Source organism: Pseudomonas sp. C9-3 (genome assembly GCF_032392015.1).
GTDB lineage: Bacteria > Pseudomonadota > Gammaproteobacteria > Pseudomonadales > Pseudomonadaceae > Pseudomonas > Pseudomonas nitroreducens.
Genome location: NZ_CP135919.1, coordinates 1,201,772 through 1,432,457, shown reverse-complemented (window position 1 = coordinate 1,432,457; position 230,686 = coordinate 1,201,772). Strand labels below are relative to the sequence as shown.

Below are 230,686 nucleotides of genomic sequence, written 5' to 3'. Positions count from 1 at the left end.
GCGGAGAGATCGGTCACCGGCGAGAAGGTCACCAGCGCGCCTGGCACCGGCAGCCCCTGGGCCATCGCTTCCAGCGCCAGTTGCAGGGTCAGGTGGCCCCCCGCGGAATCCCCGGCGACGGCGATGGCGGATGCCGGGATGTCTTTGTCCAGCAAGGCGCGGTAGGCCGCCACCGCGTCGTCGCGCTGGGCCGGGAAGCGGTGCTCCGGCGCCAGGCGGTAATCGATCACCCACACCTCGGCCTGGCAGCGCCGCGCCAGGTTGGCGGTGATCGCCCGGTGGGTCGCCGGCGAGCCAACCAGATAGGCCCCGCCATGCAGGTAGAGGATCACCCTGCCCTCGCCGCCCCCATCGGGACGCCAGACCTCGGCCGGGACACCGCCCAGCGTCGTCTGCTGACGATGCACGCCGCGAGGCGTCAGGGTTGCGGCCGTCAGCCCGCGCAGCAATGCACGTTGAGCCTTCACCGGCAGCTGCGGGCCCATCAACCCGCGGAACAGCAGGTTGAGCGTGCCACGCAGGGTGGCGGTCAGGAGTTTCTGGCGGGTCGACAGCGGTACTACGGGCTCAACGGATGCAGTCATAGTCGGCGAACTCCGGCTGGCGGGTCTGTTGGCGGTAACGGAAGGTGAAGCCCGGCCAGTTGACGGGGTTGCGGCCGCTTTCGGTCTTGTACCAGCTGCTGCAACCGCGCTCCCAGATGGTGTGCTGCAGGTCGTGCTGCAACTGGCGATTGAAGCCCTGCTGTACCTGCGGTTTGAGGTCCAGGTACTTCAGGCCCTCGCGCTGGATGCGCTGCAGGCAGCCGAGCACGTAGGGGAACTGGCTCTCCAGCATGTAGATGATGGAGTTGTGCCCCAGGTTGGTGTTCGGTCCGTAGAGGATGAAGAAGTTGGGGAAACCGCTGACGCTGATGCCCTTGTACGCCTCGGCGCCGTCGCTCCAGGCCTGGTTCAGCTCGCGCCCGGCAAGGCCGGTGATGCGCATCGGCGCGAGGAACTCGGTGGCGGCGAAGCCGGTGCCGTAGATGATGGTGTCCACCGGATGCCGCACACCGTCACGGGTGACGATGGCGTCCTCAGTGACTTCACGGATGCCCGTATCGACCAGCTTCACGTTGCTACGCGCCAGCGCCGGGTAGTAGTCGTTGCTGATCAGGATGCGCTTGCAGCCCATGGGGTAATCCGGCTGCAGCCGCGCGCGCAGCTGCGGGTCGGCAATGCTCTTGCGCATGTGCAGGTGAAAGCTGATCCGCATGAATTTCATCATCGGCGGGAACACCGTGAAGGCCAGCGCCCGCGCCTCGTGCTGCACGTACTTCAGCCCACGATCCAGACGCTGCAGCCAGGGTAGGCGCGACTTGATGCGGCGCTCCCAGTCGGCGTAGGGGCGATCCGGCTTGGGAATCACGTAGGCGGCGCTGCGCTGGAACAGCAGCAACTCGGCGACTTTCGGCGCGATCTGCGGGACGAACTGGATGGCGCTGGCGCCGGTCCCGACCACGGCCACGCGCTTGCCGTCCAATGGCGTGCCATGGTCCCACTGCGCGGAATGGAAGGCCTTGCCCTGGAAGCGCTCGATCCCCGGCAGCTTCGGGATCAACGGGCGGCTCAGTTGGCCCAGGGCGCAGACCAGCGATTGCGCGCGCAGTTCTTCGCCATCGGCGCAGGTAACGCGCCACTCGCCGGCAGCCTCGTCGAAGTTTGCCTCGCGCACCTCGCAGTTGAAGCGGATGCGTTCGCGCAGGCGGTATTTATCGGCGCAGTGCCGCGCGTATTCGAGGATTTCCGCCTGGGGCGCGAACTTGCGCGACCAGTCGGCCTTGGGTTCGAAGGAGAAGGAATACAGGTGCGAAGGCACGTCGCAGGCAGCGCCCGGATAGACGTTCTCGCGCCAGCAGCCACCCACGTCGGCGGCCTTTTCGAGGATCAGGAAGTCGTCGATCCCGGCCTTTTGCAGGCGGATCGCCAACCCCAGGCCGGCGAAGCCGGCACCGATGATCAGCACGCGCGGGGCGGCCGATCGACGGGATGATGTTGTCATTGTTGTGCTCCCGGTTCTGATGTCCGCACAGCGGCGGATGACAACATCCTAGTGCGACTTCCCGCCACGGGTTATGGCATAGTCGGACAGAAAATTGTGACTTTCGGTCAGAGAAATTTCTTTCCGCTCAACGATCCTTCACTGGAAGAGAACGTGATGCCAGCCACCCCGCCCTGGTCGCCCCGACGCAGCGCCATCAGCGTGCAGCTCATGACCCAGTTCGCCCTCGACCACGGCATGACCCTGGAGCAATGCCTGGACGGCACCGGCCTGGACATCGGCGTGCTCGCCGACCCCGGCGCGGAGGTCGAAGCGACCCAGGAACTGGCGCTGGTGCGCAACATCAATCGGCACATCGGCCAGCGCCCCGGCATCGGGCTCAAGGCCGGCCTGCGCTACCACCTCAACACCTACGGCATCTGGGGCTTCGCGATGCTCAGCAGCTCGACCTTCCTGAGTGCCGCGCACCTGGGCCTGCGTTACCTCGACCTGACCTATGCCTTCCACCGCATGACATTGGAGGAACACGACGGCGAAGCGCACCTGGTGCTGGACGACACGTCCGTGCCGGACGACCTGCGCGGTTTCCTCATCGACCGCGACGGCGGCGGCGTGCTGCGTATCCAGCGCGATCTCACCAACCAGACGCCGCCGATCCGCCAGGCACTGTTCCGCCGCGAGGCGCCAGCCGACCTGCAGCCCTATATCGATGAACTGGGGGTAAAACCGCTGTTCGGCCAGACGGAAAACCGCATCGTCTTCGACAGCCGCATCCTCGAAATGCCGCTGCCGGGCGCCAACCCGGAAGTGGCACGGAGCTGCGAGGAGCAATGCCGCGCCCTGCTTGCCCGGCGCCAGGTACGCACCGGGCTTTCCGGGCAGATTCGCGACCGCCTGCTGGGCACACCGGGACAGCTGCCGGACATGGAGCAATTGGCGGATGAGCTGCACATGACCTCGCGCACGCTGCGGCGCCGGCTGGAAGGCGAAGGCAGCAGCTATCGTGCGCTGCTCGACGAGGTGCGCCAGGCGCTGGCCGAGGAATTGCTGGCCACGGGCGCGATTCGTCTGGAGGAAATTGCCGAGCGGCTCGGCTATGGCGAGGTGTCGAACTTCATCCACGCCTTCCGCCGCTGGAAAGGCGTGACACCGGGGCGTTTCCGCCGCCGTTAGAAAACCTGTTGACGATCTTGCGAGCTAGAGCCGTAGTAGGCGGAAACGCCCGAAGAATGGAGTTTACGTTCTGTAAATGAGCATCTGAGGGCGCTTTCCAACGCCCTACGACCGACGCGCAGCAGATCGTGGACAGCTTTTTAGAAGACCAGCTTGTAGCCGATCATTGCCAGCATGATCGCCAGGCACGGACGCAGCACGCCGTCCGGAATACGCCCGGCCAGGTGGCTGCCGACGTAGATGCCCGGCAACGAGCCGATCAGCAGGTAGCCCAGCAGGCCCCAGTCCATGTTGCCCATGCTGGCGTGGCCGAGGCCGGCGACCAGGGTCAGGGGTACGGCGTGGGCGATCTCGGTGCCCACCAGACGGCGGGTGGCGAGGAAGGGATAGAGGATGAACAGCGCCACCGTACCCAGGGCACCGGCGCCAATGGACGTCAGCGCAACCATGCCGCCGAGGATGGCGCCGGTGATCACGGTCAGGGTATTCAGCCGGGGGCCGCTGAAGTGGAAGCTGTCGCCGGCGTGACGCTGGGCGAAGGCCAGTACCTGCTTCTTGAACAGCACGGCCAGCGCAGTGAGCAGCAGCACGACGCCCAGGGCGTTCTTGATCACGGCGTTCATGGCCGCGGTGTCGGTGTGCAGGCTGTGCAGGAACAGCAACGTCAACGCGGCAGCCGGGACGCTGCCCAGGGCCAGCCAGCCGGTGATGCGCCAGTCGATGTTGTCGTTCTTGCGGTGAACCAGGACGCCGCCGGACTTGGTGATGGCGGCATAGAGCAGGTCGGTGCCTACCGCGGCGGCAGGGTTGATACCGAACCAGAGCAGGATGGGCGTCATCAGCGAACCGCCGCCGACACCGGTCATCCCAACGATAAAGCCTACGACAAGACCCGCGACTACAAACCCGATATTGCCGAAATCCATCTACGCGTCCTGACTGGCGAAACTGATCACCTCGTGGTGTGGCCGGGAGGATACTGACTTTTCTTATAATCCATTAGACCGATGTGGTCTTACTTTATAACTGTCTTTTGCTGAAATCTGGACGGGCCGCACCTGCGCGATGTCATCTGGAATGGCGCTCCTGGCGCAGCGGCAGGCAAGAAAAAGGGGCCCGAAGGCCCCTTTCACCGGATCATCGATCACTTCACGTCAGGCTTGCCGTCGACCACACCGGTCTTGTTATCCAGCAGGGCCTGGGTGGCGGTCTGAATGAAGGACTCCAGGCGGGTCTTCATCTGCGACTGCTCGGGGGTGTTTTCGATGCGGGTGACACCGAAGTCCTTGCCCAGCTTGTAATCGTAGACGCGGATGTCGCCTTCCTTGGGTTTGATCAGGATGCGATTACCGTATACCAGCGCCACATCCTGGCCACTGCCCGATGGCTTGATCATGCCGAAGCCCTTGTCACCCTCGGGCAGGTTCAGCAGGTCGCGGCCCCAGCACTGGTGGCGCGCTTCGCCGCCCAGGCGACCCATGATGGTCGGCACGATGTCGATCTGGGTGCCGACGGTGTCGCGAGTGGCGCCGAACTTCTCCTGGATGCCGGGCGCGATGACCAGCAGCGGCACGTTGAAGCGGAACAGGTCCATCTCGGTCAGTTGCTCGGGGGTACCGAAGCCGTGGTCGCCGACGATCACGAAGATGGTGTCCTTGTAGTACGGCGACTTCTTGGCCTTCTCGAAGAACTGGCCGAGCGACCAGTCGGAGTAGCGCATCGCGGTCAGGTGCTCGTCCAGGCTGCCGTAACCGGTCACCGGCTGTACCGGCAGGTCCTTGGGCAGCGCGTAGGGCACATGGTTGGACAGGGTCTGCAGCAGCGCATAGAACGGCTTGCCGGTGGCTTCCAGCTTGTCCAGTTCCTCGTTGCCGCGAGCGAACATGTCCTGGTCGGAGACGCCCCAGGTCGGGTCGGAGAACACCGGGTTGACGAAGTCATTGCGGCCGATGAACGAGGTCATGCCCTGGTTGGCGAAGAAGCCGGACTGGTTGTCCCAGGCGAAATCGCCGTTGTAGACGTAGACGTCCTCGAACTTGCGCGCCGACAGCAACTGCGGCAGGCCGGAGAACTTGTGGCCGCCCTCGGGCGTCTGCATCAGGTACTCGAAGCCCGGCAGGTTGGGGAAGCACGCCATGGTGGCGAACATGCCCTGGTGGGTGTGGGTGCCGTTGGAGAAGTACTGGGTGAACAGCAGCCCTTCCTTCGCCAGCTTGTCGAAGTTCGGCGTGATCTCACCCGGAGCGCCCAGGGCACCAACATAGTGGCCGGCGAAGCTTTCCATCAGGATCACCACGACATTCTTCACCGGCAGGGTGCCATCGGCTGGCGGCGTGTAGTCGCGGCGAACCGGCGCGTCATCGGCATCCACCAACTTGTCGTCCGGCATCACCAGCATCTGACGCACCGTGGCCAAGGCCTGGTCCTGCGGCAGGGTCGACTTCCAGATATTGTCGCGGTCTTCGGAGAAGCGGCTCTCGGCGGCCTTGATCAGGCTCAGGGTGCCGTTCAGGCCGAGCTGGTTGGCAAACTGCGAGTCCGTGGTGAACGCATCGCCCCAGCGCAGCGGCGGGCCCTGGCGCAAGGTGCCGCGGGCGGCGACGACGCACAGCAGGACCATGACCAGGAACACGGCGGTACGGATGTACCAGGCGGCCGCCGACGGGCCGCTGGCGGCCGGACGGGTGGCGCGGTCAATACCCTTGAAGAGCAGGTACAGCAGCCAGGTGGCAAAAGCCCAGGCCAGCAGGTAGCGGACCACCGGATAGCCGTACCAGATCATGCTCATGACCGTTTTCGGGTCTTCGGACATGTACTGGAACACCAGGCTGTTCAGGCGCTGGTGGAACTCACGGTAGAAGTCCATCTCCAGCACCCCGAGGAACAGGGTGATGCTCGCGGCGACGGTCAGCCAGGCCTTCCACAGCCAGCGCCAGCCCATGGCGCGCACACTGACGATGGCGAACACCAGCGGAGCAACGATGTAGACCACGGCGCGAATGTCGAAGCGCATGCCGGTGAGGAATGCTTCGACAAAGGTAGAGGCCGGCGTGCTACCGATCAGCTCGCGGTTATAGATCAACAGCGCCAGGCGCAGCAGGGAGTACATCACCATCAGCGTAACGACGCTGAGCGCGGTGAACGCCAGATGGCTGGACACGGTCGGCCGCGTGAGGCTCGCACCGGTCTGGCGATTGGTCAGGACTTCTGATTGGCCCATTTCTTGGTTCCGTAATGAACGTGTGGGTTCGAAGGTGCTTCGCCTGGGCCGGGCAGAACCGTGGCCCACGCAAGCACGAAAGGCTGCGGCATTACACCGCAAAAGCAGCGGCGGCGCATTCTATTCGGCGCCGCTTAATCGGACATTAAGCGCGGCAGGGTAATCGTTTCGCGATGATACGAAGCGATCCCGAGGACCTCCGACCGCCTGGCGGCGGGCAGAGTGCCCGAAACAGTGTGAAGAAAATGTCACCACTGGCGGCACCGACAGGCACCACGGGAAGCCTGCGCCGCAGGGAGACGACGGCGAAGCCCTGATCGGGTGTCAATCGTTGGCAGGCTTGCCGATGGCCTGCAGCACATACTGCGGCAGGGCAAAAGCGCCCTGGTGGATCGCCGGGTTGTAGTAGCGGGTCTGGATGCCGCTGGCGGCGAAGCGCCGGGCCAGGGTCGCCGTGTCGACATGGCGCAGGGCCGGGTTGGTCGAACCCCAGGCGAAGGTCATCGAACCGCCGATGTAGGTCGGTACCGCCGCCTGGTAGAAGTGCCAGTCGGCGAACAGGCCGTTCATGCGGCCGGCGGTATTGCGCACGGTGTCCAGCTGCATGAAGGGTGTGCCGTTCTGGGTCACCAGCACGCCGCCGTCGTTCAGACAGCGATGGCAGGCCTGGTAGAAGTTCTCCGAGAACAGCACTTCGCCGGGGCCGATGGGGTCGGTGGAGTCGGAGATGATCACGTCGAACTTCTCCGTGGTGGTGGCGACGAAGCGCATGCCGTCGTCGATCACCAGGTTGAGCCGCGCGTCGTCGAAGGCGCCCTGGGAATGGTTGGGCAGGAACTCCTTGCACATGTCGACCACGGTGCCGTCGATCTCGACCATGGTGATGTGCTCGACGCTGGCGTGCTTGGACACCTCGCGCAACATGCCGCCGTCGCCGCCACCGATGATCAGCACGCGCTTGGCGTTGCCATGGGCGAGGATCGGCACGTGGGTGAGCATCTCGTGGTAGATGAACTCGTCGGCCTCGGTGGTCTGGATCACGCCGTCCAGCGCCATCACCCGGCCCATACGGGCATTCTCGAAGATCACCAGGTGCTGGTGCTCGGTGCGCACCTCGTGGAGCATCCTGTCGACGCTGAAACGCTGGCCATAGCCGTCGTAGAGGGTTTCCTGGTAATCGTGCATGAGTGCGCTCCCGTCGGGACAAGACAATAGGAGGGGACGGCGGGCCGCCCCGAAAGAGGCGCGCATTCTACGTGCCCATCGATGACAGGTCGAACCCCGCCGTCGGCGCCAGCCTTCCAGGGGAATTTGAAAGTCAGGCGCGGGAGGACAGCATCGCCGGCAACGGGTAATGTCGCCCCATGACCAACACGCCCCCCACTCCCCAACTCATTCGCCTGCCCTACCGTGCGCCCTGGGACTGGCAGCAGTTCCACGAGCATTTCGCCCTGCGCAGCCTGGCCGGCGTCGAATGCCTGTCGCCGCGCCGCTATGCCCGCAGTGTGCGCGTGGGCGGCGATATCGGCTGGTTCAGCGTGCGCCCGCTGGAAGACAGCGCCGAACTGGAACTGGACATTCACCTGGCGCCGCAGCATGCGCAACCGCTGGCGGCGCGGGTGAGCAAGATGTTCGACCTGGACAGCGACCCACTGCAGATCGCCACGCATTTCCAGGCCGACCCGCTGCTCGCCCCGCTGCTACTGCAAGCGCCCGGCCTGCGCCTGCCCACCGCCTTCGACCCGTTCGAGCAGGCCGTGCGCGCCATCGTCGGCCAGCAGGTCACGGTGAAGGCCGCCGTCACCATCGTCGGACGCCTGGTGCAGCGCCTGGGTGGAGCGTTGCCCGGCGACTGTGAAGGCCAGCCAACGCGGCTGTTCCCCACCCCCGAGGCCCTGGCCGAAGCTGACCTTGCCGGCATCGGCATGCCCGGCAAGCGCGTGGAGACACTGCAGCGCTTCTCCGCCGCCTGCGCCAGCGGCGCGCTGGAATTGCACGTGAACGACGGCGCCGACGACCTGGTACAGCGCCTCTGCGCCCTCCCCGGCATTGGTCCGTGGACGGCGGAGTACGTCGCCCTGCGCGCCTTCGGCGATCCGGACGCCTTCCCCGCCGCCGATCTGGGCCTGCTCAAGTCACCGGTCTGGGGCGCCGGAGGCATCACCGCTCGCGAGCTGCAACGTCGCGCCGAAGCCTGGCGACCGTGGCGCGCCTATGCCGCCGTCTATCTGTGGCACGCCTATTCCCAGGCCGGCCGCACCGGAGGATGACCATGCACTACCGTTACCACGACAGCCCCACCGGCCGCCTGCTGCTGGCCGGCGACGAAGGCGGCCTGCGCATGCTATACATGGACCTGGAGGTGCGCCATTACCCTCAGCCGGACTGGTACGAAGGCAGCCCACTGCTGGACGATGTGGCGCGTCAGCTGGACGAGTATTTCGCCGGCAAGCGCCAGCGCTTCGAGGTGAAATTGAACACCGGTGGCACCGAGTTCCAGCGCCAGGTCTGGCAGGCGCTGCTGGAGATTCCCTACGGCTACACCACTGTCTATGCAGAACTGGCGCGGCGGATCGGCCGGCCCAAGGCCATCCGCGCGGTGGGCGCGGCCAACGGCGCCAACCCGATCAGCATCATCGTCCCCTGCCACCGGGTGATTGGCAGCAACGGCAGCCTCACCGGCTACGCTGGCGGCCTGCCGCGCAAGGAATTGTTGCTGCGCCTGGAGGGCGCGCTGGAAACGGCCTAGCCGTCCGCTCTAGGAGAAGTCGAAGGCGGTCTGCGCTGCCTGCGGATCGACGTAGCCTTCCAACGCCAGCATGCGCATCTTCGAGCCGCTGCCACCGGGTGCGGAGAAGCCACCGGTCTTGCCGCCACTGGCAAGCACGCGGTGACAGGGAATGATCAGCGGGATCGGATTGGACCCCATCGCTTGCCCCACCGCGCGGGACAAGCCGACATCACCCAGGCGCCGGGCGATCTCGCCATAGGTCGTGGTCTCCCCGCGGCCCAGCTGGAGGATGTCGTCGTAGACGCGGCGGTGGAAATCACTCTGGCCGGACAGGTCCAGCGGCAACGTCTCGAACGACACCGCCTCGCCCTGCGCATAGCCGAAGATCAACCGGCGCGCTTCATCGATGAATGCAGGCCATTGGGCAGTCTCGGTGCCGAGCTTGTCGAAGCGCTCGCGCACGCTGTGCACGGAGTCCCCCGGCAGATAGGCGCGCGTGATCCCCTGCGGGCTCCAGGCGAGCCCGAACCAGCCGAGTGTTGTTTCGATCAGGCAGTAATGCATCGAACGAGTCTCCATCGCGGCGCCTTATCCCGCAACCCTTTCCGCCTTCAGCACGACATTGCACCAACGGCGCAGCTCGCCGCCGATGGCACTCGCCGGATCGCCCCGGCGTTCGAAAGCCCACCACAACTGCGCGCCCTGCCACTGGCTGGCCATCAGCCGGCCGAGAATCGGCTGCCGTTGCGGATCATCGCTCAATCGCCGCCCCAATGCCGCGGCCAACGTCGCGCCCCATCGTGCCCCACGTTCACGAAGCAATGGATCGCGCATGTCCTCGCGCAGGATCAGCAACCCTTCCGCGTAATCGGTCTCACCCTCGCCCACCGGGAACATCGCCACCAGCATCCGAATCGCGCCTTCCGGGCTCAGCTCGATGCTCTCGTCGAGTCGGGCGGTCTGCTCATCCAGTTGGTCCCAGGCGCGCAGCAGCACGGCGCGGAGGAAATCCGCCTTGGTCGCGTAGCGCTGCACCAGCGTCGCAGCGCAAAGCCCGACCTCGCGGCCCACGGCAGCGAAAGTCACGGATTCCGGCCCTTCGCGCACCATCAATGCCATGGCGGCGTCGAGTATCGCTGCGTCGCTCACCGTCTTGGTTCGAGCCATGCCAATCTCTTTTATAAATGAACATTCATTTATATATTGGCACAAAGCTTATCCACGGAGACGCAACATGGCCAGAATTCTCAGCTACATCGCCACCAGCCTTGACGGCTTCATCGCAACGCCCGAACACGGGCTGGACTGGCTGTTCAGGCATGACCAGCTGCAGTTGGGCGAACATGACTACACCCTGTTCCTCCAGCGCATCCGCACGGTGGTCATGGGCCGCGCGACCTACGACTTCCTCGCGGCCGACCCCAGCCCCTGGCCCTATGGCGCACAGCGCGTGCTGGTGGTGACGTCCCGCCCCATCGACGAACCGAAGGGCCCGCTGGAAACCCGCAGCGATGTCGAAGCGCTGATCGGGGAACTGCGCGCATTGGAAGATGGCGACGTATGGATGCTCGGCGGAGGCCAGCTGCAGATGGCCTTCCTGGAGCGCGGGGCGCTGGATGAGCTGGAAATCTACGTAATGCCGGAGATCATTGGTGGCGGTTTTGCGCTATTCCCCGCAACCGGGCTGCGGGTGTCGCCGACGCTGCTGTCGGCCAAGGTGATCGAGCCGGGCTGCGTGCGGATGCATTACCGGTTCGACTGAGGCTGTCGACCTGCATGAGCGTTCCATGGGCGCTATCGCGAACATGGCCCGCTCCTGCGGGAGTTGAAATGACGCTCAGACCCGCACGTTGCCGCGCGGCCCTGCCACCGCCCAGATGATCAGGCCGAGCACCGGCAGGATGACGATTACCAGGATCCAGATGATCTTCATCGGCATCTCGGCGTTGCTTTTCACCACGTTGATGATCGCCCAGATATCCAGGGCAAAGATGATCAGGCTGATCAGGCCACTGAGGGTCGAGCCCATTTGGAAGATCCTTCTATGAGAATGTCGGCCTGATCAGCATAGCTGCCCGCGCCGCAGCGGCACGGGCGTGCATTCAAGGCAGGGGGTCAAACCCGCGCCGGGTCGATCACCGCGAAGCTTGCCACCGTGTCGTGGCCTTCCAGTACCCCACCCTCGCGGGCCAGGCCGATGGTCTGCAGGCCGGCCTGCTGTGCGGCATCCAGCTCCTGGACGATGTCGGAAAGGAACAGGATGTCTTCGCCCGGCAGACCGATGGCAGCGGCGATGCGGCAGTAGGACTCCACCTCGCGCTTGGGTCCGCTGGTGGTGTCGAAGTAACCGGAGAACAGCGGCGACAGGTCGCCCGCCTCCGAGCAGCCGAAGATCAGCTTCTGCGCCTGGATAGAGCCGGAGGAATAGACGTACAGCCGGTAGCCCTCGGCGTGCCAGTGGCGCAGCGCGTCGACGGCGTCCGGGTAGACGTGGCCCTTGAGCTGGCCGGCGCTGTAGCCCTGCTCCCAGACCATGCCTTGCAGTGCCTTGAGCGGCGTGGCCTTGCGGTCTTCGGCGATCCAGCCGAGAAGGATTTCGATGCAGCGTTCGGTGTCGGCGTTCGCCTCACCGCTGTCGGCGCGCACGGCGGCGAGTTGCTCGGCCACGGCCGGCTCGTCGGCATGCTCACGCACGAAGTCCGGCAGGTGCGCGGCGGCATAGGGAAAGAGCACGTCGAAGACGAAGCTGACCGCGCTGGTGGTGCCTTCGATGTCGGTGAGGATGGCTTTGATGGGCATGGGGACTCCAAAGGCCCGCCTTTAACCCAGGCGGGATGACATGCAGGACCGAGGGGGACGCCCAGTCCTTGCTCGCGAACGGCATGGAACCGAGTGGGCCGGCAACACTGTTCGCGAGCACGCTCGCTCCTACGAAGAGCAGGAAACAGCCTACCCTCCCCGGCTAAGGAGAGATCAGTCTTCCAACAACGGAAAACGCTTGGCGATCTCATCACCGGTGAATTTCGCGACCCAGCCTTCGGCATTGTTGAACAGGCGGATGGCCACGAAGTGCGGGCGCTCGCCCATGTCGAACCAGTGGCGGGTGCCGGCGGGCACCGAGATCAGGTCGTTCTTCTCGCACTGCACGGCGTAGACGTGGTCCTCGATGTGCAGGGTGAACAGCCCGCGGCCGGCAACGAAGAAGCGCACCTCGTCCTCGCCATGGCGATGTTCATCGAGGAACTTGGCGCGCAGCTCATCCTTTTGCGGATGGTCGGCGGTCAGGCTGACCACATCGACGGTGACGTAGCCCTCCTCCTCCTGCAGGCGACGAATCTCGTGCTGGTAGGCGGCGATCACCTCTTCCTGGCTGGCACCGGGAACGATGGGGGCATTCGCCGCCCAGCGCTGGAAGCGCACGCCCAGCTCGCCCAGGGTGGAAGCGATGTCCTCGGCGTGGGTCAGCAGCTTCAGCGGCTGCTCGGGGTTGGATTCGTGGTAGACGGTCAGGCTGCTCATGGTCGTTGTCCTTCTGGGCTTTTTTCTCAAAAGCGGGTCGGGTTCGCTCAGCGCGTGCCGCCGCGAAGGCTCAGTACTTTCAGTTCGCATTCGAAGAGGAATTCGAAGGCTTCGATCTGGCGCAGGGCATCGGCCATGCGTGGGCCCCAAGTGTACAGGCCGTGGCCACGGATCAGGTAACCCGGGCAGTCCGGATGCGCATCGAGCCAGGGTTGCACCTTGGCGGCCAGGCGGGCGATGTCCTGGTCGTTGTCGAAGGTCGGCACGGTGACGCGGCCCTCGTGGGTACTGACGCCGGCGAAGGCCTTCTGCAGTTCGTAGTCTTCCAGCTCCAGGCGGTCGCCCACAGTCAGGCGCGACAGCACGGTGGCATTGACCGAATGGGTGTGCAGCACCGCACCGATCTCCGGGCGCCAGGCGTAGAGCTGGGTGTGCAGCAGGGTTTCCGCCGAGGGCTTCTTGCCCGGTTCCAGGCTGTTGCCGGCGAGGTCGGTTTCCAGCACATCGTCGACGCCGAGCTGGCCCTTGTGCTTGCCCGAAACGGTGAGCAACGCACGGTCGGCGGCTAGGCGCGCGGAATAGTTGCTGCTGGTGGCCGGCGACCAGCCACGGCCATAGAGGAAACGGCCGGCCTCGATGATCTGTTGGGTCAGCTGCTCACGGGTGTCGTTCATGCGGGTCCTCGTTCAGACGGGTCCAGATGATGAAGGCGGCGGCCAGCGCAGCCACGCTGGCGATGGCAAAGGTCCAGGCCGGCCCAAGGCTACCCCAGCTGTAGCCGGAGTAAAGCGCGCCGAGCGCGCCACCGGTGCCGGCCAGCGCGGCGTAAAGCGCCTGGCTCTGCCCCTGCTGGCGAGCCTGGAAGCTGCGCTGGACGAAATGAATGGCGGCAGCGTGGAAGCTGCCAAAGGTCGCCGCGTGCAGCAACTGGGCGAATAACAGTACCGGCAGGTGCCCGGCCAAAGTGCCCAGCAGCAGCCAGCGCAAGGCCGCCAGCAGGAAGCTCGCCACCAGCACCTGGCGCAGCGAGAAGCGCTTGAGCAGGCGCGGCATGACCAGGAACAGCAGCACCTCGGCCACCACCCCCAGTGCCCAGAGCTGGCCGATCAGCCCACGAGCGTAGCCGAGCGACTCCAGGTGCAGGGTCAGGAAGGTGTAGTACGGGCCATGGGACAGCTGCATCAGGCACACGCACAGGTAGAAGGCGAGCACGCCGGGCTTGAGCAGTTGCTGGAGAAAACCGCCCGCGCTGGCCTCATCCTGCCGCGCCGGTGGCTGGGCGTTCGGCACCCACCAACTGGCGCCGACGATGCCGAGCATGATCGCCAGCAGCGCCAGCGGATAGGCGTCCAGACTGGCGAACTCGAACAGCCAGCCCAGGCCGACCACGGTGCAGATGAAACCGATGGAACCCCACAGGCGGATGCGGCTGTAGCTCTCGGTGCGCCCGCGCAGGTGCGCCAGTGTGATCACCTCGAACTGCGGCAGTACCGCGTGCCAGAAGAACGCGTGCCCGGCCATGATCAGCGCCAGCCACGCATAGCTGTGACCGAGGAAGATGCCGGCGAAACACAGCGCCGTGCACACCGCGCCAAAGCGCACGATGGCCAGTCGCTGGCCGCTGCGATCGCCCAACCAGCCCCACAGGTTCGGCGCCACGCAGCGCATCAGCATGGGGATCGCCACCAGTTCGCCGATGCGTGGCGCAGAGAACCCCAGGTGATGGAAATACAGCGCGAGGAACGGCGCCGTCCCGCCCAGCAGGCAGAAGTAGAAGAAGTAGAAACTGGACAGCCGCCAGTAGGGAACCTGAGTCATCGGCGGCGAATATCCGACGCTCCCGCCACCTGATCAGGCCGGCGGGAGCGCCAGGTCACTCAAAGCTGACCGAGGACCGGGGTGCCGACCTTCACGTCGGCATTCTGCGCGCGATTGCGCAGCAGGTGGTCGAGCAGCACGATGGCCATCATCGCCTCGGCGATGGGCGTAGCGCGGATGCCCACGCACGGGTCGTGGCGACCTTTGGTGATGACGTCCACCGGGTTGCCGTCCACATCGATGGAACGGCCGGGGGTGGTGATGCTGGAGGTCGGCTTCAGCGCCAGGTGGGCGATGATCGGCTGGCCGCTGGAAATACCGCCGAGGATGCCGCCAGCATTGTTCGACAGGAAACCTTCGGGGGTCAGCTCGTCGCGGTGCTCGGTGCCGCGCTGGGCGACGCTGGCGAAGCCGGCGCCGATTTCCACGCCCTTCACCGCGTTGATGCTCATCAGCGCGTGGGCCAGTTCGGCGTCCAGGCGGTCGAAGATCGGCTCGCCCAGGCCCGGCGGCACGCCTTCGGCGACCACGGTGATCTTCGCGCCTACCGAATCCTGGTCACGGCGCAGCTGGTCCATGTAGGCCTCCAGCTCCGGCACCTTGTCCGGGTCGGGGCTGAAGAAGGCGTTGTCTTCGACGCTGTCCCAGGTCTTGAAGGGGATTTCGATGGGGCCGAGCTGGCTCATGTAGCCGCGCACGCTGATGCCCATGCCTGCCAGGACCTTCTTGGCGATGGCGCCGGCGGCCACGCGCATGGCGGTCTCGCGCGCCGAGGAACGGCCGCCGCCACGGTAGTCACGGATGCCGTACTTGTGGTGGTAGGTGTAATCGGCGTGGGCCGGGCGGAACAGATCCTTGATCGCCGAGTAGTCCTTGGACTTCTGGTCGGTGTTGCGGATCAGCAGGCCGATCGGGGTGCCGGTGGTCTTGCCCTCGAACACGCCGGAGAGGATCTCCACCTCGTCGGCTTCCTGGCGCTGGGTAGTGTGGCGGCTGGTGCCGGGCTTGCGGCGGTCCAGGTCGCGCTGCAGGTCTTCCAGGGAAATCTCAAGGCCGGGCGGGCAGCCGTCGACGATGGCGACCAGCGCCGGGCCGTGGCTTTCGCCAGCGGTGGTGACGGTGAACAGCTTGCCGTAGGTGTTGCCGGACATGCGAGGCTCCGCGAAAAGACTGGTATCGAAAAGGCCGAGCAGTATACCTGCGTCAATCCGCCCTGCGAACCTTCGCCGCCCGCGAGGATCAAAGCGCCATCAGCCCCATCACGAAGTCTTCGATGCGCCGTCTCGCCCTGCTCCTCTTCTGTTTCGTCACCAGCATCGCCCAGGCCGCCCCCACCAGCATCCTGCAGCGTCCCTATGACCTGGATACCGGCCACGGCGTGCTGCGCGGGACGATGCTGCTGCCCCAGGGCGATACCCCTCCGCCAGTAGCACTGCTGATCGCCGGCTCCGGCCCCACCGACCGCGACGGCAACAACCCCGAGGGCGGACAGAACGCCTACCTGCGCAAACTGGCCGAGGCCTTGGCGGAAAACGGCATTGCCAGCGTACGCTACGACAAGCGCGGCGTGGCCCGCAGCCTGCCGGCCGCGCCGCGTGAGGAAGAGCTCAGCGTTGAAGCCTACGTCAGCGACGTGGTGGCCTGGAGCGACAAGCTGGCCCACGACCCGCGCTTCGGCCGGCAGATTCTCATCGGCCACAGCGAGGGCGCGCTGATCGCCAGCCTCGCCGCGCCGCGAACCCACGCCGAGGCGCTGGTTTCCCTCGCAGGCAGTGCCCGCCCGATCGGCGACGTATTGCGCGAGCAGTTGCAAGCCCGCCTACCGCCGCTCCTGCTCGCCCAGGCTGACCAACTGATCGACGGCCTGCAGGCCGGGCAGTTGCAGCCACGGGTGCCGGAGCCCCTGAAGGTGCTGTTCCGCCCCAGCGTGCAGCCCTACCTGATCTCGCTGTTCCGCCAGGACCCGGCCCGCGCCTTCGCCGAGTTGAAATTGCCGACGCTGGTCCTGCAGGGCACCAACGATATCCAGGTTGGCGTCGAGGATGCGCAGGCGCTCAAGCGCGCCAAGCCCGACAGCGACTTCCACCTGATCTCGGGGATGAACCATATCCTGCGGATCGTCCCGACCAGCGGTCCGCAGCAACTCGCCTCCTACAACAATCCCAACCTGCCGCTGGCCCGTGAGCTGGTGCAGCGCATCACGACTTTCATCCAGCACGCGCCGAGCCTTCCCGGCAGTACGCTTGCCGAAAATGCGCCGGGATCTGGAGCGAACGTCTCAAGAAATCCGCCGGTGCGTCGATAAACCACGGGAGAGCCCTGGCCACGCCCGCCAGGCCCCGAGGTAGACCCCATGACCGAAGCCGAACAGACTGCCGTCGCCGCCGACGAGAGCGCCGCCGCCCGCCCGCATCCCTGGGCGGACCTGGCGCCGGAACACTATCGCCTGCTGCGCCTGGCGCCGCTGCCCACCGACCGCACCACTGGCGCGCGACCGCTGCGCTTCGTGCAACTGGGCCGGGTGGAACGCCACAACGGCGAGCAGAGCCTGCTGCGGCTGACCGTACAGGTGCCCGGCCAGGTGCTGCGCAAGGAAGTGAACCTGTTGGAGGTCTGGGCGGACCACCGCAGCAAGGAAGTGCGCTTCGGCGCCGACTCGGGCTTCACCACCGAACCGCTGAACCGCGGACTGGGGCGATTCCTGCTGGCCCAGGGAGTGGCCTGGGCGAAAAAGAAGTGGTCGCACTACCGTGTCGAGGGTGGCGCGCTGGCGATGAAGGACGCCCCCAACGAAGAGGCCCGGCAGCGCCGGGACCACTTCCTGCGCGCCCAGGGCTTCGACGTGATCTACGAGGATTCGCGGCTGCTGAAGGCGCGCTACAGCGTCGGCCGGGTCAGCGAGCTGTACGACGACTGGCACAAGGACAAGGTGCAGATAGTCCCGCTGCTGGAAGCCGGTTCCATGCTGGAACAGGCTGACCAGAACCTCGCCACCCAGTCCAACGAGATCCGCCGGCTGGAGCAGCGCATCGAGACCTTCCGCCGCGACGACACCAGCCTGCGCTTCACCATCGCCTGCCTGACGGTGTTCGCCGTGTTCCAGGCGGGATTGCTGATCTGGATTGCCACGCACTAGCGTGCACACGCCGCCGACCGATCGGCGCAGCCGGTGGGCAATCGCGGACGAAGTCCGCTCCTACCCAAAGCCGACCTCCGCGATGGGCTGAGCCCCACACCGAAGCATTCTTTTGTAGGAGCGAGCCTGCTCGCGAACCGGCCAGGCGCCGGACCAACCGGTAAATCCGTTCGCGAGCAAGCTCGCTCCTACAGATTCAGCCCACCCTTGGAGTGGATCAGGCCTTTACCCGCGCCCTGAACAGCTCCTGATGCTCGCGGCATTGCTGCGCCGAGAGCAGGAATACCCCGTGGCCGCCGTACTCGAAGTCGAGCCAGGTGAAGTCCACTTCCGGGTAGAGCGCCGCCACGTGCACCTGGCTGTTGCCCACCTCCACCACCAATGTGCCGCGCTCGGTCAGGTGGTCCGCCGCCTCGGCTAGCATGCGCCGTACCAGGTCCAGGCCGTCGTTGCCGCAGGCCAGGCCCAGCTCCGGCTCGTGGTGGTACTCGGCGGGCATGTCGGCGAAGTCTTCGGCGTCGACATAGGGAGGGTTCGACACGATCAGGTCGAAACGCTGGCCCGGCAGGCCTTCGAAGCCGTCACCCTGCACGGTGTAGACGCGCTCGCCCAGCTCGTGGCGCTCGATGTTGATATTGGCCACTTCCAGGGCGTCGAACGACAGGTCGCCCAGCACCACTTCGGATTCCGGGAAGGCGCTGGCGCAGGCGATACCGATGCAGCCCGAGCCGGTGCACAGGTCGAGGATTCGTGCAGGGTCGGCCGCCAGCCAGGGCTCGAAGCGACGTTCGATGAGTTCCGCGATGGGCGAGCGCGGCACCAGTACGCGCTCGTCCACCACGAAGGGCATGCCACAGAACCAGGCTTCGCCCAACAGGTAGGCAGTCGGCACACGCTCCTCGATGCGTCGGCGCAGCAGGTGCATCAGGTATTCGCGCTCCTCGTCCTCGAGGCGACAATCCAGGTAGGCGTCGGCCATTTCCCAGGGCAGATGGAGCGCGCCCAGCACCAGTTGGCGGGCTTCATCCCAGGCGTTGTCGGTACCGTGGCCAAAGAACAGTTCCTCGGCGTGGAAGCGGCTGACGGCCCAGCGGATGTGGTCACGCAGGGTCAGCAAACGAGATTCGGTCACGGCAGCAGTCCTCGCAGCTCGCAAAAAGGGACGCATTCTAGCGGAACGCGGGCACTCCGGGGGCTTTCCAGCCCGTTCCGTAAAAGAATGCCATTACCACTTTGGCGCGAGTTCGCAAAGATTCACAGCGGACGCGTTACGGCCCACAATGAGTGAACATGCATTTACAGGAGTCGTGACATGTCCCTTCCGCTCAGCATGCTGCAGATCAGTGGGCGCGGATATCCGCCGGCCACCCTGCGCCAGAGCACTCTGTTGATCATCGATGCCCAGGAGGAGTACCGCAGCGGCGTACTGGCCCTGCCTGACCTGGATGCCGCGGTGGCGCAGATTCGCCTGCTGCTGGAGACGGCCCGGGCCATGGGCACCCCCATTGTCCACGTGCACCACCTGGGCGTGGTCGGCGGCCTCCTCGACCCGCAGGGCCCGCGCGGCCGCTTCCTGCCCGAACTGGCGCCGCTGCCGGGCGAGGTGGTGGTGGACAAGCGCCTGCCCAACGCCTTCGCCGGCACCGACCTGCATGACCGCCTGCAGGCCGGCGGCCGCCTGGACCTGATCGTCTGCGGGTTCATGACCCACTCCAGCATCAGCACCACCGTCCGCGCCGCCAAGGACTACGGCTACCGTTGCACCCTGGTGGATGCCGCCTGCGCCACCCGCGACATTCCCACCCCCGAAGGCGGCGTGCTCGCCGCGCGGGACCTGCACCGCGCCGAAATCGCCGCCCTGGGCGACAACTTCGCCGCCGTGGTCGCGCAAGCCCAGGCTCTGGTCTGAAGCCATTCGTCCCGACGGGCGGCAACGACAAGCACCCGGGGTTAGGCTCAGCTTAGGCGCGATAGCCCGCGAACCCGCTCATCCAGCGGGTTCGCCGCGCTTCCCGACCCTGGGGTTGGAACCCCTCCCCTCCCCACCGGTCATAGCCTCGTTCAATAGATGAGGAAGTCGGGATGAAGATGACCGATAAATTCGATCCACCCAGCCTGCGCCCGAAGCGTCCGGGTCGCTGGCGCTGGCGCTTCGCTGCCGCGATCGCCGCGGTAATCGCCACCTTCGGCATCCTGTCCGCCATGGCCGGCGTCGCCGCCCTGCTCCGCCGCCAGCCCGCGGTGGGCGTTCTGCACATCGAACCGGGAGCCGGCGCCGTGCTGCTGGTAATCGGACTGTTCTGTCTGTGGCTGGGCGTCACATTCTGGCGCGCCGCGCGCCGCCGCGCCCGTGGCCGTGAAGGCCTGAGCCTGTCGCCCCGGCTGATGAAGCGCCGCGACTGATCCCCGCACGGCGCATTTCCGCAGGACCGGCGCGATCCGTTAGACTGCGCGGCTGTTTGAGGAGGTGCGCATGCAAGACGACGATTTTTCCCAATTCGCCAGCGAAATGCGCGGCGTCAGGCGGATCACCGTGGACCAGGCCGACACCGGTAAACCCAAGGCCGACCGCAAGCAGCTCAAGGAGCTGCGACAGAACGCGACCGTACGCACCGAGAACATCCGGGTGGACGGTCTCTCCGACCAGTTCGTCATCGACGTCGGCCCCGAGGACGAACTCTACTGGGCCCGCGACGGCGTCCAGGAAGGCCAGATACGCAAGCTCAAGGCCGGCCAGATCAGCTTCGAAGGCAGCCTCGACCTGCACGGCATGAAGATCGAAACCGCCCGCGAAACCCTCTGGGACTTCATCGCCGAAGCCACGCGCTTCGAGATCCGCTGCGTCCGCGTTACCCACGGCAAGGCGGCGCGCGTCGACGGCCGCAGCCCGATGGTAAAGAGCCATGTGAACACCTGGCTGCGCCAGCACCCGCAGGTACTCGGCTTCACCTCCTGCCTGCCGCGCCACGGCGGTACCGGCGCCATCTACGTGATGCTGCGCCGCAACATGCTCGAAGGCCGCGACGAGTAAAAGGCCCGCGCCCGGCTTGCACCAGCGCCCGGCGACAATCCGCCTGCCATAACGCGCCAACCGGCGCTCGGGCCTTGCCAGCCAAGGCTGAGCGCCCTACCCTGCGCCACGGTTTTTATTTTTGTCATTGCCACAGGTAGATCATGTCCCTGGAACAAAACTACTCCGCGATCCTCAGCCAGCTCGGTGAGGACGTCACCCGCGAAGGCCTGGTGGACACGCCCAAGCGCGCCGCCAAAGCCATGCAGTACCTTTGCCGCGGCTACCAGCAGACGCTGGAGGAGATCGTCAACGGCGCCCTGTTCAGCTCCGACAACAGCGAGATGGTGCTGGTCAAGGACATCGAGCTCTACTCGCTGTGCGAACACCACCTGCTGCCGTTCATTGGCAAGGCCCACGTGGCCTACATCCCCAACGGCAAGGTGCTGGGGCTGTCCAAGGTGGCACGTATCGTCGACATGTACGCCCGCCGCCTGCAGATCCAGGAAAACATGTCGCGGCAGATCGCCGAGGCGGTCCAGCAGGTCACCGGCGCGCTGGGCGTGGCCGTGGTGATCGAGGCCAAGCACATGTGCATGATGATGCGCGGCGTGGAGAAGCAGAACTCCTCCATGGTCACCTCGGTGATGCTCGGCGAGTTCCGCGAGAACGCCGCCACCCGCAGCGAGTTCCTCAGCCTGATCCGCTGACAGCCGCTGCCATGAAAAAACCGGCCCTCGGGCCGGTTTTTTTGTGCCTGTGAATCGCTGCAATCAGCGCGTGTAGTAACCCACCGCAACGAGGTAGTGGCCGGACTTGCGCAGGAAGGCGTGCTTGTTCTCCACCTTGCTGGTCACCGGGTTGCGCCACTGGTAATCGAATTCCGCCTCGCCCTTGGACTTGGCCAGTTCCAGCATGGCGTGACCGATCGGGTTGCCGCCCGGGTCCTTCAGCGAATCGAAGTCCGTGCCGACCATGCGCGTATTGAAGCCATGGGCGACGAATTTCGACGTATCCAGGTCGACGACGAAGACGTAGAGGTCGTCCTGGATAAACGCGGGATCGCGCGCGGTGATCTTCTTGAAGGTGTCCTGTGGATCGGCCTCAACGGCCTTCACCGCCTTGTCCAGCATGGCCGCCGCCTGCTGCGCCGACGCGCGCGGGATGTAGTAGCCCACCGCGAGGAAGCGCTCACCCACACGCTGGTAATAGACGTGCTTGCGCTCGACCTTGCCGTCCGCCCAGTTCTTCCAGCGGTAGTCAGCCTGTTGCACCTTGCCGGTCTCCGGCGATTTCAGCGCCTGCGCAAACTGCTTCTGCAACGAGGGATCGAGTGTGGTCGACACATCCCGATCGATCAGCACCACCGACGGCCCGCCGCTGGCAAGCATGGTGCCCTTGCTGTCCACGACGAACACATACAGGTCCCCGTCGACGAACTCGCCCTGGCGGCTGAACGCAGCGAAGGCCTTGTCGCCCTCCTGCTTGTAGGCCGCCACCGCCTTGGACAGCAACGCCTTGGCGCGCTGGTCGTCCGTTGGCGAGGTCGTCGACTGGGCGGCGAACAATGGGAAGGATGAGAGGAAAGAAAGCAGCAGCAGTGACTTCAACAGCGTCTTCATGCGCGAATACCCCCGTGGCATTGCTTGTAGTTGTGCACAGAGCATAGTCAGCCGAAGGGGATTCGCGTCGGCATTCACCGCCGAAGTGACTGAAAATTCAGCCGAAGAATCGCTTCATCGAGCGCGACAGCCAGCCACCGTGGCTCTGGTCGCGGGTCAGCTCGTGCATGCTCGCCATCACCGACTCCACGTAGTTGGCGTCGTCATTACGGATATGGTTGAACAGCCAGCGTCCGAGCAGGCCCTTGAGTTCCTCGGCGACGTCCTCGCCGGCGTCGAAGCGTTGGCGGTAGTCGGAAACGCGCTTGATAAAGAGTTCGTGGACCTTCTTGTGCGCACGGGTGAACTGGTAGCCGGAATCCTCCAGCAGCGTCTCCTCGAAGGCGAAGTGCGAGATGGTGTAGTCGACCAGTTCCTCGATCACGCCGCCGAGCATGGCTCGGTCGTGATGGGCCTGGGCCTCGTGCAGCTGGTTGATCATTTCGACGATGCGTTTGTGCTGCGCGTCGATCACTCCGATCCCGGTGTCGAGATCCGCCTGCCAGACCAGATAGGCCATCTTTCCCCTCCCCACGCCGGGCGACGACACTGCCTGCCGCTCGCGCCCGGCCACATCGGTACGTCCCGCATGGCAGCCCGTCCAGATTAGGGAGGGCGACAAAACGCCGCCATGATGCCGGTCAACCTCAAAGTGCCGGAATCAGCGGATTAGAGCGGTTATTTAGGATTCGTCTGATGGCAAATTGCCGGTTTTCAGTCTCGAGGCGCGACTCGACCTGTAGGAGCGAGCTTGCTCGCCAACCGCCCGACATCAGCGTGGCCGGGCAATTTGTTCGCGAGCAAGCTCGTTCCTACAAAAAAGCTCGGCGCACAACGAAAAACGCCGCTTACAAGGAAGCGGCGTTTTCAATGGCCGGGCGTGGTGATCAGTCCTGCATCGCCACGTGCCGCGGATGGTCCGCCACCCGCGCCAACCAGGCATTGATCGCCGGGAAGTTCGACAGATCGAAGCCGCCCTGGTGCGCCACATGGGTGTAGGCATACAGGGTGATGTCAGCGATGGAGTACTGGTCACCCACCAGGTAAGGCGTCTGCTGCAGCTGCTTTTCCATCACCTTCAGCGCCTTGTAACCACCCTTCTGGCAGCGCGCGTATTCCTCGCGGCGCTCTTCGGGCAGGCCCAGGTAGAACTCGATGAAACGCGCCACCGCCACGTAGGGCTCATGGCTGTATTGCTCGAAGAACTGCCATTGCAGCACCTGGGTGCGCAGGCGCGGTTCACGTGGCAGGAGATCGCTGCCATCGGCGAGGAAGTTGAGGATGGCGTTGGACTCCCACAGGCAGGTGCCATCTTCCAGCTGCAGCACCGGCACCTTGCCGTTGGGGTTCATCGCCAGGAACTCGGCGGTCTGCGTCTCACCCTTGAGGATATCGATCTCGCGCCACTGGTAAGGCAGGCCGAGCAGGTGCAGGGCCAGCTTGACCTTATAGCAGTTGCCGGACAGTCGATCGCCGTAGACGGTGTACATGCTCATCTCCTCATTGGGCCTGGGCTTCGCGGATGACCGTCGCCAGGCGGCGCAAACCTTCGCCGGCACGTTCTGGCGCCACGTGGCTGAAGTTAAGCCGCAAATAGCCGGGATTGGCATCCGGTTGTGTGAAGAAAGGCTCGCCCGGCATGAAGGCCACGTTCTGCGCCAACGCCGCGTCCAGCAATGTACGGGTATCCAGCGGCTGCTTGAGCTTGAGCCAGAAGAACAAGCCGCCCTGGGGCACATTCCACTCCGCCAGCTCGGCGAAATGTTCTTCCAGCTGTCGCTGCATGGCGTCGCGGCGAATGCGATAGAAATCGCGCAGCTCGGCCAGGTGGCCGCGATAGGCCTCGGTGCCGAACCATTGCAGTGCCTGCCACTGGCCGACGCGGTTGGTGTGCAGGTCGGCGGACTGCTTCAGGCGCAGCAGGTGCGGGAACAGGTCCGGCGTGGCGATCAGGAAGCCCACGCGCAGCCCCGGCAGCAGCGTCTTGGAGACGGTACCGGTGTAGATCCAGCTGGATTTCTTCAGGCGGCTGACCAGCGGAGTCGCGGCGCCCGCATCGAACACCAGCTCGCGGTAAGGCTCGTCCTCGATCAGGGTCACGCCGAACTCGTCGAGCGCGGTAGCCACCTCATCGCGGCGTTGCTCGCTGTAGCGCACGCCGGACGGGTTCTGGAAAGTCGGGATCAGGTAGGCGAAGGCCGGCTTGCTGGCCTGCAGGCGCTCGCGCAGCGCGGCGACATCCGGGCCTTCGGCGCCCAGCGGCACGGTCAGGCAGTTCGCGCCGAACAGCTGGAAGGCCTGCAGCGCGGCAAGATAGGTCGGCGCTTCGAGCAATACCTCGGTGCCCGGATCGATGAACAGCTTGCTGGCCAGGTCGAGCGTCTGCTGCGAACCGCTGACGATCAATACCTGGCTCGCTTCGCAGGGCACGCCCAACGCTCGCGCCTCGGCGGCAATGGCCTCGCGCAGCGCCGGCTCCCCTTCGCTCATGCCGTACTGGCCCATGCTCACCGGCATGTCGTCCCAGTTCACCTTCGGCAACATCGGCTCGGCGGGCAGGCCGCCGGCAAAGGACATCACCTCCGGGCGCTGCGCCGCGGCGAGGATTTCACGGATCAGAGAGCTTTTCAGTCGGGCGATGCGTTCGGAGAAGGCCATGGGGGTCACCGGTAGCGGGAGCACGGAAGAATGAGTCAAACTGCTTGACCGAAGCTACGACGCCCGGGACGGATACGTCAATATGCCTGACCTAACAAAAAACACCCTGCAACTCGAAGCGATCCAGGCCTTCTTCTACAGCTACCGGGCCTTCACCGCGAAACCCGACGAGATGCTCGCCCGCCGCGGGCTGAGCCGGGTGCACCACCGCATCCTGTTCTTCATCGCGCGCAACCCGGGGCTGAGCGTCAGCCAGCTGCTGGCCGCCCTGGGCGTGACCAAGCAGGCGCTGAACGTGCCGCTGCGCCAGTTGCTCGAGCGCGAACTGATCCGCAGCGAAGCCTGCGACAACGACAAGCGCCGGCGCCTGCTGGAGCTGACGGCCGAAGGCGGCAAGCTGGAAAAGGCCCTGCGCCGCGAGCAGGAGCGCTTGCTGCAGCGCGCCTTCGGCGAGGCCGGAGAAGAAGCGGTGAAAGGCTGGCTGGCAGTGAACCAGGCTATCGCCCGCACGCAGGACGACTAGCGTGCCGCCCCCTCCAGCTCGCGGGCGGCACGCAGGAACATCAGCGCCTGCGGCAGCAGGCTGGCCATCGCCAGCGCGGTGCCGGGCAGGAACAGCAGGACGCTGAGCAGGCACACACCTGACGTGACCTCCAACCAGCCCATGACCTTTACCGACGGATACGGCAGTTCGATCTTCAACAGGCGGATGCCATACCAGAGGGTGACGATGCCGGTGGGCACGAACAGGCCCATGAAGCCCATCAGCGCGCCGTTGAATTCACCGCTGAGCTGCTCGTCGAAGATCAGGCTGTAGACCTGCATCACCAGCGCGATGGCGATCGACAGCCCCACGGGCCAACCCAGCCCGCGAGCGTTGAAGCGATCCTCGAGAAAATTGCGGGTACGCCACAGCAGGAAGCAGCCGAGCACCGTGCTGAGTACGCCGATCCAGAGTTCGTAGCGTTGCCAGGTGGTCGACTCATGCAGTGCTGCCGCGAAGGACAGGACGAACAGCACCAGGTTGCACAACAGCAGCGCCAGGCTCAGGCCACCGAGCAGGCGCAGGTGGCCTGGGTTCCAGCGCCCGGCGAGGAATGCCCCCGGAGCGCTCTGATCCACCAGTTCCACCTTGGGGGCGGCGTAGGGATTCTGTTCCATGGTGGCGAACTTCCATCAGTTGTACGGCTCTCCCGCACCATACCGGCGCACTTCCGCGCATGCCACTGCCGCTCGTACTGTACGGGCCACTCGGCCACTGGCTGTTATGGGACAGCTCTGCGCTGGCGGGATTAGGCTGGTCCCAATTGAGATTCTGCATGGGGCCTGCCCTCTCCCCCGCCCTCTCCCTGAAGGGAGAGGGAGCTGTTCGTGCCGGCTGACACTTTTGTTTCAACCTGCGCCATACAGTCCCCTCTCCCTTCGGAGCGGGGCGCACAGCCAGCGTTAGGGCGAGAGAACTCCCGGCACGATGAACCAAAAGAAGACAACCGTTGTTCCAACAACAAGACCGGTAATCCGCCATGCCCCTCGAACTCCTCGGCGCCTTCGTGCTGTTCGCCTTCGTCACCTCCATCACCCCCGGCCCCAACAACATGATGCTGCTGGCCTCGGGCGTGAACTTCGGCGTGCGCCGTACCATTCCGCACATGCTTGGCATCAGCATCGGCTTCCTGCTGCTGGTGGTCGCCGTGGGCCTGGGCCTGCACCAGTTGTTCGAGCGTTTCCCGGCGACCTACACGGCGCTGCGCTATGCCGGAGGCGCCTACCTGCTGTACCTGGCATGGAAGATTGCCCGCTCCGGCGCGCCCGAAGCGAAAGGCGAGAACGCCGCCAGACCCATGACCTTTCTCCAGGCCGCCGCCTTCCAGTGGGTCAACCCCAAGGCCTGGGTGATGGCCGTCGGCGCCATCGCCACCTACCTGCCGGCCAACAGCTGGATCGGCAACGTGGTGCTGATCGCCACCCTGTTCGCCGTGGTCAACCTCCCCAGCGTGGGCGTCTGGACCATACTCGGCAGCCTGCTGCGGCGCTGGCTGGAAGACCCGCTACGGCTGCGCCTGTTCAATGTCGGCATGGCTGCCCTGCTGGTAGCCTCGCTCTACCCGCTGTTCACCCGCACCTGATGGAAGTTCGTGCATGACTGACACCACTCCCGCCGCCACGCCCTTGCGCCCGCTGGCCGATTCATCCCCCGCTGCCATCGTCGCCGGGTTCGTCGCCATGCTTACCGGCTACACCAGCTCGCTTGTGCTGATGTTCCAGGCCGGCCAGGCTGCGGGGCTGACCACTGCGCAGATTTCTTCGTGGATCTGGGCGCTGTCCATCGGCATGGCGTTGACCACCATCGGCCTCACCCTGCGCTACCGCACCCCCATCGTCATCGCCTGGTCCACCCCCGGCGCGGCGCTGCTGATCAGCAGCCTGCCCGGCGTGCCGTATGGCGAGGCCATCGGCGCGTTCATTGTCTGCGCCGCGCTGATCACGATCTGCGGCGTCACCGGCAGCTTCGACCGCCTGATGCGCCAGGTGCCCGGCTCGCTGGCCTCGGCGCTGCTGGCCGGCGTGCTGTTCCGCATCTGCATCGAGATCTGCAACGCCGCGCAGCAGCAGACGGCGCTGGTGGTGGCGATGTTCGTCAGCTACCTCGTCGCCAAGCGCCTGTCGCCACGTTACGCGGTGTTCGCCGCGCTGCTGGTTGGCGTCGCCCTGGCCGGCTTCCTCGGCCTGCTCAACTTCAGCCACTTCCAGCTGGAGATCGCCCGTCCGGTGTGGACGACGCCGAGCTTCTCCCTGGCCGCCACCATCAGTATCGGCATCCCGCTGTTCATCGTCGCCATGGCCTCGCAGAACATGCCCGGCCTTGCCGTACTGCGCGCCGACGGCTACCAGGTGCCCGCCTCGCCGCTGATCTCCACTACCGGCATCGCCTCGCTGCTGCTGGCGCCCTTCGGCTCCCACGGCATCAACCTGGCGGCCATCAGCGCGGCGATCTGCACCGGCCCGGAAGCCCACGAGAACCCGCACAAGCGCTACACCGCCGCGCTCTGGTGCGGGCTGTTCTACGGCATCGCCGGCATCTTCGGCGCCACCCTGGCAGCGCTGTTCGCCGCGCTGCCCAAGGCGCTGGTGCTGTCGATCGCCGCGCTGGCGCTGCTTGGTTCGATCACCAATGGCCTGACCAACGCCATGGCCGATGCGCGCCAGCGCGAAGCGGCGATGGTCACCTTCCTGGTCACAGCCTCCGGTTTCACCCTGTTCTCCGTGGGTTCCGCCTTCTGGGGATTGGTTGCAGGCCTGCTGACACAGCTGGTACTGAACTGGCGTCGTTCCGCGTAAGACCCTTCTGCTAGCATGCGGGCGTTTGCCCGAACCGGATCGCCCGCATGCTGCACACCCTCGCCGTCGCCAATTACCGCTCGATCAACTCGCTGGTGCTGCCGCTGGGCCGGCTGAACCTGATCACTGGCGCCAACGGCAGCGGCAAGTCCAACCTCTACCGTGCCCTGCGCCTGCTCGCCGAGACCGCCCAGGGAGGCGTGGTGAATGCCCTGGCGCGCGAAGGCGGACTGGAATCCACCTTCTGGGCCGGCCCGGAAAACCACTCGCGGCGCATGCGCTCGGGTGAAGTGGAAGTCCAGGGCGGCCCGCGCAACGAAGTGAAGCGCCTGCGCCTGGGCTTCGCCGGCGAGGACTTCGGTTACGCCATCGCCCTCGGCCTGCCGCCACCGCCGGTGGTCAGCGCCTTCGGCCTGGACCCGGAGATCAAGCACGAGAGCATCTGGGCCGGCCCCTGGTATCGCCCCGCTTCACAGCTGGTGGAACGCAACGGACCCATGCTGCGCGCTCGCGAAGGCCGCAGCTGGCAGGTGCTGGAGCAGCACGTTCCAACCTTCGACAGCCTGTTCACCCAGATCGGCAGCGGTTCCGACTGCCCCGAAGCACTGCTGCTACGCGACCAGATTCGCGGCTGGCGCTTCTACGACCACTTCCGCACCGACGCCGACGCCCCCGCACGCCAGCCGCAACTGGGCACCCGCACGCCGGTGCTGCACCACGACGGCCGCGACCTGGCCGCCGCGCTGCAGACGATTCGGGAAATCGGCGATGCCAATGCCCTGGAAGCCGCCATCAGCGACGCCTTCCCGGGCGCCGAACTACAGATCGATTGCCAGCTTGGCGGGCGCTTCGCCGTCGCGCTGAAACAGCACGGGCTGCTGCGCCCCCTGAGCGCGGCCGAACTCTCCGATGGCACCCTGCGCTACCTGCTGCTGGTCGCCGCCCTGCTCACTCCACGGCCGCCGTCGCTGATGGTGCTCAACGAGCCGGAAACCAGCCTGCACCCGGACCTGCTGCCCGCGCTGGGACGGTTGATCATCGCGGCGTCGAAACACACCCAGGTCTGGGTTGTGTCCCACGCCAGCCGGCTGATTGCCACGCTGGAGGAACACCCCGAGTGCAATTGCCTGCACCTGGACAAGGAACTGGGCCAGACGCGCATCCGCGACCAGGGCATGTTCGATGCCCCGGCGTGGCATTGGGCGGATTGAGCTCGGAGTCAGGCAGCGGTATGGCGTAGGAGCGACGGGAAAACAATCGCGGACGGAGTCCGCTCCTGCGTTCACGAGAACAATGGACACCCGCTGGCGGGAGCGCGCCATGCGCGAATCATGCGCATGGCGGGTGCGGTAGCGGATCAGGCGGGCGCCTGCTCCGCGGCTGTCTTCGCCACGCCGCGGCTGACCCACCAGCCGAACAGACCGGCGGTGAAGAACATCAGCACGCCGTAGATCGCCGCCGGAATCGCCATGGTGCTGTTGTTCAGCAGCATCGGGCTGAGCGCCAGGGCAATGGCCAGGGTGCCGTTGTGGATGCCGATCTCCATGCCGATGGCGATGGACTGCGGCTTGGACAGCTTGAGCAGGCGTGGCACCCAGTAGCCCACGGCGAGGCTCAGCAGGTTGAAGCTCAGGGCGGCCGCGCCAACGATGGGGGCGTAGGTCAGGAAGGTCTGCCAGTCCTTGGTCACGGCCACGCCGATGATCACCGCCAGCAGCAGCGCCGAGAGGATCTTCACCGGCTTCTGCAGCGCCGCCGCCACGCTCGGCAGCAGGCGCCGCACGATCATGCCGATGGCGACCGGTCCCAGGACGATGACAAACACCTGCAGCACCTTGCCGAATTGCAGCGGAATGGTCTGGCCGTCGTTCATGAAGTACAGCAGCGACATGTTGACGATCAGCGGCATGGTGAGGATGGCGATCACCGAGTTCACCGCGGTCAGCGTGATGTTCAGCGCCACGTCACCGTGGGCCAGGTGGCTGTAGAGGTTCGCGGTGGTGCCGCCGGGGGACGCGGCGAGCAGCATCATGCCCACCGCCAGCGCGGCCTCGAGGGCAAAGCCGACGGTAATGAGGAAGCACGCCAGGGGCAGCAGGATGATCTGGCAGACCAGGCCGATGAGCACCGGCTTGGGATAGCGCACCACGCGGGCGAAGTCGGCGACGGTCAGGGACAGGCCGAGGCCCAGCATGATGATGCCCAGGGCGATGGGCATGAAAAGCGTCAGCAAGGGATCGTTGGTCATTGTCATTATTCTCCAACTGGGGTGGGCCGATTGTTTCGGCCTCTTGGGCGCTTGTAACTGGCCTTGCAGGCCAAAACCACTTCATCCTGTAACAGAATGCAAAGACTTGTAGCGAACGGGTCGGGATCGTCGGCGGGTACGCTTTTTGTAGGAGCGAGCTTGCTCGCGAACCGCCCAGCGCCGAATCGGCTGGTAAATGCGCTCCTACAGGTGATTCATGAAGTAATAGGACTGGGAACACCCTCTCCCTGAAGGGAGAGGGATTCGTCCTCCGCCACATTCAGTTCGTCGCTCACCTGACACCGTTTCGGTTACATGAAACGGGGGACGAGCCGGCTAAACAGGCGTGTCACCCGCATGCCGAACAGCCCCCTCTCCCTTCAGGGAGAGGGTTGGGGAGAGGGAACACTCGAGCACACCGCTCCCCCGAGACGATCAGATCGCCGTGGCCCCGCCATCCACCGGCAGCGCGATGCCCGTGGTGAAGCCGGCGTGGTCGCTGCACAGGTACAGCACCGCGCTGGCGATTTCCTCGACGCGACCGACGCGACCCACCGGGTGCATGGCAGCGGCGAACTCGGCCTTCTTCGGGTCGGCCTCGTAGGCGCGACGGAACATGTCGGTGTCGATCACCGCCGGGCAGACGGCGTTGACGCGGATTTTCTTCTTCGCGTACTCGATGGCGGCGGACTTGGTCAGGCCGATCACCGCATGCTTGGAGGCGGCGTAGATGCTCATTTTCGGCGCAGCGCCCAGGCCGGCCACGGAGGCGGTGTTGACGATGGCGCCGCCACCCTGCTCCAGCATCACCGGAATCTGGTGCTTCATGCACAGCCAGACGCCCTTCACGTTGACGCCCATGATGGCGTCGAACTCGCTCTCCTCGCCGTCGGCCAGCTTGCCCTTCTCGATCTCGATGCCGGCATTGTTGAAGGCGTAGTCCAGGCGACCGTAGGCGGCCACGGTGCCTTCCACCAGCGCCTTGACCTCAGCATCGCGGGTCACGTCGCAACGGATGAAGGTGGCCTCGCCACCGGCGGCGCGGATCAGCTCGACGGTAGCTTCGCCGCCCTTGGCGTCGACGTCGGAAACCACGACCTTCACGCCCTGCTGGGCGAAGGCCTGGGCGGTGGCGCGGCCGATACCGTTACCGGCGCCAGTGACCAGGGCAACCTGGCCGGAAAGCAGCTGACTCATGAGCGAACCTCGAAGCGGTTTGGGAAATAACCGTCGCAGTCTAGCCAGCGCTCCAGCGGCGCGAAGCACTATCAGGCGGGGCGACGTTCCTGCATCCATGGCAATGATGATTCCTGCAAATCCGGATCACTGGAACCGATGGGCGAACATTCCTCCGGCGGACGGAACTTGCCCCGGCGCGGCAGGCGGACTATCACCTAGGCTTTCCCACTGACTGAGTCCATTGCCATGTCTGCCCAGATCAACCGCCAGTTTCAGCTCGCCCAGCGCCCGGTCGGCGCCGCCACCCGCGACACCTTCGCCTACGTGGAAACCCCGGTCGGCGAGCCCGGTCCGGGGCAGATCCTGGTGCAGAACCAGTACCTGTCGCTGGACCCGGCCATGCGCGGCTGGATGAACGATGCCAAGTCCTATATCGCCCCGGTGGCCATCGGTGACGTGATGCGCGCCCTCGGCGTGGGCAAGGTGGTCGCCTCGCAGCACCCCGACTTCAAGGTCGGCGACGAGGTGAACGGCGCCCTCGGCGTGCAGGATTACTTCCTCGGCGAGCCGAAGGGTTTCTACAAGGTCGACAGCCAGCGCGCGCCGCTGCCGCTCTACCTCTCGGCGCTGGGCATGACCGGCATGACCGCCTACTTCGGCTTCCTTGACGTCGGCCTGCCCCAGGCCGGTGACACCGTGGTCGTCTCCGGCGCCGCCGGCGCGGTGGGCAGCGTGGTCGGGCAGATCGCCAAGATCAAGGGCTGCCGCGTGGTCGGCATCGCCGGGGGCGCCGACAAGTGCCGCTACCTGATCGATGAACTGGGCTTCGACGGCGCCATCGACTACAAGGCCGAGGACGTCAACGCCGGCCTCAAGCGCGAGTGCCCCAAGGGCGTGAACGTGTTCTTCGACAACGTCGGCGGCGACATCCTCGACGCCGTGCTGGCCCGCCTGGCGCCCAAGGCACGCGTGGTGATCTGCGGCGCGATAAGCCAGTACAACAACAAGGAAGCCGTGCGCGGCCCGGCCAACTACCTGTCGCTGCTGGTCAACCGCGCGCGCATGGAGGGCATGGTGGTGATGGACTACGCCCACCTCTTCCAGGAAGGCTTCAAGGACATGGCGACCTGGATCAGCGAAGGCAAGCTGAAATCGAAGGAAGATATCGTCGAGGGCCTGGAAACCTTCCCCGAGACCCTGGCCAAGCTGTTCAGCGGCGAGAACTTCGGCAAGCTGGTGCTGAAGGTCTGACGACCAGTGCCACCCTCTTGCAGGAGCGAGCTTGCTCGCGAACCCGCCCGGCACCGATGTCGCCGGCAAGAGCGTTCGCGAGCAAGGACTAGGCGTCCCCCTCGGTCCTACAGGATCAACAGCGCCGCCCTGGCCCCCCGAGGGAGAGGGGATTGATCGGTGCAGGATGAAACAGCCGCATCAGCCCTCTGGGAGACGACTGCATGGATGCAGGAGGCAGGGCGACGCAGGATGCCAAAGCCGAGGGTTGGGGTGAGGGGTAAACCCAGCACTGAAGTTGCCTGCAGAAGCTGGCCTGGCTTTCTGCGCTCTATCTCGATGATTTCCGACAAGCTCTGAGGCGCCTTTCCAGCTAGGATTTCCCTTGGCCGATTCCAAGGAAGATCCCCGATGTCCCTCGCCCGCTGGCTGCCCGGTCTGGACAGCCTGCTGCACTACCGTTCCGACTGGCTGCCGCGCGATATCCAGGCCGGCCTGTCGGTGGCTGCGGTGCAGATTCCCACTGCCATTGCGTACTCGCAGATCATCGGCTTTCCGCCGCAGGTCGGGCTCTACGCCTGCATCCTGCCGATGCTGATCTACGCCATCGTCGGCAGCTCGCGGCAACTGATGGTCGGCCCCGATGCCGCCACCGCCGCCATGGTCGCGGCGGCCATCACGCCGCTGGCGGCAGGCAACCCGGAGCGGCTGCTGCAACTGTCGATGATCGTCGCGGTGCTGGTGGGCGCGCTGTCCATCGCCGCCGGCTTTGCACGTGCGGGATTCGTCGCCAGCTTCCTGTCGCGGCCGACGCTGGTGGGTTACCTCAACGGTATCGGCCTGAGCCTGATCGCCGGCCAGCTCGGCAAGATCCTCGGCTACCACAGCGAGACCAGCGGTTTCGTCCGCGGCCTGATCGCGCTGATCCGCAACCTCGCCGATACGCACCTGCCGACGCTGGCGCTGGGCGTCGGCACCCTGGCGCTGATGATCCTGTTACCACGTCGCTACCCGAAGATTCCCGGCGCGCTGATCGGCGTGTTGTTCGCCTCGGTCATCGCCGCCGTGTTCGGCCTGGACCAGTACGGCATCAAGCTGCTGGGCGAGGTGCCGCAAGGCCTGCCCCACCTGACCTGGCCGAAGACCAGCGTCGAAGAGGCCGGCAGCCTGTTCCGCGATGCCATGGGCATCACCATCGTCAGCTTCTGCAGCGCGATGCTCACCGCGCGCAGCTTCGCCGCCCGCCACGGCTATGCCATCGACGCCAACCACGAGTTCATGGCGCTGGGCATGGCCAACATCGGTGCGGGGATTTCCCAGGGCTTCGTCATCAGCGGCGCCGACTCGCGTACCGCGGTGAACGACATGGTCGGCGGCAAGAGCCAGATGGTCGGCGTGGTCGCCGCCCTGGTGATCGGCCTGGTCCTGCTGCTGTTCAGCAAGCCGCTGGGCTGGGTGCCGATGCCGGCGCTGGGCGCGGTGCTGCTGATGGCCGGCTGGGGCCTGATCGACTTCCGCGCACTGCGCGGTTTCTGGGCGCTGAGCCGGTTCGAGTTCGGCCTGTGCGTGCTGACCACGGTCGGCGTGCTCAGCGTCGGCGTGCTGCCGGGCATCTTCGTCGCCATCATGCTGGCCCTGCTGCGCCTGCTCTATCTCACCTATCGCCCGCACGACGCGGTGATGGGCTGGGTGCATGGCATCGACGGCCAGGTGGAGATCGAGCAATACCCCAACGCGCGCACCTTGCCGGGGCTGGTGATCTACCGCTTCGACGCGCCGATCCTGTTCTTCAATGCCGACTACTTCAAGCAACGCATTCTCGAGGTGGTGGCCCAGACGCCGAACGCCCGCGCCGTGCTGCTCAACGCCGAAGGCATCCTCAACCTGGACATCAGCGGCCTGACCACGCTACGCGAAGTGCAGCAGACCCTCGAGGCCCAGGGCGTTTACCTGTCACTGGCGCGGGTCACCGGCGAAACGCTGGCCCTGCTCAAGCGCTCGCAACTGCTGGGCGAGGTGAAGCCGCCGCTGGTGTTCAGCTCCGTGCGTGCGGGCGTCAACGCCTACCGACGCTGGCACCAGCAGCGCAAGCGCGAGCAGGAAGCGGCCGAGCGCGCCGCGGCGGCGTCACAGCCGGAACTGCCCCACCAGCCCCTGTAGCTCGCGGCTGAGCTGCGCCAGCTCGACGCTGGATGATGCGGTGGACTCCATGGCCTGCGCCGATTCGTCGGCGATGCCACGGATGCTGGTGACGCTGCGGCTGATCTCCTCGGCGACCGCGCTCTGCTGTTCGGAAGCGGCGGCGATCTGCTGGTTCATCTGGTGGATCACCGCCACCGCCGAGGCGATGTTGCCCAGCGCGGCCTCGGTCTGTACCGCGTCACCCACGGTCATCTCAACCAGCGTGTGACTGCGCTGCATACGCTGTACCGACGTGGTCGCGCCGCTCTGCAGGGCGGCGATCAGCGTCTCGATTTCGGCGGTGGACTGCTGGGTGCGCCGCGCCAGCGCCCGCACCTCATCGGCCACCACGGCAAAGCCCCGGCCCTGCTCGCCGGCCCGCGCCGCCTCGATGGCGGCGTTGAGCGCCAGCAGGTTGGTCTGCTCGGCGACATTCTTGATTACCACCAGCACGCTGCCGATGCTCTGGCTCTCGCGGCCGAGCTGCTCGATGCTTTCGGTGGCCGCGCGCACGGCGTCGGCCAGTTGCTCGATACGGCCAAGGGTCTGGCGCACCACATCCTGCCCGCTGGCGACCTTGCCATCGGCCTGTTCGGCGGAACTGGCGGCTTCCTCGGCGTTGCGCGCGACATCATGCACGGTGGCCGCCATCTGGTTCATCGCCGTGGCAACCTGGTCGGTCTCGGCCTTCTGCGAGTTCACCCCGTGCTGGGTGCGCTCGGTGACACTGGAAAGCGCCTGCGCCGACGCGGTGATCTGCCCTACGCCATCGCTGAGCCGGCTGACAATGCCGCGCAGGCTGTCGGCCATGCTGCCCACCGCGCCCATCAGTTGGCCGACTTCGTCCTTGCGCCGCACCTCGATGCTCACGCTCAGATCACCCTCGGCGATGCGGCTGGCCATGCCGATGACCTGGCGCAGCGGCCGCACGATCATCCAGGTGATCAGCAGCGAAGCCAGTGCGCCCACCAGTAGCGCCAGCGCCGCCGAAGCGACGATCAGCAGCGTATTGGTGCGCAGCTGGGTCTGCATGGCCGCCCGTTGCGCCGCATAGGCGTCATCGACCTGCTGCATGACCTGGGCCGCGCGGTCGTTCATCTGCGCGTGGACCTGTTTTTCCTGCTCGAGGCTGGCGGTGTATTCGTCGAGCTTCTCGACGAAGGCGTTGATGTTGGTGATGACGTCCTTGAGCACCGAGACGTAGGTTGGATCGGTGATGGCCTCCTGCAGCTTGGCGGACAGTTCCAGCGCCTCGGCGGCGGACTTTATGCGCCCTCCCTCGGCCTTCTCGCCGCTCTCGCCGCCGGCCTCCATGCGCGAGCGCGCCTCGTTCAGGCCCTGCAGCACCAGACGGTAGAGCTGGCTGACCTGTGCGGCCTGCTGCAGCAACTCCTCACCCTTCTGGCCCTGGGATTCCTTGAGTTCGTAGGCGCCGTCATCGGCCAGGCTGGATTGCAGGATGTCCAGGCTGTTGGAGGCACCGTTCACCGACCAGGTGGCGGCGTCCAGCGACAGCCGCCGGCTCTTGCTGGACTTCTCGAACTTCTCGAATGCCGCCAGGTAATCGGCGATGCCCTGCTCCACCCGGGCCATGGCTGCCGCCTGGTCCGGCCGGGCCTTGAGCCGCGTCACCGCCTCGCCGAGATTGCCGGCGTGCTCGCGCAGGCGCTTGGCGGAAGCATCGCTGGCGTCGATGACGAAATCCTTCTCGCTCTGGCGCATCTCCAGCAGTTCGCGGTTGATGGTCGACATGTCGCCGAGCAGGTCGAAGCGCTGGGAAATGGCGCGCAACGACGTCACGCCGATGACCGCCACCAGCGCCGTGAGCAACAGCACCAGGCCGAAGCCGATGGCCAGTTTCTTCGCCGTGCCCATGTCGGCCAGACGACGCTGCACGAAGGCAACCATGGCTACTCCCCCCATCCGCAATGGCGTTGCAGGAAATCCTCGTAGGTCTCCTGCTCGTTATCGGTGCTTGTGGGCGGAACATTAGGAGCGCTGCCCATCGACTGGATAGAGGGCGCGACGGTGATGGCACGGTGATGCTGCGCAGGGATACGTGGAGGTCGTATCCAGAACACTGAACAGAACTTTCCTGGCACGGATACGGAAATCGCCGACAGCGACCTGCCTGCCCGACCGTTCAGATTCCGCCCCTTGCCCTTCCACTCCAGGTGCGCGGATGAATGCCTTCTACCAACTGGTCCTGCAGCGCCCGCTGACGGGATTCGCCGACGAACTCTACCTGCCGGAGTTGTACCGCGAGCAACGCCGCCTCGACCCCCTGCTGCTCACGCGCGGGCATCTGCCGATTCGACATTTCGTCTGCCCGCAGACCTACGACGAGAGCAAGGGCGAATGGCTGGACTGCTGGTTCGAGGCGCAGGCCGGCTGGCGCCTGGTACAGGTCGTCGTCAGCCTGGTTCACGGCAGTACGCTGGAATTCACCCGCCGCGACGAATTGCTCTCGGAACTCTTCGCCCTCGGCGAGCGGCTGGACGAGGCGCGCCTCGGCGACATCCGCTGGCAACTCGGCCTGGAGCTGGAATTTGCCTGACGGCGCAGCGCCAGGCGGGCAGCCCTACTTCGGGCAAATCATGCTGAAGGTGTCACGGGTGTAGCTGTACTGGGTGCCGCCCAGACGGCCCACCAGGTCCAGCCGCGCCGGGTCGATATGGCGTTCGTCCTGCATCACCGCATCGTCGATATGCGCCAGTAGCACGTGGGCGAAGATCAGCATGCTCGAGGGATTTTCCGCCGGGTACGGCATGATTTCCGCCAACTGGCATTCGAAGGCCACCGGCGCGCCCACGACGCGAGGTGGAGCAACACGCTCGCTGGGCACCGTGGCGATGCTGGCGTGCTCGATCTCGCTAACGCCGTGGGGCAGCCAGGCGGCGGTGGCGTTCATGGCCTCGGCCTGCGCGGCGCTGACCAGGTGGATCACCAGCTCGCCGGTCTCGCGCACGTTGCGCAAGGTGTCCTTGACGCTGCCGTCGTCGCGCACGCTGGTGTTGACCAGCAGGGTCGGCGGCGAATCGCTGATGACCTGGAAGAAGCTGAACGGCGCGAGGTTGCTTTGCCCCTCTTTCGACAGCGTGGAGACCCAGGCGATGGGGCGCGGCGTGACGGTGGAAGCCAGCCAGCGATAAGCCTCGGCCTTGGACAGTTGAGTGAAGTCGAGTTGCATGGGCAGATCCGGACAAATCGGTGGGAAGACGCGGACCGCGCCAGGCGGCCCGGCGGTGCGCGGCTCAGCGGCCGGCGCGGGATTCCTTGATGTAGAAACGCGCACGGCTGGCCTTGTCAGAGCAACCGGTGTACGCCTCGACCTGCTGCTGAGTCTTGGCAGCGGTCAGCAGGCCCAGGGCCTTGGAGTAGCTGACGGTGCCGGCGAAGCCTTCGGCCTTGGCCAGGTCCAGTTCGTGCCAGGCGGCATCCAGTTGCGAGGCGCAGCTGTCGCGGTTGACGGTCTTGCCCGAGCAGCCAGCGACGGCCAGCGCCAGGGCGATGATCAGGGGAATGCGCGGCATGACGGAACTCCTGGGAATATTCGCGGTGAATCCAGCTTAGAACGCGGCGCAGGGGCCTGCCGGATGGCGCCGCAGTATGCCATCGGACGGATGGCGTTCAAGCGACTACTACACTGTTTGACCACGGGATATCCCGACAGGAGAAGGATCATGGTGCATCAGGGCAGTTGCCATTGCGGGCAGATCGCGTTCGAAGTGGAAGGGGATGTCGGTGAGGTTGTGTCATGCAACTGCTCGATCTGCCGACGCAAGGGCTCGCTGCTCTGGTTCGTGCCGCGCGGCAAGCTGAAGCTGACGACTCCTGAGAGTGCGATGAGCACCTATACGTTCAACACCCATCGCATCGAGCATCGCTTCTGCCCCACCTGCGGCTGCGCACCGCTGGCCTACGCCAGCGCGCCGGATGGCACGCCAATGGCGGCGATCAATGTGCGCTGCCTGCCGGGTGTAGAACTCGCCGGGCTGACGGTGAAGGAGTACGACGGCAAGAGCCGGTGAGAAATGATTGCTCCGCTGCGGGCCTGACGACATCGCGGATGGAGTCCGCGATGTCGTCAGGCCCGCAGCGGTTCAAACGGCTTCGCGAGCAAGCTCGCGCCTACAAAGAGCTAGCGCTCGGCGCGGAAGCGCAGGTACTCCACCACTTCGTCCTGCGTCCCGCGGAACTCCACGCGCTCGCCCTTGCTCTCGCGCTGGAAGGCATACATCGGGTCGTAGTATTCGCCCAGCAGGCCCTCGATCCAGCCCCGGTGCAGGTCCACCGCACCGCTGCGCTTCTGCTCTTCCAGGGCTTCGTCCATGATCGCTGCCAGGCGCTGGTAGCGCTCGCCGCCCAGCCGCTTGACGATGCCCGACAGGCTCTTGCGCAGGTAAGCCGCGAAGGAGTCGAACCCGCCCTCCTCGCCCACCACCTGGACATGATCAGCGCACAGGTTCACCACGTAGTCCTTGAGGATGCGCTCCACGCGCTGCTCGAAGCTGTCCTCCAGCCACACCAGCGGGTAGTGCTGCATGCCCTGGTACAGCTCCAGCGGCACCGAACAGCTGCCAACGATGCGGCCCTCATCCTCCAGCACGAACTGCTCCATGCCGGCGTGGCGCTTCTTCAGGATGTCGATGGCCAGGCGGTTCTCGAAGTCGATCTGCGCCGGCTGCGGCGTGGCGCGGCGGCCGAAGGCAGAGCCGCGGTGGTTGGCGTGGCCTTCAAGGTCCAGGCTGTTGGCCAGTTGGGCGATGACCTCGGTCTTGCCGGTGCCGGTCAGGCCGCCCACCAGCACGAACTGACATTCCTCGGTGGCGGCGCGGGTGGTGTCGAAGAGGAAGCCGCGCATCGCCTTGTAGCCACCCACTACGCGCGGGTAGTCGATGCCAGCCTCGGTCTTCAGCCACTGCTGGGTGATCTGCGAGCGCAGGCCACCGCGGAAGCAGTACAGGTAGCCCTCGGGGTTGGCCTTGGCGAAGTTTGCCCAGGCTTCGATCCGCTCGGCCTTGATCTGGCCGCAGACCAGTTCGTGGCCCAGAGCAATGGCCGCCTGCTGGCCGTTCTGCTTATAGCTGGTGCCGACCTTCTGCCGCTCGATGTCGTTCATCAGCGGCAGGTTGATCACATTGGGGAAGGCGCCCTTGCCGAATTCGACCGGGGCGCGCACGTCCATCATCTTCACATCGCCGAGGAACAGCTCGCGGTAGTGGCGGGTGTTGTCGCGCATCACTCCACCTCGACCGCGTGGCGCTGTCGGCCAACCAGTTCGCCGATGGGCGCCAGGTCCATGCCCAGCTCCTTCGCCGTGGCGAGGAATTGCGTTTCTCCCTCCGGCTCCACTGCCACCAGCAGGCCGCCACTGGTCTGCGGGTCGCACAGCAGCAGCTTGTGCAGCTCGGGCAGCGGCGCAATGCGTTCGCCGTAGCTGTCGAAATTGCGCAGGGTGCCGCCGGGCACGCAGCCGGCTTCCAGGTAATGCTCGACGCTGGCCAGGCGCGGTACGGCGTCGTAGCGCACGCGAGCGGTCAGCCCGCTACCGTCGGCCATTTCCACCAGGTGGCCGAGCAGACCGAAGCCGGTGACGTCGGTCATTGCCTTCACGCCGTCGAGCTTGCCGAAGCGCGCGCCGGGTTTGTTCAGGGTGCACATCCAGTCGCGGGCGACGCCCACGTCTTCGGCGCGCAGCTTGGCCTTCTTCTCGGCGGTGGTGAGGATGCCGATGCCCAGCGGCTTGGTCAGGTATAGCTTGCAGCCGGCGGTGGCGGTGTCGTTGCGCTTCATGAAGCGCTTCTCCACCAGCCCGGTGACGGCCAGGCCGAAGATCGGCTCGGGCGCGTCGATGGAATGCCCGCCGGCCAGCGGGATACCGGCTTCGTCGCAGACCTTGCGGCCACCGGCGATCACTTCACGGGCGATTTCCGGCGCCAGCACGTTCACCGGCCAGCCGAGAATGGCGATCGCCATCAGCGGGTCACCGCCCATGGCGTAAATGTCACTGATCGCGTTGGTGGCAGCGATACGGCCGAAATCGAAGGGATCGTCGACGATCGGCATGAAAAAGTCGGTGGTGGACACCACGCCGCGCTCGGCGTCGATAGCGTAAACCGCAGCGTCATCGCGCGAGGCGTTGCCGACCCACAGCTTCGGGTCGAGGTTCTGCGCGCCGCTGCCGGCGAGGATCACCTCCAGCACCTTGGGGGAAATCTTGCAGCCGCAACCGGCACCATGGCTGTACTGGGTCAGGCGGATCGGTTCGCTCATCGGGAGGCTCCGGCAGGGAAATCAAACGCCGATTCTAGCAAAGCCCGGCTTGGCTCGACCGGTGTGCCCGGCGTATCGTCGGGCAGTTCGTAACGCGGAGTTGCCCTATGTCAAAACAGATTGCGCTGGTGCTTGGCTCCGGCGGAGCCCGAGGTTATGCGCACATTGGCGTAATCGAGGAGATCGAACGGCGCGGCTATGAAGTGGTGTGCATCGCCGGCTGCTCCATGGGCGCGGTGATCGGCGGCATCTACGCCGCCGGCAAACTGGGCGAATACCGCGACTGGGTGGAAAGCCTGGACTACCTCGACGTGCTACGCCTGCTGGACGTCAGCTTCCGCCTCGGCGCGATCCGCGGCGAGCGGGTGTTCGGCAAGATTCACGAGCTGCTCGGCGAGATCAATATCGAGGACTTACCGATCCCCTACACGGCGGTCGCCACCGACCTGACCAACCAGCAGGAAATCTGGTTCCAGGAAGGCTGCCTGCACCAGGCCATGCGCGCCTCGGCGGCGATTCCCAGCCTGTTCACCCCGGTCATGCAGGGCACCCGCATGCTGGTGGACGGCGGCCTGCTCAACCCGCTGCCCATTGTCCCGGTGGTCTCGACCCACGCCGACCTGATCGTCGCGGTCAACCTCAACGCCACCAACCAGCGCCAGTATTCGCTGCCAGTGATCGAGCGCCCCGCCGCCCTGAAAGGCCGCTTCGACGCAGTGCTCTCCGGGCTGTCCAACAAGCTGAGCTTCTTCCGTAAAGGGGAGTCCGAGTCGCCACCCGAGCTGATCGCCGACGCCCTGCTCCACCCCGTCCCGGCCGCCTCCGAGGAACCGGCCGAACCGGAGATGCAGCAACCCGCCGCCGCCCCGCAGGCCAAGGGCTCGCCACGCTCCGCGACCGGCAGCCACGTGATCGACAGCAGCAGCCCGGCCTCCTTGCTGGAACTGGTGAACCAGAGCTTCGAGGTGATGCAGACGTCGCTGGCGCAGTACAAGATCGCCGGCTACCCGCCGGACATCCTGATCAACGTGCCCAAGCGCGTGTGCCGCTTCTTCGAGTTCTACAAGGCCCCGGAACTCATCGCCCTCGGCCGGCAGATCGCCAGCGATACGCTGGATCGGTATGAGGCGGAGAATCCGTATTGACCGGTTGATCCGGTGCCGTGCGGGTTCGCGAGCAAGCTCGCTCCTACAGAAACCCGACCCGCTCTGGCTCTGGATTTTTGAAGGTTTCCAGAGAAACATCCGCACGCTCCGAACGGCCCCGTTCAGGAGGCCTCGTTGAAGCGGAGTTTCAGGGGTTGAGCGACATGGATGTCGCGAGAGCGGCGATGGGCCAGGGATGGCCCTTCGCCGCGGGCCCCTGAAACTTCGATTCAACGAGGGTATTTTTCGCCTAAGCGAAAAACCGGATGTCCGGGGCAAGACCTTTGCCCACTTTGGGTCGTTTGCCAAAGTGGGTCGCCCGAGGGGGCGAAACAAGAAGTCCGCGCGCACGCCGAAGCGACGCGGGAAACCCCAGTGCGAGGCACACACATCGCGGACGGAGTCCGCTCCTACGCGGGAACGTACGTCGCGCGATCAGGCGTCGCGCAACCGATAGCCGACACCGGCTTCAGTAACAATGAATCGCGGTGTCGCCGGATCGTCAGCGAGCTTCTGCCGCAGATGCCCAACCACCACCCGCAGGTAATGCGTGTCCTCGGTATGCGTCGGCCCCCAGATATCCTTGAGCAATTGCTGCTGGGTAACCACCCGCCCGACGTGCCGAGCGAGGGTCGAAAGCACCGCGTACTCCTTGCGCGTCAGCGAGACTTCGTCACCGTCGAGCAGCACCCGGCGGTAGGAGAAATCCACGCTCAGCGGCCCGACCGCCACCACCGCCTCCTGCGTCTCGCCACTGCCACCCTGGCGCAGCAACACACGAATGCGCGCAAGAAACTCCTGGATACCGAAGGGCTTGGTCACGTAGTCGTTGGCGCCGCTGTCCAGCGCCAGCACCTTCTCGCTTTCGCTGGCGCGCACCGACAGCACCAGCACCGGCACCTGCGACCATTCGCGCAGCTCACGCAGCACGTCCTGGCCGTCCTTGTCCGGCAGGCCGAGGTCGAGCACCACCAGGTCCGGGCGGCCCAGCGCGGCCTGGGCCAGCCCTTCTTCACCGGTTCCGGCCTCCAGCACCTTGTAGCCGCCAGCGCTGAGGCTGATGCGGAGAAACTTGCGGATCTGCGGTTCGTCGTCGACGACCAGAATCGTGGCGGCGCTGGCGTTCATCGGGGTGTTGGGCTGGCTGGCGGAAGCGTCCAGCTTGAGCCTTTCAGACAGCAGCATCAAGTTCCTCCATATCCGGCTGCTGCTGCAGTGGCAGGTGCAGCACGAGGGTCGTGCCGCGGCCGTCGATGCCGTCTTCCACCGTGATGCGCCCACCATGGGCGCCGACCATGCCCTGGCAGATCGCCAGGCCCAGCCCGGTGCCCTGCCCGCCACGGTCGCCGCGCGCGGCGGTGTAGAACATGTCGAAGATCTTCTCCCGCTCCGCCGGCGGAATGCCCGGCCCTTCGTCGCTGACCGAGAAGCGCAACTCGTCCTCGATAGAATCCACTGCAACGCGCAAGCGGCCCTGTGGCGGCGAAAAGCGTGCGGCGTTTTCCAGCACATTGACCAGCGCCTGCTCGATCAGCGCGGCGTGTACGTAGAGCAGCGGCAACTCCGGCGGCACACGGGTTTCCACGTGATACGGCGCGACCACGGCACGCAGGCGATTGAGCGCGCTGCCGACGATGTCGCCGGGCGATACCCAGTCCCGCGACAGCTTCAGGCCGCCATGACCGAGCCGGGTCATGTCCAGCAGGTTCTGGATATAGCGGTCCAGGCGTTCGGCCTCGTCGCGGGTGCTTTCCAGCAGTTCGCGGCGGTCTGGTGGCGGGATCGCGTCGCCCAGAGCCAGCAGGCTGTCGATGGCGCCGCGCATGGAGGTCAGTGGCGTGCGCAGGTCATGGCTGACCGAGGCCAGCAGCGCGCTGCGCAATTGTTCGGTTTCACCGTGCAGGCGCGCGGCTTCCAGGTCTTCGGCCAGGCGCGCGCGGGCCAGGGCCTGCCCCAGCGGCTGGCCGAGGGCGGCGAGCAGGCGGCGGCGCGAGCCTGGCAGCGGCTGGCCGTCGCGCGGGCTGACACCCAGCAGAGCCAAAGGGCCGTCCTCGCCGAACAGCGGCCACCACCACCAGCGCCCACCCGGCAGCGTGCCGGTGCCCAGCCCGGCGGGCTGGTCGTGCTGCCAGGCCCAGTCGGCGGCGGCGCGCTCCTGGTCGTCGAAGGGCCGGTTCAATCCTCCTTCGACTTTCCACTCGCGGTTGACCTGCCCGAGCAGGCAGATGTCCAGCCCATCCCAGCCCCCCAGCTGTTGCGCGGCGGCGGTCATCACCGCCTGGCGGTCGGTGGCGGCGGTGAGCTTGCGCGACAGGTCGAGCAGTTGGCTGGTTTCTTCCTGTGTCTCACGCAACGCCTGCAGCTGCCGGCGCTGGCGGGCGGCAAGGTTGCCAGTGAGGCCGGCCATGAGCAGGAAGAACAGCAGCGTCAGCACGTCTTCTTCGCGCTGGATGGAGAAGGAGAAATGCGGCGGGATGAACAGGAAGTCGTAGGCCAGGAACGACAGCACCGCGCAGGCCAGCGCCGGGCCGAGGCTGCTGCGCACCGCCACCAGCAGCACGGCGGCAAGGAACACCAGGGAGATGTTGGGCAATTCCAGCATGCTGGCCACGCCCCAGGCGAGCGCGCTGGCGCAGGCAGCGGCCAGCGCGGCGAGCAGGTAATTGCCCCAGGGCCAGGGCGTTTGCGCGCGAACCTTGGGTGGCGTGAGATCGGCCTCGCTGTCGAGCACGCTGATTTCCAGCCCCCCGCCCAGGCGCAGCAGGCGCGCCGCAAGGCCGCCGCCGAACAGCTGGCGATACCAGCGTTGTCGTGAACGGCCAACCAGCAACAGCGTGGCGCGACGCTCCTTGGCATGTTCGACCAGGGTTCGCGCGACTTCGCCACCGCGCAGTTCGACGACATCGCCGCCCAGGCGCTCAGCGAGTTGCTGGGCGCTCTGCAATTGCATGCGCGACTCTTCGCTGCGCGCCTCGCCGGTGTCGACATGCACCAGCGACCAGGGCAGGTGCCGGCGTTCAGCTACGCGACTGGCGTGGCGCACCAGGCGTTCGGCGTTGTGTTCGCCATCCACGCCGACCAGCAGGCGCCCACGCACGGCGGGCGCCTCGCCGCCCTGCTGGCGATAGCGATGGGCAAGGTCGGCATCGACCCGCGCGGCGGCCGTCTGCATGGCCAGCTCGCGCAGCGCGGTCAGGTTGGTCTGGCTGAAGAAGGCGTCAATGGCGGCGCGCGCCTGCTCGGGCACATAGACCTTGCCCTCGCGCAGGCGCTCCAGCAGTTCGCGCGGCGGCAGGTCCACCAGCAACAGTTCGTAGGCTTCCTGCAGGACCCAATCGGGCACGGTTTCGCGCACCTGCACGCCGGTGATGTCGCGGACGTGGTCGTTGAGGCTTTCCAGGTGCTGGACGTTGACCGTGGTGTAGACGTCGATGCCGGCGGAAAGCAGCTCCTGGATGTCCTGCCAGCGCTTGGCGTGGCGGCTGCCGGGTGCATTGCTGTGGGCCAGTTCGTCCACCAGCGCCAGTGTGGGCGGGTCGGCGAGCAGGCCGTCGAGGTCCATTTCTTCGAGGGTGATGCCACGGTAGACAGAGCGCTTGAGCGCCTGCTGCGGCAGACCGGCGAGCAGTGCTTCGGTTTCGGCGCGGCCGTGGGTCTCGACGATGCCGACGCGCAGCTTGACGCCCTGGCGCAACTGGCTCTGGGCGGCCAGGAGCATGGCGTAGGTCTTGCCGACGCCCGGCGCGGCGCCGAGGAAAACCTTGAGGCGGCCACGGCCCATGGCAGGCAGGTCGGCCAGCAGGGCATCGGCGCGGTTGGGGTCGGTCATGTGGCTATCCTCGAAGTGCCTGATGGCGCTCGTTCATGTGTTGCTGGAGAAGGGGCCGAAACCTCTTTCCCACGGGAAGATACCGTCAACCAGCGCCGCCTTCCTGCATAGCGTCGACGGCGCTCCTACCAGAACAACGCGCGCGTGCTTTTGTAGGGTGCATAACGCGCCAGCGTTATCCACCACGATCAGAGCCGGCGGACAACCTGTTCCAGGTTATTCGCCCTACGGTCCAACCCTGGCTGCACCCTGCTACACAGGCGCTGGAGTCTAGCGAGGCAGGCTGGCCAGGGCCATGTTCAGCGCCAGCACGTTGACCACGGCGGGGCCGATCAGCGGGCGTTCGGTGTTGGCTTCCACCAGCTTCTCCAGGCTCGCCGCCGGCACGCCACGTTCCAGCGCGATGCGCGGCACCTGGTACAGCGCGGCGGCGGGCGGCAGCTGCGGGTCGAGGCCACTGCCGGAGGTGGTGATCAGCGCCAGCGGCACCGGTTGCCCACCCACCTGCTGGGCTGCAGCATCCTTGGCAATGCGTTCGGCCAGCGCCGGGTTGCCGGGCGCAAGGTTGCTGGCGCTGCTGGAGACGGTGGCGAAATCACCGGCCGAGGGGCGCGAATGGAACCACTGGGCGCCGTCGAATTTCTGCGCGATCAGGGCCGAGCCGCGGACGTTGCCCTGGTCGTCGCGCACCAGGCTGCCATTGGCCTGGTCGTGGAAGGCCACCTGGGCGATGCCGGTGACGGTCAGCGGGTAGACAACACCGGTGATCGCGCTGAGCAGGACCAGCGAGGCGATGGCGGGGCGGAGTTGGTTGAGCATGTTGGTGTTCCTCTGTTGGGTCGGGAGCGGGGCTGGTTACCCTCTCCCCCGCCCTCTGACTAGGCACCCCCCTGAAGGGAGAGGGCGTTGTTCGGTGCATCCGGCCAGTTCAGCGCCGGGCGTGGCCTGTAGGAGCGAGCTTGCTCGCGAACAACTATCCGGCTGCTCCAGCGCTCGGGCGGTTCGCGAGCAAGCTCGCTCCTACGAAAAGCCGCTCAGCAGTCAGGCGAGGCCGATGGCGACGAGCAGCATGTCGATCACCTTGATCCCCACGAACGGCGCCAGCAGCCCGCCCACGCCGTAGATCAGCAGGTTGCGCCGTAGCAGCTGCGAGGCGTCGCTGGCCTGCACGCGCACACCGCGCAGGGCCAGGGGAATCAGCGCAACGATGATCAGCGCGTTGAACACGATGGCCGAGAGGATGGCGCTCTGCGGGCTGGCCAGTTTCATCACGTTGAGCACGCCCAGCTGCGGGTAGATGCCGGCGAACAGCGCGGGAAGGATGGCGAAGTACTTGGCCACATCGTTGGCCACCGAGAAGGTGGTCAGCGCGCCACGGGTCACCAGCAGTTCCTTGCCGACCTGCACCACGTCCAGCAGCTTGGTCGGGTCGCTGTCCAGGTCTACCAGGTTGGCGGCCTCGCGGGCGGCCTGGGTGCCGTCGTTCATGGCCATGCCGACATCCGCCTGGGCTAACGCGGGGGCGTCGTTGGCGCCGTCGCCGCACATGGCGACCATGCGCCCCTCGCCCTGTTCCTGGCGGATGCGCGCCAGTTTCTTCTCCGGCGTGGCTTCGGCGATCACGTCGTCCACACCGGCTTCGGCGGCGATGGCGGCGGCGGTCAGCGGGTTGTCGCCGGTCACCATCACGGTGCGGATGCCCATGCGGCGCAGTTCGGCGAAGCGCTCGCGGATGCCCGGCTTGACCACGTCCTTGAGGTGAATAGCGCCCAGCAGTTTGCCGTCGGCCACCACCAGCAGCGGCGTGCCGCCACTCTGGGCGATCCGTTCGATTTCCTTGGCCAGGCTTTCCGGCATCTGCGCGCGCTCCAGGCCAACGAAGGCCAGCGCGGCGTCGACGGCGCCCTTGCGGTAGACATGGCCGTCCATGTCGATGCCTGACAGGCGCGTCTCGGCGCTGAAGGCGATCGGCGTCACGCGGCTGCGCTCCGGCTCCGGAAGGACGATCTGCGCGCGCAGGAACTCCACGATGGATTTGCCTTCCGGCGTATCGTCCGCCAGCGAGGCGAGGAACGCGCCCTCGGCCAGTTCCAGCGGCTGCACGCCGGGCGCGGTGTGCAGCGCGCTGCAGCGGCGGTTGCCGAAGGTGATGGTGCCGGTCTTGTCGAGCATCAGCACGTGCACATCCCCCGCCGCCTCCACGGCGCGGCCGGACTTGGCGATGACGTTCAGGCGCACCAGGCGGTCCATGCCGGCGATACCGATGGCCGACAGCAGGCCGCCGATGGTGGTGGGGATCAGGGTCACCAGCAGCGCCACCAGGAACACCAGCGGCAGGTTGCCGCCGGCGAACAGGGCGAAGGGTTTGAGGGTCACGACCACCAGCAGGAAGATCAGCGTCAGGCCGATCAGCAGGATGTCCAGCGCGACTTCGTTGGGGGTCTTCTGCCGCTTGGCGCCTTCCACCAGCGCGATCATGCGGTCGAGGGTGGATTCGCCGGGGTTGGCGGTGATTTTCACCAGCAGCCAGTCGGAGACCAGCCGGGTGTTGCCGGTGACAGCCGAACGGTCGCCGCCGGATTCGCGGATCACCGGCGCGGATTCGCCAGTGATGGCGGCCTCGTTGACCGCTGCCACGCCCTCGATCACCTCGCCGTCGCCGGGGATCAGCTCGCCAGCTTCGACGCGTACCACGTCGCCCTTGCGCAGGCTGCTGGCGGCGACTTTCTCGAACTTGCCGGTCACCGCCATGCGCATGGCCTGCAGGCCCTGGGTACCGGCCTTGAGGCTGTCGGCGCGGGCCTTGCCGCGGCCTTCTGCAAGGGCTTCGGCGAAGTTGGCGAAGAGCACGGTGAACCACAGCCACACGGCGATCTGCACGGCGACGAAGGTGGGCACCGACTCACCGCCGACCACACACAGCACGGTGGTCAGCACGGCGGTCAGGGCGACCACCAGCATCACCGGCGAGCGTTGCAGCTGGCGTGGGTCGAGCTTGATGAAGGCCTGCAGCAGTGCCGGCTTCCAGAGGGCGGACAGCGCGGTGGTCGGGCGCTTTTCAACGGCCTTTTTCATCGCGAGTTCCTGGGTATGTGCGTTCATTCAAGGAGCTCCTCAGAAACCAAGCGTCAGGTGATCGGCCACCGGGCCCAGCACCAGCGTTGGCAGGAAGTTCAGGCCGCCGACCAGCAGAATGGTCGCGGTCAGCAGGCTGACGAACAGCAGGCCGTGGGTCGGGAAGCTGTTGGGGCCAACGGGCGTGGCCTTCTTCGCCGCCAGGCTGCCGGCGATCGCCAGCACCGGCAGGATGTAGCCGAAGCGGCCGATCAGCATGGCCAGGGCGATCATCAGGTTGTGGAACGGCGTATTGGCGCCGAAGCCACCGAAGGCCGAGCCGTTGTTCGCGGTGCCCGAGGTATAGGCGTACAGCAGCTGGCTGAAGCCATGCGGGCCGGGGTTGCTCACTGCCGAGGCCGGGCCCGGCAGGCTGGCGGCGATGGCGCCGAGCACCAGCACGCCGACCGGCATTACCAGCAGGGTTGCCACCAACAGGCGGACTTCGCGGGCTTCGAGCTTCTTGCCGAGGTATTCCGGGGTGCGACCGACCATCAACCCGGCGAGGAACACGGCGATCAGGACGAACAACAGCATGCCGTAGAGCCCCGCGCCGACGCCGCCGAAGATCACTTCGCCGACCATCATGTTGAGCATCGCCACCATACCGGACAGCGGATTCAGGCTGTCATGCATGGCGTTCACCGAGCCATTGGAGGCCGCAGTGGTGGTCACCGACCAGAGCACGCTGGCAGTGGTGCCGAAGCGGCTTTCCTTGCCTTCCAGCGGGGCGGCCTGCTCCACCGGCAGCGCGCTGAGCGCCGGGTTGGGCTGGTACTCGGCCCACAGCGAGGCGCCCAGGCCGAGGGCGAACAGCACCAGCATGCAGCCGAGGATGGCGCGGCTCTGGCGCAGGTCCTTCACGTAGTGGCCGAAGGTGAACACCAGCGCAGCCGGGATCAGGATGATCGAGACAACTTCGAACAGGTTGCTCCAGATGGTCGGGTTCTCGAACGGGTGCGCCGAGTTCACGCCGAAGAAGCCGCCGCCGTTGGTGCCCAATTGCTTGATAGCGATCTGGCTGGCCGCCGGGCCCAGCGGGATGGACTGGTCGGCGCCCTGCACGGTCAGCGCGTGGGCGTAGTCGAGGAAGGTCTGCGGCACGCCCTGCCAGACCAGCAGCAGCGCCAGCAGCAGGCACAGCGGGATCAGCCCGTAGAGGGTGGCGCGGGTCAGGTCGACCCAGAAGTTGCCGAGGTTGTTCGTCGACTTGCGCGAGATGCCGCGGGCCAGCGCCACCAGCACAGCCAGGCCGACGGCGGCGCTGACGAAGTTCTGCACGGTCAGGCCGAGCATCTGGCTCAGGTAGCTCAGCGAAGCCTCACCGCTGTAGGCCTGCCAGTTGGTGTTGGTGACGAAGCTCACCGCGGTGTTGAAGGCCAGCGTCCACTCCAGGCCCGGCAGGTGCTGCGGGTTGAGCGGCAGGCCGCCCTGCAGCAGGAGGATGGCGAACAGCAGCGCGAGCCCGGCCAGGTTGAAGGCCAGTAGCGCCAGGGTGTAGCTCTTCCAGTTCTGCTCATCGTCAGGATGGATGCCGCATACGCGGTAAATGGCCCGCTCCACCGGCAGGAAGACCGGGCTGAGGAAGGTCCGCTGGCCCTCCATCACCTTGTAGTAGAAACGCCCGAGGAAGGGCGCCGGCACCAGCACCAGCGCCAGGAAGGCAACGATCAGCAGTACGTCATGGCTGTTCATGGCCACTCCTAGGAACGGTCGGCGCGCAGCAGCGCCACCAGCAGGTAGATGAACAGTCCCGTCGCCAGGACCAGGGACACACCGTCGAGCACGCTCATGATTGCTTTCTCCTCACGCGGGCGATTCCATCGCTTGATGCGGCTGTTGCCGCTTGACGGAAAGTTTCCGCAAGGAACGCGTAAAGGAGCGATTCCCGGGCTCGCCGGGCGGCGTAAAGAAGGCGTAAAAAACCGCATGGGAGCGGCGCCCGGCGGGCATGTATCGAAACCGATACACAGCGGACACGCTGGCGACACCCGTCGGCTGCAGCCTCGCCGACCATGGCCCGCGCACGCGATGACGGGTTAGCATGCGTGCGTCGCATGCCCCTGGCGGCCCCTGGCCATCCTGCCCCACGTTCTCCCGCGACAGGTTTCTTCATGCACCCGACCACTTCCGACGACCCACGCCGCTGGACCACCCGCGCCCTGCTGGTGGATGACGACGAGCCGATCCGCGAGCTGCTCTGCGGTTACCTGGCACGCTTCAACATCGAGACCCATGGCGTCGCCGACGGCGTGGAGATGCGCCGTGCGCTGGAGAACGACAGCTACGACGTGGTGGTGCTCGACCTGATGCTGCCGGGCGAAGACGGCCTGTCGCTGTGCCGCTACCTGCGCGCCGAATCGGACATCCCGATCCTCATGCTCACCGCCCGCTGCGAGCCGGCGGACCGCATCATCGGCCTGGAACTGGGCGCCGACGACTACATGGCCAAGCCCTTCGAACCGCGCGAGCTGGTAGCACGCATCCAGACCATCCTGCGCCGCGTGCGCGGCACCAGTCTCCCCAGCGAGGAAGGCACCCGCGGCGAACCGCGTGCCCAGGTGCGCTTCGACCAGTGGCGGCTAGACAGCGTGCTGCGCCAGCTGCATGCCCCGGATGGCCTGGTGGTGCCGCTGTCCAACGCCGAATTCCGCCTGCTCTGGGTGTTCCTCGAACGCCCGCGGCGGGTGCTCAACCGCGAACTGCTGCTGGACGCCGCCCGTGGCCGCGCCATCGAGGCCTTCGACCGCAGCATCGACCTGCTGGTCTCGCGCCTGCGGCAGAAGCTCGGCGACGATCCGCGCTCGCCCCGGCTGATCAAGACCGTACGCGGCGAAGGGTACCTGTTCGATGTCCGCGACATCGCCTGAGTCCGCGCCCGTGCGCGCAAAGGAAAAACCCCTGGAGCGCGCCGACAGCCTGTTCGCCCGGCTGTTCGGCGTGTTCCTGCTGGCCATCGTGGTCGCGCACCTGCTGGCCTTCGCCTGGTTCCATCACTACGGGCCGCGCCACGAGCCGCCACCGCCGCCACCAGCGGGAGCAGGTTTCGAACGCGGACCGCCACCACCGGGCATGATGCCGCCGCCACCGCCCGGCCCGCGCCTGCCGTTCTGGAGCGTGCCGTTCGCCTTCCAACTGCTGACCCTGATCCTCGCCGCCTACATCGGCGCGCGCCTGCTGGCCCGCCCGGTGCAGCATCTGGGTGACGCTGCGCTGCGCCTCTCCGAAGACCTGGACAGCCCACCCCTGCCGGAGACCGGCACGCGTGAAGCGCGCCAGGCCGCGCGCGCCTTCAACCGCATGCGCGAGCGCATTCGCGAACAGGTACAGCAGCGCAGCCGCATGCTGGTGGCGGTTTCCCATGACCTGCGCACGCCGCTCTCGCGCCTGCGCCTGCGCGTCGAGGAAGTCGACAACCCACAGCTGCGCACCCGCATCAGCCAGGACCTGGCCGAAATGATCGGCATGCTCGACTCCACCCTGCACTACCTGCAGCAGGAGCGCGCCAGCGAACCCCTGCAGTGGTTCGACGTGAAGGCGCTGGCCGACTCCCTCGCGGAGGATGCCTGCGAGCGCGGCGCCGATGTCGGCGTGGAAGGCTACTGCGCGCCGCTCAAGGTGCAGCCGATGGCACTGCGCTCCTGCCTGAACAACCTGCTGGACAATGCGCTGCGCTATGCCGGCGATGTCAGCATCGAACTGCGTGACGGCACCCGCGAGCTGGAAATCCGCGTACGCGACCACGGCCCAGGCATTCCCGCGGAGCTGCGCGAGCAGGTGTTCGAGCCGTTCTTCCGCCTGGAAGGCTCGCGCAACCGCAACTCCGGCGGCGTCGGCCTGGGCCTGGCCATCGCTCGCGATGCCGCGCGGCGCCAGGGCGGCGACCTGTTCTTCGAGGAAACCCCCGGCGGCGGCGCCACCGCCGTACTGCGCCTACCCAGAAGCACGACTGCGTAACGCCGTTGTAGCCGCCAGCAAACAAAGCGCACAAACCCGCGACACAGGCGCGCCCGAGGCTGTCATCACCGGAGAACCCTCCGGCTTGGCAACCATGGAGACTCTCCTATGATCAGCGGCGTGAGCAGCAGCTATGCGAGCTACTACACCAGCTCGCTCGCCCGGCCCCAGACCGCCAGCAGCACTACCACCACGCAGAGCGGTAGCACTGGCGCGTCCCAGGGCGCGGCGAAATTCCAGGAAGACCTGTTCAAGTCCATCGACAGCGATGGCGACGGCAGCATCAGCAAGGACGAACTGACCAGCGCGCTCTCGTCCGGCGACGACTCGGACAGCAGCGATATCGACATCGACGCTCTGCTCAGCGAGTTGGACAGCGATGCCAGCGGCGGCATCTCCCAGGACGAACTCTCCGCCGCCATGCCTCCGCCTCCCCCACCGCCGGGCGGCATGGGGGGAATGGCCGATGCGGGTGAATCCGCCGACGACCTGATCAGCGCCCTGGACAGCGACGGCGACGGCAGCCTCAGCAGCGACGAGCTTTCCGCCCTGGGCAGCAGCGACGACAGCGAGCGCCTGAGCGAGCTGTTCAGCCAACTCGACGCCGACGGCAACGGCTCCATCAGCAGCGACGAACTCGCCAGCGCACTGCAGGCGCAGCGCAGCGACGGTCCGCCACCTTCGGCCTCCAGTGGCTCGTCCAGCGACTCTTCCAGCGGCTCCTCGGACAGCTCGACGACCACCGCCTCCAGCACCTCCTCAGGCAGCGCCAACACCGGCGCTGCCTACCAGAAGCTGGTGGCCAACCTGCTCAAGCAATACCAGAGCAGCGAGGTCACCGCGCTCCAGGCTACCAGCGGCAGCCTGGTGAACATCGCCGCCTGATCCGCGTCGTCCCCACCGCCGGAGCGCCCCGCTCCGGCGGTATCACCCGTCAGTCCTGCATTGCCAGCGACCCCGTCCCTGGCCTAGTCTTGGCCTCTTCAAATTCATCCGATGATTGGATGTTTCCATGCCAAGCCCTCTTCAAAAGCGCTCCCTGGTCGACATCGCCCTGGAGCAGATCCACCAGCGCATCGGCGACGGCACCTGGCCGCTGGGCCAGCGCCTGCCCCCCGAACCCGAACTGGCCGAAGCCCTCGGCATGAGCCGCAATACGGTTCGAGAGGCGGTGCGCGTGCTGACCTTCTCCGGTGTGCTGGAAGTGCGCCAGGGCGATGGCACCTACGTGCGCGCCTGCGCCAACCCACTGGACGCCATGCTGGTGCTCGCCCGCAGCTCGGTGGAACAGGCGCTGGAGGCACGCGGCATCATCGAGGTGGAAGCCAGCCGACTGGCCGCCGAGCGCCGCAGCGAAACCGACCTCGCCGCGCTGCATGAGGCCCTCGAAGCTTCCGCCGTGCACCACGGCGGATCGCTGGACGAATACATCGCCCACGACCTGGCCTTCCACCAACGCGTGGTGGACAGCGCCCACAACCCGGTGCTCAGCGAGCTGTACCGCTACTTCTCCCAGGTCATCCGCGCCGGGCTGGAACGCACCATCGGCGACCCGAGCCGTCCACAACCCAGCTTCGAGCTGCACCGCGAGCTGGTGGACGCCATTGCCCGTGGCGACGCCGAAGCCGCCGCGAAAGCGAACCGCGCGCTGCTGATCTGACTCCCATTTCCTATACCGAACGCTTTCTGCCTTGCTGCCCTGGAATGCCCACCATGTCCCTGCCCAATGACCCGAAAGACACCGAACACAAGGTGTCCTGCCCGCCCGAAGAACTGCTGATCGACGCCGAAGACGACAGCGCGCCGAAGATCGAACCGCGCCCGCAACGTACCTGGCTGTTGCTGCTGGGCCTGGTGCTGGTGGCGATCAACCTGCGCCCGGCGCTTTCCAGCCTGTCGCCGCTGCTCAACACCGTGCGCGACGGCACCGGCCTTTCCGCTGCCGCCGCCGGCCTGCTGACCACCCTGCCGGTACTCTGCCTGGGCCTGTTCGCGCCGCTGGCGCCGATGCTCGCGCGGCGCCTGGGCGCCGAGCGCACCGTGCTGCTGATCCTCTTCACTCTGGCCGGCGGCATCGTCCTGCGCAGCCTGTTCCCGGTGGCCGGGCTGTTCCTCGGCAGCCTGGTGGCCGGCGCCAGCATCGGCATCATCGGCGTGCTGCTGCCGGGCATCGTCAAGCGCGACTTCCCGCATATCGCCGGGACCATGACCGGCGTCTACACCATGGCCCTGTGCCTGGGCGCCGCCACCGCCGCCGGTTCCACCGTGCCGCTGGCCGGGCTGATGGGCAACAGCTGGCAACTGGCCCTGGCGTTCTGGGCGATTCCCGCCGTGGTCGCGGCGGCGATCTGGCTGCCGCAGACGCGCCAGAACCACCACGCCCACCGTGCGGTGTACAAGGTGAAGGGCCTGTGGCGGGACCCGCTGGCCTGGCAGGTGACGCTGTACATGGGCCTGCAATCGTCGCTGGCCTACATCGTCTTCGGCTGGGTGCCGTCGATCCTCATCGACCGTGGACTCAGTGCGGTGGAAGCCGGGCTGGTGCTCTCCGGTTCGGTGATGGTGCAGCTGTTCAGCGCCCTGGCCGCCCCCTGGCTGGCCACCCGTGGCAAGGACCAGCGCCTCGCCGTGGTAATCGTCATGAGCCTGACCCTGGCCGGCCTGCTCGGCCTGCTGCTCGCCCCGCTCTCGGGTATCTGGGGCTGGGCGGTGGTGCTCGGCCTCGGCCAGGGCGGCACCTTCAGCATCGCCCTGGCGCTGATCGTGCTGCGCTCGCCGGACTCCCACGTCGCCTCCAACCTCTCCGGCATGGCCCAGGGCGTGGGCTACACGCTGGCGGCCTGCGGACCTTTCCTGGTTGGCGTGGTGCACGACGTCACCGGCGGCTGGGCGGCAACCGGGGTGATCTTCGTGGTGGTGACGGTGGCGGCGATCATCTTCGGCCTGGGCGCCGGGCGGGATCGGTTGGTGCAGGTGAAGAGCGAGCACGTCTGACTTCGCCGGATCGTAGGGCGCATAACGCCCCAGGCGTTATCCGCCATGGCGGCGGATAACCCGTTCGGGATTGCGCCTTACCTGTAGGAGCAAGCTTGCTCGCGAACCCGCCCAGCACCTGAGCCGCCGGGCAACCCGTTCGCGAGCAAGCTCGCTCCTACAATGTGCGACGGCTAACGTGGCGCGGTCATCCTCACCACAGGGCCGTAGGGCGCATCCTGCATGCCTCAAGCCACCGGCGGCGACGGCGGTCGTTGCGAGCTATCTACCCAGGCGCTGATCAGGTTGTAGACCACCGCCAGCAATACCGGCCCGAGGAACAAGCCGATGAAGCCGAAGCTGAGCAAGCCGCCAAGCACACCCAGCAGCACCACCACCAACGGCAGGTTGCCGCCGCGGCTGATCAGGTAGGGCTTGAGGATGTTGTCCACGCCGCTGATCACGAAGAAGCCCCAGATCGCCATGAATACCGCGTAGCCGTAGCTCTCCTGGTAGAACAGCCAGATCACCGCAGGCCCCCAGATCAGCGGTGGCACCATCAGCAGGCTGCAGACGAAGGTCAGCAGTCCCAGCACCAGCGGGCCCGGCACGCCGGCGATGAGGAAACCGATGGTTGCCAGCACCCCCTGCGCAGCGGCGGTGCCGATCACCCCGTTGACCACCCGTTGCACGGTACCGGCGATGATGTCCATGTACTGCTGTGCGGTGTCGCCGATGAGGCGCTGCAGCATGCCGTGGGCAAAAGCCTGCAGGCGCAGGCCGTCACGGTAGAAGAAGAAGATCAGCACCAGGCTGAGTACCAGCTCGAAGATTCCCGCCCCCAGTTTGGCGCTGCGCGCCAGCACCCAGTTGCCGACCTCGCCCATGTACGGCTTGAGCGCGGAGAACATTGCCACGCCCTGCTGGTCGGCCTGGTACCACCAGCCGATCAGGCGATCGCCGATCAGCGGCACGCGAGCCATCCACTCCGGCGGCGGCGGCAGGCCGGAGACCTGCAGGTTCTTCACCAGCTCCACGCCTTCGCGCACCCGGTCGACCAGCCCGAAGCCCAGCCACACCAGCGGCAGCGCCACCAGCACGATCCAGCAAACGGTGAGCACGCCGGCCGCCGCTGCCTGGCGGCCGCCCAACAGTTGGGTGAGCAGGCGCATCAGCGGCCAACTGGCGAAAGCCAGCACTGCCGCCCAGACCAATGCCGACCAGAAGGGCAGCAACACCCAGATGCTGGCCGCAAGCAGGCCAAGCAACAGCAGGCGCAGCAACAGGCGATCATTGTCGAACATTGGAAACCCCGGTTGGCTCGAAAGCCCCAGTGTAGGGCGTTTCGCCCTTCAGCGTAGGGGAATCAGCGCAGCCAGGTCAGGTGCAGGCCGTCGCTGTCGTCCTTGCCCTGCTCCAGACGCGCATCGCGCACGCCCTGGGCGGTGAGTGCTGCACGCCAATCGCTGGCGTGCTTGCCGGCCAGCTCGACGCGCACCCCGGTATCCAGGCGCAGGGTACGCACCAGCAGGTCGAGCCAGGCACCGCCCGGCTCCTGCGGTACATGGCTGAGGGTCAGCTCGCCGTTGGCCTTGAGCAGGCGCATCAGGGTCGCCGGGCTGGGCAGCAGCTCGCCGAGCGCGGCGCCGCTGTCCAGTTGTTCGGCATGCAGGTAGGCGCGGCGGTTGCCGCGGGTGATGGTGTAGACCGCTACCAGGCTGTTCTCGTGGGGCGCGGCAAGGCGCACCAGCAGGTAGGCCTGCTGGTCGTCCGGGCCGAACAGCTTGGAGTTGCCGAACACCGAATTGGCCAGCAGGTTGCTGGAGCCGCAATCGCGGCTCTCGCACCAGAACAGCGGCGTGGCGTCGGCCTTGAGCAGGTCCTTGCGCGCGGCGGCGAAGGCGCTCTGGCTGGAGTCCTCGTCGGGCAGGCGGTAGGTCACGGCGGTCAGGTCACCGATGGCACGCACCTCCCCCTCCATGCGCAGGCGCCCGCTGATACGACTGATCGAGCCCTGTGGGTAGATGCGCTCCTGGCCGGCAGCCTGGTTGAAGTCGACGATCTCCGAACGCGGGAAGCGCGGGAGGATGTCCAGGTCGTGGCTGTCGGGCAGGTCGGCGGCGACGACTGCGCCAGCGGCAGCCATCGCGGTGGTGAGCATCAGGGACTGAAGGAGCCGTGAGATCCGGGCCTTCTGCGCGTCCGCCGGATGGGTTTTGCCGTCTTGGCGCGCGGTGGTCTGGACGTCGAGCATGCACAATCTCCCTGAAACGATCCGTGCAGACTCGCGGCAGGCCCCGCTTTAGTCAAGCTGCGCGCCGCTACAGGGTATTGCTCAGTCCGCCAGCAGGAACGGCCGGAAGATCGCGGCAACCGCTTCGGCGCCTGCCTCGTCATCCAGGTGCAGGTGGTGCTGGCCCGGCAGTTCATGGACCTCGAAGGGCCTGTCCTTGAGCAGTTCGCGGGTGGCCGGCTCGACCATCATCAACCCCTGCTGCGCCAGCACCAGGCTGGTCGGGCACTGCACGGACTGGACGAATTGTCGCGCATGGGCGCGGGTCAGGCGCAGTGGCGAAGGCAGTGTCAGGCGCGCGTCGGTACGCCAGGTATAACCACCGGGCACCGGCACCAGGCCACGGGATGCCAGCAGTTCAGCGGCTTCCCGGCTCACCGCACCGACGCCCTTCATGCGCGCTTCCACCGCACGGTCGATAGCCTCGTACACCGGCTTGCGCTTGTTCGGCAGCGCCAGTTGCGCGCGCAGGGCTTCGCCGAGTTTCTGCGGCGACGTGTCCGGTTCACCGGTGTAGGGCACCAGGCCGTCGATCAGCGCCAGGCGCTCGATGCGCTCGGGCATGGCGCCGGCCAGCAGCACCGAGACAATCGCGCCCATGGAGTGCCCGAGCAGGGAGAAACGTTCCCAGCCCATCTGGTCGGCCACCATCAGCACGTCCAGCGCGTAATCCCAGAGCAGGTAGCTGGCCCCCGGTGCGCGGTGACCGGAGTGGCCGTGGCCGGCGAAATCGAGGGCGAGGATGCGCACACCTTCGAGCTTCGGTGCCAGGCGGGCGAAGCTCATGGCGTTGTCCAGCCAACCGTGCAGGGCAATCACCGGACGGCCGTCTTCCGGGCCGAACAGGTGCGCGGCCAGCTCGATGTGCGGCAGGTTCAGGCGGATTTCCTGGACTTTGGCGGTCATGGCGGTTCCTCAGGCGTTGGTGCGCTGTTGCCAGCGGGCGAAGACGGTCTTGAGCAGAGCGGCGGTGTCCTGCGGGCGCTCCAGCGGGAACATGTGCCCACCGGGCAGCGACAGGCTCTCCCCCATGGGAATGCGGCCGATCATACGGGCGTGGTGCGGCAGCACCACCCGACTGTGGCGGCCGCGCACCATGGTCAACGGCACGGCGAGCTGCTTCGCGCGGCCGGGGCTGGTGTGTGGCACGTTGCGGTAGATGGAGATTTCGGTGGCCGGGTCGAACTTCAACCGCAGGCCCCTTGCGTCGGCCGGCGCCAGCCCGTGGCGCACATAGGCTTCCAGGCAATCGCGGTCGAAACGCTTGAACAGCGGCTTGCCGGCGAAATACTCCAGCGCCTCGGCAAAATCGTCGAAATCCTCGCGGCGACCGAGCGTGCGGCCGGCGGGCGTCAGCCGGTCGATGAAGCCGAAGCGCTTGGCGACACGGATCACCAGTTGATCGGCCAAGGTCAGCAGGGGCGAATCGAGCATGACCACCCCGCGATACAGCTCGGGCCTGCGCAGCGCCGCGTGGTAATGCAGCACGCCGCCCAGGGAATGGCCGACGCCCCACACCGGTTCATCCAGCGCCTCCAGGTGATGCAGCAGCTCCTCCACCAGGTTTTCCCAGTTGGCGTTCACCGGGAAGCGCGGGTCATGGCCGTGCATGTCCAGCCGATGGACCCGGTAATCCGGCTCCAGGGCGTCGAACAACTTGCCGTAGGTACCCGAGGGGAAACCGTTGGCGTGGGCGAAGAAGACCGCTTGCGACATGCTGGGTGAACTCGGGGGAATGACAGCCTGGATTTTCCGACAGCAACCCGAGTGCGGCAATGACCCGCACTCCCGCGAATGACGGCACTACGGCCAAAGTCCATGGCGCTCCGGCAGATTTGCCCTGATCCACCCTTCTGCGGCACAGCTTCGGCGGACAACCGCGAACGGTTATGCGCCCTTCAGGAGGCTCATCGTAGGGCGCATAACGCGGAACGCGTTATCCGCCGCCAACCATCACACCCAATGCACCGCGTGGTTCACCACGCTGAACAGGATGCCGCCAGCCACCAGCAGGAACACCAGCCCGCAAGCTCCATCGATCACCGGCACCGCCCGCAGCAAGCGCTTCTGCCAGACCGGTCGGGTGAGGATCACGCTGAGCAGGCTGAACCAGAGGAAACCAGTGCCGAACAGCATCACAGCCACCGCCACCTTGCCGGGTGCCGACATGTCTACCGGGATCAGGCTGGTCAGCAACGCGAGGAAGAACACCAGCGCCTTGGGATTGAACAGGTTGGTCGCCAACCCGCGCAGCCAGGGGCCAAGCCTGGATTCAGCCAGCTCGCCGTCGATCCGTCCTGCCCCGCCCGGCTTGCGCAGGGCACGCAGAGCGCCGATGCCCAGCCAGCCGAGGTAGACCGCGCCCACCAGCTGCAACGCACTGAACAGCAGCGGCGAGCGGCTGAGCAGCAGCGACACGCCGGTCAGCACCAACGTGCCGTGGACCAGGATGCCGCAGGCCAGCCCCAGGGCGCTGAGCACGCCGGCGCGGCGGCCCTGGTGCAGTGACGTGCGCACCACCAGCGCGACGTCCGGGCCGGGGCTGACCAGGGCGACGGCAAACACGGCGGTGAGCATGAGCAAGACGTGAACCTCCTGCATGGCGGGATTCTCCAGTGGAAAAGGGATACGAAGAGTGTCTGGGTCAACGCTGGCGCAGTCGCGCGGGCGGCAATCCGTAGGTGCGGCGGAACAGGCGGCTGAAGTGCGCCTGGTCATAGAAGCCCAGGCTCAGGGCGATCTCCGACAACGGCTGGCCCTTGAGCACCCGAGGCAAGGCGCGCTCGAGGCGCAGGTGCGTCAGCCACTGGTGCGGCGGCAATCCGCACTGGTGGCGGAAGCGGCGCAATACCTGCCAGGGGCTGAGGTCGCAGAACTCGGCGATCTCCTCCAGCGTCGGCGGCGTTTCCAGGCGCGACTCCAGCCATTCGCGGATACGTGCCCAGGTCGGCGCGTCGAAACCCTGCCCCGGCTCACGGATGCGCAGGCTGGAGGCGCGCTCCAGCAAGGCGGCCAGCGCCTGCCACAGCTGGCCTTCCTGTTCCAGCCGCTCGCCCCCCAGCATCAGGGCATGGGCTTGTTGCAGTTCGGCCTGCAGCCGTGGATCGCGCAGTTGCGCGGCCGTCAGCCGCGGCGCGCCCTGGCGGCCATCGCTGAAGGCGCGGCAGGCATCGTCCAGCCAGTGCGGGTCGATGGACAGCACGCGAATACGGTAGCCGTCCTCACCGTCGCTGGAGCCGTCGTGGATACTCTCGGGGCTCATCAGCAGGATGTCGCCATTCCCGGCCAGCGAGCGCTCACCGCGATGGGTGTAGCGCTGGCGACCGTCGAGCATCAACCCGACGTGATAGTCGAGGTGAAAATGCCGCGGAAAGGCGAAACGGCGGTACTCGGCGTCGATGAAACGGACGCCGGGCAAGCCGCTGCTGTGGTGTTCGATGCGTTCCATGCGCCTACTTTACCGGCGCAGGAACGGCGGGTCTTGGACAAAATTGCGAGCGCCCGCTCCTACAGTCAGATGCAACCGCAGGGAGCGCCCTTGTAGGATGGGTGGAGCCTAGGCGATACCCATGCTGACGGAGCTGTAATTGATGGGTATCGCTTCGCTCCACGCCATCCTACGTTCGAGCCAGTTCCCGGCCCCCTCAACGCTCCAGCGGCACCACCGCCATGGTCAGCCGCGAAATGCAGCTCGGCTTGCCATCATCCCCGTGCAGGCGGATTTCCCAGACGTGGGTCGAGCGGCCGATGTGCACCGCCTTCGCCACCGCCGTCACCCGCCCGCTGCGCAGGCCGCGCAGGTGGTTGGCGTTCACTTCCAGGCCAACGCAGTAGTACTTGGACGTATCCAGGCACAGGTAGCTGGCGGTGGAGCCGACGGTCTCCGCCAGCACCACCGAGGCGCCGCCGTGCAGCAGGCCGTAGGGCTGGTGGGTACGCGAATCCACCACCATGCTGGCGGTCAGCGAGTCGTCGTCGAACGCCTCGAAGCGGATGTCGAGCACTTCACCGATGGTGTTCTTCAGGTTCGCGTTGAGCTTTTCCAGATCGGGCGTGGTGCGCCAGGTCATGCCATTCCCCTCATGTCGTCTCATTCATGCCATTGCACCGCCTCGCGGCGCTCCGCCCATTCATTGAAGCGCTGACCGTAGGTGCCTTCCACCACGTTGCGCTTGATCTTCAGGGTGGGCGTGAGGAAGCCGTTATCCACCGTCCAGACGTCCTTGACCAGCACCAGTCCGGCCAGGCGTTCGTGCTTGTCCAGCGCCTCGTTCACCTCCGTCAGCAGCGCCTGCAGGCTCTGTTCGAGCTCGATGCGCGAGCCGTTGGCGGCTTCCTGGCGGCCAACCTCGGAGAGCACACACAGGCCCAGCGGGGCGATCAGGCCGTCGCCGACCACGCAGATCTGCTCGATCCGCGAATGCACGGCCAGGCGGTTCTCGATGGGCGCCGGGGCCACATACTTGCCCTTGGCGGTCTTGAAGATTTCCTTGATGCGTCCGGTCAGGCGCAGGTGGCCTTCGGCATCCTGCTCGCCCTTGTCGCCGGTACGCAGGAAGCCGTCCTCGGTGATGGTCTCGGCAGTGCGCTCCGGGTCCTTGAAGTAGCCGACCATGGTCGCGCCGCTGCGCACCTGCACTTCGCCCTCGTCGCTGATGCGCACTTCCACGCCGGGGCTGTTGCGGCCGATCCAGCCGGTCTTCTGCTCGCCGGGACGGCAGACGTGGGAGTAGCCGCAGTTCTCGGTCATGCCGTAGACCTCAAGCACATTCAGGCCCAGCCGCTGGTACCAGTTCAGCAGCGCCTCGGGCACCGGCGCGGCACCGCACAGGGCGTAGCGCACGGCGTCCAGGCCAAGGCCGGCGAGTACCTTGCGACCGACCAGGCGGCCGACGATGGGCAGGCGCAGCAGGCGGTCGAGCTTTTTCGCCGGCATCTGCGCGTAGACGCCCATCTGGAACTTGGTCCAGATGCGCGGCACGCCGAAGAACACCGTGGGCCGCGCCCGGCGCATGTCGGCAACGAAGGTGTCCAGGCTCTCGGCGAAGAAGATCGTCTGCCCGGCATAGATCGACGCCATCTGCACAAACATCCGCTCGGCCACATGGCACAGCGGCAGGTACGACAGCAGCCGGTCCTCCTCGCCGACACCGAACAGGTCGATGGCATGGCTGGCGGCGAAGGCGAAGTTGCCGAAGGTGTGCATCACGCCCTTGGGCGTACCGGTGGTGCCGGAGGTGTAGATGAGGGTCGCCAGGGTGGTGGTGTCCGGGCGCGGATCATCGCTGATCGGCGCCTGCTGCTGGAGATCGCCCCACTGGTGGTCGAATCGCCCTTCCGGATGCAGCGGCAAAGCCACCGTGGGCACGCCCTCGGGAATGCCGTCGACCATTGCCGGCCAGTCGTCCAGCTTGCCGATGAAGGCCACCCGCGCTTCGGAGTGGGTCATCACCTGGCGCACGGAGTCGGCGGTGAGGTTGGGATACAGCGGCACCGAGACGTGGCCGGCCATCCAGATGGCGACGTCGGCGACTATCCAGTGCGCACAGTTCTTCGAAATGATCGCCACCCGGCTGCCTTCGGGCAGGTCAAGGCTGCGCAGCCAGGCGGCGGCGCGGCGGGCCTGGTCGCCCACTTCGCCCCAGGTCAGGGTCTGCACTTCGCCGCCAGTGAGCGGCTGCACCAGGTAGCGCTTGTTCGGGTGGCTCTTCTCGCGCTGATAGAACAGGTCGAGTGGTAATCGGACTGCTTTAACCACGTGCCCCTCCTTTGTTTTTTTTGTCAGAGGTGTAGCTCAGGGATATAGCGATGGATCAACCAAGCACTTGCTTGGTTGAATATTCCACGCAGCGCAGCGGCAGACAAGGCTGGTCGTGTGAACTTTTGTAGGATTTAGCCGAAGGATTGGCCACCAGCCGCTCTGCAACGCGGCCCGCGAAGAAACATCCAGGCACGATTTGCCGGCAATAGAAATGCAAAAGGCCCCTTTCGGGGCCTTTGCGGAAACGGACGACTCAGGAATGCCGCGGATGGTAGAGCGACACCAGCTCCATCAATCCTGCTACCGGCACCTCGCCTTCCAGCTCCGCCAGCGTGGCGGTGCTGAACGGCACGGCATCGCTGCGGCTGCCATGCACCAGCAGGCCGGCGAGCGCACCGACCAGCGGCTGATGCGTCACCAGCAGCAGGTTCTGCTCGTTGCGGCCATCGAGGAAACGCAGCACGTCTTTCGGATCGTCATCCGGGGTAAGCCAGGGCGCGGTGCCGACCGAACCCTCGAAGCCCAGCGCCTCGCGAACCAGCTCAGCAGTTTCCTGGGCGCGCACGTAGGGGCTGGCAAGGATCCCGTCCAGCGGGCGACCGGCCAGTTGGGCGGCGCTTTTCAGCGCCTCCTTGATGCCATGGGCCGTCAGTCGGCGCTCGGCATCACGGCGGGCCTGGGGCTCGGCCTCGCCATGGCGCAGCAGCCAGAGCTTCAAAGCTTCGGCTCCTCGTCACGCACCGGGTGCGGCGCCGGCGGCACGTCGTGCGGGGCCTCGCCTTCCGGGGCACGGGCAGTCGGCCAGTCGGCGAACGGCCAGGGCTTCTCTTCGGTCTGGAAGGTGCCGAAGCGGCCAATCTGCGCAAAGTACTGGCTCAGGCTGTCGCCGAAGCCCATCAGGCTGCCGCTTGGCGCACCGTAGATGATGCGGTAGATCAGCTGGATGATCACCACGGCGCCGAGGATCATCTCGGCGACGAACCAGACCAGCGCGAAGACCAGCATCCAGACGACGCGCAGGACCAGGGACTCCTTCTCTAGACGATCAGCGGGCTGACGTTCAGCGGACATGGCGAATCCTCCTCAGAAACCGGTGGTGGGAATGAAGTCGACGTCGGTCTTCGGCTCGCCGCTCATCAGCGCTCCGATGACCTGCTCCAGTGTACGGCCGCCGAACAGGATGGCGTTGAGGCCGGCCACCAGCGGCATGTAGACCTGCAGCTCGTCGGCCTTGGCCTTGAGCACCTTGAGGGTATTCACGCCCTCGGCAGTCTCGCCCATGCGCGCCACGGCGTCTTCCAGGGTCAGGCCTTCGCCCAGGGCGAAGCCCACCTGATAGTTACGGCTCTTGGGTGACGAACAGGTGACGATCAGGTCTCCCACGCCGGCCAGGCCGAGGAAGGTCATGGGGTTGGCGCCGAGCTTGACGGCGAAGCGGGTCATCTCCGCCAGGGCGCGGGTGATCAGCATGCCCTTGGTGTTCTCGCCCATGCCCAGCGCGGCAGCCATGCCGGCAATAATGGCGTAGACGTTCTTCAGCGCGCCGCCCAGCTCGACGCCGAAGCGGTCGCCACTGGCGTAGACGCGGAAAGTGCGGCCGTGCAGGGCCTGCTGCACCTGGGCACAGAGGTCTTCGTCCTCGCTGGCGACCACGGTGGCGGTCAGCTCGTGCTCGGCGATCTCGCGCGCCAGGTTCGGGCCGGAAATCACCGCGATGCGGGATTTCGGGGCGATCTCTTCGAGCACCTGGCTCATCAGCTTGAAGCTCTGCGCTTCGATGCCCTTGGTCAGGCTGACCAGCATCTTGCCCGCCAGCTCTTCGCTGCGGCCGTCGAGCACCTTGCGCAGCGCGCTGGAAGGCACTGCGACGAAAATCATCTCGCACTCGGCCAGGGTCGCCGCCAGGTCCGTGGTCGGCTCCACGCCGTCATGGATACGCACGCCCTTGAGGTAGTTGGGATTCTCGCGGCGGGTGCGGATCGCCTCGGCCTGCTCCTCGTCGCGCATCCATTGACGAACGCGCTGCCCGTTTTCCGCCAGCAGATTGGCGAAGGCGGTGCCGAAACTGCCACCACCGAGGACGGCGATCGGTTGCTGCTGTGTCATGTCTGTTCCATTGGTGGCCGCCCTGAGGCAGCGATTGGGGCATTATAAGGCCGCATCGGCGAGCGACCAGCCCGGATCGCCGGACTGGCAATCAGCGCTGCCTCGTTTAACATCCGTCTGACAGAAAACGTCTAACTCCAGACGTCGACACACCTGATAAAAACCGAGAACAAGGTCGTTCCGTGCAGCATCCCGTCCGCGTCCCTTTGCCGCTTACCCTGCTTGCCGCGCTGCTGGCCGGCAAGGCCATGGCGGGCGATCTGTTCGTGGACAGCCTCGACATTCCCCAGGTACTGACCGCGACGCGGCTGAAACAGTCCCCCGCGGAAGTGCCCGGCAGCATGACGGTACTCGACCGCGACCTGATCAAGGCTTCCGGCGCTCGCGACATTCCGGAGCTGATGCGCCTGGTACCGGGCATGATGGTCGGCTACCTGTCGGGCAACCAGGCGACGGTGAACTACCACGGCACCAACGTCACCGAGGCGCGGCGCCTGCAGGTGCTGGTGGACGGCCGCTCGGTGTACCGCCCGGGCCTGGCGACGGTGGACTGGAGCGACATCCCGGTGGCCATCGAGGACATCGACCGCATCGAGGTCTTCCGCGGCCCCAACGCGGTGAGCTACGGCGCCAATGCGCTGATGGGCGTCATCAACATCCTCACCCGCCACCCGGCCGACAGCCAGGGCACGCGGTTGAAATACACCGCCGGGCAGAACGGCGTCCGCGACTGGTATGCGAGCCAGGGCATCCACGACCGCTCAGGCGATTACCGGTTGTCGTTGTCCGGCCAGGAAGACGACGGCTTCGACCATGACCAGTTCGATCGCAATTACCGCGATGGCCGTCGACTGAACCGCTTCAACCTGGTGGCCAGCCACAACCTCGACCTGCGCAACAGCCTGGACTGGCAGTTGGCGGCCAAGGAAGGCACGAACCAGCGGCCCTACAGCTACGAGCCGATCTTCGGCGACATCGCCCCCGGCGACGACAACTCCGACCTGACCGCGCGCGACTACGCGGGCTCGATGCGCTGGACCTTCGACGTGAACCCCGAGCACAGCTTCTATGTGCAGGGCTACGCCGAGCACTGGGAGCGCCTGCAGGACTTCGGCGCCTGCGAGGCCCAGGTCGCCTTCAGCCCCCAGCTGGCGCAGCTCTGGTCGCTGAACCCGAAGTACGTCGACGACCTGGCCGAGTCGCTGCCCAGGATTCCCCGCGGGACCGCTCAGGAACAGGCGCTGGCCGGACAGGTACTGCAGCAACTGGCCAATGGCGCCTACCTGCCGGTGTGCGGGCAGGTGAATCAGAACATTCGCGAGACCCGCTACGACCTGGAAATCCAGGACACCCTGAGCCTCGCCGAAAGCGTGCGGCTGGTCAGCGGCATGAGTTATCGGCACGACCAGGCCACCTCGGAGACCTACTTCGACGGCACGGTGAACAACGACATCTGGCGCCTGTTCGGCCAGCTGGAATGGCACCTGTCGCCGCACTGGCTGCTGCAGGGCGGTGCGATGGCGGAGGACGACCAGCTTTCCGGCAGTTCGGTCAGCCCGCGCCTCGCGCTGAACTACCTGATCAATCCGCGCCACAGCCTGCGAGCGGTGTATTCCGAAGCCGTGCGCTCGCCGGACATGTACGAGAACGACGTGAACTGGAGCTACCGGGTGCGCAACCTCTCGCCGCTCGCGTATGGCCAGTCCAGTGCCTACTACTTTGCCCGCGCCCACGGTCCCGGCGACCTGGACCAGGAGCGCATGCGCTCGCGGGAAATCGGTTACAACGGCCAGTTCGACGAACTCGGGCTGGCGGTGGACATCAAAGCCTACTACGACGAAATCCACGGGCTGATCAGCGATCCCTTGCAGGTATCCGACTTCGAACCGACCAACGACAACGACATCCGCTTCAGCGGCGCCGAAACCCAGCTGGACTGGCGCCTGACGCGGCAGGACCGCGTGCGGCTGACCTATGCCTATGTCGACTACGACGCCAGCAGCCGATTCGACCGGCGCCTCACCGCGCGCAACAGCGGCTCGGCCGGGTGGATGCGCGACTGGGGCCGCGGCTGGTCCAGCTCGGTCTTCTACTATGGCGACGATGCGCTGAACGAACACCGCTTCGAGCGCATCGACCTACGCGTGGCCAAGCGCATTCCCCTGGGCCGCGCCGCGCTGGAACTGGCCGGCGTCCTGCAGCAGCGCCTGGACGACGAACCACTGACCTGGCCGGAAAACCGCTACGACAACCGCCACCTGCTCTACTTCAGCGCCGAGGTGGCCTTCTAGCATGCCTGCCCGCCGCTCATGGACGAGCCCCGGCCCCCTCTTCGCCGCCCTGCTGCTCTGGTTGGCCTGCCTCTTCGCGCTGCCGGCCCAGGCCCGCGACATCCTGCTGGTCAGCACCGAGCAGAGCCCAGCCCTGCAGGACTTCGCCGAAGCGCTGGCGCAACATCGGCCTAATGACCAGGTGCGACTGGAGACCCCGGAAAACCTGCCCCCCGCCGCCAACCTCGATGGCCAGACGCGCCTGTTGCTGCTCGGCAGCGGCGCGCTGAACTGGCGCCTGGCCAGCCACGACGCACCGCCGGCGCTGACGCTACTGGTAAGCCGCGTCGAAGCCCGGCAGGTCCTGGGCGAGCGCGAGCCACCGCACCTCAGCCTGCTATGGAGCGACCCGCCGCCGGCCCGGCAACTGCAACTGGCGCTGCAACTCAGCCCGCGTCCGCAGCGCATTGGCGTGCTGCTCGGCCCTACCAGCGAGTTCCTCCTGCCGGAGCTCGACCAGGCTGCGCGGGAGCTCGGCGTCGAGCTCATCAACGAACGGCAAACCCGTCCTGACGACAGCCGCCCGTTGCGAGAATTGCTCGGTCGCAGTGACCTGCTGCTCGGGCTGGACGACAAACAGCTTTATAACGCGCAGACCATCAAGGGCATCCTCCTCAGCGCCTACGCCGAGAACCGGGCGCTGATCGGCCCTACCGCCACCTTCGTCAAGGCCGGCAGCCTGGCCAGCAGCTACAGCGACCAGAGCGACTGGCTGGAGACCCTGGACACCCTGCTCGACCAGCCAGCGGAGCAATGGCCGCGCAGCCTCTACCCCGAACGCTTCAAGGTGCAGAGCAACCGCCAGGTGGCGCGTTCGCTGGGCATCGACCTGCCGGACGACGCGCAGCTTGCGCAGCGCCTGGCCGAAGGAGAGAAACCATGAGTTCCCGCAAGAGCTGGAACATCCAGACGCGCATGCTGGCCATCAGCCTGGGGCCTGCGCTGCTGTTGACCGTGCTGCTGACCGGCTACTTCACCTACTCGCGTCTGCAGGACCTGCGCCTGGAGTCCAACCACACCGGCCAACTGATCGCCAACCAGCTCGCCCCGGCGGCGGAATACGGGGTGATCTCCGGCAACCTGCCCGTGCTGCAGAGCCTCCTGCGGGCGACCCTGAGCACCGCCCACGTGCGCTTCATCGAGGTGCGCGACCGGGGCGACAACATCCTCGTCTACGTCGAGCACGCAGCCGATCCCGCGCAGGCGAGTACCAAGGTGGAAATCTTCCACGCCTCGATCCAGCGCGAGAACATCGCCCTCAATGGCAGCGCGCTGGGCGGCTCCAACGACATGCTGCCGGCCGCCGCGCCGCCCAGCGGCGACTACCTGGGCCGCGTGGTGGTCGGCATGGCCAGCGACGCCTTCAGCGAGCGGCAGCAGGAGATCCTCCTCAAGGCCAGCCTGCTCGCCCTGTTCGCCCTGATCCTCACGTACCTGCTGGCGCGCCGTCTCGCCCGTCGACTCGCCGCGCCGATCCGCACCATGGGCCGCGCCGTGCAGGCGATCCAGACCGGCGACTACCACACCACCCTGCCGGTGCCGGACGACGGCGAAGTCGGCGACCTCGCCCGCCACATCAACAACCTCGCCCGCGGCCTGCAACAGGCCAGCCTGGAGCAGGAGCGCAGCATCGCCCAACTGGTGGCCGCGCGAGAGGAGGCCGAAGAGGCCAACCGTGCCAAATCCGACTTCCTGGCGATGATGAGCCACGAGCTGCGCACTCCGATGAACGGCGTGCTGGGCATGCTGCAGCTGCTGGAAACCACCGAACTGAACCAGGAGCAGGCCGAATACAGCGCACTGGCCACCGAATCCACCGAGCACCTGCTCAAGGTGATCAACGACATCCTCGACTTCTCCCGCGTCGAGCGCGGCGCGCTGGAGCTGGAGCGCATTCCGTTCAACCTGCTGGAACTGATCCAGAGCTCCATTCAAGTCTTCCAGCACAGCGCCCAGCAGCGCGGCCTGGCACTGGAAATGAATGTTCAGGACGGGCTGGACAATCTCGAGGTGCAGGGTGACCCGACGCGCATCCGGCAGATCCTCGTCAACCTGTTGGGCAATGCGCTGAAATTCACCGAGGAAGGCGGCGTGCGACTGGAGGCCACCTGGCAGGCACTGGACGCAGAGGTGCTGTGGCTCAGTTGCTCGGTGCAGGACAGCGGCATCGGCATCTCTCACGAACGCCTGGAACACATGTTCGAGGCCTTCCAGCAGGCAGACTCCTCCACCTCGCGGCGCTATGGCGGCACCGGGCTGGGCCTGTCCATCGCGCGCACCCTCGCCGAACGGATGGGCGGCACCCTGGGTGCGGTCAGCGAGGAAGGCTGCGGTTCGACCTTCACCCTGGAGATCCCGCTGCCCTTCCGCGAGCGTCAAAGCGCCGCAGAGGACGGGACGAACGGTGGCGCCGCGCTTGCCACTGGTCAGTCCGTGCTGCTGGTGGAAGACAACCCGGTGAATCAAACGGTCATAGAAGCTATGTTGCGCAGCCTGGGCTATCGCGTCACGCTGGTGGGTGACGGCGCCCAGGCAGTGCGCACCTCGGAGCGCGGCGAGTTCGCGGTGATCCTGATGGACTGCCGCCTGCCGGTGCTCAACGGCTACGAAGCTACCCGGCAGATCCGAGCGAAACTGGGCGGCGAACAGGTGCCGATCATCGCCCTGACCGCCAATGCGCTACAGGGTGATCGCGAGGCGTGCCTTGAGGCAGGAATGAACGACTATCTCGCAAAGCCGTTCAAACGCGCGGAGTTGCAGCGGATTCTGCAGCGCTGGGTTGCTCCAGGTCGTTGATCCAGGGAGCACTTGCCCGCAAACTGCGGACCGGCCCACGGCCTGCGTCCCGACAGGGAAACCTGGCGTCGGCGAAAAGTGAACAAGCGTTCGCCGATTGCTGTGACTTTCACTTAAAGGCAATAGTCTATGACTAGGCTGCCGCATGACACCGTGACAAGAACGACGGTACGCGGCACCGCAGGCACAAGCCAAACAACGCCTGCTATCCAGGATTTTTGAGGAGCTCGCATGACCAAACAAAACGCCTTCACCCGAGAAGACCTGCTGCGCTGCAGCCGCGGCGAGCTCTTCGGCCCGGGTAATGCGCAACTGCCCGCCCCGAACATGCTGATGATCGACCGCATCACCCACATCAGTGATGTCGGCGGCAAGTACGGCAAGGGCGAACTGGTCGCCGAGCTGGATATCAACCCGGACCTGTGGTTCTTCGCCTGCCACTTCGAAGGCGACCCCGTCATGCCGGGCTGCCTGGGCCTCGACGCCATGTGGCAACTGGTAGGCTTCCACCTCGGCTGGCAGGGCAACCCCGGCCGCGGCCGCGCCCTGGGTTCGGGCGAAGTGAAGTTCTTCGGCCAGGTCCTGCCGACCGCCAAGAAAGTCACCTACAACATTCACATCAAGCGTACGATCAATCGTTCGCTGATCCTGGCCATCGCCGACGGCACCGTCAGCGTCGATGGCCGCGAAATCTACAGCGCCGAAGGCCTCCGCGTCGGCCTGTTCACTTCCACTGACAGCTTCTAAGGGTATCCGCATGCGTCGCGTCGTGATCACCGGTCTGGGCATTGTTTCCTGCCTGGGCAATGACAAAGACACCGTCTCCGCCAACCTGCGTGCAGGCCGTGCTGGCATCCGCCACAACCCCAGCTACGCCGAGATGGGCCTGCGCAGCCACGTGTCCGGTTCGGTCAACCTGAACCTGGAAGAGCTGATCGACCGCAAGGTCTTCCGCTTCATGGGCGACGCCGCCGCTTATGCCTACCTGGCAATGGAACAGGCGATCAAGGACTCCGGCCTCACCCCCGAGCAGATCTCCAACCCGCGCACCGGCCTGATCGCCGGCTCCGGCGGTGCTTCCACCCTGAACCAGATGGAAGCCATCGACACCCTGCGCGAGAAGGGCGTCAAGCGCATCGGCCCATACCGCGTGACCCGCACCATGGGCAGCACCGTATCTGCGTGCCTGGCCACTCCCTTCCAGATCAAGGGCGTGAACTACTCCATCTCCTCGGCCTGCGCCACCAGCGCGCATTGCATCGGCCAGGCCATGGAGCAGATCCAGCTGGGTAAGCAGGACGTCGTCTTCGCTGGCGGCGGTGAGGAAGAACACTGGAGCCAGAGCTGCCTGTTCGACGCCATGGGCGCCCTCTCCACCCAGTACAACGACACTCCGGAAAAAGCTTCCCGCGCCTACGACGCCAAGCGTGACGGCTTCGTCATCGCCGGCGGCGGCGGTATGGTCGTGGTCGAAGAGCTGGAACACGCCCTCAAGCGTGGTGCCAAGATCTACGCCGAGATCGTCGGCTACGGCGCCACTTCCGACGGCTACGACATGGTCGCCCCGAGCGGCGAAGGCGCCATCCGCTGCATGCAGCAGGCCCTGGCCACCGTCGACACCCCGATCGACTACCTGAACACCCACGGCACCTCCACCCCGGTCGGCGACGTTGCCGAAATCCGTGGCGTGCGCGAAGTGTTCGGCAGCAACGCCCCGGCCATCAGCTCCACCAAGAGCCTGTCCGGCCACTCCCTGGGCGCTGCTGGCGTTCACGAAGCGATCTACTGCCTGCTGATGATGGAAGGCAACTTCATCGCCGGCTCCGCAAACATCGACGAACTGGACCCGGAGGTCGCCGACCTGCCGATCCTGCGCGAGACCCGCGAAAACGCGAAGATCGACACCGTCATGAGCAACAGCTTCGGCTTCGGCGGCACCAACGCCACCCTGGTCCTGAAACGCCACAACGGCTGATCGGTGATCCAAACAAAAAAGGCGCCTCAGGGCGCCTTTTTTGTTGCCTGCGATTCCGCCCTACCCTCCCGCGCCCGATCCAGTCAGGATGAACAGGCTGATAACAGGGAGTACGCAGATGGATTTGATGATCAGACAAGCCCGCAGCAACGACGCCAAGGCCATCAGCCAGGTGATCGTGGCGGCGGTCAGGGAGAGCAACAGCCAGAACTACCCGACGAGCGTCATCGAGTCGGTGGTGGCGCACTTCACGCCTGAGCGGGTGATGGAATTACTCGAACATCGGTTGGCGTTCGTCGCCTTGCTGGGCGACCAGGTGGTCGGCACAGGCGCACTGGATGGCAATGCCGTGCGCAGCCTCTTCGTAGCGCCTCAGCAACAACGCAAAGGCGTCGGCCAGGGGCTGATGAGGCAAATCGAGAAGGCCGCCCTGGAGCGCGGTATAGACGCCCTGCTGGTCCCGTCATCCCTCACCGCGGAGAGCTTCTACTCGCATCTGGGCTATCACGTCGTACGCGAACAACTGCAGGGAGAAGAGCGCACCATCATCATGGCCAAGCGGCTTGTCCCTCTGTAGGAGCGAGCTTGCTCGCGAACCGAATCCCCAAGGCTCTAACCCGGAACGGCCCCTACCCCTCTCTACTCAAGGAGAAGGCAGCACCATACCGAAGCATCCTGCCGGCATTTTCCCGCCCCAAAAACAAAGCCCCCGATCAGCTTTCGCTGATCAGGGGCCTTGGAATTAGAAGCTTGACGATGACCTACTCTCACATGGAGAAACTCCACACTACCATCGGCGATGCATCGTTTCACTACTGAGTTCGGGATGGGATCAGGTGGTTCCAATGCTCTATGGTCGTCAAGCAATTCGGTTGGATGCTCGCCTTGGCGCTCATCCGAATTCGGGTTGCTTACACTAATAAGCAAAACCCCCGGCCAGCGAAGCTGACCAGGGGTCTTGGGATAGGAGCTTGACGATGACCTACTCTCACATGGAGAAACTCCACACTACCATCGGCGATGCGTCGTTTCACTACTGAGTTCGGGATGGGATCAGGTGGTTCCAACGCTCTATGGTCGTCAAGCAATTCTTTACGGACGCTCGTGGCAGTTGCACACGCTCATCCAGATTCGGGTATGTGACAGGTATTTGCGGTTCACACGAACTTTCGGTTCGTTACGTCTTCACCGTACAACACGCAAATTGTTTGGGTGTTATATGGTCAAGCCTCACGGGCAATTAGTATCGGTTAGCTCAACGCCTCACAGCGCTTACACACCCGACCTATCAACGTCGTAGTCTTCGACGGCCCTTTAGGGGAATCAAGTTCCCAGTGAGATCTCATCTTGAGGCTAGTTTCCCGCTTAGATGCTTTCAGCGGTTATCTATTCCGAACATAGCTACCCGGCAATGCCACTGGCGTGACAACCGGAACACCAGAGGTTCGTCCACTCCGGTCCTCTCGTACTAGGAGCAGCCCCTCTCAAATCTCAAACGTCCACGGCAGATAGGGACCGAACTGTCTCACGACGTTCTAAACCCAGCTCGCGTACCACTTTAAATGGCGAACAGCCATACCCTTGGGACCGGCTTCAGCCCCAGGATGTGATGAGCCGACATCGAGGTGCCAAACACCGCCGTCGATATGAACTCTTGGGCGGTATCAGCCTGTTATCCCCGGAGTACCTTTTATCCGTTGAGCGATGGCCCTTCCATACAGAACCACCGGATCACTAAGACCTACTTTCGTACCTGCTCGACGTGTCTGTCTCGCAGTCAAGCGCGCTTTTGCCTTTATACTCTACGACCGATTTCCGACCGGTCTGAGCGCACCTTCGTACTCCTCCGTTACTCTTTAGGAGGAGACCGCCCCAGTCAAACTGCCCACCATACACTGTCCTCGATCCGGATAACGGACCAGAGTTAGAACCTCAAGCATGCCAGGGTGGTATTTCAAGGATGGCTCCACGCAGACTGGCGTCCACGCTTCAAAGCCTCCCACCTATCCTACACAAGCAGGCTCAAAGTCCAGTGCAAAGCTACAGTAAAGGTTCACGGGGTCTTTCCGTCTAGCCGCGGATACACTGCATCTTCACAGCGATTTCAATTTCACTGAGTCTCGGGTGGAGACAGCGCCGCCATCGTTACGCCATTCGTGCAGGTCGGAACTTACCCGACAAGGAATTTCGCTACCTTAGGACCGTTATAGTTACGGCCGCCGTTTACCGGGGCTTCGATCAAGAGCTTCGCTTTCGCTAACCCCATCAATTAACCTTCCGGCACCGGGCAGGCGTCACACCCTATACGTCCACTTTCGTGTTTGCAGAGTGCTGTGTTTTTAATAAACAGTCGCAGCGGCCTGGTATCTTCGACCGGCATGGGCTTACGGAGTAAATCCTTAACCCTCGCCGGCGCACCTTCTCCCGAAGTTACGGTGCCATTTTGCCTAGTTCCTTCACCCGAGTTCTCTCAAGCGCCTTGGTATTCTCTACCCAACCACCTGTGTCGGTTTGGGGTACGGTTCCTAGTTACCTGAAGCTTAGAAGCTTTTCCTGGAAGCATGGCATCAACCACTTCATCATCTGAAAGATGACTCGTCATCAGCTCTCGGCATTAAGACCCCGGATTTACCTAAGATCTCTGCCTACCACCTTAAACTTGGACAACCAACGCCAAGCTGGCCTAGCCTTCTCCGTCCCTCCATCGCAGTAACTAGAAGTACAGGAATATTAACCTGTTTCCCATCGACTACGCTCTTCAGCCTCGCCTTAGGGACCGACTAACCCTGCGTCGATTAACGTTGCGCAGGAACCCTTGGTCTTTCGGCGTGGGAGTTTTTCACTCCCATTGTCGTTACTCATGTCAGCATTCGCACTTCTGATACCTCCAGCAAGCTTCTCAACTCACCTTCACAGGCTTACAGAACGCTCCTCTACCGCGCATCTTGCGATGCACCCGTAGCTTCGGTGTATGGTTTGAGCCCCGTTACATCTTCCGCGCAGGCCGACTCGACTAGTGAGCTATTACGCTTTCTTTAAAGGGTGGCTGCTTCTAAGCCAACCTCCTAGCTGTCTAAGCCTTCCCACATCGTTTACCACTTAACCATAACTTTGGGACCTTAGCTGACGGTCTGGGTTGTTTCCCTTTTCACGACGGACGTTAGCACCCGCCGTGTGTCTCCCACGCTGACACTTCCAGGTATTCGGAGTTTGCATCGGTTTGGTAAGTCGGGATGACCCCCTAGCCGAAACAGTGCTCTACCCCCTGGAGTGATACGTGAGGCGCTACCTAAATAGCTTTCGAGGAGAACCAGCTATCTCCGAGCTTGATTAGCCTTTCACTCCGATCCACAAGTCATCCCCTACCTTTTCAACGGGAGTGGGTTCGGTCCTCCAGTCAGTGTTACCTAACCTTCAACCTGCTCATGGATAGATCGCCCGGTTTCGGGTCTATACCCAGCGACTAAAACGCCCTATTAAGACTCGCTTTCGCTACGCCTTCCCTATACGGTTAAGCTCGCCACTGAATATAAGTCGCTGACCCATTATACAAAAGGTACGCAGTCACCTAACAAAGTAGGCTCCCACTGCTTGTACGCATACGGTTTCAGGTTCTATTTCACTCCCCTCTCCGGGGTTCTTTTCGCCTTTCCCTCACGGTACTGGTTCACTATCGGTCAGTCAGTAGTATTTAGCCTTGGAGGATGGTCCCCCCATATTCAGACAAAGTTTCTCGTGCTCCGTCCTACTCGATTTCACTTCAAAGAACCTTTCACATACGGGGCTATCACCCACTATGGCCGCACTTTCCAGAGCGTTCTGTTAGATTCAAAGAAGCTTAAGGGCTAGTCCCCGTTCGCTCGCCACTACTAAGGGAATCTCGGTTGATTTCTTTTCCTCAGGGTACTTAGATGTTTCAGTTCCCCTGGTTCGCCTCTTGCACCTATGTATTCAGTACAAGATACCCAGCTTATGCCGGGTGGGTTTCCCCATTCAGAGATCTCCGGATCAAAGTCTGTTTGCCGACTCCCCGAAGCTTATCGCAGGCTACCACGTCTTTCATCGCCTCTGACTGCCAAGGCATCCACCGTATGCGCTTCTTCACTTGACCATATAACCCCAAGCAATCTGGTTATTGTCTCGAACGTGAAGACGACATTCGCCGAAAATTCGCGCTTGAACTCGCAAATTTTACCTTGACTTGAATAATCACCAGTGAAAGAGATTATTCAGTCTACTTCTATCACATACCCAAATTTTTAAAGAACAGTTCTGGCACAAAGACCAGACATCAATGTTCGTTCAACCTGAACATTCATGTCTGAGCTTTCGACGATTTAATGGTGGAGCCAAGGAGGATCGAACTCCTGACCTCCTGCGTGCAAAGCAGGCGCTCTCCCAGCTGAGCTATGGCCCCATCGGATCGCAGCACACCACAACAATTGGTGGGTCTGGGCAGATTCGAACTGCCGACCTCACCCTTATCAGGGGTGCGCTCTAACCAACTGAGCTACAGACCCAATCGTCTAACCAGTGAATCAAGCAATTCGTGTGGGAGCTTATGAAGAAGCTGAGATCTTCGATTAAGGAGGTGATCCAGCCGCAGGTTCCCCTACGGCTACCTTGTTACGACTTCACCCCAGTCATGAATCACTCCGTGGTAACCGTCCCCCTTGCGGTTAGACTAGCTACTTCTGGAGCAACCCACTCCCATGGTGTGACGGGCGGTGTGTACAAGGCCCGGGAACGTATTCACCGTGACATTCTGATTCACGATTACTAGCGATTCCGACTTCACGCAGTCGAGTTGCAGACTGCGATCCGGACTACGATCGGTTTTATGGGATTAGCTCCACCTCGCGGCTTGGCAACCCTCTGTACCGACCATTGTAGCACGTGTGTAGCCCTGGCCGTAAGGGCCATGATGACTTGACGTCATCCCCACCTTCCTCCGGTTTGTCACCGGCAGTCTCCTTAGAGTGCCCACCATAACGTGCTGGTAACTAAGGACAAGGGTTGCGCTCGTTACGGGACTTAACCCAACATCTCACGACACGAGCTGACGACAGCCATGCAGCACCTGTGTTCCGATTCCCGAAGGCACTCTCGCATCTCTGCAAGATTCCGGACATGTCAAGGCCAGGTAAGGTTCTTCGCGTTGCTTCGAATTAAACCACATGCTCCACCGCTTGTGCGGGCCCCCGTCAATTCATTTGAGTTTTAACCTTGCGGCCGTACTCCCCAGGCGGTCGACTTATCGCGTTAGCTGCGCCACTAAGATCTCAAGGATCCCAACGGCTAGTCGACATCGTTTACGGCGTGGACTACCAGGGTATCTAATCCTGTTTGCTCCCCACGCTTTCGCACCTCAGTGTCAGTATCAGTCCAGGTGGTCGCCTTCGCCACTGGTGTTCCTTCCTATATCTACGCATTTCACCGCTACACAGGAAATTCCACCACCCTCTACCGTACTCTAGTCAGGCAGTTATGGATGCAGTTCCCAGGTTGAGCCCGGGGATTTCACATCCATCTTACCAAACCACCTACGCGCGCTTTACGCCCAGTAATTCCGATTAACGCTTGCACCCTTCGTATTACCGCGGCTGCTGGCACGAAGTTAGCCGGTGCTTATTCTGTTGGTAACGTCAAAACAGCAAGGTATTAACTTACTGCCCTTCCTCCCAACTTAAAGTGCTTTACAATCCGAAGACCTTCTTCACACACGCGGCATGGCTGGATCAGGCTTTCGCCCATTGTCCAATATTCCCCACTGCTGCCTCCCGTAGGAGTCTGGACCGTGTCTCAGTTCCAGTGTGACTGATCATCCTCTCAGACCAGTTACGGATCGTCGCCTTGGTAGGCCTTTACCCCACCAACTAGCTAATCCGACCTAGGCTCATCTGATAGCGCAAGGCCCGAAGGTCCCCTGCTTTCTCCCGTAGGACGTATGCGGTATTAGCGTTCCTTTCGAAACGTTGTCCCCCACTACCAGGCAGATTCCTAGGCATTACTCACCCGTCCGCCGCTGAATCCGGGAGCAAGCTCCCATCATCCGCTCGACTTGCATGTGTTAGGCCTGCCGCCAGCGTTCAATCTGAGCCATGATCAAACTCTTCAGTTCAATACTGCTTGGGTTTTGAGAAAACCCTAAACTTGGCTCAGCAATCGCATGCTCAATTTAATGAGCTAAAACTCTCGAATTCACGAGTGTTACTTGCGTTGCTGATAATCAGTCGATCATCAGTCTTACATCACAAGCACCCACACGAATTGCTTGATTCAACTTGTTAAAGAGCAGTTGGTTAAGGCTTTCGTCTCAACCGAGGCGCGCATTCTACGCTAACCTCATCTTTCGTCAAGCTTTATTTTTCGAAAATTTCTTTTCTACTCAATCGCTTGGGCTTCCGAGAAGTCAAACCCCTCATCAGCGGGAGGCGCATTCTACAGCGATCAAACTCACTGTCAAGCACCTCGGCGACCTTCTTTTCAGCTCGCTGCCGGAGCAGCTAATGAAGAGCGGCAAGTGAATCACCTGCCTGATCACCACTCGCAACCTCGAATCTCTGTAAGTACTTGATTTTCAAGTTCTTTCAGCGCTTCGTCGCTGGGAGTGGTGCGCATTATAGGGAGTTTAAATTGGCCGTCAACGACTTTTTGCAGAAAGATGACAAAGGACCTCTCCCCTCCTCCTTCCATATAGAAGGAGCACCGTCCTGCAGCCGCACCACCCCAGGCGCATCAGCAACGACCATGCAACTGAATCGCGCGCCCATATAGAGAAGACGCCGCCGAACCGCCCATCTCGAGACACGCCTCCCAGATTCCTACGCGCTTTGCAGGTTGCCGCCTCCGAAAGCCTTCTTCCATCCTCCGTCCGTCACGGTCAATCCCGTGACCGGGTTTAGCGACTTGAAGAGATGGCGCGATTGCGCTGAAGGCGCATGCGGGAAACAGCGACTATTTCCTGTAGGCCCTTTCACGCCTGTAGTATTCACTACTGGCTCTATGGCGGATCGCGCGGGGAGACCCTCGGGTCTGCCGGTTCCATCTCCCGGTTCGCTAACCCTGCGCGGTCCGCCACCCTTTGAATAGCGACAACGTGTGGCGACTCCTCAACCTCGTAGATGGAGCTTCACCATGCAAGACGCCTACAGACCTGTCGCCTTCCAACGCCACACCCACCAACTGCGCGCAGTCCTGATCGACCGCCAACCCTGCGACTTCGCCCGTCTGATCAACGCCCGCCGCCCCTACCGCCTGCCCCAGCGCATGGACCCAGAACAGAAACACGCCGTCATCCTGGAATACCTCAGCGGTTTCCACGAGGAAGTAGAGGTCATCAGCGAATCCGGCGCCTACAAAGCCCTCTACCGCTTCTGGCACCCCGAACACCGCAACATCGCCAAATGGCTCAGCGACGAAGTCCTCCCAATCCTCCACGACTCCCAGCACATCCCCGGCAGCAACCCTCAGCGCACCTTCATGACTTGGGCCGACCAACGCATCGGCGTCATCAAGAGGCAAGGGGAAATCTGGATAGCGCGACGAGACCTACCAACCTTCCTGGCGGCGCAGGATGATTGGCCACTGAGGGACGCGCCGAGCTGGCGGTCGATATAGAGAGTTGTTGAGGGAAGAGAGATGCAAAAAGGCCGGCTCATTGCTGAACCGGCCTTTTCAAATTTGGTCGGGACGGAGTGATTCGAACACTCTACCCCTTGCACCCCATGCAGGTAAAAGCCCTTCCAGCGGAATCCAAGCGAGTCCAATAAAAACAGCTCAACCCATTGAACCTACTAGAGTATTTAGACTTTACCATCCAAAATAGTCCGAAGCCATGCAACGAAAGCCGATCTCATTTGGCAACGAATTGGCAACCAGATAGTCTCAATTGGCAACCAATTGGCAACGGGGAAACTAACCAGATGGCCAAGATCACAGACCGTCAGATGACGGCCAAACCGGGTACGAGCGACAAGTGGCTGAGCGAGGTTGCCATCTGGGGACACGGCAGCTTGGTGGCCCGTATCACTCCAAGCGGCGAGCGCCTCTTCTACTTCCGCTACACCAACAGCAGCAGTGAGCGCATCACTCTCCCCATTGGCACATACAGTCGCGATGGTAGCGAAGGCACTATGACACTCGCTGAAGCAGGTCAGCGGGCTAAAGAGCTTGCCGGGCTTCATAAGTCAGGCGTCAGAGATGTAAAGCAACATCTAGAAGCCGAGGAAGCTTCTCGTGTGGCGGCGCGCGATGCTGAACTTGCACGGGTCGCCACAGAGAAAGCTGCATCGGAGGCGGCCCAAGCCCGACAAGCCGCCAGAAAAACCGTCCGGCATCTGTTCGACCACTGGGCCAAGGTCGACTTAATCAACCGCAAGGACGGGGGCGCAGAAGTCCGCCGCATGTTCGAGAAAGATGTTCTGCCTTTCCTCGGCAAAATGGCCGTCGAAGATGTGAAAAAAGGTCACGTCACCGAGGTAACGGACGCTCTGCTCGCTCGTGGCGTAAACCGGATGGCGAAGATGATCTTCAGCCTGATGCGCCAGATGTTCCGATTCGCCGTAGACCGGGATTTAATTGATCACGATCCGACTGCGAGTATTCGCAAAGCCAAAATTGGCGGCAAGGACGTCGAGCGAGATCGCGTATTGAGCGAGGAAGAAATCCGCACACTGGCAAGGCTCACCCCACAAGCCGGCCTACTCCCCTCTTCAGAGGCTGCAATTTGGATTGCTTTGTCTACCTGCTGCCGCATCGGCGAGCTGCTGAATGCTCGATGGGAGAACGTCGACCTCATCAAAGGCAACTGGCACATACCCGCAGAGCAAAGCAAAAACGGTAAGGCCCACAACGTAACCCTCTCGCCGTTCGCCATCCAACGATTCAAGGCCATCATGGCAATAAGCGCTGCCAGCGAATGGTGCTATCCCAACACCCAAAATAGTGGCCCTGTCTGCTCAAAGACTGTGACCAAGCAGCTTGGCGATAGGCAACGCCTGCCAGATCAAGGGACCCTGAGCAACAGAAGCGCCAATGCTCAGGCGCTACTCCTCCCTGGAGGGAAATGGACTCCACACGATCTTAGGCGAACGGGTGCCACGATCATGACGGCCCTTGGTGTCCTCCCTGAAGTCGCTGAACGCTGCCTCAACCACACAGAGGAAAACAAGGTTAAGCGCACCTACCAACGCCATAGCTACGTCAAGGAAATGGCGGAAGCGTGGCAGACTCTGGGGCGGCACCTAGAGCAAATAACCCTCCAAGCACAGCATCCGCCTCAAGGAGAACGTCACACAGCCATCTTTGATTGATCGGCGGCCACGGGATAACAATTCGAAGGATTCGGCTTGCTTCACAACTCAGTTTACCGGGGAAAAGTAACCCGCCAAGCAGCAGCACTCCTTCTAGTTTTCCCCAAATTGCTCGCCTGGAGACTCGGGGAGCTTTCCTAGACCTTGCCTGTGATACACAGTAAGAAAGCCTCGATCCGAGCAGTTCCAAGCGCTAGCTCCAGTATTCTCCAGCCAGTCCTGTCGAGGAAATAGATGTAGGCGCTAGATACGTCAACCACAAACCCTATGCATGCCTCTACGGCGTATAGACGATATCTCTACTCAGCTAGCAAGGGCTTTCCGGGACGATCGGAATTGCATAGTCTTGACCATAAGGCTATACGTAGATTCTGTACTACCACGACTGGGAAAATAAAGGCCTGGAAAGGAACCCCAATGACTAGCTACAAACAACCAGCCTCAAAAGTCAAAAGAAAACAAACCATCGCCCCTTCACAGAAAAAAAATGAGAACTTCCCCACACATCCAGAATTAATACCTACAGAGGACACCAAGAGCTTCCTTTTTCAAATAAGACAGATTCTTGAATCAAAATTCATCAGGCATTGGGGAAACCTTTCCGCCCAAGAAATAAGAAAAAAAGAAGCATCCCTGGCAAGCTTCTGCGAGAAAATAGAAGAAATCTCAAAGTCAAAGGAGATCAAATGGAAGGAAATATTATCCTGCTACTACTGGAGCAAAAGCAAAGAAGGAGAAAAAAAAGGAATACTTAGAAAGCATTTCTTCTATGCCACACTCTACTACCTGGAAGCAAAAGAGGCATTAAAAAAACAAGAAAACAAAAAAACAGACAGAGCATTCACTCTAGCATCACACTCCGCCTATCACATTGGAATTATAGAGGGGTATGAGCACCGCTTGATTGAAGAGCAAGCAAGATCTCTTCGAGGAAAGATAGGAAATAAAGTCTCACAAAGCAATAGAGAGAAAACCAAAAAACACTTAGAAGCCCTTCTTAGAAGCCCTCCAAAAAGATGGCCAGATATTATCAAAACCGCCATCCTATTATCTCCCGCCATCAGCGACTTCAGAGAAAGTCTAGGAGCCCCTCCTCCGAAATGGGACCCCAGCCAATTCATAATTAACGAAATAAGCAAAGCGGGCTCTATAAAAAACGCCTACGACGAGAACTGTCTCTCCCAATACCGTCAAAATAGGATTTCGGCAAAGTGACGTTCGCCCTAGACCTAGAGCAAAGCTCAACACAAAAAAGACGTCCTTGATGAATGAAATCTATCTCCCCATTTTCCCGCATATAATCCAAAACAGGCTCTAGGCGACTCTTTGTTCGAATCCCCTTAGGAGCATACTGATAAAGCTTGGTCTTAGGAAAATAGTCATATCCCATTTCCCAATGTTCATCAAACCACTCCCTAAGCTTATTTACATCCACCTCCAGCTGGGTTGGCGCCATAAACACCTCCCTGAATTGATCAGAGCACCAGAAGCAAAATTTTATAGCATAGTCTAGAGTTTCCTTTGAAATCTCACCTTCTCCATATTCATAAACATGAAGCAACGCCGCCACCCTGGAAATATTTTCAGCAAGTTTTGATGCGTGATCCCCCATACCAAAAAATCTCCCGCCCTCTTTTATTTCCACCTCAATCGCATTATAGACACTTATCCATCGCCTACAGGCTTCAGGCGAAAACTCAATCACGCCGCGCACCCTACCAGGATTCGAGAGAAGTTCAACATTCCGCTCAAGATAGCTTAACAAGCGCACCGAAAACTCATTACAATGCTCCCATGAAAGTGTTCCATTTTTTATAATCCTTTTTCCCTGCATCGAAATAGGTCGCGACACTAAAAACCTAGCCCACAAACCAGACCCTCGCGCCATTTCACCATGACGCTTAATGTAGTTATCAAAAGCACTTGGCTGCACCAACATAGAGACCGTCAATCTAGCGCCGTCAACTCTGTAACTTTCGCTACTTTTACGCTCTACAGATATAGAATCACCACTCCACAAGGAGTTCTGTTTCGCCAGATCATTAAATGCTCTACCATTTAGAATACCGCCCTCTGTCGAAGTTAATCCTGCAGAAGGCAAATCCTGCGACAAACCGAAAAACAACGCTTCCGATGTAGAATCTTCATACAGGGCTTTAAACCTCCTGGGCTTCGTAGGCCTAGACTTTGAAAGCTTCATAAGCTTAGCCTCCTCCTCCTCAACAGGCTCACCTTGAGCCGCAAGCCTCCCTATCACCCTAAGGAGCTCCTTACTCTTCGAGGAAATAACATCATTCTGAAATTCCCACCCCTTAAACTCCCACTTATATATACTATCCCGAGCCTCCTGAAACTCCCTTATAGTGCGAGAGAAGACATTATCAGTAGTAGTTTTTCTATCACCTGAGGCCGCAATAGTGCACAGCATCAACGACAAAGGAACACATTGACCATTCGGCTTCCGCACATCAAAAAGCCCTTGAACGGCAATTGCTATGGCCGACAGCGCACTAAAATATATCATTGGGCGAGGAGCCTGAACGTTATTCTCGACCTCATCCATAATCTTGCGAAAATTAGATAACGGCGGATAATCTGGAAACTTACCCTCAGGACTCGGCAAGCTAGCATGTTCATTTATTGTCATTTGCAACCCCACTACTAGTGGGCGACATAGTTCTAGCCCGTATCCAACCAGCAATCTCTTCTTCAACCCACGCCACGGCTCCTCCTTTACAAATCGCCCCCGAAAGCTTTACCGGAAGAGGGAAAGTCGAGTCATAACGCGGCGACTTCGGATTCATTCGGTCATAGATGGTAGAGCGGCTCAAGCCTATGAGCTGAACCAATATCTTCATGCGCACTAGCCGAGGAGTAACACTACCTCCTCGCTCATCACATCCTGCCAAGCTCACAATTTCAAGACACTGCATAGACCCTCCCTTTCGCTTACATCTGATGAGCGAAGAGTAGAGATATCTATGCAAGACGTACGGTATCCGCTTAAAAAACCATGAACTTAATTAAGCAAAGGCATTGACAATCTGTAAAATCTCAAAATTGAATTTAGGAATTCCAGCATGACAGCAAAAATAGCTGCTATTTTTGCTATCGATAGCAGGAATAGCAGTGGCAATGACGAGTCTCGGAACGTCATGCTCAGCCGTTTCGGTAGACCGCAAACGACCACTTCGCTGAAGCGTGACTGCTGATTTCACGTCGACTTGAACACCCATTCCACGGCTATCCGGCCACTCTCCCAGCCCTGAGCGCGGCCATCCGATTCAAAAAAATCTCAGCCATACATCACCGCAGTGACATAAGCCCTAAGGAGGCCCCCATGTCACTGCAATGCCCTCGCTGTCACTCCCAGAAAGTCGCGTCCTTACAGCACGCCATGAGAATCGGCGCCGCCATCGGCACCGTAGGTGGTATTGCGCGCGGCGTCAGCGCTGCCCTGGCAGGTATCCAGACTGGCACGGCTATCGGCGCGCTCGCCGGACCGGCTGGCATCACCCTCGGCTCCGTATCGGGCGCCATCCTCGGCGGCCTGGTTGGTGGTGTTGGAGGCTGCGCACTCGGCGCTCAGCTGGGTGAGTCGCTCGACCGCCACATCCTGGCCCAAAACCTCTGCCTACTCTGCGGACATCGCTTCAATCTGCCTGCCTGATCGCAGCCCACACACCCGTCCCATTTAATTCGTCCGGATAGTGCTGCGCCTCGCGCGCGCTATATGTCGACTATTTTCTAAAGGAAATCCCTCATGGCTCATCTCGTAGAAAACATGGCCTACGTTGGCGTAGCTCCCTGGCACGGCCTAGGTAGTCGTCTGTCGCAGCGACAACCACTCGAAGTCTGGCAGCGTGAAGCAGGCATGGACTGGCAGATCCAGGAAAGCCCAGTTCACTTCAAATCAGATTCGGTAGGCCACCTTGGCAGCATCCACTCCTTCCCCGAACAAAAGGTGCTCTATCGCTCTGATACGAAGGCTCCCCTCTCCGTCGTCTCTCAACGCTATCAAGTCGTGCAACCGCGAGAGGTGTTGGAGTTCTACCGGGACCTCACACAAGTCTCCGGCTACGAGCTTGAAACCGCCGGCGTGCTCAAAGGCGGTCGTAAGTTTTGGGCACTGGCTCGCACCGGACAGAACACCTCGCTGAAGGGCAACGACCTGGTTAACGGTTATCTGCTGTTGGCTACGTCCTGCGACGGGACTTTAGCCACAACAGCCACTCCGACAACCGTACGGGTGGTGTGCAACAACACCCTCACCATCGCCATCGACGGCGCCACCCGGGCGATCAAAGTCCCGCACAGCACCCGCTTCGACGCTCAGGCTGTGAAGAAGCAACTCGGCATCGCAGTCTCGCAATGGGACGAGTTCATGTACCGCATGCGTATCTTGGCTGACACCCAGGTACACCCGCGCGAAGCAACGAGCTTTTTCATGAACGTCCTGTGCGACGTGAGGGCAAACCAGGAAATACCCGAAAAGCTCGTTAACGAGCGCGCATTACGTAAGGTGCATGAACTGTATGAGGGCGCCGGGCGCGGTTCGCATCTGGAAGCAGCTAAGGGAACCGCGTGGGGACTGCTCAATGCAGTCACAGAGTTTGTAGATCACGAGCGGCGTGCGCGCAGCAATGAGTACCGCATGGACTCCGCGTGGTTTGGTCAGGGTGCGGTGATCAAGCAGAAGGCGTTGGATGCTGCTCTGGCGCTAGCAGCGTAACTAGCGCCAAGCATCCATTGCCCTTCAGAACGAGCGAAACGGTATGGAAGTCACAGGCTCTCAAACAACAGTGATATCGAAATACCCAGTGCATCAGCCAACACCTTAATAGCATCAAGGCTCGGATTAGCTCCGCCGGTTTCTATACGCGACATGTAAGTCCGAGCAAACCCACACATCTCTGCAAACTCCTCTTGCGTTACCCCACTAGCCACCCGCAACTCCCGGACTCGGGAGCCGAAGCGTATGCGGAGAGCTGGATGCTGGGAGGGATGCGTCATTCCCAGATCGTTGATTAATGTGATCTAATCGTGAACACACTAATCGTGACATTGCACAGTTTTCTCATTCCAAAACCACAGCGGTCCTCACTCGGGAGCCTGTCATGCAAGACACGAACTCCTCTTAAGGGGCGTTAGCAAACCCGCATCCACCGACAGATCCACTCAGCAAGGAAAACTCAGAGAGGGAAGCCCATGAAAATCGCAGTACTCGTAGCCCTTGTTCTGGCTACCGCAGCAACGGTCACTCAAGCGGCTAACAACGTCATGCCCTGCTCAAATCCGTGGAGCCTGAAAAGCTCACCATTTGAGGGTCTATTCACTGCCGCTGAGGGACCGGCCAGCACATGCTTGCCGCTCGATGCCCCTAAAGTCGCTCGCCTCGTCATGCCCAATGGTGAGGTGCGGTTCGTATCTGGCTTCAAGCCGGTCACCTGTGGTGATGATGGAATCTGCGCCCTGGGCAAGGATTTCTACGGCAATGCGCCCAAAGGAAACTATGTCGTCGCGGCAGGTTGGTACATGGGCGTCGACACAGCCGGTAACCCGGTTTCCTATGCCAATGGCACAGGCCCTGGCTTCAACGGGAAACGTCAGACTGCCAACTCTCTAGGCAAGCGAGAGCCTGGTGAAAAATTCCATGCCGTCTGCCCTATCAACGATAGCGACTACTGCACCGTCGATACGGTCTTGGGGCTTGTCACGGTGAAACTGGCCAGCCTGCCCATCATTGGCATTCCGGCCGTCAACGAAGCGGATGTGGCAGCCAAAGGAGGGAACTGCGACTCCCTGCCCATGTGCTACGACAAGAAAGGCAATCAGATCGGCGTAAATGCCGACATGCTCCCGAAAAAATAACCCCCTAAATCCCCCAATGCCCTGTGGAAGCCATCTTCCGCAGCGGGCCGGCTCACCCTAAGGAAATGTCATGAGCACCAGTTTTGATAACGCCCAATCCAACGGCGCTGACGCAGTCGGCAATCAATGGCACTACGAGCAGAACGGCGAACGCAAAGGCGGCTTCGATCAACAGCAGATCATCGATTTGATCCGCAGTGGAACGCTGACCTACGGCTCGATGGTTTGGAAGAAAGGCATGACCGCATGGGTCAAGATTGAGCAAACAGAGCTTCGCCAGCACCTGGATGAGTTTGGGCCGCCGCCCCTCACCGGCTCCGGCGTAAACAATAAGATTGTCTGGCTGATCGCCTTCGCTCCGATCATTGGCTATCTGCTGGAGTCCTTCGTTGCCGGTCTGTTCGGTGCGAATGAAGCACAGTGGGAGCGAGCCATGTCGGAGAACCGCTACTGGTACGTCACCCTGGCGTTGAACATCGGCTTGTCGGTGCTCGACTCCAAGCGTCTCAAACAAGCCGGTCATGATGTCAGCCGCTTCAAAGGCTGGGTATTTGTGGTGCCGGTTTACCTGTATCAGCGCTCCAAACTGCTGAACCAAAACCTCGCCTACTTCATCACCTGGATCGTCTGTTTCTTCATCAGCATTGGTGCTCACCAGGGCTAAGCGCCCCAACGCATCAGCAGCAAATCCCTTGCATGCCCAGCCGGTGAAGACCTGCTGGGCTTTTTTATGCCCGGAGGCTTCTATGGCCCACGCCTATTTCACCCCCAGCTCGGACCTACCTCGCCCAGCCGTACGCTTGGTAAGCACGAAGGATCTGTCTCGCGATGACTGGCTTGCTGTCCGCAAACGCGGCATTGGCAGCTCCGATGCAGCCGCTGCTGTCGGCCTTAACCCCTACAAGTCACAGCTGGAGTTATGGCTGGAGAAAACCGGCCGCGATTCAGGATTACCTAAGAGCGATGTGAACGATGAGGAAAGCCCCACCTACTGGGGCAACATCCTGGAATCGATCGTTGCGCGGCATTACACCCAGCGCACCGGCAATCGAGTACGCCGTATCAATGCCGTGCTGCAGCATCCTGACGCGAAGCTCGATTGGATGCTCGCAAACATCGATCGTGAAGTCATCGGCTCAGAGGAAGTCCAAATCCTCGAGTGCAAGACCGCTGGGATCAATGGCGCCAGCCTTTGGAGAGAAGGAGTACCCGTCTACGTACAACTGCAGGTGATGCACCAGTTGGCGGTGACTGGAAAGCAGGCTGCGGATGTAGCTGTACTGCTCGGTGGTCAACATCTGGAGATCCACCGAATTGAGCGTGATGACGAGCTCATCCATTGGCTGATCGAACTGGAGAAAGAGTTTTGGGGCTACGTTCTTCGTGACACTCCACCGCCGGCAGATGGATCTGAATCGGCAGAACGTGCATTGCGTTGTCTGTATCCCCTAGACCAGGGACGCACACTGGATTTTTCTGAAGACGCATTCCTGTCATCGGCGTTCGATGAACTGAAATCTGTGCGCGCCACTCTCGACCGTCAGGGCAAGCGCGAGGCGGAGCTGAAGCAGCAGCTGCAACAGGCCATGGGAGATGCCAGTCGAGCGGTGTTCGCCAATGGCATGGTGTCCTGGCGCAAGACAAAAGACAGCGTCGTGTTCGATGTCGCTCAAGCTCTTAAAGAAAAGCCCTATCTCCTCGCACGCTACCCCACCACCAAATCCGGCAGCCGCCGGTTCTTGATTCTCTGAATGCGATTCCCCCATTGGCCACCCCGGTGCAATTGCACATCGGGGTGGCCTTTTTTACTCATCCACTGGAGAGCCACTAATGCTCAAAGGCCTGGCTATTACCCCGCCAGTGATCGGGCGGATTTCCATCGGCAAGGTCGTCGAAAAGAACGGCAAACGCCTACCGGAGAAAGACGACCAATTCACTATCACCACCCAAGTTCAGATACGGGATCACTGGCTGCTACACCCTATCGACGAAGAGCTACGCAAAGCTCAAGGCGGCAAGATCCGCAGCATCCCGATCCGCCTGCTATTCAATGCTCCAGATCTAAATTTTCGTGCTGAGTACTACCTGTTCGATCGCCAGACCGGTCGTCCAATCTGCGTGGGCAATGGCGAGATTTGCAGGCGCCGCGGCAAAGACGGAGTCGAGTCGATGCCCTGCCCTTCGCCTGACTGCTGCCCACTCGCCAAGGGCGGCGCCTGTAAGCCCTATGGCCGGCTCAACGTTGCCATCGGAGATGAGGACTCACTAGGCAGCTTTGTGTTTCGTACGACGGGCTTCAACAGCATTCGTACCTTGGCGGCTCGACTGCAGTACCTCCAGGCAATCTCCGGCAATCGTTTGGCCTGTCTTCCGCTGGAGCTACGTCTTCGTGGAAAGTCGACACGGCAAAGTCATGGGCTGCCGATCTTCTACGTGGACATCACTGTGCGTAACGGCATGTCGATGGAAGAAGCGCTGCACCATGCCCGTGAAGTCGATGAGACACGACAGGCTGCAGGCTTTGATCAGAGCTCCCTAGACGCAGCAGCGCATTTGGGGTTAGCCAATGCAGCCTTCGAGGACAGCGAAGATGCGTGTGAAGTCATAGTCCAGGAGCTCCGTCCTGAAGCCCCGACCGCTGCAGGCATATCCCCAACCACAGCGGGCACACCTGACAGCTTAACCACACGCCCCACGCTCTCGGCGCTCCTGCGTGATAGGGCCCAAGCACGCAATCAGTAACTCACCAATGGACGACGACAGGCATCGAGATTAGCTCGAGGCCGACCTACACCCACAGGAGCAAGAACCATGCTTAGCCTCACGCGCAGCGTCGGCAAAACCATCCGCATTGGCGATGACATTGAGGTCGTCATTCTTCGCATCAGAGGCAACCAGGTGCGAGTCGGAATCTCCGCGCCGCCCCACATCACGGTGCATCGCGATGAGGTCTATCGCCGCATCCAAGCTAACCTGGGACCGCCCTGCTGCTAGGCAGTCTCGCAGGAGATCTTCCATGGGTTTGATGCGCTTTTTAGGCCTGCTGTTTGTGTTGGTCAGCATCTTCGCCGGCTGTGCAGCCGTAGTGGCGTTGGTAATTCTTGCCGTGCGCTTTTGGCCACTAATGTTGGTGATGGTAACAACTCTCGCCGTGTTTCAGCTGGCCTTCAAGTTCGTACAGGCTTCTCGGCGTTAGGTCGTCATAAGCAGGAGCCCATCGGGCTCCTGCTTAGTTTTATTTTTTGATCGATAGGCAGCTTCCGGCTGTGGATTGAATCCGCGCCTACAGCCTCCCCTGTGAGTTCTTCTAGCGAGGCTTGCGGTAGGGGTAGGCCAAGACAGTACGCCACCGTTTCACTATAGGTAAGGACGCTATCGCTTCACGTTTGAAAGATTCGGGAAATTTTCGTCTGGCCTGGGTCATGAGCACTCCTCCTGGTGGACATTATCCACTTTAAGTTAGTGCCCACTCAGTCCAGGAAAGACCATTCAGAGCTACTGATAGACCCATTGCTGCACATCGTCGAGATTCACTACAACAATCTGTTGTGCTGCTGCTCGCGCTTGAACCTTGCTTGGGTCGATCTGATAGCGCTGCAAGACGTATTGCACCAAAGCTCCACGACTCGGGATATTTAGTTGGCCATCTTCCATGCCGTAATCCCGCTCAATAATCGCTCTCTGCTCCGGTTTCAAGCGAGGGTCTGCTTCGATGATGACTGCCACTTCTGTCTGCCAGGCCGTGTCTTCGTCACGGGAATTTTCTGACTGCCCGAGCACATCTGGTTCTCCGCGGAACCTACTCAGCACAAAGTCGCGGTAGTCGCGATTTTTCTCGCAGTAGGCGCGTACGTGCCAGCGCATGCCTGTGTAAACCAGTGTATGAGGTGCAATCAGACGTGTTTCGGCAACCGGGTTGGCAAGCGACACATACTCACACTCCAGGCGCAGCCCTTCGCGGCTCGCCTTGAGCAAAGGGCGCAGGACTTCTGGATGCACAGAGCGATCCGGGACCTTTAGTACTTCCGTATGGGCGTATGCGAGAGCTAACCCTTCGATATGGGCTGCGCGATCCTTGTTCTGGTCCAGCAGATGGAGAAATCCACTTGCACTGTCGTCGATGAACATCGGCTGAAACTGAAGGGTCGGCACATAGCCCTTGATCGTTCGGTCATATGTAAGGTTTTGCGGCGCATGCTCGTTGATATAGGTGTTGATGTCTTTCGAGGCCTGCTGGCGACTGATCCCGAAGCTCTGCATCAGATGGCCCGTAGTGAGCCGCCCTTCCCACCACGCAACGGTCTCGATCATTTGGTATCGAAGCGCCAGATCCCAGCGCACTTTTTCGACCTGTTGCTTGCGTTTCATTCCGCGTCCTTCTGCTTGAAATGTTTACCTGTATATGTAATCACACTGGATATGCAATGAAACACTACATATCGTTCAAGCGTCTTCTTTAGGCAAAACAGAGTGATGCGCGATATGGACTTCCTGGCATTGGTTTGGCTGCTCGTGGGGTTGGTATTGCTGGTTCTCCTGGTCGCAACGGTAGCTCTGGCCTGGGCCTGGCTGCGTTGCGATGCACTTAAGGAGCACAGTGCATTCCTCCGCCTACAACTCGATGGCGAGCGCGCCCACTCTGCGGTCCTGCGTGCGGAGATGATAGAGCTGCAGGCTGCCGTCAGGGCTGAGCGCTTTCACGTAGAGCAGCTCCAGCGCCAAGTCGACATCCTGAAGTGAAGTGAAAAGCAGGCGTTCGCCAACCAGTAAGGAGCTACGAATGAAGAATCTTTTAGCAGCTATCGGATTAGTGGTTGTGGTCAAGAAAGGCTACGAGTTTTATCGGGAGTATTCAGAGCTCAAGCGTGCCCACGAAGCTAGGGAAAAGCCCTGTGCCTGAGACTTGTATTTGGGGTGCAAGCGGCACTCACGAACGAACCTACCTATGCTTCACCTCCTCGCACCAAGATCCGCGCAGGAACTCGAGATAGTCGACAGTTGAGCGAAATGGAGCGCGGTAGCCCAGTGCCCCATTTCCACCTTCACGCCAAGAGAGGAGGCTCGGGCAGATACTCGTCCAGCTCTTCTAGAATGCTCGCCGACAGAGAAATCTGTACATCGATTCGAGCGTCTAGCTCCCCAAGGATCTGCTTGTTTCGCTCGGCACGAATTGCGCCAAAGAGATCAAGCTTGTCGAGGAGGTAGCAGACTAGCGTCATGCTAAGGGCTGTTGCTGCGCCCACTAGTACGGCAGTAAGCACACCAGCAAAAGGCGCGAAAAGAGGAACGCCAAGGATGAGCTTCTCGGCTGCCTCTTCGAGTGCGACACCTCCCACCACGACGCCACCTGCCGCGAGTAGCTTCAGTGCCTCATGGGCGGCCTGCGCTGGGCTCAGCTCTTGAGGTGGGAACAGGAATGTCTTGAGTGCTTTCAGAAGGGAGAAGATTCCCTCCCGGATCATCCGAACTGCGCGCTTGCCAGTGGTAACAAAAAGGTTGATGAGCACCGTTACCGCATTGGACACGAAGCCCGAAACGAAGCCTCCGCTGAAGCTGTCCAGCATCTGTTCCCATTTGGCTGATACCTGCACACCGACACGCTTGAGGCGCTCGCCCAGTTCGCCCAGGAGGGACTCGTTTGTGCGGCCGGAGCGGTAGAGGTCCTTTATCTCGTCGACTGCGCTACTGAACAGCTCAACCATCAGCATACCAAAGGCCTGTTGGGCCCCCATCTTAAGGCCTTCGGTTAGTCCAGTCTGAGCAGCGTGGGATGTGTAATAGACCGCTTTCTCGGATTTGGTGGGACCGTGTCGTTCCGCAGCGTCTTCGCCTCGTTTGACTGCGGTCTCAAGACGCTCGCGATCTACTTTGTAATGCTCTTCGTTGGTCGCGTCACGTCCGCCTGACTGCTTCTCTGCCCACTTCAGCTTCTCCTCGTCGCTCATCGAGCTGTTGATGCTGCGTTGGGTGGAGACCAGGTTCTCGGTGTCAGTACCAAAGTCGGCGCGCTGAGTAGTCGTCTGCATGAAGCCGCCGTTCTTATGATACGTGTGCAGCGGCACGATATGATCCGGGCTCGTGTCGCTACCCTGGACGGTTTCACCGGTGTATCCGTCAACTAGCCGATCATTGCTGTCCAACTGACTCTTGGTGAAGGTCGCTCCGACAGACTTTTTGCTTGCTCCAGCAAATTGCTTGCCCTCACTGTTTTTGGTGTGGGTGTAGTCCTTGCGGTTGTACTCGTCGTCGCTGCTGGCATAGATGCCTTGATTCGCATTGTGGATGGTCGTGACATTTCCACCTTGCTTGTCGTACACCGCCAGAATCTTTCCCAACCCCAGCGGCCCTGCAATGGCACCAACGATATCGCGCTGTGTCTTGACGAGCAGGGTGTCTACTCTGTCGCGATTGAACTGCTGCTCAAGCTCCTCGAGCAGTGCACGCGCCTCCTGGGGAGCGACCTGTTCGGCGAGGGTCAGTGACGCGTGATAGTCCAGGGTGGCGAGCCGCGTGCAGTCGGATTTGACGGCCAGGAGTGCGGAAACGGCCTCAGGGTCAGCGGCGGCGTGCAGCAGGGGGCGATTGCTTAATTGCGCGCGTAAGGCTTGCTGCTTTCTAAACTGTTCGAGCTTGCTCATAGACTGCTCTCCTTACGCTGTTCTCAGGGTATTCCAAGCTTGCATGAATACCGCTTCCTGCGGATGCACGCTTGAGTTTGCGTGCACAACTAGATTGATAATTTCGTCGAAGATCGCCATGTCGACATTCGAGTCTTTCGCAAGGGCGAACGCGTCGGTGACTGTTGGGGGTTGCTGGTAGAGCGACTCGATTTTTTCCGACACGCTTGCAGGGATCGAGCTTGCAGCGACCCCATAGATGAACATTTCAATATCCGAGCGTTTGGATGCGGTGATGCTGCCTTCACAGCTGGCGGTCGCGACGGCAACTGCATGCAAAGCAATGATGGCGTTGAAGTGTGTACCTGCTTCCTTAAGGCTTTTGAGCGCATTGGCCAAGCTTTGCACCAGCTTGGTCACCTCTTCCAAATGCTCTGCCTTGGCTTCTTTACGGCCCTCTTCGTAGCCCGCCTTATGCGCTTCAGCATCGCCATCGAATTGCGACGCGACGACCGCTCCCGCAACACCTGCGCCTACGGCCACTGCAATTGTCCCTGCCCCAGCCAACGAGCCAGCTAGGGTGGCAGCTCCGATGATTGACCCGCCACCGGTAAACGGAGCTGCGGCTACAGCGCCCACACCGATCGCTGCTCCTCCGAGCACTTTCCAGTAGTTGATTTCCCTATCTCCGGAAGCAACCTCCTCAACATAGTCACGGGTAGCGTCGAAACTGTTGCTCACGGTCTCGCGCGTCGCGTCATAAGCATCAGAGGCTATTTCACTAACCGTTTCTGTGACCTGGGAAAGCGTATCGATGGTGGAGCTGTAGACACTTGAAGCTTTCTCCGATGCTACGTCGACGACCTGATCTGCAACATTGGAAACCGTTTCTCGCGTCGCTTCGTAACCATCGCTGATCAGGTCCGCCACATTTGAGGCAGTACGGCCGGCTGCATCAAAAGCATCGGATACGTTCTCGTTGACCTTGTCAGCCACTTCGCTGACGGTCTCCTTGGTTGCATCGTAGGCTTTAGACAAAGCGTCGCTTATGGTCGAGAAGATGTAGGTACCGCTTAGATCACCTCTCGAAAAAGCTTCGGTATCGGAACCAAGCAGAGAGGCAGCAAAGCTGTGAGCGGAAAGCGGAAAACTGCGTCGGGGCATGAAATAGGCCGTCCATGGTCGGGATCCTGCACATGTGATTCTCCATGGCACCTGCGCGATGTCAATATGCCTTCATATCAAGCTAGGATGCCAGCCACGTCTCACGGCGCTAATTGAGTCACGTCGCTTTTCGGCCACCTCATTCGCCAACGAAAAAACGGCTGCCCAGGACTTTTTGGCTTCCACAATCGATCTCGAGTGGACGAAGAGAATCTGGCCCTAACGCAGATATCGGCCTGTGACCCAGTGCAGTGATGCAGGGCAGTAGCAAGCCTGCCCGATGACTACCGGCACCAAAAATACGGAGCACAAGGAAGTGGACGCTGAACTAGTCGAACCAGCCTCGCCTCCCTTCGTGCAACAGCACGGTGCGCTCAAGTAAAGCTATGGAACCAATAGACGATGAGCTCTCGCGCTCCAGTCCAGCATCATTCCAAGAATCAACACTTTCATGGCAATCTGCTAGCAACCCATGCTGCCACGATTTAGGATCAGGGTCAGCTAACAGACATCATCATCTTGAGCATAGGAAGCTGCTTACTTGCACGTCTGAACGCTCAGGTCACGACCATTTGAAACAGGGAGAGCTTCAATGCGTTCCAGCGATGCCTTGGAAATTGCCAACGACGCACTAGATTCGTTCCATCAAATCGAACAAATTGCCTCCAAGCAGCTCGGAAATGGAAATCGAGAAGCCTCGGAAGCCTTGGCAGTCGTCAATACCTTCACTGGCTCAGCGGCTGTCGAGAAAATAGCAGCCATCTCAGACCATGTAACCAAATCACTTGTAAGTCTAGTGCGAGAGCCTGCTGTCTCACGGATAGTGGTCGAGAACGACAAAGGCCATGTTGAGATCTATTACATTTGCCGTACTACTGGGGGATTTGTTCTTAACCAAGGCAAGTTGGCAGGGTACCGTTCACCCTTCGGTCGTTTGGCTGCTCACGACGCTGGAGAGGACGTTGATATAGAGGTTGCGGGTAAAAAAGTCAGCTTCCATGTCTTGGACAAGCTCGAGCTGAAGCCTCAGAAAAGCTCCGAGCTATGGGACTCCATCGACAGTGTCTGGAAACAAGAAGGCTTGGCCCCGCAGACGATTCCTTCTCTTCGAAAAATTATACAGCCAGAGGACAGCAATGCATTCTTCGCCATGCTCGCCGGTAATTCAGAAACCGAGAAAATTCGCGAAGGTGTACGTCATGAAATCCGAAAGGCCATGGCGCTTCGCGACCAAGCTATTCTCGACAAATTCCAGGATGAAATTTTCCGTCTTTCAATAGACCATCAGATAATCATCCTTGGCCCTCCTGGGACAGGCAAGACAACTACTTTGATCAAACGCCTTGGCCAGAAATTGGACTGGGAGGCACTTAGTCAAGACGAACGCCTTCTGCTCGGTCCTCAATCTAAGCGCTCACGCTGGATGATGTTCACCCCTTCAGACCTCTTAAAGCACTACGTCAAAGAGGCCTTCAGCCGTGAAAATGTGCCGGCCTCCAACGAACACATCAAAACCTGGAACAAGCATCGACATGAGCTTGCAAGGTCGACATTTGGCATCCTCAAGACAGGTAACGGTGGCACATGCATTCTCAAGGCGGATTGCCGGTTCGCCCCCTTGCACATCGACGATGATCCTCGCCAGTGGTTCACCGATCTCAAGTCGCTGCACCACGACCGGCTCCTTGCCTCCCTGAAAGAAGGCGCGACTCTACTCAGAGACTCAGCTCCAAACCTGCAGGAAGCTGTCGTGCACGCATTGCTGACCACAGTCGAAGAACTGAGACCAGAAGGACTGCTGGGTGCCTATGCTGAGTGGAACAATCTCGAGGCACGGATCGACCCCCTGCTTAAAGCCAGTCGCGTAACCACAGACAAGCTGATCCAGCAGCAAGGCAACCTCCTCCACAACCAGAACAATGGCGTCTTCAAAGAGTTGGCCACCTTTCTTGAAGGCCTCGGTCAAAACGATGAGGAGGACGAGGATGGCGCTGAATTTGATGACGATATTGCGGAGGAAGCTACAGCCACTCCCTCCCATAGCGCAGAGCTGAAAGCGTTTCAGGCCTACCAGCGATTCCTGCAGAGCTATGCGCGCACGCGCTATCGCAACAGCAATTTAGGTAAAACAAGCCAAGCAGCTCAGATTCGGGATTGGCTTGTTGATCGGGTTCCCTCAGACGAATGGCTCAAAACACTCGGACGAGAAATGTGCTTCCAGAACGCGCTGCGGCGCTTCAGGAATGCATGGAAACGTTACGTGCTCGATGTCCCTGCAAGCTACAGAGCGTTCCGCCGCGATTGCTTGACACTCGATAGGTATGGCTATCAGCGACCTGAGCACCCTTCCCACATCGATGAGACAGAGCTCGACGCAATTCTTCTGCTCATGCTTCGAGCAGCTCGCGATCTCATCCGTCAAGATTTCGTGAAGCGGCATATCAACGAACCTCGTTTCACCGAACTGGCCAGAATCTCAAACCAGTTCCTGCAGCAAGTATTAGTCGATGAAGCCACAGACTTTTCTACTCTCCAGCTAGCTTGTATGGAGAGCCTCAGTGACCCTGCAATTGAGTCATTCTTCGCCTGTGGAGATCTAAATCAACGGATCACAGGAAATGGCCTCAAGCACCTCGATCAGCTTGAGTGGATTTCTCCTCGCCTCAAACCTCAACGAATCAACACGGTATATCGACAAAGCCGCCTTCTGAATAGCTTTTCCATCAAGCTGCTCGAGCATATGGACGGAGACCTTAAAGCGGTAGGTACCCTGCCGGAGCACTCCGCTCACGAGGGTGTTCAGCCAGTATTAGGGGAAAACCTACAGGGTGAAGATATCGTCATTTGGGTTGCTGAGAGGATCTTTGAGATCGAAGATCAGATTCGCTCTAAAAATGAACTGGTGCCTACGATTGCCATCCTGGTTGCATCCGAAGTGCACGTGAAACCCGTGGCCGAAGCGCTCACCAAAAGACTAGAGAGTAGGAGTTTGAGCGCCGTTCCCTGTGTAGATGGCCAATCATTGGGTAACCAAACAGATATTCGAGTGTTCGATGTCCAGCACATCAAAGGACTCGAGTTCGAAGCTGTATTCTTCATCGGCCTGGACGAACTCGTCGAAACGAAACCCACGCTGTTCGAAAGGTTCCTGTATGTGGGGGCAACCCGAGCAGCGACTTACCTCGGCATGGTCTGTCATCAGAAGCTCCCACACAGCTTGGAAAATCTCAGGCCATATCTGACTAGAAAATGGTGAAGCGGTGCTAATCAGAACGATCCCAGGCTAACCCAGCGACGGCCATAGGCCTGATTGCATCCAGCCCTGCAGATTCCTTCTGAGTGACGCCACTTACAGCACAAGCCAGAATGCTTAGACGTAAAAGGGGATGCGATGAAATCCGAAACACTCACCGTGCGCCAGATTTTTCAGGATCGGCGCCAGTACTGTGTACCGTTCTATCAACGCGCCTATGTGTGGACGCAGCGGAATCAATGGACTGCTTTGTGGCAGGACATTCAGGAGAAAGCCCAGGCAAGGGTATCGGGCCTGAACATCACGCCGCACTTCTTGGGCGCAGTGGTCCTGGAACCCCAGATGAAAGAAGGACTGATGGGCGTAGACACATTGCACATCATCGATGGCCAGCAGCGGTTAACGACGCTCCAATATGTCCTGGCCTCGCTCCTACTAGCCCTACGCGCCACCGGTATCCCTGCCTTTGAGCCCAGCGTTATAGGCTGCATGCAGAATAACAACGAAGAAACCATGCGCGACGCTAAGATGGAGCGCTACAAACTATGGCCGACTTTTCGCGACCGCCCCCATTTCACCAAAACTCTAAGCATCGAGCGCCTCGAGGATTTTTGTAGCGAGTATCCGGCGCACTTCACTCAGCACGGCACCCTGCGGAAGCATTATGATCACCCACCATCACTGGCCGCGATTTGGTTCTTTGCCCACGAATTCACCAAGTGGATTCACTCAGGCAAAGAGCTCGCCTCCGCATATGCCGAAAGCCTCATCATGGCAGTACTGCAAGATCTGAAGCTGGTCAGCATTTCGCTGGAAGCAGAAGACGATGCCCAAGTGATTTTTGAAACGCTCAACGGGCGCGGTGCGGAACTGCATGCCACGGACCTGATCCGCAACTACATCTTCATGCGCGCCGACCACGATAAAGTGGATGCCAAAACACTCTATGACACGCAGTGGCTGCAGTTCGAAGACGAATACTGGTCCACCAAGCAGCGACGTGGCCGCATTATCAAGCCGCGTTTGGAATGGTTAATCCATGCCACGCTGCAAGCAGAAATGGGTAGTGAGGTGGATCTGTCCCGCCTGTACAACGAATACCGCCGCTACGCTACTGCCGATACCCCCCAAAAAACCGCAGACCACCAACTGGTGACCTTGACCCAGTACGCGGAGCACTACCGCGAATTGATCAGCAGCTCCGGTTCATCCCTGATTGCGCGCATGGGGCGCCGCATAGCAGCGTATGACGTCACTACGTTGTATCCACTGGCCTTACTAATTTCGACAGCAAGCGCGCCTGAGGCGGACAAGTCTCAAATGTTCAGCGACCTCGTGTCTTATGTCGTGCGCCGAGCCGTGTGTGGGCTTACGCCTAAAAACTACAACAACATCTTTCTGACAGCGCTGCGGCACCTGACGAAGGTAGGCATTTCAAGTGGGGCACTTCGCGACTATCTGGGCACACTAAAGGGTGAAGCGTCTCGTTGGCCGGATGACCCCGAGTTCCGCAACGCCTGTATGAGCGCGCCACTGTACCCAGGCCGACTGGATGCCGCGAAAATGCGCTCGCTACTGACGGAGCTAGAAGGCAGCCTGCGAGTGTCGGTCAAAAGCGAGGAGCCTGAACTGCCGAACCTGTCAGCCCTTGATATCGATCACATCCTGCCGCGTAGTTGGCACGTTCACTGGCCCCTCAAGGATGGCAGCACGGCAGCCGATAGTGACGACTCAAATATCGAAATGATCTTGCGCTCTGGCGGCACACTAACCCCCTGGCAGCAATTGATTCACGAGCGCCACGTAAGTATCCCTACCCTGGGCAATCTGACGCTGCTGAACTTGAGTGTCAATAGAGCTGCCCAGCACTGTGACTTTGCGGTGAAACGCGACAAGCTGATTGCCAACACCAGCCTTCGTCTCAATGTCCCTTTGATTGCCAACACAGCGTGGGATGAAGTCGCAATCTCGACCCGGGCTAGCATCCTCGCAGACGAGGCCATGAAAATTTGGCCAAAAAGCGAATAACAACATAGTAACAAGGACTAGCAACCATGTTTCTATTGATCTGTCTCGGACCTGGCGGGCAGGTAGTCAAGAGCTACTCCTAATACTTAGTCACTCAACCCTGGGCTGAGATAGCCCAGGGTTGAGTGACGACGGTGGTGATGATAAAGGCGGACGTAGCCGAATAGATTGGCATTCACATCCTGGTAGCTGGCATAGCGCGTCAGCCACACCCGTTCCGCTTTCAGTAAGCGGAAGAAACTTTCCATCGCCGCATTCATCCCAACAATGCCACACGCGGGACAGTTCACCCTCGACGGGAACCATTCAGCTGCCCCACTCGAAAGCATCGAGCGCCTGCTGGCCTTAAGCGTAGGTGCTGGGCATCTTTGACGAGATACTTCAACGCCTGGTGAACATGGTTCCGTATTGCTTGGTCGCTCCTCAGGATGAGGCCGATACCACACTCATCGCCGTACCGCTCCTTGTCGTGGTTGCAGCTATGTATGTATCCCTGGCTACGCGTGATGTCCGTCCATAGCTTGCCGAGCTGGATGGCCTTATAGACGTCCCTACGTACTTCGTTGCCATTGAAGAAGTAGGCAGCATGGACGTGGTACCCCCCACCATCATTCCGGTCGCCCTGCTCGACTACGTAGATGTGGCCGATAAGGTGCTTGAAGATCGGATTGCGTTTGTGCGCAGTAATCAGCTGCTTCAGGTCACCGAACACGTGCTCAACGCGCAGCCTGGCCTGCACCTCAGAACGGTAATGGAAGTCGGTTCTAACGACGGTGAGGCGCGAATAGCGCTCACATAAGGCGTCGGCGTAGTCGCAGACATCTGCCTCCTGCCCCTTAGCCTGATAGCGTCGGTCGTCTCTGTTTCGACGATACCAGCGTTCACGAGTCAGTTGTCGGATCCGAGCAACCAAGACGTTCATGCTGCGATGATGATCCAGGTAGGCAGTCCCCTCTTCATTCAGGCAGACAGGGCCGTCTGGGTGACGCTCCAACCCAATGTATTGGCAAGCCTCCGCGAACGCCTGAAGGTGTTCGCTGTAGTCGTACTCAACGCGGTCATCGAACAGGTCGACCATCTGCTTGATGTGGGTAAAATACCGGGAGAGTCTGGTGTCTTCTATTCTCTCGTATCCATTGCGGGTTTGCCTGAATCGAAAGGCAGGACAGTCATGCAGTTCGACGGCTTGTACAAGTGATTCGATCTGGAGGGCGATGTCTGATTGGGAGAGGTGGGTGTAGGTCTTGCGATTGTTCATGCATGGGTACCGGGTTGTTGGTTTCATACCAGGTACGTGTTGTGTATTTTTTAACTGACGACCGATCCCCGGCACTGAGGGCCATCACAGATCAGACATGACTCCCAGCGGGAATGGATTAGCTGATTAGTGACGATTAGTTAGTGTTGATGAGGGTGGGGTAATGAGAGTGGCTAGCTATGTTAGCTATATCACTAGAAGCAGCCCAGACGATTCCCGACTATCCCGACAAGGTAGGGCAATGGGGAGCAACATTGCCAAGCCTGCCAAGGAATTTGCGAATTGCCCCTCTGGGAGAGTTAGCTGAGAACACAGGACCTTCCCAAACGGCATAAAGACCCTAACTAGCCGTAGCCAGTCAGGGCGCAAATGATCGTTTCTAGATGAGTACACTCAGATGGCCGGAAGAGCAGTACCCTCTGCCAGATCACGCTCTTCTATCCTAGCCAGGATCCAGTCGTGCACCTCTCTGTCTACCCAGCCAACACTGCGTCCCACGAGAGAGACAGGCTTTGGAAACGCCCCTAAGCCAATGAGCTTGTAGATTGTGGACCTAGCCAAGCCAGTGGAACTCATCACTTCATTTAGACGAATAATTCTCATAAGTACTCCTTCATAGCTCGTCTAGCACAAGACATCACCCGCCATCTCTAACGATGTGGCTAGCATCCTCCCAACGCGAGGTTTATCGAGCGGAGCCAATTTGACAATGTCAGATTATCTTAATATTTTAATGACATTGTCGAGTGCATCTGCAATCGGAGACTAAGCGATGAGCGACGGGCCATTTAGAAGTCTGCAGATGCGCAAGCCCTGGAAAGAGCTAGCCAAACGAGGTGACCAGGAGACGTACGACGCCGCGCAGGTGGCAGAGGCCGCGACCGTTGCCCTTGCTTCCGACTTCAAAATGGAGGTCTCCCCATACCTCACGCAAGAGCTGAAAGCCATTTTTGAAGGCCGCGACAACTCCCTACTGATGCCTGACATCGCCCTTCAGCAATTGGAAGAAATGAAGGCTCTCGCTGCCGGTTCAGTGTTTGGAAAAAATGCAGTGCTATGCAGCATTGAGCTGATCGATGAAGGCAAATTCGGAGCGGATGCATTTCACAAAGCGATAGGCCTTGCCGCAAAGATGCGAGGGCTAGCAAACGTACTATCGGTCAAAGAGCACTTTCTCAGGGAGTCAAATCAACAACGTGCAGAGCATGTACATAGTCGCCTCTGCAATGCGATCTGCGGTCTATCAGAAATTCAGCTTGGCCTGCGCCTCTCTAGCCCAGGAGCGGTTGAGATGCGACAACTAGGGAAGATGACCGGGATTGAAGCTGGAGTACCACTGTGAAAAACCCAATTCCGCTAAAGGAGCTGGTCGTCTGTGTGGTCGAGCCTGGCATCCGCCCACGAAAGGACGCAGTGCCCTGTCGCATTGGACAAAACATCAATTTCGATCTTGAAGCCCTTGCTTCCTTCTCTTCGCACAAATGGCAACCACTGGTATATGACGCTCTAGTTGTAGCCGCGGCTGTTGAGTTCTGTGATCGCGCCCTTGCGCGTAGTGCAATGACTTGGGGCAGGCGCTTTTTTGTTAGCATTCCGGTCCACGATCTCGATAAATGGTCAGAAATTACCTTAACGAAGCCCCTAGTGGATGCTTTGAATCTGCTCACTGGAGATGACTGGCATTTCGAGTTTTCGGCTCGCAAAGCTCCAGCAGAAGCGTCGGTTCAGGATCACATGAAATTTCCCACTAACGCAGAAGCTGTCATTGCTTACAGTGACGGCATGGACTCGCGCGCAGTAGCCGGCCTAGAGAGTAGGCGTTTAGGAAAACGCTTAGTTCGCGTTAGGGTAGGCAATAAGCAACATGACATTTCAAAGCGAGAACGCTTACAAATTCCGTTTACGGCACTCCCCTACGACGTAAAGCTTGAGAGACGTAGAAATGCTGAAAGTAGTGCTCGAAGCAGAGGATTCAAATTTTCCGTTGTATCTGCAATGGCAGCCTATCTGGTTGACGCGCCAGCGATCATAGTTCCTGAAAGCGGGCAAGGCGCGCTCGCACCAGCCCTTCTCCCAGTTGGCCATGGGTACGAGGACTATCGAAACCATCCAGTCTTCACCAAGTTAATGGAGCGCTTTGTTAAAGCTCTACTCAACTACCCGCTCCAATATCAGTTTCCTCGGCTCTGGATGACGAAAGGTGAAACCCTGCGCGAATTCGTCGATGCCTACGGTAATGATGCAAACTGGGCATCCACTAGATCGTGCTGGCAGCAGTCACGCCAGGTAGCAGTTCTAGGCGCACGGAGACAATGCGGAATCTGCGCGGCCTGCATACTCCGTCGCCTCAGTGTCCACGCCGCAGGACTGGAGGAAGCACCAGAGACCTACACGTGGGAGTCATTGAGGGCGACATCCTGGGAAGCAGGAGCGGCAAAAGACTTCGACAGACATACCAAGGCCTTGAGAGAATATGCCATAGCAGGGGTGCTTCATTTTGAACATTTCTCGTTAATTAGGGACTCCATACCGTACGAACTGATCAAACGCCTCAGATCGAACGAGCTAGCTCGCGCTTTGGCCGAGGAGCCAAAAACTGTGGCGAAAAATCTTGACCGCCTCTTGCAACAACATGCCGTGGAATGGTCAGCGTTCACGAATGATCTGGGATCAGATTCGTTCGTGAGAAAATGGATAGATCACGCATCATGACCAAACCAAACTATGAACTGAGCTCGATAGAACTGGGCGAACGATTGAAGACGGCGCGGGAAACCGCGAACATGACTCAAGATGCTGCAGCCAAAGCGGTTGGCATTGCACGCACTACGCTAGTCGCCATTGAAAAAGGGCAACGTAATGCGCGACTCGATGAAATCCAGGCACTTAGCCGCTGCTATGGCATATCTGCCAACATGCTGCTACGAAAGGAAGCTGTTCACGTGGACCTTGTTCCTCGCTTCCGCTCGCTTCCTGAGACCAACGAGGTCGGTATACAGCAAGCCGCAAGAATGCTAAACGACCTCGTCAGGGCCGAAGTGGAGCTTGAGAATGTTCTAGGCATTCAGAGAGCACATAACTACCCTGCCGAGAAGGCTATCTTACCTGGCGATGTTCGAAAACAGGCAGAACTTGATGCGCAAAATCTAAGAAACTGGCTAGGACTAGGTGAAGGTCCGATCCAAGATATCGTTGCGCTCATGGAACTACAGCTAGGCATACGGGTTTATAGTCGAAAACTGGACTCCAAAGTCTCTGGACTATTTGCTTATGATGAGGAGCTTGGCGCATGCATATTGATCAATGCCCACCATCGAAAGGACCGACGAGCTCAAACCAGTGCTCATGAACTTGGTCACTTTATTGCAACTCGCCGTCGCCCAGAGATCTATCAAGACGAAAAATATGACAACTCCCGCGAGGAGCGCTACGCGAACGCATTCGCGAGCGCATTTCTTACGCCAGCCCGAGCTGTCATGGAGAAATTCAAGGAGCTGACCATTGGCTCTACCCATCTCACTCGTAGACACATCATCTTGCTTTCCAGCTTTTTTGGGGTCTCCAGGCAAGCGATCGTAATGCGACTTGAGGAACTGAGTCTGACGAAGAAAGGCACCTGGGATTGGTTCGCAGATAATGGCGGCATTACCGATGAGCAAGCACGTCAGGTTTTGGGCGAGTCGGGAATTATCTCGATGCCTATCGACGGGACGCAGTCGTCGCGCCTCTTCCTGCTGGCCATCGAGGCATGGAAAAAGGACCTGATCAGTGAAGGTCAGATGTCTGAAATGCTGAAGCTTGATCGAGAGAAAGTTCGTGAACTGCTTGATGAGGCCGAAGAGGACGAAGTAGATGACCTTTTCAAGCTGCCTCACTGATCAAAGAACAGCCCTCGTCTTGGACGCCAGCGTCATCATCAATTTGCTGGCTACGGGATATGCGGGCCCGATCCTGCACGCATTGGCTGTTCCTCTCTTTCTGACCGACAACGTCGTGCACGAGATTGGGCAAGGTGCGGCAAATAGTCGTCCGGAGCCTGCTTTACTGGCTGCACTGATCAACGACCAAGTCGTGACGGTGAAAGAGCTCGCAGGAAGTGCCCTGGAGGATTTCTGTGGGATGATATCAGGTCATACCTCAAACTCACTTGGCGACGGTGAAGCGGCCACTCTTGCGCTCGCACACCACAATGGAATCTCCGCTGCAATTGACGAGAAGAAAGCAACCCGGATCGCTGCTGAGCGATTCGAGGCGCTAAAGCTCGTGACGACTGTAGATATTCTCGCGTATGAACCTGTACGGGCATCCCTGGGAAATGATTTGCTCGCCAAGGCAATGCTACGTGCTCTGCAACAAGCAAGAATGCAAGTTAGAGAGCACCAATTTGACTGGGTAGCTCAACTAATTGGGATAGAAAATGTCGGAATATGTCCAAGCTTGAAACGACATGCAAGACGAAGGTCGCCTGCACTTAACCCTTAAGCAAACCTTCTCATTTCCCCCCTGAATAACGATGCACGAAGCCAAAATCCCCTTCGGTGAGCGTGACAGCACCCTCTTCCGGGCCTACGAAGTAGAAAATGGACTGCGCTGCGGGTGTGTTTGCCCTGGCTGCCAGCAACCGTTGAACGCAGCCAACAATGGCGAGAAGGTCATCCCGCACTTCCGTCATGCGAAGTCGAATGACTGCGTCGATGGCTTCCGCGAAGGCGTCAGACGTGCTGCAGTCGCGCTGATCGCTAAGCACAAGCAGCTCATGCTCCCGGCACTTATAGAAACGGTCCGAGTGGCCACACAAGACGGCCGGCTGCTGGAGGAAAAGGTCGAGCTGCAACCAATGATGATCCACGCAGATAGAGTTGAGCGCTTTGTTGACCTGGGCGGTTTGAGATGTCACGCCGTCATCCACCAATCCGATAGGCAACTGATTGTCCGGATCAAACTTTCAACGCGGATGGAGCATGAGCGCTATCGCCAACTCGAAGCCCTGGAACACTCCAGCATGGAGATTGATCTCCATCACCTGGCACTAGAGCAGATCAATGATCCGACCAAGTTCGAGCACGCGGTTCTGCATGACTCGGCAAACCGACTTTGGACCCGATCAATTCGCGGTGAAAGGCTCGCAGCAAACGTGCTGCAAAAGCTTCATTCAGAGGCGGATGAAATAAACGCTCAGTGGCAACTCGAAGGGGCAGCGCACGAGGCTGCTGAGCAAGCCCGGCAGATTGAGCTAGCCAAGGAGAAAGCCGAACTGCAGCGAGCACTAGAAGTCCATAGAACCAAACAGCTTCAGTTGGCGGCTGAGCAGTCAGCCACAACCCTGGACAACACGGTGCAGGGCCGAGCCGAGCTAATCGCCAGAACTATGCTGAAGGCCCTACAAGCATGGACAGGGAGAGCCGTTGAATGCACCGCCTGCTACTTGCTTAGCCCGCCTGACTCAAGGTTCTGCCTCTACTGCGATGCGCCAACCAGCAAAGTCACCCCCGTGCTTTTAGCGCCAGACATAGCTTCGACGCTTAAGCAAAGGATGCACTGCTCAGCCAAGCCAAGCATGTCAGCTAAAGCAGTCCCTCACCTGATCGTAAACCCTGATGATGAACTGTTCAGCGCTAATGAAGGCCTGATAAATTCCGCATCCCAGAGTCAGGCGACAAACGATGAAACTACTCAACACCTACGAAGACCGTGACGAAGCTGAAGAAGCCGCTGAGAAGCTGACAGGTGAGAAACGCCTAGCCAGCGAGCGCGACGCCACAGTCACCATTTACAACCTCTTTGGCATACCTAGCTGGGGCAACTTTCACCGACTGGGTATGTACAACTTGGGAGAGCTCAAGCTCATGCTGGAGCGTCGTGCAAGCTGGAAACCCGCTGACCAAGCAAGACATGCCGAGATAATCGCCACGCTAGAGACAGTAGCTAAAAACTATGGGGTCGATGTGCCAAGGCACTGGCTGTAGTCACACAAGCCAGCGCCTATCAACTCTCTTAGACAATGCGGGCAAACATCTTGCTCAGGTAGGTTTGCCCACCGTCCTCCATGAATAGCACGTTGCGACTTTCCAGATCGGCCTTCTTTGTCGGGTCGCCCACGTTAAGCAGGTCGGCGAACTTCGTCGGCGAGAGGACAAAGGCATTCAAGACCAGCGGCGCTTCGCTCGCCTTGGCCTGCCCAGCCAGCGTTGTTTCCAGTGTCTTCACTTCCTTGTACAGACCCAACTTGGGGTGCGACAGGTCGAGATTGCGCAGCCCCTTCGGATCGACAAACGTCAGCCACTGCTTGCCGCTGGCATCGTCCACCAGCCACAGCAGGAAGTCCGGATAGAAGTTGCCCGCCAACGCGAAGCCCAGGCCTTTCTCTTCCCGATCTGCATTGCGCAGCAGATACAGACTGCGCGGACCAATCGCATCCTTGCCTTTGCTGGAGTTGTAGAACGCCTCCAGATCGCGGACAAACTCCCATTCGCTGGGCGCGTCAAAGGCCAGCGGGCGCAGTTTCAGCGGCACCGCATCCTTGTCCTCCAATGCCAGCAGCGGGTAGTACAAGTGGCGGTCGAAGCTGATGGCGACCATGTGTGGTGCGTTCCATTTGCTGGCCTCTCCGATCTTGCCGTCTGCCACCAGCTTCTTCAGCACTTCCAGCTTCGCCTGATACTCCAGACCGTCGTCGCTGTTATCGATCTCGAACTGGTACAGCTTGAGCATTGACCCGTGATCTTCATCGATGTGGGTAATGTCGTAGAACTGGCCCTCGTAGCCCGTCTTCAGGGCCTTGTAGAAGCGATCGGTGTAGTCCATTAGCAGTCGAAGCAGGATGTCTTCCTGCTTGCGGATGTCGGCGAAGGTCGTCACGTTCAGCTCCACCGCCGGGATGAACAGCGTGTACCAATCCTGCGCGCCCGCGCAGAAGTCGATCAGTTTCTGCCGTTCCAACCGCAGGTTGCTCCAGCTGCGCTGCAACTTGTAATCCTGCAGCGCCAGATAGACGCGATCCCAATTGAAAGCCGGGAACAGCGTCTGATTCAGCTTGCCCTTGTTGCGGGCTTCCGTCGTGGGGGCTGTGCCCTTTTCCTTGCTGGACAGCGCTTCGACACGCGGGTACAGGTCGAGCACCACATGGGGGGACTTAATCTTGCCCTGGAACTGCGCGGGTATTTCGTACAGCCATGGGAAGTACGTGCGCTTGAACCCAAGTTTCTGGTTGTCCTTGTAGCCATCCTTGAGCGCCAAGGTCTTGAGTTTGCCTTTGGGCAGGTTGGCCCGCGTAGGGAAGTCCAGCGCCAGCACTTCGTCGCTGGGAGTGATGCCTTCCTCACGCAGGTAGTCCTTGAACGCAGCCATGTAGCTGGCACGCACGCCGAAGATGTTCAGTGCCTCCAGTTTGTCCAGATGCACGCCCTTGGGCCGGTCCTGCGGTAAGGTGCGCTTCAGCGAGAAGCCCTTGCCCTTGAGGCGCACCCCGCGTCCGAACAACTGGATGATCTGCGAGCCTTCACCCTGGCCCATGTTCAGCAGCCCCATCGTGGACACACGCCAACTGCTCCAGCCTTCCGTGAATTTGCGCGAGCCGATCAGCACGTTGAGGCGGCTGTCCTTGTTGTTCAGGGTGCCGAACAGCGCGCCGCCGAAGTCGTCGCGTTCGCTATCGAAAGCCTCCACGTCCTCCGCCATCCCGAAGAAGCCCGCATCGTCGCCGATGTTGATGAGGCCGAAGGGCTCTGCATCGCCCACACGCAACGCCAGCTCACCCTTGCTGCTCTTTATGTTGACCAGTTTCAATCGCTGGCGGGCCGAGGCATTGAACACTCGCAGCAGGATGTCGGCGTACAGATCATCCACGCGACCGCCGAAGCCCATCAGGGGCGTGAAACGCCCGCTGAAGATGTTGTTGCCCTTGGCGTCCAAAATCTGCGCCCTGTCCGCAATCAGGTCGGTCAGCCAGCTCTTGATCTGCGCTTCGCTGCTCAGGAAGTCGGCGAGGAAGCTCACCACTTCCAGGATGTCCGACTCCTCGCCTGACACGGTGTTGCCCACGAACACCCACAGCGGCTTTTCGATGTTGAAGTCGGCAAGCGCTGAGCGGTGAGTGCTCCACAGCCAAAGCTGCTGGTAGTAGGCCAGCAGGCAGGCGGTGAAATACTTGCGCGCGTTGTCCGCCTGCTCGTAGGCCTCACCATTCATGTTGAGGATCAGCGACTCTTTGCCGTAGCCGTCCTCATAGAAGAACTTGTACGAGTAATCGAAGAGGATGCACTTGGCGTAAATCTCGCGCGTAGCGGTGATGCGCGCGCGACGCTTGTCCTCGGTGGTCAGCGCAAGTTGCGCCTTCTGTCCGTCGTCCAGGCTGCGCAGGCTGGTGGTGTTGAACAGCATCTTAGCGCGCTTTTTCTGGATATCTTCTTCCGCCGCCACCACGGTCATGCCCTTGGCCACCGCCTGCCCGAAGGTGGCCGAGTACTCAAAGGCAAAACCACCGCGTACCAGCGCATCGCGCCGCGCCATCCATGCGCCTGCCGCCGTACCCGTACCACGGTGGCCTTCGTCCACCAGCACGAGGTTGTTGCCCTCGAAGGCATCCACGGCGACGGTCTTGTCACCCATCTCATCGCCCAGCTTATTGATGTCGATGATTTCGATGGTGCCGCGCGCGGGTGACTGAGCCTTGTTGAAGAACTGCGAGAACCCGAAGCCGGACAGGTGCAGCTCCTCAAGATGCTGACGGCTCAATCCTTCGTTGGGCGTGAGCAGGATGATCTTGCTCGGGTAGTGATCGCTGCGCCCCGCCTGGAAGTAGTGCAGGTACTGGCGGATGTTGACGTGCAGCAGCAGGGTCTTGCCGCTGCCTGTGGCGCTCCAGAAGGCGACCTTGTTCAGGTCGTCCGCTTCGAAGTCACGGAACGGTTCCGCGCCGTTCTCGGCACGATAGCGAACCATCTCTTCGTTCAGGCCATTGAGCAAGTCCTGACGGTGGTTGAAGTACCAGTCCAGATACAGCTCGGTGAACAGCAGCGAGAGGTACTGGAAGTACTTCATCTGTAGTTCGTGGCCTTCCAACTTGTTGCGCTGGGCGGTGATGGCCTGCCAGTGGGCGACGACGTTTAAGTCGTAGCGCCGCAGGTCGGCCTCGGGCACCTTGTTGGGATCGAACAAGCCTCGGATCAGTTCGTGGAAGAATTTGGTCTGGCCGTCCTCGTCGATGCCCTCGAAGCGGTCATCGCCCAAGCGCATCTTGAGTGCCGCCAGCGTGCCGCCCTGAAAGAAACCCAGCACCCAGCGGTTGAGCACCAACTCCTGATGGAAGCTGCGCTTCTTTCCGCTGCGACTGGAGCTGGCTGCCCCGCCCGTGCCCGAAACGACGGCAGCGGTCTTGCGTGGTCGTGCCATCAGATGTCCTCCACCGAGAACATGTGCTCCAGAAACTCCGGCTCGATCTGACGCAGCTTGAGAACGCGCGTGGCACCGCCCTCCTCGGCCGTCTGCGTCAGCACGGTAGGAATGTTATGGTCGCCGTTGATGTAGACCACGTCGAACTCGTTGTCTGCCGGGTTGATGGCCAGCTTGTCGCAGAGCTTGTTAACTCCCTCATAGTCCAGCACGTCGCAGTCGCGCCACAGCACGAGACAGCTTTCACCGCTGGGCAGCGTGCCGGTGACGGTGACAAAACCGCGCTGCGGCTGTGCATCGATGTGCTTGATCTGCAGGCCGATCAGGTAGTTGAAGGTTTCGACCAGATCGATCTTGCGTGGCTCGAAGGCACCCGCCGAATCCACAGCCACGTTGAGGGTGTAGTCGAAGGGTTTTTTGAAGTCCTCCACCGACAACAGCGAGCCACGGCTTTCCACGTCCAAGAGGTAGTTGAGCAGGTAGTCGTCCTTGGCCTGCTGCGGCAGGGTGTTCAGCAGATCGCCCTGCGCGGACGTACGGCGCAGTTGCAAGTTGTTCAGGGTGTCTTCGTAGCTTTCGAGCTTGATTGCTTTGAAGCAGTGCGAAATGCCTGACTCTGAGGAAGTTGGTTTGCCGCCAGCCCAATCAGCTGAAAAGACGACCTTCTGAATTCTTGGCTTGAGAACGGTCTCGAAATACTCACCTTGCTCGACTAGAACGTACTTGCGCGATGCATTGTCCTGGCGATTTAGGGAGATTGTTGCATGTGCAGTTGTTCCTGAGCCCGCGAAGTAATCGAGAACAGTAAAGTTTGCTTTTCCGAATGACTGCATCCAAAAGGATTGCTCAAGGGTTTTGACTGACTTCGGGTAATCAAAAATTCCACCGAGCCCGAGACTATCCAAGACATTAGTGCCATTAGTTCCTGCATTGAAGTCTGCACCGATCCAATTACTGAATAGTGTCTCCCGCTTGTTCTGATGATCGATCAGCTGTTTCACAGCACCACGGTCAGTAACGATCAACTCGCCGTTTGCTGCACGTACTTTGCCGGTTTCGTAGGATGACCGCCAAACGCGCTCCTCACCCGTGGTATTGATCGGATAGATTCTTTGTAGTCCTTCCGCCGTTGGCCCAGTTGGATAATCGGTTCCAAGTGGCGGCGGGGGCTCTGCTCCTACAACCTTCTTGGTAGATGGGTCAACGAGAAGAGCGTAGAAGCTACGCCAACGACCAACCCCCCCGCCACGCGGCGCGCGGTAGTTGTTGTCAGCCGTTCCACTCCGCATGAACTGCCTATCCTCGGTCTCGTCCTCTTTCGGAAAACCAAGGTATTGCGGAGCATCTTTTGGAGAGGCGACGATGTAGTATTCGTGCGTCCGTGACAGCCTCCCACCCGATCCTTGGGGATGGTGATTGATCACGATGGTCGACACATCGCATTCAGTAAAGTTCCCCTTCAAACAGTGAAAGGCATTGTTATATTCGTAATCGTCAATGGCGAATCCAAACGAATAAACTTCTCCGAAAAGATCGCGAGTGAATGGCAGCGTGTTGGAAATCAAAGCCAACCAGCTTGAGTGCTCGAACTGGTTCTTGTACGCAATCTTCGAATGGACAGTGTTGTAAGGTGGATCAATATAGGTGAAATCTATGCTCGCCCGGTAACGATACTTCGCCAAATTGAGCGCCTGGAAGTTATCCCCATTTATGACGACGCCGCCGAGGCCTGTTTCGAGATCGTCGATATTTGCCAAAAGGCGATACTTAAAGTCGTCATTGAATAGTGCCGTATCCACCATCCGATACTGCGCAGTCTTCAAGCCCTCCAACGTCGCCGGCGCATCTCCATCCCACACGCCCAGCTGCTTCCACCGCGCCCACTGCTGCTCGTTCGCTACCACTTCCGGCCACAGCGCTTCTGGTACCCGATCCAACGTGATGCAGTATTGACTGGAGACAACGAACTTCTTTTTCAGCCACAGCTTCTTCTGGAAATCTTCCAATTGAGCCAAGAAAGTGATCAGCTCCAGCGCTATACTGCGCAGGCACTGGATCATGCGCAGGTTCTTTTCGATGTCCGCGAACGCGCCCGCGTTCTGCACATCATCCAAGTGCATGACTTCGTTCTTGATGTAGAAGTCCAGCTCGCGCCGGAGGAAACCACCCAGATCCTTGTGGATGAAGTAGTCCGCCGTGTTCTTGGTGGTGTAGTTGCTCAGGTGTTTTTCCAGTAGGGTGCGCTGTGGACTCTTCTCGGTGGGCGCACGGTTGCCCAGGGCCAGCCAACGGGCCTTGACAGCAGTGTCCGCCAGCACGGCCTCAACGGCCTTGGTGACCAGCGTATCCTGCTTGGTGCCTTTGGGCTGGGCGGCGTACTCGAAGTGGATGATCAGCTCTTGATTGCCGTCATTACCCGAAGCTTCCTCCACTGGCACCAGTTCCTCTTCGTATTCGTCTCCGTTTTCATCTAGTCGGGTGACGTTTCTCGACGCCACCAGGGCAAAGCGACGCTCCTTGTCGTTGTCCTTGCGGTTGTCTTTGGCAGTGTCGGCGGCGGCGAGGCGGAAATGCACCGTGCGGCCGTCTTCCAGCTTGAAGCTGTAGTTGCTGAAGTTCTCGCCGCTCTTGGTGTAGTACTGATCCTTGTTGGCCCAGTGCAGCATCACCTCCTCGCCCGCGTAGGGGATAGCGTAGGTGTCGCCCTTGTAACGGCGCTGGCTGATGAAGTCGCCTTGCTCGTAGTAGCGGGAGAAAAAGGCAAGCAGGTGTGAGAACACTGCGTTTTCGTGTTCGCTGCTGCCTGCGGTGGCATCTTTCAGCTTGGCGCGTAGTTCCTGCACCTTGGGCACGGCATCGGGGCTGAAACCCAAAGCTTGGGCGTTCTTCTCGGCCTCCTGCAATTCGGCCTGCAGTTGCTGCGCGCTGGCGACACTGCCTGCGGAGAGGGCTGCCTTTGCCTTCTCAGCCAGCCGGTTTTGCAGGTAGTCATTGATCTCGCCCGCGCGGGCGTTGACGATGCGGTAGATACCAAAGTCCAGTTCCGGGCGGTCGATCTGGAAGATTTCGCGCAGCTTGGCGACGAGCTCCTGGAATTTGGGATTCTGTTTGTTGGTCATAGCTTGGCCTGATCTCAGGAATTCGGATTCTTCTGTTATGCGACCTGCCAGCGCACGCTGAACAGTGTCTCGTTGCTTGTCTTTTCTTGCAGGCGCTGCTGGAGCGAGGCAATTAGTTCATCGCGCTTGGCGATGATCTCGTCCTCGACAGCGAAAATTTCCTGCCGCAGACGTCGTTGCTTGCGCTCCAGCTCAGACAGTTCGCGCTGGATGCCGTCTTGCTCCTGCAAGGTGGCGGCCTTGCGGGCGTCGCGCTTCAACTGGGCGATGCGCGCCTTGGTGTTTTTCAGGGCTTCCTCTGCGGCCAACAGCTTGTCCTCAGCCCAGCGTTCCAACTTGTCCCGTTCTTCATTGAAGAGGCGCTGGTTGGCTTCCAGCACCTGTGCAATGGTGGCGGCGACCGCACGTTGGCTGTTGGCCAGCAGTGCCTCGGGCACGGCGGTGCTCAAAGAAGTGGGTTTGCCTGCTGCTGGAATGGCCATCAGCTTTTCGCAGGCTTCCTGATCCAACACCTGACCATCGTCAGTGAGGCCTGAGAACAGCAGCGCCTCGGTGGTCTCGAAGGCGGTGACTTCCAGCCGGGCCAGCGTCAGCCAGCCGGACTTGCCGCGCAGTTTCTCAATCACGGAGACCCGTGCGCCGTGTTTTTCGTAGTCGAGCTTCAAGGTGGCGACGGGCGTGGCCGCATTCAGGCTGGTATCAATGCTCCACTCCCCAAGCGGGTGGCTGAGGCGGTAGGCGTGCGCCAGCATGTCCGGCTGCGCCGCACCACGAATGAGCTGGTAGCGGCCAGTGGCTATACCCGTTGGCGGCGTGTTCAATGAGAACGCGTAGGACTGCTCGTCGAAACGTGCGCGGTCATTGAGCGCATAGCGAGTGACGCCCCAGAACCAGCGCCCCAGCTTGTCGAGACGTGCCTCGGCATCCTGAAGACGCAGCTTGAGCCGGTCGTGGACATCCTCGTCAAAATTTTCCAGCAGCTGTGACTGGGTGTCTTTGATTCGGTCGGCAATGACTTCTTCCAGCTCCGTTTGGAGAGCATTGAAGGCGGCTTCGATCTGCTCGGATTGACGACAGGTGTCGTAGATCTGGAGGATGCGTTTCTCAAAATCGAGGCCACCCTCGATGCGGCCCAGCACTTCATCGCTTGCGCCAAACACGCCCGAAAACAGGTTGAATTTCTCGGTGAGCAGTTCCAGCACGCGCTGGTCGGCCTGGTTCCGGGTGTTGAGGAAGTTGATGACCACCACATCGAAACGCTGACCGTAGCGGTGGCAGCGGCCAATGCGCTGCTCGACGCGCTGCGGGTTCCAGGGCAGGTCGTAGTTGATGATCAGCGCGCAGAACTGCAGGTTGACGCCTTCGGCCGCCGCTTCAGTGGCGATCATGATTTCCGCGCCGGTGCCGTCGTCCTTGCGGAAGTGGTCGATCAGCGCGGTGCGTCGATCTACCTGCGGCGAGCCGGTGACGCGATCCGTGCCTTTGTACTCTTCCAGCCAGCGCTGGTAGATTGCGGTGGAGTCCTCGTGGGTGTTGGTGCCGCTGAACAACACCAATTTGCCTGCGTGGCCGTTGGCTGACAGGAAGCGGTGCAAGTACTCCTGAGTGCGCTTGGATTCCGTGAAGATGATGGCCTTACGTGGCGCGCGCAGCTCGGCCATCTTGCCGAACCCCAGGTTGATCGCCTTCAGTAGCGCCTGTGCCTTGGTGTCGGTCTGCAGAGCTTGGGCGGCATCGACGAATGCGGTCAGCTCATCGATCTCGGCGGCGATCGTGGCGCGGACGGCCTGGGCATCTTTTGCAGCGCCCGGTTTGCCGCTTTCGGCTGCCACAGGCGTGGGGGCTTCGGCGTTTTCTTCTGCCTCGCTGGCTTCCTCTTCCAGGTAGTCCTGCCCGAAATCGTCCTCAGCAATGAGCTGTTCGACCAGTTGGCTGCCGTCGTCTTCCGTTTTGCCTGCCGTGAGTAGGCCTTGCAGGCGCTCGCGGATGGTGACCAACGTGGCAGCAACGGCGTGCGAACTGGAGGCCAGCAGCTTGCGCAGGATCAGTGCCGTGAGGTGGCGCTGCTGCTTGGGCAGGGCGTAGGAGTCTTCCTTTTGCAGAAAGGCCGAGATGCGCTCGTATAGCGCGTGCTCGTCGTCAGTCGGGTTGAACGGCTGGGTGAGGGCCTTGCGCTCGGTGTACTTGATATACTCCAGTACGTCACGGCGGAGTGTCCGCTTGGCGAAGCTGGCAAGGCGATCACGCAGTTCGTCAAGCCCCGATCCGCTGTTTATGAACTGCTTGCGGAAGGCAGCTTCGTCGCCGAACATGTGCTCGTCGATCAGCGTCGACAGGCCGTACAGCTCCATCAACGAGTTCTGCAACGGCGTGGCAGTGAGCAGCAGCTTCTTGCGGCCTTGCAGTGCGCGCTTGAGCGCCTGGCCGGTGCGGTTGCTGGCACGGTGCGCATTGCGCAGCTTGTGCGCTTCGTCGATGACTACCACATCCCAAGACACGGCACGCAGCTCGGCCTCCAGCTTGGCGGCAAACTGGTAGGACATGATCACAACGGCCTTACCAACCTGCCGCTGCAGGGTGGCGAGGATATCTCCGGCCGACTGCTTGCGTAGGGAAACAGCATCCACAACGGTGGTGGGTACTGCGAACTTGTCGTGCAGCTCCTGCGCCCATTGCTTGCGAAGGCTGGCTGGGCATATAACCAGCAGCCGGCGACGGCGCTCGGCCCAGTACTGGCAAACCACCAATGCGGCTTCAATGGTTTTACCCAACCCCACTTCATCAGCTAGCAGCACACCTTCCTGCAAGGGGTTCCGAAGTGCGAACAGCGCCGCCTCAATCTGATGCGGGTTCAGATCAACGCTAGCGTCGAATAGGGATTGTGAAAGGCGGCCAACATCGTCAGAAGCGTGGCGCCGAATGAGCTCTTGGGCGTAGTACTTTGCATGATAAGCAGTAATCACGGCTCAAGCTCCTTCTACGGCCTGTCGAGTAAGCGAATCTCAATTGGCAACCAATTGGCAACCAGGATACATCAGCGAGGGCACAAGAGAGAAAACCGTCAGACATAAAAAAATCCAGCCACCGTTAAGTGACTGGATTTTCTAGTATTTTTTGGTCGGGACGGAGTGATTCGAACACTCGACCCCTTGCACCCCATGCAAGTGCGCTACCAGGCTGCGCTACGCCCCGACGGTGCTTTTGAGTTCCCTCAGAAGCGGATCGCACTATACCCCAAGCATTTGCTTTGGAGAAGTGCTTTTTTCATTTTTTTCAGTTACTTGCGCAACACATGCAGTACATCTTCCAATTCGGCGATCATCTGCCGGATCAGTTGCTTGTACTGGGTGGCGTCTTCGCGAGCTTCTTCGCCGGTGAGGCGCTGGCGGGCGCCGCCGATGGTGAAGCCCTGATCGTAGAGCAGCGCACGGATCTGGCGAATCATGAGCACGTCCTGGCGCTGATAGTAGCGCCGGTTGCCCCTTCGCTTGACCGGGTTGAGTTGCGGGAACTCCTGTTCCCAGTACCGCAGCACGTGCGGCTTCACCGCGCAAAGATCGCTCACCTCACCGATGGTGAAGTAGCGCTTGCCCGGAATGGGGGGCAGCTCGTCGTTATGACTTGGTTCCAGCATAAGCCTCAACCCTGGCCTTCAGTTTCTGCCCTGGACGAAAGGTGACGACGCGCCGGGCTGTGATCGGGATTTCCTCTCCCGTCTTCGGGTTGCGTCCGGGACGCTGGCGCTTGTCGCGCAGATCGAAGTTGCCGAAACCCGACAACTTCACCTGTTCGTTATGCTCCAGCGCCTGGCGGATCTCTTCAAAGAAGAGCTCCACCAGTTCCTTGGCTTCCCGCTTATTCAGGCCCAGCTCTTCGTACAGACGTTCAGCAATTTCAGCTTTCGTCAGAGCCCCCATACGCTACTTCCTTAACGTGGCGTTGAACCTTTGTTCCAGCGAGGCGACGATATTCTGCGTAGTCGCGTTCACCTCGTCATCGTTAAGAGTGCGTGATGGATGCTGCCAGGTCAAGCCAACGGCCAAGCTTTTTCTAAGCGGATCAATGCCTTTACCGTGGTAGACGTCAAACAACCTGAGATCCGTCAGCCATTCGCCCGCCGTTTCACGGATATTTGCCAGCACGAACTCGGCCGGAGTATCCAGATCGACGATCAGGGCCAGGTCACGGCGCACTTCGGGGAAGCGCGACAGCTCGCTGAATTTCGGCAGGCGCCCCTTGGCCACTTCGGCCAGCACCAGCTCGAAGACGTAGACCGGACGATCCAGGTCCAGCGCCTTGGCCAGTTCCGGGTGCAGGGCGCCCAGATAGCCGACCAGCACGCCGTCCCGTTCGATCTTGGCGGTCTGGCCCGGGTGAAGCGCCGGGTGTTCCGCCGGGGAGAAAGTGAAAGCCTCGATGGCGCCAGCATTGCCCAGCAATGCTTCGACATCAGCTTTCACGTCGAAGAAGTCGACATTCTCACGGCCGTTGGCCCAGCCCTCCGGCTGACGTGCACCGCAGACGACGCCGGCGAGCATGTTTTCCTGCACAAGGCCTTCCAGCTGGCCAACGAAGCGCAGGCCGCTTTCGAACAGGCGCACACGGGTCTGCTGACGATTGAGGTTGTGCTGCAGGGACTTCACCAGCCCCGGCCAGAGCGAGGCGCGCATGGCGGCCATGTCGGCGGAGATCGGGTTAGCCAGCATCAGCGGCTCGACACCGGGATGGAACAGCTGGAACACCTTGGGATCGATGAAGCTGTAGGTGATGGCTTCCTGATAGTCGCGAGCGACCAGCAGGCGGCGCAGCGCCGGCAGTTCAGCCTGGGACTCGGACTTGGTGTTCGGCGCCAGGCGTGCCTGCGGGTAGCGCACCGGCAGGCGGTTGTAGCCGTAAAGGCGACCCAGCTCTTCGATCAGGTCGACTTCGATGGAGACGTCGAAGCGATGGCTCGGAACGCCAACGGTCCAGGAATCGGCACCGGCTTTCTGGACATCGAACTCCAAGGCAGTGAGCAGACGCTCGATCTCGGTGTTTTCCAAGGTCATGCCCAGCATCTGGGTAACGCGCTCGGCACGCAGGGTGACCGGAGCGACCTTGGGCAGGTCAGCTTCCCTGACTGCTTCCACGATCGGGCCAGCTTCGCCACCGACGATCTGCAACAGCAGCTCGGTAGCACGCTCCATGGCGCGACGGGCCAGTTGCGAGTCCACGCCACGCTCGAAGCGGTGGGAGGCATCGGTGTGCAGGCCGTAGGAACGAGCCTTGCCAGCAACGGCAATGTTGTCGAAGAAGGCGCTTTCGAGGAACAGGTCGCGTGTCTTGGCGCTGACGCCGCTGTGCTCGCCACCCATCACGCCGGCGATGGCCAGGGCGCGTTCGTGATCAGCAATCACCAGGGTGTCAGCACGCAGGGTGACTTCCTGGCCGTCGAGCAGGACGAGCTTCTCGCCCTCCTCCGCCATGCGTACGCGTACGCCGCCTTTGATCTCGTCGAGATCGAAGGCATGCATTGGCTGGCCCAGCTCGATCATCACGTAGTTGGTGATGTCGACGGCGGCGTCGATGCTGCGAATGTCGGAACGGCGCAGGCGCTCGACCATCCACAGAGGGGTCGGCTTGCTCAGGTCGACGTTGCGGACGACGCGACCGAGGTAGCGCGGGCAGGCCTTGGGAGCCAGCAGCTCAACGCTGCGCACTTCATCGATCTGCGGAGCGACTGCGCTGACCACTACCGGCTTGACCTCAGCGCTGTACAGCGCGCCGACTTCGCGAGCGAGACCGGCCAGGGACAGGCAGTCACCACGGTTCGGGGTCAGGCCGATCTCGATGGAAGCGTCGTCCAGTTCGAGGTAGTCGCGGATGTTAGCGCCCACCGGCGCATCCGCGGCGAGTTCCATCAAGCCGGCGTTCTCTTCGCTGATTTCCAGTTCTTTGGCCGAGCAGAGCATGCCGTTGGATTCAACGCCGCGCAGCTTGGCTTTCTTAATCTTGAAGTCGCCCGGCAGTTCGGCACCGATCATGGCGAAGGGGATCTTCAGGCCCGGGCGCACATTGGGCGCGCCGCAGACGACCTGGAAGGTCTCCGAACCGTTGCTGACCTGGCAGACGCGCAGCTTGTCGGCGTCCGGATGCTGTTCGGTCGACAGCACTTCGCCCACGACCACACCGTTGAACTGACCGGCGACTGGGATCACGGCGTCGACCTCGAGGCCCGCCATGGACAGACGAGCTACCAGCTCATCACGGGATACCTGCGGGTTTACCCAGCTCCGCAGCCACTGTTCACTGAATTTCATCCTGTTCTCCTAAATGCGTTGACGGTCGTGCGGGCTAGCGGAACTGGCCGAGGAACCGCAGATCGTTGTCGAAGAACAGGCGCAAGTCATTCACGCCATAGCGCAGCATGGCCAGACGCTCGATACCCATGCCGAAGGCGAAGCCCTGGTACTTCTCGGGATCGATGCCGGACATGCGCAGCACGTCGGGGTGGACCATGCCGCAACCCATGACTTCCAGCCAGCCAGTCTGCTTGCAGACACGGCAGCCTTTGCCGCTGCAAAGCACGCACTGAATGTCGACTTCCGCCGAAGGCTCGGTGAAGGGGAAGAAGGACGGACGGAAGCGGACGGAGAATTCTTTCTCGAAGAAGGCGCGGAGGAATTCTTCGATGGTGCCCTTGAGGTCGGCGAAGCTGACGTCTTCATCGACCAGCAGACCTTCGACCTGGTGGAACATGGGCGAGTGAGTCAGGTCGGAGTCGCAGCGGTACACGCGGCCCGGGCAGACAATGCGAATCGGCGGCTTCTGGTTTTCCATGGTGCGGACCTGTACCGGCGAGGTATGAGTGCGCAGCAGCATGTTCGCATTGAAGTAGAAGGTGTCGTGCATGGCACGAGCCGGGTGGTGGCCCGGAATGTTGAGCGCTTCGAAGTTGTGGTAGTCGTCTTCGACTTCCGGCCCCTCGGCCACTTCATAGCCGATGCGGGTGAAGCACTGCTCGATGCGTTCCTTGGTGCGAGTGACCGGATGCAGGCCACCGGAGGACTGGCCACGGCCCGGCAGGGTCACGTCGATGCGTTCGGCTGCCAGCTTGGCGGCGAGGGCGGCGCCCTCCAGCTCGGCCTTGCGGGCGTTCAGCACATCCTGAACCTTTTCCTTGGCAACGTTGATCAGCGCGCCGACCTTGGGGCGCTCTTCGGCCGGCAGGTCGCCCAGGGTCTTCATGACCTGGGTCAGCTCGCCTTTCTTGCCGAGGTAGTGAACCCGGATCTGCTCCAGGGCGTTGACGTCTTCGGTGTTTCGCACGGCGTCCAGGGCCTGCGAAACCAGCGCGTCCAGGTTTTCCATGTACCAACTCCAGATACAAAATAGGGGAAGAGCGGTAAGGCTCTTCCCCTATCGGTGACGTTACGTCCGGACCGAGATCCGGTAACTGTCGTGGGGCTTAAGCCAGGCTGGCCTTCGCTTTCTCGACAATCGCGGTAAACGCCGCTTTTTCGTTCACAGCCAGATCGGCCAGTACCTTACGGTCGATCTCGATGGCCGCCTTTTTCAGGCCAGCAATCAGACGGCTGTAGGACAGACCGTTCTGACGAGCACCAGCGTTGATACGGGCGATCCACAGGGCGCGGAACTGACGCTTGCGCTGACGACGGTCGCGGTAGGCGTATTGGCCTGCTTTGATTACCGCCTGCTTGGCAACACGGAACACGCGCGAGCGCGCGCCGTAGTAGCCTTTTGCGAGCTTCAGAATCTTTTTGTGACGACGACGGGCAATTACGCCACGCTTAACACGAGCCATTTATTTATCCTCTACCAGAAATCAACGCAGACGCAGGGAGCGCGCTACACGGCGAACGTCGGAAGCAGCGAGCATCGAAGTGCCGCGCAGCTGACGCTTACGCTTGGTGGTCATTTTGGTCAGGATGTGGCTCTTGAAAGCGTGCTTGTGCTTGATGCCACCAGCAGTCACTTTGAAGCGCTTTTTGGCGCCACTCTTGGTTTTCATCTTTGGCATGTTTAGTACTCCGCATTCGTTAACAACTGATAACCATCAGGCCTGCCAGTGCCCGGGAGGTTATTTACGCTTCTTGGGAGCAATGACCATCATCAGCTGGCGTCCTTCCAGCTTAGGATGCTGCTCCACGGTGCCGACTTCGGCGAGGTCGTTTTCGACTCGCTTCAGCAGCTCCATGCCCAGCTCCTGGTGGGCCATCTCACGACCACGGAATCGAAGCGATACCTTGGCCTTGTCCCCTTCATTAAGGAAACGTACCAGGTTGCGTAGTTTTACCTGGTAATCCCCTTCTTCCGTCCCTGGACGAAACTTGATTTCTTTGATCTGTTGCTGGTGCTGGTTTTTCTTCGCAGCAGCGGCTTGCTTCTTCTTCTCGAAGAGGTGCTTGCCGTAGTCCATGATGCGGCAGACAGGAGGCACCGCATCAGCAGAAATTTCCACCAGGTCCAGCTTGGCCTCGTCGGCTAGACGGAGGGCCTCATCGAGGGAGACCACGCCAATCTGTTGACCGTCGGCACCGATCAGACGCACCTCACGGGCGGTGATGTTTTCGTTGATCGGTGGTTTCGGGAGAGCCCGCTTATCCTGTCTCATTTCACGCTTAATAATGATTACTCCGAGTCTTGGCGACCACGCCGGGAAACCGCCTGAGCGAGAAGCTCCGCGAACTGGGCGACCGGCATCGAGCCGAGGTCTGCCCCTTCGCGCGTACGTACGGCGACGGCCTGCGATTCAACTTCCCTATCACCGATAACCAGCAGATAGGGAACCTTGAGCAAAGTATGCTCGCGGATTTTAAAGCCAATTTTCTCGTTTCTCAAGTCAGACTTGGCACGGAATCCGCTTTGCTCGAGCTGACGCACCACTTCTTCGGCCCATTCGCCCTGCTTGTCAGTGATATTCATCACCACCGCCTGGGTCGGTGCGAGCCAGGCCGGGAACAGGCCGGCGTAGTGCTCGATCAGCATGCCGATGAAGCGCTCGAACGAGCCGAGGATCGCGCGGTGCAGCATGACCGGACGGGTACGGCTGTTATCTTCGGCGATATAGCTGGCATCCAGGCGCTCCGGCAGGTTCGGATCGTACTGGAGGGTGCCGCATTGCCAGTTACGGCCTAGGCAGTCCTTCAGGGTGAACTCGATCTTCGGACCGTAGAAGGCACCCTCGCCCGGCTGGTATTCCCACTCCAGGCCGGATTCGTTCAGAGCGTCGGCCAGAGCACTTTCGGCCCGATCCCACAGCTCTTCGGAACCGACGCGCTTGGCCGGACGGGTGGACAGCTTCATGGAAACACCGCTGAAGCCGAAGTCCGAATAGACCTGCAGGGTCAGCTTGATGAAGTCGGCCGCTTCCTTCTTTACCTGCTCTTCGGTGCAGAAGATGTGCGCATCGTCCTGGGTGAAGCCACGTACACGCATGATGCCGTGCAGCGCGCCGGACGGTTCGTTGCGGTGGCACGCGCCAAACTCGGCGAGACGCAGCGGCAGGTCGCGGTAGGACTTCAGGCCCTGGTTGAAGATCTGCACGTGGCATGGGCAGTTCATCGGCTTGACCGCGAAGTCGCGGCTTTCCGACGAAGTGGTGAACATGTTCTCGGCGTAGTTGGTCCAGTGGCCGGAGCGCTCCCAGAGGATGCGGTCGACGACTTGCGGAGTGCGGACTTCCACGTAACCGTGGTCGCGCTGCACCTTGCGCATGTACTGCTCGAGCACCTGATAGACGGTCCAGCCGTTCGGGTGCCAGAAGACCATGCCCGGCGCCTCTTCCTGGAGATGGAAGAGGTCGAGCTGCTTGCCGATACGGCGGTGATCTCGCTTTTCGGCTTCCTCGATGCGCTGGATGTAGGCAGCCAGCTGCTTCTTGTCCGCCCAAGCGGTGCCATATACGCGCTGCAGCTGCTCGTTCTTCGAGTCGCCACGCCAGTAGGCACCGGAAATCTTGGTCAGCTTGAAGGCTTTCAGGAAGCGGGTATTCGGCACGTGCGGGCCGCGGCACATGTCCACGTACTCCTCGTGGAAGTACAGGCCCATGGCTTTCTCGTCCGGCATGTCGTCAATGAGGCGTAGCTTGTACTCCTCACCACGAGCCTTGAAGGTCTCAATGACTTCCGCACGCGGGGTCATCTTCTTGATGACGTCGTAGTCCTTCTCGATCAGCTCAGCCATGCGCTTTTCGATGGCAGCCATGTCTTCCGGCGTGAAGGGACGCTCGAAGGCGATGTCGTAATAGAAGCCTTCGTCGATCACCGGGCCGATGACCATCTTGGCGGTCGGATACAGCTGCTTGACCGCATGGCCCACCAGGTGGGCGCAGGAGTGGCGGATGATTTCCAGCCCATCCTCGTCCTTCGGGGTAATGATTTGCAGGGTCGCGTCGCTGTCGATGATGTCGCAGGCATCGACCAGGCGGCCGTTGACCTTGCCGGCCAGGGTGGCTTTCGCCAGGCCTGCGCCAATGGATTGCGCCACCTCGGTCACGCTGACCGGATGATCGAAGGAACGCTGACTACCGTCGGGAAGAGTAATGATGGGCATGGCGCCTCCTCTCCTAGTGGTGACCCCTACGAAAGGCCACATGGGTTGGGATGTGCCAGTAAGCGTCGCCCGCCGGGCAGGCCTGCCTCACAGTGGCAGGCGCCTTGTCGGCACCCTGCGCTTTCGCGCGCGGACGTAGATCACTGGAAGAAATCGAAAACCTGATCGCAAACAATAGCGGACAAGGCGCTGGATGTTACTGCAAGTTGCGCAAGCTGACGAGCGCAGAGCCTGACTTCGCTCAGTACTGATCGACAAATTCCAGCACAGCGCGATTGAAGGACGCCGGACGGATCACATTCATGCCATGGGAGGCGCCAGGAATCATCACCAAGCGCGCATCCGCAAGACTCAGTTGCAGCGCCTGGAGGATTCGCGGAAACGGCTCCGGACTTCTGGCTCCGCCGATCAGCAATACTGGCAACTGCAACTGCGATATCGACTCCCGATTAATAGGCGCAGGATGATCGGCAACCTGCCCAACCAAGGTCATGGCATTGGCCGTCGCCATTTCACGAAACTGTGCAGATGACCTCGACCAGACTCCCGCCCCGCTGACAGTATCGACAAAGAGCTGCAACCCTCCTTCAACATCCCCCTCGCGAATCATTCCAAGCGCCTGCCGACGAAACTGATTACGTTCGACAGGAGATACCGGCGCTTCAATATTTGCTCCAGTGAAGACATTGTCCGCAAAGTCTCCGCCAGGATCAGCCAGCGCCAAAGAGAGCAATTTATGCGGAGCCACCAGCGCCACTCGCAAACAGATGTTGCCGCCCCGCGAATGCCCCAGCAGATGGACCGGCGCAGGTAACTGGTCGATCAAGGCGAGAAGATCATCAACATGCTGTTCCGTCGAAAAGCCAATCCCCTGGCCGCCCCATTGCTCCGGGAAATAATGGCGCAGGCTGGGCACGATCACACGGTAACGGGCAGACAACGCTTCGACCTGTGCCTGCCAATAGCGGTAGTCGCAAAGCGACCCGTGTACCAGCAGCAGGGGCACGCCCTGCCCGGCAACCTGGCACGTCAGTTCATAGTCATTGACCCGATATTTCACAATCTCGAAATTCATCCAGCACTCACAGGCAACGCACCACAATAAAGCACACAGGATTTGCAGGGATTACTCAGCCCGAACGAAACCCAACCACACCCCTTAGCCCGCGCATTATCCCCAATCACTCAATTAATCCACCAACCCTTCATCCCCTGATTACATTTAAAGTGTGTTTTCCCAATCGCAACAATTCATATATTCAGTTGACGCGAACAATCACCAGAACACAGAATCGCCCCGTACAAATCACCCTACATACGGGAGCACCCAGATGTCCAAACTTGCGGAATTCCGCGAAGCCGAGCGCAAACTCCAGGAACAACTCGCCCTGCTCGAGAAACTCAAGAGCGATGGCGGCCTGAAAAAGGAACTGGAGTTCAAGGATCAACTGCAAGCCTTGATGGACCAGTACGGCATGAACCTGCGCAACGTCATCGAGATTCTCGACCCGCAGACTTCCACCGAGCCCGCAGCCGCACAGCCGGCGCGCCGCACTCGCCAACTGAAGATCTACAAGAACCCGCACAATGGCGAGACCATCGAGACCAAGGGCGGCAACCACAAGACCCTGAAGGCCTGGAAACAACAGTACGGTGGCGACACCGTGGAATCCTGGCTGCAGTGAGCCCGATTGTTCCGCGGAGCGCTCCCGCTCCGCGGAATTTCTCACCTTCCCAGAGAGAACTGACCGGCGGCTGTATAAAAACTAGCCATCGTTAGCAGAAATCCTTATAATCCCCTCAGCGAAAACCAAACCCAAGGTCGCCCCTCCCAGCACTCCCTACCTAATCCAGGGCAGAAGCTGGGGTCCACAGGGCCACGGCCAGCGCATCCTCCGCATCGATTCCAGAGCACGCCAACCGTGCCAGGAAAGCTTGCCCGAGCGACCAGCGCCCCACGTCAAATCACCTGCAATTACCCAACACCGCAGACTGACGCGAACCGACCCCCAAGTTTCCAATCGCTGCCATATTCCGGTCATACGTTTTCTGCATTCTCAAATCGCAACCGGAGCTTTTGACGATTTCGACGGTCATAGGACCGTTACCTATTTGGAAAGACAAGACAATGAAAACCTCCCCGCAAATCCTGGAGGCGATTGGCACCCTCTCGGCGGCCTTCGCCCCTCTGAACTGCGTCATCCAGGCCAAGCGCAAGCATGGCTTCAGCTTCACCCTGGTCAACGAGCATGGCATCGCCAAGCACACCGAACGCCTCTACCCCCAGCAATACCAGGGCGAGGCGCCGCTGAACGCGGTGATCCAGCGAGTGCAAGCCACCATCGCTGCCTGAGCCCGGAATCGAAAAAGCCCCGCATGAGCGGGGCTTTTGCTTTTCTGCCATCCATATAAAGGAAGAAGTCAGCGCAGACTGATGCCCGCCTTCACCTTCTCGATCTCCTGCAGCAATTCCGCATAGCGCTGCGCAGGCGCCGCATAGGTCAATGAATAGGCCGCGCCATCACCCAGCGCCACCTGCACGGTCTGCTTGAGCACTTCAGTGCCGTTCTGGCTGATCCCGCAATGCACCTCCAGACCTTCCAAACCGCCAAGCCGGGTATCCAACGGCTTGCTGCAAGCCGCCTGGAAACCCTGGCGCATGAAGTCCTTCTGCAACGCCTTGCGCATCTCGACGATGACATTCTCGGCACTGACCGTGACGCCGGAGCCGAGCCGACTGCGCGTGACCTCCATGACCAGGTCCTGAGAACCATCTTCAGCCAAGCGCACGCCACGTTGACGAACCACTGGCGCGTCCGCTGCTGCATCAACCGGCGAGCGCGAGACTTCCCAACCCTGCGGCCAGATAACCTGCATTTCCGCCAGTGCCGGCAACGGCACCAAGAACGCACCGAACAACAACCAGGTTCGCAGACCGAGCATCACCACCTCCGACCATCAGCCAGGAGAAAACATAGCAGGCGCGCCATCACCCCTGCAGAGAAGCCACTTTCCTGAAGACAAACAAAAAGGGCGACCCTTTCGGATCGCCCTTTCTGAAATCGCCGAAGCGATTATGTTTGGTAGGCACAATTGGACTCGAACCAACGACCCCCACCATGTCAAGGTGGTGCTCTAACCAACTGAGCTATGTGCCTGTCGTGTGGGGCGCATTCTACGCGATCGTTTTCACCGGTCAAGCACTTTTTTCAGCTAAGCCACTGAAAAAGTGAATTTTTTTATGTTCGACCGTCCGTAAATTATTTTGCACGGGCACTAGCCGGCCAGATTCGACTCAGGTAGCATCCTCCCATCTCGTAAAAAATAACAAACACAGGTGCATTATGCCGCACACTTCCTACCCCTCTTCCTATTACGCAGCTTCGGCCAACCCGGTCCCGGCCCGTCCTGAACTGCAGGGCGAGGTGGAAACCGATGTCTGCGTGATCGGCGCTGGCTACACCGGCCTGTCGACCGCCCTGTTCCTGCTGGAAAACGGTTTCAAGGTCACCGTACTGGAAGCCGCCAAGGTTGGCTTCGGTGCGTCGGGCCGTAACGGCGGCCAGATCGTCAATAGCTATAGCCGCGACATCGACGTCATCGAGCGCTCCGTTGGCGCCAAGCAGGCCAAGCTGCTGGGCGACATGGCATTCGAAGGCGGCCGCATCATTCGCGAGCGTATCGCCAAGTACAACATCCAGTGCGACCTGAAGGACGGCGGCGTGTTCGCAGCCCTCAGCGCCAAGCAGATGGGCCACCTGGAGTCGCAGAAAAAGCTGTGGGAGCGCTTCGGCCACACCCAGCTGGAACTGATGGACGCCAAGCGCATCCGGGAAGTCGTGGGCACCGACAGCTATGTCGGCGGCATGCTCGACATGAGCGGCGGCCACATTCACCCGCTGAACCTCGCCCTGGGCGAAGCCGCAGCCGTGGAATCCCTGGGCGGCGTGATCCACGAGCAGTCCCCTGCCGTGAAGATCGACCGTGGCGCCAACCCGGTCGTGCACACCCCGAAGGGTCGCGTGAAAGCCAAGTTCATCGTGGTAGCCGGTAACGCCTACCTCGGCGGCCTGGTACCGGAGCTGGCTTCCAAGTCCATGCCGTGCGGCACCCAGGTGATCACCACCGAGCCGCTGAGCGCCGACCTGGCCAAGTCCCTGCTGCCGACCGACTACTGCGTCGAGGACTGCAACTACCTGCTCGACTACTACCGCCTGACCGGCGACAACCGCCTGATCTTCGGTGGCGGCGTGGTCTACGGTGCGCGCGATCCGTCGAACATCGAGGCGATCATTCGTCCGAAGATGCTGAAGGTCTTCCCGCAGTTGAAAGACGTGAAGATCGACTTCGCCTGGACCGGCAACTTCCTGCTGACTCTCTCGCGTCTGCCGCAGGTTGGCCGCATCGGCGACAACATCTATTACTCCCAGGGCTGCTCGGGTCACGGCGTGACCTACACCCACCTGGCAGGCAAGCTGCTGGCCGAAGTCCTGCGTGGCCAGGCCGAGCGTTTCGACGCCTTCGCCACCCTGCCGCACTACCCCTTCCCGGGCGGCCGCATGTTCCAGGTGCCTTTCTCCGCGATCGGTGCCTGGTACTACACCATGCGCGACAAGCTGGGCATCTGACGCCTCGCTTCACACCGCACGAAAAAACGGCGCCTCAGGGCGCCGTTTTCTTTTTCGGGAGCTTTTCCGGTGTCGATGTCGTATCGCTGCGTACCTGGGCGTGGCTCATCAGGGCGAAGATCAGGCTGCCGCCCACGATGTTGCCCAACAGCGTCGGCAAGGCGAAATCGATGACGAACGCCGCCAGCCCCACTTCCCCGGCGAACATCAGGTAACCCACCTCGCAGGTGCCGACCACGATATGGCTGAAGCTGCCCAGCGCCATCAGGTAGGTGACCAGGAAGATGATCCACACCTTGGCGTTCTCCGCTGCCGGCACTAGCCAGACCATGGTGGCGATCATCCAGCCGGAGACGATGCCCTTGGAAAACATCTGCCAGTGGTCGTTCTCCATGACCTCGCGGCCGATCTCCAGGAAAGCCTGATCCGCCTTGGTGTCGAAAATCGGCAGGTGCAGCATGCCGTAGGCGAACAGCAGCGCGCCGACGATGTTGCCCAGCAGCACCACCGACCATAGGCGCAGCAACTGGCCGAACTTCTCCATGGTCGGTTCACTCATCACCGGCAGTACCGCCGTCAGGGTGTTCTCGGTGAACAGTTGCTGGCGCGCGAGGATGATTGCCAGGAAGCCGACCGGATACCCAAGGCTGGTGGTGATCACCGCCATGTCGTGGTCCGGCAGACGCGCGCGGAACAGCCCCATCGCCATCAGCGACAGGCCGATGGTCAGCCCGGCGGCCAGCGCCGACCACCAGAGCGCCGCCAGGGTGCGCTCCAGTTCATGATTGCCCTGCAGGCGGATGACTTCGTGCAGCACCAGTGCGCGGGGCGGCTGGCTCTTCTCGACCTTGCGACGCTCTTCGGCAGAGAGATCGTCCGCGGTATCACCGCCCGCCTTCGACTCCCTGGCCTGGGTGCGTGGTGCGGTCTTGCGCTTTGCGGCAGAGTCGCTGCCTTTGCTACGCGGCCGCGACTGGGCTGCGCCGCGAGCGGGCGGTTTTTCGGTGGCCATGCGGAGCACCTCGCTGGGACAGTGCAGATTTAGGCTGCGACCGCCGCGCTTCGGTTCCGGAAATATTGGGGTGCGCCGAGCTCAGGAAATCGGCTCGATCCGCAGTTGGCGCCAGTCCGTGTCCAGATGACCGAGGTAGACGCAGCCGTGACCACGGGGAAAGAGAATGTGCTCGGGGCCGATCCCCGGCCCCTCAAGACGCAGCAGGCGCCCCCAGGGATGATGACTGACGCGCCCGCGCACGTCCTCGACCGCCCCGCCGCGCCACCAATGGATGGCGGCCTCGGCATCCTCGACACCTTCGGGCTGCACGATGCGCACAGGCTCATCACGCCAGCCGATCACCCGCTGCGGATCGAACCCCGCCTGCTGCGCGAGCGGGACCGGCACAATCCACAACACGCCATCGCGCTCTTCCAGCGACACGGCCAGCTCGCACCATTGCGGCTGCTCCAGCGCCCAGAGCAGGTCGCCATCGATCTCCAGCGAAGGCTCAGTCTGGGCCTGGATGCGGAACCCCGGGCAGACCAGCACTGCATCCCGGAGCGCAATGCGAACTTCGCTCACGCCTGAGCCTGCAGCAGGAATGGCCCGACCTTGTGCTCGAGAATCCGCACCAGCTCCGGTTGCAGGTAGTCGTAGTCATCGGGGATATCCAGGCATACCAGGCGCTTGCCGCGCATCGCCATGGGGAATCGGCGCAGCAGTGCCTGTCGCTGCCTGCGCTCCATGACGAACACCAGATCAGCCCACTCCAACTGCTCGACGCCCACTAGAACCTCCGCGTCCGGCGCCAGCCCGGCGGAGTCGGTCTCGACCTCCGGCCAGTTGGCGAAGACAGCTTCGGCAGTGGGACTGCGCAAGCGGTTGCGGCTACAGATGAACAAAGCGCGGCGCACTTCATCCTCCCTACGGCTGGCGCGCAAACGACAGCGGCGATTCTAGGGAAGATGGCAACTTACGGCGACTTCTGTTTCGCTTTCTGTCGCTCGAGGAAATCGACCTTCCACTGCTCGACGCCCAGGTGCTCGGAGTCCAGGCTCGCCTCGACGCCGTACTTGGCCTTGAGCGCGGCGACTTCCTTGGCATGGTCAACGAGGAAGCGGTCGAAGCGCTGGATCAGTTCGCCCTGCTTCACCGTGGACAGGTGGAACGTGCTGCGGGTGTGCGGCAGCGAAGGATCGAACACCAGCGCGCCGGGCTTGGCGCGAATGTTGTCCAGGTAGTAAGTGGCGACCACCACGTTGAAGTAGGCGCCGTCGGCCTGTTTCTTCAGCGCGGTATGAACCATCTGCCGCAGGTCAGCACTGGGCGCCAGGCTGATCTGCCCGGCCTGGATCGGCGCCTCGTAGCCCCGCGGCGTCCAACCCTCCACCAGCGCCAGCCGCTTCAGTGCGCCGATGCCCTGCCCCAGTCGCTCCGGCGCCACCAGCACGCCATCGACGTACTGCGTCACCGGCTGGCTATAGCGCAGGGTCTTGCCGGCCTTCTGCTCCGGAGCCCAGTCGGGGTTATCGGGATACTTGAGATCGACCTCGCCGGAAAGCAGCGCCGGCAACAGCGCATCCACTGGCAGCGGGCGGTATTCCAGGCTGATGCCGCTACTGCTGGCGAACAGATCCAGCACATCGCGGGCGAAGCCGTGGTAATTGCCCTGGGCATCGGTGCTGTAGTGCGGAGCGAAGGGAAGGTTCTCGACGCCGACCACGTAGGTCTGCGCCACGACAGGAGCGGAAATGACGGGGGACAGCATGCTGGCGAGCGCCCAGCAGAAGGCCTTGAGCTTCAAACGACTCTCCTTGTGACGTGTTGTTGTTGTTCTATCGGGCAGGTCAGGCAACCCGCCGTGGCGGACTCAGCCGCCGGTCATGCTCATGAAGCGCAGCACCTGTACTTGCTGATCCGCTTCGAAATGGTGGCGCTCAGGCTTGAGTTGCAGCGCGCGCATCAGCGCCTCGCGCAGGCGCACGCTGTCGCCGGGGTGTTCGCGCAGCAGTTGGCGCAGGTCCAGCGCGCCTTCATGGCCAAGGCAAAGCACCAGCTTGCCTTCGGCGGTCACCCGTACCCGATTGCAGTCGCCACAGAAGTTATGGCTGTGCGGGGAGATGAAGCCGATGCGGCTGGCGTAACCGTCGATGCGGTAGTAGCGCGAAGGCCCGCCGCTGCGCTCGGGCGTGGGCAGCAACTGCCAGCGCTCGGCAAGTTGCGCGCGGACTTCATCGCTGCTGCACAGCGTCTGCTTGCGCTCGTGGCTGCTGACAGTGCCCAGCGGCATCTCTTCGATGAAGCTGATGTCGATGCCCTTGCCCAGGGCAAACTCCACCAGGTCGCAAACCTCGTCGTCGTTGCGGCCCTTCTGCACCACGGCATTGAGCTTGATGCGCTCGAAGCCGGCCTCTCTCGCAGCGTCGATACCATCGAGCACCTGCTCCAGCTTGTCGGAACGGGTGAAGGCGGCGAAGCGCTCGCGGCGCAGGGAGTCGAGGCTGATGTTCAGGCGGCGCACACCCGCCGCCCGCAGTTCGGCGGCGCGCTCGCGCAGTTGCGAGCCATTGGTGGTGATGGAGAGGTCTTCCAGCTCCGGCCGCGCGCCCAGCCTGGCCAGCAGCCCGGTCAGCCCCTTGCGCACCAGCGGCTCGCCGCCGGTGATGCGAATGCGCTTCACACCCAAGCCGATGAAGGCGTCGGCGACGGCTTCGAGCTCTTCCAGGCTCAATACCTGGTCGCGCGGCAAAAACTGCATGTCTTCGCTCATGCAGTAGGTGCAGCGGAAGTCGCAGCGGTCGGTGACCGACAGGCGCAGGTAGGTGATACGTCGACCGAAGGGGTCGACCAACTGGGAATCGGACATGGAAGTTCCGGATGGCAGGTGCCGAACGAAAGTGCGCTAGAAATACCGCAGAACCTTGCCGCTGTACACAGAAAACCGACCCACGAGTCAGGAAAATGCGTACAAGCGCCTGAGTTGAGGGCTTCCGGAGCCCGGTGCTACCATGCCCGGCTTATATTTGGTGACCACGCAATACAAGAAAGAAGACCAGCCAATGACCAGCATTCGCGAGCGTAACCGGCGCCTGATCCTGCGCGCAGCCAGCGAGGAGTTCGCCGAGAAGGGGTTCGCGGCGACCAAGACCAGCGACATCGCCGCTCGCGCCGGGCTACCCAAGCCCAACGTCTACTACTACTTCCAGTCCAAGGAAAACCTCTACCGCAGCGTGCTGGAAAGCGTGGTGGAACCCTTGCTGCAGGCGTCCGCGCCGTTCCGCGAGGACGACGAACCGAGCGAAGCGCTGCGCGCCTATATCCGCTCCAAGGTGAAGATTTCCCAGGAGCTGCCGCACGCGTCCAAGGTGTTCGCCAGCGAGCTGATGCACGGTGCGCCGCACCTGCCCAAGGAATACCTGGATGAACTGAACGCGCAGGCCCAACGCAACATCGCCTGCCTGCAGAGCTGGATCGACCGCGGCCTGCTGGCACCGGTGGATCCGCACCACCTGCTGTTCACCATCTGGGCGGCGACGCAGACCTATGCCGATTTCGACTGGCAGATCTCCATGGTCACCGGCAAGACCAGCCTGAGCGATGCGGATTTCGAAGCGGCCACCGAGACCATCACTCGTCTGGTGCTGCGCGGCACCGCGCCGGACAACGGCAGCGAGCCGAAGGCGCAGGGGCGTTTGCGGCCGCTCTCGATCTAAGCGTTTCAACTGTTGCAGCATGGGTATCGCTTCGCTCCACCCATCCTACTGGCACCCCGGAAACGCGTAGGAGCGAGCTTGCTCGCGAACCCGCTTCACACCTGAAACGTCCGGTGTTAATGGAGGTTCGCGAGCAGGCTCGCTCCTACAAGTTCGCCCAGGCGCACGACGAACGCGCGCCCTTCCCGTCTTCGATCAGCCCGCGTCCGCGACCAGGCCCAGCGCCTGCACACCACGGATCGCACATTGCTCATCGATATCCGACACATCGCCGCTGATGCCGATGGCACCGATCACTTCATTGGCCGAATTGCGGATCAGCACACCACCTGGCGCCGGCACGACGTTGCCCTGCGCCAGCGTATTCACTGCCGCAATGAACGAGGGGCGCTGCTGAGCGTCCGCCGCCAGCACGCGCGACGACTTGCCCAGCGCCACCGCGCCCCACGCCTTGCCGATGGCGATCTGCGGGCGAAGCATGCTCGCGCCATCCTCGCGCTGCAGGCTCAACAGATGCCCGCCAGCGTCCAGCACAGCGATGGTCAGCGGCGCAGTGGACAGCTCGCGGCTGGCGACCAGGGCGTGACGGGTGATGTCCAGTGCGGTTTCCAGGCTCAGGGTGGTCATGAGGTTTTCCTCTTCAAGGGTGATAAGCCGGGGCACGCTGTGCGCACCGATGAATGCTGCACACACGCGTATCAGAAATCTGTACGCAATCTAGTAGCCGAAGGTCTCACCCAAAGCAACTGAAAAGGACAATCCACATCTATTTTTGTATACATTTTTTCAAACGATAGTTTGACCCTGCGTTCAGGTTTTCTCCGAAACCAGCGCAGTAGAAGGCTTTCAGCGAAAAATGACCGCCCAGTCCCTCGTATACAACCCGTCTTGACCTTCGTCGAATTGCCTGTCTAGAATCGCCTCAACTTTTGTACACAATCAGTATAAGAACCGAGGAACAAAATATGGCCAGAATGAGAGCAATCGAGGCTGCCGTACTCGTCATGCGTCGCGAAGGTGTCGATACCGCCTTCGGCGTACCGGGCGCCGCCATCAACCCCATGTACGCGGCCATGAAGAAACTCGGTGGCATCGATCACGTCCTGGCCCGCCACGTGGAAGGCGCCTCGCACATGGCCGAGGGCTACACCCGCACCAACGCCGGCAACATCGGCGTGTGCATCGGCACCTCCGGCCCCGCCGGCACCGACATGGTCACCGGCCTGTACTCGGCTTCCGCCGACTCCATCCCGATTCTCTGCATCACCGGCCAGGCTCCCCGTGCGCGCATGCACAAGGAAGACTTCCAGGCCGTGGACATCACCAGCATCGTCAAGCCGGTCACCAAGTGGGCGACCACCGTGCTGGAGCCGGGCCAGGTGCCCTACGCCTTCCAGAAGGCCTTCTTCGAAATGCGCAGTGGCCGTCCCGGCCCGGTGCTGATCGACCTGCCGTTCGACGTGCAGATGGCCGAGATCGAATTCGATATCGACGCCTACGAGCCGCTGGCGGTCAACAAGCCCAAGGCCACCCGCGCCCAGGCCGAAAAAGCCCTGGCCCTGCTGAATGACGCCGAGCGTCCGCTGATCTGCGCCGGCGGCGGCATCATCAACGCCGACGCGTCCGATAAGCTGGTGGAATTCGCCGAGCTGACCGGCGTGCCGGTAGTCCCGACCCTGATGGGCTGGGGCACCATCCCCGACGATCACCCGCTGATGGCCGGCATGTGCGGCCTGCAGACCTCGCACCGCTACGGCAACGCCACCGTCCTGGAATCGGACATGGTGTTCGGCATCGGCAACCGCTGGGCCAACCGCCACACCGGTTCGGTCGACGTCTATACCGCTGGCCGCAAGTTCGTCCACGTGGACATCGAACCGACCCAGATCGGCCGCGTATTCACCCCGGACCTGGGCATCGTCTCCGACGCTGGTTCCGCCCTGGACGTGTTCCTGGAAGTGGCCCGCGAATGGAAAGCCGCCGGCAAGCTCAAGGACCGCAGCGCCTGGGTCGAATCCTGCCGCGAGCGCAAGCGCACCCTGCAGCGCAAGACCCACTTCGACAACGTGCCGGTCAAGCCGCAGCGCGTCTACGAAGAGATGAACGAGTTCTTCGGCAAGGACACCTGCTACGTCAGCACCATCGGTCTGTCGCAGATCGCCGGCGCGCAATTCCTGCACGTGTACAAGCCGCGCCACTGGATCAACTGCGGCCAGGCCGGCCCGCTGGGCTGGACCATTCCGGCAGCGCTGGGCGTGGTCAAGGCCGACCCGAGCCGCCAGGTCGTCGCACTGTCGGGCGACTATGACTTCCAGTTCATGATCGAAGAGCTGGCCGCCGGTGCACAGTTCAACCTGCCGTACATCCACGTCCTGGTGAACAACTCCTACCTGGGCCTGATCCGCCAGGCGCAGCGCGGTTTCGAGATCGACTACTGCGTGCAGCTGGCGTTCGAGAACGTCAACGCGCCGGAGCTCAACGGTTATGGCGTCGACCACGTCGCCGTGGTGGAAGGTCTGGGTTGCAAGGCGATCCGTGTCTCCGACCCGAACCAGATCGGCGCGGCCTTCGCCCAGGCCCGCGAGCTGATGCAGCAGCACCGTGTACCGGTGGTGGTCGAGGTCATCCTGGAGCGTGTCACCAACATCTCCATGGGCACCGAGATCAACGCGGTCAACGAGTTCGAAGAGCTGGCTCTGAAAGGCGTCGACGCGCCGACTGCCATCTCGCTGCTCGACTGATAGAACCGAACGACTCCTCCCTGCGGGGAGGAGCTGGGGGTGGATATTTCCTGGCGGGGAGTCCCCCACCCCCTGCTCTCTTTAGAAGAAGCCGAGCACCACGCACCACCCGTTCAACAGGAGTGACCCCATGCCCCGTTTCTGCGCCAACCTGTCCATGCTGTTCACCGAGGTGGACTTCCTCGACCGCTTCGACGCCGCCGCACGCGCCGGTTTCAGCGGTGTCGAGTACCTTTTCCCGTATGACGTCGAGGCCGAGGTGATCAAGGCCCGCCTGGACGCCAACAAGCTCGAGCAAGTGCTGTTCAACCTTCCGGCGGGCGATTGGTCGAAAGGCGAGCGCGGCATCGCCTGCCACCCGGACCGCGTCGAGGAATTCCGCGCCGGTGTCGACAAGGCCATCGCCTACGCCAAGGTCCTGGGCAACACCCAGGTCAACTGCCTGGCCGGTATCCGTCCGCAGGGCTACGACTGCGCGACCATCGAGAACACCTTCCTGAACAACCTGGAGTACGCGGCCGGCAAGCTCGAAGCCGCGGGCATCAAGCTGGTCATGGAAATGATCAACACGATCGACATTCCCGGCTTCTACCTGCAAACCACCCGGCAGGCCCAGGACATCCGCGAGAAGGTCGGCAGCGCCAACCTGTTCCTGCAGTACGACATCTACCACATGCAGATCATGGAAGGTGACCTGGCGCGGACCATCGAGAAGAACCTCGCCTCGATCAACCACGTGCAACTAGCCGACAACCCCGGCCGCCACGAGCCGGGCACCGGCGAGATCAACTACCGGTTCCTGTTCGACCACCTGGACCGCGTCGGCTACCGCGGCTGGGTCGGCTGCGAATACAAGCCCAAGACCACCACCGAAGCCGGCCTTGGCTGGCTGAAGAGCCACAACGTCATCTGATTCGCCGGCCGGCGCGGTGGGTACGCACCGCGCCAGCCAGCCCAACAAGAACAACCAGGAGATTTCCTCATGGCCAAAATCGGATTCATCGGCACCGGCATCATGGGCCTGCCCATGGCGCAGAACCTGCAGAAAGCCGGTCACCAGATCTTCGTTTCCACCCACCACGATGCAGCGCCTGCCGCTCTGGTCGAAGCCGGCGCCATCGGCCTGGCCAACCCCAAGGAAGTCGCCCAGGAAGCCGAGTTCATCATCGTGATGGTCCCGGACACCCCGCAGGTCGAAGACGTGCTGTTCCGCAAGGACGGCATCGCCGAGGGCGTGGGCCCGAACAAGGTGGTGATCGACATGAGCTCGATCTCCCCCACCGCCACCAAGACCTTCGCCGAGAAGATCAAGGCCACTGGCGCGCAGTACCTGGACGCCCCGGTTTCCGGCGGTGAAGTCGGTGCCAAGGCCGCGTCCCTGAGCATCATGGTCGGCGGCTGCCCGAACACCTTCGAACGCGCCCTACCGCTGTTCCAGGCCATGGGCAAGAACATCACCCGCGTCGGCGGCAATGGCGATGGCCAGACCGCCAAGGTGGCCAACCAGATCATCGTCGCCCTGAACATCCAGGCCGTCGCCGAAGCCCTGCTGTTCGCCGCCAAGAATGGCGCGGACCCGGCCAAGGTGCGTGAAGCGCTGATGGGCGGCTTCGCCTCCTCGCGCATCCTCGAAGTGCACGGCGACCGCATGGTCAAGGGCACCTTCGATCCGGGCTTCCGCATCAGCCTGCACCAGAAGGACCTCAACCTGGCCCTGGCCGGCGCGCGCGAGCTGGGCCTGAACCTGCCCAACACCGCCAACGCCCAGCAAGTGTTCAGCACCTGCGCGGCCATCGGTGGCAGCAACTGGGACCACTCCGGCCTGATCAAGGGCCTGGAGCACATGGCCAACTTCTCCATCCGCAAGGATTGAGAGGCGGCGGATAAAGCGTTCCGCTTTATGCGCCCTACGAGGAACTTCAACGTAGGGCGCATAACGCCAACGGCGTTATCCGCCAGCAAGAGCAAGGTGACGGGCGAGGTTATGGGAGTGGCGTCGCCCGCCATGCTGCAAAGCGACTCGAACACCCGGCCGGTGGGAATCACGGCCTTGCCGGCCGGGGCGTTCGAATCCATCGCTGAGTCTCCTTTGCCAAGGAGATTGAGCCATGGATACACCACAACAAGAATCACGGGAGCCTGTCATGAGCCTGGACCCACGCGCCTTCCTGCGCGAGCTGTTCGACACCGCCATTGCCGCCGCGCATCCGGCCCAGGTACTGGCGCAGCACCTGCCCACCGATAAAGGTGGCCGCACCATCGTCATCGGCGCCGGCAAGGCCGCCGGGGCCATGGCCGAAGTCGCCGAGCAACATTGGAACGGTCAGGTCGAAGGCCTGGTCGTCGCGCCCTACGGCTACGGCGCGCAGTGCCGCAGCATCGAAGTGGTGGAGGCCTCGCACCCGGTACCGGACGACGCCGGCGAGCGCGTTGCGCGTCGAGTGCTGGAGCTGATCAGCGGCCTGACCGAAAGCGACCGGGTGATCTTCCTGCTCTCCGGCGGCGGCTCTGCCCTGCTCGCCCTGCCGGCCGAAGGCATCAGCCTCGACGACAAGCGCAGCGTGAACAAGGCCCTGCTGAAATCCGGCGCCGCAATCAACGAAATGAACTGCGTGCGCAAACACCTCTCGGCCATCAAGGGCGGCCGCCTGGCACGCGCCTGCTGGCCGGCCAGCGTATACACCTACGCGATTTCCGACGTGCCCGGCGACGAGGCCACGGTGATCGCCTCCGGCCCCACCGTAGGCGACCCGACCACCTCCGCCGACGCCCTGGCGATCCTCAAGCGCTACGCCATCGAAGTCCCGGCAAACGTGCGCGCCTGGCTGGAAGACCCGCGTTCGGAAACGGTAAAACCCGGTGACGAGTGCCTGTCGCGCAGCCACTTCAAGCTGATAGCCACGCCCCAGCATGCCATCGACGCCGTGGCGGCCAAGGCCGAAGCCGCAGGCATCCCCACGCTGATCCTGGGCGACCTGGAAGGTGAGTCCCGCGAAGTGGCCAAGGTCCACGCCGGCATCGCCCGGCAGGTTCGCAAGTATGGCCAGCCGCTGAAGGCGCCGTGCCTGATCCTCTCCGGTGGCGAGACCACCGTGACCGTGCGCGGCAATGGCCGCGGCGGACGCAATGCCGAGTTTCTCCTCAGCCTCACCGCCGACCTGAAAGGTGAACCGAACATCTGGGCTCTGGCGGGGGACACCGACGGCATCGACGGCATGGAAAGCAACGCCGGTGCCCTGATGAGTCCGTGCAGCTACAGCCGCGCCACCAAGGCAGGCCTGAACCCGCTGCACGAGCTCGACAACAACAACGGCTACGGCTTCTTCGCCGAACTCGGCGACCTGGTGATCACCAGACCGACCCGCACCAACGTCAACGACTTCCGCGCCATCCTGGTCCTCGAGAACGACAAATGACTCCTGACAAGAAAGTAAAAATCCTCGCGACCCTGGGCCCGGCGATCAAAAGCCGCGACGACATCCGCGCATTGGTGGAAGCCGGCGCCAACCTGTTCCGCCTGAACTTCAGCCACGGCGAGTACAGCGACCACGCCCAGCGTTTCGCCTGGGTTCGTGAAGTGGAAAGCGAGCTGAACTACCCCATCGGCATCCTCATGGACCTGCAAGGACCGAAGCTGCGCGTGGGCCGTTTCGCCGAGGGCGCCGTCCAGTTGGAGAAGGGCCAGACCTTCACCCTCGACCTCAACGACGCACCGGGCGATGCCCAGCGCGTCACCCTGCCCCACCCGGAAATCATCCAGGCGCTGGAGCCGGGCATGAGCCTGCTGCTGGACGACGGCAAGATTCGCCTGCAGGTGCTCAATGCCCACTGCGATGCCATCGAGACGCGCGTGATGAACAGCGGCGAGCTGTCCGACCGCAAGGGCGTCAACGTCCCCGAGGCTGTGCTCAAGCTCAGCCCGCTGACCGCCAAGGACCGCCGAGATCTTACGTTCGGCCTGGAGCTGGGCGTGGACTGGGTGGCGCTGTCCTTTGTGCAACGCCCCGAAGACATCGAGGAAGCCCGCGCGCTGATCGGCGACAAGGCGTTCCTCATGGCCAAGATCGAGAAGCCTTCGGCGGTGCAGTCCATCGAAGCCATCGCACGCCTGTCTGACGCGATCATGGTCGCCCGTGGCGACCTCGGCGTGGAGATGCCGGCCGAAAGCGTGCCGGGTATCCAGAAGCGCATCATCCAGGTCTGCCGCCAGCTCGGCCGCCCGGTAGTGGTGGCGACGCAGATGCTCGAATCCATGCGCTTCTCTCCGGCGCCGACCCGCGCCGAAGTGACCGACGTCGCCAACGCCGTGAGCGAAGGCGCCGACTGCGTGATGCTCAGTGCCGAGAGCGCCTCGGGCCAGTACCCGCGTGAAGCGGTGGAGATGATGGCGAAGATCATCCGCCAGGTCGAAGCCGAGCCGGACTACCAGGCGACGCTGGAGATCAACCGCCCGGAACCGGATGCCACCGTGTCCGACGCCATCAGCTGCGCGATTCGCCGGATCAGCCGCATCCTGCCGGTAGCGGTGCTGGTGAACTACACCGAGTCCGGTGCCTCGACACTGCGCGCCTCCCGCGAGCGGCCCAAGGCACCGATTCTCAGCCTCACGCCGCAACTGAAATCCGCCCGCCGCCTGACCGTGGCCTGGGGCGTCCATTCGGTGGTCAACGCGCAACTCGCCCACGTCGACGAGATCTGCTCTACCGCCCTGGACATCGCCCTGGCCCAGCGCATGGCGCGCCGTGGCGACACCGTGGTGATCACCGCCGGCGTGCCCTTCGGCCAGCCGGGCAGCACCAATATGCTGCGGATCGAGACGGTGGCGCCGGCGCTGGAAGTTTGATGCAAGCCTGATAGCCCCTCTCCCCAACCCTCTCCCTGAAGGGAGAGGGGGCAGTTCGGAGCCGCCGGTGACTCCGGTGTTCCGCCTTCTGCCGCTCAAGCCCCCTCTCCCGCTTGCGGGAGAGGGCTGGGGAGAGGGCAACCGAGTTCAGGAGCCACGCCAACGCGCGTGCCTCCGCACCGAGTCACTCCCGGACGGACGGGGCCGGGAATACGGGGCCGCGTCCCCGTCCGTCCGGGTTTGACCTTGCTACTGAGTGCTTCAGCAGCAGAAACATGAGCACCGAATGCTTGTCGGTCCATGGCCCCCACGCAGCAACTCCCAATGCTGGCCATGGAACTTTGAGGCTGTTGGCGGCGATCCCGCCGGCAGCCTCTTTTCTTTTTCCAACCCCGTGGCGCGGCCCCGTATAGCGGCGTCACAGAATGCTCACGCACTGCTCGTCGATGGGGCCTCGATGCTCCACACCTAGCGAAGCGCTGCGGAACCCCATTTAACCTGCCCTGTACCCACATGCACCTGAATCCCCTCTCCAGGAAACATCCGCTCCGCCCCCGGCTGATCGGCTTCGGCCAGATCTACCTGCAGGCTGACGCACGCTTCGGCCTGATCCTGCTGCTGACCATCGCCTGGTCCGCACCGCAGCTGCTGCCCGGCGCCGTGCTGGGCGCCCTGCTCGGCCCGCTCACCGCGCGCTTCGTGCGCGAACCCCAGGCGGACATCGACGCCGGCCTGCACGACTACAACCCGATCCTCATCGGCCTGCTGCTGCCCTTCGTGTTCCAGTGGTCGCTGGGGCTGGTGATGCTGACCATTGCCGCCATCCTCACCTCGGTGGCGGTGCAGGCCGTCGTGTTGCGGCAGTCACGCCAGCGCTTCGGCCTGCCGGCCTATACCTCGGCCTTCGTGCTGCTGGGCTGGGTGTCGGTGGCCCTGGGCAAGGCCCTTGGCTTCGCGCCGGCGGCCGCGACCGCCTGCCTGTCCTGCGGCACGGTGAACGCGTTGCTGGATTCGACGACGCTGGGCTTCGGCGAGGTGATCTTCCTCGGTGAACCGCTCGCCGGCCTGACCATCGCCCTCGGCCTGCTGCTGGCGGATCGTCGTGCCGCGTTCTGGGCGCTGCTCGGCGCCGCGGGCGCCTTGGCCATCGCGCCGCTGTTCGGCCTACCGGCCGCCTCCGCTCAAGCCGGACTGCTTGGGCTGAACGGCGCGCTGGCCGGGATCGCCCTGTCGCTGCGCTTTCGCAGCCCCCTGGCGCCACTGTGCGGCATCCTCCTGGCGGTGCTGCTGCAACCCTGCTTCGCGCTGGTCGGCCTGCCCGCCTTCACCACGCCCTTCATCCTCGCCTGCTGGCTGGTGATCCTCGGCCAGCGCCTGCTGGATGTGCTGCTGAGCCAGGGAACGGAACGCACTGGGCCGCGTGTATAGTCGGAGCTCTCCACTGGCGACGGACCGCGACCATGCACTTCGTGAAATACCAGGCTCTGGGCAATGACTATCTGGTGTACGCCGGCAAGGCACCCTTTGCCCTGACGCCAGCGCAGATCGGCCGAGTCTGCGACCGCCACCATGGCATCGGCTCTGACGGCATCCTGCTGGCGAATCACAGCGACAGCGCCTTCGGCCTGCGCATCCTCAACCCGGACGGCTCGGAAGCAGAAAAGAGCGGCAATGGCCTGCGCATCTTCTCCCGCTATCTGTGGGATTGCGGATTGGTCGCAGACCAGCCGTTCGACATCGTCACCGCCGGCGGTACGGTCACCAGCCAGGTATTCGACGAGGGTCGCACCGTCGAGGTATCCATGGGCCGCGCCGAGTTCGCCTGTGCAAGGATTCCGGTGCTGGTCGATGCCCCCGAGGCGCTGGGCTATCCGCTGGAAATAGACGGCGTCGCTTTGAAGATCAACGCCGTCTCCATGGGCAATCCTCACTGCGTGGTCTTCGTCGAACAGACCAGCCCCGAACTGGCCCGCCGTCTCGGCCCATTGCTGGAGAACCACCCGCTGTTCCCCCGCCGTACCAACGTCCAGTTCGTCGAGTGGCTCGCCCGCGATGCGCTGCGCGTGGAAATCTGGGAGCGCGGTGCCGGCTACACGCTGTCCTCCGGCACCAGCAGTTGTGCGGCGGCTTCGGTGGCACGCCGGCTCGGCCTGTGCGACGAACGGATCGAGCTGCACCTGGCTGGCGGGCTGCTGCACATCCGCGTCGACGATGACTTCCAGGTGACCATGCGCGGCGCCGTGCAGCGGGTCGCCGGTATCGACCTGGACCCGGAAGCCTTCGCCAACCTCGGCTGAACTGCCGCTTTTCCCGACGTGACCGGCATGGATCAATGCCGGCCCGCGAGCCCTCGCCCACACTGCGGCATAACGTCCGCCGAACCGCTCAATCGACGGGTAACCGCGCATTTCCCGGATGCAGGCGGCATAATCCGCCCCCTTCCGCAGCCGGCCACGGGTGCGTTCCCCTCATTCACGCAGCGAAAGAAGTCATGACTCTTCCAGCTCCCACTCTCCTGCAGCGACTCAAGGGCACCAGCCTGGTCATGCGGATTTTCATCGGCATGCTGCTGGGCATCGCGCTGGCCTTGGTCTGGCCAGAAGCGGCACGGGCGGTCAGCCTGCTCGGCAACCTGTTCATCTCGGCACTCAAGGCCGTTGCCCCGGTACTGGTCCTGGTGCTGGTGATGTCCTCCATCGCCAACCACAAGCAAGGCCAGCGCACCCACATCCGTCCCATCCTGCTGCTGTACCTCCTGGGCACCTTCTCGGCGGCCCTGGTCGCAGTGGCGGCCAGCTTCGCGTTTCCCTCCACCCTGGTCCTCAAGGCCGTCGCCAGCGCCGACGCAGCCCCGCCCGGCGGTATCGGCGAGGTGCTCAACACCCTGCTGTTCAGCATTGCCACCAACCCGGTAAAAGCACTGCTGGAGGCCAACTTCATCGGCATCCTCGGCTGGGCCGTCGGCCTGGGCGTTGCCCTGCGCTACGCCCGTCCGGCAACCCGTGAAATGGTCGAGGACCTGGCCAATGGCGTGACCCTGATCGTGCGCGTAGTCATCGCCTTTGCTCCGCTGGGCATCTTCGGCCTGGTCGCCAGCACGCTGGCGGAGTCGGGCTTCGATGCGCTGCTGGGCTACCTGCGCCTGCTGGCCGTGCTGCTGGGTTGCATGCTGTTCGTCGCCCTGGTGGTCAACCCGCTGATCGTCTTCGCCAAGATCCGCCGCAACCCCTACCCGCTCGTCCTGATGTGCCTGCGCGAGAGCGGCATTACCGCCTTCTTCACCCGCAGCTCGGCAGCCAACATCCCGGTCAACCTGCAACTCTGCCAACGCCTGGGCCTGCACGAGGACACCTACTCGGTATCGATCCCGCTGGGCGCCACCATCAACATGGCCGGCGCCGCCATCACCATCAGCGTGTTGAGCCTCGCGGCCGCCAACACCCTCGGCATCGCCATCGACCTGCCCAGCGCCCTGCTGCTCTGCGTCGTCGCCTCCCTGTGCGCCTGCGGCGCCTCCGGCGTGGCCGGCGGCTCGCTGCTGCTGATCCCGCTGGCCTGCGGCCTGTTCGGCATCTCCAGCGAAGTCGCCATGCAGGTCGTGGCGGTCGGCTTCGTCATCAGCATCCTCCAGGATTCGGCCGAGACCGCGCTGAACTCCTCCACCGACGTGCTGTTCACCGCGGCGGCCTGCCTGGCCGAAGGCGATGTGGACGAGCAGCAGGCGACCGAGCGCGCCTGATCCTCCCGGGCGGGGCGGCACCAGCCGTCCCGCCGCATCTCGGCTAAGGTGACTGAACCCGTTCCGCGGATTCATTCATGGCCGACACCCAAAGCTTTCGCCAGCGCCTCTACATCATCATCTTCGAGTCCGACACAGCAGCCGGGCGGCGCTTCGACAGCGCGCTGCTGATCGTCATCCTGGCCAGCCTGCTGGTGGCCTTTCTCGACAGCGTCGGGCGCATTCACCAGCAGTTCGGCACCCTGCTCAGTGGAATCGAATGGTTCATCAGCGGGCTATTCCTGATCGAATACCTGCTGCGCCTGTACTGCTCACCCAAACCGCTGCGCTACGCCCTGAGTTTCTACGGCCTGATCGATCTGCTGGCGGTGCTGCCCGGCGTCATCGCTCTGTTCTATCCCGATGCCCAGTACCTGCTGGTGGTACGCGTGGTACGTCTGTTGCGTGTCTTTCGCATCCTCAAACTGCGCCAGTACCTGCGCCAGGCGGACTTCCTGCTCACCGCGCTGCGCGGCAGCCGGCAGAAAATCACCGTATTCTTCCTCTCGGTAATGAGCCTGGTGACGGTGTTCGGCTCACTGATGTACGTGGTCGAAGGTCCCGAGCACGGCTTCACCAGCATTCCGCGAGGGATCTACTGGGCCATCGTCACCCTGACCACCGTGGGCTTCGGCGATATCACTCCGAAGACGCCGCTGGGCCAGGCCATCGCCAGCCTGGTAATGCTCACCGGCTACTCGATCATCGCCGTGCCCACCGGCATCTTCAGCGCCGAGCTGCACAACGCCATGCGTCAGGAACGCCCGCCAGGGCAACTGGACAAGCCCTGCCCGGCCTGCGCCAAGGCCAACCACGAGGCCGAGGCAGCGTTCTGCTCGCGCTGCGGCAACGCGCTGTTCCCACGGGCGGATGACACTGCCAGGGGCTGACCCTGGCAACCGTTCGTCGCCCATCGCGGCATGAATTCACCCAGGCTCAACCCGTTGCCTGCGCCCCCTTCGTCACAAGCGCCATGGACGGACGCCATAGTGGCGTTCCGCAGTGTCGGTCGCCTTCCAGGCCCCGAGGTGAGCACATGCCCTTTCGACTCCACCCACTGATCCTCGCCATGGCCGGTGCACTGGCCAGCACCTCGCTGCTGGCCGCGCCGCAGGTGGCCGACAGCCGCATCAGCGCGGTGACCGTCTACACCGACCGCGCCATCGTCACCCGCACCGCCACCCTGCAGCTGCTCGCCGGCCAGCACGAGATCGCCCTGGAGCAGTTGCCCCTGCGCATCGACGACAACAGCCTGCAGGCCTCGCTCAGCGCCAGCGCCGCCGCGACCCTGCTCGACGTCAGCAGCGCGCCACAGGTATCGCCGCCTTCGCAGGACAATCGCCTGCAACAGCTGGACGCGCAGTTGCGCGACATCGAGCGGCAGGAGCGTGAAATCAGCGACCGCGGCAGCGTGCTGGAAAACCAGAAGCAGTTCCTCGCCGACATCCAGGCCAGCAGCACCAAGCCGGGCAAGAACCAGGCACTGCCGAGCATCGACGAACTGAAGAACCTGCTGCAGATGAGCGAAGGCAACCTGGGCCGCATCCTCGACGAGCAGCGCAAGCTCGACCAGCAGGGCGAGGAACTGCAGCAACGCAAGCAGGAACTGGAGAACCAGCGCAGCCACCTGGCCGGCGACGGCACCCACTACAAGCGGGCCATCCTGCGCGTGGCGCTGGAGAAGCCGGCACAAGTCCAGCTGCAGCTCAGCTACACGCTCTACGATGCCTCCTGGCGCCCGGCCTACGACGCCCGTCTGCGCGACGGCGAAGACAAGATCGAGATGACCTACCAGGGCATAGTCCGGCAGAGCAGCGGCGAGGACTGGACGGACGTCGACCTCACCCTGTCCACCGCTCGCCCCAACCTGGGCAGCAGCGTGCCGGCGCTGTCGCCATGGTTCGTCGACACCTTCGATCCACGCACGGTAATGGCCGCGCGCCCCGCTCCAGCACCGGCCGCGCCCATGATGGCGATGGAAGCGAAGAAAGCCCAGCGCTTCGCCGCCGACGAGATAGCCGTGGCCGGCTCGCTGGAAGAGATGCCCGTCGCGGTCGCCGAAGTCAGCGGTGCCACCACCAGCGCTTCCTTCCATATCCCGACCCGTGCCACGCTCAACAGCGATGGCAGCTCGCAGAAGGTTTCCATCGCCCAGTTCAAGCTGCCGGCAACCTTCCGCTACCTGGCCACACCGTCGCTGCGCGAAGCCGCGTACCTGCAGGCCGACACCCGCAATGCCAGCGACTACCCGCTGTTGCCCGGGACCCTCAACACCTACCTGGGCAATACCTTCGTCGCCAGCGGCCAGTTGCGCGCGGTGATGCCGGGCGAGACCTTCGAGCTGGCCCTGGGCGGCGACGAAGCGATGTCGGTCAAGCGCAAGCTGGTCAACCGCTACACCGACTACACCGGCCTCACCGGCGGCCGCAAGCGCGTCACCTACGAGTTCCGCATCGACGCGCAGAACAACCACAAGACCGAGCAGCGCCTGCAGTTCAAGGACCAGTTGCCGGTCTCGCGCAACGAGCAGATCAAGGTCGCCCTGCTGGAGCCCGAAGGCCAGGAGGCCAGGCGCGAAGACGATGGCAAGCTGCTGTGGGACTGGCAGCTGAAACCAGGCGAGAAACGCAGCACCACCTTCAAGTTCAGCGTCGAGTATCCCAAGGAACTGGAAGTCAGCGGGCTGGAATGACAACTGCCGGAGCAGCCCTTGCCCGGCCGGCCTGCTAGGCTGCCGGGCAACTTTCCGCTTCGTGGCATGCGCAGCAGCGCGGCGCGGAAAACGGCTCGCCGCATAAGCAAATAGCCTTTAAGTATTTAATTGCCATATAACCTGTCGGCATAATCGACGCCCAACAACACTGCCAAAAGGAACTGCTCGTGAAACGTCTGTTCAGCGCCTCGCTGCTGGCCGCCGGCCTCGCCCTGGCCACCGCCGCCCAGGCCGCCCAGCCCCTGCTCAACGTCTCCTACGACGTGATGCGTGACTTCTACAAGGACTACAACGCCGCCTTCCAGAAACACTGGCAGGCCGAAAAAGGCGAGAAGATCACCATCCAGATGTCCCACGGCGGTTCCAGCAAACAGGCCCGCGCCGTCATCGACGGCCTACCGGCCGACGTCATCACCATGAACCAGGCCACCGACATCGACGCCCTGGCCGACAATGGCGGCCTGGTGCCGAAGGACTGGGCGACCCGCCTGCCGAACAACAGCGCGCCTTTCACCTCCGCCACTGTGTTCATCGTGCGCAAGGGCAACCCGAAGGGCCTGAAGGACTGGGACGACCTGGTGAAGCCGGGTATCCAGGTCGTGGTGCCGAACCCGAAAACCTCGGGCAATGGCCGCTATACCTACCTCTCCGCCTGGGGCTACGCGCAGAAGCACGGCGCCGATGAAACCAAGGCCAAGGAATTCGTCGCCCAGCTGTTCAAGAACGTCCCGGTGCTGGACACTGGCGGCCGCGCTGCGACCACCACCTTCATGCAGAACCAGATCGGCGACGTACTGGTGACCTTCGAGAACGAAGCCGAGATGATCGCCCGCGAGTTCGGCCGTGGCGGCTTCGAAGTGGTCTACCCGAGCGTCTCCGCCGAAGCCGAGCCGCCGGTGGCGGTGGTCGACAAGGTGGTCGACAAGAAAGGCACCCGTACCGAAGCCGAGGCCTACCTGAAGTACCTGTGGTCCGAAGAAGGCCAGACCATCGCGGCGAACAACTACCTGCGCCCGCGCAACCCGGAAGTGCTGGCCAAGTTTTCCGACCGCTTCCCGAAGGTGGACTTCTTCTCCGTGGTGAAGACCTTCGGCGACTGGCGCACCGTGCAGAAGACCCACTTCGCCGACGGCGGCGTGTTCGACCAGATCTATACCCCGAACTGATTCGCCGGTACGAGAAAGACAAAAGCCGGAGCTGCCCAGCAGCTCCGGCTTTTTTCATGGCACGGCATCAACTTGTAGGAGCGAGCTTGCTCGCGAAGCCGCCCAACACCAGAGCGGCCGGAAAGCCCGTTCGCGAGCAAGAACCAGGCGTCCCCCTCGCTCCTGCAGGGAGCGCCCAGCCACCGAGCACCGCTGGTTAGCGCTCCCCCTTCCAACCGACCTCGCGCAACGCCGCCAGCAGACGCTCCCCGCTCAAGGCCGGCACCAGTACGCCGTCATCAGTACGCATGTCCTTGCCGGCCAGCAGCACATTGACGATGGCCTCCTCCACCGCCTCCGCCGCGGCGGCGAACAGTGGCGAGATATGGTCGTTGTTGACCATCTCCAGCGCCGTGGCGAACGGCAGGTTCTTGCGCCCGTAGTCCGCCGGCGGCAGGTCGCGGTTGCCGGTGGCGAAGGCAAGGAAGATGTCGCCGCTGGAATCGTCGGTCCCGCCACCAGTCCGGGCGATCCCCAGCGAGGCGCGTTGCGCCAGGCGCTGGCACTGGTGCGGCAGCAACGGCGCATCGGTGGCCAGTATCACCACGATGGAGCCCATGCCCGGCGTGCCCTGTTCGGCGAAGGGCGACGGCACATCGCCCAGGTGACGGCCGACCGGGTAGCCATCCACCCGCAGCTCGCGGCGCTGGCCATGGTTGGCCTGCACCAGTGCGCCCACGGTCCAGCCACCCTGCTCTGCCGGCAGCTTGCGCGAGGCCGTGCCGATACCGCCCTTGAACTCGTGGCAGATCATCCCCGTGCCGCCACCCACCGGACCCTCCCGCACCGGGCCGGACTCGGCCGCGGCCAACGCCTCGCGCACCTGCTCGGCGCCCACATGCTGGCCCCAGATGTCGTTGAGCAGCCCATCGTAGGTTTCCATCACCACCGGCATGCACCAGTAGATGGACGGGTCGGCCAACTCGGAATGCTCGGCGGCGATCAGCGCATCGCGTACCACGCCCACACTGTGGGTATTGGTGATGGCGATGGGCGTGGTCAGCAGGCCCGCCTCGCGAATCCACTCCAGCCCCGTGGCGTCGCCATTGCCGTTGAGCACATGGCAGCCGGCAAAACAGGGTTGCTGGCGTGCCGCCCCCTCGCGCGGCTGGACCACCGTGACCCCGGTGCGTACGGCGCGACCATCGCGCTCGCCGATCAGGGTGCTGTGGCCGACGCGGATGCCGGGAACGTCGGTGATGGCGTTGAACTCGCCGGGCGTGCCCAGGCCGAGGGTGATGCCGAGTTGACGAGCGCGCATGCTGTCTCCTTGGTTGTCGAGCAGGGTTTCAGAGCTTCTGGAAGGCCGGGCTGAGCTTGCCGTAGGTGCTGTAGAGAATCACCGACACGGCCAGTATCCCGACAATGATCATGATGTCCCGCGAGGAAGCGTCCATCAGCAGGTTGAGCAACAGGTAGCCGGCGCCGACCACGGCCAGCATCGCCGGCAACGGCCACAGCGGCATGCGGTACGGGTGCTCGCGGTCGCGGCGCAGCACGCGGCTGAACAGCGCGCAGAGCGCCACCACCAGGTAGACCATCACCAGCAGCAGCACGGTGAAGGAGGTCAGCTCCTCCAGGTTCGAGCTGAAGCTCAGCGCCGCCGAGGGCACGCCAAGGAACAGCGTGGCGATCCACGGCGACTCCCAGCGCGGATGGATGCGGGTGAAGGCGCGGTTCATCAGCGGCGTCCACAGCTCGTCACGGCCGCTGCTGAAGATCACCCGGCCGACCTGGATGACGATGGCGACGATGGCGTTGAACACCGAGAGGAAGATGCCGGCGCTGACCAGCCGCGACAGCGTTTCGTTGCCGTGGGCGGTGAGCAGGTAGCCGACCGGGTCGGGACTGGCGATCATGTCCTGCAGCGAAGGCGCGCCCAGCAGCAGCGCGGTCAGCGGGACGATCTCGATCGCCACCACCAGCACCAGCGACCAGATCACCGCACGGTGCACATTGCGCCCGCCGCACTTCATGTCCTCGGCCAGCAGCACCGCGCCGCCAAAGCCGTTGTAGGAGAACAGCGCGGTACCCACGGCGCCGATCACCAGCGCCCAGGGCGCGGCGGCCAGTATCCCGCCGTCGATGTGCTGCGGCTGCACCAGTACGCTCACCGGCTGGCTGACATGGCCGAAGCCGAGCACCACGATCACCAGCAGCGCCGCCACTTCGCAGAGCAGGAACACGCCGGTGATCCAGGCGTTCACGCGGATATTCAGGATGCCCAGCACGTAGCTGGCGGCGACTATCACCAGGGCCACGGTCTGGGTGTCGAAGTTCGTCCCCAGGGCGTTGTTGAGGTAGGTCGCCGCGCCCGTCGCCAGTACCGGCGGGATGAACAGCAGCGAGACGAGCACGGTAAGGAAGGTGGCGTAGCCGGCGAGCCCGCCGAACACGCGCTTGGCGTAGACATACTCGCCGCCGGCGGAACTGTGGGCCCGGCCCAGCTCGGCATAACACCAGGCGAACATCAGGGCCAGGAACCCGGCGAAGACGAACGCCAGGAAGGCCCCGCTGCCGGCCTGCTGGATGGCGAAGGGAGCGATGACGAAAACGGAGCTGGCGGGGGTGACCGCCGAGACGGTGATGGCGACTACGTCGAGCACGCCCAGGCTGGGCTTGAGCGCGCTCGCTGGCGCAGGGGAAGCGCTCATATCGTTGTTTCCTCGTGTTGTTATTGGTGGCTGAGGCAGGAACGAAGACCTTGTCGCGCCCTCTGAGCGGGGCGCTGCGTGGGGTGCAGTCTGGGCATGGCGAGCGGGGCGGCCAATCACCATTTGGGGTTACGCCCCCTTGACGGCGACGGGCTAAAAGGAGGAAACCGTGGGCCGACTCCTCCGCCCCTCTCAGAGAATTCCCTCGGATGCACAACCTGTTCCGCGAAGTCGGCATGCACGCCAACCTCGGCCGCACCATCGAGCAGATCGGCCAGCCGCGCTTCTGGAAGCAACTGGTCCTGCTGCTGCACCAGTGGTTGCCGTTCGATAACGCCCTGGCGATGTTCTACCCGGCCAGCGGCACTCCGGTGGCGCTGGAGGAATACGATGCCGAACCCACCGTCGGGCCGGCCGCCATGGCCATCTACCTGGACGGCCTCTACCAGCTCGACCCGTTCTACCAGGCCTGCCGCGAGGGCGTGCCCAGCGGGTTGTACCGGCTGGAGGAAATCTCCCCGGACCAGTTCCGACAGAGCGAGTACTTCCTCAGCTACTTCCACGACAACGTGCTGGAGGACGAGGTGCAGTTCATCCTGCAGCTGCCCGGCCAGGGCGCGCTGTCGCTGTCACTGGGCATGCGCAAGCTGTTCGATGGCGAGCAGACCGGCCTGCTGGCGATGCTCTGCCCCTGGGTGCTGGCCTTGATGCAGCAGCACTGGCAGCAACGCGGCCAGCGCCTGCTGCCGGGCGCCAGCGACGGTGTGGCGGTGCAGGTACGTGACGCCCTGAGCCATTTCGGCGCCGGCGTGCTGTCCGAGCGCGAGTTGGAGATCGCGCGGCTGATCCTCAGGGGTTACTCCTCCAAGGCCATGGCCGAGCGCCTGGCGATCTCCCCGGAGACCATCAAGGTCCATCGCCGCCACCTCTACAACAAGCTCGACATTTCCTCGCAGCCGGAGCTGTTCTCACTGTTCCTGCAGTCGCTGGGGCACGATCCGCAGAACCCCTGAGCGAACCTTGAACACCAGCCGCCATCCGTGCGGCTGATGCCGCACCATTCGCGCGCGCCGGGACACCCCGCTGGCGCTGCACGGACACTACCGCGTGCCCGTCAGGCTTCTAGACTGGATCGGTGCCATCCAGACACGCCACGACAATCACAAGAGAGCACAGCCTGATGAACGCACGCGCCAACTTCACCCACATGGAAGACGGCACCGCCGAGGACTGGGCGATCATCGCCAAGGACTTCGGCCAGTACGCCGCGCTTCTGCCCGACCGGATCATGACCCACCTGCGCCTGCTCGACGGCGACTTCGGCGGCTTCCCGGTAGACCGCCTGACCCACTCGCTGCAGACCGCCACCCTGGCCCACCGCGACGGTCGCGACGAGGAGTACGTGGTCTGCGCCCTGCTCCACGACATCGGCGACACCCTCGGCTCGTTCAACCACGCCGACATCGCCGCGGCCATCCTCAAGCCCTTCGTCAGCGAAGAAAACCTGTGGATGATCGAGAAGCACGCGATCTTCCAGGGCTATTACTTCTTCCATCACCTGGGCCTGGACCGGCACCTGCGCGAGCAGTTCAAGGACCACCCGCAGTTCGAGCGGACCATCGAATTCTGCGCGCGGTACGACGCCGCCGCCTTCGATCCGGACGCTGAGGTACTGCCCCTGGAGTACTTCGAACCCATGCTGCGCCGGGTCTTCGCCCAGCCGCGCCGCTCGATCTACCAGAAGCCCGACGGCAGCATGGCCTGAGGGTCCCGAAGCGACCGGCGGTCCGCGACGAGCAGTCGCTAGCCGCCGCTGGCTCCGGGGTAGCGCATGGAATAAGATTCCCAAAATTCAGACGCGTAATTGGCCACAAGCCCACACGCATTAGGGAAGTTTCCTGCGCATGAAGCCTAACGTTCTCGAGCGATCCAGTAGTCCGCTCCCCCCCACCCCTCTGCGCGAATACCATTCCCGCGTGCTGGCCTATATCGCCATCGCCGCGACCATCACCGCCGGCACCTTCGCCAAGTACTTCGGCTACGAGATCCTCTGGATGATTCCGTACGCCCTGCTCTACCCGCACCTGGCCCAGCAGGTCAGCCGCCGCTTCAAGCGCGACACCCCGCAGCGTACCCGCCTGGTGCTGCTGTTCATCGACGCCCTGCACGCCGGTATTGCCACCACGCTGCTGGGGTTCTCCGAGGTACCCAGCCTGATGCTGGTGCTGATCCTTTCCTTCTCGGCGCTGATCATCGGCGGCCTGCGCTCGCTGGGGCTGGCGCTGCTGGTGGGGCTGAGTGCCTCGGTGCTGTCTGCCGCGCTGATCACTCCGGGCTACAAGGGCGCGACCCCCGCCATCGTTTCGCTGGTCAGCGTGCTGTTCTCGACCCTGTACATCTGCATCACCGCCTTCTTCGTGCACCAGCAGGGCCTGCGCCTGGCCCAGGCCCGCTCGGACATCACCCTGGAGCAGGAAAAGGCCGCGCGCCTGGCCAGCAACCTGGCCAAATACCTGTCGCCGCAGGTGTGGGAATCGATCTTCAGCGGCAAGCGCACGGTGCGCCTGGAAACCCAGCGCAAGAAGCTCACGGTGTTCTTCTCCGACATCAAGGGCTTCACCGAGCTGTCCGAGGAACTGGAAGCCGAAGCCCTCACCGACATGCTCAACAACTACCTCAACGAGATGTCGAAGATCGCCCTGAAGTACGGCGGCACCATCGACAAGTTCGTCGGCGACTGCGTGATGGTGTTCTTCGGCGACCCGGCCACCCAGGGTGCGAAGAAAGACGCCGTGGCCGCCGTGTCCATGGCGGTGGCCATGCGCAAACACATGAAGGTCATGCGCCAGCAGTGGCGCGCCCAGGGCATCACCAAGCCGCTGGAAGTGCGCATGGGCCTGAACACCGGCTACTGCACCGTGGGCAACTTCGGCGCCGATACGCGCATGGACTACACCATCATCGGCCGCGAAGTGAACCTCGCCAGCCGCCTGGAAAGCGCGGCCGAAGCCGGCGAGATCCTCATCAGCCACGAGACCTACTCGCTGGTGAAGGACGTGCTGATGTGCCGCGACAAGGGGCAGATCGCCGTGAAGGGCTTCAGCAAGCCGGTGCAGATCTACCAGGTGGTCGACTTCCGCCGCGACCTGGGCTCCAACCCCAGCTTCGTCGAGCATGAGGTGCCAGGCTTCTCCATGTACCTGGACACCAACAACGTGCAGAACTACGACAAGGAACGGGTCATCCAGGCGCTGCAGCAGGCGGCGGAGAAGCTCAAGGACAAGATCATTCTCTGATTCCTTTCCGCTTCTTCAACGCATGCTTCTGCGTGCGCCTTTCTCGTTGATGCACACCCTCCCCGCTGGCGGCCGGCCAATCGCGGGCGGAGTCCGCTCCCATGCGCGCCGGGCGCTCCCTGGAATGTTGCAAGGCTGACGACGCCCCGTCCTGGCTGCACACGCCCGCAGCCACTGTAGGAGCGAGCTTGCTCGCGAACCCGCCCAGCTCCGGAGCTGCCGGGAAACCGTTCGCGAGCAAGCTCACTCCTACAAAACGCGCGCCCCCACCAACCACCCGCCCATAAAAAAGCCCGCTCAAATGAGCGGGCTGGAAAGGCTCCGGTGCTTCACGTTCACCGGGCCGAATTGCTCTTTGAAAAGCGCGTCAGGACGGCTGCAGCTCCGCGGAGTTGCCCGGGCCAGCAGCCAGCTCGGCAGACAGGGTCTTCTCATCCAGCTGCTTGCACCACTTGGCAACCACGATGGTGGCCACGCCATTGCCGACCAGGTTGGTCAGCGCGCGGGCTTCGGACATGAAGCGGTCGATACCCAGGATCAGCGCCAGGCCCGCGACCGGCAGGTGGCCGACGGCGGACAGAGTGGCAGCCAGCACGATGAAGCCCGAACCGGTGACACCGGCGGCGCCCTTGGAGGCGATCAGCAGCACGACCAGCAGGGTCAGCTGGTGGGTGATGTCCATCGGGGTGTCAGTGGCCTGGGCGATGAACACGGCGGCCATGGTCAGGTAGATCGAGGTGCCGTCCAGGTTGAACGAGTAGCCGGTCGGGATCACCAGGCCGACGACGCTCTTGTCGGCACCCAGTTTCTCCATCTTGGCGATCATGCGCGGCAGGGCCGATTCGGAGGACGAGGTGCCCAGTACGATCAGCAGTTCTTCGCGGATGTAGGAGATGAAGCGCAGGATGCTGAAACCGTGGGCGCGGGCGATGCCGCCCAGCACGATCAGCACGAACAGCAGGCAGGTGATGTAGAAGCACAGCATCAGTTGGCCCAGCTGCACCAGCGAGCCGAGGCCGTAGGCACCGATGGTGAAGGCCATGGCACCAAAGGCACCGATGGGCGCGACCTTCATGATCACGTTGATGATGTTGAACATCACGTGGGTGATGCGATCGATGAACTCGAACACCGGCTTGCCGTAGTCACCCAGGCGGTGCAGCGCGTAGCCGAACAGCACGGAGAAGAACAGCACCTGGAGGATGTCACCGTTGGCGAAGGCGCCGACCACGGTGCTCGGGATGACGTTCATGAAGAAGTCGATGGTGCTCTGCTTCTCGCCCGAAGCGATGAAGCCGGTCAGCGCCGCGTTCTTGTTCATTTCGGCGGTCAGCGTGGCGACGTCGGCGTGCATGCCGGCGCCCGGCTGGACGACGTTGACCACGACCAGGCCGATGATCAGCGCGATGGTCGAAACGATTTCGAAGTACAGCAGCGCCATGCCACCCGTCTTCCCCACTGCCTTCATGCTCTGCATGCCGGCGATACCGGTAACCACGGTGCAGAAGATGATCGGCGCGATGGCCATCTTGATCAGTTTGACGAAGCCATCGCCCAGCGGCTTCATCAGTTTGGCGGTGTCGGGGTAGAAGTGGCCGAGTGCGATACCGATGGCGATGGCGATCAGTACCTGCACATACAGGCTTTTGTAGAAGGGTTGCTTGGTCATGGCAGCTCTGTCCTCTGGGCCTGCGCTCCAGGGGAGGCGCAAGACCGAACGCGTTATCTCCCTGCAATGGGAGAATTTGTTTTCAGGGCATGCCAGACGGCAGGCCTTGCTCGCCTATCGCAAGTGCTGTGCCAGACCTTTAAAAAATATGTAACTCCTTTAAATTCAACGGCTTCCGTAAAAAGTCAGGGCACGGAGGCGCCGAATCTGGCGGAAACCCGCCTCCTCGCTGGCGGGTTTCCCGCCCTCTGGCGGGTATCCGCCACGGCCTTCGTACCGTAGATTGTAGAACTCCGATCAGGTTCGATCGGGTTTGCCGCACTGTTCTTTCGGACATGCGGACAGAACAACAAGGACCGCTCATGCGTGAACGCACCATTGCCAGCCATTTCGTCCGCGCCGCCGTCCAAGGCGCCCAGCGCAAGGGGCTCGACGTCCCGGCGCTGCTGCGCGACGCCGGCATCGTCCCGGCCATCCTCGAGGAACCTCGCGCACGGATCGATCCCGAGCAGTTCAGCCGCCTGATGCAGACCCTCTGGGAAGCGCTGGACGACGAATACATGGGCTTCGGCAGCCTGCCGAGCAAGCGCGGTACCTTCGCGATGATGTGCAACGCGATCATCCACTGCCGCACGCTGGAGAAGGCGCTGGGCCGCGGTTCGCTGTTCTACGGGTTGTTTCCCGAGGCGCCGCGGATCGAGCTGGTGCGCGACGGCGACCGCGCCCGGCTGACCCTGGACGAGACCCACCTGCGCGACCCGGACCACTTCCTTACCGAGAGCCTGCTGCTGATCTGGCACCGCCTGGCCAGTTGGCTGATCGGCCAGCGCATCCGCCTGGAGGAAGCCACCTTCAGCTACCCGCCGCCCGAGCACCAGGCCGAGTACGACCTGCTGTTCCCCTGCCCTCGCCGCTTCGCCGCCGGCAGCACCAGCCTGCTGTTGCAGGCACGCTACCTGGACATGCCGCTGCTGCAGGACGAGCGCACGCTCAAGCACTTCCTCAAGGATTCACCCGCCGACCTGCTGGCCCGCCCTGACGGCGGCGACAGCCTGACCAGCCAGATCCGCCGCCTGCTCGGCCGCGACTGCCGTCGCTGGCCGGACTTGGAGCAGGTCGCCGCGCAACTGCACATGAGCCCGCAGACCCTGCGCCGGCATCTACGGGAAGAAGGGCCGAACTTCCAGGAATTGAAGGACCAACTGCGCCGCGACCTGGCGATCTACTACCTGGGCCGCGACGAGCACTCCATCCAGGACATCGCCGACCAGCTCGGCTTCTCCGAGCCGTCGGCGTTCCACCGGGCATTCAAGAAATGGACGGGGCTGACGCCGGGGGCGTATCGCTCGCAACACTCCGAATGAACAGGTAATGCCATGAGCACGACGCCCGCCGCCACACCTCTTGCCGATGCCGAGGAAAAAGCCATCCAGCTCAGGCAAGCAAACTAGACCGTAGGGCGCATAACCCGGAACGGGTTATGCGCCAATTGCCTCGCGGCGGATAACGCTGGCGCGTTATCCGCCCTACGACCTAAAACGAGGCTCCGGTACGTGGGCGTTCGCGAGCAAGCTCGCTCCTACGAAGAGCGGGCCCTGCATAGCGGTCTTCGGCAGCACAGGTCGACCGGCTTTTCTGTAGGAGCGAGCTTGCTCGCGAACTTGATCCCCGCCGACTCTCGATCAACCCGGCAGGCGAATGCGGAAGCAAGCGCCGCCCAGCGCGGAATCCTCCAGCGCCAGCTCGCCGTCGTAGCTGTCGATGATGTCCTTGACCACTGCCGTGCCGATGCCCTGGCCGGGGTGCTGGGTATCCAGGCGCTCGCCGCGCTTGAGGATGCGCTCACGCTGGCTGGCGGGAACACCGGGGCCGTCGTCCTCGATGATCAGTTCGAACATCCGGCCCTCCTTGCGCGCGCTGACCTTCACCGTGGTCAGGCACAGGCGATAGGCGTTCTCCAGCAGGTTGCCGAGCATCTCCAGCAGCGCGCCCTTTTCCAGCGGCAGGGAAAACCCCGGCGGGATATCCCGCGCAAGCTTCACCCGCTTGTCGCGGTAGACCTTGTCCAGCGCGCCGCCGATGGTGTCCAGCAGCGGATCGAGGGCCGCGCGGTGGCGAATCAGGCCGCTCTTGCGCAGGGTCGCGCGCTGCAACTGGTAGCCGATCTGCTGGCTCATGCGCTCGATCTGGGTCTGCAGCACCTGCATCTGCTCGCGGTTCTGCGGCTGGTCGGCGAGGGTTTCGCTGACGCCCTGCAGCACCGCCAGCGGCGTCTTCAGGCTGTGGGCGAGGTCGCCCAGGGAATTGCGATAGCGCTCGCGCTGGGCGCGCTCGCTTTCCAGCAGGCGGTTGACCGAGTCGGTCAGGCGCAGCATCTCGGCAGGATGGTCATCGCTGAGGCGTTCGCGATCACCGGCCTCGATCTGGTCCAGCTCCGAGCGCAGCCCGCGCATGGAGCGAAAGCCCCAGCCCAGGCCGAGCCAGAGCAGGCCCAGCAGCAACAGAAGCGCGCCGCCGAGCCAGAGGTAGAGCTGGTCGCGGAAGCCACTGACCAGTTCGCGGAATTCGCTCTCCGGCTGCATGGTGACGATGCTGTACGCAGCACGCTTGCCGCCGAGCAGGTCAATCTCCACGTCGTAGACGAAGAACTCCTGGCCAGAGGCATCGCGGATGCGGGTGAACTCGTCGATCATGCCATCGTACTTGGGTGAGTAGTCGACGCTTTCGTCCTGGGCCGAGGTAGAGCGCCACACCAGCTTGCCGGACTGGTCATAGATGAAGCCCAGCAACTTGGATTCGGGAAGGTTGAAGTCCTCCACCGGCAGGTGGTCGGGCATGCTCAGGACTTCGCCTTCGATACGCGCCGAGGACACCAGGGTCGCCACGTCCGCCGCCAGGCGTTGCTGGATGGCATTCTCCAGGGCAATGCTGAATGCCCGCTGGAGTGCCGGCAGCAACGCGGCCATGAACAGCACGGCTAGAATCGCCGCACCGATCATCAGGCGCAAGCGCAGCGAGCGGATCATTTACACAGCTCGTTGAAGATGTAGCCCTGGCCGCGCACGGTATCGATCGGTTTGAAGCCCGCTGCGCTCTCCAGCTTGCGGCGCAGGCGCCCGACCAGTACCTCGATGACGTTCGGGTCGCGCTCGTCGTCGTCCGGGTAGAGCTGCTCGATCAGCCGCTCCTTGGCGACCACCTGCTGATGATGGCGCATGAGGTATTCGAGGATGCGGTACTCGAAGGCAGTCAGCTGCAGCGACTCACCGTTGACCAGCGCCTGCTTGCGGTTGATGTCCAGCAGCAGCGGGCCGGCCTCGATGCTCGACTGGGCGAAGCCGCTGGAGCGGCGCAGCAATGCGTTCAGGCGGGCCTCCAGTTCTTCGAACTGGAAGGGCTTGACCACGTAGTCGTCGGCGCCGGCGGCCAGGCCTTCGACCTTGTCCTGCCAGTTGCCGCGAGCGGTGAGGATGAGAATGGGGAAGGTCTTGCCCTGGCTGCGGAATTCGCGGATCAGGTCCAGGCCGCTCATGCCCGGCAACCCGAGGTCGATCATCGCCAGGTCGTGATGGTATTCGGCGGCGCGGTACAGCGCCTCTTCGGCATTGGCGACGGCATCGACCACGTGGCCTTGCTCGCCAAGCCGGGTGTACAGGTGATGGCGCAACAGCGCCTCGTCTTCCACCACCAGCAGTTTCATGCGCGTGCTCCCTGAGTCAGGCAACCGGGCCACGCGGGGCCCGGTTGCGGTACCGGTCAGAACTTGTAGTTGGCGCCCAGGTAGAACTGGGAGCTGCTGTGCAGGTCAAGGGATCCCACCTTGCTGCCACCGTGCGGGCTCATCTCGGTACTCGCGTTGGTACGCAGGTAACGGTAGCCGCCTTCTACGGATGCGTTCTTGCCGAGTTCCTGGAGGATACCGGCTTGGGCGCCGATGGCGTAACCCACATCGCTGTCGCGGCTGTAGCCCTTGGAGTCCTGCTCCAGCTTGACCAGGCCGGCGGTGCCGCCGCCGAACAGCTTGGTGCCCTGGTCGCCCAGCGGCAGGAAGGCGTCGTAGCTGCCGAGCAGGTTCTGCTGGCGCAGCTTCAGGCCGTTCTCGGTATCGGAGACGTTTTCGTAGGTGACGTAGTAGCGACCCTGCTCCATCTGCTGGCCGGCGCGCACGCCCCAGGTGCCGCTGTTGTTGATCACGCTGTCGAACTTCGGGTTGCCGAGGTTGCGGTTCAGCGCATCGGATTTCTGGATGTTGTTGCTGGTTTCGCCCCAGGTCATGCCGACGAAGGTGTCGGCGGCGTTGGCGGCAGTAGCGGCGACACTGGCACCGAGGATGGCGCTGGCGAGGGCGATTTTCTTCAGAGTTTTCATGGGGATTCTCCCGTCAGAGGTCAGTAGTGTGTTGACGGGGAGAAGGTTACGAGGAGGGCTCTGAACGAAACCTGTCAGGGCGCTGAACCATCGCTGAACGAAAGCGCTGTATGAAAAAAGAATAACGCTCGTAGGCTTTTGCCCACACACAGCGCAGGGACTAGGCTCATTCCCAGTCGTTGGCGGGAGGCTGACCAAATGACTGAAGAGACCGGACCCGGCACGGATAAAGGCAAGGAAACCCGGCTGTTCCTGTTCCTCGTGATCTGCCTGTTCCCTCTGCTCTCCATCGCCATCGTCGGTGGCTATGGCTTTATCGTGTGGATGTACCAACTAGTGGTGGGGCCCCCCGGCCCGCCGTCCTAGGGGCGCCATGATGCTCGCCCGACGCGCCTTGCTGCGGCGCCTGGGCGGTGCGCCAGAAGTACGTCGCCCGCCATGGACAGCCACAGCCACCGCCAGCGAATTTCTCGAAGGCTGCACACGCTGCAATGCCTGCATCGACGCTTGCCCCGAGCAAGTGTTGCGCATCGGCGACGGCGGCTATCCGCAGCTGGACTTCACCAACGCCGGCTGCAGCCTGTGCGGTGCCTGCGCGCGCGCCTGCGAAGCCGAGGTGTTCGACCTGAACCGCGAGGCGTTTCCCTGGCGCGCGCAGATCGACGACCACTGCCTGGCCCGCGCCGGCATCCACTGCCGCAGCTGCGACGACGCCTGCGAACCGCGCGCCATCCGCTTCCGCCCGCAACTCGGCGGCCCCTCCCTGCCTACCCTCGACCCGACCCTGTGCACCGGCTGCGGCGCCTGCGTCTCGCCCTGCCCCGGCAACGCCATCCACCTGAACCGTGAGGCCCACCATGCCTGAGACCCAGATGCCCGAGAGCATCCAGATCGCCAGCCTGATCGTGCACACGCGCCCCGAGCTGCTCGAAGCGGTGAAGGCCAACCTGCTGCGCCTGCCGAACCTGGAAGTCCATCAGCAGAGCGCCCAGGGAAAGTTGGTCGTGCTGCTCGAAGCCGAGCATGAGGCGAGCATCCTCGACAACCTCAATGCCATCCAGAACCTGCCCGGCGTTCTCAACGCGGTGCTGATCTACCACGAGGTCGTCGAGTCGCCGGAAGCCCTGCAGAGAGAACCCCAACCCGAGCTGGCCCAGGCCGGAGGTGCAAGATGAACCTGACCCGCCGCCAGTTCGCCAAGGCCAACGCCGCCGCCATTGCCGCGGCCGCCGCCGGCCTGCCGATCCTGAGCTCCGCCAGCAACCTGGTCACCGAGGCGGACATGACCCGCCTGGACTGGAACAAGGCGCCGTGCCGCTTCTGCGGCACCGGCTGCAGCGTGATGGTCGCCACCCGCGACAACAAGGTGGTCGCCACCCACGGCGACATCAAGGCCGAGGTCAACCGCGGGATCAACTGCGTGAAGGGCTACTTCCTGTCCAAGATCATGTACGGCAGCGATCGCCTGACCCGGCCGCTGCTGCGCATGAAGGACGGCAAGTTCGACAAGCAGGGCGAGTTCCAGCCGATCAGCTGGGACGCCGCCTTCGACATCATGGCCGAGAAGTTCAAGGCCGCGCTCAAGGCCAAGGGCCCCACCTCGGTGGGCATGTTCGGCTCCGGGCAATGGACGGTCTGGGAAGGCTACGCCGCCAACAAGCTGTTCAAGGCCGGCCTGCGCAGCAACAACATCGACCCCAACGCGCGGCACTGCATGGCCTCGGCGGTAATGGGCTTCATGCGCAGCTTCGGCATGGACGAGCCGATGGGCTGCTACGACGACATCGAGGCCACCGATACCTTCGTGCTCTGGGGCTCGAACATGGCCGAGATGCACCCGGTGCTCTGGTCGCGGGTCACCGACCGCCGCCTGAGCGCAGGGCAGGTCAAGGTGGCCGTGCTGTCGACCTTCGAGCACCGCAGCTTCGACCTGGCCGATATCCCCATGGTGTTCAAGCCGCAGACCGACCTGTACATCCTCAACTACATCGCCAACCACATTATAGAAAGCGGCGCGGTCAACCGCGATTTCGTCGACAAGCACACCCGCTTCGCCCACGGCGCCGAGGACATCGGCTACGGCCTGCGCCCGGACAACCCGCTGGAGAAGAAAGCGAAGAACGCGGACAAGGCCAACACCTGGACCGACATCGGCTTCGACGAATTCGCCGCCTTCGTCAAACCCTACACGCTGGAGCGCACCGCCAAGGAAACCGGCGTGCCGGCCGAGCGCCTGAAGGCCCTCGCCGAGCTGTATGCCGACCCGAAACGCAAGGTGGTGTCGTTCTGGACCATGGGCTTCAACCAGCACACCCGCGGGGTCTGGGCGAACAACCTGATCTACAACATCCACCTGCTCACCGGGAAGATCAGCGAGCCGGGCAACAGCCCCTTCTCGCTCACCGGCCAACCCTCGGCCTGCGGCACCGCGCGCGAGGTTGGCACCTTCTCTCACCGCTTGCCGGCGGACCTGGTGGTAACCAATCCGAAGCACCGCGAGACCGCCGAGAAGATCTGGAAAATGCCCGCCGGCACCATCCAGGAAAAAATCGGCTTCCACGCCGTGCAACAGAGCCGGATGCTCAAGGACGGCGTACTCAACGTCTACTGGACCCAGGTCTGCAACAACATGCACGCCGGGCCGAACATCATGCAGGAAGTGCTGCCGGGCTGGCGCAACCCGGAAAACTTCGTGATCGTCTCCGACGTCTATCCGACCGTCTCGGCACAGGCGGCGGACCTGATCCTGCCCAGCGCCATGTGGGTGGAGAAGGAAGGCGCCTTCGGCAACGCCGAGCGCCGCACGCAGTTCTGGCACCAGTTGGTGAAGGCGCCGGGCGAGGCGAAATCCGACCTCTGGCAGCTGGTGGAGTTCTCCAAGCGCTTCACCACCGACGAGGTCTGGCCCGCCGAGCTGCTGGCGAAGGCGCCGCAACTCAAGGGCAAGACACTCTACGAGGTGCTGTACAAGAACGGCCAGGTGGACGCGTACGACAACGACGAGATCACCAAGGGCTTCGAGAACGACGAGGCCAAGGCCTTCGGCTTCTACATCCAGAAGGGGCTGTTCGAGGAGTACGCCAGCTTCGGCCGTGGCCACGGTCACGACCTCGCGCCCTTCGACGCCTATCACGAGGCGCGCGGCCTGCGCTGGCCGGTGGTCGACGGCAAGGAGACCCGCTGGCGCTACCGCGAGGGCTACGACCCCTACGTCACCGCCGGCAGCGGCGTGCAGTTCTACGGCTACCCGGACAAGAAGGCGATCATCTTCGCCCTGCCCTACGAGCCACCGGCCGAGGCCCCGGACAAGGAATATCCCTTCTGGCTCTCCACCGGCCGCGTGCTCGAACACTGGCACACCGGTTCGATGACCCAGCGCGTGCCGGAGCTCTACAAGGCCGTACCCGACGCCGTGGTGTACATGCACCCCGACGATGCGCGCGACCTGAAGATGCGCCGGGGCAGCGAGGTGAAGGTGATCAGTCGGCGCGGCGAGATCCGCGCGCGCATCGAGACCCGCGGGCGCAACAAGCCGCCGCAGGGACTGGTGTTCGTGCCTTTCTTCGATGCCAACAAGCTGATCAACAAGGTCACGCTGGACGCCACCGACCCGATCTCCAAGCAGACCGACTACAAGAAATGCGCGGTGCGCATCGAACTGGTCAGCCTGGCCTGAGGAACGCGCGATGAAACCGATACTGCCCGCCCTGCTCCTGCTGCTCTTCGCCCTTCCGGCGCTGGCTGCCGACGTCAACTACCCGCTGGACGCCCCGGCCCCGGATGGCCGCCGCCCCGGCGGCACCATCGCCGAAGACCGCCCGGCGCCGCCGCTCGCTGCCGACGAGAACAAGGACATCCGTCGCGAACGCGCCTACCCCGAACAGCCGCCGACCATCCCGCACACCATCGCCGGCTACCGCATCGACACCAACTCCAACAAATGCCTGTCATGCCACAGCCGCGCCAACAGCGCGCGGGTGCAGGCGCCGATGATCAGCATCACCCACTACATGGATCGCGACGGCCAGGCGCTGGCGGCCGTGGCGCCCCGGAGATACTTCTGCGTGCAGTGCCACGTGCCGCAGAAGGACGTGCAACCGCTGGTGGGCAACACCTTCGAGGACATCGACAAGATCCTCCAGCGCGACGCGGCCGCCGGGAAGTCCGCCAGCAATGACGACGGCACATCCACCGGCAACCCCTGAGGAGGCGCCATGAAAGCACTATTCGCCTGGCTCAAGGGTTACTGGGTCGTCCTGCGCCGGCCCAGCGTGCATTACAGCCTGGGCTTCCTGACACTGGCCGGGTTCATCGCCGGGATCATCTTCTGGGGCGGCTTCAACACCGCGCTGGAGGCCACCAACTCCGAGCAGTTCTGCACCTCATGCCACGAGATGCGCGACAACGTCTTTGCCGAACTCAAGGACACCATCCACTACACCAACCGTTCCGGTGTGCGCGCCACCTGCCCGGACTGCCACGTGCCGCACAAGTGGACCGACAAGATCGCCCGCAAGATGCAGGCGTCCAAGGAGGTCTGGGGCAAGATCTTCGGCACCATCAACACGCGGGAGAAATTCCTCGATCACCGCCGCGAACTGGCCGAACACGAATGGGCGCGCCTGAAGGCCAACGACTCACTGGAATGCCGCAACTGCCACAACTTCCAGTTCATGGACTTCACCCGCCAGAGCCAGCGCGCCCGACAGATGCACTCCACCGCCCTGGCCTCGGGCGAAGCCACCTGCATCGATTGCCACAAGGGCATCGCCCACCACCTGCCGGACATGACGGGGGTGAAGGGTTGGAATTGAGCCTTGCCTGCACCAGGGTCGCGGAGGGAGTCCGCTCCTACAGAACCTGATACCTGTGTTGGAGCGGACTCTGTCAGCCGGCGAACACCGCATCAAGGGGTTCGCGAGCAAGCTCGCTCCTACGAAGAGCAGTTCCGTACGAGGATGAGTGTGAGGCCCCCTGTAGAAGCGAGCCTGCTCGCGAACCCATCTCCGCCACAAACGAAAAGCCCCGGCCAGTGCCGGGGCTTCACTTGACTCAGAAGGGATCAATCAACCGCCCTTCAGCGCCTTCAGAATCTTCTGCCCTGCACGCCCATCTGCCGGCGTCAGGCCCAGCTTGTTCTGCTCCTGCTGGATCGCCTTGCGCGTCACGTCGCCGATCATGCCGTCCGCCTGGCCGATGTCGTAGCCGCGCTGGATCAGCAGCTCCTGCAGCTCCTTGCGCTGCGCCCGGCTCAGCCCCGGATCGTCGGTCGGCCAGGGCGTGCGCAGGCCCTGCTCACCGCGCAGTCGATCAGACAGCAGGGCGATGGCCAGCGCATAGCTTTCCGCCGCGTTGTAGGAATAGATCGCGTCATAGTTGCGCAGCACCAGGAAAGCCGGCCCGTTGGCGCCGGCCGGCAGCAGGATCGCTGCCTTGGAGTCGACGCTGGGGATCGGCTGGCCGTCGATGCGCTTCACGCCACGGCTGGTCCAGTCGGACAGCGCCCGGCGCTTGGTGCGCCCGGCCAAGGAGGCATCGAACCCCGCTGGCAACTTCACCTCGTAGCCCCAGGGCTGGCCCTCGCGCCAACCGGCCTTGCGCAGGTAGTTGGCGGTGGACGCCAGGGCGTCGGCGGTGCTGCCCACCAGATCGCGGTGGCCGTCGCCGTCGAAGTCCTCGGCGATGCGCGCGTAGGTAGACGGCATGAACTGCGTCTGGCCAAAGGCGCCAGCCCAGGAACCAGTGATGCCGCTGTCACGGATATCGCCCTGCTGCAGCAGCTTCAGAGTGGCAATGAACTCGCCCTGGAAGAACGCCTGCCGCCGCCCATAGCAGGACAGCGTCGACAGCGAGACCAGCAGCGGTCGCTTGCCGGTGATGCGGCCGTAGTCGCTCTCCACACCCCACACGGCGACCACCGTTGCCGGGTCGACCTGGTAGCGCGCGGCAACCTTGCGCAGCAGGTCGGCGTGCTCGGCCATGCGCGCCTTGCCGTCGGCGACGCGCTGGTCGTCCACCAGCCCGGCCAGATAGTCCCAGATCGGCGTGGTGAACTCTGGTTGCGCATCGAGCAGTGGCAGCACGGTCATGTCCGGCTGCAGGCCCTGGGTGAACTGCGCAAAACTGGCAGCGCTGACGCCCTTGGCCTGGGCAGCGCCCTGCAGGCGGTTCAGGCAGGAACCGAAATCGTCGCCCGTCGCAGCCTGCGCCAGTGCCGCCGGCAGCAGCAGGGACAAGGCCAGGGAAGCGCGACGCGCGATGGAGGAAGTCTTCATTGGTGTCGAATACTCAGATCGGTGAAGGTAGCGCGCCCGCCCTCGCTGGCGGGCCCGCGATTGTCCTGCAGGTAAAGGCCTGCCTTGAAGTACAGGCCCTGATAGGCCCATTTCGTATCCAGTTGCTGACTGACCTGGCCATCCTGGACCTGCACACTCAGCACCCCGCTGCTGGACACGCCCAGCCGGTAGGTAAAGGTATCGCCCAGGGGAATGCCGTCATAGACGGTATAGGTGCGCGTGGTGATGTCATCCGGCCTATCGCGAACCAGCGCCTGTACCCGCGCCTTGTCCAGGCGCTGCTGGTAGACCAGCTTGACCAGCGGCAGGGCCTCGGCGCTGCCGCTGCCATTGCTGTGGATCTGCCCGATCACCATGCGCCGGCTGGAAGGCACGGCCTCCACGCGCAGGGTGGCGACCATCTGGTTCTCCGCCAACGGGTAGCGCCAGGTCACCAGGCGGCCGTCCGGCCTGGTCTCGCGCAATTCGGTGCGGGGATATTCGCTGCCGCTGGTGTGGGCGCCGTTCACCGGCACCCAGAACTCCACGCCATCGGCGCTGCGGCGAAAATACGGGCTCTCGTAGTCACGGCCGAGTTTCGCCGTGGAAATGGTCGCGGCCGGGCCGCGTTGGGGAATGGTCAGATTCCAGGTGCTCAGGTCCAACATCGGCCTATCGCTTCGCGGGTCAGGACATGGGCGCAAGGGTAGACGACGCTGTCTGACTTTTCACTCGTCCGGCGTTCTATCTTTCGACCAACAACCGCGCCCTTGAGCGGCTGCGTGCATTCTGCACGAGCGTTTTCCGCCTCAACGGCTATCTTCAAGGTTCCCCGCTCAGGAGAGTCACCATGCGCCTGCTCACCGCCCTGCTGCTGTTCGCCTTCGCGGCCAGCGCTTCCGCCGCGATCAAGACCCAGGAAATCCCCTACGAATCCACTGACGGCACGAAGATGATCGGCTACTTCGCCTACGACGATGCCAAATCCGGCATCCGCCCAGGCGTTATCGTCGTCCATGAGTTCTGGGGCCTGAACGACTACGCGAAAAGCCGCGCCCGGCAACTCGCCGAATTGGGCTACAGCGCGCTGGCCATCGACATGTACGGCAACGGCAAGCACACCGACCACCCCAATGACGCCAAGGCCTTCATGGCCGAGGCGCTGAAGAACGCCGACGCCGCCAAGGCACGCTTCCAGGCCGGGCTGGAACTGCTGAAGAAGCAGCCGCAGACCGACCCGAGCAAGATCGCCGCAATCGGCTATTGCTTCGGCGGCAAGGTGGTGCTGGACATGGCCCGCGCCGGCCTGCCGCTGGCCGGCGTGGCCAGCTTCCACGGCGTGCTGGCGACCCAGGCGCCGGCGCAGCCGGGGGCGATCAAGGCGAAAATCCTGGTCGAGCATGGCGGCGCCGACACCCTGGTGCCGGCCGAGAGCGTCGCAGCCTTCAAGGCCGAGATGGACAACGCCAAGGCCGACTACAAGCTGGTGGTCCAGCCCGGCGCCAAGCACAGCTTCACCAGCCCGGACGCCGACAAGCACAAGGGCCATGGCCTGGACGTGGGCTACGACAAGACTGCCGACCAGAAGTCCTGGGCGGACCTGCAGGCCTTCTTCAAGGAAATCTTCGACGTGAAGCCCGAGGGCGCGTAAAAACGCCGGGCAATAAAAAACGGGAGCCCATTCGGGCTCCCGCACTCAATCAAGTGTAAAGGTCGGAGCCCACCGTGGCGGCACTCCAACAACAACCTCACCTGCGCCCCCTTGGGAACGCGGGGCGCAGTGTGTCAAAGCTTGTCGGATGAATCCGTACGCCTTTGGTGAAGGTTTGCAAACGAATGTAAGTGCCGCGTGACTGGTGGGCCACGTTCTGGCGCGGCAGAATGTTCCCATGACCGCCCTTCCCGACTTCTGCACCCCACTCGACGCCGACTGGCCGCTGCCAACACCCCTGGCCAGCTGCCAATTGCGCAGCACCCGCTTCGACCGCCAGCGTCTGCAAAGCGGTGACTTCGCCCTGAGCCGCGTCGAGGCGCCGGCCAATATCCAGCGTTCCGTTGCCAAGCGTCAGGCCGAGTACCTGGCCGGCCGCCTCTGCGCCCGTGAAGCGTTGCTGGCCGCAGGCAGCGAGGCCTGGGTACCCGGTACGGATGAAGAGCGAGCGCCGGTCTGGCCGGCAGGCTTCTGTGGCTCGATCACCCATGGCGACGGCTGGGCCGCGGCAATAGTCGCCCGTGACAGCCACTGGCGCGGGCTCGGACTGGACGTGGAAAACCGCCTGGAAACCACGCGAGCGGAGCGACTGGCCGCGGAAATCCTGACGCCGGACGAACTGACGCGCCTCGACCCGCAGCAGGCGGCACTGCAGGTCACCCTTACCTTTTCCCTCAAGGAAAGCCTGTTCAAGGCGCTCTTCCCGCTGGTGCGCAAGCGTTTCTACTTCGAGCACGCCGAGCTGCTGAGCTGGTCCGCCGGTGGCCACGCACGCCTGCGGCTGCTCACCGACCTCTCGGCGGAATGGCACCACGGCAAGGAGATCGACGGGCAGTTCAGCCTGTTCGATGAGCGCCTGCTGAGCCTGGTGGCCATTCCGTCGGTCGAGGGCAGCGTGTGATCGCTGCGACTGACAGACACACCTGAAAGTCTTGACTTAAAAGTCAGAATTTGGCGTCATGCACGCCGTCCAGGCGTTCCCGTACCTCCTTTGCTCCTCAGATTTTGCCTTCAGAGGAATCGTCAGCAGGTCAAGCGGTATATAGAATCGTATACAGCCAAACGGCAACGTCTGGTTCTTGGGGTCCCCACAAAAAGAAATGACCATCGGAGCAAACGTAATGACCAGAAACACCCTGGCGCTCGCCATTGCGGCCAGCTCGCTCGGCCTCATCGCGCAATCGGCACACGCCGGCGGCTTCATCGAAGACAGCAAGGCCAGCCTGACCCTGCGCAACTTCTACATCAACACCGACAACCGCAACGGCCCCGCCTCGCCCAGCAAGCAGGAAGAATGGGGCCAGGGCTTCATGCTCAACTATTCCTCGGGCTTCACCCAGGGCACCGTGGGCTTCGGCGTCGACGCCCTGGGCCTGCTCGGCGTGCGCCTGGACGGTGGCGGCAAATCCGGCAAGGCCGGCATCGACCGCCAGCCCGGCACCATCTTCCCGCTGGAAAGCGATGGCAGCGCCGTCGACGAATTCAGCAGCTTAGGGCTTACCGCCAAGGCGAAGATCTCCAAGACCGAATTCCGCTACGGCACCCTGCAGCCCAAACTGCCGGTGGTGGTCTACAACGACGCCCGCCTGCTGCCGATGACCTACGAAGGTGGCCAGGTCACCTCCACCGACATCGACAACCTGACCCTGACCGGCGGCCAGCTGACCCACACCAAGGGCCGCAACTCCACCGACTGGCGCAGCATGTCCATCGCCGGCGCCAACGGCAGCTCTGCCAGCTCCCGCGACAGCAACAAGTTCTACTTCGCCGGCGGCGACTACAAGGCGACCAAGAACCTGACCCTGTCGTACTACTACGGCGAGCTGGACAACTTCTACAAGCAGAACTATCTCGGCCTCGTCCACAACTGGGGCATCGGCCCGGGCACCCTGAAATCGGATATCCGCGTGTTCATCAGCGACTCCGATGGCAAGAACGGCAGCGCCTCCGGCCGCGCCGACGGCTACGTCAGCAGTGGCTACTACGGTGGCAACAGCCTCAAGGGCGAGGTGGACAACAACGTCTACAGCGGTATGTTCACCTACGCCCTCGGCGGCCACAGCATCGGCGCCGGCTACCAGGTGCTGACCGGTGACAGCGACTTCCCCTACCTGAACCGCGGCGATGGCGAAGGTACCAGCACCTACCTGATCTCCGACGCCCAGCTGCTGAAGTTCAACCGCGCCGGCGAGCGCACCTGGATCGGTCGCTATGCCTACGACTTCGCCGACCTCGGCGTGCCGGGCCTGACCTTCAGCGTGCTCTACCTGAACGCCGACAACATCGACACCAAGCAAGGCGACAAGGGCGAGTGGGAACGCGATATCGCCCTGGGCTACGTGGTTCCGGAAGGCACCTTCAAGGGCCTGGGCCTGGCCTGGAAAAACGCCGCCATGCGCAGTGGCCTGCCGGCGGCCTCCACTCCGGGCGTGCCCAGCCAGCGTGACCAGGACGAGAACCGCCTGATCGTCAGCTACACCATCCCGCTGCTGTAAGACGCGGAATGAAACAAGAAGGGCGGCCATGAGCCGCCCTTTTCTTTCTGTAGGAGCGAGCTTGCTCGCGAACCTTCGTCGCACCAGAGCCCTCCTCTGCCACAGCTGTTCGCGAGCAAGCTCGCTCCTACAAAGAGTTGCGTCAGGCCAGCAACGCCACCGACTTGATCTGCGCCCAAACCGCCTGCCCGGCATGCAGGCCAAGCTGATCGTGGGAGAAGCGGGTGATCCGCGCCAGCAGCGGCGTTCCGGCCACGTCGAGCTTCACCAGCCGATGCGCCGGATTGTCCGTCGGCACGATCTCGACCACGGTCGCCGGCAACACGTTGAGGATGCTGCTGTGGGCCGCCGGCTCCAGGCTCAGGCTAACGTCCCGCGCCTGTACCTTGATGCGCAACGCCCGGCCCTTTTCCATCGGTGAATGGGCCAGCCGAATGCGTTGTTCGCATCGCGGCAGGGATACCGAGAGCAAGCCGTAATCAGCATCGTGGGAAACCACGTGGCCATCGATCACCACCCCGGCATCTTCCAGATGGGAAATCGGCAGATCAGTACGCGCGAGGGTTTCCATCACCGGGCCGCTGGCAATCGCCTTGCCCTGGTCCAGCAACACCAGGTGATCGGCCAGCCGCGCCACTTCGTCTGGCGAGTGGCTGACGTAGAGAATCGGGATATCCAGTTCGTCGTGCAGGCGTTCCAGGTACGGCAGGATTTCCGCCTTGCGCTTGAGGTCCAGCGCTGCCAGTGGCTCATCCATCAGCAGCAGGCGCGGGCTGGTCAGCAGCGCGCGCGCCATGCCGACGCGCTGGCGTTCGCCACCGGACAAGTGTCCCGGCATGCGCTCCAGCAGATGGCTGATGCCCAGCAGCTCGGTGGCCTGTTTCAGCTCCACGCGATGCTGGTCGCGCGGCACGCGCTTCATCCCGTAGGTGAGGTTGCGCTTCACCGACAGGTGCTCGAACAGGTTGGCATCCTGGAACACGTAACCCAGCGCGCGCTTGTGCGGCGGCAGGAACACGCCCGTTGCGCTGTCCTGCCAGACCTCGCCATTCACCACCAGCCGGCCGAGCGGCGCACACTCCAGGCCCGCCACGCAGCGCAGGCAGGTGGTCTTGCCGGAACCGGAATGGCCGAACAGTGCAGTCACGCCCTTGCCCGGCAACTGCAGGTCGACGTCCAGGCTGAAGCCCGAATAGGCAATCTGGAAGCGGGCTTCGATGGCGCGCACGGGGATATCCTGCTGCATGCCCACCTCAGGCCCAGGCCGACCGGCCGCGGCGGCTCGCGTAGAGCGCCAGCAGGACGAAGAAGGAGAAGATCACCATGCCGCCGGCCAGCCAATGCGCCTGGGCGTACTCCATGGCCTCGACGTGATCGAATATCTGTACCGACACCACGCGGGTCTTGCCCGGAATGTTGCCGCCGATCATCAACACCACGCCGAACTCACCCACCGTGTGGGCGAAGCCGAGGATGCTGGCGGTGATGAAGCCCGGCCGCGCCAGCGGCAGGACCACCGAGAAGAAGGTATCCAGGGGGCTCGCACGCAGTGTGGCGGCGGCCTCCAGCGGTTTGTCGCCGATCGCCTCGAAGGCGTTCTGCAACGGCTGCACCACGAAGGGCAGCGAATAGAATACCGAGCCCACCACGAGCCCGGCGAAGGTGAACGGCAGCCGCCCCAGGCCCAGGCTCTCGGTCGCCTGTCCGATGAAGCCGTTGGGGCCCATGGTGATCAGCAGGTAGAAGCCGATCACCGTCGGCGGCAGCACCAGCGGCAGCGCCACCACCGCTCCCAGCGGGCCTTTCAGCCAGGAGCGGGTGCGCGACAGCCACCAGGCGATCGGCGTGCCGATCAGCAGGAGGATCAGGGTGCTCAGGGCGGCCAGCTCGATGGTGAGCCGGATGGCCAGGAAATCCTCCTGCGTGAGGGGCATCGCGCTTCCTTACTTCTACCTAGTTGAAGAGCATCAGAGCTCGTAACCGTAGGACTTGATCACCGCAGCGGCTTTCGGGCCCTTGAGGTACACGACCAGGGCCTTGGCGGCGGCGCTGTCCTTGCCCTTGTTGAGGATCACGGCGTCCTGGCGGATCGGGTCGTGCAGGTCAGCCGGGACGATCCAGGCGGAACCGCTGGTCACCTTGCCATCCTTGTAGATCTGCGACAACGCCACAAAGCCCAGCTCCGCATTGCCGGTGGAGACGAACTGGAAGGCCTGGGTGATGTTCTGGCCTTCGACGATCTTGCCGGCGACCTTGTCCTTCAGGCCGAGCTTGTCGATCACCTGGGTAGCGGCCAGGCCGTAAGGCGCGGCTTTCGGGTTGGCAATGGACAGGTGCTTGTACTCGTTCTTCTTCAGCACCTCGCCCTTGGCATCGACGTAGCCGTCTTTTGCCGACCACAGCGCCAGGGTGCCGATGGCATAAGTGAAGCGCGAACCGGGGACGATTTCCTTCTCGGCTTCGAGTTTCTTCGGCGTGCTGTCGTCGGCGGCGAGGAAGACTTCGAACGGCGCGCCGTTCTTGATCTGGGTGTAGAACTGGCCGGTGGCGCCGTAGGCGGCGACCAGCTTGTGGCCGGTGTCCTTCTCGAAGTCCTTGGCGATCGCCTGGATCGGCGCGGTGAAGTTGGCGGCCACGGCGACCTGCACTTCATCGGCCAGCGCCGAGTGCAGGGTGAAGCAGGAAGCGACCAGCAGGGACAGGCTTGCGAAGCGGTGTTTCATCGTGATGCTCCAGTGGGTTGTTGTTTTCAAGCGTGGAATCGTCAGGACTGGTCTATAAACTCGGTTCAGCCCCGCGTTACGTCCGGCGACAAGCCGGCCATTCAAAACGGTCAAGGAGAGTCATTTCATGAAGGTCAGTGCACGCAACGTCTTCAAGGGCAGCGTCAAGCAACTGCGCAACGGTGCGGTGAACGCGGAAGTCGTGGTCGCCCTGCCCGGCGGCAGCGAACTGGTGGCGATCGTTACCGAGGAAAGCGTCAGGAGCCTGGGCCTGGCCCAAGGCAAGGACGTCATCGCGCTGGTCAAGGCGCCCTGGGTCATGCTGATGACCGAAGCCGAGGACATCCGCCTGTCCGCACGCAACTGCCTGAGCGGCACGGTGAAATCGGTCACCGACGGCGCTGTGAATGCCGAGGTGGTGCTGGGCCTGCCCGGCGGCGCCGAAGTGGTCGCCGTGGTCACCCGCGATGCGGTCAGCGAGCTCGGCCTGGCGGCTGGCGTGAAGGCGACTGCAGTGATCAAAGCGTCCCATGTGATCCTCGGTGTTCCTGCCTGAAACCCTGCGCGGGCCTGTCGCTGACCGGCCCGCTTGCCCTGCCGCAAGCGCTCGTTATAGCAAAAATTACATAACGATACCGGTGACTCTGCAATACCTCTTAAGAGGGCTGTTTCACTGAAGGGAATTGCAGAGCGACGCGGCAGGGGCCATCAGCCTGTGATGGCACCGCAGCATTCTGCATTTTTTGACTTCAAGGTCAAATACTGTCTTCGACCTTCGGTGCCTGGCGGCGCGGCCACAGCAGCGTGAAGCATGCCCCGCCGAGCACTTCGCTTTTGGCGATCTGCGCACGGCCGCCGTGCCAGTGGATGATCCGCCGCACGATGGAAAGCCCCAGCCCATGCCCGCCGGTGACCCGCGCGCGGCTGTCGTCGGCACGGAAGAACGGCTGGAACAAACGGTGCCACTGCGCTTCGGGAACGCCAGGGCCGTCGTCTTCCACGTCGACCTGGCAGCGATCCACGCTCACCCGGTAACTCACCCGCACCCGCCCTTCGGCGTAGCGCAGCGCATTGGTCATCAGGTTCTGCAGGGCACGATGCAGGTAGCGCGGCTCGGCCTCGATCCAGCTGCCCTGGTCGAACGGCACCAACGCACCCGGCTCGCAGGTGACGGTGATTTCCCGGCGCAGCGGCGCGATCTCCGCCACTACCTGCTCCACCAGCGCGCCCAGCTCGATGCGCTGGTAGCTCAGCGCCGGCGAGCCCTGCTCCAGCCGCGCGTAGGTGAGCATCTCGTCCACCAACTGGTCGAGGTCCTGAATGTCGCCATCCATGCCGTCCATGTACTTGCGCCGTGCTGTGTCGGTCTCGGCGGACTCGATCATCTCCAGCCCGAAGCGCAGCCGCGCGACCGGCGTGCGCAGCTCATGGGACACCGCGCGCACCAGCTCGCGCTGCACCGTCAGCAACAGGTGCAACTGCTCGGCCATGTGGTTGAAGGCCCCGGCGAGGCGCCCCACCGAGTCCGCGCCGCGCACTTCCACGCGGGTATCCAGGCTGCCGCGGGCGATGCGCGTGGCGGCGGATTCGAGGCCGCGCAGGCGCTGCTCCAGCCCGCTGATCAACAGGTACAAGGTCAGACCGATGAGCGTCAGCGCGACGACCACGATGATCGTCAGCAACTGCGGAGGGTACGGGTTCATCTGGTAGATCGGCCCCAGCTCCAGCACCCAGGGCGTGTCGAGGATGCCCGAGAGCACGCGGATCGAATCACCGCCCTTGCCCAGCGCCATCACCGTATCGCCCTCTTCCACCCGGCGACTCTGGTCGTCGTCGAGGTCGACCTCCTTCAGGCGCAGCAGGTGCACCTCGAAGCCGAAGCGCTTGTCGCGGACGATGCGCGCCAGGTGATAAGGCTGCTCGCTGGCCGGGTAGCGCTTGAGTTCGTCCATCAGCAGGTAGATGGTCGCACGCGCCAGCTGCTCGCTGACCTGCTCCACCTCGCCAGTGAGGATCAGCCCTTCGGCCGCGCTCACCTGGGTCATCACCTTCACTTCATGGGGCGCGCCGGCCTGCACCAGCACCTGGTCGTTCATCAGCCGCGCCCGGCTGCGCCCTTCCATGCCCAGCGCATCCAGGCTGGTGAGTTTCAGCGGAATACCCAGCAGGCGGCTCCACTGGCTCAGTGCGCGCTTGCGGTCCACCTCGCTCATGGGCAGCAGCTCGTCCGCCATCAGGCGGAAGGTGCCGCGCGCCAGGTCTTCGCGGTAGCGCTCGCCGCGCACGTCGTTGACCAGGTGCAGGGTCAGCACGGCCAGCGCGGCGACCGCCACGAGGGTCAGCAGCATGCCGCCGTAGATGCGCAGGAAGATGGATTTCATGGGTGGTTGTTCCGGACAGACACGGTGCAGGCTGGGAATACCCTCACCCTAACCCTCTCCCAAAGGGAGAGGGGACTGTTCGGCGTGCGCATGAAGATGGGAGCTCTGCCCGGATGGCTCCGCGGGCGTCGTTCATGACAGGACAACGCCGAACCGACAGCCAGCACGGACAGCCCCCTCTCCCTTTGGGAGAGGGTTGGGGTGAGGGCCAGCGCCCGCCTCACTCAGCTGCCTCCGAGTTGAGCAACCCGTAATTGTCCAGGCTGAGGAACGCGCCGTCCTTCACCTCGCACTCACGCCGCCGACCTTCCAGCGTGAAGCCCTGGCGCAGCAGCAAGCGGCCGCTGGCAAGGTTTTCCGACTCCACCTCGGCCTCGATGCGGTGCACATTCATATCGCGGAAGGCGTGGCGGCAGATCAGCGGCAGGCATTCGCTCATCACACCCTGCCCCCAATGCTCGGGCAGCAGCCAGTAGCCCAGTTCCAGGCGACGATGCTCCTGCTGCCAGTTATTGAAGCCGCAGCCGCCGAGGACCTCCTCGGGCGCCTCCGACCGGCAGATCGCCCACCAGATACCACTGCCTTCCTTATGCAGGCGCTCGAACCACTCCATCTGCTCGCGGGTGGCCTCCAGCGTCGCGTAGGAGACGCCGTAGTAACGGATCACCTCGGGGTGCGACAGCGCGCGGAATACTGCCGGCTGGTCGGCATCGATGAAGGCGCGCAGGCGGAAGCGCTCGCCGTGCAGCTCGGGGAACGGTGGCACGGCGCTCACGGCTCAGAGCTCCCCGACGAACAGGTAGCCCTTGCTGCGTACCGTCTTGATCAGGCGCGGGTGCATCGGGTCGTCGCCGATCTTCGGGCGGATGCGCGAGATGCGCACGTCGATGGAGCGGTCCTGGCCGTCGTACTCGATGCCGCGCAGGGAGTTGAAGATTTCCTCGCGGGAGAGGATGCGCCCGGCGTTGGCCGCCAGCAGCCAGAGCAAGTCGAACTCGGCGCTGGTCAGCTCGATGGTCTGCTCATCCAGCCAGGCCTCCCGCATGGCATTGTCGATCACCAGCTTGCCGAAGGTCAGGCGCTTGCCGGCAACGGGCGGCACGGCCTCGGCCGGCTCACTGCGCCGCAACAGGGCGCGGATGCGCGCCAGCAGCACGCGCGGGCGCACCGGCTTGCACACGTAGTCGTCGGCGCCCATCTCCAGGCCCTGCACCTGGTCCATGTCGTCGGTGCGCGCGGTGAGCATCATGATCGGCCCGTCGTAGTCCGGGCGCAGGCGCTTGCAGATGGACAGCCCATCCTCACCCGGCAGCATCAGGTCGAGCACCACCAGGTCCGGCCGCTCGGCCAGCACCCGCTCCACCGCCTTGCCGCCGTGGGACTCGATGGACACCGCCAGGCCGTTGCTCTCCAGGTAGTCCTGGGTCAACTCGGCCAGTCGCTGGTCGTCCTCGACGATGAGAATGCGCGCTTCTTGTTCCACCTTGCCTCCTGATGCGCCATGAGCGAGCGCGGGCCCGCTTACTAATAGGGAGTAACTATAGAGAGCCCGCAAAAGCGGCCGGCATTGTAGCCAGATTGCCAGCGCTGCGGCACGCCACCGGCGTAAGCAGGCATTGCGCGAACAGGTCAAGGGCTGCGCGGTGAGAAACACTACATATTGTGGTAGTGTTCCTTCCCGCACAGCCCCTCCGATGCGTGTGAAAAATCTCTCACCAACCACGACGAACGGTGAAAGGCAGACAGCATCAGGGATAGCGCGAGTTACCCCGCTTCACCCACATTCCATGCACATTTTATCCACAGCTTTTCCCCGTCGCCCCGCCTTGCAAACACCCCCATAGCGCATTATCTTGTATCCCCGTTGCGGTATACCCCTACATCTTGGGGTTGCCACCACGAACCGGACACAAGAAGAAAGTCGAAATCCCGAGCCTGTTCCACGGCTCCTCCGGTTCCACCACAACGTATTCCAGACGTACTGAGGTGCCAGGCGGCCCAGCCCGCAAGGAGCGATTCATGTCGATGGAAATGCGGTACGGGTGTTGCAACGTAACGTTCAACACCACTAGGTATTGTGGTCCCGGCCCGTAAAGCCGGCACCCGAGTTGGGCCAGGGAGGCGCTTCGGGTCATTCCCCCTGTTCCAGAAGAATTCCAGCTCGCGGCTGCAATCGCGGGCGACTGCTCTTTTTGCTCTTTATTTCGGGACGGCGCTTCCAGCGTCAGCAACACACCAAATTACGAGAACGTGGAGACAACCACCCATGCAAATCGACACCACTCGCGAGAACCCGCAGGCCAACGCGCCGCAGGCCGCCGAATCCGCACAGGATCTGGCCGCCACTGCGCCCGGCCAGCTGCGCGTGATCAAGCGCAACGGCACCGTAGTTCCCTACACCGATGACAAGATCACCGTAGCCATCACCAAGGCGTTCCTCGCCGTGGAAGGCGGCACCGCCGCCGCCTCGTCGCGCATCCATGAGACCGTGCGCCGCCTGACCGAACAGGTCACCGCGACCTTCAAGCGCCGCATGCCCTCCGGTGGCACCATCCACATCGAAGAGATCCAGGACCAGGTCGAGCTGTCCCTGATGCGCGCCGGCGAGCAGAAAGTCGCCCGCGACTACGTGATCTACCGCGAAGCCCGTGCCAACGAGCGCAAGACCGCCGGCAACGCCAGCGACATCGCCCAGCCGCACCCGAGCATCCGCATCACCAAGGCCGACGGCAGCACCCAGCCGCTGGACATGGGCCGCCTGCAGACCATCATCCGCGAAGCCTGCGAAGGCCTGGCCGAAGTCGATGGCAGCCTGATCGAACGCGAAACCCTGAAGAACCTGTATGACGGCGTCGCCGAGAAGGACGTCAACACCGCCCTGGTGATGACCGCCCGTACCCTGGTCGAGCGCGAGCCGAACTACTCCTACGTCACCGCCCGCCTGCTGATGGACACCCTGCGCGCCGAAGCCCTCGGCTTCCTGGGCGTCGCCGAGAGCGCCACTCACCACGAGATGGCCGACCTCTACGCCAAGGCCCTGGCCGCCTACGTCGAGAAGGGCTCCGAGTTCGAGCTGATCGACAGCAAGCTCAAAGGCTACGACCTGGCCAAACTGGGCGCCGCGATCAACCACGAGCGCGACCAGCAGTTCACCTACCTCGGCCTGCAGACCCTGTACGACCGCTACTTCATCCACAAGGACGGCATCCGTTTCGAACTGCCGCAGGTCTTCTTCATGCGCGTGGCCATGGGCCTGGCCATCGAAGAGAAGGACCGTGAAGCTCGCGCCATCGAGTTCTACAACCTGCTCTCCTCGTTCGACTACATGTCGTCGACCCCGACCCTGTTCAACGCCGGCACCCTGCGTCCGCAGCTGTCCTCCTGCTACCTGACCACCGTGCCGGACGACCTGTCGGGCATCTACAACGCGATCCACGACAACGCCATGCTGTCGAAATTCGCCGGTGGCCTGGGCAACGACTGGACTCCCGTGCGCGCACTGGGCTCCTACATCAAGGGCACCAACGGCAAATCCCAGGGCGTCGTCCCCTTCCTGAAAGTGGTGAACGACACCGCCGTCGCCGTGAACCAGGGTGGCAAGCGCAAGGGCGCCGTCTGCGCCTACCTGGAAACCTGGCACCTGGACATCGAGGAATTCCTCGAGCTGCGCAAGAACACCGGTGACGACCGTCGCCGTACCCACGACATGAACACCGCGAACTGGATTCCGGACCTGTTCATGAAGCGCGTCTTCGACGACGGCAAGTGGACCCTGTTCTCCCCGTCCGAAGTACCGGACCTGCACGATCTGACCGGCAAGGCCTTCGAAGAGCGCTACGAGTATTACGAAGCCCTGACCGAGTACAACAAGATCAAGGTGTTCAAAGTCGTCCAGGCCAAAGACCTGTGGCGCAAGATGCTCTCCATGCTATTCGAGACCGGCCACCCGTGGCTGACCTTCAAGGACCCGTGCAACCTGCGCAGCCCGCAGCAGCACGTGGGCGTGGTCCACAGCTCGAACCTGTGCACCGAGATCACCCTGAACACCAACAAGGACGAGATCGCGGTCTGCAACCTGGGCTCGATCAACCTGGTCAACCACATCGTCGATGGCAAGCTGGACACCGCCAAGCTCGAGAAGACCGTGAAGACCGCCGTGCGCATGCTCGATAACGTTATCGACATCAACTACTACTCGGTCCCGCAGGCTCGCAACTCGAACCTCAAGCACCGCCCGGTAGGCCTCGGCATCATGGGCTTCCAGGACGCGCTGTACCTGCAGCACATCGCCTACGGCTCCGACGCTGCCATCGAGTTTGCCGACAAGTCCATGGAAGCGGTGAGCTACTTCGCCATCCAGGCTTCCTGTGACCTGGCCGACGAGCGTGGCGCCTACGAGACCTTCGACGGCTCCCTGTGGTCCAAGGGCATCCTGCCGCTGGACTCCCAGCAGATCCTCATCGAAGCCCGTGGCCAGAAGTACATCGACGTCGACCTCACCGAATCCCTCGACTGGGCTCCGGTACGTGCTCGCGTACAGAAAGGCATCCGTAACTCGAACATCATGGCCATCGCGCCGACCGCGACCATCGCCAACATCACCGGCGTATCGCAGTCCATCGAGCCGACCTACCAGAACCTGTACGTGAAATCGAACCTCTCCGGCGAGTTCACCGTGATCAACCCTTACCTGGTTCGCGACCTCAAGGCGCGCGGCCTGTGGGACCCGGTCATGGTCAACGACCTGAAGTACTACGACGGCTCCGTGCAGCAGATCGAGCGCATCCCGCAAGACCTGAAAGACCTGTACGCCACCGCCTTCGAAGTCGAGACCAAGTGGATCGTCGACGCCGCCAGCCGCCGCCAGAAGTGGATCGATCAGGCCCAGTCCCTGAACCTCTACATCGCCGGCGCCTCGGGCAAGAAGCTGGACGTGACCTACCGCATGGCGTGGTTCCGTGGCCTGAAAACCACCTACTACCTCCGTGCCCTGGCCGCCACCAGCACCGAGAAGTCCACCATCAACACCGGCAAGCTGAACGCCGTGTCGGCCGGTGGCAACGATGGCCTGCAGGCCGCCGCTGCCGAGCCGCAACCGGCTCCGGTTCCGCAAGCCTGCTCCATCGACAATCCGGACTGCGAAGCCTGCCAGTAATGGAGTAAGCGGTGCCTCGGAGCGAGGCACCGCCGAAACTGCGGAGTTTCAAAGTCCCCTCTCCCCCTGGGAGAGGGCCAGGGTGAGGGGCTCTTCAAGGCCCCTCCTCCCTACAGAACAACAGCCTCCTCCGCCGCGCACCGCGCATGACGGAAGAAGCACAAGCTCTTGGCGTGCACCCCACGCAACCAGACACCAGGCCGCCACAGAGCGGCCCACCAGGAGAGGACCCCCATGCTGAGCTGGGACGAATTCGACAAAGAAGACGCCACCGAAGCCAAGGCCGCCCCGGCCGTCGCCCAGGCCGCCGCGCAGAACGCTGACAAACTCGACGCCGACGCCGCAGGCTCCGTCGAAGAAGCGCGCGCCGTATCCGCCAACGACTCCGACGCCGTCGCCCGTGCCAAGCAGGCCCTCGACGCCCTGGACATCCAGGAAGGCCTGGACGATCTCGAAGGCTCCGCCGCCCGCGTACAAGTCGGCGACAAGCAGATGATCAACGCCCGCGCCGACCTCAACCAGCTCGTACCCTTCAAGTACGACTGGGCCTGGCAGAAGTATCTGGATGGTTGCGCCAACCACTGGATGCCCCAGGAAGTGAACATGAACGCCGACATTGCCCTGTGGAAGAGCAAGGACGGCCTCAGCGAAGACGAGCGCCGCATCGTCATGCGCAACCTCGGCTTCTTCTCCACCGCCGACTCCCTGGTTGCCAACAACCTGGTGCTGGCCGTGTACCGCCTGATCACCAACCCCGAGTGCCGCCAGTACATCCTGCGCCAGGCCTTCGAGGAAGCGATCCACACCCACGCCTACCAGTACTGCATCGAGTCGCTGGGCATGGATGAAGGCGAAATCTTCAACATGTACCACGAGATTCCTTCGGTCGCGAAGAAAGCCTCCTGGGGCCTGAAGTACACCCGCTCGATCTCCGATCCGAAGTTCGAAACCGGTACCCCGGAGACCGACCGCCAGTTCCTGCGCAACCTGATCGCCTACTACTGCGTCCTGGAAGGCATCTTCTTCTACTGCGGCTTCACCCAGATCCTCTCCATGGGCCGCCGCAACAAGATGACCGGCACCGCCGAGCAGTTCCAGTACATCCTGCGCGACGAATCCATGCACCTGAACTTCGGCATCGACGTGATCAACCAGATCAAGATCGAAAACCCGCACCTGTGGGATGCCCAGATGAAGGACGAGGCCACCCAGATGATCCTCCAGGGCACCCAACTGGAGATCGAATACGCGCGCGACACCATGCCGCGCGGCGTACTGGGCATGAACGCGGCGATGATGGAGGACTACCTCAAGTTCATCGCCAACCGCCGCCTGACCCAGATCGGCCTCAAAGAGGAATACCCGGGCACCAGCAACCCGTTCCCGTGGATGAGCGAAATCATGGACTTGAAGAAAGAGAAGAACTTCTTCGAGACCCGCGTGATCGAGTACCAGACCGGCGGCGCGCTGAGCTGGGACTGACGGAAGTAGTCGTCATTTTTCACGAAGAATTGGATTTTTTTCACTTCAAAGTGAAACGAATGCACCGAGACGGTGCAGAGCCGCTGCCCTGGGGAGGACGGCGGCTCGGCCACTTAAGGTGGCTTGAAGTGCGGGCAAGGCCATAGCGCCAAAGGATTTGTGCGCAGGAGTAGCGAAAAAATAAGGGATGGGGAGAGAGCAAGGATGCTCGCACTATCGGCAGATAGATATGCAGGGGCGACAGGAACAAGAAACCCCACAGCAAACGATCGTGCGGCTGCCATGGGCCCTGACCGTGCCGGTGAACAAAGCGCCTTCGTACGAGCCGTAATAGGCAAATTCGCGAGCGCAATACGTAGGGCGACGCCCCCTCCCCTCCAAAGGTGGACTACTACCCCCGGTACGATAGACATCCCCGGCCTACGCTTTGAGCATAGGAGGAAGTCTATGAGCACCCAACGATTCACCCCGGAATTCAAGGCCGAAGCCGTCAGGCAGGTTATCGAGCGCGGATATTCAGTCGCGGAAATCGCCGCACGCCTCGGCGTCTCTACTCACAGCCTCTACAAATGGGTAAAGGCTGTCACCCCCGACAAGTCGGAGAAGCAGGCCAGCGAATTGCTGGAAGCCAAGAGCGAAATCCTGCGGCTGCGGGCCCAGATGCGCCGCCTTGAAGAAGAGCGGGACATTTTAAAAAAAGCCGCGCGGTACTTTGCCAGGGAGCCCGAGTGAAGTACCGCTTCATGAACGAGCACCGACATCAGCATGCGATTACCACGATGTGCAAAGTGCTGCGGATTGCTCGGGCCGGGTTCTATCAATGGCTGCACAAGCCTGTTTCCGACCGCGACCAGGACAACCATCGACTACTTCAGCTGATCCGCAGCTCCTACGCGGCCAGTCGTGGTGTTTATGGTGCGCGACGTGTCTTTGGTGACCTGCGCGAGGCCGGTGAAACCTGTGGCAAGCATCGTGTCGCTCGCTTGATGCGCGCCCACAAGATCAAGGCGCTACGCGGCTACAAGGCGCCACGCCCGATTGCTGGCCGGCCTTCGATCATCGCCCCCAATCATCTCAATCGAGAGTTCACCGTCGATGCTCCCAACAAAGCTTGGGTGACTGACATTACCTACATCCGAACCTGGCAAGGCTGGTTGTACTTGGCAGTAGTGGTGGATCTGTATGCGCGCAAGGTGATTGGTTGGTCGATGAAGCCGACCCTGGCCCGCGAGCTAGCTCTGGATGCCTTGCTGATGGCGCTTTGGCGGCGTAAACCCAAGGCACGCGTCATCGTTCATTCCGACCAGGGCAGCCAATACGGCAGCGATGACTGGAAGCGCTTCTGTGCTGCCAACAACCTGGAGCCCAGCATGAGCCGGCGCGGCAATTGTTGGGATAATGCCGTGGCGGAATCCTTCTTCAGTAGTTTGAAGAAAGAGCGTATCCGCAAACGTATCTACAAAACCCGAGACATGGCTCGGGCCGATGTTTTCGACTATATCGAGGTCTTCTACAACCGAACCCGCCGTCACAGTCATCTGGGTGGCGTCAGTCCCGAGGCCTTTGAAAGCGCCTCGTTATGAGGTCGGAAAATGTCTATTGGAACGGGGGTAGTCCACCTTTACTTGTGGTGAGGGGAAGTGGGTGCAACCAAAGACTTCCTAGCTTTTCGTAAATTGAAGAAAATCATTCGCGCCTACCGAGCTCATGCCTTTGCAGGCACTTCTCCGGCCCTTTTTTATGTTTGAAACTCATCACCCAGATCACACCTAACACCGATCCCAACAGAGATGGGAGAGTCATCATCCAAGTCCCTTGAGCCTTAGTCACATTATATACCACACCAACAAACATGGACGCCGTTACAACTGCCGCTGCGGTGCGTTTGCTTGGAGCTGTTGCGGCCACGATTGAAACACAAAAAAACTGATTAAGAATTGCTAAAACCGGCTGTATTGCATACAGATAAAAATCGCCTTCGCGATCAATTTTCAAGATCGTCAATAACGGCGAAGTAAAAGCAAAGAACATCGCGATAGAAATCAAACCCATAAAGGGTGACACGATCCATCTTGCCGCTGCCGGCCATGCCTTAACACCTCGCAGCCCTCCATCTTCCTCGATATAAAAGAATGAAGTTTTATTTTGTTTTTCTTTATTATAATTCATGTGTATTTACCCAATATTATTGATTTCAAACCAAGTGTTAGGCCATACAAATATTATTATAATTTATGCATTAGCCTTGCCCAAAGAAAACCAAAGAAAACCAAAGAAAACCAAAGAAAACCAAAGAAAACCAAAGAAAACCAGGATCTGTTTTTCACCAGACTCTCTAATGCATTTACTTTTAAGAAGCTTAATTATATCTAATTTACTTAATAGAGAAATTAGCACTCGAACATTTCAAGCAATCGCTAGATGTTTGATCTGGAGCAATACTACCTCCATCTGAAGGTACTCCACATATAGAATAGTCCGAAATACATGTAGGAAAAGTATATGACGGTGAATTGTGCGTTCCCGTTCACTGCCTGGAAACTAGCTGCGAAGCTGGAGCTCCTGCCCAGAATCCTCGTGAAGATGAGCGTGAGACACCCACCACCTCACACAGCAATCTCCTAATTGAGTGCAACAAACCCATCTCAGCTCCTCCTGCGCAAACAACCACGGCCCATGACTCTCATCGACGGCTATCGGTAGGCGGCCGAACGGGCCAGCATTGATGCTGCTGCCGATGTCATAGAAGCACCCTGGGTCGGCCAGCTCATTGAGCCTGTGGGACTTCCGCCAACAATCGGCGGACAGCGCAGCGAACTCGGGCAGCTCCAGAAGTTCGGGACGATCGAGCAGCGACTTGCCGATTCCAGGCGGCGTGATAATCATTGCGACCGGTCACCTGCTGCCGGCCGCGGCCACGGTACCGCCAAGCGTCTCCGGATAAAAACGGGCTACATTGCATGAGGCATCCGTGGCATTGGCGATCAGCTCAGATTGGTGGGCCATCTGATCGGCCAGCGGCGACGGGATGTAGGCACCCATCTCTGTTTGCAGGTACCGACCGGTTAAATCCGTCGCGGCATAGAGCGATTGCCGGACGTCTGCCAGAGGAGAGCGCTTTTGTTAAGGTTTTAACTAGGGGAGTGAGGCGCACGCTTTCGTGACCGATCTGCGCGAGGAACGCCGCTTGGCGCAGCGGAGAGCTGATGGCGAAACGAGTCATGGTCGCCCCCTGAGCGTACACGTAGTCAGACTAGCTCAAAAGCATTCCACTTAACTTAATACAGGGCGTAATTGCTTGAGAACGCCAGGATGCCAAGCTTCTGAAGCTTGTGACGGATCTTGAAGTAGGGCTCCCCCATGGCCACGTTGGGCTCGGCATCAGCGCTGCGAACGATGACGCAGCCGTCGTTGCCCCATAGCACCACGATCGGTGGTCCGGCCCGAACACTCGCTCACAACTGGCATAGAACGAATTGCAGTCGATCAGCACGATAGCGCGGTCAGCTATGGTCATGGCACCGGATGCTGTAACGCACCACACCAGCAGTTCGTCCCCCCTCGAGGATGAATGGGGCGGGTATTTCGGGTTCTCCGCACGCAGCACCACCTGGCCCCCTTCCTTGGCCAGGCGCTTCACTGTGGGTTTGCCGTTCACGGCGGCAATGATGATGTCCCTGGGATGAGGTTCGCAGGATCGGTCGCCCACCAAGAGATGACCGTCATGAATGCTGACACGGATCATGCGTTCGCCGCCCGATCGCACCAAGTAGGTGCGAGGCGCGCGAATCTGGAGGATTTCGTCCAGGGAGATTTCGCGCTCGAGGTGATCCTGGGCGGACGACGGGAAGCCCGCCGACACACAAAAGGCAAACAGAGGGAGTGGGCGACTGCCAGTCAGCAGGCGCGCGATTACATCGTGGAGCGTGGTTATCGATCCGAATACTGTATATAGACACAGTATTCTGAATTACCTTTTCCGACAATGCGTTCGGACCGAAGGCGAGGAAAACAGGACGCTTCCAAATCCGACCGACCAACTGCCATTGCAGAATGCAACGGTACAAGCGTACACATCACATGGCCTACACAACGAGGAGCACCAAAAATGTCGCAAGGGATCTTCCATGTTTTCTTCCGCTCGAACCTCCCGGACCAAGGCGAAGGACTTGTCGTCATCAAAGACCGGACCGTCAACGGCGGCGACGACCATTTCCTATACCGCGATGCCGACAGCCTCAGGGGCGGTGGCCACTAGATTCGCGGTATCCAAGTGGCGCGCGGGAAATTCGTCCGTAGTGCAAATGGATAATTTCGAACTTGAGGTACAGGGAAACGTCGATTACGTATGTGGCACTCTGCACCTTGACGGACAGGTCGTAGGAGCGCCAAACCGACGTGTCAGCATCGAGGGCCGAAAGGTCGCCGACGCGATTTGAAGTCACCTGGGGCCGAGCTATCGGCCCCAGCCGGAAACGTCCATGTGCGGGAGAGTTGCCCAATTTGGGACATTTCGAGAGATTGTGGAGTTGTTGAGGTGGCCAGGACCGGCCGACGAAAAGCAGAAGAGCGGCGAGCGGTACAACATACCGCCACAGACGCCCCTACGGCTGCTGCATGCAGAGGGCGACACCTTGGTGCAGGACCTGGTGCGCTGGGGATGGAAACCTCATTGGGCGAAGGACAACCGCCTGCCGTCCAACGCGCGCCTTGAAGGCGTGGCGCATAGCTCGTACTGGCGGGCCATCTGGTCGCACCGGGCGATCGCGCCGATCGAGGGTTGGTTCGAATGGATCAAGGATGTAGCCGCCCCTGAGAAGAAGCTGCCCTTCTGCATTCGACGTAAGGATAAGCACTTCAATCCGTAGCCATGCACTTTTAGTCGGCACGAATTTCAATTGGCGTTCCATTCGGCACCAAACTCCAAATATCCCGCATCTCAGTGTTTGTCACAGCAATACAACCATCAGTCCAATCAAACAATTCATGTAACGGCAAAAATATTTCTCCCCACCCATTGGGGAAGCCATGAATCATGATATTCCCTCCGGCGCTGAACCCATGATTAAGAGCGAACGCCATATCCGCAGCAGCCGGATAGGAAATATGGAGACTAAGATAATCCTTTGATTTTGAGTTACGCCAATCAATATAGTAAAGCCCCTCCGGCGTACGCTCGTCACCTTCACGCTGCTTGTGCCCTTCATCTGCTGATGCACCAAGCGCGATATGGTATTCTGCCAACCGCTTTCCATGCGTCGCTGCAACTTGTTTACAGCAATCAGATTAGCCCGCTTATCTTTATTTGTTAACTCGTCAAATGGAGCTGGCCCACCGCCAAAGCGAGCCATGACCTTTGTGTAGCAAAACAACATCAAAAACAAAGAAAAAACAAAATACAACACCTTCTTCATGAAACCCCTTACGAACACTTAAAAAGTATAACAAAAGAATATGTATCGCCCAATTAAAAGGCCCCACTTGGCACTTACATCAAATAGCACTAGGGCATCTCAATAAAATCCTCCTCAACTTCATATTTAACCACCACTCTATTTCGATAAAGCCTCCCCCTTTTGACCACCTTTCCATCCTGCCCTTTTTCTCTCATCTCTCTCCAAATCTCATTTTCCCGAAGCACCCTCCCTCCATCCCTAACAAACCGATGACCCAACTCAAAAACGTGATACCGAAATTCCCTCGGCCGCTCACATAATAACTCACCCTCCAGCTGTACCTCCCCTACACTCAAATTCAACTGAAAATCCCGATCCGTCGGGCATACAGAACGAGATCAATGTAGTTATAAAAAATCGCCGCCCCTGAACCAAAGGGCAACACCCTCCCATCATCCGGAAACGGATCGAAACTGTGATTGGAGCGTTCAACCACCAGAAGTGGTGAATGAATAGCCATCCAGTGAATCAGATTGCTCAATTGACAGATCCCTCCACCAACACCACGCAGGGCTTTGCCGAAGGACAATTCCATGCCTTCGACATAGCCGCGCTTGCGGCTAGGGAGGCCGACAAGGCGGCAGAAGGAGAAATATTTGCCGGGGGAGATAATGACGCCATCAATTGCGGCGACAGCGAGTTTGAGGTTGATGACTTTATTATGTTGCAGAGTAACATCAGAGTCGCCGCGTTTTCGGGTGAGTTTTGATGTGTGTTTGAGATAGAGGAATGGCAGGCGAGTGGCTAAGATTTCATTTCGCGCGTAGCACTTTCGAGAGCAGTACCAAGCGATAAGGCGTAATAGTCTTTTTTGCCACACGCGCAACCAGTAAAATGCCGGGTTGTATAGGGACAGGGGGTTCATTCGTGATCCAACGGCTTGCGCCTACTTATTCTATCCGCGTACGATCGTGCATCTTGCGTGTAACGAGCGACGCTGAGCAGACAACGATGAGCTTCAAAGTTATTAATTTCCAATCGGTGCAACCTATATTGCTCACCTCTTTCATCCATTTGGCCGCAGGCCTGGAATAGAAAGCACCAGGGAGTTCGTCGATCTCCTCCGGAGTGATAGAAACGATTCATATTCACGCTTTTCACAATAGTAGTGATGTGTGAAAGCCTATTCAGTCCAAGGCTTTTTATTAGCAGGATTAATCTTATTGCAGAGTAGAGATAGACTGATACATTAGCCGCCCCTATCTGGGTGCAAATCAATAACAAGCCTACGCTTATCAAAAGAGTCATAGATTAACGGTGATGGCCTGTAGAAAATGACCACTTTGCGAAGGAGTACAAGTGGGCAATCACTACGCAGAGATACGGGATAATCCAGAGGAGCCATGCGTCAAAACCAAAATACCAAGACGACAATGACAAGGGTTCAATAACAAATAAAGCAAAGATAAACAGGTGCGGAGCTACTACTGTAATAGCTATTAACAAGAGCGGGCGCAACCGAATGTACTGGGCAACGTTGAGAAAAATGAACATGGAGACAAATCCGGCCATCGCCGCCATATTGTAGTAAGTTACTCAAGCCATAATCGCAAAATAGCCCCATCCGTATTTATCATGGGAAATCATCTGCGCACTTGCCAAGGCAACGCACAATAGACCAACGATAAAGATCACTGAAGACCAAATCATGGTCCGGAGGACTACTTTCGACAGCCCCCCGAGGAGCTTCAATTTGTCGTACAGACTCATCCCACTGTTGCCCTGGGGTTCACGACAGATACTGCGGAGACGCCCAGCGAAGTCGTCTCGACTCTAATTCCGGAGAGCTTCGCTATTGAATATCAGTGCCTAGTAGATACCCCCCCTAAGACAGATGCTCTTAAGGCTGTGGCTTTAGTTAGCCGAATGGCTTAAATTTTCTCAACCTCAGCCATCTAGCTAGTCTTTGAAAAACCGCCAAACAGCAACTCAGGGACGAGCAGCTCTCATGTTTTCACAGTTTCTATGATTAGCAGGAAAGAAGCCTTCCTCGCATTTCTGCTTTACATAGTTATAGGTTGAATCGTCGTACTTAAGGTCGCTCATGCTGTAAATATTTTGGCTTTCCATTTTCATGACAGCCATCTCCGCACCGATCTTAATTACAGCGAGAACCAATATGAACACGACAACAAAGCTAGTTAATTTTTTGGATTTCATAGTTTATTAATTTCTCTTTTAACACCTAACAGACTAGATTCCGCATCTATAGGTTCGGCAGAAAGCCCCCCCTGGATGATCCTTGCCAAACTTGCAGAACTCCAGAGGCTGGATCTGGAGCAATACTATCTCTGCCTGAGAGCACACCTCTCCGAGAGCATTCCTAAACACATGTAGGAAAAGTATATAGACACGAGTAGCGCGCGCTTCCTCGCTGCCGCGGAACGACTGGTCTGTCCCGGAGCTGGTGGACAGGTAGTTAAGAGTTACTGCTCGCATAGCGCCGCTCAAACTCCATCGGGCTGAGATAGCCCAGCGTCGAGTGGCGGCGACGGTGATTGTAAAAGCGGATGTAGTCGAACAGGTCGGTTTTCGCCTCGTGGTATCTGGCATAGCGCGTCAGGTACACCCGCTCAGCCTTCAGCGAACGGAAAAACTCTCCATCGCGGCGTTGTCCCAGCAGTTCCCGGGACGTGAATGGCTGGACACGATTCGATGTCGCCGAAGCAAGGCCTGGTAGTCGTACGCGCAGTATTGGCTGCCACGATCCGAGTGCAGCAGCACTTCTTCTTTCGGCTGTCGGCGTGCAATGGCCATCTCCAGCGCGGCGTGTACCAAGGCCTGCTGCATGCGGTGGTGCATCGCCCAACCGACGACGGCGCGTAAATAGAGATCGAGCACGACTGTCAGATACAGCCAACCTTGGGCCGTCCGCACGTAAGTGATGTCCGAGACCCAGTGCCGATTGGCGCGATCCGAGGCGAACTGGCGATCCAGGTGGTTCGGGGCAATCGGCAGAGCATGACGACTGCTGGAAACCAGCCGCCAGCGCTTGCGCGAGCGAACGCGCAGACCGACTTCGCGCATCAGTCGAGCAACCCGGTGTCGACCACAAGCATGCCCCATAGCCGCCAACTCGGCCTTGATTCGGCGATGGCCATAGATCCCATTCACCTCGTGGTGAATGGTGCGGATCTCCTTGCTCAGACGCCGATTCGCCATCTCTCTCGCCGAAGGTGGCCGCTGCTGCCAGGCATAGAAGCCGCTGCGGGATACCCGCAGCAGCCGGCACATTGGCGCTACGGGATAGCGACCAGCCAACGCCTCGATGGCGCGGAACTTCACTTCGTGGGCTGCGCGAAGATGATGGCGAGCGCCTTTTTTAAAACATCGCGCGCCATGGTGACCTGAGCCAGTTGCTGGCGTAGACGACGCAACTCCGCGCTCTCACCACGCGGCTTGCCGTTGCCCGGAAAGGCATCGTCACCTTGCTGCTCGTACTGGCGCTTCCATTTGCCCAGCAGGATTTCAGCGATGCCGAGCGTCTCGGCCACATGACGAAGCGGCGTGCCGGCAAGTACCTGGTCTGCCGCCTCGCGTTTGAAGGATTCGGGAAAACGTCGTCTGGTCTGGGTCATGAACACTCCTTGCGGTGGACATTATCCACCTTAAGTCAGTATCCACTCAGCCCGGGACAGACCAATTTCAGCGCGATTCAAGACTATTCACAGCAGTTCATATGGAAGCATGTCGCAATACTCTCACCCGATATTCCCACTACTTTAGGGTGACGAGATGAACACGAACGAGCATAAAAACACCCCGCTGAATAGCGTGGACTCGCAGAGCCACCTGCTGCGTTTAAACAATATGCAAATGCGCAATGCCGAGCTAGATCTGAAAGTATTACAGTGCGCACGCGAATTGTTGGCATTAAATAATGTTAGCAGTCTAGCCACAGCCCTGTTGGAAAGGCTAGCCTCGCTGGCCGAGACACGCGACAACGAGACAGGCAATCATCTTCGTCGCACTCAACATTATATCCGTACACTGGCCAACTGTTTACGCGAACACTCGTATTATGCCGACCAATTGGACGACCGGTTTGTAGAGCTACTGTACAAGTCAGCCCCACTACATGATCTCGGCAAGCTCGGTATACCCGATCATATTCTTCTTAAACCCGGGCGTTTAGAGCCGCACGAGTTTGAGGTAATCAAGCAGCACCCATGTCTTGGCTACCAGGCATTGATGCAAGCCGAAGCGCTGCTCGGTGTATCGGCTTCTGCTCTTAGCATCGCTAAGGAAATTGCACTGTGTCATCACGAAAAATGGGACGGTAGCGGATATCCCCAGGGGTTGCGTGGCGAAGCTATTCCTCTCAGCGCTCGCTTGATGGCTGTTGCAGATGTATACGACGCAATTATTAGCCGTCGCGTTTATAAAGAAGCAACGTCGCACGAATTGGCGGCAAAAATCATCCGTGAAGGTCGCGGGAGACATTTCGACCCGATAGTGGTGGATGCGTTCTTCAACCTGGAAGAGGAGTTCCAGGACATTGCTCAGCGTTATGCTTTCTCCAACGTAGGCGTTCAGTCCCAATTTGAAATATAGGCTCGGAATTGTATAGCGTAGGGAGCGTTTGGCAATGAACAGACTGGTAAAGTACGCTCAAGCCTTACGGAGCAGCAGTTACATATTCGCCCTGCTACTTTGCTTTATGGCAGCTGTAGCTATTGTTAGTCGCTATGAATATCAGCAACAAGTTGCTATTAAAGCAGAAACAGTGATGTTGCAGCGAAACGCTGAACATCTGTTTTCACAGGTCCGAGCGGGAATCCAGTTACATCGTCTCCAGCCGGACATATTGACCAGCTTTGGCAACAGCAGAGGTGCTAACTGCTTGAGTGAGTCTGAGTATCGTGCTTTGGGGAACTGGGCAAAGGCCAACACCGACCGTGTGCTGTACTTGAATCAGAGATTGGTGGCTAACGCTGAAAAAGCCAGCATGGAAGCGTCACAATTTCCCGTGTTCACTCTTGCTAACGGCGCTTTGAGCATGAGCACCAGTATCACTCTGGGACGAGTCTGTGATGGACTGGACTGGTGGCTGTTGGAGACGACCACGCAGGTAGAACCTCAGAGTTTACAACGCGTCGATATTCCTTTTGTCGAGGTGCCGCAGATGCATGCGACGGTCAAAATGGATGGTCAGATTATGCGCGCCCTTGATCTTGATGTCGAAGATAATTGGCTCTCCTACCGATCGGCGAACGTTGCCGCAGACGTTCCTTGGCAACTGGCTCCAGGGCAACCCCAATTGAAGGACGGCCGCTTTCAGGTGCGGCTCTCCGATGAGCATACAGGCCTATCCATAGCTTTTGTGAGTACACCGCTGCGTCAAGGGGTAAACCTCCAGGAGTTCGTGCGAATCAACTCCCTATCGCTCAGCCTGTTATCAGGACTAATTTTGGCTTTGTTAGGCATACTTATGTTGCTACGGTACGCCATCAAAGTCAGTGAGCGTTTCCATTATCAAGCCACCCATGATTCCCTGACCGGTCTGTACAATCGCCGGGCAGCAATGGATCGGGCTACCGCTGAGCGCGCCAGCGCTATTCGCACAGGGCGCAAATTCTGTTTGGTACAGGTTGACATCGATCACTTCAAGCGCATCAACGATACATACGGCCATGCTGGTGGTGATGCAGTATTGCAGTTCTTCGCAGCCCATTTGCAGGAGGTGGTACGTCAGGGAGATATCGTGGCACGCATGGGCGGTGAGGAGTTTCTCATGTTGTTGCTTGACACTGACTTGGCAGGGGCAAGGCAGGTGGTAGAGCGTCTGCGTCGTGTACTGCAGGACACACAGGTGCGTTTCGACGGGCAGGATATTACTGCAACCTGCAGCTTTGGCTTGAGTGCCTGGGGAGGCGTAGACGACACCCTGCAAGCATTGCTAGTCCGCGCTGATCTCCTGCTATATCAGGCTAAGCGGTTGGGACGTGACCGCTGCATAGACGATTTGAACAGTATGGATCTTGAGGCCATACCCGCGTGAAAACGCAGCAATGATGTCGGAGCGATCGACTTTGAGCTACCAAAGCGACTTCGCAATCAAACGCATGCAGGAATAGCCCACAGTGTGATGCGCCGATAGTTGGCAGGAAACATCCATCTGCTCGCTACGCTGCTCAGCCTTCCAGTGGCGAGGCCCGAGGCGTCGTTGTGGCCGGTTAGCTTTTAGTTGCCGGAAAGATTGTGTACGCAGAACAGCATGCCACCTTGTCCCGTCTCAATCAGAAGGTTAGCCGGATCGATTTGGCGCATCTGGTAACTCAGCTGGTGCTGACTGAACGCGAAAAGGCCCAAACCCGCTAGCTGTACTGTTGGGAGGTTGCTCGTCTGGCCAATACCGTTATCCTTGATCTGTAAAAGCAAGCGCTGGTCCTGGCGCCGATAGCTAAAACTCGAAGTGCGGTGCTGGTAGCCCAGGTTCTCACTGCGCTCAGCATCTAATAGCCGCAAGCGAGCTTTGATGTCGCCCAGCCCTTCTTTTCGCAGGTCCAAGTCATAGCGTAGAAGCATCCACTGTTGGTGATTCTCCCCTGGAAGCAGCAGGGCCGAGCGACCGCCACACTGCAGGTCGAGAGGTGCCTGCGGGCGGCCGATCAAAAAACCGGTAATCAGGCTGACTAAGCAGCCCAACAGAAACAGGTACAACAGAGGGTGGCGTTGCAGACTATTCATCGACTTGCAGTCCCAGGCAATGACTGCTTCCAGGCCGCAATTCTCCGCTGCACAACAAATTAAGAGCACGGTCCTGACTGGCGAAACGATACAGGTTCGGCTCGGCCAGATTGAGCGCTATAGCGAGTTTTTTTGCCGAAGCAACCAGTTGGGCATTGGCGGGGCGAAGAGCGACGGCGGGCATGTCTTCGAGATGAAGAGTGACGCCGGCTATTTGTTCCTTCTTCACCTCTACGAACGGTCGGTTGGGCAAGGTAGATGGCAGCCAGAGTCCTGGCAGTTTATACAGCGCCACCCAACAGGCAACTGCTGCCAATCCTAAAAGTAATCGGCTGCGGCTGCGGTAGGGAGGGATAGGTGTCTTTTCGGCTACAGACAATCCAACGGGATCCCTTACCGCTTCAGGCGAGATCGCGTCAAGTAGCTCCACGCTCTCGTGGATCCTATAGCCAATCCGCGGTGTGGTAAGAATCAGTTCATGGCCCGGTTGAAGCTTCTCTAACGCTGCGCGTAGTTGGTGGATAACCTGGGCGAGGCTATTTTCAGTGACCTCTAGGCCAAAAGATCCCCAAGCGCCACTCATGAACTCGCGTTTGGTAACGATTTTTCCATCCGCCTGCACTAACAATGTCAGGCAACGGCTGGCGATCGCTCCAATGCGTATCCGTTCTGTCGGGGCCTCAGCTAGATATAGCTCAAAGGCCTCAGAGTCAAAATGAATGGAGTGATTGATCGCGTAGCGGCTCATGATGACCGAATCGGGAGTTCAAGTTATTGTGGCATTTAGGATGTTAGCTGCGGATGGCCTACCGGCGAGTCTAAATTCTATGCATGGAAATGGAAGAAAAACTTAGCATATCAATCGCCAACATACTGAGCGTGGAGTGGCTGTGGCCGGCGTGCTCCAGGCAGCGGTATCCATGGATCATGTCCGCTGTAATTGTTCACCTATCTAAGAGCAGCCATCCGGTCTTTCGCGAAGGCCACCGCGCTTCCGCTTGCACCAGTTCAGCCCCTCACGCGAGTTCTCAGTGATCACTATCTAGTCGACTACGGCTATTGAATCGGCAGGTGCTTCCTTGTCGCCGGTGGAAAGGAGTGCAATCGCTTCGAAGCGCTCAGGGCGTTGAGCCCTTCATGGATGAAATGCTGAAATCCCATACACCATTTAGTCGCTCGACGTTCATCGCGCCGACAGTGTGGCCGCCGGTGATCTTTGGTGCCACAATTGCGAGCCATGTCCGGCAGCCGTCATATAGTGGTTTTTCCACAGTTAGGGCTGGGCCCCTAATTGGTCTTGCCACGCTGACGTAGTTCACTATGCGTGCCGTTGATCATGGGGCTGGCGAGAGAGCCTCCCGAATAAGAGCCTCGCAGGGGAAGGGCCGCTATGTATGCATTTTTCTTGAAGCGCTGCACTAAAGGTCCAGTATCTCATCAGTCGCCGCTCCTGCGTCGAGCGGCCTCGAGCAATTGAGTGCGAAAACTCTGTGCAATCTTTGCGGAACTTCCATTCTGCGCCACCATGTTGTTACGGGTATACGCCCACACTGAAGCGTCGGGGAGCAATCCATCTGCGGTCAGGCTGACGGTTCCATGGCGTCCTTTGACGCGGTCTGCATCTTGCCGGCTTTGCTGATAGCTCTCAGCGACTGCACCGGAGATAAACTGCTCCTCTACCTCACCAAGGTGTGCCCCTATTGTTGGGCTTTCCATTTCTGGCATGGAGATCAACTCAACTTGGCTGCCATTAGTCTCCCTGGCAGCAGTTGCTAAACGATGGGCGATGCGTTGAACGATCGGCGTCACGAATATCGCCGGGGCGACGTCACGCAGCGGTTCGCGGGGGTAGCCGTCGTCGCCGAAGCGGTCGAAGTGCGGTCCTGGCGGAATGTACGGCGTGGCGATATTCAGGGTGATGGTCAGCTGCGCCTGGTCAGTCAGGCCGGTCAGGTCGCTGATGGTGTAGGTGAAGTAGTCCTTGAGGATCTGCCCGAGGCCCGCAGCAGCGAGGACTTCGCGATTGCTCAGGTCGATGGTGTAGGTGTAGCTGCCGTCGGCATTCAACACGAGCGTGCCGTAGCGGCCGGCAATGGGCTGGCCGATGACACCGGCCGTGCCGCTGGCGGTTTCCTCGCCGGTGCGGATGCCGGTGACGGTCAGGTGGTCGCCGCCATCCACGTCGCTGTCGTTGGGCAGCACGTTGCCGGTGGCCTGCGGCGCCGGGGTTTCGTCGCTGGCAACATTGCTGTCGTCGCGCGCCACCGGATTGTCGTCGGCGCCCTGGACGGTCACCGTCAGGCGCGCGTCGGAGGTGGCGCCGGCGGTGTCGCGCATGCGGTAGGTGAAGACCTCGCGCAGGGTTTCGCCGGCGGTGCGCAGCGCTTGTACTGTCGGGTTGGCGTTGTCCACGACGTACTGATAGCTGCCGTCGGCGTTGATCGTCAGCTTGCCGTAGAGCCCCTGGAGCACCTGGCCGGCGCTGACGGTGTTGCCATTCTCGCTGGTGTAGTGGACGACAGTCTTGGTCTCGCCGTACTGCACGCCATCGACATTGGTGTCGTTGTCCAGCACGTTGCCGCGCGGGTCGACGCCGGGGGTGCCATTGTTCACGCCGCCAGCCTCGACGGCGGTGGCGGTATCGTCACTGGCGATGGGTGTGTCGTTGCGGCCGTCGATGGTGATGGTCAGCAGGCCGGGCGTGGCGCCGCCCCAGATGTCTGCGCCGAGGTAGGTGAACTTGTCCTGCAGGGTCTGGCCGCTGGCGCGCAGGGCTTCGACTTCCGGCAGGGTGTTGTCCAGGGCGTAGCTCCAGCTGCCGTCCTGGTTCAGCGTGAGCGTGCCGTACTGGCCACGTAACGATTGGCCGGGCGCGGTGACCGTGGTGGACGTCGGGCTGTCGCCGGCCCAGAACGAAACCACGTGCATCACGTCCTGCGGGATGGTGGTGATGGTGTCCGGGTCGGTGTCGTTGGCCAGCACGTTGCCCGAAGGATTGCTGCCCGGCACGTTGTTGTGCAGGCCACCGTCCTCCACCGCGGTGCCGAAGTCCGGCGAGGTGATCGGCGGGTCGTTCTGGCCGCGGATCAGGATAACCAGTGTGGCCTGGTCGCTGAGGTTGCCGTCATCGGTGACCTGGTAGGTGAATTCCTCGATGGCGAATGCCAGCGGGCCGAGCGCCCGGATGGTCGCGTTGTTGCTCTCGACGAAGTACTGGTAGCTGCCGTCGGCGTTGATCACCAGGGTGCCGAAAGCGCCCAGGATGGTCTGCGGGCTGCCCGGCACCACCGCGACGGTATTCACCTGCGCGCCCTCAGGGCCCTTGGCGATGGTGGTGACGACCATATGGTCGCCGGCATCGACATCGGTGTCGGTGCCACGTAGCCCACCACTCCCTGACAGGCCAGTGATCACATTACCGGTGGGATTCTGCCCACCATTGCCATCGAGGCTGGCCACGGCGTAGTTGATGTCATCGTTGGCCACCGGGGCGTCGTAGCGGCCTTCGATGGTGATGGTCAGCTGGGCGATAGAGCTGGCGCCCGCGGTGTCGTGCATACGGTAGGTGAAGGCTTCTACCAGGCTGTCGCCGAGCTTGAGCGCCTGCACGGCGGCCAGGCTGTCGTTCACCCCATAGGTGTAGGTGCCGTTGGCGTTGAGGGTCAGGGTGCCGTAGCTGCCGGCGATCACGCCGCCGCTTGTGGTGAGATCGATCAGCGCGCCGCCGCCGGCTTCGGTGCCAGTGCGCGCGGCATCGACCGCCTTGGTTTCACCATTGGGCACGCTATCCACGTCGGTGTCGTTGCCCAGTACGTTACCGCTGGCCGGAGCGCCGGGAGTCGCGTTGTTGGTGCCGCCGGCCTCGATGGCGGTGCGGGTGTCGTCGTTGGCGATCGGCGTGTCGTCGCGGCCGTGGATGACCACGGTGAAGGTGGCGGTAACGGTCTTGCCGTTGCCATCGCTGACGCTGTACTGGAACACGTCGCTCAAGGACTGCTGGTTGGTGCGCAGGGCTTCGACCTGCGGGTTGCTGTTGTTCACCACATAGCGGTAGTTGCCCTGGGCATCCAGTACCAGACTGCCGTAAAGGCCGGTCAGGCTCTGGCCAACGGTGCCTGCGGTGCCGCCACTGGTGGCGATGCCGGTGATGGTCAGGGTGTCGCCGTCCGGGTCGCTGTAGGACGAACGGATGCTGCCGCTGGGGTCCACGCCGGGCGTGGCGTTGTTCAGGCCACCGGCTTCGACGGCGTCGACGTTGACCGGGTTGACCACCGGCGGGTCGTTCACGCCGGTGACGGTGATCACCAGCTGCGCCAGGTCGGTGAGGCCGCCGGTGTCGTGGATGCGGTAGGTGAAGATCACATCCAGACTCTGGTTGGCGGTCAATGCGCGGACGGTCGGGTCCGCACTGTTGACCACGAAGGTGTAGCTGCCGTCGGCGTTGAGGGTGAGTTGGCCGAAGTTGCCGTTGAGAACGTTGCCGTTGGCGAGCCGGGCGACGCTACCCGCGATGCTGGCGGGGGTGCCATTGGCGACGGTGGTCAAGGTGCCGCCGGCGGTCTCCAGGCCCGGACGCACGCCGTCGACCTTGAGCTGGCTGGCCGGCGGCTGGTCGAGGCGATCGACGTCGGTGTCGGCGCCGACACCGTTGACGTCACCGGTAATCACGTTGCCGCTGGCGTTGACCGGCGCCGGGCTGCCGTCGCTGGCCTCGGCGGTGGCCGTGTTGTGGTCGTCCACTGCCACTGGCGCGTCGTTGGCACCCTGGATGGTGATGGTCAGGGTGGTGATGGAGCTGAGACCGCCGGTGTCGGTCATCTGGTAGGTGAAGTCCTCGACCAGCGTGTCGCCGGGAGAGAGTGCCTGTACGGCAGGCAGGCTGTTGTCGATGACATAGCGGTAAGAGCCGTCGCTGTTGATCGTCAGGGTGCCGAATACGCCCTGGACGCTGGCCGCTGTGCCGGGGCTCACGGGGAACACGCGGCCGCCGCCCGGGCCATCGTAGCGGATGAGGGTGACGGTCTTGGTCTCGCCCAGGGCTACCGAGTCGACATCGGTGTCGGCGCCAGCGCCGGTGATGGGATCGCCGGTGAGCACGTTGCCGGTGGCATCCTGGCCCGGTGTGCCATTGTTGGTGCCGCCGGCCTCGATGGCAGTGCCGACATCGCCGTTGGCGATGGGGGTGTCGTTGGCACCGTGGATATCGATGGTCAGCGAGGTCGAACTGCTGAGGCCGCCGCTGTCGGTGATGAAGTAGCCGAAGGATTCGTGCAGCACGTTACCGGGGGTACGCAGGGCCTGGACCTCGGCATTGTTGTTGTCGACCACGTACTGGTAGCCGCCGGTGGCGGTGATGGTCAGCATGCCGTAACGACCGACGAGCCTGACTGGGCCGGCGGCCGGGACCGTGACGAAGCCGCCGATGGAATTCTCCACCCGCGTGACCTTGAGTTCATCGCCGTTGGTGGCGATATCCACGTCGGTATCGTTGTCCAGCACGTTGCCGGTCGGATTGACGCCCGGGTCGGCATTGTTCAGGCCGCCGGCCTCGATGGCGATACTGATGTCCGGGTGGGCGATGGGGGCATCGTTGACCGGGTCGATGATGATGGTCATCACGTCGGTGTCGGTCAGCGCGTCATCGGGGTTCTCGCCCGGGATGCCGTCGCCGTCCTTGTCGCCGAAGTTGCCCTGGTCGTTGGTGACCATCGTCAGGGTCTCGATGTTGCGCGAGGTGTTGAAGTCCTGGTCGCCCTTGTAATAGATCTGGCTGAGCAGCACGTTGATCTGCTGCAGCGTACCGGTCAGCACCAGCGTGCGGCCTGCGCCGGCCGGTGGCGCGTCAGTGGCGCCCGGTGCAGTGGCGCTCTGCCAGATCGTGCCATGCACCACCGTCAGGGTGACGGTCATCACGCCGTTTGCGTTGCCAGCGTTGACGTCGACGTCGCTGGTGGCCAGGCCGACGATATGCAGCACGGTGTCCTCGACGCCGTGCTGGTTGGCCACGGTGTTGATCGGGGCTTCGTTGAGGTGCACGTAACCGGCATCCGCAGTGCCGATGGTGCCTTCGCCCAGGGCGATGTTGATGCTGCCCAGGCCGGTGGTGGCGGTACCGGTATCGGTGTCGATGCACACCTGGAAGCGATTGTCGGTCGCCTGCTGGAAGTTCGGTGCCACGGCAACGAGGTAGTTGCCCGATGGCAGCAGGGCGAACTGGTAGGTCCCGTCGCTGGCGGTCACGGTGCTGAAGGTGCGGTCGTCGCCGTTGCCGAAGATGCCATCGTCGCCGGCCCAGGTGAGATTGACGGCGATGCCGCCCAGGCCCGGCCCGTCAGGTGTCGCGCTGTTGGTGGCGGACTTTGTGTCGTCCCACAGGGTACCCCGTATGACGCCCATGCCGGCGCCGTCGCTGAGAATGTAATCGTTCAGCCCGCCCGTGCCGTCCTGGCCGGTGCGCTCGCCATCGACGCCGCCGGCGCCCAGGGGCACCGAGCCGCCCCAACCGGCATTCTCGAAGCTGGTGGGCAGGCTGGTCCAGGTCAGCACCGCAGAGCTGTTGGCATCGTCTGGAACGATGGTGTTGGGCAAGGTGACGCTGTAGATCACCTGGACCTTGTCGTTGACATTCAACTGGTCGAAGTTGAGCACCACCTGGCCGCCTACCACGCTGGCGGTGACGCCCGCCGGCAGGTTGCCGGTGGTGTAGCTGGTGCCGTTGATGACAATGCTCTGGATGGCGTAGTCGCTGCCGCTGGGGAACTGGTCACGCAGCACGACGTTGTAGGCCGGCACTTCGCCGTTCTGGGTGAAGCTGATGGACACGGTGGCATTGGTCGTGCCCGCGACGCTGCCGGCGGCGATGTCGATGACCGATTTGTCCATCCCGGTAAAGCTGGGCTCCACCACATGCTCGAAGAGCGTATCGCTCTTGCCGCGATCGACCCCGCCGTTGTCGCCCACGTGCTCGATCACGTTCATGCCCAGCTGCGCGCCGGTCTGGTTGCTGAGGATGTTGGTGACGCGGACGTTGAATTCGAGAATCACGCCTTCCAGGTCGCCGTCATTCACTTCGGTATTGGTCAGGTTGCCGAGGCTGAATGTGACGGTCTGGCGACCGGTGACGGGGTCGGTAACGATTTCCAGGCGGCCGCTGTTGATATTGAAAATACCGGTGGGGTGATCGCCGGACAGGTCCGGGTGAATCGCCTGCGCCACGTCACTGGACTGGTTACCGATCATGCCCAGGCTGCCGCTGCTGATCAGGTCGGAGGCATCACTGCTGATGCCGCCAGAACCACTGGATATCAGGGCAATTAGGATGTTGTTGAGGTCGGCGGGAATGAACTCCAGCCCCGCGGCCAACTCGATGCGAATCTGGTAGTTGGGGTTGTCGCCAGTAGGCACTAGGACCGCCACGCGGTACCGGATGATTTCCCCCATCGCGACAGTTTCCTGCAGCCCTCTAGTATCCGTGGCGCCACTGCCATTGGTGGCTGGCGGAGTATCAGCAACCCCTCCCACACGGGAAAGAGCGATGCCGTTGGTAACTGGAATGAGCAAAGTATTGACCAGACGGTAGTCGTTCAATACTCCGGAGTTGAGCAAACCGTCGTCGCCGCCGCGCTCACCTTGAAGAGTGTCAGTGGCATTACTAATTCCGTTCAGGTCGGTCCATCGCACCTCGACGCTGTTAGAAATTGCAGCCTGGCCGGCCGCCGTAGAGTTCACAACGCCGGTCAGGGTGATAACGATTTTCCCACCATTAACGATGTCGATATTGGCACCGTTGGCGGTAATTAGCTGGCCATTCTCGATGGCAAAATCCACGCCGCCATTGTTGGTTGCACCTCCGCTATACAGGACTCCGCCGCTGAACATTAGGTTGTCGATTTCGGTAGGCAGAATGTCCAGCAGACTGAGGTCAAAGGCGTCAGTGCCAGAGTTGTTGGCGATAGTGATGGTGAATGTGACCGCGTCTCCCTGATCATAGCCCCCGAAGTCCGAACTCGACGTAATCTGCTGGCTCACCGTCAGCGTTGGCTCGACGACGGTCACGCTCGGCTGCTGGGCGCTGGCCTGGGTGCGGTCGATGGCGGTGGCGCCGTTGGGCGTGTCGCTGTCCGGATCGCTGTAGGCCAATTGGGCGCCATTGTTCAACACCGCGCCCTGCTGGTTGCCGATGACGTTGTTGGCGATCAGCACCAGGCGGATGACGAAGGCGTTGTTGCCGGTGTTGTTGTCGGCGTTGGAGCCTGCCGCGCTGAACACTAGATGCATGTCGCCACCATCGCCGGCGTCGACGGAGAAGCTCAGCACGCTGGGGATGGGGCCGCCGAAATTCTGGCCTAACGCGCCGCTGCCGCCGTTGACAAGGTTGGTGACAATGATCTGGTAGCCCAGTCCACCGTTGAAGCTGGTATCCAGACGCATGCCCGGCGGAATCAGGTCGTTGATGCGTAGGTTGCCGGTAGTGCCTTCGGGCAAGGTCACGACGATGTCGTAGGTCATGTTCTCGCCGATCACCAGGTTACTGCCGGTGGTATGCCCGGCGCTGGAGTCGTCGTCGCTGAGGCTGCCGTCCTTGTAGACCTTGGTGATGCTCGGCGCGGCGACCTGCTGGTTGGCCAGATCGATCAGGTCGGTCGGAGTGAAGTCCTGGCCGCCGTTGACGCTGGCGTAGTTGGTCAGTGCAGCGCTGCTCTGCAGGGTGCTCGAGGCAAGGATGGCGTTGTTCACCGTGACGTCGTAGGTGATCACCACCACGTTGCGGCCGGCGGCGTCGTTACCATCGGCAGCACCGACGCGGCCGGCGAGGAAGGTCGCCTGGCCGTTGACGTCGAGGAAGGTGATGGTGTTGCCGGTGACGCTGTAGTCCGTGCCTGCTATCAGCAGGGTGCCGTCGCCGCGGCAGATCTGCAGACGGGTCGTCAGCGCGTCCAGGCTGCCGCCGACGAAGCTGACGCCGGCCGGCAGGGTGATGCTGGTGGTGACGTCGTAGGCGCCACCGCCACCGCTGTTCTTGATCGCAGTGGCCAGGCGCAGGGTGTCACCACCGTCGATGCCGCTGATGTTGCCATCCACCGCCGCCAGGCTGGTGACGCTACCGCCGAATGGCACGCCGCTGGTACCGGGAGCGTTCCAACTGCCGGTGGTCCCTGTGACCGTGCCGTTGCTGCTGGAAACAACACCATGAGAGATGTCCAGAGCAGGCTCAGCGATTGAGGCAATCTCGGCAACGTCCGAGGATATCAGTACCTCCTTATCCACTGTGGTCGTTTGGCTAGACTGAGCCAGTACAACCTGAGGGCGCTGGTCGGCGTAAGGTTGGTCGCTGACTACCATGCTGAAACGTACTTGCACTACTCCGCCGTTCAGGCTGGCAGAGTCGTAAATCCCGAAGTCGAAAACTATAGAGTTACCGTCACCGCTAAAAACGCTTCTAGGCAGATTGAGGATGGTATTACTCGCCCCAAAAGACCACTGATTGATACCGCTGCCAGTAGACCAAGTGATGCCGCCGGTGTCGAACAATGGCAATGGCAGGAAAGTCGTCAGAGTGAAGTTTTCGTAATCAGCCACGCGCAGGTCATAGGTGATGGTAAAAGTAACTAAATCACCGGGGCGGAGTTCACCATTGGCTGGTGGCGCGCCACCGTTGACCTGAGAAATCTCTATTTCGACGCTGGATGACTGAATAGTACTGGTGGTGCTTGAAGTGTCGCTTTGCTCACCAGAAAGATTGACAGAGTCACGTGCCAAAGATGCATTAACGATGGCGCTATTACCAACGCTGTCGCCTTCATTGAGTTGATCGTGTGGCGGGTAGTCAGTTGTATAACTAGGGTCAAGCGTAGCGTCATAGACGATAGACAGTATGGTTGCTCCATCCTGTATGTCATCGTTCCACAGATCGCCGTGTAAGTCCGGTCCAAGGATGGATGCAATGGATGCGGCAATATCAAAGACCAGAGTGGTACTTCCATTGGCATTTATCGTAGCGCTGTAAACGAGTGTGATAGCTTGCGTGGTGCCATTTTGCTGAATGATCAGCGTGGGCGCAGTTCTGGCGTCGAATGTCTGACCGTCGCTGAGAAGATCGGTGACGGTGAAGCGGCCTTGGCCGAGTATGTTCTTGCCAAAAGAGAAATAGTCGGAAATGGCAATGTCCATCGAGTATCGCAACGTGTCACCGGGCGTCAGGCCGGCACTACCAATGTCGTTTTGCAGGTTCACCTGTTTCAGCAAGGTGATGGACTTGGCGACGAATGTAGCCCCCTGGCTGTCGCCGGTTTCGGTGAACGAATAGCCGTCCGGGTCGGTTGAATGATCGCGGGGATCCAGCGGAGACCACTCACCGCTGACGGTTGCTGTGCCGAAACTGATGGTCACCGGGTTACCAGTGGTCGGGTCGATCACCGGACGGCCATTGGCGTCAATTTCGGGCACGTAGAAGCCGATTTGGGAAGTGCTCGCCCCACTCAGTGAGTCGTAATGGATGGTATAGCTACTCACGAACGTGTCAGGGTTGGCCAGTGCCGCAGCAATGAGTGCAGGGTCCGTCAGGATGGTACCGTCGTGCAGTGTTACCGAGGTCAGCACGCCCCCAGCGCCAGGGGTGATCGAACTGACGTGGACTTGTTCGGGCACGGTCTGGGTGACGGTCACATTGGACAATGTCTGGCCGGTAGCGGGAGACACAGTGACGGTTTCAGTGCGAGGAAAGTTCGGACCTGTCACTGTCTCGCCTTCCGGCATGTCTAAGGTCTGCGTTACGGAGAGCAGCGCCGGAGTGATCACGAAACTGTGCAGCGAGGCCTCCACCAGCGTCGGGTCTTGTTCTGGGTTGTCCAGCGAGTCATTGCCAAATTGGAAGCCACCCCGTGCGTTTACAGTGAGGTTAGGGGCTCCGTCGGAGTAACTGGTGTCGGCCAGATTGCTCAATTGTGCGGTGACCTGGATGTCGATATTTGGCTGACCCGAGGTGACGCTGGCATAAGGTAGTTGCAACACCACCATCTGATCGCCCGGCTTCATGCCGACGCTGGCGGCGTTGATCACCAGAGCGTTGCCGTTGGCGCCCTTGGCGAACGGGTGGGTAGCATTGCCGCTGGCGTCGAAGGTCAGGACAGTGCTCTTCACCGCCTGGCCCAGGTAAGTGGCGGAGACGAACGTGGCGCCGTCGTTGCCATCGCGGCCAGTGGCCGGCATGAACAGATCGATGTAGGGCGCGTAGCCCACTTGCGTGGAAGGGTTGCTGAAGACCACATCGAAGGTGAAGGTATCACCCAAGCGTACCACAGCGCCGCCGCTGCCCATGGCCACGGTGGGGCTGGCATCGGCCAGCATGCCCTGGAAGTCCACCAGCGTGGCGACGCTCAGGGCGATGGCCTTGTCGACATCGCCCGAACGAACTTCGAGGTACCAGTCGCCGCCGGCGCTGGTGGAGCCGGTGGCGTTGCTAGACGCGCCGACATCGGCGCCGGTCCAGCGTGCCAGCTCGTTGACCAGCGCCTGCCCGGCGTAGCCCGCGCCGGTATCGCAGCCATAGAGCTGGATGTCCGCACCTTGATTCAACTCGCCGCGCCAGGCGCTCAGGCGTTCGCCGAGCTGGTCGATACTCTGACTGGTGAAGGTTTGGTTGCCCAGGGTGAACTGGCCAGTGGTGCCGTGGGAGAAAATCTGGATCGAGTCGACCTTGCCCAGCTGCGCCAGGGCATTGCTGATGTCCGCAATGGCGTCCTGGCCAGCATCCACCACCAGCGCGGTGGTGCCCACCGGCAGATTGGCGGCGAGCTGGTCGCGATTCTCCAGGCGAGCGTCGATGACCACCAGGTTGCGTGGTGCGGCCTGTGCGGGCGCCGCCGCCTGGGCCCGTGCCTCGACCGCGGTGGCCGGCCTGGCCGTGTCCTTGGCCTCGGCTCCTGCACTGGAGTCGTGGTGCTGCTGGTCGACGGCGGCCGCAGCGGCGCCATCGAAAAGAATGCGTTGTTCCAATGCAAGGGCTAGCGTCGCCGGCCGAAAAGTCTTCGAGCGATATTCTGTCTGCATGGCTGGATTTCCGGTGAATGATGCCCAGAAAACAAACAGCACTGCACATATCTGCCCTAATGACGCTAGTAGCAATTTGCCCTTTGGCAAGAGTGCCAGGTGCACTTCGCTTGTTCAGCCAATCCTCTTTGAGGAACGCCAGTAAAGCTGTGGCCTGTCCCGGAACTGGTACACACGCTCGGCCTTCAGCGACCGGAAGACGCTTTCCATTGCGGCGGCGTCCCAGCAGCTCACCGGAGGTGAATGGCTGGGCACGATGGGATGGTGGCGCAGCAAGGCCTAGTAGTCGTAGACACAATATTAACTGCCACGATCCGAGTGCAGTAGCGGCACTGTTTGCGCCGTCGGCGTGCCACAGCCTTCTCCAGCGCGATATGTACCATGGCACCGCTGGCGGTAGACATTATACACCTTAAATCAGTGACCACTCAGCCAGGAACAGACCAAACATCGTGCCGCATAAGTAGCTCAGAGCCAGAACATCATCCGCCAAGCTAAAAGATACACGGCCAGCGGAACGGAAAAGTGCCTGCAGCTTGTCCGTCATCCGAAAAATGATCGCGCCAAGAATTTACTTCGAAACACTTCTGACAAATTCAATTGCCGATACAATATCGCCAAACACCCTCGCAGTAGATAACAGTACCCCATCCGGCTCAGCGAGCCAATACTGGCTATCGGGAAGGAGCGTCACGTCACCGATCACGTCACCCTCCTCGTCCACTACACATACCTTTGTTAATGGCTTCTCTGGCCCCTCGAAAACTCGGCCTATCCAATGCCTCAAATCATTAGCTTGGCTTGAACTAATCCTCCCCTCCCGCTCGGCAATATCTACCTCACAAATATCAAGATTCCTCTTCAGCTTATTAATTAAACGTTGCCCCTCCACCGCCACTACCCCCTGAAAAGAAAATTAACAATTCCAGATTCATAGTACAACTTTCAACAGGAGGGAATTCAGGGTGCGAGCAAATCAAAACCTAACTCAGAGAAGTCCTACAAATCCCATTGAATTTTCCACAACCTTCAAGGAAAACGTCCGTATCTTTCACGCCGAGCAATGTCCATAATGACCATGACTGCTTCTTCAGTGCAGTCATTACCCCGCTATACTGGACTGTGAGATGGTCCGTAAAAGCCCACCTGAACACTGGTGGGCTTTTTTTATTCACCAAGTGAAAACCACATAAACCAGAGCTCTCTGATCCCCACCAACAATCGATAATGCATATCAAGTTTCCGGACATACTCAAGCACGATGCAACCTGACACGTGGGAGATGCACACGGCTACATAGGGGCCTCAACCTCTCACGATGAGAAAATCTTACCTCCACTCCTTAGTAAGAGATCAAATTTAAAAATCATATCCCCGCATCCGGAAGCCTCACCTTAAAAACAACCTTAGTTCCAACTCCGAGACGACTCTCCGCAGAAATAACCCCTCCCATCAAAGCCACTAAACCCTTCGATATCGCCAATCCCAAACCAGACCTCCCTTGCCCAATTCTATTTCCATCCAAGTCATACGCGAAAGGCTCAAATATTCTCCGCTGATCAGACTCCGACATACCAATCCCAGTATCAGTAATTTCGAATACCGCCTCGACCATTCCCTTGCCTACCCCTCTGGCACAAAGCTGGACAGTAACTGCCCCATCCTCAGTGTATTTAAGTGCATTTTCCAGCAAATTCTGCAGTACCTGCCGCAAGCGTAACGGATCACACCAAACTCGCGACCGCGGCGCCAAGTCAAAATTCGGCACCAAATCCACCTTCTTATTCTTCGCCGCAGCCTGAAAGCTTGCCAACTGCCCTAGAATTAGCTCTTTAAGATTAACATCCTCCTTGACAAGCATTATACGCCCGACTTTCAAATTACACAGAAGCTGGACATCATCAAGTATTGCCAGTAAATTATTAGACACCGAGCGCGCGACCAACAAGGGCTTACTCCGGGCATCCGGCTCATTCTTTTGCACATCGAGACTAATCATTGCATTAATGATCTGGAGAGGGCCTTTCATCTCCTCAGCCACCCCCCTCAAATACTCAGTCTTACTCTGGCTTACACCTTCAATTCTAACATTAACATTCCGCAAATCTCGCACCAAGTCGTTTTGATCGGTGATATTCAAAGACCCGCAAACGGCACCCAGCAACGCGCCATTCTTGTCGAGATACGGGCGCCCCCAATAACTAACCACGCGGCGCCCCTTTTTAAGCCGCATCTCCACGTCGGCCTCATAGGGCTCCCCTGCTTTAATGGCAGCAGCCATGTTCTCCCTTAACAGCTCCGCCTCATGTGGATCGGAAAACTCGTCTAATTCACCCAACCTTTTGCCTATAGCAGCTTCTGCAGTAACACCCAGAAAATCCAATGCAGCTTGGTTGCAGAAAAGAACGCGAGTATCGGGAGCACGAATTGAAATCGGGTAAGGTAAGCCACTGACTATACGCCTCAAAAGCGCCAACTCCTGAAGCTGGTCTTCATCAAGCTCCACTTCTGATGCTCCCGGACTACCAATACCATTTTCGATCAACCCTTGTCTTCGCCCAATATCAATCAGCTCCACCAATGACTTTACCTGCATCTTGTCCATCAACCGTGTTTTATAAGTGCTAACGGTTTTATCGCTGATAGCAAGCTGATCCGCGATTTCGGTATTTTTCATACCCTTCGCCAACAACTGCAAAACACAAAGCTCTCTTATCGATAATTTTTCAGGAGTCGCCTCATCTACTGCGTTAGCGATATTTATACCACTAGGAAAATAGCTCAGCCCTTTAGCAATTGCGCGCACTGCCAGCAGTATTTCCTTAGCATCTGCCTGCTTACTGACGAACCCTGCGGCACCTGCCGTCATACAACGGCCGACAAAGTATTCGGAGTCCTGTGAAGTCAGCACCAATATTTTGACTCTAGACTGTTGTCCAATGAGGCGCTGGATAACCTCTAGCCCACCGAGACGTGGGATAGACAAATCAAGGATCAAAATATCTGGAAGGCACTCGCGCGCTTGTTGCAGTGCGCCGGGGCCGTTGTCAGCCTCTCCGACAACCACGTGTCGGTCACTCTCCAAGACCAGACGCAGTGCTTCCCTGGTCAAAGGCTGTTCATCGACGATTAAGATCTTGCTCATGGCGCTTCTCGTGTGAGGACTACTTTTTTTTAGCCCACGCCATGCTGGTATTCCAGTAGTGCAAAAAATTAAAGCTCGATAAACCGTATCGACCTACCAATAACGCCGCACAGAGGAAAACCCGGGCAAAGCGACGCCATGGATGCCGTCCGCGCATTGAATAGCGCAGCGTGAAGCTGTTGATTAAATGATGGCTTCACCGCGACCGGGGCTGTGCCTCTGGCACATAACATGGAATCGCAGCAGATTCTAGAGTAGCCACGCCACGTTTAGGCACCCACACGCATCGCAAGGATTGCCGAGGAGTGGAATCGGAGCCGGCGAAGAAAACCTGATCCTGAGGTGGATATCTTCGCCGGTCCGATTTGGGGACCCAGAAGAGCGGGACGGTGCTTCTGGGGTAAGGCTTGACAGCCTACGGTTACGCCTTGCCTTGAGTTCCGCGAATCAGCAGCTCAACCCGGCGGTTCGGCGCATTGCAGGCAATCTGTTTGCGGCGCGAACCCTCATGGCAACTCACGACAGGTTCCGCGCTACCGCGGCCGCTGGCGTTTACCAGGTCGCTTTGAATCCCCTGTTCCAGCAGCATGCGGCGAATCGTCTCCGCGCGTTGCTGGGAGAGGCGCTGGTTGGCGGCGAACTGGCCGAGCGGATCGGCATAGCCTATAACCTCGATGCTCTGAATCCCCTGCTGCCGCTGCTGAATATCCCGCACAATCAGGTTCAGCTGAGCGCGGCCTTCGGCGGTTAGATCGTTATAACCCCCTTTGCCAAAGTCAAACAGCACATCGCTGCGCAGGCTCAACTTGGTTTCGGTTTGGCAAGGAAGGACGGAGCTGGCGCGGCTGATCACGTGGATTTGCCGACGCAGGCCCTGCAGGCTCTGCTGGGCCTCCTTACCACTGTGCACGATCGGAGTGTTCTGGTTGGCTCCGGTCGGCACCTCCAGGACGTAGGTCTTCCCGCCCTGGAACTTGGCGAAGCTTCGCGGGTTGCGCTTGCCCCTATACTGCGGAGCATCACCAATATAGTCCTCCAGCGAGTGTTCACCCGCCGCGACGCAGAAGGTGGTGTAACCACCTGGCATCAAGGCGGTTTGCAATTCGCCGTCGAGGTATACATGAGCGGCTTGCTTGTCGTTGTCCGTGCCACGAAACATGACGATCTGAGCCTGTTCCGGCACCACGGATTCAAGCTTCTGGTAGGCCTCGCCGTAGATGGAGTCATTTTGCGCGAAGGCTGCCGAGGCGAAGCCGATAGCGGTAACCAGGGCACTGAGGCCAGCGGCTGTGCGCAGCGGCCGATTAAGGAAAATATTCATAGGTTAACTCTCCGAAAACCCCACCGCAGTGTGGCGGGGTTCCGTATCGAAGTTTGACGGGGTAAGGCTGGGGCGAGCCCGACGCCGAAGCGCCGGGCTCGCCGTCAGGCGGCTTAGACCAGGTTGACGTGTACGCCGTACTGCACCAGCAGCTCGGCATCCAGCCCGCTGTGCTGGTACACCTCGAACACCGAACCGTTGATGATGGCCGGCCCCTTGTCGGACCAGGTGCCGACATTCGCTCCGCCGCTGCCCAACAGGTGATCAAGGTTCACCGTGTCGTTGCTGTCGCCCTTCACCATCATCTGCACGGTGTGTTGGTCGCTGGAGTGGAACAGGTCGGTCTGACCATTCTCCAGAACGTCCTTCACCGAAAGATTCAAAGTGATGGCATTGGACGCACCCGTGGTCTGGCCGGCGTTGAAGCCAGTGATGTCCACTACCTCCATACCCGACAGCTTGCCCACCGACGTCGGCAGTTCGAGATTCAACGTGCCGTGGTTGCCGACCAGCTTGAGGGTGTCCACCCCCGCGCCGCCGTGGATACCTGTGTTGCTGGTACTGGCGAAGTAGTTGGCCGCGCTGTACGTCAGGCTCACCGTATCGTCCGAAGGCGTGCCATAGAAGCTGTCAGTCACCTCATCTATGACCAAGGTTCGGGTATCGGCCACATGCAGCGCCTGCGTCTCGCTGAAGTTACTCAGGGTGAGACTGCCGGTACCCGATACCACCTTGAAGCTACCCACTTCGTGCCCTGGCGCTGCGGTATAGCTGTAGTTGTAGGCCGAGTAGGCCCCACTGCCAGTAACCGTTTGGCGCGACAGTTCGGTGCCATCCACTCCATAGACGATCACCAGCGCTCCACCGGAGGTGTTGTCTAACCCGGATAGCGCAAAGCCAACCTGGGTAGCGGACTTGCTCAGGGTGAACACCATGTCGGCCGAACTCGGGTCACTCACCATCAGACCGGCGTAGGTCTTGTTGGTGACCTGCGCGGCCTTCGCCATGGCGGCGCCATGGGTCGTCACGGTAAAGCCATCACCGGTATAGCTGTTATCGGTTACCGCGGTGGCCGTGGTGTTGTACAGGTTGTCCCCGACGTTGCGGGTCGAGAAGCCGCCACCCACCAAGTGGTAGGCCGCCGAGCTGGCACCGGCCACACCATCGTGGATGATGGATGTCGTCACATCGAAGTTGTACAGCACACCCTGTGCATAGCCATTGTAGGCGGTACTCGTGACGGTATTAGCCAGTTGCACAGCCACTTGGCCGGAGGAAATGTCCAGCGCCGTCAGGGTCTTGTCGTACTGCGCAATCCCCCATTGCGTATGGAGGATATCCCCTGCCTTAGCTCCGGTACCGGCCAGGGACACCACCATGTGGGCACCCGCGTTAGCCTCGGTGGCGGTATACAAGCCATCGTTATCTTGCTCAAGGATGCTGGTGATGGCTGGTGCCTTGGCCAGTGCGCTCAACTTCACGGCCTGCTCGGTTAGATATGCGGAGCCAGTACCGTCGGAGACGCGCACTTGAACAGCCCAGTCGGAAGCATGGGCAGTTTTGTCCACGTAAGCCCATTTCGTACCATCAACGGCTGTCACCTTATTCCAGGACTTGCCGCCGTCCAAAGATATTTCCAAGAAATTGCCGGCAGCCAGCTTCTGCGAGAGATCTCCGGAAATCGCGCGTCCAGATGTGCCGTCAGCGGTGATGAAGTCCCCAGCAACCCCACTGTCCTTGGTCATAGACAGGATGTGGATAGCTCCAGCCGATCCGGAGTCAAACACAATGTGCAGGGTCGCCGACTGGCTATGACCATCGCTGTCGACTCCAGTGTACTGATAATCCACCTCGTGGTTAGGATTGACCCCCAGGGGCATATCCGCTGGACGCAGCTGGTATAGATAGTCACCAGCCTTGTAAGCACCACTGCCTTTCATGTAGATCGTCAGACAACCAGTATCACTGTTCAGAATCAAACGGCCGGTGGTGCCGTCGTAGGTGGAGGACACCGACGAGTCGGGCTTATCTACAGCCAGCGTGTTGGCCGCAGTAATCTGATAGGTCGACGCACCAAGTTTGATCTGTGTGAGATGTTCTGCTCCGTCCCGATGCAACATGGAGTCATTGGCCAGCACGTTGCCGCCAACTGAATCGACGTACATGTGAGCCTGCATGATGTCGCTGAGTTGCGGAATCGACGGTGACATGACAGTCGCATCGGTAGTGATCTTCGACAGGAATTTATCTGAGATGTTGCTCCCCAGACCAATAGTCGTAACTGAGATCGGATCATGGCCATTGGGTGGCGTATGCATGAACGCCTGCCAGTTAGCCAGAGTCGCGGGCGTAGGTTCCAGATTCGAATAAGCCGGGTTGCCATCGGAGATAAAGAATACCTGCTTGTTCGGCACAGTTCCTGTAGTCAGCTCCGCATTCATGTTGGTTAAGGCGGTCTTCAGGCCTTGCTCGTAGTTCTCACTACCGCTGGCAGACAGTCCGTTGATCTTGTTGACCAAACTGGTGTAGCTAGCATCGGTGGCGCTGGAGAAGGTGAAGTAACCATAATCCGTTACGGCGTCTTTCAGCTCGATCAAGTTGAAGGTCACAGTCGAGCCGTACTTGAGCGCCGTCGTGAGCATGGCCAGCAATGCGGTTTTGGCAGCTGACATTCCAGTGCCCGCCATGCTCCCGGAAGTATCGAGTATCACGGTGTAACTCAAAGGGGCCTCGTCTCCACCATTAAGTTTGCGCGGATAGTCATCTCCCCCTGGGGTAATGCTGAAGTTAAATGAGTCAGACGGCACACTGGTATTACCGGCCTTGTCCGTCGCGTCCACAGTTAAAGCATGATCACCGCTGCTCAACGGCGTAGCTGGAGTGAAGCTCCACTTGCCGCCTGCATCTGCCGTCGTGCTGCCGATGACTTTGGCACCATCCTTGATAACCACTAGGCTGCCAGCTTCGGCGCTACCGCTGATCTGGGGCGTGGTATCCGCAGTGTCGCCATTGGGCAGAATAGGCTTACTGCTTCCGTCATCATAGAGCGATTCGATGACAGGTTTGGCCGGAGGGGTGGTGTCCAGGGTGATGTCGTAGACGCTGCTCGGCGCAGTCTTGTTGCCGGCGGCGTCCATCTCGACCGCGGTCAGCTCGTTCAGACCCGCGATCAGCGGGGTGCCAGGCTGCAGGCTCCAGGTGCCATCGGCACCGACCGTGGCACGGCCGAGCTCATGGTTACCGGTCGCATCCTTGGTGTAGACGATGACGGTATCGCCGGCGTTGCCAGTACCGCTGATTTGCGGACGGGAGTCGTCGGTGGTGCCTTTATCGGCCACGTTGCCGGTGACGCTACCCACGCTGTCGAGCACGCCGGTGATGGCGAGCTTGCCGGCGTCCGGCGCGGTGTAGTCAGTGTTCAGCGTGAACGGATCGGACTTGGCACTGACATTACCGGCCTTGTCGGTGGCATCGACGGTGAAGCTATGCGCACCTTCGCTGATCGGCGTAGTCGGGGTGTAGGACCAGTTGCCGTCCTTGTCCGCCACGACGCTACCCAGCTTGCTGCCGTTGTCGTAGACGGTCACGGTGGAGCCGGCTTCAGCCGTACCCGACAGGGTTGGGTTCGGGTCGTCCGTTACGCCTCCGTTGGCGACTGGGCCCTGGATCGAACCCACATCGTCGGTCACTTGGCCAATGGCTGGCTTGCTCGGCGCGATGGTGTCGATGTTGAAGGCGAACGGCGGGGTCGCCGGGCTGGTGTTGCCGGCCGCGTCGGTGGCGGTCGCAGTGATGCTGTGCGCACCATCAGCCAGGTCACTGGACGGGGTGAAGCTCCAGGTGCCATCGGCTTTGACTACGGTGCTGCCCAGTACCGTGCTGCCATCGGAGACGGTTACGGTGCTACCGGCTTTGCCGCTGCCCTGGATTTCCGGACGCTGGTCGTCGGTGCTGGCATTGGCCGCGATGTCGCCTTTGATGCTACCGATGTCATCGATCACGTGGGTGATCTGCACCACCACTTTGGAGGTGTCGACGACGATGTGCAGCGGATCGCTCGGACCGGAGAGGTTACCCGCCGGATCCTGGACCTCGGTGGTCAGGTCGTGCGAGCCCTCGGCCAGCGGCGTGGTCGGGGTGAACTCCCACTTGCCATCCTCGCCCACCGTGGCGGAGCCGATCGGCGTGCCGTTGTCGGAGATGATGACTTTGCTGCCCGGCTCGGCGCTGCCGCCCAGGGTCGGACGATTGTCATCGGTGGTATCGCCGTTGTGCAGCGGACCCGTCTTGTCACCCACATGGTCGATGGCAACCGGATCGGTCACTTTGGACGGAGCTGTGGTGTCGACGCTGAAGTTCCAGCCACCGGTGGCATCGCTGATCACGCCTACCGGGTTGGTGGCCGTGGCAGTGACGTTGTGCGGGCCGTCGGCCAGCGTGTCGGTGGTGATGCTCCAGTTGCCCTTGCTATCGACGAGGCCGCTGCCAATCAGTTTACCGCCGTCGTACAGCTTGACGGTGCTGCCCGGCTCGGCGCTGCCGCTGAAGGTCGGCTGGTTGTCGTCGGTCACCGCACCCTTCTGCAGCAGGCCCTGGATCGGACCCACATCATCGAGCACGCTGTTGATCACCGGCGGCAGCGGTTTGCTGGCGTCCAGGGTGATGTCGTAGGCGCTGCTCGGCGCAGTCTTGTTGCCGGCGGCGTCCATCTCGACCGCGGTCAGCTCGTTCAGACCCGCGATCAGCGGGGTGCCAGGCTGCAGGCTCCAGGTGCCGTCGGCACCGACCGTGGCACGGCCGAGCTCATGGTTACCGGTCGCATCCTTGGTGTAGACGATGACGGTATCGCCGGCGTTGCCAGTACCGCTGATTTGCGGACGGGAGTCGTCGGTGGTGCCTTTATCGGCCACGTTGCCGGTGACGCTACCCACGCTGTCGAGCACGCCGGTGATGGCGAGCTTGCCGGCGTCCGGCGCGGTGTAGTCAGTGTTCAGCGTGAACGGATCGGACTTGGCACTGACATTACCGGCCTTGTCGGTGGCATCGACGGTGAAGCTATGCGCACCTTCGCTGATCGGCGTAGTCGGGGTGTAGGACCAGTTGCCGTCCTTGTCCGCCACGACGCTACCCAGCTTGCTGCCGTTGTCGTAGACGGTCACGGTGGAGCCGGCTTCAGCCGTACCCGACAGGGTTGGGTTCGGGTCGTCCGTTACGCCTCCGTTGGCGACTGGGCCCTGGATCGAACCCACATCGTCGGTCACTTGGCCAATGGCTGGCTTGCTCGGCGCGATGGTGTCGATGTTGAAGGCGAACGGCGGGGTCGCCGGGCTGGTGTTGCCGGCCGCGTCGGTGGCGGTCGCAGTGATGCTGTGCGCACCATCAGCCAGGTCACTGGACGGGGTGAAGCTCCAGGTGCCATCGGCTTTGACTACGGTGCTGCCCAGTACCGTGCTGCCATCGGAGACGGTTACGGTGCTACCGGCTTTGCCGCTGCCCTGGATTTCCGGACGCTGGTCGTCGGTGCTGGCATTGGCCGCGATGTCGCCTTTGATGCTACCGATGTCATCGATCACGTGGGTGATCTGCACCACCACTTTGGAGGTGTCGACGACGATGTGCAGCGGATCGCTCGGACCGGAGAGGTTACCCGCCGGATCCTGGACCTCGGTGGTCAGGTCGTGCGAGCCCTCGGCCAGCGGCGTGGTCGGGGTGAACTCCCACTTGCCATCCTCGCCCACCGTGGCGGAGCCGATCGGCGTGCCGTTGTCGGAGATGATGACTTTGCTGCCCGGCTCGGCGCTGCCGCCCAGGGTCGGACGATTGTCATCGGTGGTATCGCCGTTGTGCAGCGGACCCGTCTTGTCACCCACATGGTCGATGGCAACCGGATCGGTCACTTTGGACGGAGCTGTGGTGTCGACGCTGAAGTTCCAGCCACCGGTGGCATCGCTGATCACGCCTACCGGGTTGGTGGCCGTGGCAGTGACGTTGTGCGGGCCGTCGGCCAGCGTGTCGGTGGTGATGCTCCAGTTGCCCTTGCTATCGACGAGGCCGCTGCCAATCAGTTTACCGCCGTCGTACAGCTTGACGGTGCTGCCCGGCTCGGCGCTGCCGCTGAAGGTCGGCTGGTTGTCGTCGGTCACCGCACCCTTCTGCAGCAGGCCCTGGATCGGACCCACATCATCGAGCACGCTGTTGATCACCGGCGGCAGCGGTTTGCTGGCGTCCAGGGTGATGTCGTAGGCGCTGCTCGGCGCAGTCTTGTTGCCGGCGGCGTCCATCTCGACCGCGGTCAGCTCGTTCAGACCCGCGATCAGCGGGGTGCCAGGCTGCAGGCTCCAGGTGCCGTCGGCACCGACCGTGGCACGGCCGAGCTCATGGTTACCGGTCGCATCCTTGGTGTAGACGATGACGGTATCGCCGGCGTTGCCAGTACCGCTGATTTGCGGACGGGAGTCGTCGGTGGTGCCTTTATCGGCCACGTTGCCGGTGACGCTACCCACGCTGTCGAGCACGCCGGTGATGGCGAGCTTGCCGGCGTCCGGCGCGGTGTAGTCAGTGTTCAGCGTGAACGGATCGGACTTGGCACTGACATTACCGGCCTTGTCGGTGGCATCGACGGTGAAGCTATGCGCACCTTCGCTGATCGGCGTAGTCGGGGTGTAGGACCAGTTGCCGTCCTTGTCCGCCACGACGCTACCCAGCTTGCTGCCGTTGTCGTAGACGGTCACGGTGGAGCCGGCTTCAGCCGTACCCGACAGGGTTGGGTTCGGGTCGTCCGTTACGCCTCCGTTGGCGACTGGGCCCTGGATCGAACCCACATCGTCGGTCACTTGGCCAATGGCTGGCTTGCTCGGCGCGATGGTGTCGATGTTGAAGGCGAACGGCGGGGTCGCCGGGCTGGTGTTGCCGGCCGCGTCGGTGGCGGTCGCAGTGATGCTGTGCGCACCATCAGCCAGGTCACTGGACGGGGTGAAGCTCCAGGTGCCATCGGCTTTGACTACGGTGCTGCCCAGTACCGTGCTGCCATCGGAGACGGTTACGGTGCTACCGGCTTTGCCGCTGCCCTGGATTTCCGGACGCTGGTCGTCGGTGCTGGCATTGGCCGCGATGTCGCCTTTGATGCTACCGATGTCATCGATCACGTGGGTGATCTGCACCACCACTTTGGAGGTGTCGACGACGATGTGCAGCGGATCGCTCGGACCGGAGAGGTTACCCGCCGGATCCTGGACCTCGGTGGTCAGGTCGTGCGAGCCCTCGGCCAGCGGCGTGGTCGGGGTGAACTCCCACTTGCCATCCTCGCCCACCGTGGCGGAGCCGATCGGCGTGCCGTTGTCGGAGATGATGACTTTGCTGCCCGGCTCGGCGCTGCCGCCCAGGGTCGGACGATTGTCATCGGTGGTATCGCCGTTGTGCAGCGGACCCGTCTTGTCACCCACATGGTCGATGGCAACCGGATCGGTCACTTTGGACGGAGCTGTGGTGTCGACGCTGAAGTTCCAGCCACCGGTGGCATCGCTGATCACGCCTACCGGGTTGGTGGCCGTGGCAGTGACGTTGTGCGGGCCGTCGGCCAGCGTGTCGGTGGTGATGCTCCAGTTGCCCTTGCTATCGACGAGGCCGCTGCCAATCAGTTTACCGCCGTCGTACAGCTTGACGGTGCTGCCCGGCTCGGCGCTGCCGCTGAAGGTCGGCTGGTTGTCGTCGGTCACCGCACCCTTCTGCAGCAGGCCCTGGATCGGACCCACATCATCGAGCACGCTGTTGATCACCGGCGGCAGCGGTTTGCTGGCGTCCAGGGTGATGTCGTAGGCGCTGCTCGGCGCAGTCTTGTTGCCGGCGGCGTCCATCTCGACCGCGGTCAGCTCGTTCAGACCCGCGATCAGCGGGGTGCCAGGCTGCAGGCTCCAGGTGCCGTCGGCACCGACCGTGGCACGGCCGAGCTCATGGTTACCGGTCGCATCCTTGGTGTAGACGATGACGGTATCGCCGGCGTTGCCAGTACCGCTGATTTGCGGACGGGAGTCGTCGGTGGTGCCTTTATCGGCCACGTTGCCGGTGACGCTACCCACGCTGTCGAGCACGCCGGTGATGGCGAGCTTGCCGGCGTCCGGCGCGGTGTAGTCAGTGTTCAGCGTGAACGGATCGGACTTGGCACTGACATTACCGGCCTTGTCGGTGGCATCGACGGTGAAGCTATGCGCACCTTCGCTGATCGGCGTAGTCGGGGTGTAGGACCAGTTGCCGTCCTTGTCCGCCACGACGCTACCCAGCTTGCTGCCGTTGTCGTAGACGGTCACGGTGGAGCCGGCTTCAGCCGTACCCGACAGGGTTGGGTTCGGGTCGTCCGTTACGCCTCCGTTGGCGACTGGGCCCTGGATCGAACCCACATCGTCGGTCACTTGGCCAATGGCTGGCTTGCTCGGCGCGATGGTGTCGATGTTGAAGGCGAACGGCGGGGTCGCCGGGCTGGTGTTGCCGGCCGCGTCGGTGGCGGTCGCAGTGATGCTGTGCGCACCATCAGCCAGGTCACTGGACGGGGTGAAGCTCCAGGTGCCATCGGCTTTGACTACGGTGCTGCCCAGTACCGTGCTGCCATCGGAGACGGTTACGGTGCTACCGGCTTTGCCGCTGCCCTGGATTTCCGGACGCTGGTCGTCGGTGCTGGCATTGGCCGCGATGTCGCCTTTGATGCTACCGATGTCATCGATCACGTGGGTGATCTGCACCACCACTTTGGAGGTGTCGACGACGATGTGCAGCGGATCGCTCGGACCGGAGAGGTTACCCGCCGGATCCTGGACCTCGGTGGTCAGGTCGTGCGAGCCCTCGGCCAGCGGCGTGGTCGGGGTGAACTCCCACTTGCCATCCTCGCCCACCGTGGCGGAGCCGATCGGCGTGCCGTTGTCGGAGATGATGACTTTGCTGCCCGGCTCGGCGCTGCCGCCCAGGGTCGGACGATTGTCATCGGTGGTATCGCCGTTGTGCAGCGGACCCGTCTTGTCACCCACATGGTCGATGGCAACCGGATCGGTCACTTTGGACGGAGCTGTGGTGTCGACGCTGAAGTTCCAGCCACCGGTGGCATCGCTGATCACGCCTACCGGGTTGGTGGCCGTGGCAGTGACGTTGTGCGGGCCGTCGGCCAGCGTGTCGGTGGTGATGCTCCAGTTGCCCTTGCTATCGACGAGGCCGCTGCCAATCAGTTTACCGCCGTCGTACAGCTTGACGGTGCTGCCCGGCTCGGCGCTGCCGCTGAAGGTCGGCTGGTTGTCGTCGGTCACCGCACCCTTCTGCAGCAGGCCCTGGATCGGACCCACATCATCGAGCACGCTGTTGATCACCGGCGGCAGCGGTTTGCTGGCGTCCAGGGTGATGTCGTAGGCGCTGCTCGGCGCAGTCTTGTTGCCGGCGGCGTCCATCTCGACCGCGGTCAGCTCGTTCAGACCCGCGATCAGCGGGGTGCCAGGCTGCAGGCTCCAGGTGCCGTCGGCACCGACCGTGGCACGGCCGAGCTCATGGTTACCGGTCGCATCCTTGGTGTAGACGATGACGGTATCGCCGGCGTTGCCAGTACCGCTGATTTGCGGACGGGAGTCGTCGGTGGTGCCTTTATCGGCCACGTTGCCGGTGACGCTACCCACGCTGTCGAGCACGCCGGTGATGGCGAGCTTGCCGGCGTCCGGCGCGGTGTAGTCAGTGTTCAGCGTGAACGGATCGGACTTGGCACTGACATTACCGGCCTTGTCGGTGGCATCGACGGTGAAGCTATGCGCACCTTCGCTGATCGGCGTAGTCGGGGTGTAGGACCAGTTGCCGTCCTTGTCCGCCACGACGCTACCCAGCTTGCTGCCGTTGTCGTAGACGGTCACGGTGGAGCCGGCTTCAGCCGTACCCGACAGGGTTGGGTTCGGGTCGTCCGTTACGCCTCCGTTGGCGACTGGGCCCTGGATCGAACCCACATCGTCGGTCACTTGGCCAATGGCTGGCTTGCTCGGCGCGATGGTGTCGATGTTGAAGGCGAACGGCGGGGTCGCCGGGCTGGTGTTGCCGGCCGCGTCGGTGGCGGTCGCAGTGATGCTGTGCGCACCATCAGCCAGGTCACTGGACGGGGTGAAGCTCCAGGTGCCATCGGCTTTGACTACGGTGCTGCCCAGTACCGTGCTGCCATCGGAGACGGTTACGGTGCTACCGGCTTTGCCGCTGCCCTGGATTTCCGGACGCTGGTCGTCGGTGCTGGCATTGGCCGCGATGTCGCCTTTGATGCTACCGATGTCATCGATCACGTGGGTGATCTGCACCACCACTTTGGAGGTGTCGACGACGATGTGCAGCGGATCGCTCGGACCGGAGAGGTTACCCGCCGGATCCTGGACCTCGGTGGTCAGGTCGTGCGAGCCCTCGGCCAGCGGCGTGGTCGGGGTGAACTCCCACTTGCCATCCTCGCCCACCGTGGCGGAGCCGATCGGCGTGCCGTTGTCGGAGATGATGACTTTGCTGCCCGGCTCGGCGCTGCCGCCCAGGGTCGGACGATTGTCATCGGTGGTATCGCCGTTGTGCAGCGGACCCGTCTTGTCACCCACATGGTCGATGGCAACCGGATCGGTCACTTTGGACGGAGCTGTGGTGTCGACGCTGAAGTTCCAGCCACCGGTGGCATCGCTGATCACGCCTACCGGGTTGGTGGCCGTGGCAGTGACGTTGTGCGGGCCGTCGGCCAGCGTGTCGGTGGTGATGCTCCAGTTGCCCTTGCTATCGACGAGGCCGCTGCCAATCAGTTTACCGCCGTCGTACAGCTTGACGGTGCTGCCCGGCTCGGCGCTGCCGCTGAAGGTCGGCTGGTTGTCGTCGGTCACCGCACCCTTCTGCAGCAGGCCCTGGATCGGACCCACATCATCGAGCACGCTGTTGATCACCGGCGGCAGCGGTTTGCTGGCGTCCAGGGTGATGTCGTAGGCGCTGCTCGGCGCAGTCTTGTTGCCGGCGGCGTCCATCTCGACCGCGGTCAGCTCGTTCAGACCCGCGATCAGCGGGGTGCCAGGCTGCAGGCTCCAGGTGCCGTCGGCACCGACCGTGGCACGGCCGAGCTCATGGTTACCGGTCGCATCCTTGGTGTAGACGATGACGGTATCGCCGGCGTTGCCAGTACCGCTGATTTGCGGACGGGAGTCGTCGGTGGTGCCTTTATCGGCCACGTTGCCGGTGACGCTACCCACGCTGTCGAGCACGCCGGTGATGGCGAGCTTGCCGGCGTCCGGCGCGGTGTAGTCAGTGTTCAGCGTGAACGGATCGGACTTGGCACTGACATTACCGGCCTTGTCGGTGGCATCGACGGTGAAGCTATGCGCACCTTCGCTGATCGGCGTAGTCGGGGTGTAGGACCAGTTGCCGTCCTTGTCCGCCACGACGCTACCCAGCTTGCTGCCGTTGTCGTAGACGGTCACGGTGGAGCCGGCTTCAGCCGTACCCGACAGGGTTGGGTTCGGGTCGTCCGTTACGCCTCCGTTGGCGACTGGGCCCTGGATCGAACCCACATCGTCGGTCACTTGGCCAATGGCTGGCTTGCTCGGCGCGATGGTGTCGATGTTGAAGGCGAACGGCGGGGTCGCCGGGCTGGTGTTGCCGGCCGCGTCGGTGGCGGTCGCAGTGATGCTGTGCGCACCATCAGCCAGGTCACTGGACGGGGTGAAGCTCCAGGTGCCATCGGCTTTGACTACGGTGCTGCCCAGTACCGTGCTGCCATCGGAGACGGTTACGGTGCTACCGGCTTTGCCGCTGCCCTGGATTTCCGGACGCTGGTCGTCGGTGCTGGCATTGGCCGCGATGTCGCCTTTGATGCTACCGATGTCATCGATCACGTGGGTGATCTGCACCACCACTTTGGAGGTGTCGACGACGATGTGCAGCGGATCGCTCGGACCGGAGAGGTTACCCGCCGGATCCTGGACCTCGGTGGTCAGGTCGTGCGAGCCCTCGGCCAGCGGCGTGGTCGGGGTGAACTCCCACTTGCCATCCTCGCCCACCGTGGCGGAGCCGATCGGCGTGCCGTTGTCGGAGATGATGACTTTGCTGCCCGGCTCGGCGCTGCCGCCCAGGGTCGGACGATTGTCATCGGTGGTATCGCCGTTGTGCAGCGGACCCGTCTTGTCACCCACATGGTCGATGGCAACCGGATCGGTCACTTTGGACGGAGCTGTGGTGTCGACGCTGAAGTTCCAGCCACCGGTGGCATCGCTGATCACGCCTACCGGGTTGGTGGCCGTGGCAGTGACGTTGTGCGGGCCGTCGGCCAGCGTGTCGGTGGTGATGCTCCAGTTGCCCTTGCTATCGACGAGGCCGCTGCCAATCAGTTTACCGCCGTCGTACAGCTTGACGGTGCTGCCCGGCTCGGCGCTGCCGCTGAAGGTCGGCTGGTTGTCGTCGGTCACCGCACCCTTCTGCAGCAGGCCCTGGATCGGACCCACATCATCGAGCACGCTGTTGATCACCGGCGGCAGCGGTTTGCTGGCGTCCAGGGTGATGTCGTAGGCGCTGCTCGGCGCAGTCTTGTTGCCGGCGGCGTCCATCTCGACCGCGGTCAGCTCGTTCAGACCCGCGATCAGCGGGGTGCCAGGCTGCAGGCTCCAGGTGCCGTCGGCACCGACCGTGGCACGGCCGAGCTCATGGTTACCGGTCGCATCCTTGGTGTAGACGATGACGGTATCGCCGGCGTTGCCAGTACCGCTGATTTGCGGACGGGAGTCGTCGGTGGTGCCTTTATCGGCCACGTTGCCGGTGACGCTACCCACGCTGTCGAGCACGCCGGTGATGGCGAGCTTGCCGGCGTCCGGCGCGGTGTAGTCAGTGTTCAGCGTGAACGGATCGGACTTGGCACTGACATTACCGGCCTTGTCGGTGGCATCGACGGTGAAGCTATGCGCACCTTCGCTGATCGGCGTAGTCGGGGTGTAGGACCAGTTGCCGTCCTTGTCCGCCACGACGCTACCCAGCTTGCTGCCGTTGTCGTAGACGGTCACGGTGGAGCCGGCTTCAGCCGTACCCGACAGGGTTGGGTTCGGGTCGTCCGTTACGCCTCCGTTGGCGACTGGGCCCTGGATCGAACCCACATCGTCGGTCACTTGGCCAATGGCTGGCTTGCTCGGCGCGATGGTGTCGATGTTGAAGGCGAACGGCGGGGTCGCCGGGCTGGTGTTGCCGGCCGCGTCGGTGGCGGTCGCAGTGATGCTGTGCGCACCATCAGCCAGGTCACTGGACGGGGTGAAGCTCCAGGTGCCATCGGCTTTGACTACGGTGCTGCCCAGTACCGTGCTGCCATCGGAGACGGTTACGGTGCTACCGGCTTTGCCGCTGCCCTGGATTTCCGGACGCTGGTCGTCGGTGCTGGCATTGGCCGCGATGTCGCCTTTGATGCTACCGATGTCATCGATCACGTGGGTGATCTGCACCACCACTTTGGAGGTGTCGACGACGATGTGCAGCGGATCGCTCGGACCGGAGAGGTTACCCGCCGGATCCTGGACCTCGGTGGTCAGGTCGTGCGAGCCCTCGGCCAGCGGCGTGGTCGGGGTGAACTCCCACTTGCCATCCTCGCCCACCGTGGCGGAGCCGATCGGCGTGCCGTTGTCGGAGATGATGACTTTGCTGCCCGGCTCGGCGCTGCCGCCCAGGGTCGGACGATTGTCATCGGTGGTATCGCCGTTGTGCAGCGGACCCGTCTTGTCACCCACATGGTCGATGGCAACCGGATCGGTCACTTTGGACGGAGCTGTGGTGTCGACGCTGAAGTTCCAGCCACCGGTGGCATCGCTGATCACGCCTACCGGGTTGGTGGCCGTGGCAGTGACGTTGTGCGGGCCGTCGGCCAGCGTGTCGGTGGTGATGCTCCAGTTGCCCTTGCTATCGACGAGGCCGCTGCCAATCAGTTTACCGCCGTCGTACAGCTTGACGGTGCTGCCCGGCTCGGCGCTGCCGCTGAAGGTCGGCTGGTTGTCGTCGGTCACCGCACCCTTCTGCAGCAGGCCCTGGATCGGACCCACATCATCGAGCACGCTGTTGATCACCGGCGGCAGCGGTTTGCTGGCGTCCAGGGTGATGTCGTAGGCGCTGCTCGGCGCAGTCTTGTTGCCGGCGGCGTCCATCTCGACCGCGGTCAGCTCGTTCAGACCCGCGATCAGCGGGGTGCCAGGCTGCAGGCTCCAGGTGCCGTCGGCACCGACCGTGGCACGGCCGAGCTCATGGTTACCGGTCGCATCCTTGGTGTAGACGATGACGGTATCGCCGGCGTTGCCAGTACCGCTGATTTGCGGACGGGAGTCGTCGGTGGTGCCTTTATCGGCCACGTTGCCGGTGACGCTACCCACGCTGTCGAGCACGCCGGTGATGGCGAGCTTGCCGGCGTCCGGCGCGGTGTAGTCAGTGTTCAGCGTGAACGGATCGGACTTGGCACTGACATTACCGGCCTTGTCGGTGGCATCGACGGTGAAGCTATGCGCACCTTCGCTGATCGGCGTAGTCGGGGTGTAGGACCAGTTGCCGTCCTTGTCCGCCACGACGCTACCCAGCTTGCTGCCGTTGTCGTAGACGGTCACGGTGGAGCCGGCTTCAGCCGTACCCGACAGGGTTGGGTTCGGGTCGTCCGTTACGCCTCCGTTGGCGACTGGGCCCTGGATCGAACCCACATCGTCGGTCACTTGGCCAATGGCTGGCTTGCTCGGCGCGATGGTGTCGATGTTGAAGGCGAACGGCGGGGTCGCCGGGCTGGTGTTGCCGGCCGCGTCGGTGGCGGTCGCAGTGATGCTGTGCGCACCATCAGCCAGGTCACTGGACGGGGTGAAGCTCCAGGTGCCATCGGCTTTGACTACGGTGCTGCCCAGTACCGTGCTGCCATCGGAGACGGTTACGGTGCTACCGGCTTTGCCGCTGCCCTGGATTTCCGGACGCTGGTCGTCGGTGCTGGCATTGGCCGCGATGTCGCCTTTGATGCTACCGATGTCATCGATCACGTGGGTGATCTGCACCACCACTTTGGAGGTGTCGACGACGATGTGCAGCGGATCGCTCGGACCGGAGAGGTTACCCGCCGGATCCTGGACCTCGGTGGTCAGGTCGTGCGAGCCCTCGGCCAGCGGCGTGGTCGGGGTGAACTCCCACTTGCCATCCTCGCCCACCGTGGCGGAGCCGATCGGCGTGCCGTTGTCGGAGATGATGACTTTGCTGCCCGGCTCGGCGCTGCCGCCCAGGGTCGGACGATTGTCATCGGTGGTATCGCCGTTGTGCAGCGGACCCGTCTTGTCACCCACATGGTCGATGGCAACCGGATCGGTCACTTTGGACGGAGCTGTGGTGTCGACGCTGAAGTTCCAGCCACCGGTGGCATCGCTGATCACGCCTACCGGGTTGGTGGCCGTGGCAGTGACGTTGTGCGGGCCGTCGGCCAGCGTGTCGGTGGTGATGCTCCAGTTGCCCTTGCTATCGACGAGGCCGCTGCCAATCAGTTTACCGCCGTCGTACAGCTTGACGGTGCTGCCCGGCTCGGCGCTGCCGCTGAAGGTCGGCTGGTTGTCGTCGGTCACCGCACCCTTCTGCAGCAGGCCCTGGATCGGACCCACATCATCGAGCACGCTGTTGATCACCGGCGGCAGCGGTTTGCTGGCGTCCAGGGTGATGTCGTAGGCGCTGCTCGGCGCAGTCTTGTTGCCGGCGGCGTCCATCTCGACCGCGGTCAGCTCGTTCAGACCCGCGATCAGCGGGGTGCCAGGCTGCAGGCTCCAGGTGCCGTCGGCACCGACCGTGGCACGGCCGAGCTCATGGTTACCGGTCGCATCCTTGGTGTAGACGATGACGGTATCGCCGGCGTTGCCAGTACCGCTGATTTGCGGACGGGAGTCGTCGGTGGTGCCTTTATCGGCCACGTTGCCGGTGACGCTACCCACGCTGTCGAGCACGCCGGTGATGGCAAGCTTGCCGGCGTCCGGGACGACGGAGTCAATTACCAGATGGATAACATTCGGATCACTGGCGTTGCCAGCGGGGTCGGTCGCGATGATGGTGATGTCATGTTGACCTTCGCTCAGCGGCTGGGTGGGGGTCACCGACCAGTCACCATTCTGGTCTGCCTTGGTGTGAACCTTTTCGCCGGAGGGGAACGAGACCGTGATGTCTGCACCCGGCTCGGTCTTGCCGTCGATGGTCGGCTTAGTGTCGTTGGTAATGTAATCGCCCTTCACGCCCGAATCAGATGCAGGGTCCAACCATGCATTCGGGATGATGGGCGCTATGGTGTCGATGACCACCTGGACAATGGTCGGATCACTGGCGTTGCCGGCGGGGTCGGTCGCGATTACGGTGATGTCATGTTGACCTTCGCTCAGCGGCTGGGTCGGGGTCACCGACCAGTCACCGTTTTGGTCTGCCTTGGTGTGAATCTCTTCGCCGGAGGGGAACGAGACCGTGATGTCTGCACCCGGCTCAGTCTTGCCGTCGATGGTCGGCTTGACATTGCTGATGGTGTTGCCACCGTCACTGCCCGTGCTGGAGCTCGGGTCCAGATGGGCTTCGGGGGCAGAGGGAGCCATTACATCAACATCGAAATCAATCACGTGCAGCGGTGCGCTGGGCTTCTCACCCGGCACACTCTGAGTGACGTCGATGCTGTGATGACCTCCGCCCAGATCACTGGTGGGTACGAAGCTCCAATGACCATCCGAGGCAACACTCGTACTGCCAACTTCGACGCCGTTATCGATGATATGAATGATCGAGCCAGGCATACCGCCGCCCGAGATGGTCGGGCGCGGGTCGTCCGTGATGGCGCCATTTGCCAGATCCCCCTGAATGGGGCCGACATGATCGCTGACCTTAGCGCTGGTCGGCTCGGGACTGGTTACTGAGCGATGCGGCTTGTCATCCTGGTTGTGGTTGTAAACGG

At 61.9% G+C, this 230,686-nt stretch carries 181 protein-coding genes, 4 tRNA genes, 4 rRNA genes and 6 pseudogenes (2 of these 195 cut by a window edge); 86 read left to right on the top strand and 109 right to left on the bottom strand.

All coding sequences use genetic code 11. From position 1 onward, the window contains the following. Positions 1–584, bottom strand: the 5' portion of a protein-coding gene (locus RS899_RS06310) for an alpha/beta hydrolase (RefSeq protein WP_315809378.1). 364 nt of this gene lie to the left of the window's left edge; the window shows 584 of its 948 coding nt (coding positions 1–584); the start codon lies at positions 582–584; its stop codon lies beyond the left edge, outside the window. After that, positions 568–2,043, bottom strand: coding sequence for an NAD(P)/FAD-dependent oxidoreductase (locus RS899_RS06305; RefSeq protein WP_315809377.1), 1,476 nt, complete (start codon positions 2,041–2,043; stop codon positions 568–570). Before RS899_RS06305 ends, RS899_RS06310 begins: the two co-directional genes overlap by 17 nt. 156 nt (positions 2,044–2,199) lie before the next feature. On the opposite strand from RS899_RS06305, the gene RS899_RS06300 reads away from it, so the two are divergent. Next, a complete protein-coding gene (locus RS899_RS06300; protein WP_315809376.1) occupies positions 2,200–3,216 on the top strand; it encodes an AraC family transcriptional regulator in 1,017 nt (338 codons plus the stop codon). Positions 3,217–3,356: 140 nt separating this feature from the next. Here the strand turns inward: RS899_RS06300 and RS899_RS06295 are convergent, their stop codons facing one another. The 3 genes from RS899_RS06295 to speE all read right to left on the bottom strand — a co-directional run bounded on the left by RS899_RS06295 (position 3,357) and on the right by speE (position 7,621). Continuing rightward, positions 3,357–4,142, bottom strand: a complete 786-nt coding sequence (locus RS899_RS06295) for a sulfite exporter TauE/SafE family protein (protein ID WP_233300143.1) — start codon at positions 4,140–4,142, stop codon at positions 3,357–3,359. 218 nt (positions 4,143–4,360) lie between these two features. Continuing rightward, a complete protein-coding gene (locus RS899_RS06290; protein WP_170860185.1) occupies positions 4,361–6,436 on the bottom strand; it encodes an LTA synthase family protein in 2,076 nt (691 codons plus the stop codon). 324 nt (positions 6,437–6,760) lie between these two features. After that, positions 6,761–7,621: a polyamine aminopropyltransferase gene (gene speE / locus RS899_RS06285; RefSeq protein ID WP_315809375.1), complete on the bottom strand. Its 861-nt coding sequence runs from the start codon at positions 7,619–7,621 to the stop codon at positions 6,761–6,763. A gap of 179 nt (positions 7,622–7,800) precedes the next feature. Between speE and RS899_RS06280 the strand changes: the two genes are divergently transcribed. Both RS899_RS06280 and RS899_RS06275 read left to right on the top strand, forming a co-directional pair. Beyond that, entirely contained in the window at positions 7,801–8,706 is a 906-nt protein-coding gene (locus RS899_RS06280) for a DNA-3-methyladenine glycosylase (protein WP_315809374.1), read from the top strand. Between the two features lie 2 nt (positions 8,707–8,708). Next, positions 8,709–9,185, top strand: coding sequence for a methylated-DNA--[protein]-cysteine S-methyltransferase (locus RS899_RS06275; protein WP_315809373.1), 477 nt, complete (start codon positions 8,709–8,711; stop codon positions 9,183–9,185). Positions 9,186–9,194: 9 nt separating this feature from the next. Here the strand turns inward: RS899_RS06275 and RS899_RS06270 are convergent, their stop codons facing one another. Both RS899_RS06270 and RS899_RS06265 read right to left on the bottom strand, forming a co-directional pair. Then, positions 9,195–9,731 (bottom strand): methylated-DNA--[protein]-cysteine S-methyltransferase, encoded by a 537-nt coding sequence (locus tag RS899_RS06270; RefSeq protein ID WP_315809372.1) that lies wholly within the window; start codon positions 9,729–9,731, stop codon positions 9,195–9,197. 24 nt (positions 9,732–9,755) lie between these two features. After that, positions 9,756–10,334 carry a helix-turn-helix domain-containing protein gene (locus RS899_RS06265; RefSeq protein WP_315809371.1) on the bottom strand — a complete coding sequence of 193 codons (579 nt, stop codon included), beginning with the start codon at positions 10,332–10,334 and terminating at the stop codon, positions 9,756–9,758. A 67-nt stretch (positions 10,335–10,401) separates the two neighbouring features. Here RS899_RS06265 and RS899_RS06260 point away from each other — a divergent pair, with 67 nt between their 5' ends. Then, on the top strand, positions 10,402–10,929 hold the full coding sequence (locus RS899_RS06260) for a dihydrofolate reductase family protein (RefSeq protein ID WP_315809370.1): 528 nt from the start codon (positions 10,402–10,404) through the stop codon (positions 10,927–10,929). A gap of 75 nt (positions 10,930–11,004) precedes the next feature. On the opposite strand, the gene RS899_RS06255 is transcribed toward RS899_RS06260, so the two are convergent. From RS899_RS06255 to aroC, 6 genes are all read right to left on the bottom strand, one after another. Beyond that, complete coding sequence (locus RS899_RS06255; protein ID WP_024765432.1) at positions 11,005–11,196, bottom strand: PLDc N-terminal domain-containing protein; 192 nt, start codon at positions 11,194–11,196, stop codon at positions 11,005–11,007. Between the two features lie 86 nt (positions 11,197–11,282). Continuing rightward, complete coding sequence (mtnC, locus tag RS899_RS06250; RefSeq protein ID WP_315809369.1) at positions 11,283–11,966, bottom strand: acireductone synthase; 684 nt, start codon at positions 11,964–11,966, stop codon at positions 11,283–11,285. Between the two features lie 174 nt (positions 11,967–12,140). Further along, entirely contained in the window at positions 12,141–12,686 is a 546-nt protein-coding gene (locus RS899_RS06245) for a 1,2-dihydroxy-3-keto-5-methylthiopentene dioxygenase (RefSeq protein ID WP_024765430.1), read from the bottom strand. Positions 12,687–12,733: 47 nt separating this feature from the next. Further along, the gene (locus RS899_RS06240; RefSeq protein ID WP_315809368.1) at positions 12,734–13,360 is read right to left on the bottom strand and encodes a methylthioribulose 1-phosphate dehydratase; all 627 of its coding nucleotides are present in this window, start codon (positions 13,358–13,360) and stop codon (positions 12,734–12,736) included. Further along, entirely contained in the window at positions 13,344–14,504 is a 1,161-nt protein-coding gene (locus tag RS899_RS06235) for an MFS transporter (RefSeq protein WP_233300154.1), read from the bottom strand. Before RS899_RS06235 ends, RS899_RS06240 begins: the two co-directional genes overlap by 17 nt. Before the next feature lie 59 nt (positions 14,505–14,563). Beyond that, positions 14,564–15,655: a chorismate synthase gene (aroC, locus tag RS899_RS06230; protein ID WP_054908452.1), complete on the bottom strand. Its 1,092-nt coding sequence runs from the start codon at positions 15,653–15,655 to the stop codon at positions 14,564–14,566. Between the two features lie 122 nt (positions 15,656–15,777). Here aroC and RS899_RS06225 point away from each other — a divergent pair, with 122 nt between their 5' ends. Together RS899_RS06225 and RS899_RS06220 are read left to right on the top strand one after the other, a co-directional pair. Then, complete coding sequence (locus RS899_RS06225) at positions 15,778–16,809, top strand: alpha/beta hydrolase (RefSeq protein WP_315809367.1); 1,032 nt, start codon at positions 15,778–15,780, stop codon at positions 16,807–16,809. A 48-nt stretch (positions 16,810–16,857) separates the two neighbouring features. After that, entirely contained in the window at positions 16,858–17,640 is a 783-nt protein-coding gene (locus RS899_RS06220; RefSeq protein WP_054908450.1) for a hypothetical protein, read from the top strand. A gap of 217 nt (positions 17,641–17,857) precedes the next feature. Here RS899_RS06220 and prmB read toward each other — a convergent pair whose 3' ends face one another. Beyond that, positions 17,858–18,772, bottom strand: coding sequence for a 50S ribosomal protein L3 N(5)-glutamine methyltransferase (gene prmB, locus RS899_RS06215; RefSeq protein WP_024765424.1), 915 nt, complete (start codon positions 18,770–18,772; stop codon positions 17,858–17,860). A 180-nt stretch (positions 18,773–18,952) separates the two neighbouring features. Here prmB and RS899_RS06210 point away from each other — a divergent pair, with 180 nt between their 5' ends. The 4 genes from RS899_RS06210 to folE all read left to right on the top strand — a co-directional run bounded on the left by RS899_RS06210 (position 18,953) and on the right by folE (position 21,360). After that, complete coding sequence (locus RS899_RS06210) at positions 18,953–19,549, top strand: cysteine hydrolase family protein (RefSeq protein WP_024765423.1); 597 nt, start codon at positions 18,953–18,955, stop codon at positions 19,547–19,549. Positions 19,550–19,722: 173 nt separating this feature from the next. Further along, positions 19,723–20,043, top strand: a complete 321-nt coding sequence (locus RS899_RS06205; RefSeq protein WP_045208670.1) for a hypothetical protein — start codon at positions 19,723–19,725, stop codon at positions 20,041–20,043. A gap of 70 nt (positions 20,044–20,113) precedes the next feature. Further along, positions 20,114–20,671 (top strand): Smr/MutS family protein, encoded by a 558-nt coding sequence (locus RS899_RS06200; RefSeq protein WP_054908448.1) that lies wholly within the window; start codon positions 20,114–20,116, stop codon positions 20,669–20,671. 143 nt (positions 20,672–20,814) lie between these two features. Further along, positions 20,815–21,360, top strand: coding sequence for a GTP cyclohydrolase I FolE (folE, locus tag RS899_RS06195; protein WP_024765420.1), 546 nt, complete (start codon positions 20,815–20,817; stop codon positions 21,358–21,360). A gap of 63 nt (positions 21,361–21,423) precedes the next feature. Here folE and RS899_RS06190 read toward each other — a convergent pair whose 3' ends face one another. From RS899_RS06190 to RS899_RS06175, 4 genes are all read right to left on the bottom strand, one after another. After that, positions 21,424–22,272, bottom strand: coding sequence for a cache domain-containing protein (locus tag RS899_RS06190; protein WP_315809366.1), 849 nt, complete (start codon positions 22,270–22,272; stop codon positions 21,424–21,426). A gap of 97 nt (positions 22,273–22,369) precedes the next feature. After that, positions 22,370–22,831 (bottom strand): bacteriohemerythrin, encoded by a 462-nt coding sequence (locus tag RS899_RS06185; protein ID WP_054908446.1) that lies wholly within the window; start codon positions 22,829–22,831, stop codon positions 22,370–22,372. Between the two features lie 367 nt (positions 22,832–23,198). Then, the gene (locus tag RS899_RS06180; RefSeq protein WP_196912576.1) at positions 23,199–23,801 is read right to left on the bottom strand and encodes a glutathione S-transferase family protein; all 603 of its coding nucleotides are present in this window, start codon (positions 23,799–23,801) and stop codon (positions 23,199–23,201) included. A 10-nt stretch (positions 23,802–23,811) separates the two neighbouring features. Further along, entirely contained in the window at positions 23,812–24,969 is a 1,158-nt protein-coding gene (locus RS899_RS06175; RefSeq protein ID WP_315809365.1) for a PLP-dependent aminotransferase family protein, read from the bottom strand. A gap of 82 nt (positions 24,970–25,051) precedes the next feature. On the opposite strand from RS899_RS06175, the gene RS899_RS06170 reads away from it, so the two are divergent. Continuing rightward, on the top strand, positions 25,052–25,492 hold the full coding sequence (locus RS899_RS06170; RefSeq protein WP_315809364.1) for a MarR family transcriptional regulator: 441 nt from the start codon (positions 25,052–25,054) through the stop codon (positions 25,490–25,492). Here RS899_RS06170 and RS899_RS06165 read toward each other — a convergent pair. Continuing rightward, the gene (locus RS899_RS06165; RefSeq protein ID WP_315809363.1) at positions 25,489–26,130 is read right to left on the bottom strand and encodes a hypothetical protein; all 642 of its coding nucleotides are present in this window, start codon (positions 26,128–26,130) and stop codon (positions 25,489–25,491) included. The genes RS899_RS06170 and RS899_RS06165 overlap by 4 nt on opposite strands. 362 nt (positions 26,131–26,492) lie before the next feature. Between RS899_RS06165 and RS899_RS06160 the strand changes: the two genes are divergently transcribed. The 3 genes from RS899_RS06160 to RS899_RS06150 are packed head-to-tail and all read left to right on the top strand — an operon-like array spanning position 26,493 to position 29,519. Next, positions 26,493–27,095 carry a LysE family translocator gene (locus tag RS899_RS06160; protein WP_024765413.1) on the top strand — a complete coding sequence of 201 codons (603 nt, stop codon included), beginning with the start codon at positions 26,493–26,495 and terminating at the stop codon, positions 27,093–27,095. Positions 27,096–27,108: 13 nt separating this feature from the next. Then, positions 27,109–28,308: a benzoate/H(+) symporter BenE family transporter gene (locus RS899_RS06155; RefSeq protein WP_315809362.1), complete on the top strand. Its 1,200-nt coding sequence runs from the start codon at positions 27,109–27,111 to the stop codon at positions 28,306–28,308. Positions 28,309–28,355: 47 nt separating this feature from the next. Then, positions 28,356–29,519, top strand: coding sequence for an AAA family ATPase (locus tag RS899_RS06150; protein ID WP_315809361.1), 1,164 nt, complete (start codon positions 28,356–28,358; stop codon positions 29,517–29,519). A 146-nt stretch (positions 29,520–29,665) separates the two neighbouring features. Here the strand turns inward: RS899_RS06150 and RS899_RS06145 are convergent, their stop codons facing one another. After that, a complete protein-coding gene (locus RS899_RS06145) occupies positions 29,666–30,556 on the bottom strand; it encodes a bile acid:sodium symporter family protein (protein WP_024765410.1) in 891 nt (296 codons plus the stop codon). 435 nt (positions 30,557–30,991) lie between these two features. Next, positions 30,992–31,753 carry an SDR family oxidoreductase gene (locus RS899_RS06140; RefSeq protein WP_024765409.1) on the bottom strand — a complete coding sequence of 254 codons (762 nt, stop codon included), beginning with the start codon at positions 31,751–31,753 and terminating at the stop codon, positions 30,992–30,994. 228 nt (positions 31,754–31,981) lie between these two features. Here RS899_RS06140 and RS899_RS06135 point away from each other — a divergent pair, with 228 nt between their 5' ends. Together RS899_RS06135 and RS899_RS06130 are read left to right on the top strand one after the other, a co-directional pair. Continuing rightward, on the top strand, positions 31,982–32,986 hold the full coding sequence (locus RS899_RS06135) for an NADP-dependent oxidoreductase (protein WP_315809360.1): 1,005 nt from the start codon (positions 31,982–31,984) through the stop codon (positions 32,984–32,986). A 390-nt stretch (positions 32,987–33,376) separates the two neighbouring features. Next, positions 33,377–35,125 carry a SulP family inorganic anion transporter gene (locus tag RS899_RS06130; protein WP_315809359.1) on the top strand — a complete coding sequence of 583 codons (1,749 nt, stop codon included), beginning with the start codon at positions 33,377–33,379 and terminating at the stop codon, positions 35,123–35,125. Here RS899_RS06130 and RS899_RS30775 read toward each other — a convergent pair. Continuing rightward, positions 35,093–35,797 (bottom strand): methyl-accepting chemotaxis protein, encoded by a 705-nt coding sequence (locus RS899_RS30775; protein ID WP_409978073.1) that lies wholly within the window; start codon positions 35,795–35,797, stop codon positions 35,093–35,095. The genes RS899_RS06130 and RS899_RS30775 overlap by 33 nt on opposite strands. 201 nt (positions 35,798–35,998) lie before the next feature. Then, positions 35,999–36,049: pseudogene (locus tag RS899_RS30770) on the bottom strand (hypothetical protein); the annotation flags it as partial. A 1,279-nt stretch (positions 36,050–37,328) separates the two neighbouring features. On the opposite strand from RS899_RS30770, the gene RS899_RS06120 reads away from it, so the two are divergent. After that, entirely contained in the window at positions 37,329–37,703 is a 375-nt protein-coding gene (locus RS899_RS06120) for a hypothetical protein (protein ID WP_315809357.1), read from the top strand. 24 nt (positions 37,704–37,727) lie between these two features. On the opposite strand, the gene RS899_RS06115 is transcribed toward RS899_RS06120, so the two are convergent. Both RS899_RS06115 and RS899_RS06110 read right to left on the bottom strand, forming a co-directional pair. After that, positions 37,728–38,336 (bottom strand): flavin reductase family protein, encoded by a 609-nt coding sequence (locus RS899_RS06115; RefSeq protein ID WP_315809356.1) that lies wholly within the window; start codon positions 38,334–38,336, stop codon positions 37,728–37,730. 64 nt (positions 38,337–38,400) lie between these two features. Beyond that, positions 38,401–38,679: a hypothetical protein gene (locus RS899_RS06110; protein ID WP_024767322.1), complete on the bottom strand. Its 279-nt coding sequence runs from the start codon at positions 38,677–38,679 to the stop codon at positions 38,401–38,403. A 150-nt stretch (positions 38,680–38,829) separates the two neighbouring features. Here RS899_RS06110 and RS899_RS06105 point away from each other — a divergent pair, with 150 nt between their 5' ends. After that, positions 38,830–39,177, top strand: a complete 348-nt coding sequence (locus RS899_RS06105; RefSeq protein WP_054908434.1) for a GFA family protein — start codon at positions 38,830–38,832, stop codon at positions 39,175–39,177. A gap of 110 nt (positions 39,178–39,287) precedes the next feature. Here RS899_RS06105 and mnmH read toward each other — a convergent pair whose 3' ends face one another. Together mnmH and selD are read right to left on the bottom strand one after the other, a co-directional pair. Continuing rightward, positions 39,288–40,388: a tRNA 2-selenouridine(34) synthase MnmH gene (gene mnmH / locus RS899_RS06100; protein ID WP_315809355.1), complete on the bottom strand. Its 1,101-nt coding sequence runs from the start codon at positions 40,386–40,388 to the stop codon at positions 39,288–39,290. Next, positions 40,388–41,422: a selenide, water dikinase SelD gene (gene selD / locus RS899_RS06095; protein WP_315809354.1), complete on the bottom strand. Its 1,035-nt coding sequence runs from the start codon at positions 41,420–41,422 to the stop codon at positions 40,388–40,390. The genes mnmH and selD overlap by 1 nt, the downstream gene beginning before the upstream one ends. Before the next feature lie 107 nt (positions 41,423–41,529). Here selD and RS899_RS06090 point away from each other — a divergent pair, with 107 nt between their 5' ends. After that, positions 41,530–42,567 (top strand): patatin-like phospholipase family protein, encoded by a 1,038-nt coding sequence (locus RS899_RS06090; protein WP_315809353.1) that lies wholly within the window; start codon positions 41,530–41,532, stop codon positions 42,565–42,567. Positions 42,568–43,002: 435 nt separating this feature from the next. Here RS899_RS06090 and RS899_RS06085 read toward each other — a convergent pair whose 3' ends face one another. The 6 genes from RS899_RS06085 to kdpF form a co-directional block, all read right to left on the bottom strand. Next, the gene (locus RS899_RS06085; RefSeq protein ID WP_315810405.1) at positions 43,003–43,695 is read right to left on the bottom strand and encodes a response regulator; all 693 of its coding nucleotides are present in this window, start codon (positions 43,693–43,695) and stop codon (positions 43,003–43,005) included. A gap of 43 nt (positions 43,696–43,738) precedes the next feature. Continuing rightward, a complete protein-coding gene (locus RS899_RS06080) occupies positions 43,739–46,396 on the bottom strand; it encodes a sensor histidine kinase KdpD (RefSeq protein ID WP_315809352.1) in 2,658 nt (885 codons plus the stop codon). 270 nt (positions 46,397–46,666) lie between these two features. Further along, positions 46,667–47,215: a potassium-transporting ATPase subunit KdpC gene (gene kdpC / locus RS899_RS06075; protein WP_315809351.1), complete on the bottom strand. Its 549-nt coding sequence runs from the start codon at positions 47,213–47,215 to the stop codon at positions 46,667–46,669. A gap of 222 nt (positions 47,216–47,437) precedes the next feature. After that, on the bottom strand, positions 47,438–49,498 hold the full coding sequence (gene kdpB / locus RS899_RS06070; RefSeq protein WP_315809350.1) for a potassium-transporting ATPase subunit KdpB: 2,061 nt from the start codon (positions 49,496–49,498) through the stop codon (positions 47,438–47,440). Between the two features lie 12 nt (positions 49,499–49,510). Then, positions 49,511–51,205: a potassium-transporting ATPase subunit KdpA gene (gene kdpA / locus RS899_RS06065; protein ID WP_054908427.1), complete on the bottom strand. Its 1,695-nt coding sequence runs from the start codon at positions 51,203–51,205 to the stop codon at positions 49,511–49,513. Between the two features lie 8 nt (positions 51,206–51,213). Further along, positions 51,214–51,303, bottom strand: coding sequence for a K(+)-transporting ATPase subunit F (gene kdpF / locus RS899_RS06060; RefSeq protein ID WP_009618573.1), 90 nt, complete (start codon positions 51,301–51,303; stop codon positions 51,214–51,216). 321 nt (positions 51,304–51,624) lie between these two features. Between kdpF and RS899_RS06055 the strand changes: the two genes are divergently transcribed. The 5 genes from RS899_RS06055 (at position 51,625) to RS899_RS06035 (ending at position 56,461) form a co-directional block, all read left to right on the top strand. Continuing rightward, complete coding sequence (locus RS899_RS06055) at positions 51,625–52,380, top strand: response regulator (protein WP_054908426.1); 756 nt, start codon at positions 51,625–51,627, stop codon at positions 52,378–52,380. Then, entirely contained in the window at positions 52,361–53,467 is a 1,107-nt protein-coding gene (locus tag RS899_RS06050) for a HAMP domain-containing sensor histidine kinase (RefSeq protein ID WP_315809349.1), read from the top strand. Before RS899_RS06055 ends, RS899_RS06050 begins: the two co-directional genes overlap by 20 nt. A gap of 108 nt (positions 53,468–53,575) precedes the next feature. Then, positions 53,576–54,352: an EF-hand domain-containing protein gene (locus tag RS899_RS06045; RefSeq protein ID WP_315809348.1), complete on the top strand. Its 777-nt coding sequence runs from the start codon at positions 53,576–53,578 to the stop codon at positions 54,350–54,352. 127 nt (positions 54,353–54,479) lie between these two features. Beyond that, the gene (locus RS899_RS06040; RefSeq protein ID WP_037016845.1) at positions 54,480–55,127 is read left to right on the top strand and encodes a FadR/GntR family transcriptional regulator; all 648 of its coding nucleotides are present in this window, start codon (positions 54,480–54,482) and stop codon (positions 55,125–55,127) included. A gap of 53 nt (positions 55,128–55,180) precedes the next feature. Beyond that, entirely contained in the window at positions 55,181–56,461 is a 1,281-nt protein-coding gene (locus RS899_RS06035) for a CynX/NimT family MFS transporter (RefSeq protein WP_169940495.1), read from the top strand. Between the two features lie 227 nt (positions 56,462–56,688). Here RS899_RS06035 and RS899_RS06030 read toward each other — a convergent pair whose 3' ends face one another. The 11 genes from RS899_RS06030 to RS899_RS05980 form a co-directional block, all read right to left on the bottom strand. Continuing rightward, positions 56,689–57,744, bottom strand: coding sequence for an AI-2E family transporter (locus RS899_RS06030; RefSeq protein WP_054908421.1), 1,056 nt, complete (start codon positions 57,742–57,744; stop codon positions 56,689–56,691). Between the two features lie 62 nt (positions 57,745–57,806). Further along, a complete protein-coding gene (locus RS899_RS06025) occupies positions 57,807–58,601 on the bottom strand; it encodes a DUF4892 domain-containing protein (RefSeq protein WP_233300183.1) in 795 nt (264 codons plus the stop codon). A 174-nt stretch (positions 58,602–58,775) separates the two neighbouring features. Further along, on the bottom strand, positions 58,776–59,639 hold the full coding sequence (locus RS899_RS06020; protein ID WP_315809347.1) for an alpha/beta fold hydrolase: 864 nt from the start codon (positions 59,637–59,639) through the stop codon (positions 58,776–58,778). A gap of 9 nt (positions 59,640–59,648) precedes the next feature. Beyond that, positions 59,649–60,449: an alpha/beta fold hydrolase gene (locus RS899_RS06015; RefSeq protein ID WP_054908420.1), complete on the bottom strand. Its 801-nt coding sequence runs from the start codon at positions 60,447–60,449 to the stop codon at positions 59,649–59,651. Between the two features lie 237 nt (positions 60,450–60,686). Beyond that, entirely contained in the window at positions 60,687–61,334 is a 648-nt protein-coding gene (locus RS899_RS06010; RefSeq protein WP_038803673.1) for a LysE family translocator, read from the bottom strand. 43 nt (positions 61,335–61,377) lie between these two features. After that, positions 61,378–62,181, bottom strand: a complete 804-nt coding sequence (locus RS899_RS06005) for an AraC family transcriptional regulator (RefSeq protein WP_024766924.1) — start codon at positions 62,179–62,181, stop codon at positions 61,378–61,380. Between the two features lie 196 nt (positions 62,182–62,377). Further along, the gene (locus tag RS899_RS06000; RefSeq protein WP_017517381.1) at positions 62,378–62,803 is read right to left on the bottom strand and encodes a hotdog fold thioesterase; all 426 of its coding nucleotides are present in this window, start codon (positions 62,801–62,803) and stop codon (positions 62,378–62,380) included. 20 nt (positions 62,804–62,823) lie between these two features. After that, on the bottom strand, positions 62,824–64,491 hold the full coding sequence (locus RS899_RS05995) for an AMP-binding protein (RefSeq protein ID WP_054908419.1): 1,668 nt from the start codon (positions 64,489–64,491) through the stop codon (positions 62,824–62,826). Between the two features lie 256 nt (positions 64,492–64,747). Then, positions 64,748–65,212: a phosphohistidine phosphatase SixA gene (gene sixA / locus RS899_RS05990; protein WP_169940509.1), complete on the bottom strand. Its 465-nt coding sequence runs from the start codon at positions 65,210–65,212 to the stop codon at positions 64,748–64,750. Next, a complete protein-coding gene (locus tag RS899_RS05985) occupies positions 65,209–65,565 on the bottom strand; it encodes a DUF4389 domain-containing protein (RefSeq protein WP_054908417.1) in 357 nt (118 codons plus the stop codon). Before RS899_RS05985 ends, sixA begins: the two co-directional genes overlap by 4 nt. A 12-nt stretch (positions 65,566–65,577) precedes the next feature. Next, on the bottom strand, positions 65,578–66,600 hold the full coding sequence (locus tag RS899_RS05980) for an NAD(P)H-dependent glycerol-3-phosphate dehydrogenase (RefSeq protein ID WP_054908416.1): 1,023 nt from the start codon (positions 66,598–66,600) through the stop codon (positions 65,578–65,580). Between the two features lie 182 nt (positions 66,601–66,782). Here RS899_RS05980 and RS899_RS05975 point away from each other — a divergent pair, with 182 nt between their 5' ends. The 6 genes from RS899_RS05975 (at position 66,783) to RS899_RS05950 (ending at position 74,278) form a co-directional block, all read left to right on the top strand. Next, positions 66,783–68,891: a TonB-dependent receptor plug domain-containing protein gene (locus RS899_RS05975; RefSeq protein ID WP_409978047.1), complete on the top strand. Its 2,109-nt coding sequence runs from the start codon at positions 66,783–66,785 to the stop codon at positions 68,889–68,891. A gap of 1 nt (position 68,892) precedes the next feature. Beyond that, positions 68,893–69,813: an ABC transporter substrate-binding protein gene (locus RS899_RS05970; protein WP_315809346.1), complete on the top strand. Its 921-nt coding sequence runs from the start codon at positions 68,893–68,895 to the stop codon at positions 69,811–69,813. Then, positions 69,810–71,726: an ATP-binding protein gene (locus RS899_RS05965; RefSeq protein ID WP_315809345.1), complete on the top strand. Its 1,917-nt coding sequence runs from the start codon at positions 69,810–69,812 to the stop codon at positions 71,724–71,726. Before RS899_RS05970 ends, RS899_RS05965 begins: the two co-directional genes overlap by 4 nt. Positions 71,727–71,957: 231 nt before the next feature. Beyond that, a complete protein-coding gene (gene fabA, locus RS899_RS05960) occupies positions 71,958–72,473 on the top strand; it encodes a 3-hydroxyacyl-[acyl-carrier-protein] dehydratase FabA (RefSeq protein WP_017517389.1) in 516 nt (171 codons plus the stop codon). Between the two features lie 10 nt (positions 72,474–72,483). Continuing rightward, on the top strand, positions 72,484–73,701 hold the full coding sequence (fabB, locus tag RS899_RS05955) for a beta-ketoacyl-ACP synthase I (RefSeq protein WP_024766931.1): 1,218 nt from the start codon (positions 72,484–72,486) through the stop codon (positions 73,699–73,701). Between the two features lie 118 nt (positions 73,702–73,819). Beyond that, complete coding sequence (locus RS899_RS05950) at positions 73,820–74,278, top strand: GNAT family N-acetyltransferase (RefSeq protein WP_233300179.1); 459 nt, start codon at positions 73,820–73,822, stop codon at positions 74,276–74,278. Between the two features lie 171 nt (positions 74,279–74,449). On the opposite strand, the gene rrf (RS899_RS05945) is transcribed toward RS899_RS05950, so the two are convergent. The 6 genes from rrf (RS899_RS05945) to RS899_RS05920 all read right to left on the bottom strand — a co-directional run bounded on the left by rrf (RS899_RS05945) (position 74,450) and on the right by RS899_RS05920 (position 79,822). Next, positions 74,450–74,565, bottom strand: a 5S ribosomal RNA gene (gene rrf, locus RS899_RS05945). A gap of 105 nt (positions 74,566–74,670) precedes the next feature. Beyond that, positions 74,671–74,786 (bottom strand): 5S ribosomal RNA (gene rrf, locus RS899_RS05940). A 134-nt stretch (positions 74,787–74,920) separates the two neighbouring features. After that, a 23S ribosomal RNA gene (locus tag RS899_RS05935) occupies positions 74,921–77,812 on the bottom strand. Positions 77,813–78,042: 230 nt separating this feature from the next. Next, positions 78,043–78,118: transfer RNA gene (locus tag RS899_RS05930), tRNA-Ala, on the bottom strand. A 26-nt stretch (positions 78,119–78,144) separates the two neighbouring features. Further along, positions 78,145–78,221: transfer RNA gene (locus RS899_RS05925), tRNA-Ile, on the bottom strand. Between the two features lie 64 nt (positions 78,222–78,285). Further along, positions 78,286–79,822 (bottom strand): 16S ribosomal RNA (locus RS899_RS05920). The 16S, 23S and 5S rRNA genes sit together here with 2 tRNA genes alongside, the layout of an rRNA operon. Positions 79,823–80,838: 1,016 nt before the next feature. Here RS899_RS05920 and RS899_RS05915 point away from each other — a divergent pair. From RS899_RS05915 to RS899_RS05905, 3 genes are all read left to right on the top strand, one after another. Continuing rightward, complete coding sequence (locus tag RS899_RS05915) at positions 80,839–81,321, top strand: phage antirepressor (protein ID WP_233300469.1); 483 nt, start codon at positions 80,839–80,841, stop codon at positions 81,319–81,321. 305 nt (positions 81,322–81,626) lie between these two features. Then, complete coding sequence (locus tag RS899_RS05910; RefSeq protein ID WP_315809344.1) at positions 81,627–83,015, top strand: tyrosine-type recombinase/integrase; 1,389 nt, start codon at positions 81,627–81,629, stop codon at positions 83,013–83,015. Between the two features lie 417 nt (positions 83,016–83,432). Next, positions 83,433–84,230, top strand: a complete 798-nt coding sequence (locus tag RS899_RS05905) for a hypothetical protein (protein WP_315809343.1) — start codon at positions 83,433–83,435, stop codon at positions 84,228–84,230. On the opposite strand, the gene RS899_RS05900 is transcribed toward RS899_RS05905, so the two are convergent. Then, positions 84,163–85,728: a YfjI family protein gene (locus RS899_RS05900; protein WP_315809342.1), complete on the bottom strand. Its 1,566-nt coding sequence runs from the start codon at positions 85,726–85,728 to the stop codon at positions 84,163–84,165. The genes RS899_RS05905 and RS899_RS05900 overlap by 68 nt on opposite strands. Next, the gene (locus tag RS899_RS05895; protein WP_315809341.1) at positions 85,649–85,873 is read right to left on the bottom strand and encodes a helix-turn-helix transcriptional regulator; all 225 of its coding nucleotides are present in this window, start codon (positions 85,871–85,873) and stop codon (positions 85,649–85,651) included. The genes RS899_RS05900 and RS899_RS05895 overlap by 80 nt, the downstream gene beginning before the upstream one ends. A 482-nt stretch (positions 85,874–86,355) precedes the next feature. On the opposite strand from RS899_RS05895, the gene RS899_RS05890 reads away from it, so the two are divergent. Further along, positions 86,356–86,685, top strand: coding sequence for a hypothetical protein (locus RS899_RS05890; RefSeq protein WP_315809340.1), 330 nt, complete (start codon positions 86,356–86,358; stop codon positions 86,683–86,685). A gap of 93 nt (positions 86,686–86,778) precedes the next feature. Further along, positions 86,779–87,747: a DUF932 domain-containing protein gene (locus RS899_RS05885; RefSeq protein ID WP_315809339.1), complete on the top strand. Its 969-nt coding sequence runs from the start codon at positions 86,779–86,781 to the stop codon at positions 87,745–87,747. A 50-nt stretch (positions 87,748–87,797) separates the two neighbouring features. Here RS899_RS05885 and RS899_RS05880 read toward each other — a convergent pair whose 3' ends face one another. Next, positions 87,798–88,028, bottom strand: a complete 231-nt coding sequence (locus RS899_RS05880) for a helix-turn-helix transcriptional regulator (protein WP_315809338.1) — start codon at positions 88,026–88,028, stop codon at positions 87,798–87,800. Positions 88,029–88,223: 195 nt separating this feature from the next. Between RS899_RS05880 and RS899_RS05875 the strand changes: the two genes are divergently transcribed. The 6 genes from RS899_RS05875 (at position 88,224) to RS899_RS05850 (ending at position 92,082) form a co-directional block, all read left to right on the top strand. After that, on the top strand, positions 88,224–88,886 hold the full coding sequence (locus tag RS899_RS05875; RefSeq protein ID WP_315809337.1) for a hypothetical protein: 663 nt from the start codon (positions 88,224–88,226) through the stop codon (positions 88,884–88,886). A gap of 70 nt (positions 88,887–88,956) precedes the next feature. Continuing rightward, a complete protein-coding gene (locus RS899_RS05870; RefSeq protein ID WP_315809336.1) occupies positions 88,957–89,550 on the top strand; it encodes a DUF4339 domain-containing protein in 594 nt (197 codons plus the stop codon). A gap of 82 nt (positions 89,551–89,632) precedes the next feature. Then, positions 89,633–90,637 carry a lambda-exonuclease family protein gene (locus RS899_RS05865; protein ID WP_315809335.1) on the top strand — a complete coding sequence of 335 codons (1,005 nt, stop codon included), beginning with the start codon at positions 89,633–89,635 and terminating at the stop codon, positions 90,635–90,637. Between the two features lie 79 nt (positions 90,638–90,716). Next, complete coding sequence (locus tag RS899_RS05860) at positions 90,717–91,628, top strand: hydrolase or metal-binding protein (protein ID WP_315809334.1); 912 nt, start codon at positions 90,717–90,719, stop codon at positions 91,626–91,628. Between the two features lie 69 nt (positions 91,629–91,697). Then, positions 91,698–91,880 (top strand): carbon storage regulator CsrA, encoded by a 183-nt coding sequence (gene csrA, locus RS899_RS05855; protein WP_315809333.1) that lies wholly within the window; start codon positions 91,698–91,700, stop codon positions 91,878–91,880. 22 nt (positions 91,881–91,902) lie between these two features. Continuing rightward, entirely contained in the window at positions 91,903–92,082 is a 180-nt protein-coding gene (locus tag RS899_RS05850) for a hypothetical protein (protein ID WP_315809332.1), read from the top strand. A 299-nt stretch (positions 92,083–92,381) separates the two neighbouring features. Here the strand turns inward: RS899_RS05850 and RS899_RS05845 are convergent, their stop codons facing one another. After that, positions 92,382–93,254: a WYL domain-containing protein gene (locus RS899_RS05845; protein ID WP_315809331.1), complete on the bottom strand. Its 873-nt coding sequence runs from the start codon at positions 93,252–93,254 to the stop codon at positions 92,382–92,384. 105 nt (positions 93,255–93,359) lie between these two features. Between RS899_RS05845 and RS899_RS05840 the strand changes: the two genes are divergently transcribed. Beyond that, positions 93,360–93,626: a hypothetical protein gene (locus RS899_RS05840; RefSeq protein WP_315809330.1), complete on the top strand. Its 267-nt coding sequence runs from the start codon at positions 93,360–93,362 to the stop codon at positions 93,624–93,626. A 302-nt stretch (positions 93,627–93,928) separates the two neighbouring features. On the opposite strand, the gene RS899_RS05835 is transcribed toward RS899_RS05840, so the two are convergent. Beyond that, positions 93,929–95,524 (bottom strand): hypothetical protein, encoded by a 1,596-nt coding sequence (locus RS899_RS05835; protein WP_315809329.1) that lies wholly within the window; start codon positions 95,522–95,524, stop codon positions 93,929–93,931. A 12-nt stretch (positions 95,525–95,536) separates the two neighbouring features. Continuing rightward, positions 95,537–96,667 carry a hypothetical protein gene (locus tag RS899_RS05830; RefSeq protein ID WP_315809328.1) on the bottom strand — a complete coding sequence of 377 codons (1,131 nt, stop codon included), beginning with the start codon at positions 96,665–96,667 and terminating at the stop codon, positions 95,537–95,539. Between the two features lie 592 nt (positions 96,668–97,259). Between RS899_RS05830 and RS899_RS05825 the strand changes: the two genes are divergently transcribed. Together RS899_RS05825 and RS899_RS05820 are read left to right on the top strand one after the other, a co-directional pair. After that, positions 97,260–99,923, top strand: a complete 2,664-nt coding sequence (locus RS899_RS05825) for an ATP-binding domain-containing protein (RefSeq protein ID WP_315809327.1) — start codon at positions 97,260–97,262, stop codon at positions 99,921–99,923. Between the two features lie 135 nt (positions 99,924–100,058). Next, positions 100,059–101,948, top strand: coding sequence for a DUF262 domain-containing HNH endonuclease family protein (locus RS899_RS05820; RefSeq protein WP_315809326.1), 1,890 nt, complete (start codon positions 100,059–100,061; stop codon positions 101,946–101,948). Positions 101,949–102,034: 86 nt separating this feature from the next. Here RS899_RS05820 and RS899_RS05815 read toward each other — a convergent pair whose 3' ends face one another. The 3 genes from RS899_RS05815 to RS899_RS05805 form a co-directional block, all read right to left on the bottom strand. Further along, positions 102,035–102,196: an IS3 family transposase gene (locus tag RS899_RS05815; RefSeq protein ID WP_315809325.1), complete on the bottom strand. Its 162-nt coding sequence runs from the start codon at positions 102,194–102,196 to the stop codon at positions 102,035–102,037. A gap of 38 nt (positions 102,197–102,234) precedes the next feature. Beyond that, positions 102,235–103,206 carry an inovirus-type Gp2 protein gene (locus tag RS899_RS05810; RefSeq protein ID WP_315809324.1) on the bottom strand — a complete coding sequence of 324 codons (972 nt, stop codon included), beginning with the start codon at positions 103,204–103,206 and terminating at the stop codon, positions 102,235–102,237. Between the two features lie 393 nt (positions 103,207–103,599). Beyond that, positions 103,600–103,809, bottom strand: a complete 210-nt coding sequence (locus RS899_RS05805; RefSeq protein WP_315809323.1) for an AlpA family transcriptional regulator — start codon at positions 103,807–103,809, stop codon at positions 103,600–103,602. A gap of 199 nt (positions 103,810–104,008) precedes the next feature. Between RS899_RS05805 and RS899_RS05800 the strand changes: the two genes are divergently transcribed. The 6 genes from RS899_RS05800 to RS899_RS05775 are packed head-to-tail and all read left to right on the top strand — an operon-like array spanning position 104,009 to position 109,172. Beyond that, positions 104,009–104,548, top strand: a complete 540-nt coding sequence (locus tag RS899_RS05800; RefSeq protein ID WP_315809322.1) for a hypothetical protein — start codon at positions 104,009–104,011, stop codon at positions 104,546–104,548. Further along, positions 104,545–105,918, top strand: coding sequence for a 7-cyano-7-deazaguanine synthase (locus RS899_RS05795; protein ID WP_315809321.1), 1,374 nt, complete (start codon positions 104,545–104,547; stop codon positions 105,916–105,918). The genes RS899_RS05800 and RS899_RS05795 overlap by 4 nt, the downstream gene beginning before the upstream one ends. Then, positions 105,915–107,084: an XRE family transcriptional regulator gene (locus RS899_RS05790; protein ID WP_315809320.1), complete on the top strand. Its 1,170-nt coding sequence runs from the start codon at positions 105,915–105,917 to the stop codon at positions 107,082–107,084. Before RS899_RS05795 ends, RS899_RS05790 begins: the two co-directional genes overlap by 4 nt. After that, positions 107,059–107,688: a hypothetical protein gene (locus RS899_RS05785; protein ID WP_315809319.1), complete on the top strand. Its 630-nt coding sequence runs from the start codon at positions 107,059–107,061 to the stop codon at positions 107,686–107,688. The genes RS899_RS05790 and RS899_RS05785 overlap by 26 nt, the downstream gene beginning before the upstream one ends. Positions 107,689–107,719: 31 nt before the next feature. Further along, the gene (locus tag RS899_RS05780; RefSeq protein ID WP_315809318.1) at positions 107,720–108,901 is read left to right on the top strand and encodes a hypothetical protein; all 1,182 of its coding nucleotides are present in this window, start codon (positions 107,720–107,722) and stop codon (positions 108,899–108,901) included. After that, the gene (locus tag RS899_RS05775; RefSeq protein WP_315809317.1) at positions 108,870–109,172 is read left to right on the top strand and encodes a hypothetical protein; all 303 of its coding nucleotides are present in this window, start codon (positions 108,870–108,872) and stop codon (positions 109,170–109,172) included. The genes RS899_RS05780 and RS899_RS05775 overlap by 32 nt, the downstream gene beginning before the upstream one ends. A 28-nt stretch (positions 109,173–109,200) precedes the next feature. Here RS899_RS05775 and RS899_RS05770 read toward each other — a convergent pair whose 3' ends face one another. The 13 genes from RS899_RS05770 to RS899_RS05710 all read right to left on the bottom strand — a co-directional run bounded on the left by RS899_RS05770 (position 109,201) and on the right by RS899_RS05710 (position 127,344). Then, positions 109,201–112,596, bottom strand: a complete 3,396-nt coding sequence (locus RS899_RS05770; RefSeq protein WP_315809316.1) for a DEAD/DEAH box helicase family protein — start codon at positions 112,594–112,596, stop codon at positions 109,201–109,203. Then, entirely contained in the window at positions 112,596–115,715 is a 3,120-nt protein-coding gene (locus tag RS899_RS05765; RefSeq protein WP_315809315.1) for a site-specific DNA-methyltransferase, read from the bottom strand. The genes RS899_RS05770 and RS899_RS05765 overlap by 1 nt, the downstream gene beginning before the upstream one ends. Positions 115,716–115,750: 35 nt before the next feature. Continuing rightward, positions 115,751–118,678 carry an SNF2-related protein gene (locus RS899_RS05760; RefSeq protein ID WP_315809314.1) on the bottom strand — a complete coding sequence of 976 codons (2,928 nt, stop codon included), beginning with the start codon at positions 118,676–118,678 and terminating at the stop codon, positions 115,751–115,753. 152 nt (positions 118,679–118,830) lie between these two features. Next, positions 118,831–118,907, bottom strand: a tRNA-Pro gene (locus RS899_RS05755). Positions 118,908–118,992: 85 nt separating this feature from the next. Then, positions 118,993–119,349: a MerR family transcriptional regulator gene (locus RS899_RS05750; protein WP_315809313.1), complete on the bottom strand. Its 357-nt coding sequence runs from the start codon at positions 119,347–119,349 to the stop codon at positions 118,993–118,995. Then, positions 119,330–119,632 carry an integration host factor subunit alpha gene (gene ihfA, locus RS899_RS05745; RefSeq protein WP_003090661.1) on the bottom strand — a complete coding sequence of 101 codons (303 nt, stop codon included), beginning with the start codon at positions 119,630–119,632 and terminating at the stop codon, positions 119,330–119,332. The genes RS899_RS05750 and ihfA overlap by 20 nt, the downstream gene beginning before the upstream one ends. A 3-nt stretch (positions 119,633–119,635) precedes the next feature. Then, positions 119,636–122,014, bottom strand: coding sequence for a phenylalanine--tRNA ligase subunit beta (gene pheT / locus RS899_RS05740; protein ID WP_315809312.1), 2,379 nt, complete (start codon positions 122,012–122,014; stop codon positions 119,636–119,638). A gap of 34 nt (positions 122,015–122,048) precedes the next feature. Continuing rightward, positions 122,049–123,065 carry a phenylalanine--tRNA ligase subunit alpha gene (gene pheS / locus RS899_RS05735; RefSeq protein ID WP_024763164.1) on the bottom strand — a complete coding sequence of 339 codons (1,017 nt, stop codon included), beginning with the start codon at positions 123,063–123,065 and terminating at the stop codon, positions 122,049–122,051. A 97-nt stretch (positions 123,066–123,162) separates the two neighbouring features. Beyond that, positions 123,163–123,519, bottom strand: coding sequence for a 50S ribosomal protein L20 (rplT, locus tag RS899_RS05730; protein ID WP_003099086.1), 357 nt, complete (start codon positions 123,517–123,519; stop codon positions 123,163–123,165). Positions 123,520–123,540: 21 nt separating this feature from the next. Then, complete coding sequence (rpmI, locus tag RS899_RS05725) at positions 123,541–123,735, bottom strand: 50S ribosomal protein L35 (RefSeq protein ID WP_017516491.1); 195 nt, start codon at positions 123,733–123,735, stop codon at positions 123,541–123,543. A 60-nt stretch (positions 123,736–123,795) separates the two neighbouring features. Next, positions 123,796–124,347 (bottom strand): translation initiation factor IF-3, encoded by a 552-nt coding sequence (infC, locus tag RS899_RS05720; protein ID WP_169887484.1) that lies wholly within the window; start codon positions 124,345–124,347, stop codon positions 123,796–123,798. Continuing rightward, positions 124,347–126,269 (bottom strand): threonine--tRNA ligase, encoded by a 1,923-nt coding sequence (gene thrS / locus RS899_RS05715; RefSeq protein ID WP_315809311.1) that lies wholly within the window; start codon positions 126,267–126,269, stop codon positions 124,347–124,349. The genes infC and thrS overlap by 1 nt, the downstream gene beginning before the upstream one ends. A gap of 241 nt (positions 126,270–126,510) precedes the next feature. Beyond that, complete coding sequence (locus RS899_RS05710) at positions 126,511–127,344, bottom strand: alpha/beta hydrolase (RefSeq protein ID WP_315809310.1); 834 nt, start codon at positions 127,342–127,344, stop codon at positions 126,511–126,513. Positions 127,345–127,600: 256 nt separating this feature from the next. On the opposite strand from RS899_RS05710, the gene RS899_RS05705 reads away from it, so the two are divergent. After that, positions 127,601–127,954 carry a histone-like nucleoid-structuring protein, MvaT/MvaU family gene (locus RS899_RS05705; protein ID WP_024763161.1) on the top strand — a complete coding sequence of 118 codons (354 nt, stop codon included), beginning with the start codon at positions 127,601–127,603 and terminating at the stop codon, positions 127,952–127,954. A 443-nt stretch (positions 127,955–128,397) separates the two neighbouring features. Continuing rightward, positions 128,398–128,622: a hypothetical protein gene (locus RS899_RS05700; RefSeq protein WP_017516486.1), complete on the top strand. Its 225-nt coding sequence runs from the start codon at positions 128,398–128,400 to the stop codon at positions 128,620–128,622. A 68-nt stretch (positions 128,623–128,690) separates the two neighbouring features. Here the strand turns inward: RS899_RS05700 and RS899_RS05695 are convergent, their stop codons facing one another. Both RS899_RS05695 and RS899_RS05690 read right to left on the bottom strand, forming a co-directional pair. Further along, positions 128,691–129,212, bottom strand: coding sequence for a DUF4946 domain-containing protein (locus RS899_RS05695; RefSeq protein ID WP_315809309.1), 522 nt, complete (start codon positions 129,210–129,212; stop codon positions 128,691–128,693). Positions 129,213–129,350: 138 nt separating this feature from the next. Then, positions 129,351–129,427, bottom strand: a tRNA-Val gene (locus tag RS899_RS05690). Positions 129,428–129,613: 186 nt separating this feature from the next. Between RS899_RS05690 and RS899_RS05685 the strand changes: the two genes are divergently transcribed. Beyond that, positions 129,614–130,897 carry an NAD(P)/FAD-dependent oxidoreductase gene (locus RS899_RS05685; protein WP_054911130.1) on the top strand — a complete coding sequence of 428 codons (1,284 nt, stop codon included), beginning with the start codon at positions 129,614–129,616 and terminating at the stop codon, positions 130,895–130,897. A 34-nt stretch (positions 130,898–130,931) separates the two neighbouring features. Here the strand turns inward: RS899_RS05685 and RS899_RS05680 are convergent, their stop codons facing one another. From RS899_RS05680 to moaA, 5 genes are all read right to left on the bottom strand, one after another. Beyond that, positions 130,932–131,909, bottom strand: a complete 978-nt coding sequence (locus RS899_RS05680) for a formate/nitrite transporter family protein (RefSeq protein ID WP_315809308.1) — start codon at positions 131,907–131,909, stop codon at positions 130,932–130,934. 81 nt (positions 131,910–131,990) lie between these two features. After that, positions 131,991–132,476, bottom strand: a complete 486-nt coding sequence (locus tag RS899_RS05675) for a hypothetical protein (protein WP_054911132.1) — start codon at positions 132,474–132,476, stop codon at positions 131,991–131,993. Beyond that, the gene (locus RS899_RS05670; RefSeq protein ID WP_054911133.1) at positions 132,473–132,808 is read right to left on the bottom strand and encodes a low molecular weight protein tyrosine phosphatase family protein; all 336 of its coding nucleotides are present in this window, start codon (positions 132,806–132,808) and stop codon (positions 132,473–132,475) included. Before RS899_RS05670 ends, RS899_RS05675 begins: the two co-directional genes overlap by 4 nt. Before the next feature lie 59 nt (positions 132,809–132,867). Beyond that, positions 132,868–133,698 (bottom strand): substrate-binding periplasmic protein, encoded by an 831-nt coding sequence (locus RS899_RS05665; protein ID WP_233297997.1) that lies wholly within the window; start codon positions 133,696–133,698, stop codon positions 132,868–132,870. A 66-nt stretch (positions 133,699–133,764) separates the two neighbouring features. After that, entirely contained in the window at positions 133,765–134,760 is a 996-nt protein-coding gene (gene moaA, locus RS899_RS05660; RefSeq protein ID WP_233297998.1) for a GTP 3',8-cyclase MoaA, read from the bottom strand. Positions 134,761–134,953: 193 nt separating this feature from the next. On the opposite strand from moaA, the gene RS899_RS05655 reads away from it, so the two are divergent. Next, a complete protein-coding gene (locus RS899_RS05655) occupies positions 134,954–135,607 on the top strand; it encodes a TetR/AcrR family transcriptional regulator (protein WP_054911136.1) in 654 nt (217 codons plus the stop codon). Positions 135,608–135,802: 195 nt separating this feature from the next. On the opposite strand, the gene RS899_RS05650 is transcribed toward RS899_RS05655, so the two are convergent. Next, positions 135,803–136,234 (bottom strand): GlcG/HbpS family heme-binding protein, encoded by a 432-nt coding sequence (locus tag RS899_RS05650; RefSeq protein WP_024763153.1) that lies wholly within the window; start codon positions 136,232–136,234, stop codon positions 135,803–135,805. A 338-nt stretch (positions 136,235–136,572) separates the two neighbouring features. Between RS899_RS05650 and gcl the strand changes: the two genes are divergently transcribed. The 11 genes from gcl to RS899_RS05595 all read left to right on the top strand — a co-directional run bounded on the left by gcl (position 136,573) and on the right by RS899_RS05595 (position 150,848). Then, on the top strand, positions 136,573–138,348 hold the full coding sequence (gene gcl / locus RS899_RS05645) for a glyoxylate carboligase (RefSeq protein WP_315809307.1): 1,776 nt from the start codon (positions 136,573–136,575) through the stop codon (positions 138,346–138,348). A 130-nt stretch (positions 138,349–138,478) separates the two neighbouring features. Further along, positions 138,479–139,261, top strand: a complete 783-nt coding sequence (gene hyi / locus RS899_RS05640; RefSeq protein WP_233298000.1) for a hydroxypyruvate isomerase — start codon at positions 138,479–138,481, stop codon at positions 139,259–139,261. Positions 139,262–139,330: 69 nt separating this feature from the next. Next, positions 139,331–140,221 carry a 2-hydroxy-3-oxopropionate reductase gene (locus tag RS899_RS05635; RefSeq protein WP_024763150.1) on the top strand — a complete coding sequence of 297 codons (891 nt, stop codon included), beginning with the start codon at positions 139,331–139,333 and terminating at the stop codon, positions 140,219–140,221. Positions 140,222–140,492: 271 nt separating this feature from the next. After that, the gene (locus RS899_RS05630) at positions 140,493–141,764 is read left to right on the top strand and encodes a glycerate kinase (RefSeq protein ID WP_315809306.1); all 1,272 of its coding nucleotides are present in this window, start codon (positions 140,493–140,495) and stop codon (positions 141,762–141,764) included. Further along, a complete protein-coding gene (gene pyk, locus RS899_RS05625; protein WP_315809305.1) occupies positions 141,761–143,191 on the top strand; it encodes a pyruvate kinase in 1,431 nt (476 codons plus the stop codon). The genes RS899_RS05630 and pyk overlap by 4 nt, the downstream gene beginning before the upstream one ends. A 513-nt stretch (positions 143,192–143,704) precedes the next feature. Beyond that, a complete protein-coding gene (locus tag RS899_RS05620) occupies positions 143,705–144,619 on the top strand; it encodes an urea transporter (protein WP_315809304.1) in 915 nt (304 codons plus the stop codon). A 32-nt stretch (positions 144,620–144,651) separates the two neighbouring features. After that, the gene (dapF, locus tag RS899_RS05615) at positions 144,652–145,488 is read left to right on the top strand and encodes a diaminopimelate epimerase (protein ID WP_315809303.1); all 837 of its coding nucleotides are present in this window, start codon (positions 144,652–144,654) and stop codon (positions 145,486–145,488) included. Positions 145,489–145,682: 194 nt separating this feature from the next. Continuing rightward, the gene (gene sstT, locus RS899_RS05610; protein ID WP_054910865.1) at positions 145,683–146,930 is read left to right on the top strand and encodes a serine/threonine transporter SstT; all 1,248 of its coding nucleotides are present in this window, start codon (positions 145,683–145,685) and stop codon (positions 146,928–146,930) included. 77 nt (positions 146,931–147,007) lie between these two features. Then, a complete protein-coding gene (locus RS899_RS05605; RefSeq protein ID WP_233298005.1) occupies positions 147,008–147,859 on the top strand; it encodes an ion transporter in 852 nt (283 codons plus the stop codon). A gap of 146 nt (positions 147,860–148,005) precedes the next feature. Next, positions 148,006–149,661 (top strand): mucoidy inhibitor MuiA family protein, encoded by a 1,656-nt coding sequence (locus RS899_RS05600; protein WP_315809302.1) that lies wholly within the window; start codon positions 148,006–148,008, stop codon positions 149,659–149,661. A gap of 188 nt (positions 149,662–149,849) precedes the next feature. After that, complete coding sequence (locus tag RS899_RS05595; protein ID WP_315809301.1) at positions 149,850–150,848, top strand: sulfate ABC transporter substrate-binding protein; 999 nt, start codon at positions 149,850–149,852, stop codon at positions 150,846–150,848. 196 nt (positions 150,849–151,044) lie between these two features. Here RS899_RS05595 and RS899_RS05590 read toward each other — a convergent pair whose 3' ends face one another. Both RS899_RS05590 and RS899_RS05585 read right to left on the bottom strand, forming a co-directional pair. Continuing rightward, the gene (locus RS899_RS05590) at positions 151,045–152,148 is read right to left on the bottom strand and encodes a P1 family peptidase (protein WP_315809300.1); all 1,104 of its coding nucleotides are present in this window, start codon (positions 152,146–152,148) and stop codon (positions 151,045–151,047) included. 28 nt (positions 152,149–152,176) lie between these two features. Next, positions 152,177–153,541, bottom strand: coding sequence for an APC family permease (locus tag RS899_RS05585; protein ID WP_054910870.1), 1,365 nt, complete (start codon positions 153,539–153,541; stop codon positions 152,177–152,179). Between the two features lie 209 nt (positions 153,542–153,750). Here RS899_RS05585 and RS899_RS05580 point away from each other — a divergent pair, with 209 nt between their 5' ends. From RS899_RS05580 to RS899_RS05570, 3 genes are all read left to right on the top strand, one after another. Continuing rightward, positions 153,751–154,554 (top strand): helix-turn-helix transcriptional regulator, encoded by an 804-nt coding sequence (locus RS899_RS05580; RefSeq protein WP_315809299.1) that lies wholly within the window; start codon positions 153,751–153,753, stop codon positions 154,552–154,554. Positions 154,555–154,721: 167 nt separating this feature from the next. Then, positions 154,722–155,306, top strand: a complete 585-nt coding sequence (locus tag RS899_RS05575) for an HD domain-containing protein (protein WP_054910872.1) — start codon at positions 154,722–154,724, stop codon at positions 155,304–155,306. 139 nt (positions 155,307–155,445) lie between these two features. Further along, positions 155,446–156,837, top strand: a complete 1,392-nt coding sequence (locus RS899_RS05570; RefSeq protein ID WP_315809298.1) for an adenylate/guanylate cyclase domain-containing protein — start codon at positions 155,446–155,448, stop codon at positions 156,835–156,837. Positions 156,838–157,204: 367 nt separating this feature from the next. Here the strand turns inward: RS899_RS05570 and RS899_RS05565 are convergent, their stop codons facing one another. Continuing rightward, on the bottom strand, positions 157,205–158,506 hold the full coding sequence (locus RS899_RS05565; RefSeq protein ID WP_017516453.1) for a dicarboxylate/amino acid:cation symporter: 1,302 nt from the start codon (positions 158,504–158,506) through the stop codon (positions 157,205–157,207). 362 nt (positions 158,507–158,868) lie between these two features. Between RS899_RS05565 and RS899_RS05560 the strand changes: the two genes are divergently transcribed. Beyond that, positions 158,869–159,870, top strand: coding sequence for an AraC family transcriptional regulator (locus RS899_RS05560; RefSeq protein WP_315809297.1), 1,002 nt, complete (start codon positions 158,869–158,871; stop codon positions 159,868–159,870). A gap of 318 nt (positions 159,871–160,188) precedes the next feature. On the opposite strand, the gene RS899_RS05555 is transcribed toward RS899_RS05560, so the two are convergent. From RS899_RS05555 to RS899_RS05545, 3 genes are read right to left on the bottom strand one after another with little or no spacing between them, the layout of a single operon-like run. Continuing rightward, positions 160,189–161,532 carry an ATP-binding protein gene (locus tag RS899_RS05555; RefSeq protein ID WP_315809296.1) on the bottom strand — a complete coding sequence of 448 codons (1,344 nt, stop codon included), beginning with the start codon at positions 161,530–161,532 and terminating at the stop codon, positions 160,189–160,191. Then, positions 161,529–162,206 (bottom strand): response regulator, encoded by a 678-nt coding sequence (locus tag RS899_RS05550; RefSeq protein ID WP_054910876.1) that lies wholly within the window; start codon positions 162,204–162,206, stop codon positions 161,529–161,531. Before RS899_RS05550 ends, RS899_RS05555 begins: the two co-directional genes overlap by 4 nt. Positions 162,207–162,262: 56 nt before the next feature. After that, positions 162,263–162,874 (bottom strand): outer membrane beta-barrel protein, encoded by a 612-nt coding sequence (locus RS899_RS05545; RefSeq protein ID WP_054910877.1) that lies wholly within the window; start codon positions 162,872–162,874, stop codon positions 162,263–162,265. Between the two features lie 198 nt (positions 162,875–163,072). On the opposite strand from RS899_RS05545, the gene napE reads away from it, so the two are divergent. Genes napE through RS899_RS05515 form a run of 6 tightly spaced genes read left to right on the top strand, consistent with a single transcriptional unit; the run spans position 163,073 to position 167,688 of the window. Continuing rightward, complete coding sequence (gene napE, locus RS899_RS05540; protein WP_054910878.1) at positions 163,073–163,240, top strand: periplasmic nitrate reductase, NapE protein; 168 nt, start codon at positions 163,073–163,075, stop codon at positions 163,238–163,240. 7 nt (positions 163,241–163,247) lie between these two features. After that, entirely contained in the window at positions 163,248–163,739 is a 492-nt protein-coding gene (napF, locus tag RS899_RS05535) for a ferredoxin-type protein NapF (RefSeq protein ID WP_315809295.1), read from the top strand. 7 nt (positions 163,740–163,746) lie between these two features. Continuing rightward, complete coding sequence (locus RS899_RS05530) at positions 163,747–164,049, top strand: chaperone NapD (RefSeq protein ID WP_054910886.1); 303 nt, start codon at positions 163,747–163,749, stop codon at positions 164,047–164,049. Further along, positions 164,046–166,550, top strand: a complete 2,505-nt coding sequence (gene napA / locus RS899_RS05525) for a nitrate reductase catalytic subunit NapA (RefSeq protein ID WP_315809294.1) — start codon at positions 164,046–164,048, stop codon at positions 166,548–166,550. Before RS899_RS05530 ends, napA begins: the two co-directional genes overlap by 4 nt. A gap of 10 nt (positions 166,551–166,560) precedes the next feature. After that, positions 166,561–167,079: a nitrate reductase cytochrome c-type subunit gene (locus RS899_RS05520; RefSeq protein ID WP_169940585.1), complete on the top strand. Its 519-nt coding sequence runs from the start codon at positions 166,561–166,563 to the stop codon at positions 167,077–167,079. Positions 167,080–167,088: 9 nt separating this feature from the next. Then, entirely contained in the window at positions 167,089–167,688 is a 600-nt protein-coding gene (locus tag RS899_RS05515; protein ID WP_054910881.1) for a cytochrome c3 family protein, read from the top strand. A gap of 252 nt (positions 167,689–167,940) precedes the next feature. Here the strand turns inward: RS899_RS05515 and RS899_RS05510 are convergent, their stop codons facing one another. Together RS899_RS05510 and RS899_RS05505 are read right to left on the bottom strand one after the other, a co-directional pair. After that, entirely contained in the window at positions 167,941–169,149 is a 1,209-nt protein-coding gene (locus tag RS899_RS05510; protein ID WP_139092973.1) for a lytic murein transglycosylase, read from the bottom strand. Beyond that, positions 169,146–169,817, bottom strand: coding sequence for a polysaccharide lyase family 7 protein (locus tag RS899_RS05505; protein WP_024763127.1), 672 nt, complete (start codon positions 169,815–169,817; stop codon positions 169,146–169,148). The genes RS899_RS05510 and RS899_RS05505 overlap by 4 nt, the downstream gene beginning before the upstream one ends. Positions 169,818–169,999: 182 nt before the next feature. On the opposite strand from RS899_RS05505, the gene RS899_RS05500 reads away from it, so the two are divergent. From RS899_RS05500 to RS899_RS05490, 3 genes are all read left to right on the top strand, one after another. Continuing rightward, positions 170,000–170,800 carry a dienelactone hydrolase family protein gene (locus tag RS899_RS05500; RefSeq protein WP_315809293.1) on the top strand — a complete coding sequence of 267 codons (801 nt, stop codon included), beginning with the start codon at positions 170,000–170,002 and terminating at the stop codon, positions 170,798–170,800. A gap of 238 nt (positions 170,801–171,038) precedes the next feature. Next, positions 171,039–171,761 (top strand): 4'-phosphopantetheinyl transferase family protein, encoded by a 723-nt coding sequence (locus tag RS899_RS05495; RefSeq protein ID WP_315809292.1) that lies wholly within the window; start codon positions 171,039–171,041, stop codon positions 171,759–171,761. A gap of 220 nt (positions 171,762–171,981) precedes the next feature. Continuing rightward, complete coding sequence (locus tag RS899_RS05490) at positions 171,982–173,355, top strand: OprD family porin (RefSeq protein WP_409978046.1); 1,374 nt, start codon at positions 171,982–171,984, stop codon at positions 173,353–173,355. A gap of 142 nt (positions 173,356–173,497) precedes the next feature. Here RS899_RS05490 and modC read toward each other — a convergent pair whose 3' ends face one another. From modC to modA, 3 genes are read right to left on the bottom strand one after another with little or no spacing between them, the layout of a single operon-like run. Continuing rightward, positions 173,498–174,601 carry a molybdenum ABC transporter ATP-binding protein gene (gene modC, locus RS899_RS05485; protein ID WP_315809291.1) on the bottom strand — a complete coding sequence of 368 codons (1,104 nt, stop codon included), beginning with the start codon at positions 174,599–174,601 and terminating at the stop codon, positions 173,498–173,500. A 7-nt stretch (positions 174,602–174,608) separates the two neighbouring features. Further along, a complete protein-coding gene (gene modB, locus RS899_RS05480; RefSeq protein ID WP_037017928.1) occupies positions 174,609–175,289 on the bottom strand; it encodes a molybdate ABC transporter permease subunit in 681 nt (226 codons plus the stop codon). Positions 175,290–175,322: 33 nt separating this feature from the next. Continuing rightward, positions 175,323–176,078, bottom strand: coding sequence for a molybdate ABC transporter substrate-binding protein (gene modA / locus RS899_RS05475; protein WP_315809290.1), 756 nt, complete (start codon positions 176,076–176,078; stop codon positions 175,323–175,325). A gap of 127 nt (positions 176,079–176,205) precedes the next feature. On the opposite strand from modA, the gene RS899_RS05470 reads away from it, so the two are divergent. Then, positions 176,206–176,634 carry a TOBE domain-containing protein gene (locus RS899_RS05470; RefSeq protein ID WP_054909342.1) on the top strand — a complete coding sequence of 143 codons (429 nt, stop codon included), beginning with the start codon at positions 176,206–176,208 and terminating at the stop codon, positions 176,632–176,634. Between the two features lie 199 nt (positions 176,635–176,833). Here RS899_RS05470 and RS899_RS05465 read toward each other — a convergent pair whose 3' ends face one another. The 3 genes from RS899_RS05465 to RS899_RS05455 all read right to left on the bottom strand — a co-directional run bounded on the left by RS899_RS05465 (position 176,834) and on the right by RS899_RS05455 (position 179,942). Next, the gene (locus RS899_RS05465; protein WP_054909343.1) at positions 176,834–178,459 is read right to left on the bottom strand and encodes an ATP-binding protein; all 1,626 of its coding nucleotides are present in this window, start codon (positions 178,457–178,459) and stop codon (positions 176,834–176,836) included. A 220-nt stretch (positions 178,460–178,679) separates the two neighbouring features. Continuing rightward, a complete protein-coding gene (locus tag RS899_RS05460) occupies positions 178,680–179,234 on the bottom strand; it encodes a GNAT family N-acetyltransferase (RefSeq protein ID WP_315809289.1) in 555 nt (184 codons plus the stop codon). Between the two features lie 3 nt (positions 179,235–179,237). After that, complete coding sequence (locus RS899_RS05455; protein ID WP_315809288.1) at positions 179,238–179,942, bottom strand: response regulator; 705 nt, start codon at positions 179,940–179,942, stop codon at positions 179,238–179,240. Between the two features lie 783 nt (positions 179,943–180,725). On the opposite strand from RS899_RS05455, the gene RS899_RS05450 reads away from it, so the two are divergent. The 3 genes from RS899_RS05450 to RS899_RS05440 all read left to right on the top strand — a co-directional run bounded on the left by RS899_RS05450 (position 180,726) and on the right by RS899_RS05440 (position 186,679). After that, positions 180,726–183,614: a ribonucleoside-diphosphate reductase subunit alpha gene (locus RS899_RS05450; RefSeq protein ID WP_054909345.1), complete on the top strand. Its 2,889-nt coding sequence runs from the start codon at positions 180,726–180,728 to the stop codon at positions 183,612–183,614. 234 nt (positions 183,615–183,848) lie between these two features. Continuing rightward, entirely contained in the window at positions 183,849–185,096 is a 1,248-nt protein-coding gene (locus tag RS899_RS05445; protein ID WP_045217833.1) for a ribonucleotide-diphosphate reductase subunit beta, read from the top strand. A 447-nt stretch (positions 185,097–185,543) separates the two neighbouring features. Continuing rightward, positions 185,544–186,679 (top strand): IS3 family transposase gene (locus RS899_RS05440; protein ID WP_315809287.1). Its coding sequence is split into 2 segments (ribosomal slippage): positions 185,544–185,796 and positions 185,796–186,679, totalling 1,137 coding nucleotides; the frame shifts between segments, so codons are not numbered across the junction. Positions 186,680–186,782: 103 nt separating this feature from the next. Here RS899_RS05440 and RS899_RS05435 read toward each other — a convergent pair. From RS899_RS05435 to RS899_RS05425, 3 genes and pseudogenes are all read right to left on the bottom strand, one after another. Then, complete coding sequence (locus RS899_RS05435) at positions 186,783–187,265, bottom strand: hypothetical protein (protein WP_315809286.1); 483 nt, start codon at positions 187,263–187,265, stop codon at positions 186,783–186,785. A gap of 1,112 nt (positions 187,266–188,377) precedes the next feature. Then, a pseudogene (locus RS899_RS05430) lies at positions 188,378–188,613 on the bottom strand (DNA polymerase V subunit UmuC); the annotation flags it as partial. A 102-nt stretch (positions 188,614–188,715) separates the two neighbouring features. After that, positions 188,716–188,958: pseudogene (locus RS899_RS05425) on the bottom strand (S24 family peptidase); the annotation flags it as partial. 246 nt (positions 188,959–189,204) lie between these two features. Between RS899_RS05425 and RS899_RS05420 the strand changes: the two are divergent. Both RS899_RS05420 and RS899_RS05415 read left to right on the top strand, forming a co-directional pair. Continuing rightward, positions 189,205–189,354, top strand: a complete 150-nt coding sequence (locus RS899_RS05420) for a hypothetical protein (RefSeq protein WP_315809285.1) — start codon at positions 189,205–189,207, stop codon at positions 189,352–189,354. 223 nt (positions 189,355–189,577) lie between these two features. After that, on the top strand, positions 189,578–189,964 hold the full coding sequence (locus RS899_RS05415) for an SOS response-associated peptidase family protein (protein ID WP_315809284.1): 387 nt from the start codon (positions 189,578–189,580) through the stop codon (positions 189,962–189,964). Positions 189,965–189,974: 10 nt separating this feature from the next. Here the strand turns inward: RS899_RS05415 and RS899_RS05410 are convergent, their stop codons facing one another. From RS899_RS05410 to RS899_RS05395, 5 genes and pseudogenes are all read right to left on the bottom strand, one after another. Then, the gene (locus tag RS899_RS05410) at positions 189,975–190,340 is read right to left on the bottom strand and encodes a L,D-transpeptidase family protein (protein ID WP_315809283.1); all 366 of its coding nucleotides are present in this window, start codon (positions 190,338–190,340) and stop codon (positions 189,975–189,977) included. Positions 190,341–190,599: 259 nt separating this feature from the next. Then, positions 190,600–191,417: pseudogene (locus RS899_RS05405) on the bottom strand (VanW family protein). A gap of 1,554 nt (positions 191,418–192,971) precedes the next feature. Beyond that, entirely contained in the window at positions 192,972–193,121 is a 150-nt protein-coding gene (locus RS899_RS30765; protein ID WP_409978045.1) for an IS3 family transposase, read from the bottom strand. Positions 193,122–193,132: 11 nt separating this feature from the next. After that, positions 193,133–193,837, bottom strand: coding sequence for an IS3 family transposase (locus RS899_RS05400; RefSeq protein WP_315809282.1), 705 nt, complete (start codon positions 193,835–193,837; stop codon positions 193,133–193,135). Continuing rightward, positions 193,834–194,130, bottom strand: coding sequence for a transposase (locus RS899_RS05395; RefSeq protein ID WP_315809281.1), 297 nt, complete (start codon positions 194,128–194,130; stop codon positions 193,834–193,836). Before RS899_RS05395 ends, RS899_RS05400 begins: the two co-directional genes overlap by 4 nt. Before the next feature lie 157 nt (positions 194,131–194,287). Here RS899_RS05395 and RS899_RS05390 point away from each other — a divergent pair, with 157 nt between their 5' ends. Then, positions 194,288–195,106 carry an HD-GYP domain-containing protein gene (locus RS899_RS05390; RefSeq protein WP_315809280.1) on the top strand — a complete coding sequence of 273 codons (819 nt, stop codon included), beginning with the start codon at positions 194,288–194,290 and terminating at the stop codon, positions 195,104–195,106. A gap of 34 nt (positions 195,107–195,140) precedes the next feature. Then, the gene (locus tag RS899_RS05385; protein WP_315809279.1) at positions 195,141–196,553 is read left to right on the top strand and encodes a GGDEF domain-containing protein; all 1,413 of its coding nucleotides are present in this window, start codon (positions 195,141–195,143) and stop codon (positions 196,551–196,553) included. A 182-nt stretch (positions 196,554–196,735) separates the two neighbouring features. Here the strand turns inward: RS899_RS05385 and RS899_RS05380 are convergent, their stop codons facing one another. From RS899_RS05380 to RS899_RS05350, 7 genes and pseudogenes are all read right to left on the bottom strand, one after another. Beyond that, the gene (locus tag RS899_RS05380; RefSeq protein WP_315809278.1) at positions 196,736–197,242 is read right to left on the bottom strand and encodes a hypothetical protein; all 507 of its coding nucleotides are present in this window, start codon (positions 197,240–197,242) and stop codon (positions 196,736–196,738) included. Beyond that, entirely contained in the window at positions 197,235–197,990 is a 756-nt protein-coding gene (locus RS899_RS05375) for a winged helix-turn-helix domain-containing protein (protein ID WP_315809277.1), read from the bottom strand. The genes RS899_RS05380 and RS899_RS05375 overlap by 8 nt, the downstream gene beginning before the upstream one ends. Positions 197,991–198,679: 689 nt before the next feature. Further along, a complete protein-coding gene (locus RS899_RS05370; protein WP_315809276.1) occupies positions 198,680–209,290 on the bottom strand; it encodes a VCBS domain-containing protein in 10,611 nt (3,536 codons plus the stop codon). A 1,366-nt stretch (positions 209,291–210,656) separates the two neighbouring features. Then, positions 210,657–211,757, bottom strand: a pseudogene (locus RS899_RS05365) (sensor histidine kinase); the annotation flags it as partial. A 72-nt stretch (positions 211,758–211,829) separates the two neighbouring features. Continuing rightward, positions 211,830–212,435, bottom strand: a pseudogene (locus tag RS899_RS05360) (response regulator); the annotation flags it as partial. Between the two features lie 421 nt (positions 212,436–212,856). Beyond that, positions 212,857–213,756: an OmpA family protein gene (locus RS899_RS05355; protein WP_315809275.1), complete on the bottom strand. Its 900-nt coding sequence runs from the start codon at positions 213,754–213,756 to the stop codon at positions 212,857–212,859. 113 nt (positions 213,757–213,869) lie between these two features. Continuing rightward, a protein-coding gene (locus RS899_RS05350) for an Ig-like domain-containing protein (protein WP_315809274.1) crosses the window boundary here: on the bottom strand, positions 213,870–230,686 show its 3' portion. 298 nt of this gene lie beyond the right edge of the window; the window shows 16,817 of its 17,115 coding nt (coding positions 299–17,115); its start codon lies off the right edge, out of view; it ends in the stop codon at positions 213,870–213,872.

Bases quoted from the DNA above. Each gene is read 5' to 3' on its own strand.
- RS899_RS06080 (WP_315809352.1), bottom strand. From the start codon at position 46,396: ATGACCGACCCCAACCGCGCCGATGCCCTGCTGGCCGACCTGCCTGCC.
- RS899_RS06025 (WP_233300183.1), bottom strand. From the start codon at position 58,601: ATGCTCACCACCGCGATGGCTGCCGCTGGCGCAGTCGTCGCCGCCGAC.
- RS899_RS06160 (WP_024765413.1), top strand. From the start codon at position 26,493: ATGCCCCTCGAACTCCTCGGCGCCTTCGTGCTGTTCGCCTTCGTCACC.
- RS899_RS06175 (WP_315809365.1), bottom strand. From the start codon at position 24,969: ATGGCCTTCTCCGAACGCATCGCCCGACTGAAAAGCTCTCTGATCCGT.
- RS899_RS05765 (WP_315809315.1), bottom strand. From the start codon at position 115,715: ATGACCAACAAACAGAATCCCAAATTCCAGGAGCTCGTCGCCAAGCTG.
- kdpB (WP_315809350.1), bottom strand. From the start codon at position 49,498: ATGAACGCACATACCCAGGAACTCGCGATGAAAAAGGCCGTTGAAAAG.
- RS899_RS05695 (WP_315809309.1), bottom strand. From the start codon at position 129,212: ATGCTCGGTCTGCGAACCTGGTTGTTGTTCGGTGCGTTCTTGGTGCCG.
- RS899_RS05630 (WP_315809306.1), top strand. From the start codon at position 140,493: ATGAGCCTGGACCCACGCGCCTTCCTGCGCGAGCTGTTCGACACCGCC.
- RS899_RS06155 (WP_315809362.1), top strand. From the start codon at position 27,109: ATGACTGACACCACTCCCGCCGCCACGCCCTTGCGCCCGCTGGCCGAT.
- RS899_RS05590 (WP_315809300.1), bottom strand. From the start codon at position 152,148: ATGCGCGCTCGTCAACTCGGCATCACCCTCGGCCTGGGCACGCCCGGC.
- RS899_RS05950 (WP_233300179.1), top strand. From the start codon at position 73,820: ATGGATTTGATGATCAGACAAGCCCGCAGCAACGACGCCAAGGCCATC.
- RS899_RS05905 (WP_315809343.1), top strand. From the start codon at position 83,433: ATGACTAGCTACAAACAACCAGCCTCAAAAGTCAAAAGAAAACAAACC.
- RS899_RS05465 (WP_054909343.1), bottom strand. From the start codon at position 178,459: ATGAAATCCATCTTCCTGCGCATCTACGGCGGCATGCTGCTGACCCTC.
- napE (WP_054910878.1), top strand. From the start codon at position 163,073: ATGACTGAAGAGACCGGACCCGGCACGGATAAAGGCAAGGAAACCCGG.
- RS899_RS05910 (WP_315809344.1), top strand. From the start codon at position 81,627: ATGGCCAAGATCACAGACCGTCAGATGACGGCCAAACCGGGTACGAGC.
- speE (WP_315809375.1), bottom strand. From the start codon at position 7,621: ATGCACGATTACCAGGAAACCCTCTACGACGGCTATGGCCAGCGTTTC.
- RS899_RS05890 (WP_315809340.1), top strand. From the start codon at position 86,356: ATGTCACTGCAATGCCCTCGCTGTCACTCCCAGAAAGTCGCGTCCTTA.
- RS899_RS06120 (WP_315809357.1), top strand. From the start codon at position 37,329: ATGAATGCCTTCTACCAACTGGTCCTGCAGCGCCCGCTGACGGGATTC.
- RS899_RS05965 (WP_315809345.1), top strand. From the start codon at position 69,810: ATGAGTTCCCGCAAGAGCTGGAACATCCAGACGCGCATGCTGGCCATC.
- RS899_RS05710 (WP_315809310.1), bottom strand. From the start codon at position 127,344: ATGAATTTCGAGATTGTGAAATATCGGGTCAATGACTATGAACTGACG.
- RS899_RS05705 (WP_024763161.1), top strand. From the start codon at position 127,601: ATGTCCAAACTTGCGGAATTCCGCGAAGCCGAGCGCAAACTCCAGGAA.
- RS899_RS05565 (WP_017516453.1), bottom strand. From the start codon at position 158,506: ATGACCAAGCAACCCTTCTACAAAAGCCTGTATGTGCAGGTACTGATC.
- aroC (WP_054908452.1), bottom strand. From the start codon at position 15,655: ATGTCCGGCAACACCTACGGCAAGCTGTTCACCGTCACCACCGCTGGC.
- RS899_RS05780 (WP_315809318.1), top strand. From the start codon at position 107,720: ATGCACGAAGCCAAAATCCCCTTCGGTGAGCGTGACAGCACCCTCTTC.
- RS899_RS06055 (WP_054908426.1), top strand. From the start codon at position 51,625: ATGCACCCGACCACTTCCGACGACCCACGCCGCTGGACCACCCGCGCC.
- RS899_RS05375 (WP_315809277.1), bottom strand. From the start codon at position 197,990: ATGAGCCGCTACGCGATCAATCACTCCATTCATTTTGACTCTGAGGCC.
- RS899_RS05685 (WP_054911130.1), top strand. From the start codon at position 129,614: ATGCCGCACACTTCCTACCCCTCTTCCTATTACGCAGCTTCGGCCAAC.
- RS899_RS06225 (WP_315809367.1), top strand. From the start codon at position 15,778: ATGCGCCGTCTCGCCCTGCTCCTCTTCTGTTTCGTCACCAGCATCGCC.
- mtnC (WP_315809369.1), bottom strand. From the start codon at position 11,966: ATGCCCATCAAAGCCATCCTCACCGACATCGAAGGCACCACCAGCGCG.
- RS899_RS05585 (WP_054910870.1), bottom strand. From the start codon at position 153,541: ATGAGCGCTTCCCCTGCGCCAGCGAGCGCGCTCAAGCCCAGCCTGGGC.
- RS899_RS05495 (WP_315809292.1), top strand. From the start codon at position 171,039: ATGACCGCCCTTCCCGACTTCTGCACCCCACTCGACGCCGACTGGCCG.
- RS899_RS05860 (WP_315809334.1), top strand. From the start codon at position 90,717: ATGCTCAAAGGCCTGGCTATTACCCCGCCAGTGATCGGGCGGATTTCC.
- RS899_RS05545 (WP_054910877.1), bottom strand. From the start codon at position 162,874: ATGAAAACTCTGAAGAAAATCGCCCTCGCCAGCGCCATCCTCGGTGCC.
- gcl (WP_315809307.1), top strand. From the start codon at position 136,573: ATGGCCAGAATGAGAGCAATCGAGGCTGCCGTACTCGTCATGCGTCGC.
- RS899_RS06275 (WP_315809373.1), top strand. From the start codon at position 8,709: ATGCACTACCGTTACCACGACAGCCCCACCGGCCGCCTGCTGCTGGCC.
- RS899_RS06200 (WP_054908448.1), top strand. From the start codon at position 20,114: ATGCAAGACGACGATTTTTCCCAATTCGCCAGCGAAATGCGCGGCGTC.
- RS899_RS05380 (WP_315809278.1), bottom strand. From the start codon at position 197,242: ATGAATAGTCTGCAACGCCACCCTCTGTTGTACCTGTTTCTGTTGGGC.
- RS899_RS06280 (WP_315809374.1), top strand. From the start codon at position 7,801: ATGACCAACACGCCCCCCACTCCCCAACTCATTCGCCTGCCCTACCGT.
- fabA (WP_017517389.1), top strand. From the start codon at position 71,958: ATGACCAAACAAAACGCCTTCACCCGAGAAGACCTGCTGCGCTGCAGC.
- RS899_RS05895 (WP_315809341.1), bottom strand. From the start codon at position 85,873: ATGAAGATATTGGTTCAGCTCATAGGCTTGAGCCGCTCTACCATCTAT.
- RS899_RS05650 (WP_024763153.1), bottom strand. From the start codon at position 136,234: ATGACCACCCTGAGCCTGGAAACCGCACTGGACATCACCCGTCACGCC.
- RS899_RS05620 (WP_315809304.1), top strand. From the start codon at position 143,705: ATGCACCTGAATCCCCTCTCCAGGAAACATCCGCTCCGCCCCCGGCTG.
- RS899_RS05555 (WP_315809296.1), bottom strand. From the start codon at position 161,532: ATGATCCGCTCGCTGCGCTTGCGCCTGATGATCGGTGCGGCGATTCTA.
- RS899_RS05550 (WP_054910876.1), bottom strand. From the start codon at position 162,206: ATGAAACTGCTGGTGGTGGAAGACGAGGCGCTGTTGCGCCATCACCTG.
- RS899_RS06190 (WP_315809366.1), bottom strand. From the start codon at position 22,272: ATGAAGACGCTGTTGAAGTCACTGCTGCTGCTTTCTTTCCTCTCATCC.
- RS899_RS06035 (WP_169940495.1), top strand. From the start codon at position 55,181: ATGTCCCTGCCCAATGACCCGAAAGACACCGAACACAAGGTGTCCTGC.
- RS899_RS06085 (WP_315810405.1), bottom strand. From the start codon at position 43,695: ATGAACGCCAGCGCCGCCACGATTCTGGTCGTCGACGACGAACCGCAG.
- RS899_RS05810 (WP_315809324.1), bottom strand. From the start codon at position 103,206: ATGAACAATCGCAAGACCTACACCCACCTCTCCCAATCAGACATCGCC.
- RS899_RS06185 (WP_054908446.1), bottom strand. From the start codon at position 22,831: ATGGCCTATCTGGTCTGGCAGGCGGATCTCGACACCGGGATCGGAGTG.
- RS899_RS05520 (WP_169940585.1), top strand. From the start codon at position 166,561: ATGAAACCGATACTGCCCGCCCTGCTCCTGCTGCTCTTCGCCCTTCCG.
- RS899_RS06235 (WP_233300154.1), bottom strand. From the start codon at position 14,504: ATGACTCAGGTTCCCTACTGGCGGCTGTCCAGTTTCTACTTCTTCTAC.
- RS899_RS05500 (WP_315809293.1), top strand. From the start codon at position 170,000: ATGCGCCTGCTCACCGCCCTGCTGCTGTTCGCCTTCGCGGCCAGCGCT.
- RS899_RS05395 (WP_315809281.1), bottom strand. From the start codon at position 194,130: ATGACCCAGACCAGACGACGTTTTCCCGAATCCTTCAAACGCGAGGCG.
- RS899_RS06180 (WP_196912576.1), bottom strand. From the start codon at position 23,801: ATGTACACCGTCTACGGCGATCGACTGTCCGGCAACTGCTATAAGGTC.
- RS899_RS06015 (WP_054908420.1), bottom strand. From the start codon at position 60,449: ATGTCGCAAGCGGTCTTCTTCGCCCACGCCAACGGTTTCCCCTCGGGT.
- ihfA (WP_003090661.1), bottom strand. From the start codon at position 119,632: ATGGGGGCTCTGACGAAAGCTGAAATTGCTGAACGTCTGTACGAAGAG.
- RS899_RS05800 (WP_315809322.1), top strand. From the start codon at position 104,009: ATGCGCAAGCCCTGGAAAGAGCTAGCCAAACGAGGTGACCAGGAGACG.
- sstT (WP_054910865.1), top strand. From the start codon at position 145,683: ATGACTCTTCCAGCTCCCACTCTCCTGCAGCGACTCAAGGGCACCAGC.
- RS899_RS05680 (WP_315809308.1), bottom strand. From the start codon at position 131,909: ATGGCCACCGAAAAACCGCCCGCTCGCGGCGCAGCCCAGTCGCGGCCG.
- modB (WP_037017928.1), bottom strand. From the start codon at position 175,289: ATGCCCCTCACGCAGGAGGATTTCCTGGCCATCCGGCTCACCATCGAG.
- RS899_RS06050 (WP_315809349.1), top strand. From the start codon at position 52,361: ATGTCCGCGACATCGCCTGAGTCCGCGCCCGTGCGCGCAAAGGAAAAA.
- RS899_RS05980 (WP_054908416.1), bottom strand. From the start codon at position 66,600: ATGACACAGCAGCAACCGATCGCCGTCCTCGGTGGTGGCAGTTTCGGC.
- RS899_RS06295 (WP_233300143.1), bottom strand. From the start codon at position 4,142: ATGGATTTCGGCAATATCGGGTTTGTAGTCGCGGGTCTTGTCGTAGGC.
- RS899_RS05815 (WP_315809325.1), bottom strand. From the start codon at position 102,196: ATGGAAAGTTTCTTCCGCTTACTGAAAGCGGAACGGGTGTGGCTGACG.
- rpmI (WP_017516491.1), bottom strand. From the start codon at position 123,735: ATGCCAAAGATGAAAACCAAGAGTGGCGCCAAAAAGCGCTTCAAAGTG.
- napA (WP_315809294.1), top strand. From the start codon at position 164,046: ATGAACCTGACCCGCCGCCAGTTCGCCAAGGCCAACGCCGCCGCCATT.
- RS899_RS05790 (WP_315809320.1), top strand. From the start codon at position 105,915: ATGACCAAACCAAACTATGAACTGAGCTCGATAGAACTGGGCGAACGA.
- RS899_RS06005 (WP_024766924.1), bottom strand. From the start codon at position 62,181: ATGGAACGCATCGAACACCACAGCAGCGGCTTGCCCGGCGTCCGTTTC.
- RS899_RS05870 (WP_315809336.1), top strand. From the start codon at position 88,957: ATGAGCACCAGTTTTGATAACGCCCAATCCAACGGCGCTGACGCAGTC.
- RS899_RS05450 (WP_054909345.1), top strand. From the start codon at position 180,726: ATGCAAATCGACACCACTCGCGAGAACCCGCAGGCCAACGCGCCGCAG.
- RS899_RS05560 (WP_315809297.1), top strand. From the start codon at position 158,869: ATGCGTGAACGCACCATTGCCAGCCATTTCGTCCGCGCCGCCGTCCAA.
- RS899_RS05515 (WP_054910881.1), top strand. From the start codon at position 167,089: ATGAAAGCACTATTCGCCTGGCTCAAGGGTTACTGGGTCGTCCTGCGC.
- RS899_RS06260 (WP_315809370.1), top strand. From the start codon at position 10,402: ATGGCCAGAATTCTCAGCTACATCGCCACCAGCCTTGACGGCTTCATC.
- RS899_RS05355 (WP_315809275.1), bottom strand. From the start codon at position 213,756: ATGAATATTTTCCTTAATCGGCCGCTGCGCACAGCCGCTGGCCTCAGT.
- RS899_RS05445 (WP_045217833.1), top strand. From the start codon at position 183,849: ATGCTGAGCTGGGACGAATTCGACAAAGAAGACGCCACCGAAGCCAAG.
- dapF (WP_315809303.1), top strand. From the start codon at position 144,652: ATGCACTTCGTGAAATACCAGGCTCTGGGCAATGACTATCTGGTGTAC.
- kdpA (WP_054908427.1), bottom strand. From the start codon at position 51,205: ATGAACAGCCATGACGTACTGCTGATCGTTGCCTTCCTGGCGCTGGTG.
- RS899_RS06110 (WP_024767322.1), bottom strand. From the start codon at position 38,679: ATGCCGCGCATTCCCCTGATCATCGCCCTGGCGCTGGCCGTCGCTGGC.
- RS899_RS05605 (WP_233298005.1), top strand. From the start codon at position 147,008: ATGGCCGACACCCAAAGCTTTCGCCAGCGCCTCTACATCATCATCTTC.
- RS899_RS05805 (WP_315809323.1), bottom strand. From the start codon at position 103,809: ATGAGAATTATTCGTCTAAATGAAGTGATGAGTTCCACTGGCTTGGCT.
- RS899_RS06010 (WP_038803673.1), bottom strand. From the start codon at position 61,334: ATGCAGGAGGTTCACGTCTTGCTCATGCTCACCGCCGTGTTTGCCGTC.
- RS899_RS05770 (WP_315809316.1), bottom strand. From the start codon at position 112,596: ATGGCACGACCACGCAAGACCGCTGCCGTCGTTTCGGGCACGGGCGGG.
- RS899_RS06140 (WP_024765409.1), bottom strand. From the start codon at position 31,753: ATGAGTCAGCTGCTTTCCGGCCAGGTTGCCCTGGTCACTGGCGCCGGT.
- RS899_RS06270 (WP_315809372.1), bottom strand. From the start codon at position 9,731: ATGCATTACTGCCTGATCGAAACAACACTCGGCTGGTTCGGGCTCGCC.
- RS899_RS05885 (WP_315809339.1), top strand. From the start codon at position 86,779: ATGGCTCATCTCGTAGAAAACATGGCCTACGTTGGCGTAGCTCCCTGG.
- RS899_RS05390 (WP_315809280.1), top strand. From the start codon at position 194,288: ATGAACACGAACGAGCATAAAAACACCCCGCTGAATAGCGTGGACTCG.
- RS899_RS05875 (WP_315809337.1), top strand. From the start codon at position 88,224: ATGAAAATCGCAGTACTCGTAGCCCTTGTTCTGGCTACCGCAGCAACG.
- RS899_RS05785 (WP_315809319.1), top strand. From the start codon at position 107,059: ATGACCTTTTCAAGCTGCCTCACTGATCAAAGAACAGCCCTCGTCTTG.
- RS899_RS05970 (WP_315809346.1), top strand. From the start codon at position 68,893: ATGCCTGCCCGCCGCTCATGGACGAGCCCCGGCCCCCTCTTCGCCGCC.
- RS899_RS05775 (WP_315809317.1), top strand. From the start codon at position 108,870: ATGAAACTACTCAACACCTACGAAGACCGTGACGAAGCTGAAGAAGCC.
- RS899_RS06150 (WP_315809361.1), top strand. From the start codon at position 28,356: ATGCTGCACACCCTCGCCGTCGCCAATTACCGCTCGATCAACTCGCTG.
- RS899_RS05370 (WP_315809276.1), bottom strand. From the start codon at position 209,290: ATGCAGACAGAATATCGCTCGAAGACTTTTCGGCCGGCGACGCTAGCC.
- RS899_RS05655 (WP_054911136.1), top strand. From the start codon at position 134,954: ATGACCAGCATTCGCGAGCGTAACCGGCGCCTGATCCTGCGCGCAGCC.
- RS899_RS06300 (WP_315809376.1), top strand. From the start codon at position 2,200: ATGCCAGCCACCCCGCCCTGGTCGCCCCGACGCAGCGCCATCAGCGTG.
- RS899_RS06220 (WP_054908450.1), top strand. From the start codon at position 16,858: ATGACCGAAGCCGAACAGACTGCCGTCGCCGCCGACGAGAGCGCCGCC.
- folE (WP_024765420.1), top strand. From the start codon at position 20,815: ATGTCCCTGGAACAAAACTACTCCGCGATCCTCAGCCAGCTCGGTGAG.
- RS899_RS05420 (WP_315809285.1), top strand. From the start codon at position 189,205: ATGTCGCAAGGGATCTTCCATGTTTTCTTCCGCTCGAACCTCCCGGAC.
- thrS (WP_315809311.1), bottom strand. From the start codon at position 126,269: ATGCCCATCATTACTCTTCCCGACGGTAGTCAGCGTTCCTTCGATCAT.
- RS899_RS05505 (WP_024763127.1), bottom strand. From the start codon at position 169,817: ATGTTGGACCTGAGCACCTGGAATCTGACCATTCCCCAACGCGGCCCG.
- RS899_RS06170 (WP_315809364.1), top strand. From the start codon at position 25,052: ATGCCTGACCTAACAAAAAACACCCTGCAACTCGAAGCGATCCAGGCC.
- RS899_RS05435 (WP_315809286.1), bottom strand. From the start codon at position 187,265: ATGAATTATAATAAAGAAAAACAAAATAAAACTTCATTCTTTTATATC.
- RS899_RS05470 (WP_054909342.1), top strand. From the start codon at position 176,206: ATGAAGGTCAGTGCACGCAACGTCTTCAAGGGCAGCGTCAAGCAACTG.
- RS899_RS06105 (WP_054908434.1), top strand. From the start codon at position 38,830: ATGGTGCATCAGGGCAGTTGCCATTGCGGGCAGATCGCGTTCGAAGTG.
- RS899_RS05570 (WP_315809298.1), top strand. From the start codon at position 155,446: ATGAAGCCTAACGTTCTCGAGCGATCCAGTAGTCCGCTCCCCCCCACC.
- pheS (WP_024763164.1), bottom strand. From the start codon at position 123,065: ATGGAAAACCTGGACGCGCTGGTTTCGCAGGCCCTGGACGCCGTGCGA.
- RS899_RS05820 (WP_315809326.1), top strand. From the start codon at position 100,059: ATGAAATCCGAAACACTCACCGTGCGCCAGATTTTTCAGGATCGGCGC.
- RS899_RS06040 (WP_037016845.1), top strand. From the start codon at position 54,480: ATGCCAAGCCCTCTTCAAAAGCGCTCCCTGGTCGACATCGCCCTGGAG.
- RS899_RS05415 (WP_315809284.1), top strand. From the start codon at position 189,578: ATGTGCGGGAGAGTTGCCCAATTTGGGACATTTCGAGAGATTGTGGAG.
- RS899_RS05830 (WP_315809328.1), bottom strand. From the start codon at position 96,667: ATGCCCCGACGCAGTTTTCCGCTTTCCGCTCACAGCTTTGCTGCCTCT.
- modC (WP_315809291.1), bottom strand. From the start codon at position 174,601: ATGCAGCAGGATATCCCCGTGCGCGCCATCGAAGCCCGCTTCCAGATT.
- RS899_RS05840 (WP_315809330.1), top strand. From the start codon at position 93,360: ATGCGCGATATGGACTTCCTGGCATTGGTTTGGCTGCTCGTGGGGTTG.
- moaA (WP_233297998.1), bottom strand. From the start codon at position 134,760: ATGTCCGATTCCCAGTTGGTCGACCCCTTCGGTCGACGTATCACCTAC.
- RS899_RS06305 (WP_315809377.1), bottom strand. From the start codon at position 2,043: ATGACAACATCATCCCGTCGATCGGCCGCCCCGCGCGTGCTGATCATC.
- kdpF (WP_009618573.1), bottom strand. From the start codon at position 51,303: ATGAGCGTGCTCGACGGTGTGTCCCTGGTCCTGGCGACGGGACTGTTC.
- RS899_RS06240 (WP_315809368.1), bottom strand. From the start codon at position 13,360: ATGAACGACACCCGTGAGCAGCTGACCCAACAGATCATCGAGGCCGGC.
- RS899_RS06265 (WP_315809371.1), bottom strand. From the start codon at position 10,334: ATGGCTCGAACCAAGACGGTGAGCGACGCAGCGATACTCGACGCCGCC.
- RS899_RS05915 (WP_233300469.1), top strand. From the start codon at position 80,839: ATGCAAGACGCCTACAGACCTGTCGCCTTCCAACGCCACACCCACCAA.
- rplT (WP_003099086.1), bottom strand. From the start codon at position 123,519: ATGGCTCGTGTTAAGCGTGGCGTAATTGCCCGTCGTCGTCACAAAAAG.
- mnmH (WP_315809355.1), bottom strand. From the start codon at position 40,388: ATGCGCGACAACACCCGCCACTACCGCGAGCTGTTCCTCGGCGATGTG.
- RS899_RS05490 (WP_409978046.1), top strand. From the start codon at position 171,982: ATGACCAGAAACACCCTGGCGCTCGCCATTGCGGCCAGCTCGCTCGGC.
- selD (WP_315809354.1), bottom strand. From the start codon at position 41,422: ATGAGCGAACCGATCCGCCTGACCCAGTACAGCCATGGTGCCGGTTGC.
- RS899_RS06115 (WP_315809356.1), bottom strand. From the start codon at position 38,336: ATGCAACTCGACTTCACTCAACTGTCCAAGGCCGAGGCTTATCGCTGG.
- RS899_RS06130 (WP_315809359.1), top strand. From the start codon at position 33,377: ATGTCCCTCGCCCGCTGGCTGCCCGGTCTGGACAGCCTGCTGCACTAC.
- RS899_RS05880 (WP_315809338.1), bottom strand. From the start codon at position 88,028: ATGACGCATCCCTCCCAGCATCCAGCTCTCCGCATACGCTTCGGCTCC.
- kdpC (WP_315809351.1), bottom strand. From the start codon at position 47,215: ATGCTCAACCAACTCCGCCCCGCCATCGCCTCGCTGGTCCTGCTCAGC.
- RS899_RS05845 (WP_315809331.1), bottom strand. From the start codon at position 93,254: ATGAAACGCAAGCAACAGGTCGAAAAAGTGCGCTGGGATCTGGCGCTT.
- RS899_RS06020 (WP_315809347.1), bottom strand. From the start codon at position 59,639: ATGACCGCCAAAGTCCAGGAAATCCGCCTGAACCTGCCGCACATCGAG.
- hyi (WP_233298000.1), top strand. From the start codon at position 138,479: ATGCCCCGTTTCTGCGCCAACCTGTCCATGCTGTTCACCGAGGTGGAC.
- RS899_RS06290 (WP_170860185.1), bottom strand. From the start codon at position 6,436: ATGGGCCAATCAGAAGTCCTGACCAATCGCCAGACCGGTGCGAGCCTC.
- modA (WP_315809290.1), bottom strand. From the start codon at position 176,078: ATGAAACACCGCTTCGCAAGCCTGTCCCTGCTGGTCGCTTCCTGCTTC.
- RS899_RS05635 (WP_024763150.1), top strand. From the start codon at position 139,331: ATGGCCAAAATCGGATTCATCGGCACCGGCATCATGGGCCTGCCCATG.
- RS899_RS06210 (WP_024765423.1), top strand. From the start codon at position 18,953: ATGTCCCTTCCGCTCAGCATGCTGCAGATCAGTGGGCGCGGATATCCG.
- RS899_RS06165 (WP_315809363.1), bottom strand. From the start codon at position 26,130: ATGGAACAGAATCCCTACGCCGCCCCCAAGGTGGAACTGGTGGATCAG.
- RS899_RS05510 (WP_139092973.1), bottom strand. From the start codon at position 169,149: ATGAAGACTTCCTCCATCGCGCGTCGCGCTTCCCTGGCCTTGTCCCTG.
- RS899_RS05600 (WP_315809302.1), top strand. From the start codon at position 148,006: ATGCCCTTTCGACTCCACCCACTGATCCTCGCCATGGCCGGTGCACTG.
- RS899_RS06030 (WP_054908421.1), bottom strand. From the start codon at position 57,744: ATGTTCGACAATGATCGCCTGTTGCTGCGCCTGCTGTTGCTTGGCCTG.
- RS899_RS05385 (WP_315809279.1), top strand. From the start codon at position 195,141: ATGAACAGACTGGTAAAGTACGCTCAAGCCTTACGGAGCAGCAGTTAC.
- RS899_RS05575 (WP_054910872.1), top strand. From the start codon at position 154,722: ATGAACGCACGCGCCAACTTCACCCACATGGAAGACGGCACCGCCGAG.
- RS899_RS06205 (WP_045208670.1), top strand. From the start codon at position 19,723: ATGAAGATGACCGATAAATTCGATCCACCCAGCCTGCGCCCGAAGCGT.
- pyk (WP_315809305.1), top strand. From the start codon at position 141,761: ATGACTCCTGACAAGAAAGTAAAAATCCTCGCGACCCTGGGCCCGGCG.
- RS899_RS06000 (WP_017517381.1), bottom strand. From the start codon at position 62,803: ATGACCTGGCGCACCACGCCCGATCTGGAAAAGCTCAACGCGAACCTG.
- fabB (WP_024766931.1), top strand. From the start codon at position 72,484: ATGCGTCGCGTCGTGATCACCGGTCTGGGCATTGTTTCCTGCCTGGGC.
- napF (WP_315809295.1), top strand. From the start codon at position 163,248: ATGATGCTCGCCCGACGCGCCTTGCTGCGGCGCCTGGGCGGTGCGCCA.
- RS899_RS06045 (WP_315809348.1), top strand. From the start codon at position 53,576: ATGATCAGCGGCGTGAGCAGCAGCTATGCGAGCTACTACACCAGCTCG.
- RS899_RS05850 (WP_315809332.1), top strand. From the start codon at position 91,903: ATGGGTTTGATGCGCTTTTTAGGCCTGCTGTTTGTGTTGGTCAGCATC.
- RS899_RS05580 (WP_315809299.1), top strand. From the start codon at position 153,751: ATGCACAACCTGTTCCGCGAAGTCGGCATGCACGCCAACCTCGGCCGC.
- RS899_RS05700 (WP_017516486.1), top strand. From the start codon at position 128,398: ATGAAAACCTCCCCGCAAATCCTGGAGGCGATTGGCACCCTCTCGGCG.
- RS899_RS06245 (WP_024765430.1), bottom strand. From the start codon at position 12,686: ATGAGCAGCCTGACCGTCTACCACGAATCCAACCCCGAGCAGCCGCTG.
- RS899_RS05835 (WP_315809329.1), bottom strand. From the start codon at position 95,524: ATGAGCAAGCTCGAACAGTTTAGAAAGCAGCAAGCCTTACGCGCGCAA.
- RS899_RS05530 (WP_054910886.1), top strand. From the start codon at position 163,747: ATGCCCGAGAGCATCCAGATCGCCAGCCTGATCGTGCACACGCGCCCC.
- RS899_RS05865 (WP_315809335.1), top strand. From the start codon at position 89,633: ATGGCCCACGCCTATTTCACCCCCAGCTCGGACCTACCTCGCCCAGCC.
- pheT (WP_315809312.1), bottom strand. From the start codon at position 122,014: ATGAAATTCAGTGAACAGTGGCTGCGGAGCTGGGTAAACCCGCAGGTA.
- RS899_RS05985 (WP_054908417.1), bottom strand. From the start codon at position 65,565: ATGTCCGCTGAACGTCAGCCCGCTGATCGTCTAGAGAAGGAGTCCCTG.
- RS899_RS30775 (WP_409978073.1), bottom strand. From the start codon at position 35,797: ATGGCGGCCACCGTGCATGATGTCGCGCGCAACGCCGAGGAAGCCGCC.
- RS899_RS06135 (WP_315809360.1), top strand. From the start codon at position 31,982: ATGTCTGCCCAGATCAACCGCCAGTTTCAGCTCGCCCAGCGCCCGGTC.
- RS899_RS06255 (WP_024765432.1), bottom strand. From the start codon at position 11,196: ATGGGCTCGACCCTCAGTGGCCTGATCAGCCTGATCATCTTTGCCCTG.
- RS899_RS06145 (WP_024765410.1), bottom strand. From the start codon at position 30,556: ATGACCAACGATCCCTTGCTGACGCTTTTCATGCCCATCGCCCTGGGC.
- RS899_RS05825 (WP_315809327.1), top strand. From the start codon at position 97,260: ATGCGTTCCAGCGATGCCTTGGAAATTGCCAACGACGCACTAGATTCG.
- RS899_RS06090 (WP_315809353.1), top strand. From the start codon at position 41,530: ATGTCAAAACAGATTGCGCTGGTGCTTGGCTCCGGCGGAGCCCGAGGT.
- RS899_RS05750 (WP_315809313.1), bottom strand. From the start codon at position 119,349: ATGCTGGAACCAAGTCATAACGACGAGCTGCCCCCCATTCCGGGCAAG.
- csrA (WP_315809333.1), top strand. From the start codon at position 91,698: ATGCTTAGCCTCACGCGCAGCGTCGGCAAAACCATCCGCATTGGCGAT.